Origin of the sequence: Kutzneria kofuensis (genome assembly GCF_014203355.1) — a bacterium.
Lineage (GTDB): Bacteria > Actinomycetota > Actinomycetes > Mycobacteriales > Pseudonocardiaceae > Kutzneria > Kutzneria kofuensis.
Genome location: NZ_JACHIR010000001.1, coordinates 2804222 through 3034907 on the forward strand (window position 1 = coordinate 2804222; position 230686 = coordinate 3034907).

Sequence of the window (230686 nt, forward strand, 5' to 3'; positions counted from 1 at the left end):
GAGTGGCCCCGGTCGGGAAACGACCGGTAGTCGGTGATCGCGCTCGATCCGGCGTAGAGCTTGTACGCGGCCTTGGCGACGACTTCGGGGACGGTGTGGTCCTGGCCGCCGCCGATGATCAGCAGTGGTCCACGGTCGTTGTTCCTGGTGTCCACCGCCGCCGGCGAGGACGTGCTGAAGTTGGCGGTGCTCGCCTCGAACAGCGGCTTGCCGGGGCCGGGAATGGCCCAGCGTTCGAACAGCTCGTCGGATTCGGCCTGCGGGATGGCGTTGCCGAAGCCGTAGCGGAACTGCTTGCCGGTGAGCGCGACCGCCTTCTTCTTGTTGCCCGGCTTGGACAGCACGGGCAGGCCGGAGCGGATCTGCGCGAACGGCACGGGCTTGACGCCCTTGATCTGGCCGGGGTCGATGGCGATCGCGGCGCAGGCGTGTCCGCCGGCCAGCAGTTTCTGGGCGATCAGGCCGCCGAAGGAGTGGCCGATGATGATCGGCTTGGCGGCAAGGCCGTTGATCACCTTCAGGTAGCTCGCGGTGATGTCGTCGATGCCGTGGCCGGCGAGGGCGGCGGCGTTGGCGCGGGTGGCGGCGACGGTGTCGGAGTCGCCGGGCCATCCCGGGGCGATCGGGTCGTAGCCGGCTTGTCGGTAGAGATCCACCCAGTTCTGCCACGAGTCGGAGTGGATCCACAGGCCGTGGATGAACACGACCGGCGTCGATGCGGACATGTCCGAACCCTCCCATTTAGGTAGACTAACTAGTAACTCTACCTGGACCGTAGCACGCTCCCCCGGACACGGGAATCCCCCGCCGCGGGCCGTGGTCGAGAGAGGATGGAAAGGTGGACGACATGACACAGCAGCGCTCCGAGCCGGCCGGCCCGACCACGAAAGGGATCAGGCGATGACGCCCACTCCGGCCCGGGGCGGCGTGCCGCCGATGCGTCAGCGGATCATCGAGGCGGCGGCGGAGCTGTTCTACACACAGGGCATCCGGGCGATCAGCGCCGAGAAGATCATCGCCAAGGTCGGCATCACCAAGGTGACCTTCTACCGCCACTTCCCGACCAAGGACGAGCTGATCGTGGCTTATCTCGAACGTCGCGCCGCCTGGGAGCGCGGCGCGGTCGAGGCGGCCCGGCAGGCCACCGGGGGCCACGTCTCGGAGGTGTTCCGCCTCATCGCCGAGGGGATCGGCGCCGAGAGCTGCTCCCCCGGGTTCCGGGGATGCCCGTTCATCAACGCCGCCGCCGAGTACGCCGACGCCGAACACCCCGTCCGGCAGGTCGTGGATTCCCACCGACGGTGGTTCAAGGCGACCCTCGAGGAGATGCTCCAGGAGATCGGCGTCACCGACGCCTCCAGCGCCGCCGACCAGCTGGTGATGCTGCGCGACGGCGCGATGGTCGCCGGCTATCTCGGCGACCCGCAGACCGTCGGCCAATCGCTCTACAACGCCGGCCGCGCGGTACTCGAGTTCCACCGCTGACCCAACCGGTGCCGGCCCGACACCCTAGGTGGCCAATTCGAGGACGCCGTCCACTCTGCGGGGCACGGGATGAGCCGGCGCGTCCCTGAGTTCCTCCGGCAGGAACTCGGCCGGCGCATCCTGCCAGGTGACGGGGCGCAGGAAACGGCGGATCGCCGTGGCGCCCACGGACGTGAACACACTGTTCGTCGCCGGCCAGGGCCCGCCGTGGTGCTGCGCCCAGCTGACTGCGACACCGGTCGGATAGCCGTTGAACACGAGCCGACCGGCAGTACGTCGGAGCCCGTCGAGCCACGGCGGCGCGACCTCCGCCTTACCGAGGTGGACCGACGCCGTGAGCGAAGCCGGCAACCGCCGGATCACGGCAGTGAGCTCCGTGGGCGTGGCGTAGCGCACGATCACGGCGGCTGGCCCGAAGTACTCGGCGAACGCCGCGTCCGGGGCGTGTTCGGCGTCGGTGGTCACCAGCAACGGCGGAACCCGGAACCCGTCCCGCACCGGGCCACCCTCCGCCACCGTGGACACTCCCGGCCTGGCGCGGAGCTGCCGGGTGTCCTCGACGTAGGATTTCTGGATCCGTTGGTTGAGCAGTGGCACCACTTCGGCGCTGTCGAGCGCCGCCGCGGCCGCCGCCACCAGGGCATCGCCGCCCTCGCCGGCGGGAACCAGGACGAGACCGGGTTTCGTGCACAGCTGGCCGGCCGATCCCGTCACGGAGTTGACGATTCCCGCGCCGATCTCGACCGCCCGTTCACGCGCCGCGTCCTCCGTGACGACGAGCGCGTTCACACTGGACAGTTCACCGTAGAACGGAATGGGGTCCTCGCGGCTGTTGATCGCGTCGAGCAGGGCACGACCGCCGCTCAGCGAACCGGTGAAGCCGACGGCCCGCACGGCCGGGTGCCGGACGAGGCGCTCCCCCGCCTCCCGGCCGAACAGGATTCCGATCGTGCCGTCCGGCGCCCCCGCGTCGGAGACGGCGTCGCGCAGGATGTCGAAGACCAGCCTGGAGGTTCCCGGATGGGAGCCGTGCGCCTTGACCACGACCGGGTTCCCGGCGGCGAGTGCGGACGCGGTGTCACCGCCGGGCACGGAAAAGGCGAGTGGGAAGTTGCTCGCGCCGAACACGGCGACGGGGCCGAGCGGCACCAGCATGCGCCGCAGGTCCGGGCGCAGGCCCATCGGGGTCTGTCCCGTGTGGTCGATGGTCGCCTCGACGTAGCTGCCCTCCTCGATCACGTCGGCGAAGAAGGCGAGTTGGTAGACGGTGCGGTCGAGCTCCCCTGCGAGCCGTTTCCGGCCGAGTGCGGTCTCGCCGTCGGCACGCGTCACGACCTCGTCCCGTCGCGCGTCCAGCGCACGGGCGAGGCCGCGGAGCAGGTCGGCTCGGCCGGCGCGGCCGAGTGCTTCCAGTTCCGGGGCCGCCGCTGCGGCAGCGGCGACGACCCGCTCGATGTCGTCGCTGTCGCTGGCGGCTTCTCCGCCGGGCAGCTCGCGCCCGGTACGCGGGTCGTACGCCGCCGTCCAGGTGTGGATGGCAGTCACGGTTGTCCTCCGATTCAGCGGCGGGGCAGCGCGGCGATGACGGGAGTGTCGACACCCACCGGGCCGAGGTGTGAGGCGCCGCCGGGGGCGCCGAGCGCGGTGTCGCGCCCGGGCAGGGGCTCGGTGAAGAAGGCGATGTTGTCCCGGGTGTTCCAGGCCGCGTCGGTGCCGGCCAGCGTGCGATCGGAAATCGCCGCAGCCGTGGGGCAGGCCTGCTCGCAGGCGCCGCAGTCGATGCACTCCACGGGGTTGATGTACATCTTGCGGTCGCCCTCGTAGATGCAGTCGACCGGGCATTCCTCGGTGCAGGAGCGGTCGAGGATGTCGACGCACGCGTCGGTGATGACGTAGGCCATGAGCGTTCTCCCGGTGTCAGGCCGAGCTTGCGGCCGGCTCGATGGCGGCGGGCACTCCGTCGGTCGAGTGCCCTGGGAAGAGGGAAGCGCCGGGGTCCAACCAGGTCGCCGCGTGGTTGACCGCGGTCGCCGCCTCGCCGAATCCGACCGCGATGAGCGGGACCCGACCGTCGTGGGTGCACACGTCGCCGGCGGCGAAAACGCCGGGGCGGGTCGTGCGCATCGCCTGGTCGACCACGATCTTGTGGTCCCGCACCTCCAGTCCCCACCGCAGCAGCGGTCCCGGGCTGGCGACGAAGCCGAGGGCGGCGACGACATGGTCGCAGTCGAGTTCGGTGCGGACGTTGGAGACGGTGTCCCGGAGCACCGCGCGACGGACACGTGCGTCGCCGTCGAGATGCTCGACCTCGGTGTTGATCCGCACCGAGGCGGCGCCGGACAGCACCCGGTCCACCGTGTGCTGGTGCGCCCGGAAGCTCCCGCGGCGGTGGACCAGCGTCACCTCCGCGTTGTCCTGCAACGCGTCGGCCCAGTCGAACGCGGAGTCACCACCTCCCACCACCAGGATCCGCTTTCCGGCCAGTTCCGAAGGATCCCGGACGAAGTAGCTCAGCCCGCGGCCCTGGAAAGCGTCGCCACAGGGCAGCTTTCGTGGCGTGAAGGTGCCGATGCCGCCGGTCACCACCACCGCGCCCGCGTCGAGGTCCGTGCCATCCGCGAGTCCCAGCCGGAACCGGCCGCCCACCAGGTCGTCGAGCTGTGTGGCCTGTCGACCGAGGAACATCCCGGGCGCGAACGGACGTGCCTGCGCGAGCAGTTCTCGCACCAGCTCCCGGCCGCGGATCGCGCCGAAGCCGGCCACGTCGCGGATGAGCTTCTCCGGGTACAGCGCGGCGATCTGCCCGCCCGGCTCGGGCAGGGCGTCCACCAGCGCGACCGACAGGCCCCGCATGCCGGCGTAGAACGCGGCGAAGAGGCCGGCCGGTCCGGCGCCGATCACCGCGAGGTCGAAGCGCCTCATCGGGATTCCTCGTCGTAGATCGCGAAGACCTTGTTGGACACGAAGATGTTCGACGCGGCGAAGCTCGTCCAGCTCGGGGTGCGGCCCAGCTCGCGCATGGCTCCGACCAGCGCCCACCAGTTCAACAGCTCCTGCTGGCCGGCCTTCTCCGCGTCCTCGAGGGTCGTGTTCTCCCACACGGAGTGGTCGCCGGCCACCAGCGCCTCGTACATCCGCTTGTCGGCCGCGGAGTCGGGGAAGAGCCGGAAGGTGGAGTCGACCAGGAAGCTGTGCGACCAGCTGGAGCTCGCGACCAGGGCGACCCGGTAGGGGCTTTCCGCGCAGATCCGGGCGACGGCGGCGCCGACGTCCATGATCCGAGCGGGTGTCGGAGACGGCGGATCCAGCTCGCGTTCCACGCCCAAGGGGCTGATGTTGCCCTGGAAGCTGATCACCTTGCGGCCGTAGCAGTTGATCGGGAACGCGACGACCGGGTAGTCGAATCCGCGGCGGTCGTAGTCCAGGTACAGCACGGTGTTCAGGAAGGCGTGCGCGAAGCCGGGGTGGTGCAGCGGCCGGTAGGCGTAGGGCGTGTCGATGCCACGGCCGAGCAGTCGCTCGGTCAGGTGCAGGGCGAACGGCCGGTGCCCGCGGATCGTGCGCTCGGTGTCCTCGCCCTCACCCCAGATGTTCGGCTTGCCCTTCATGTTGGACGACTCGCCCGCATGCCGCCACGGGTGCACGACCGTGTCCTCGTAGGCCAGCACGGCGTAGGGCGGGACGATGTCCTCGCGGAAGTTCTCGTACTGGTCGTCGCCCCAGATCAGCACGACATCGGGCTGGAACTCGTCGAGCGCCTCCCGGGTGCGACGGAACCCCTCGCGCAACTGCTCCCGGTGCGCCTTGCCGGCCGCTATGCCCTCGTCGTCGCCCCATTCCCGGCGTGCGCGCTCGGGCCACGAAGCCGGGTCGCGCAGCTCGGCCGGCAGCTTGGGATCGGCCAGGGCGCCGCGGAAGACCCTGGTCAGGTTGTCGTCGGTGCCGCTCAGGGGCGGATAGTGCGTAACTCCGAGTCCCAGCACCTCACCCATCACTGATCTCCTCGTCGTCGAGTGGTGACGGTTCGAGTCTCGGAAGGACGCGGCGGGGCGGCCATCACGTGGACCGCCCAGTGAACCGGTGCCCCGCCGGGGCGCTGAGGGCGCGTCAGGATGAAACCGTGAGGCACAGCAAGCACAATCCAGACGGGGATGCGGCGGACCAGCTCGCCAACGAGCTGCACCGGGCCCGCGGCGAGCGCAGGCTGCTCGACGCCGACAGGACAGGCACGGCGTTGTCCATGGAAGACGCGTACACCGTCCAGGAGCGACTGACGAAGCTGCGGCTGGCGGAGGAACGCTGCCACGTCGGCTACAAGCTCGGCTACACCTCGGCGGTGATGCGTCAGCAGATGGGCGTCCGCTCCCCCAACTACGGACCGCTGCTCGACGACATGGTGCTACGCGACGCAGCCGTGGCGGAGAACTTTCTGCAGCCACGGGTGGAGCCGGAGATCGGCGTCGTCCTCGCCCACGACGTGACCGGGACCGGTTGGCTGCTGCCCGAGCTCGCCGACGCCGTCGAGACCGTCCACGCATGCTTGGAGGTCGTCGACTCGGTGTGGCACGGCTATCGGTTCACCGCCGAGCAGAACACCGCCGACGGCTCGTCCGCCGCGGGCGTGGTCCTCGGCCCACCGCTCGACGTGTCTCCCCTCGACTGCCACCGGGTCACGGTCGAGCTGTTCGCGGACGACACCACCCTGGCCACCGCCACGTCGGCTGCCGCCGGCGGGCATCCGCTCAACAGCCTGGCCTGGCTGGTGGATGCCCTCGCCGCGCGCGGGCAGTTCCTGCGCAAGGGCGAACTCGTGATCACCGGTGGTCTGACCGCCGCCACACCGCTGCGGCCCGGCGCGACCGTCTCGGCTCGCTTCGGGCGCGATGTGACGGTCTCGGTCCGTGGGCCGGCTCATGCCACCGACGCCTCGGCTCCGGCGGCTTGAGCCGGCCGCGGGCGGCGCTGGAGATCAACGTAGCGACGGCGGGCCGAGCAGGCGGCTGATGCTCAGCGCGGCGGTCCGCACCGCCGCCGCCAGACGCTCGGGATGCAGGCGCTGGGCGGGGCCCGTCACCGACAGTCCCGCCACGGCGCGATGCCCGCCACGGCCGACGTAGCTCTCGACGATGATCGGCGCCGCGACGCAGGCGATTCCCTTGGTGCCTTCCTCGCGGTCGTAGGCCACGCCGCTGTCCCGGATGGTCTCCAGCTCACGCAGCAACCGCTTGCCGTCGGTGATGGTCGTGCTGGTGCGGGCCGGCATCGGCGCGGCGAGCACCAGTTCGATCGCCGACTCGTCCTCGAAGGCGAGGATGGCCTTGCCCAGCCCGGTGCAGTAGACGGGCAGCCGCGAGCCCACCGAGGACGGCACCGGGACGCTGTGCCGTCCGGTGAGCTTCTCCACGTAGACGATCTCGGTCCCGTCCAGGACGCCGAGCTGCACCACCTCACCGGTCGCGGCCAGCAGGTCGGCCATGAAGGGCAGCGCGGTCGCTCGCAGCCGCCGCGAGGCCGGGACCTGCTGGCCGAGCTCGAACAGGTGCAGTCCGAGCCGGTAGCCGTACCCGCCGCGTTCCAGCATGCGGTGGGCGACCAGGTCGGCGGCGAGCCGGTGGACGGTGGCCTTTTTCAGCCCGGTCTGGCGGGCGAGTTCGCTGAGGCCCAGTTCCCCGGGTGCGGCCGCGACGGTGTCGAGGATGAGGAGCATCCGGTCGCCGACCGACCGGTGCTCCGCCGTCTCCTCAGCACTGATACGCATCGTGGGAGGCTATCCGAGCAGGTCCCGCCAGCGCCTCCAGAAGGCTCGCTGCTGCACCTCGTCCGACGCCACGAACGGGCCGCCCGCCGCCTCCTTCTGGATGCCGCGGGAGATGTCCGACCACGGCGACTCCGCGGCGGCGGCCAGGCCCAGCTGGCACGACTCGCAGGCCTCCATGTCGTCCGGGGTGGCAAGCCCGCCCGGGCCCTGGAACGTCACGTACGAGTCCAGCCGCCGGGCGCGCACCGAGTCCGGCTCGCCCTTCGTGGCCAGTGTCCACTGCGCGATGACGGTGCGCCCGGCCGCGGTCGGCGTGATCGTGCGGACCACCACGCCCATGATGTCGTTGATGATCAGGTTGGGAAAGATGAGGAGGTTTCGGTCCGTCGTGGCGATGCGCCGGGCGCGCTCGACGCCGAACCGCTCCTCCAGGTCGGCTCGCCGCGCGGCGACGTAGTCGCGGTTCTCCTCGCCCAGCGCCGGCGTCCACCGGGCGACCGGGCGGGCCCACGGTCCCTCCACGGTGATGACCGCGTGTCCGTTGCCCAGGTCCAGCGCCTCGGTCGCCTTGCGGGGGTCGAGGTAGGAGTCCTCTGTGGACTTCAGGTAGTCGAAGTAGGTCCGGTGCAACGGGATGAGGTGGTAGCCGTCGAGGCTGTTCTCCACGAACAGCTTCCAGTTCGCTTCCATCGAGTACTCGTGGACCCCGTCGACCACCTCCATCTCCGGCGACTGGTCGGCGACGAGGTCGAGATACTCACCGGCCCGACCGAGATAGTCGGTCAGGGACACCGCGTCGGGGTCGAAGCAGCAGAACACGAAGCCGCGGTGCTCACCGACCCGGGGTGGCGTGTTCAGGCCGAACCGGGACCGGTCGAAGCCCTCCCCGTAGCCCTCGGCGTCGGGCAGGCCGGTCAGCGTGCCCTCGTTGGAATACGTCCACGCGTGGTAGAAGCAGGACATCCCCCGGGCGTTGCCCTCGGGGACTCGGCACAGCTGCGCGCCACGGTGTCGGCAGGCGTTGAGGAAGACCCGCACCTCGCCGTCGCTGCCCCGCCACATGACCAGCGGCCGGCCGGCGACCGTCCGGGCCCGGAAGTCCCCCGGGGCCGGCACCTCGGAGACATGCCCCACGTAGAGCCAGCACCGGTCGAAGATGGCCTTCTGTTCCTCGGCGAGGACGGTGTCGGAGACCAGCGCGGCCCGGTTGACCCGGAAGAAGCCGTCGGCGGGCCGGTCGTCCACCAGGCGGCCATGGTGGGTTTCACGCGTCGCCGGTGCGGCGAGTTCGGCAGTCATCGTGGTTCAGCTCCTTTGAGTGTCCGGCCGAGCGCCGCGAGCAGCGCCGCGGGGTTGGTGCGGCGGACCGCGTCCGCCAGTCCGTCGGGCAGGGTCGGATCGGCGAGGAACGCGACGGGATCGACCGGCATGAAGGGGTAGTCCGTGCCGAGCACGACCCGGTCCGCGCCGACGGTGGCCACCAGATGCCTGAGCAGTCCGGTGTCGAACAGCAGGGGGTCGTACCAGAGTCGGCGCGCGGAGGCTGTGGCCGGTTCCGGCATCAGCTCGCGCAACTCCGGCGTGGTCTCCCGCAGGAAGTCGATCCGGGGCAGCTCCGTGATCAGCGAGCCGCCCCCGTGGCTGGCGAGCACCCGGAGCCCGGGGCGCCTGGCCAGCGCGCCGGTCGTGATCAGTCCGCCGACGGCTGCTCCGGTGCTGAGGGGGAACAGGACACCGTTGGCGGCCATGGGATGCGGATAGTGCGCCGCCGCCGGGCCGCCGACGGCGTGCACGAACAGCAGCAGCCCGAGGCGCTCGGCTTCGTCCAGGAAACCGGACCAGGCGGGTGTGTGCAGCGGCGCGATCGGCGGGGTGGCCGGTAGCTCCACACCGGACAGTCCCGCGTCGGCGATCTCCCCGAGCAGCGCGGCGGCCGCGTCGGGATCGGCCAGCGGGACGACACCGAGCCCCGTGAAGAAGCCGCCGTGGCTCGGCAGCTCGGACGCGAGCCAGTCGTTGAACGCGCGGGCGAACGCGAGTCCCTGCCCGGGCGGCGCCCACGGGGCCAGCAGCTCGGGCATGGCCGACAGCAGCTGCCCTGCGCACCCGGCCGCGAGTGCCGTCTCTCTGCGGTGGTCGAGATCCCACGCCACTCGCCGTATGGTGCGAAACACCTTGCCCGCGACCACCACGTCACCGGTCTCCGGCCCCCGATGGAGCCGCGCCCAGCGGGAGTCGGACGTGGAGAGCTCCGCCAGGAACGGTGTCGCGGCGGGAACCACGTGCGTGTGCAGATCGAGCACGACGCTGCCTTCCCGTCACAGGATGATGGACACGGTGCCGCCGGCCTCGACGATGCCGTGGTCCAGGGTCGCCACGCGCTGTCGGACCAGGAAGCTCGTCCCCGTGGGGACCAGCACGTGCCGGTACGTGCCGAGGAAGTGGTCGAGCTGGCCGAGCCTGGTGCGCACCACATGGAAGTTGGAATGCACGAGGAGCTCGCCGTCACCGCTTTCCACCCTGACGTTGGTGACCAACCGGAGGGTGCGCGAGTGCGGGCTTTCGGCGTGCGCGTGCTTGCTCTTCAGCCGCGTGACCCGCCCCTTCAGCCGGACGTGGTCGTCGTGGATCACCTGGAGGGTGTTCCGGGGGTCGAGATGGTCCGAACCGGGCGCGGGCACCCGGTACTCCACGTCGGGATGCATCAGGGCCAGCCAGTCGTCGAGCCGCCATGCGTCCAGTAGTGCGGCCTCGTGGTACAGGAACTGTTCCACTTGCTGCTGTAGGTCGGATGCCGTGTTGAACACGGCGACGGTGCCGGTCATCGGTCCTCCGGTGTCAGGGTTCGACAGAGACGAGAACATCGGCCAGTTCGTCCGGCCGGGCCAGGAACGGGCTGTGCGAGCCGTCGATCCATGTGACCTCGGCGCCGAGACGCTCTCGTGCGGTTCGTTCGGCCCAGGCCTGGGACACCGCACGGTCGTCCCGGCAACCGATGTAGTGCAGGGGCACGTCGGGGAAGGCTTTCAGCGGCGTGGTTTCGGCGATGGGGGCCGAGGACTGCGGGCGCAGGCTGCTCGCGGCCGCCACGGCCGTCTCGTGTGGACAGTCGTAGTAGAACAGCTCGGCCGCGACCGCCGGCGGCCAGGTCGACCTGCCCAGTTCGTCGCGTCCCTGGTTCGGCAGGGCCTTGTCGTAGAACCACTCGGCCATGGGACGCGCGGACGCGAGCTGGTCCCGCCAGGAGCGGCCCGGCTCCGGCAGCAGCGACGCCAGGAAGACCAGCGCTCCCACGGGAACCATTTGTGGCACAAGAGGAATCGCCAGGCCGGCGAGGGAATGACCGACGAGGACGTCGGCACCGGGCTCCCGGACCGCCGCCGCGATCACCTCCGCGTAACGCTCCGCGCCGGCCTCTGGGTCGTCGGACGGCAGGTGGACCGCGGAGGCGCTGTGCCCCCGCCGCTCCAGCGCCGCGACCTCGTCTGCCCAGCACCAGGCGCCGTGCCAGCCGCCGTGGACCAGGACGAAGTGCGTCATGACGACCTGACCTGCCGCTCGGCCAGCGTCTGACCGCCGACGAGGACCTCCGTGGCCGGAACCTCCACGATCCACACCCGCACGGACGCCTCCGGCACCGAGATCGCCTCGGCCGCCGCCGAGGAGACGGCCCTGATGAGGGCGTCCTTCTGCGCCGCGGTCCGCCCGGCCCCGAGGTTCACCTGAATGAACGGCATGACTCCTCCTACTCCGCCCCGAGAGTGACGCTGCCCAGTCCGCTGATCGTCGCGGTGACGGTGCCGCCCGGCCGGAGCGGCACGGGGGCGGTGAGCCCGCCGGAGAGGACGACCCAACCCGCCTCCAGCCGCTGCCGGCGCAGGCCCAACTGGTTGGCCATGAACGCGACCGCCGCCGCCGGATGCCCCATCACCGCCGCCCCGGCCGCCGACTCGACGACTTGCCCGTCCACTTCGAGCACACACCCGGTGAGCGTGAGATCCCTCGTCGGCGGGGTGAAATCGTCCCCCAGCGCGAAGACCGCGGACGACGCGTTGTCGGCGATCGCGTCCAGGTGCTTGAACGAGAAGCCCTCGTAGCGGCTGTCAATGACGTCGAGCGCGGGACAGACGTACCGGGTCGCGGCGAGCACGTCCGCCACCGTCACGCCCGGTCCCTCCAGGGCCTCGCCCAACACGAACGCGATCTCCGGCTCGATTCGGGGATGGATCAGCTCCTTGAGTCGCAACCGGCTGCCCGACGGCCGCAGCATGCCGCCGGTGACCAGCCCATAGAGCGGCTTGTCCACACCCATCGCGCGCTGTTTGGCCTTGCTGGTGAGGCCGAGCTTGCCGCCGACCAGCCGCTCACCTCGGGCCAGACGCAGCCGAACGAGCTCGTTCTGCACCTGATAGGCGGTTTCGACGCCGTCCAGGCCGTCGCCGGTCAGCGGGCTCACCGGAGCACAGCCGGTCGCGGCCTGGTCCAGCCGGTCCGCCCACGCGGTCACGTCACTCATGCCGCAGCCCCCTCGCTGACCTTCGCGGAACTGAAGGAGACCCCGACGTGCCCGAGGTGCTCGAAGTCGGCCCGCACGGTGTCGCCGGGCTCCATGCCGACCGCGCGTGTGCAGGTTCCCGGCATGATCAGGTCACCGGCGTCGAGCACACCACCGTGGTTCGCGATCGTGTTGGCGAGCCAGGCGACGGCCTGCGCCGGATTGCCGAGCACGGCGCCGCTCGCCCCGGTCTCCACGATCTCTCCGTTACGTCGCAGCACCACGCCGATGAGCCGGGGATCCACTTCGGACACCGGTGTCCGCGTGCCGCCGAGCACCACCTTGGCCGAGGATGCGTTGTCCGCCACGGTGTCGACGATCCCGATCCGCCAGTCCTCGATCCGCGAGTCGATGATCTCCAGCGCCGGCAGCACGAACGCGGTCGCCCCGAGCACGTCGGCCACCGTCACGCCCGGGCCGCGCAGCGGCGCGTCGAGCACGAACGCCAACTCGGGCTCGACCCGCGGCGCGATGAGCTCGTCGACCGCGAGGGGTTCGCCTTCGGGATGGAACATCGACGCCAGCAGGTGCCCGAAGTCGGGTCGCTCGACGCCGAACTGCTGCTGCATCACGCGTGCGGTCAGCCCCACCTTGTGTCCGCGCACCCGATCGCCGGCGTCGGTCCGCAACCGGACTCCCGCCAGCTGGATCCGGTAGGCGTCGTCGATGTCCGCGTCCGGATGCCGGCCGCTGATCGGCTGGATCGGCGTGGACTGCCGCTCCGCGTCCCACAGCTCGCCCGCGAGCCGGCGGACTTCCTCGTCACTGAGTGCCATGCGGCCAGACTCGGCGCTCCGCTGAACACAATCAGCACAACGGTCCGCACAGTGGACCGCCCGGATCGCTGACCGCCCAGTGGACCGGCGTGTGGATCGAGTCGCGGCGCTGCCGGATAGTCCCGCACGAACCGAACCGTTCCGCAAGGGAGAGTGGGCAATGGCGACCAGCGCATCCCTGTTCATCGACGGCCGCTGGACGGCCCCGTCCGGCGACGCGACGATCACCGTGCGGTCGGCGCGGACCGGCCGGCCGATCGGCTCGGCGGTCTCCGCGACACCCGACGACGTCGACCGGGCAGTGGCAGCCGCCCGCCGGGCCTTCGACGACCCGACCGGATGGTCCGCGTGGGCACCCGAGGAACGCGCCGAATGCCTCGACCGACTGGCCGACGCCCTGGAGAAGCGGGCCGAGCAGACGGTGCGGCTCGTGAGCGAGCAGAACGGCATGCCGATCTCGGTGTCCAGCCGGATCGAGGGCGGATTTCCCGGCGCCATGCTGCGGTACTACGCCGGCCTGGTCCGCGAGCAGCCGGTCGAGACCAGCCGGCCCGGGATGTTCGCCGGCACGACCCGGGTCCACCGCGAGCCGGCGGGTGTCGTCGCGGCGATCTCTCCGTGGAACTTTCCCCAGACCCTGGCCGCCCAGAAGTACGCGCCGGCCCTCGCCGCGGGCTGCGCCGTCGTGCTGAAACCCGCCCCGGAAACGGTGCTGGACGCCAAGGCGGTGGCGGAGGCGTCGCTGGAAGCCGGTCTTCCGCGCGGTGTGCTGAACGTGGTTCCGGCCGAGGCCGACGCGAGCGCCTACCTGGTCGGTCATCCCGGCGTGGACATGGTGGCGTTCACCGGCTCCACCGCGATCGGACAGCGGATCGCCCAGATCTGCGGTCCGCTGGTGCGGCCGGTGACCCTGGAGCTCGGCGGCCGCTCCGCCGCGGTCGTCCTCGACGACGCCGACCTCGACCTGAGCCGCGCCGGCCAGGCGCTGTTCGGGGCGATGCTGATCAACAACGGCCAGACCTGTTTCCTCTCGACCCGCATCCTGGCCCCGCGAAGCCGCTATCGAGAGGTCGTCGACACCATTGCCGCGTTCGCGGGTTCGCTCACCGTCGGCGACCCCCTGGACCCAGCGACCCAGATCGGCCCGCTCGTGACGGAACGGCATCGCGCTGCGGTGGAGGCGGCGGTGGCCAGGGGAATCGCCGACGGCGCCCGCCTGGTCGCCGGGGCCAGGCGTCCCCCGGAGCTGGATGAGGGCTGGTACTTCGAGCCGACGGTGCTCGCCGACGTCGACAACAGCTGGGACATCGCCCGTGACGATGTCTTCGGGCCGGTCCTCACGATCACCCAGTACGAGGACGAGGACCACGCCGTCACATTGGCCAACGACTCCGACTACGGCCTCGCCGGAACCGTCTGGACCGCATCACCCGACCGGGGCCTGGCCGTCGCCCGGCGAATCCGCACCGGCAGCGTCGGCGTGAACGGCTACCTGCCCGACCTCGGGGCGCCCTTCGGAGGCGTCAAGAACAGCGGGATCGGCCGCGAGCTGGGCCCGGACGGACTCGCGGCCTTCCAACGAACGAAGTCGATCTACCAGCTGTGAACCGCCGCCGGCCGTCCCCTTCCTGCGGACGGCCGGCCCGGTCCGGTGGCGGACCACATTGGACGGAGCGGGCAGGTGGTCGTGAGCCGTCGTTGCCGTTCAGACGCCGCCGGCCCGGAACTCCGTGGGCGTCTGCTCGGTCCGCTGACGGAAGAACTTCGTGAACACGGTGGCCCCGGGGAAGCCCAGCCGCTGCCCGATCGACGCCGCCGGCAGGTCGGTGTGCACGAGCAGGCGTTTGGCTTCCAGCAGAACCCGGTCGTCGATGAACCGTTTGGCGCCACACCCCACCGCGGTCTGGGTGGCCCTGGTCAGGGTGCGCACGCTGTACCCGAGTTGTGCCGCGTAGTCCTCCACCCGATGTGTACGCGCGAAGCCCTGCTCGACGGCCGTCTGAAAGCGCAGGAACGCATCCCCAGCGGCGTTCGGCTCCCCATGCGTGCCACGCAAAGCCGCAAGCCGCAGCACGAGAACCGCGAGCAGGTGCCGCAGCACCTCCAACTGCGTCTCCGACGACCGTTCGCCCCATCGCGCGTACTCGCGTTCCAGCAGGCCCAGTATCTGCCACAGGGTGTCGCCCTCGCCCTCTGCCGGCACCGAGGTCGGCTGCCACGCGCCTCGGTCGACGCCGGCGACCTCGGCCGTGGCGCCGTCGAGGAAACCAGGCAGGAACAACACGATCCGCCCCTCGACACCGTCCAGTCCGGAGTTGTACCGATAAACCTGCCCTGGGCGCACCCACAACCAGCCGCCGGGAGCCAGTTCGTGGTCGGTGAAGTCCAGCGAGCAGCGCACGGTCCCGGTCCGCACCGCGACCAGCACATGGAATTCGGGTCGTTTGAGACCGTACGGGTCGACGCCGTGCCCGGCGGCCCGAGTCAGCAGGCCCGGGAAGTCAATCACCTCGACGCCGCGCGGCACCCCGACGTCCGCGCGGTAGGGCAGCGCCGCGATCGCGTGCTGTCCGTTTCTGACCATCACCTGTCCCCTGTATGCCATTAGAAGAAGCAGAACCACCATAGCCTCGAATCCAACGGACCGAAAAGGTTGAGGAGTCGGCCATGCGACTGATCGTGGGCATCACCGGGGCCACCGGCGCGGTGCTCGGAGTGCGCCTGCTGGAGCGCCTGAGCGCGATGCCCGACGTGGAGACGCATCTGGTGCTCTCCCGCTGGGCGCGCACAACCATCGAACTGGAGACCGGGCGCCCGGTCCACGAGGTCACCGCCCTTGCCGACGTCGCCTACGCGCCCGACGACCAGGGCGCGGCCATTTCCTCGGGCTCGTTCCGCGCCGACGGCATGGTCGTCGCGCCGTGCTCGATGAAGACACTGGCCGGCATCCGCGCCGGCTACGCCGACGGCCTGATCGGCCGCGCCGCCGACGTCACGCTCAAGGAGCGCCGTCCGCTGGTGCTCGTGCCCAGGGAGACTCCGCTGAGCGAGATCCACCTGGAGAACATGCTCGCACTGGCCAGGATGGATGTGCGCATCGTGCCGCCGATGCCGGCCTTCTACCACCGACCGTCCACTGTGGGCGAGATCGTGGAACACATCACCACCCGCGTGCTCGACCAGTTCGAGCGGATCGACCCGGGTGTTCCTGAGGCCGAGCGCTGGCGGGGTATCCGTGCCGCCCGGACCTCGGCCGCCTGATCCCGGAGGACCAAAATGCCCTACGACGACCTGCGCAGCTTCCTGGCCACCCTCGATGAACAAGGCCAACTGCTGCGCGTGACCGACGAGGTGCTGCCGGAACCGGACGTGGCTGCCGCGGCCAACGCGGTCTCCCGAATGGGCGCCGCTGCTCCCGCGCTGTACTTCGACAACATCACGGGCTTCACGAGCGCACGGATCGCCATGAACGTCCACGGTTCGTGGGCCAATCACGCGCTCGCGCTCGGCCTGCCGAAGGAGACCGGCACCGAGGAGCAGATCCAGGAGTTCATCCGCCGCTGGGACCGCTTCCCGGTGCCGCCGCGGTGGCGCGAGAACCCGCCGTGGGCGCAGAACTCCCTGACCGGCTCAGCGGTCGACATCTTCCAGGTGTTGCCCCTGGTTCGGCTCAACGACGGCGACGGTGGCTTCTACATCGACAAGGCCGCGGTCGTGTCCAGGGATCCCGACGACCCGGAGAACGGCGGCAAGCAGAACGTCGGCGTCTACCGCATCCAGGTCAAGGGCAAGGCTCGGTTGGCGTTGCAACCGGTGCCGATGCACGACATCGCCCAGCACCTGCGCAAGGCAGAGGAACGCGGCGAGGATCTCCCGGTCGCCATCACCATCGGCAACGACCCGGTGATCTCCATCGTGGCCGCGACCCCGATGCGCTACGACGAGAACGAGTACGAGCTGGCTGGCGCCCTCCGCGGGGCACCGGCACCGATCGCCACTGCGCCGCTGACCGGGCTGCCCGTGCCATGGGGCAGCGAAGTCGTGATCGAAGGCGTCATCGAAGGGCGCAAGCGGGAGATCGAGGGGCCGTTCGGCGAGTTCACCGGCCACTACTCAGGAGGTCGGCGGCTGCCGGTGATCCGCGTCGACCGGATCTCGTACCGCACCGACCCGGTCTTCGAGCACCTCTACCTGGGTATGCCCTGGACGGAGATCGACTACCTGATCGCCGCCAACACCTGCGTCCCGCTGTACCGACAGCTCAAGGCCGACTTCCCGGAGGTCCGTGCGGTCAACGCGATCTACACCCACGGTCTCGTGGTGATCGTGTCCACCGCCAGCCGCTACCGCGGCTTCGCGCGCTCTGTCGGGATGCGAGTGTTGAGCACTCCTCATGGACTGGGCTATGCGGCCACCGTGATTGTCGTGGACGCGGACGTCGACCCCTTCAATCTGCCGCAGGTGATGTGGGCGCTGTCGACGAAGATGAACCCCGCGCACGACCTGATCACCATTTCGAGCATGCCGGTGATGGAGCTCGCACCACAGGTGGACACCCCTGGCGTCGTGGACAAACTGGTCATCGACGCCACCAGCCCGACGCATCCCCATGGACACGGCAACCACAGCAGCCAGGTTCGTGACCTACCTGAAGCCACCCAATGGCTGGCCAGGCTGCAGAAGCTGGCCGCCCACCGCTGACCACCGCCGACATTGGAGTCTGCCGACGTGCAAGGAACATGCCCACGCTGTGCGCACGACATCATTGAAGTGCTGTTCACCTCGCCGGTCGTTGGAGTCTGGGAGGTGCGGCAGTGCCAGCAGTGTCTGTACTGCTGGCGCACCAGCGAGCCGGCTCGCCGCACCGAACGCGATGCCTACCCGGAGGGCTTCAGAATGACGTCGGACGACATCACCAGCGCACCAGAGGTTCCCTCGGTTCCAGCCCAACGGGTGATACCGTGAATGACATCGTGCAGGCCTTGGCGAAGTACTCCACGATGAATATCGCCTACGTCGACGAGGGTGGTGACCCGCAGGCCTGCGCGGTGTTCTTCGCGCTCACCGAAAACGGCTCGCTCGTCTTCGTCAGCTCACTGTCCACCCGACACGGCCGCGCTCTGGCCGCCGGAGGTCGAGTCGCGTTCACGGCGCAGCCCGAAGGCCAGCACTGGACGACACTCACCGGAGTTCAGGGACGCGGCACCTGCGTCGCGCTGACCGGATCGACGTTGGTCGCGGCGCGGGCAACGTACGCGCGGCGGTTTCCTTTCGTGGCCCAGAATCCCGATCTGCGTGCCGCGCTCGACGCGACCGCGCACTGGGAGGTTCGGCCGGACTGGCTGCGATTGATCGACAACACGCAAGGGTTCGGACACAAGGCGGAGTGGATGGCCGCAGTATCGATCGAATGACTCACTCGGCCGGCTCAGGTCTCACTGTCTGGGGTCACCATGCTCCGTCCTACGGCCAGCACACGACAACGTCACACGAAGAAAGGACGCATTGAATGAATCCACTTCAGGGAACATCAGGGGACGAGGACGCTCCCACCGGCGCGCTGGTGTTGGGAGGTGGTGGACCCGTTGGCGCGTCGTGGATGTCAGCCCTGCTGGACGGCCTGATGTCCGAGGGGTTGCCGGTCGCCAAGTGTGATGTGGTGATGGGAACGTCAGCCGGTTCCGTGGTGGGGGCCTGGCTGACGATGCAGCCGGATGGTCTCCGCTCGGTTCCCGAACGTATGCGCGAGCGCGCGGCTTGGCACGCGGCCAATGCCGGGGCCGGTCGCGGGGACAGGAATCTACTGCAAAGCATGGGTGACACAGCGGGGAAGGGCACGGGCTCCGCGCTGAGCACCGCCCAGGCCGCGGTCGCGGCGATGCCGCCCATATCGGCCGACCAGGCGAGAGGGTTGTGGCAGCCGTTCCTGCCCGAGGGGAAGTGGCCGCGTCGTCTCCAGATCGTTGCGGTGGACGCCGGCACCGGAACCGCGCGCGCATGGTCGGCGCAGGACGACATTCCACTGACGGTCGCCGTGTCATGTTCCACTGCGGCGCCGGGCGTCGCACCGCCAGTCGCGGTGGCGGACGCGATCTGGGTCGACGGCGGTGTCCGCTCCGGCACCAATGCCGACTTGCTCGTCAACTCCGGAGGAGACAGCGGGCATGACGGAGTTGTACCCGGTGCCGCAGCGGGCAAAGTGCTCATTGTGGCCCCCCTGCCGTCCGACGATATCGCGCGCGAGGAGGCGATTCTCGTCGGACGTGGTCACGACGTCCGGGTCGTCATCGCCGACCGCTTCTACCAGAAGCCCACTGACATGATCGATCCGCGCTTCATCGACATCGCGACCGCGGCAGGCACGCGACAGGCACGCGACGTCGCTGCGGACCTCGGGAAGTGGTGGAGCCAGTAACCGTACCCGCGTGCCCCGGGCAGCACATGCGTCGTCAGGGTGTCAGGGCGGCACCGTCAGGGCAGCAGCACGATCTTCCCTGGCGCGTGCCGCGCGGCGAGCGCTTCCGCGCCTGCGCTGCCTCGTCCAGCGGGAACGTCCGCGCCACTCGCACCGACAGCCGGCCCTGTGGGTGCTCGATACTCGGCCATGGGCGTTGACCGATCCGGGCACCTCGTGCGAACGCGATCATGGAACGGTGGGGCGGCAGCTGCCGCCGGGAGATCCTCGACCGCATCCTCATCGTCAATGCCCGGCACCTACGCCAGGTCCTCGCCGAATACGAAACCCATTTCAACACCCACCGGCCACACCGATCTCTTGCCCACGCCGCGACCTCTTGCCCACGCCGCGCCGCTGCGACCACTCTCCGCACCGGCGGCCGCCGGCATCAAGGTCATCAGACGGGACCGACTCGGCGGAGCCATCCACGAATACCGGCAGGTCGCATAGGGCAGCCGAGTTTCCGGCGCCCACAGGCAAGGCCCGGTGTTCCCGTGAAGGCAGGAGAACCAGTATGACCCGCACGGTATTCACCGGTGGCACGGTGTTCGACGGCACCGGCAGCGAACCCGCGCCGGCGGACGTGGTGATCGAGGACGGGGTGATCGTCGATGTCGGCGCCGGCCTCGACGGCGACCTCTCCGTCGACTGCACGGGCGCGACGCTGCTGCCCGGACTGTTCGACTGCCACGTGCACGTGGTGGGGTCGGGCCTCGGGCTGCTGCCGCAAGTTCAGAAGCCGTTCTCGTACCAGTTCTACGAGGCGGCCCGGAACCTGTGGACCACGCTCAAGCTCGGCATCACGACCGTGCGCGACGCGGCTGGCGCCGACCTCGGCATCAAGCAGGCCGTGGCCGACGGGCTGATCTCCGGGCCTCGACTGCAGATCGCCATCGGCCTGATCAGCCCCACCGGCGGGCACGGCGACGGCTGGCTGCCCTCGGGCCACTGCGTTCCGGCGTCGCTGCCGCACCCGGGCCGGCCCGATGCGATGGCCGATGGCCCGGACGAGATGCGCCGGGTCGCGCGAACGCTGCTGCGCGCGGGCGCCGACGTGCTCAAGGTCTGCACCACCGGTGGCGTGCTCTCACCACGCTCCGATCCGCGGCATTCCCAGTTCACGGTGGAGGAGCTCGACGTTCTCGTCACCGAAGCCCAGATGCAGGGCCGCGCGGTGATGGCCCACGCGCAGGGCACCGAGGGCATCAAGAACGCTGTGCGCGCCGGCATCCGCTCCATCGAGCACGGTATCTACCTCGACGACGAGGCCATCGAGCTCATGCTGGCGCGCGGCACGTGGCTCGTGCCGACGCTCGTGGCGCCGGTGAACGTGATCCGCGCTGCCGAGGCGGGGGCGTCACTGCCGGACGCCGTGGTGCGGAAGGCGAAAGAGGTCGCCGAGGTCCACGCCGACTCGGTGCGCCGCGCCGTCGCCGCGGGCGTGCGGATCGCGATGGGCACCGACAGCGGCGTCGGTCCACACGGGACGAACCTCGAGGAGCTTGGTCTCATGCGCTCGTGCGGCATGAGCCCTGCCGACGTGCTGGTCGCGACGACGTCGTCGGCCGCGCGGCTGCTCGGTTTCGACGGTGAGCTGGGTCGTCTCGCCCCCGGCCATCGCGCCGACGTCGTGGTCGTCGCCGGTGACCCGTACGACTTCGGTGGCCTGGCCGGCAACGTGCGGGAGGTGTGGCAGGACGGCGTGCGGGCGGTGTGACCGCGAAAACGTCCTGAGCCCGACCGGCACGCCGAGGCCGGTCGGGCCGTCCCACCCCGGCCCGGCCGTGCAGAGCACGGGTGTGAACTCCTGGAGCTAGGGGTTGTAGCTGACCACGCAGAAGCGAACGCACGCCACTGCGGTGCTACGTTCTCGGCAGCGCGACCCGGTTCTGGGACAGCGACTCGAACAGGTCGCCGATCTCCTCGACCCGCGTGACCACCTCCTCCGCGGTGAACACCAGGTCCTCTTCGCGCGCGACGGGCAAGAAGGACTCGTCGCGAAAATGAGGACCGCTTCGTACACGCCGGGCCGGCGCACCGACGCCTGGCTCAAGCATCCCCTGGTCCAGACCCAGGACGTCATCATCTGCGGCTTCAGGCCGGGCCAGAACCGGTTGGCCGGCACGATCGGCGGCCTGATGCTGGGCGCGTACGACCCCGACACCGGGGCGCTGACCTACATCGACGACGTGGGCACCGGCTTCACAGAACAGGCACGCCGTGATCTCGGCGAACGGCTGGAACCGTTGGCTCGCAGCGATCATCCGTTCGCGGTCGTGCCGCCCCGCGAGGATGTCACGCGGGCGCGGTGGTGCAGCCGGTGCTGGTGGGGAGAAGTGGTCTACCGGCAGTTCACGCGGGGCGTGGGTCGGCTGGTGCACACCGCGTGGCGCGGGCTGCGCGAGGACCGCGACCGCTCCGATGTGCTGGTTCCGCAGCCCTCCGACCGCACAACCGATCCGGCACCGCCCGCCGTAACCGGCCGCCCAAGCGTCAGGTCGTGCAGGCCGGCGGCCGCCAGATCACCCTGTCCAAATTGGACAAACCCTTCTACCCCACCGGGTTTACCAAGGCGCAAGTGCTGGACTACTACGTCTGGGTCGCGCCGGTCCTGTTGCCGCACCTGGCCGGCCGTCCGGTCACCGTGATCCGCAGCCCCGACGGCGTGACCGGCCAGAAGTTCTTCGAGAAGAACGTCTCGCGCGGCGCGCCGGACTGGCTGCCCACCGTGCGGCTGCCCAGCAGCGGCAGCCGGGCCACGTCGGCCGGCGGGGACGGTGTGATCGAGTATCCACTGGTCGCCGAGCTCGCCGGGCTGATGTGGCTGGCCAACCTCGCCGCCCTGGAACTACACGTGCCGCAGTGGCGGGTGGCGGGTGGCGCCTGGCCCGGTCCGGGGTCTGCCGGACCGGTTGGTGCTCGACCTGGCCCCCGGGCCCGGCACGACGATCGTGGCCTGCTGCCGGGTCGCCGGACGGCTCCGCGAGATCCTGCTGGCCGACGGCTTCACTCCGGTGGCCACGACCAGCGGCTCCAAGGGGATGCAGGTCTACGCCTCGGTTGCCGTCGAGGACCCGTCCGCGCCGTCGGCCTACGCCAAAGCACTCGCCCAGCAGTTGGCCCGTCAGACGTCGAAGTCGGTGACCGCGACGATAGCGAAGGCGGCCCGGGAGGGCCGGGTGTTCATCGACTGGAGTCAGAACAACCCGGCCAAGACCACGATCAGCCTGGCATGACCCCGCTGGGCTGATCCAGGTCGAGTGAGAGTCTTGTGGCCCACCATGTGGGCGGGAAGGCTCGAGGACGATGAGTAGCAGGAAGCGGCACACCCCTGAGCAGGTCGTGCGCAAGCTGGCCCAGGCCGATCGGCTGCTGGGCGAAGGCAAGGACATCGCCGATGTCTGCCGGGAGTTGCAGGTCAGCGAGCCGACCTACTACCGATGGCGTAACCAGTTCGGCGGGCTGAAAGCCGACGACGCCAAGCGGCTCAAGGACCTGGAACGGGAGAACGCCACCCTCAAACGACTGCTCGCGGACGCCGAGCTGGAAAAAGCCGCGCTCAAGGAGATCGCGAAGGGAAACTTCTGAGCCCGCAACGCCGCCGGGCGGCCGTGCACCACCTCATGCGGATGTTCGGGGTGAGTGAGCGGTTCGCCTGCCGGGTGACCGGGCAGCACCGTGCGACCCAGCGCCGCGAACCGGTGGCGCAGACCCCAGCCGATCCCGACGCGGCGCTGCGGGCGTGGCTGCGGGCCTACGCCAAGGCGCATCCGCGGTGGGGATTCCGGCGGGCCTACCACGACGCCCGCGGTGAGGGCTGGATCGTCAACCACAAGAAGGTCCAGCGGCTGTGGCGCGAGGAAGGCTTACGAGTGCCGCGACCACGGCATCGCAAACGGCTGGGCACATCGACCGTGGCGCCGCCGGTGGCGGACGCGCCGAATCGTGTGTGGGCGGTGGATTTCCAGTTCGACGCCACCACCGACGGCCGCCCGGTCAAGATCGTGTCCATCGTCGATGAACACACCCGCGAGTGTCTGGGCGGGCTGGTCGCACGCTCGATCACCAGTGACGATCTCATCGACGAGTTGGACCGCATCGCTGGTGGTCGCGGGTATCCGGCTGCGCTGCGTAGTGACAACGGCCCCGAGCTGGCCTGCCAGGCGATGCGTGAGTGGGCCGGTGAGCGAGTCGGGCTGGCGTTCATCCCGCCCGGTCAGCCATGGCGCAACGGCTATGTCGAGTCGTTCAACGGCCGGCTCCGCGACGAGTGCTTGAACATCACCGTGTTCTGGTCGCTGCCCCAGGCGCGGGTGGTGATCAGCGACTGGAAGACCGAGTACAACAACCATCGCAGGCATTCCGCGCTGGGCTACCAGACCCCGGCCAGCTACGCTGCGGCCTGCATCCACCGATAACCGACTCTCACAGACGGTGGATCAGTTCACGGGGTCCTGCCAAGCCCGTACTCGCTGCGCGGTCGCGACCGCCCGATGGTGGCCACACCGGTCACCTGGGACGAGGTCGCCGCCTGCCGCCGCGCCAACCAGTTGACGTTCACCACTGCCGACGTCCTGGACCGCGTCGACGAGCACGGCGACCTGTTTGCCGGGCTGGAGCAGACCGCAGCGCCGCTGCCGCAGCGGTGATCGGCTAAGTGCGTGTACTAATACTGGGAACCCGTTACGCTCCAACGGGTTCGAGTGGAAACTCGCAGCATGACCGCCACAGCTTGCCGCCTCCAGTCAGGAAGTCGTTTGTACGGATCCATCAGTAGCAACACTGTGCGCGCTTGGTCGTTCCTCGCGGCTGTCAGGCTTCGCCGTTGAGGATATGGGCATGTGCGCGGGCGAACTCGGCCACCGACATCGGCCGTACACCGCTTAACTTCTCGATGTTGTTGTCGGCCCCGCCTAGCATGCCCTGCTGGTATTCGGGCATGAGCGCGTGGATGTGCTGCACGGCGTAGGGATGGACGCCGATCGCGGCCACGTGGGCGCTGAACTCGTCCAGGGTCGTGTTCTCGTAGACGATCTCCCGTCCCAGCCCTTCGGACAGCTCGGCCTGCGCCTGCCGGAAACTTCATCCGCGCCGGCCGCAACCCTCCGCCGCGCTGAGCAGGTCCCACCGCTTGCCGGCTCCCCAAGTCTGGAAGATGCCTGGCTCGAGGCATGATAATCACTCATGCCGCTGCGTCTGGCCTACATCGCCGTCGCCAACGCCTTCGCAGCGCTGCGACTGCTGCCGATCGGTGACGGGGATAAGGACATCGAGATCCTTGCCCTGCGCCATCAGATCACCGTCCTTGAACGACAGCTCGGCCCGAACAAGGCGAAGTTCGCTCCCGAGGACCAGTCCTTCCTCGCCGCGCTGCTGGCCCCGCTGCCCCGCGGGGCGCTGCGCCGACTGCGGCTGCTCGTCCAGCCAGACACCGTTCTGCGCTGGCACCGTGACCTCATGAAACGGCGTCACGCCCGTACCTGCCGACCACGGCGACCCGGACGCCCTCCGACTGTCCGCTCCATCCGTGCGCTCACCCTGCGCCTGGTCAAGGAGAATCCGTCCTGGGGCTACCGACGGATCCACGGCGAACTCACCACCCTCGGCATCAAGATCGCTCCCTCCACCGTCTGGGAGATCCTCAAGCAGGAAGGCATCGACCCGGCACCCGATCGGCACGCGACCACCTGGTCCGCCTTTCTGCGCTCCCAAGCCCATGCACTCCTCGCGTGCGACTTCCTCGAGACGGTCACCGTGACCGGGCAGCGCCAGTACGTCCTGGCCGTGATCGAGCACGCCTCCCGGCGGATCCGCGTCTTGGGAACGACCGCCCACCCCACCGCTGCCTGGGCCACTCAGACAATCAAGAACTTGGTGATGGATCTCGAAGGCGCTGGCGCCGCGGTGAAGTTCCTGATCCGCGACCGCGACGCGAAGTTTCCCGTCCTCATCGACGAGATCCTCACCGACGCCGGCATCCAGACCGTCCTCACCGGCATCCGCGTCCCCAGAATGAACTCCATCATGGAGCGCTGGGTGCAGAGCTGCCGTCACGAGCTCCTGGACCGAACTCTCATCTGGAACGAGCACCACCTGCGCCACGCCCTGCGCGAGTACGAGAAGTTCTACAACTCCCATCGCGCCCACCAGGCCAAGCGTCAGGCAGCCCCACTGCGCCCGGTGCGCGCGCCCATCACCGATCCAGACCGAATCACCCATCTGAACATACGCCGACACGACCGACTCGGCGGCATCCTCCACGAATACCTGCATGCCGCCTGAGCTGCATGGACGAGGTTATCGGCAGGCGCAGACATGGAACTGGAGCAAACCCTGACCCCATTTCGCACAGGGTCAGACCCCTGCTCCAGTTTTACTCCAGTTACGTCATCCACTGTCCACTTGGGACGGAAATACAAGATCGCCTCCGAACCCAGTTTTCCCAGGTCAGGGGGCGTATTCAAACTATTCAACAATTGTGGAGCTGAGGGGACTCGAACCCCCGACCCTCACACTGCCAGGTTTGGGATAGTACCACTGACCAGCGGAAACAGAGAATCACCACGTCAAACCCGTTGTTGTCACTGCACTTGAGTGCCGTGCAGTGCGGTTCGCTGTAGGTTGGGCACACATCCCTGCTCCAGTTTTGCTCCACCACATTCAGTGTGAAGGCCCGGCATCTAGCAGCACATCCCTTGTGCCACTGGGTACTCCGCCCTCAGCATCGAAGCGACTCGCGACGCGTTCAGTCTCGACAAGCTCGCCATCACCGTTGGCGCCACCAGCAATGGCGTCGATCGTCTGGCGGCAGCTGGCTGGATCAGCCGCCGCCCCACCCCGGAAACAGCCGCTCCTCGCTGCTCGGAGTGACCGAGGCCCGCCGGCAGCTGCTGGTCGCCGCCAACCCTCTACCTTCGCGGGCGACCTACGGAGCCGGCTCGCCGACCCGCTGAGGGCCCGGACGCCCGACCAGTTGGCGCGTCCACCGTCGCGAGGCTCCGCGCGACGATGGAGGACACGGCGTGGGCCAGCCGACAGGTTGATACGGCCGGCCCAAGGCACCGTGTCAGAATCGGGTGCCGAGGTCCGGACCGTCGCTCAGCCCTTGTGAGTCCGTCGGACGACATCGCCAAGCCAGATGATCACCTCGTGCGCGATGTCCGAGATCTCGGTTTCATTCACCACGCGGTGCTCACCGCGGCCCTTGTGCCGGTATTCGACCTCGTACCCACCCTCCTCCAGCAGGGCCACGACCACGTGCCAATCGTCCCGCTCGCCAGGTGGCTGGATCGTGACGAAGCTGTTGTCGGGAAACACCAGGTCGGAAATCCTCATGTACAACGCATCTTCGGACGGGTCGGCGACTACGTCGCCGCCCTCACTCTCGGCGACGTAGTACTGAGCGTCGACCATCACGACATCACCTCGGATCACGTGCGGTTACCGATGTCCACCGAACTTACCACGCTGAATTTCGTCCAGAACGGACTGCCAGCTCAGCCCGGGTTGGCTCAGGCTTCCCTTGGCGGGCTCATGGTTCTCAGGCCCGGGCACACGATCGTACAGGTATTTCTCTGCCGCCTCCGCATCCTGCCGCGAGTCAAAGTTCCGAAGGAGTTGCATCTGGTAGGTGCCTCCGTACTGCGCACTCCATTGCTGGAAATCCGAGTTCGAGTAGCGCGTGACCGGGTCGTCACTGACGCCCCACTTGAGAATCTTCCCGGTCGTCGGGTCGACGATCACGTACAACGCCGTCTGGCCGAAATCGGGCCGGTTTCCGAAGATCGGCTTCTTGGTGTCGCACCACGCGCCGCCGCCGTTGTGGACGAGAAGTTCATCGGTACCGACGAACACGTAATACGTGTGCAGGGTGTCTACGGTGAGGTTGTAGACGCGGGTGATCTCGTCGTGACGGTGCAGCTCCGTGACGACAACGCTGTGGCCGTCCTCGGCGAGCAGGTGTTCGCCGGCCTTGAGCTTTCCGGCGTCGACCCACTGGTTGAGGTCCACCACCCAGAAGGGATGGTTGTCCGTCGCGGAAACCGACCCGGCCTCGCCATTGTCGGTGATGTCGACGTCGACCAGGTGCTTGAGGCCCTGACCGATGATGACATCGGTGACGGCCTCGTCGGCCGACTTGCCGGTGGTCGGGTCGGTGCCTTGACCTGGTCCCAATCCGGCCATGGAGTCGGCACGGTGGTTCGCCTCGCGGCCGGTGTCGAGGAATCCGTCAAGAGGGAAGATGGAGCGGTGTGACCGATCTCGCGCAGCGTTCTCCAATCTCGTGCGCTACGAGACGAGGCTGTACAACGCGCTCGGCGTGCGCTTGACGGCCGAGCACAGCCTGAGCACCGGCCAATACGAGTTCATGTGGTTCATCGGCGGGTGGGACGGCTGCGGGGCCAACGACCTCGCCATTGCCGTCGGCGCGACCAGCAAGGGCGTCGACTGCATGGAGGCCGCCGGCTGGTGACCCGCCGCCCCAACCTGAACAACCGCCGCTCCTCCCTCCTGGGGTTGACCGACGCCGGGCGGGAGCTGCTGGACGCCGCCATCCCCACCTTCGAGGACGAGCTACGGGTCCGCCTCCGACCCTCTCACCGCTCGGGCCGTGAAGCAGCTGGCTGCCACCGTCGCTCGGACCCGAACGACCGCCGAGAACGCCGGCTTAGGCCAGCCGACGGGCTGATGCGGGTGGGGTGCAGTCGAGCTGCACCCCACCCGCATCGGCGGGTCAGAAGTTGCCTCGAGCGTAGTCGAGCGCCCACAACATCACCCGCACGGGAATGTCCCCAGAGCCGGGCGCCATCGATATCCGAGCGTCAATGAACTCGTCGTCGAAGTCGCCCACAACCGCGAACAGCAAGCGCTCGCCGCCCACGACGGTCACTCGGAACTCGATCGACCGATCCGCTCCCTCGATCCTGATTGTCTCGACGACATTGCCATCCACATCGACAATCACTTGGTCCTCCGAAACCGCCGTTCGGCCCGACAACGTAGGCGCCACCAGTCGAGGAAAGCTACAAACTTGCCATCCTCAGCAAACAGCGCACTCAAACCGTTCGACCCACGTACGTCCCATACCTGCCCCATTGGCCATTGACACGGCCGGATCCGTATTTCCAAATCAGACCCTAACCACGACGACCGGACCGGTGGCACCGAGTCAGCAGCTACCGCGGGAGCAGTCGAGGACTCGGCCGGTCACCAAATCTCCGGAACCTGCCATTGAACGCAAGTCGGCCTCTGACCGCCGGACATCACGAACTCCTTGACAGCCTGGCGTATGAGCTCTACGGACACCTCCGACCGATCCGGAAACTCAGTCGGGTTCCCGGCAATGTGGTAGATCACCTCACCCCGTCCCGTCGCCGGCCCCAGAGTCACCACATTCCCCCCGGCGTCCATGAACTCCAGGACACCAACCTGAACGCTCCGGTCGATGCCTACGAGAAGCTCATGGTCCGGATACCCGGAAGGTAGAAGTTCACGGTCCAAAGAATGCAGCTGCGCGAGATTATGAAACTCCTCACCTGCAAGTAGCCCGTCGATCAGCTTGTCTACATCACCAGAGCTGGCCAACACCGGCGGATTCTCACGATGCCCCCTGCGGTAATAAACCTCAGCACCACGCACCGTCAGCGCCCCCCATACTGCTTGGACGTCCAACCACCGTTTCCATCGGGCCAGTGTACCGTAAGCTTCTTACGCCCAAGGAGGTCGTCCAGAACGTCGTCACAGCCGAGCCGAACGTCACACGGACCTGTCGGATTATTGATGACAATGTTCGCATCATCGATTCCGTCTCGAATCATAATGGCAGCAAACTTCTGCTCCACATCGGAGGCGCGCGCCGAAGTCGCCAACCCCGGCAGTCGACCCTTGCTCCGAAGAACATTGTTGACAATATTCAGAAGATCGGCATCTTGCTGCTTGTTCCCGCTTACCACATCGTAAATACGCCCGTCCGCAGCCTTTCCAGTTCCCGATGTAGGTCCACCGGGCGTGTATCGCGGAAGACCTGCCCCCAATCCTGCGGGATCGAAGCAACCAGAATTGTGAACCAGTACATGAGCGTCGCCAGTCGCCACATAGTAGGTGTGCAGACCGTCGACGGTCAGGTTGTACACCCTGGTCGTCTCGTCGTGGGCGCGCAGTCCCACCACGGTCACAGAGCGGCCGTCGTCGGTGTGGAGATTTTCCCCGGCCTTCAGGTCACCGGCGTCGGTCCACGACTCCGAGCTGTCGACCCAGAACGGGTGGTTGCTCGTCGCGGTGACCGAACTCCGGTCGCCGTCGGAGTCCACGACGCTGACGTCGACGAGGTGCTTGAGGCCTTGGCCGACGATTACGTCGGTGACCGGCTTGTCGCCCGACTGGCCGGTTGTCGGGTCGGTGGCCTTCACCTGGTCGCCGACCTGCACGTCCGAGATCGGTTTCTGGGAGCCGTCGGCCATCACGACCGGTGTCGACGCGGCGAAGCTGTTGAACAGCTTGCACATCATGCCGGCCAGACCGTCCTCAGCCTTGCCGAGCATGCTCCGCAGACCGGGGATGCCGTTCAGCAGAGACTCCCCCAAGCCGCGAACGAACGGCCTGAGCGCGCCACCTACGTCGCCGAGCAGGCGACCAGCGCCGCCCAGCACATCGGCAAGCACCCCTGGCTTGGCGAACTTCCCGAACAGACCGAACTCGCCGCCAGCCTCAAGGGTGGCGATGTTGATCGCGGTCGGCAGGCAGTCGTCGGCCTCCTCGTGGTTGATGTAGAACCGACCCTTGGTCGCCCCTGTGACCAGGAACCCGGCCATCGAGTCGGCGCAGTTGAACGCTTCGTGTCCGGTGTCGAGGAACCCGTTCCAGAGGAAGCTGCCGACGTTGCCGGCCGCGTTGCCGACGTTGCCCCAGAAGTCGCCGGAGGTGTTCGACGCCTGCTGCACGGCGGCGCTGACGTTCTGCACCACCGGCCCCTGATCAGCGACCAGCTTGGCCTGCATGGCGGCATAGGACTTGTCAACGTCGCTGACCGGGTTCTGCAGCTGACTCACCTGCTGCGCGGGCAGGTCAGGCGTGGCCGACACGAAGTCCGACTGCTGCGCATAGAACGGCTGGTACATCGCGGACGGAATCGGGATCGGGTTGTTCTCGGCGGCCCACTTCTCCGCCGCCCGCGCCGCGATCGCCGGATCCGGCGGCGCGGGACGGCTGCTACCGCCTCGGCTGCCGCAGTGAGATGTGCACGTGCCTGGCTCGCCACGCTTGATCGTGCCGAGGATTCCCTCACCGCCGCTGCTGCCGCCGGAACCCGATCCGTCGCCGTAGCAGTAGGACTCCAGTTGCAGCGGCGACTGCGAGTCGCACTGATCAGATCCACACGCCCCGACCAACTGCAGCAAGTCGGGGCCACCACAGGAGCTACCGCCCCCGCCACTGCCACCGCCACCACCACCGGCGCAGTCGTCCGAGGTCCCGACCAGGATCACGCACCAGTCACACTGCTGCCCGTCGCACGTGCGCGGCGAATGCCCGTCGGGATCGGTGTAGTTCAACGGCGCCGAGGCGCCGTAGGCATAGCGGTTCCCGTCGACGCTGTCCCGCGAGGCGAAACTACCGGTGGCCGGGTCGTACCACCGCGCGTTCATGTCGACCTTGCCGGTGTCTGGATCTGTGTAGGCGCCTTGGAAACCGGCGGACGACTTGGCGCCCGAACTCGCCGTGACCTGACCGAACGGGTCGTATGCGGTCGAGTGGGACAACCCGGTGTTGCCGTCGCCCGGTGCGAAACCGGCGACGACATCGCCGTGCACGTCCGAAACCGCCAGCTGCTTGTCGTTGCCCTGTGCGGTGGACAGCAGTGCCCCGTCCGGGGAACGGCTGAACTTCGTGGTGCCGTCGCTGGCCAGCGCACTGCTGGGACCGGAGTAGTTCATCGGCGCGCCGTTCCGCGTGACGACGCGGTCCAGCCCGTCATAGGCGTACGTGCTGTTGCCGTCGCTGACCATGCGGTCGAAGGCGTCGAAAGACAGTTTCTCGGTCAGGCCGGAACTCGTCCGCGATGCCAGGGTGCCGCGCGGCGTGTACGCGTAGGTGTAGTCGCCGTCCGAGAGCAGGCGGTTGCGCTCGTCGAAGGTGGCGGTTTTGTCGCCTGCCTGCACGCGGTTGCCGGCTGCGTCCCACTTGTACGGCGTCGTCTTGGCGCCGGCAGTCCACGACGTCATCCGGTCGGCGTAGTCGTAGGTGTAGCTGTTCTGGCCCGCCCCCGCCGTACCGGCGGTGTTCTTCTGCGTCAGGTTGTCGGCGAGGTCGTAGCCGTAGCTGATCGACGAGGTCACGTCGCCGGCTGCGGTCTTCAGCGTGTCGGACGTGATCCGGTCGAGATCGTCGTAGGTGTAGGTCCGGGTCTGCCCCGAGGAGTACGCCACCCCAGCGACGTCGCCGGCCTCGTCGTATTGCGGCACCTGCAGCACACCGGTCGCACCGTCCTGCACACCACTGACGCGACCGTTGGCATAGCGGTACGAGGCGGTGCCCGCGGCATCCGTCCTGGTGGTCATGCGACCGTCGGCGTCGTAGCCAAAGCTGGCATTGCCGCCGCCACCGGTGGCAGACGTGACGTCGCCCCGATCGTCGTAGTTGACGGTGATATCCCCACCAGGCGCGGAAACCGTGCTGATTCGGCCGGCAGCGTCATAGCCGATCACGCGGTCCGCCGTCGCCGCCTCGGCGCCGGCGCCGGTCTCCTTGGTCAGCCGGTTGAGTTCATCGAATGTGCTCGTCCTGGTGACTCCGCCCGGCGCGGCCAGTGTCACCTCGTTGCCGGCGGCGTCGTAGGCGGCCGTCCACGTGTTGGCCGGTTCGGTCTTGGTCGCCGGATCGGTGATGGACTCGGGCAATCCGAGACTGTTGTACGAGGTGATGGTCGAGTTGCCGCGCCCGTCGGTGCTACGGGTCAACCTGCTGTCAGCGTCATAGCCGTAGCTCGTGGTGATGGACTCGCTGTCCGATGTCGGAACCGTCTGACTCACGACCCGGTTGGCCGCGTCGTACGCAAAGGTCGCGGTGTGGTTGAGGGCGTCGGTGGCGGACAGGAGGTTACCGGCGGGATCGTAGGTGGCTGCGGTGTCACGCAGGTGCGTGCTGCCACCCTTCCAGTCCGAAGTGGACACAGCCCGGCCGGCCTCGTCGTAGTTGGTCCAGTGCTTGCGTCCCTTGGCGTCCGCGGTGAGCACTGGTCGACCGGACAGGTCGTAGCCGTACTGGGTCGCCACGCCGGCGGCGTCGGTGTAGGTGACCAGTTCGCTCAACGCGTCGTAGCTGAAGGCGGCGATCTCGTCCTGCGGTGACTTGACGGAAACGGTGTTGCCGAGATCGTCGTAGCTGTACGTGGTGGTGAAGGCGCCGGGCTGCGGCACCCGTTCGATCTGGGTGCTCGTGATCATGCGCCCGAGATCGTCGTAGGTCCAGGTCCTTGTCGCACCGCTCGGATCGGTCGCCTGCAACAGCTCGCCGGCGCGGTCGTACTGGAACACCGACGTTCGGTCGCCCGGATCGTGACGCTGCACCAGCCGGCCGAGCTGGTCGTAGCTGTAGGTGGTGGTGTTGCCGCGCGGATCCGTGGTCGACGAGACCCGCCCGACCGCGTCGTACGTCGTGCGAGTCGTCGCCGTGATCGCCGCACCGCCGGGCGGGGTGTAGGTCGGCTCGATCTGCTCGACGGTCCGGCCGTCGGCGTCGTAGCCGACCTTGCTGATGTCCCCCACGGGGTCCTTGGCCTCGACGGGCTCGCCGAAGGTGTCCAGCCCGAGCCGCGCGGTCGGGCGGACCGTGGCCGGCGCGCCGCCCTTCGACTCCGCCGCGACGGACGGCAGGGTCGTACTGATCTGCTGCCCCACCTCGTCGTAGCCGAAGTTCGTGGTGAACGCGGCTCGGTCGGCGCCGGCGACGTTGCCTCGCGGATCGGTCAGCGACACGAGCAGACCGCGCTGGTCGTAGCCGTAGGAGGTGGTCAGCAGCGAATTGCCGTTGTGCACCGACTGGCTGGTCTGCCGGCCGGCCAGGTCGTAGCCGAAGTCGACGGTCTCGGCGACGGTGGGTGTGAAGTTGCCGATGTTGGAGCTGTTGCCCGTGCGTTCGACCCGGGTGACGTTGCCGTTGCGGTCATAGGTGTAGTGCGTCGTCCGGGCCAGGATGTCCGGGTCGATGGTGGTCGAGGAGATTCGTCCGACCGGGTCGTAGGACGTCGTCGTGGTGACCTTGCCGTTTCCGCTGACGTTCTTCACCACGTTGCCCGTGGCGTCATACGCGTAGTCCTGCAGCACGACATCCCGGTTGGTGCCGTTGGCGTTGCGGAAGCCCTTCTCGATCACCTGATGGGTCAGGTCGTTCGCGTAGTACGTGTAGTTCAGCGTCCGCCCCATGGCGTCGGTGTCGCGGACGAGCCGGCCCCCGAGGTCGTAGGCGTAGGAGTGCAGTACGAGATCGTCGTTGGGCGTGGTGTCCGATGGCGTGCCGTCGCCGCCGGCGCCGGCGGTGGCCCCCATCGGATCGCCCGTCCACGCCGCGATCCGAACTTCCGCGACCTGGTTGCGAGCCGTGTACAGGTACTTGGTCTTGGTGCCGGCTGGATCGACCGTCCACACGCGATTGCCGAAGCTGTCGTAGCCGTAACTGGTCGAGTTGCCGACCGGGTCCGTCTGCGTGATCAGCCGGTCATGCCCGTCATACGCCGCAGTGGTCGTCCGCGACTTGTCGCCGCCGGTCAGATCATCGACCTGCACCTTGACGACGTCACCGTCGGCGTCGTATCCGACCGTGGTCTTCGACGTGTGCTTGACGCCGGTGACCGCGTCGGTGGTCGCGGGCTGTGTGACCGTGGCGAGCCTGGACAGCGCGTCATAGGTGTAGGTCGTGGTCACGCCACTCGGCTGGCTATCCGAGATCTGGGTACGGGTGAGCGTCCGCCCCATGGCGTCGTAGGTGTACCTGGTGACCAGACCGGCGGGCTTGGTCACCTGCGCCAGAGAGCCCGACACGAAGTAGTTGTAGCTGGTCACCGCCCCCATCGCGTCGGTGGAGGTCAGCAGCAGCCCAGGTGGCGCACACGGGCAGATCCCGGTCTGCGTGCCGGACATCCCCGTCGACGGGTTTATGCTCTCCCGTCCCGTGGTGTACGTGTGTGTCACGACCGACCCGTCCGGCGTGGTCTGGGTGGCCAACTGGCCGGCGGCCGTGTACGTGTACGACGTCTTGTAGGTGTTGTCGGCCGCGTTGGCCGACCGAGCGTCCCGGCTCTCCGTGAGCCGGTCGTTGCGCGGGTCGGTCTGGCTGTCCGGGTTGAGGAAGTAGCTGAAGTACGCGGTTTGACAGTTGGTCTGCTGCACCAGGCAGGTCTTGCGCGACAGGGTGTTGCCACGCTTGTCGTAGCCGAGGGTGATCTGGTTGCCGTTCTCGTCCGTGACAGTGCTTTGGAAGCCGGCGCTGTCGTAGGTGTAGGTGCGCACGCCACCGCCGTCAACCACACCTCCTACAGGGTCGCCGCCACCGCCGACAGGACCACCGCAGAAGATCGGGCCACCATCGGACGGGGTGGTGCACGTGTCGGTTGTCGTGGTCGTGGTCGGGTCGATCGGGCGGTCCTCCGACCGGATACCGAGTCCCAGGGGTGCGACGAACCGCACGATTCGGCCCCGCAGGGGGTCGTAGTCGTACTCGTGCGCCCGCCCGCCCGGGTCGGTCACCGTCGCGACCTTGATCGGGTTGTCCGGCGTGCCGGTTGTCGTTGGCACGCCGAGCGTCCACAGGCCGCCGTTGTTGTCGGTGTACTGGTGCACCCGGTCGTCGGGCAGGTCGTAGGTCACCGTCGCTGCGACGTTGCCGCTGGGCAAGGTGATCTTGTCGAGTTCGTCGGCGCCCGCAGCTGCGTCGATGTGCGCGGAGATCGACGGCTGGCCGATCGGGTGCTCGTAGTACGCGGCCTCGGCCAGATCGCCGGCGAAGTACTGCCACTGTGCGCCGCCCGAGAGGCCCGGCCAGTCGCCCTGGTTGACCACGTAGGTGGCGCCCAACTGGTTGTTCACCATGTTGAGGCCGTCGATGGCGCCGTCGAGCGAGCCGACGAGCTGGCCGTCCAGGTACATCGATTGGGTCGTCAACGCGCCGGTGAGGGTCACGTGGTGCCATTTGCCGTCGTTGACGGTTTGGGTGGCGGTGATGGGAGCGACGTGGTTCGTCCACAGCTGGCCGCGCAGCTTGCCGTCGGTGCCGACGTACAACATCGGCACGGCGGCGGTAGGTGCCTTGTCGCTGCCGAGTGCCTGGTTCTGGTAGCCGACGAGCGGGCCGCCCTTGGTGGTCCGGAACCACAGTTCGATCGCCATGTCGCGGTTCTTGCGCAGGGTGCCGTCCGGCAGTGTGACAGCGGAGCTGGTCCCGTTGAACGTCGCGGCCGACGATGCAGCGGTCGGGCCGGCCGAGCCCAGCGTCACGTCCTTGTACTTGGCCTTGTCGCTGCCCAGGTTGATGCCCACCTGGCTGGTCGCGTCGGGCCCGGCGGACTCACCGAGGCGCCAGTAGGAGTCGGGCTTGGTATCCAGCACAGCGCTGCGATAGTGCGTGCCTGGCTCGTAGCCGTAGGTCGTGCAGCCGCCGAGCGGATCGCACACCTTGGTCAGCTTGTCGCCGTCATAGCTGTACCGCCACGTCAGCGACGTGCCGCCGCCCGGGCTCGTCGTCACCGACGTCACGTGGGAACCGGTCCAGGCAAAGGAGATGCCCTGCGCCGTTCGGCCGAGCAACGCCGGCTGATGCACGAAGCTGAGTCGTCCGTTGGTGTAGTCGAGCACCACCGCCTGTCCCCGGCTGTCCGTGATGGACGTCAGATGACCGCCGTTGAACTCGTACTTGCTGCCCGCCTTGTCGACGAGATCCCAGATCTGGTCGTTGGGGTGGGTGAGGAGCGCGTAGCGTCCCTCCGGCGCGGCGAAGCTGCCGTCCGGGTTGCGGCCGAACCGCACCTGCTGCCCGTCCGGGTAGGTCACCACTACGTTGCCGGAGCCGTCGGCGTCGGGCACCACGGACATGTCGTACTGGGTCGCCCAACCTTCACCGAAGGCCAGACCGCGGCGTGGGTCGAGGCTGTTGTAGGTGCGGGCGACGGAGATCGACGGGCCGCCGAGCGCCAGTGAGGCGTCCACCGCGCTGCGGTAGAAGTTGCCCACCTGCGGATCGAAGTCGTTGCTGTCGGTGCTGTACGGCGCATTGCCCAGGTGTGAGGTGATCTCAGGCTGTGGCACCGACTCGAACAGGGTGCTCTCCGGCAAGGTCGGGCTCTCGTCAGTGCCGTCGAACGCGAAGACACGCCATAGATAGGTCTTGCTCCACACCAGCTTCCCGGCCGGCACCGTCCACGTGTCCGAGGAGATGTGGCCCGAGTCGAAGCAGTTGACCGGGTTGTTGGCGCTGTCGCGCTCACACACCTCGAACCGGTACTGCAGCGAACTACCCGGTGCAGCATCGATCTTCACGCCGTGCGCCCACAACTGCGGGATCAGTGTGGGTGAGGAGTAACCGTTGGGTGGATACTGAGCGCTGATGACGGGCGGGATGTTGCGCACCCGCAACACGAGTCGGGCCGGCGGTATCTGCTCGTCGGTGAAGTAGGGCCCGCCTCTTTGGAACATGCTGAAGTCGAGGTAGTAGTCGCCTGGATTCAGCGCCTGGATGGTGGCGTCGAGGTTGACGGACTGTCCACGCCCGACGTCACCAGGAAGCTGCGCCGCTTCGTTCATGGCGACCAGACCACCGCCGACGGCGTACACGCGGTAGCCCAGCGCGTAGCCGCTCTGAGTCCAGGTGCTGGCACCGCGGTTGGTGACCGTGATCTTGATCTTGCCGCTCTGTGTACGAGTGACCGGCGGGTCCGGCACCGGCTGCGTGATGTTGTAGTCGGCGTTGAACGGCGTGTGCGTGACAAACAGCTTGGGCGGATTGGCCGTGCCAGCGCCGGTGAATTTCTTCCAACCGTAGCTGTCCGTTTCGGAGCCCCGGACGGTCAGGCCGTAGTTGGGCATGGTGCCGTTGACCCACGCCTGCACCACGTCGCGGCCGGCCGGTCCCAGGTCGATGCCCTCGCCTGCGACCGGGCAGTCGGACCTGGTGTGTCCGGAGGCAATGTAGCCGTGGGCGAAGGACGCCTCGGACAGCTCGGGGCCGAAGGCGGGCCCGGGGTATCCGCCACCGGTCCACGGTGCCGTGACGGCGTGGATGTAGACCGGGCTGGGAACGCACGACCAGGACCAGTCGTTGACGATGTACAGCTTGGCGCCGAAGATCTTGTGGTTGCGCAGGGTGTTCTCGATGCCGTCGAACTTCAGGTACGTGGCGGCGTGGATGTTGTCGGTGCCGTCGTAGCCGGTCCTCAGCTCGGTCCGGCCGTCGTTCTGGGAGCCGTTCTGCACGTACATCGAGGCGCTGGCGTTGGGGCTTTCCACACTCGGGTCGACCACCACCGGGTACTTGCGGGCGGGGTCGGCGAGCCAGCTCTGGTCCAGGTCGACCCGCAGACCGCCGGACACCAGGTGGTAGGTCACGCCGGTAGAGGTGGCGGGGTCGCCGGTGTGCGGGTTGCGACTGGCGTCGGACATGGAGCCGGCCGGGATGCTGGCGCGCTCCTTGCCCGCGGCGTCGACCAGCGCGACGCGGCCGTCGAGCAGCTTGGCGGTCAATCCCTTGAGCTGCAGCGGGAACAGGAAGCTGTGCGGGGCGTTCGGCGAGGCCAGCACGAGGGATTCCTTGATGCCGCCGGGCTGCACGTCCAGCCGCAGGTCGGTGTCGGCGAGCACGCCGGGGTAGGTGACGGTGCTGCCCTGCGCCTGGCCGGCGACCGTCCGCGCGCCGTCGAGGCCGTAGCCGAACACGTGGTCGCTATCGAGGCCGAAGCTGACCATGCCGCTGCCGCCGGCGTGGCCGGCGAGGCGCGCGGCGACCTCGTCGGCTCCGTTGCGCCAGCCGCCGTTGTCGGGGACGAGCGTCGTGTCGATCGGCTGCCAGGTGCCGTCGGGTTTGCGGTAGTTGACGGGGTTCTTGCTGAACGCGGTCGTCTCCGTGCCGTCCGCGTTGCGGTACGTGGACTGGAACCGGCCGCCCTCGTTGGGAAGTTCCTTGCTGGTCTTGGGATCGAAGCCCCGCACGGCGCTCGGACCCGCGCCGGCGCTCGCGGTGTTGGGCTTCGCCTTCGCGGCCGGGAACGTGATCGACGGGTAGTCGGCGCGCAGGCCGCGGGCGGCCTGCTGGTTGCCGGCGGTGGTGGCGACCACGTGGTCGTGTTCGCCGGGCTGTTGGGCGGCACCGTCGGCGGCCGAGCCCCAGCGTTGTTTGGGCGCCAGGGACAACGCGTCCGCGAGCGCGTGCAGGTCGCCGAACAGTGGCGGTGTGACCTGTGAAGCGGTCGGCCCGAACACGCCGACGACGAGTACGACCACGAGAAGGCCAACCATGCTGCGGACCCGACGCTCACGCGCGCGCCTGACACCGGCTGAAGCCACCGAATTCCTCCCCCAAGAAAGTGCGCACACCGAGATGACGCGCAGACAGGATGCGCCAAGAACACCAGTAAAGGCAAGGTGAAATCTTCCATAACACGACTTTTACGCCTCGTCAAGAGGGCAAGCAAGGCAACCCGACTGCGATTCAAATTACGTAACAAGACCCGTATCGAGAAGGCGTCATGCGCACGTCACGGCAATGCGGTACGGTCTGCCGCTGCCACCTGTGTCACACCTGTGACCAGGCAAGACAAGGGGTACGGGGGAGCTTTGAGAACTAGCGACTTCAGATCAGCAGCCACCGTTCTCGCCGCGACACTCGCGATATCCACCATCCTTACAACCGGATATTCGCACGCGGATTCGACAACGAGCTGCACGGGGGCCACCCAGATTTTCGCCGCCCTCCCCAACGGCATAACCAGGCTGTACAAGCACACGGATCCCGTCGGCGGAACATCCACCTGGGATTCCTCGGCCGACGTGGGTGGCCCCAACGGCGGCAAACTTCTGGGCAGTTCGAACGGGTACGTCTACAACATCCAGCCCAGCGGCGACTTCCGTCGCTACCACTGGAACGGGTCGGGCTGGGACTCGACGGGCGGCAGCCAGTTCGAGACCCTCGCGCACGGCTGGACCGGCTGGGACGTCCCCCAGTTCCACAACCGCATCACGATGGACGCCAAGGGCGACCTCTACGAGGTCCCCCACGACGGCGGCCTGTACGTCGCCCACTACGACGCCATCGCGGGCAACTTCGTCGAACAGCAGATCGACACGAACTGGGGCAACTACGACCTCATCCTGGCCGCCGGCGCCGGCACGGTCTACGCCCGCGACCCGAGCCTCAACGGCGGACAGCTCTACCGGTACCAGTACGACAGCGCCTCACAACGGTGGTTGGAACGGGCGAAAGTGCTCAGTACAGGCTGGAACATCTTCAGCGGCATGTTCTCGCCGGGCGGCGACACCCTGTACGGCCACACCGTCGACCCGCACGGCGACCTGCTCTGGTACCACTACACGGACTCCATCGACACCTGGGCCGGCGGCAACAACCTCGGCTGGGGCTGGGATCCCAGCTGGGAAATCACCTCGCTGACGGACACCTGCAGCACACCGCTGACCATGCCGGCGCCTCCGACGGTCACCGCACAACCTGGGCGGCCGACTACACTGATCGCCAACAGCAACGGGCACCTCGAGTACTTCTACGTCGGCGGCGACGGCAGCACTGTCGTCGGTGACCAGACCGATGTGACGAACCCGAACTCCGCTCGCTTCGCGGCGCTGCCGGGCTACCAGTCCTCAACCGGTCAGGTCGGGGCCGCCCTCAACGACAACGGCACTGCCCAACTACTCGCACTGGGCATGGACGGCAACACCCGCAACTCGGCACAGTCCGCGGTCGACGGCTCCTGGCCCATTCTCGCCCGAGCGGGTGGCTACTTCCCGACCGCTCCCGCCTTGGCGCACGCTTCGGACGGCACCATCGTGGCATTCGGGATCGACAGTACCGGAGGCGTCTGGTACCGACCTCAGGCCGGAAAGAACGGCGTCCTGACGTCGTGGCGCAGTCTCGGCGGTTCCGCCATGACCGGCACGCCCACCGCCATGGTGCAGGGGAACACGATCCATCTGATCGCACTGGACACCAGCGGCACGTTCCGCACCGCCGACTTCACCGGAGGCACGCTCGGCGCCTGGACGCCCTTGTCGGGCATCACGGGCACCGGCAGCGCGTCCACCGTGTTGCGCGGCGACTCGACACTGCAGGTGTTCGCACGGGACAACGCGGGAAGCGTGCGCACGATCCGGCAGAACAGCGACGGCACCTGGCCATCGTCCTGGACGAGCATCTCCGGTATCACCGCCGCCGGATCGCCGTCGGCAGTGCTCACCGCAAGCGGCACCGTCGAAATCGTCGTAAAAGCAAGCGACGGCTACATCGACAACACCGGTCCTACTGCCCCCGGCAGCGCCACCTACCGACCGTGGTCGGCTGTCAGCACCGCCGTCAAGGCCGCGACCGATCCGTCGACTGCCTTGGTGACCACCGGAACCTGGGTTGTGTCCTACCGGGACGCAGACGACCGCACACTGCTCTTCCGCGCAACACAGTCCAACCCGCAGACTCGCAACAGTGCACAGAACGACTCCCACGGCTGGTTGTTCGTGGGTGGTGCCCTTCCGCCGCGCGCGAGCTGAGGCCCGCCGGTTGGGCTCGGCGGGTTGCCGAGCCCAACCACCAAGATCACAGCCGCCACGTCAGGGCCAGCGACTCCGGTCCAGTCCCATGAATTCGACAACTATCAACTTGGGGCCGGCGGCGTCGAGGCCTGAGGACTCCCTGCTGGGTGGCATTGAAGCGGATGTTCACGATGAGTACTCAGGTTTTCCAACAGCATGAGCGGCATGCGCGCCGCGACCGGCGCCCGACAGCGTGCGGATGCGAGCACTGTTCTACCGTGACGCGATCAATCGCAGGCGAGGACGCAGGTCCGTATGCCCAACCAGCTGCCGCAAGGCGGCCAATTCGATGTTCAGCTTTGACGCGAGCAGGCGCAGAGGCATGCCGTGTTCGCAAGCCATGTGAGCCGCGGATTGCAGTAGCTCTGGTTGCTCGCCGACGAAGGTTGAGTTGACCGGTTCATTGATAGTCCAGCCAAGGCCGACTATGTCAGCCAGGATCGTTTGGAGATCCGTCTCGCTGTAGACGCCTAGCAGCTGCCCGCGATGCGCGAGCATCGCGGTGGGCACGCCGTAGCAGTCGGATAGGTCCTTGAGCGTGCCGACGTCGTTCCTACGCGGAAGCCGATCACTGATGTCGGCCGCCGGCATCAGGAACTCGGCAGCGAAGGCGTCGGCTGCCGCCTCGTGGCTGGGGCTGCCGGGAGCGGCATCAGGATGCAGCAGCAGGTGCCCGAGTTCGTGCGCGACGGCGACGCGTCGTGCGAGCGGGCTCATCATCGTGGGAAGCGCGATGATCGGCCGTCCCGGGGCAGCTGACGAGAACGCGCCGATCGTCACGTTCGCCGCAGCTTCGAGCGCGACGACCAGGATGCCGCGTACCTCGAGTTGCCGAACCACGTGCGCTATGGGCCCAGCACTCGTCCCCCACGCCTTCCTGATGGTGCGTGCTGCCTCCGCGGGGCCACCGTGCGGCACGCCGAGCGGTAACCCGAGGTCGACGTCGGGGAACTCGATAACCTGCTCGATCGCGGTCGCGACCTCCCAGAGCAACTCGACCTGCGCCAGCACCTGTTGGCGGTGCACCGTGTCGGCCGCTTGCATGGACCGAAAGTGCACAGTGGAGGTGTCCAGCCGGAGTTGCGGTCGTCCGCCTGCGAAGAACTCGATCGGCACGTTCAGCGCGTGGGCAAACCGGGCCAGGATGGTGTCGTCAGGAATCATTTGCCCTTGCTCGTACTGCGACACCGCGGCACTACTGCTGGCGACGGCGGCGGCGAGGTCGGTCGGCCGCATACCGGCCAGCCGCCGCGCCATGGACAGGCGAGCCGGGGCGAAGGTTCGTACTGCGGTGAAAGCACGTGTGATCACCGCGCCGCTCTCCTCCGGTCTGCTGTCGTCGCGCACCATCGTTGCCGAGTGCGGCACCGAGCACCAAACCGAGTGGTCACGGGAGGTTAGTCGCCGGTGCCGTGTGGTTGCTCGGTCCGTGGCGTGAGCCTCAGCGGCGGTGGCGGCTGATCGAATAGGGCCGGCCCATCTGGCGCATCTGGCTGAGGCGGCGTCGTGGCGGTGGGACCGCCGAGACCTTCCGCTTCGCCGGTCAGTTCGATAAGCCAGTACCAGTCGATGAGGTTGTCACGCACGACACCCTGGCCGGCCCAGAGGCCAGTGCACCCTTTGCCCTCATCTCCCGCCCACGGCAGCAGGATCAGTTCCCTGCTGCCGAGCAGCGCCTCCTTGCGTGTCAGTAACTCCAGCTCGGCCTCATCCTCGTCGGATAACAGCTCGGCACGCAGATCACTGGTCGACCGGATGGGGCCACGAGGACCGTCGTCCACACGAAATGGGTACAACGCTGCCGCGTTGAGTTTCAGCAGCATCGATTGATAGCTAAAATCCGGCGCAAGTTCCGGTATCTCCGATTTCAGCGACTTTGCCGTGCGGACCAGATATTGGTACCGATCTGTGCCAAAGCTGACATTGTTGTGCCACTCACCGCGTTCGTCATCGCGTCGGTAGGGCTGGATGCGGCGCGCGGCGTCATGCGCGTCGTGCAGCCACCGCAGCAGTACGGTCGCGAGGAAGTGCACGGAGTTCGGCACCACCAGTCGGGCGAGTTGGGCGCGGTGTTGCGGATCGTCGTCTGGCACGTCGCCCCCTACGAGCCGTTGGTCGCACCGTCTCCGGCTTCCGAGTTTCGCAACTGAACGAGTCACCCTCAAGCCTACGCAAGGAGGATCGTGCGAAATTGCTCTAACAGAGTGATCGAAATCCAGTTCGACAAAGAGACCACGCAGTGAGGCCCCTTCTTTAGGGGTCGTTCGCGTGGATCACGCGCTGTGGCTCGCCACCTCTGCTGGCCATCCCCTGCGAGCCAGGCCGACCCTAACTCGATCATCGTTGTCCTCGTCGGGACGACTACCTCGCCACGGGCTGGAGACGTTCACGGCCTGCTCGCTCACGCTGGGCACCGCGGTTGGCCTGCTGCCAGGTCTGCCAGCAGTTCCGGCAGCAGTGCTTCCTCGTATCCTGGTGTGCCGTGTGCAGCCATCGCGTGAGCAAGCGCCGGATCCCACGGCGTGTCCGCCTCGACGACGGTGATCGGGGTCCCGGTGTCACGCGAGGGCGTCGACTGGGCGTAGTCAGCGGCGTTCATCCGCCAAGGCACGGCAGCTGGGCATGCCGACAACAGCGCCCGCATGTTCGCCAGCCCCGCCGGGTCGAAGTCGGCGCGCACCGCCACCTGCCACCCAGCGTCAGCCAGCGCGGCGACGGCAGCAGCTTCCAATCTCGAGGGCGTCCCGACTGTGCACAGCAGCCGCACTGGCGCGCTCGTCGCGATCCCAGCCGCGGCGGTGACCACTGACGGGTTCTCGGTCACGAACACCCAGGTGTGGGGTGTCGGGGGTGCCGGCCAGGCGGATCGGATGAGCTCGCGTGGCGGGATGGTCACGACCGCGTCGGCAGGAAGCGACCATCCGGTCGGGTGTATCCCCAGCGCGAGCAGCCCGCCGGTGAGGTCGTCGTAGTCGACGCCGAGCCGATCCCAGGCGTCGCGTCTTTTCCTTCCCGCCTGGCCAGCCAGTGCCAGCACCAGCGCGGCCAGCGGTGTGCCGTCGTCCAGCGCGTGCGGGTCGCTGGCCACTAGTGTGCGCCGGTCGGTCCGCTGTCCTGGCATGGGCAAGGCGGCGAGCACTGCGGTGGCCTGCGCGACCAGTCGATGTGGGTGGGGATGCGCCGCAAGTCGGGCCAGCCACCCCGCGGCGCGAAGCCGGGCCCAGGCTTCGGCTGGGTCGACGTGGTGGTCGCGGACATGTACGGGTAGGTCCTCCAGCCCGCGATGGAGATCATCATGCACTGCGTCCAGCAGCTCATCGCGCGCCCGCTTTGCGATGGCCGTGGCCGCTACCCGCCGGTGCAGCGCGTGAGCGGCCACGGCGCCGGGAGTCAGCGCGGCCCCACGAGCGCGCAGGCGGGCGGTGAGGGCGGCTAGGACCACCTTGCGGCGCTGCCCGGCGCGGAGCACGACGCCACCGAGCAATCCAATCGCTGCCGACCGGGCATCCGGCTGTGGTGGTGCGGTGACCGTCAGCGTGCCGTCGGTGAGGGCGGGGTCACCGCGGCGGTCGGCGGTCTTGCCGACCGCGGCCCACAGCCATAGCAAGTTGTCCGTGAGCAGTGGAGCCAGGTCGGCGCCGGCGCATTCACCGTCGCAGTACACGCAGGCGGTCATCGGTTCGGCTCCACCGTCGGATCTCCGGGCAGCGCGTCCAGGCCACGGATGAGCATGGGAAACGCGACGACGGTGCCATCCCCTGCCGCCTCCAGGTCATGGGCGTCGATGCCGTCCCATGCTCCTGGTGCGCCGTCCCACAGATAGCTCGTGCACACCAGGTCCAGGTCGAGTTCTGCCAGATACCGGGCAAGGCCTTCCCGGCCGCGCTCGTCGACCTCGGCGGGGACCTCGTCGAGTGCGATCAGCCGTAGGCCGGAGGGGACGAGGCTGTCGTAGGCCGCAGCGACCGCCGCGATCATCGGCGCAAGCACCACCAGCCGGCGTTCTCCGCCGGACAGTCCTGTCTTCGGGGACCATCGCTGGGCGTTGCTGCCGGGTCGGGTCACCTCGTAGTACACATCGACCCAGCTGCGCACATCGACGGCAGCGGCGAGTTTGTCGACCATGGTGTCGCCGTCGGCTGCGGCGATCAACTGCTGTAGAGCCTGGCCGACCATCGCCTTCTGCTCTCGGGTGCGGTCGGCGTCGGCGACCTTGCACGCCAGCTCGTACACGGTCCGGGCCGCCGGGGAGAGGTCGTCAACCAGTCGGACGCGGACCTGCACCCCGACGCCCGAGGAGGCCGCCGCCGAGCGCATTTTGCGGTTCACGTCGTCTGCCCAGTCGTGGAGCCGGGTCCATGCCGTTCCGATCGCCGACGGCAGGCGACCGACAACGAAGTCCCGCAGCGCGGACTCCTCAGCGGCGTCCAGTGCGGCCTGCGCTTTCGCCTTCAGTTCCTGCGCGCGGCGGGCCGCCGCGATCGGCGTGAAGGGCACGTCATCGTGTGTCAGCACGAAGGTGTCGAGGTCTGCGTAGCTGTCGGCGGGGTCCAGCGTCCACATGCCGGCCAGTGCGGCACGGGCGGTGTCGTAGCGTTCGCGCAGGGTCTTGCGGCCGTATGTTCGCCGGCCGGCCAGCGCGCGAGCGACCGCGTCCAGCAGGTCGGCAGCGACCGCGTCCGGCCCGACCACACCGGAGAGAACCTCGGCGACACCGGGTGCCGCCAGCAGTGACCGCAGCTCGCGAAGGCGAGCATCGGCAGCTGGTTTCGCCTCTTGCTCGTTGAGCCGCGCTGACTCGAGCAGCGCGCCGAGTCGGCTCGTCTCTCGGGCGGCCTTCTCGACACTGTCTCGGGCCGGGCCGGTCTGTGCGCGCAGATCGTCTCGTGTCGAGCAGGCGGCGGCGTGCGCGGCGTGCGCCTGCTGCGCGGCCTGACCGACATTCTCACGCAGCACGCGCACTTTCTCCGCGGTTGCGGCGGCGATATCGTCTGCGGCTTGCGCTTCCGAGCACAGTCTTGGCAGGGTTCCGCTGGTGTCACCGAGGCGGCTGACCTCTGCGAGCAGCCGCTCAAGCCGAGAACGCAGCCTCTGGACCGCTGTTGCCGCTGTGTGGAGCGCTTTCGCCGCATCGGACGAGTTCGATTTGATCTGGTCGAGTGCGTCTCGATCAGCCGGCAGGGAGCGGGATCGGGTGCGATCTGACCATTCGAGTCGCTGCTCGGCCTCATGTTCCGCGGCCGCGATCGACGTCTTCTGGGCATCGGAAGCCTCGTGACGCAGCCGGGTGGCCTCCTGCGCTGCCCCGACCCGGGCTACTTCCTTCTGTTCCAAGGTCCGTGCGCTAGGAAATGCCGCGGCGTGCTCGTCGATTGCGGCCGCGCGCTGCCGCAGTTGGTCGGCGGTCGAGCGCGCCGTTGCGGCCGCAACATCAAGATCGGTGGCCTCGTCGTCAAGCTGCTCGGCGCGGGCGAGGGCGGCGGCACGGCGCTGTGCGCCGCCTACGTGCTGTGGCGGGGGCAGCTGGCTGGGGTCATCGGTGCCGGGGGCACGACCGAACAACGTCCCCGCGCGGAAGGTGCCATCACGGCCGATGACAAGCGCGGCAGCAGGTTCGCCGTCGTCCGCTGCTGTGGCGTGCAGTGCGATGCGGGCGAGCACGTCGGCGGCGGCGTTGGCGTGCGAATGGTCCTGGTCAACGGCGAGCACGGCATGCAGGTTGGTAGGGACGGCCGGCCCGGCCGGTCGGACCTGCCAGGCGGCGGTCGCCGCGCCGTCGGCAGTGAGTGTGGCGGCCAGTAGGCCGGATGCGGCCAGTGCGGTCTCGACAAGTGCGCGGGCCTGTTCGTCGGGGAAGGTCGGCGACCATTCCAGTGCCGCGGCCAGCGCCGCGGTGTCGTCATTGCTGTCCAGCCATGCGGGTCGTGGTAGCGGCAGCAGCTGACCAGATCGAAGTTCATCGGCTTCGGCACGACGCGCCGCGGCATCCTCAGTCAACTCGTCAGCGCGCTCGAGCAGCGCGTGCCGTTGGTGCAGCAGGGTCGCACGAGCGTGCGCTGCGCGGTCCGTGACGAGTTGCCGCCAGCGCGACGCCTCGTCCAGGACCTGTCCGGGTTCGGCCGTGCGAAGCTCATCGAGGTCGCTCGTTGTCCACAGGGCGATGCCGTCATCGCTGTCGGTAGCCAGCCGGGCATACAGGTCGCCGGGGGCGACCGGCCACGCCGCAACCGCGTCGAGCCATGCGGAAGCTGCGGTCCGGGCGGCGACGGTAGTCCGCTGCTCGGTCTGGGTGGCGATGTCCGCGGCTTGCGCGGCGTGATCGGCTTTGGTCTTGGCCGTTCGTGCCGCGTCGGCTGCTGGTGCGACTGTCCTGGTGAAGTCGGAGATCGCCAACTGTGCGTCCCCGGCGCGGACGGTGTGGTATCGGGCCCGCGCCGTCCAGTGCTCGGCGATCGTGTCGAGTCGGGTCGGATCCGCCTCGACGGTCAACCCTGGCCCCGGATCAGCTACGGTGCCGCCAATGGTGACCACGGCCCTTGGCCGGGATGTCCAGCTGAGCAACGGCTTGTCAACGGCCGCACCGGTGTCGGCCTCCGCGGCCGCACTCACCTGCTCGTCGAGATCAACCACCAGCTCGCCGACCTGATCAGTCAGCGAGGCCGTCTGCTCGCGCAGGGTCGTAGTGGTCGTCGTCAGTTGGGCAAGAGCGGCCGTGGCGTGTTTCTTCTCAGTGCCGAGCCGTGTGGTGAGCTCGGTGATTCTGCCGGCGGCCTTGAAGTTCTCGTCGTCTTCGAGCACCTCGATCCGTGCGTCGATGTCCCGCAGCTGAAGCCGCAGCGTCTCCTCGGCGGACCGCGCGTCGCGTTCTGCCTCGTCCGCCTTCGCCAGCTTGCGCTCCAGCTGACTGGTCTGGGCCGCGGCGCGGTCGACTGCGGATGCTGCGGCGGATGCCACGGCGTGGGCGTCGGTGAGAATTGCAGTGACGTGCCCGGCCCATGTACCAGCGAATTCGTCGAGTACGTCGGCGGCGTCTCGGTCGCGGTTGAACGCCTCGCGGGTCGCGTCGGATTCCGCGAGCGCGTCCGCGGTCGCGGTGATCGTGTCGTCGGCGACGCCAGGGAGCGCTTCGCGTAAGGCGTCCGCGGCGGCGCGTGGTGATACGTCGCCGAGCAGCGAAGGGTTACGCACCGCACGAATCCGTTGGGCGAGGTCTCGTAGATGTGTGGCGCTGGCATTCCACACCCGCGCAGCCAGGTGAGTGACGTAGGCGTCCTCGTCATCGAAGATCTGCCCGCCGGCGGCGGTGACGAGCTCGGTGAACCGGTCGAGCATCAGCGGGGCGCGGCCAGTGTCGTGCAACGGAAAGTCGGTGATCGGCGCGCCGGGCACGGTGAAGGGGATGACCTTGACGGCCGGTGAGGCGCCGGCGGAGAACTGCAGCCGGACACCGAAGGTGTGGATGCCGTCGCTGCCGGGAGCGGCAAGGACCAGCCACAGGTAGCCGTACCGGCGCTTGCCGGTGGCACCCTCGCGCATGAGCGAGCTCAGCGTTGTGGTGCGTGCCTTGCCGGCGACCAGTCGCTGTGCGTTGAGGTCCAGCAGGTACGGCCACAGCGCTTCCAGGGCGGTGGTTTTGCCGGTGCCGTTCGGGCCGCGCAGCAGTAGCCGTCCAGACGCCGCGTCCAGGACGAGGTCGCCGTAACGCCATACGTTGGACAGGCCGGCGCCGACCAGTCGCCAGCGGGTGCCGAATCGCTCCGGGTGCCCGGCAGGCGGCAGTAGCTCGTCGTCGGCGAACATCGGGGTGGGTAGGTCGCGGGTCACGATGCTCAGCGCTCCGGGGAGTCGAGGATTAGCAACGCATCGGATGGCGGCGGCTGATCGCGGGCGGCCCTTCGTGTGGCCGGGCCGCGGGTCGTGGCAGTAGTCGCAGGCCGCCAGCGTCCTGCTGCGGGCGAAAACCACCACAGCCGCTCGGCAGATTCCCCGTCATCGGCCGCGGTGGTGTCGTCGATGCGGAGCAGATTCAAGCCCGTCAGCAGCGCGCGGACCTTCCCGGCGAGACCGGCCGGGTTGTCGACATCCTCTCCGGCCCAGCCGCCCCGGCCGGCGCCGAACTGCTGGCCCCACGACGCGAGCAACGCGAGGACGGTCGAATCTCGGATCGCGCGCCATCCCGGGCGGTCCGCCGCCAGGGTGCCGTCCACTGCTGCCGCATCGCAGAGCAGCAGCGCGGCGTGGCCAGTCGTGCCGGGGGTGGGGAAGGGCAGAGGGCCCAGCTCGCGGGGGCGCCGGAATGCCTCAGCGGGCACAACGAACGCCGCTCCTTCCGCCCGGCGCTCCGCGTGCAGACCAAACGCGGCCGCCAACGGCGCTCCGTCGTCCCCGCGGAACCGCCGCGACAGCCAGTCCGCTTCCGCCTCGTCCAGGTCCGCGACATGCACGAGCGTGTCGTCGACCAGCCGGCGCCGCATCCGGCGTGCGGCGTCGGGTTCTCGTTCGACGAGGGCGAGCCACCCGGCCGGATCGGCGCTGGGGTCGGCATCGGCGAAGTTCGCGATCACATGGCTGAGTCGGGTGTGATGCACAGCGAGCAGCACGGGGGCGTGCTCATCGTGGACGAAGCCATCCACGACGCCGTCCATCTGCTCGATGACACCGCGCTCATCCAGCATCCGCAGCGCCGCGACAATCGCGCGCCGCTCGGCGATGTCCGTGGTGACCGGCAGTCCTGCCTCGGCGGCTGCGGCGCGGGCCGCAGTCACCAACTGCGCGAGCCCGACCCTCGGTGGCATTGCCTCGGCGGCGGCGACGAGCAAGAAGAACCACGAGCAGGTCGCCGGCGCGGGTGCAGTGGCCGCCCAGGCGTCGCGGCGGACCGGCGGGGATTTCCGCAGGCGAACCAGGTCCCGTTCCACCACGAGCACCCACCCCAGCCGTGCGAACGCCTCGCGCACGGTGTCGAGGTTGCGGCGCACCGCAGCGATGGTCTCGTCGTCGCGCCCAGCGACCAGCCATGGCCGTGCGGCAAGTGTGCGCAGTGCCGCACTCACTTCGGCATCGGCTTCGACCGACCATGCCCTGCGGCCACGGTTTTCGGTCTGCTCAGCCGCATCGTTGCCTGCCTGCGCCTCACTCATGCCACACCGCCGCTGGACACGCGCATGATGACCGGGGTATCCGTGTCGGGGCTGGTCACCGGTGGTGTCGAGGCCCGGGTGCCGGCCGGATGGAACACCATCGCCCGGTCGGGGAGCCACACTCGCCACGCCGGCGCGCGTAACACTGCAATCTGACCAGGGACGTGGAACAGCGTGCAGGCCAGACCGTCGCGATGCGCGCTGCGGCGGGCTCGGTACGGGCCACCGGCCGGCGCGCGGGTCGCGGCCATCAGCGTGGCCAGCGCCACCCGTGCCGCAGCAGTCGAGAGCGGGCTGCCGGGCGACGCGGCAAGCACCTCCCGCAGGGCGTCCAGGTGCGCCGCGGCGCGCTCCCGACGTCGCGCGTCGATCTCCGCCCGTGCGGCGGTGTCGTCCCGGGCCGCTGGCGGGCGACCACGGGCACCAGCGCGTCCGGTCGCCCGCAACAGGTCCGGCACCGTGACCGTCGGCCCATCGCGCCAGGACGGAATGCGAGGCAGATCATCGTCATCTGCCTCGTCGTACAGTTTGCGCCACGGGTGATCGCCGACTGCGGCCAGAAATATCGCCCGTCCCAGCGTGCGATCGGTGCAAGCGCGGGCCAGGAGCAGCGCTCGGGCACGTCCGGTCGCGGTCGAAGATGACGCATGCAGCCGGCGCAGGTTGGCGTGCATGCCCGGCAACGCCCGGACCAGCCGTAGCGCGAACCGTGCCGCTCGCCCGGTGGCCGGGTCGCACCAGGCCACCAACCCGTCCCAGTCGCTCCGGCGTCCACCGCGCGACGCAGCCAACGCGCCCCGGTCAATCAGCGCACGAGCCTCGGAGGCGGTGATCGCAGCATCGGCGAGCGCCTCGAAGTACGGCACCAACGTGAGCAACGCGCGGTGCGCCCGGGCCGATCCGGTTTCCAGCTCGGCGGCTACCCGGGTGGCGTACTCGACGAGGAGTTGTTTGAGTTCGCTGGTCGCCTCGTCGCCAAGGTCGAATCGGTCCGCGAGCGTGGCGAGGGTGTCTTCGGCGCCGACGAGGGCAGCATCAAGGTCGTCGTGACTGATGAACAGCCTGCCGATGTGTTCGACCGTGTCAGCCCCGGCCACATCCGTGGTTTCAGGGATGCCGGCCGGGACTATCGCGGCGAGAGCTTCCAGCGCCGTGACCACACGCGCCAAGCTGGACAGGGGGATCTCCCGCATCGCCGGCGTATCGGCCAGCACGGTCGAGTAGAACCGCTGGACCTGCCGCCCGGCCGGGGTCGCCGTCCAGCGCCAATTGCGCGCCAACAGGTCGGCGTGCCGCAGGATCCGACTGGTGTCCGTGCGCGCCGACGCAGCGGTCCAGTCGCGCAGCTTGTCCAGCCGCGTCTCGACGAGCCGGTCATCGAGCGGGGTGCCAGCCTCACGCAACGCTTGGGCGATCTCGGCCGGCATCATGTCCGTGATTGACGCCTCAAGTACGGCCATGATCGCGATGTACTCGTCGGCCTCGGGGGCGATGAGGTACGCGGTTGCTCGGCGCGAGTCGGTGACAGTGACCTCGAACCTGCTGGTGTCGGGCGAGCCCACGCCCGGCCCAGTCGAGTCCCCCATCCGCTCTCCTCTCGCCACAAAGGGGGGTGGTGCGGTGCTTGAGAACGGCGCCTCGCCGTAGTGCGTACAGCGGGACGTGCCAGGGATCGACGGTACTGCGCACCACCGACAAATTCGGCCGACCACACAGTCGTGCAGCGTGTTTCCGGCCGTGGTGGCACCACCGGCGATCTTCATTCGTGACGGGCAGTTAGTTTCGCCTGCGGGTCGGCCTCAACCCAGGTCAGGCCCACCCGCTGTCTGGACGTTCTGTGTCGTGATGATGCGGCGGACTGATGGCGACGCCAGGCAGGTCATACCGTCGTGGGCGAGGCCCGAGCGGATCCGCCCCAGCCCCATGCCGTGTGGAAGAGCGAACAGCGTGACGGCGGCGCCCCTGCACGCCAACCAAGGGCACCGCCATCGAGGCCGACTCTGTCAAGCCGAAGGACAACGCTCTGCATCGGTCAGCACTTCGCATTCGTCGGAATCCGACACAGCGAGCACATCCATCGTGATCGCCTTCTCGCGTGATCGTCCGACATCAGCGAAGCACCCCTCGTTCATCGACGCGCCATTCACTCAACATGGCCGCCGCGTCGCAACGAGTGCGGTCGACTCGCGGCCACACCAATGCCACGAGATCTCACCTGATCAGCGCAACGCCGCCGCTACCAATCGTCTGCGATCTGCGCACCGGAAGTCCCCATGACGTCGCGATCGTCACGCTGCAGCCAGGGCCGGCGCGGAATGCACCTCGTTGGCCACCGGGTCATCCGTGGCAGTGTCTGCCAGCGCGGCTGCTTCCGACAGGACCGCGGCGAGTTCCCGCGCCTCCTCAGCGGTCATGTGCCAGCCCGTGTTACTTTCGCCTTTGCCGCACCAAATCTGCGCGGCCACTTCACGCACGTCTTGCTGCAAGCTCACGGAGACGTACTCAGGCTGATACAGCTCATCGTGTTCTTTAGATGACGTCATCCGTGCACCGTCTTCCAACGTCAGAAGCACCACTCCGTTCCAGCCAGAGAAGTGCGTTCCATCATCAGCCATGTCCCCGTCGCGATGTCCGCCCGCACACCAGTGCGGACAAGGGGTGTCGAGCCAGTAGACCTGGCGGCCGCACAGGTTGCGGCGTCGGTCATCGCACGCGATCAGGTGGACACCGTCGAGCACAGCTACAGATTTGGCCACCACCGGACTGCGATTACACCGCACACAGGCACGGCCAGCACGTTGGCCAGAGGTCAGACGGGACACATCGTCAACAGCGCTTCTCACAGCTACACCTCCGCATCGAGAGGTCATCGAAGTCGAACACACTGGAACGCTGTCCAAGCCGCGCCGGCTCAGGACGCGATGTCCGGCACGCGATCGGAAAGAAAACCGATCAGCTTCCGCTGGGCTTGCGCCAGTTGCGCACAGCATCGTCGCGGGGTCACCCCCAGCAACGCGGCCGCACATTTGCGATCCATGCCACCGAGGTGCACGTCAGATAGTAGCCCTGCTTGTTCAGCGGTCAACGCCTTATCCCGGACCGCGTCCGCCAATACCAGATCGGGATGCCCTTCCCTACGGGCGTGGTAGGTGTCCGCGTCTCGCTCGTCGAGCTCAGCCCGCTTCGCGGCCAGCCGGCGCTCGCGGCAGCAGGCTTCATACCCTCGCCGGAAGGCCCCCATGTAGAGCTGTGAATAGATCTTCGGGTGACCGACTTCGACCAGATCCAGTGCTTCCAGGAAGCCTTCGAGGATCTCCGAGTCGAGATCGCGGTTGTCCCCGGGATACCGGTTGCCGAACCGGCCGGCGATGCGCTTCAGCCCTGGGACGAGCATCCCAGCCGCTGCCATAACCCACGGATCCGGTTCCGCGTGGGCGCGGCGCACCAGTTCCTTCCAGACAGCATCCTTGGTGACCCAGGCCGTGCTGTGCTTGAGCAGCAGAATCCGCAACTCATCCAGGCACATGAGCCCCTCCGGCAGGCCGCAGCCGAGTGCCGAACAGTCCAAGCTCAAGGCAGTCGGCGGCGTCGTCAACTCAACGAACCGCCGCTCGACGATGTCCAAGGTCGACGGCTGATCATGGTAGGACATGCATCTTCCTCCACTGAGGTCACCGAAACGCTCCAATACCCCCTATTCGCTATCTACCGGCCAGTATGGACAAAAATACTCCACATGGATTAGGTAATTTAGGCGGATCATCCGCCAGTGGACACGATGCTCACCTTAAGCTTCAGCTGCCTCACAGGAGGACGCATCCGGCGAACAACGCAGCCAATCCTCACCTTACAGACCATGCGCGCAAATCGTCTTAGTACGACAACGACAGGTCGTGATGTTGTCTCCGGTGGTGGCTAGCTCGGGCACGGGCCTGGCTAACCAACCGCCACCGTGACCAGTGCAGGATGTGATCGACGGTGTGGGCGGAACGGACCACGACCCGGTTCCATAACCGGCGAACCTCGTTGACCGACAACGGGATCACGGTCTGACCATCGCCAGCAACGGAGCCCCCTTTTCAACGGTTGGCCGTGTGATCACCAGGAACGCCAACGCCGTCATCGACAGCGTGACGTGCCGGTACCACGCCTGGTAACCCCGCGCCTGGTAGTGATCCAGACCGGTCTCGTTCTTCGCCGTCTGGAAACACTCCTCGATCGCCCAGCGGCTGCCCGCGACACGAACCAGCTCCGCCAAGCTGGTATCGGCAGGCCCGAAACACACGTAGTAGGCGATGTCGGTCGGATCGCTGACCGAACGCCGAGCCAGCAGCCAGTGCCCCCAACCCCGCCGGCGCAACGGCCGGATCTCCACCGCCGTCCAGTCCGACACCCGAGGGCCACGAACTCCGTCCCCGCAGCTGAGCCGCTGCCAATCTGCGTCCGCGACGTCCGCAATCATCCGCGCAACCCGGACCTTGGCCAAGTGCATCGACACCACCATCGCCGACTTGGGCACCGCCACCACATGCGGGACGTCCACGGTCTCCAACCACAGCCGGAACTTCGTGTCCTGCCCGTACAACTCGTCGGCGGTCACCCATCCGAACGGCACCTCCGTCGCGAGCGCACGCTCGATCATCCGGCGGGCCAGCACCTGTTTGGTCGCGAACTCCACCTCGTCATCAATGCCAGCCGCCCGGCACCGGTCACGATCATCGGTCCAGTCCTTGGGCAGATACAACTCCCGATCAATCAGCGCACGACCGCGTGGTGAGGCATACGCCAGAAATACCCCGATCTGCGAGTTCTCGATCCGGCCGGCAGTGCCCGAGTACTGCCGTGCGACTCCTGCGGAGTGGGCACCCTTCTTCAGAAAGCCGGTCTCGTCGACGATGAGCACCCCCTGCTCACCGTCACCGATGCGTTCCACAACCGCGGCACGCACGTCGTCACGCAAGCCATCGGCGTCCCACGCGTAGAAGTTCAGCAACCGCTGCATGCCTTCCGGCCCCGCATCCCCGGCGGCCTCGGCCAGCGTCCACCCGTTCTTCCGCTCGATCTCGGCGAGCAATCCCTTGACATACCAGCGCATCCGGCGCCGCGACTCCACTCGGGGGAACCTGCCGGCGAACCGGCCCAGAAACGCCTCGAAGCTCGCCGACCAGTCCGCCACCATCTCCGCCAACACAACAAGATCAACTACCAGAGTCCGGACCTAGATTACAACCTGTCGTTGTCGTATTAGAGGGTGTCTTACGTGGCGGCCTTGGCGAGCCTCTTGAAGCAAGTCAAGGCCGCCGCCAACGTCAGGAACGCGCAGAAGTGGTTCGCCTTGCGCTCGTACCGCATCGCGAGTCGGCGGTACCCGAACAACCAGGCGATCGTGCGTTCGATGACCCACCGGTGCCGACCCAGCCGCGCGCTGGACTCAGTGTCTTTGCGGGCGATCCGCACCGCGATCCCCTGCTCGCGTACCCACGCCCGTAACTCCTTGATGTCGTAGGCCTTGTCCGCGTGCAACTTCGCCGGCTTGCGCCGACGGGGACCACGCCGCGACTTCACTGCGGGGATCGCCCGCACCAACGGTTTGAGCCCGTAGGCGTCGTTGGTGTTGGCCGCCGACACCGCCACCGACAACGGCAGACCGGCCCGGTCGGACAGCGCGTGGATCTTCGAGCCCGGCTTGCCTCGATCGACCGGGCTCGGACCGGTCAACGATCCCCCTTTTTCGCCCGCACCGCCGCCGCGTCCACCACCACCCGCGACCAATCGATCAAGCCCTGGCCGCCCAACTCGTCCAAGACCGCCCGATGCACCCGTGGCCACAGGCCCGCTTTGGTCCACTCGGTGAACCTGCGGTGCGCGGTCGGCACTGTGACCCCGAACGACGGCGGTAGATGCCGCCAGGCGCAGCCGCTGGTCAACACGAACACGATCGCGGTGAACACCGCCCGGTCGTCCACCGGCGTCGTCCCACCGCCCTGCCGACGCGGCGTGAACTGTGGGACCAACGGCGCGACCAGTGCCCACAACTCGTCGGGCACCAGCCGCTGCGACAACGCATCCGTCACAACGTCTGATCATGGCAGCGGCCGAGCAAGATCCACGTGAGACGAGCTCTTAGTCTGCGCCGCACCCACCCGAGCGGCTTGCTTCCGTGTCGCACCTCGCGGGCCGCTGAGCAGCGGCATCGCTACGGCGTGACGTACCGTTCCTCAAGCGCCCACCCGAGCGAAGCCAGGCATGCGCACTGTCCCCGGCGACCCGCCGACCCTTCATCGTTTGCTCGCCTCACACGACGTAACGAGCCAGATAAGGCGCCAGGCGACGGAACACCCTGTGACAGCTAACGAGGCAGGCTCGCTGTCTCACGAGCTGTGAATCACCAGCCAATACCGCCACGAGCAGACGATGCAACACCCCATGGCCTTCCATGCGCCATGGTCACTTACTCGCCACTCTCCGGCTCGGCGAGCCGGTTCAGCAGCCGGGTAATCTCTGCCATGCCAACATTCACCCTGGCGAACCCGTCACGCGTCTCCTGCTGATGTTCCACCTGCGTCTCTCGCAGCGCATTCAGCGTCGTCGTGTGCGCGTTCAAGGCCTGCCGAAACTCCGACACGTCCCGATCTGCCGCCCCAGCAAGCACTCGTGCGGCAGCGGCGTCTTGGCGCACGGCTTGCAGCTGCTGCTCGACGGCCGCGAGCCGCGCCTCGATCTCCTCCAAGGTGGCCACCTCGCCATGGTAGTGCGGTGCGCCGCCCCAGCAGTACGGCCGACCACCACCCGTTGGGACCAATCCCTGGCCTCTGCCACCGGCGTCGCCAGACAGCGATCTTGGTCTGGAACGACCCGTTCTGCATGCAGGCTTGCTTTCGAGGTGGAGACAACCACGCATCCGTCAGGTGCTCCAGCAGCAACTGGCACACGTGCTGCGCGACGCCACCCTGCGGGGTTCCGGAAGTCCGCCCACGTATCCGACCTGCGGCGATGGGAAATTCAGCGGGCAGGGCATGATCGCCAGCCATGGCGCTGCGTCTGCTCTACCTGATCTTCCTCAGGCTTGTGGGCCTGCTGGTGCTACTCGGCCGCTCCTCGGCGTCCAAGGACGCCGAGTTGCTGGTGTTACGCCACGAGGTCGCCGTGCTGCGCAGCAAGAACCCAAGACCTCGCCTGGACTGGGCAGACCGGGCTGTGATCGCCGCGCTGGTCCGCCTGCTGCCCACGGGGCTGCGGCTGCACCGGTTGGTCACCCCGGGCACGATCCTGCGTTGGCATCGGCGCCTCGTAGCGCAAAGTGGACCTAATGACTCGTGAACGACCGCCGGTGACGCCTCTGAGTTACCCAGGGCGGTAGACCTGCGTCCAGGCCGGCGCACTGGTTGGTCGTTCTGGATGGTCGAGTGCGAGCAGGACGCCTTAAGTGGACCATGGCAGCAGCCTTCTTGGTGTAGACCGGCGCCTCTCGCCTCGACATCCTCCTCACTCGTTCCGTTGACGCCTGGCGATACCTCGGGCCACGAGCCCTCCAGCTAAGACCGCGCCGACAACGGAACCGGAGGTGGTGGTGGCCAGCACGGTCGCCACCGCCTCGTTGATCAAGATGGTCGTCGTGATTCGAGCCCGTCCGCACGGAGGACACCTCGTTGGCCGGGAGCCGCATGAGCTCTTCGTCGAGACCGGTGCCCGCGCGGATCGCTGGGATCGTGAACGGCTCAATCGGAGGTCAGGCCATAGAGCCTCGTCATTAGGGCGCCGCGCGTTCTCACCAGGGTCTCGTTGACCAGCACAAACAGCCAGTTCGAGGAGAAACACAGAGTGAAGGTGTTCTGCGGGATCGACTGGGCCGAGGACCACCACGACGTCGCCCTGATCGACGCCGACGGCGGTCTGGTGGCCAAGCGTCGCATCGGCGACTCCGCCATGGGGTTCGCCGAGCTGATGACGATGCTCGCCGACGCCGGCGACATCGCCGAGGCCCCGATCCCGGTCGCGATTGAAACCCCGCGCGGCCTGCTGGTTTCGGCCCTGCGCCAGACCGGCCGCCGCGTCTACGCCATCAACCCGATGGCCGTCGCCCGCTATCGCGAGCGCCACACCGTCGCCCGCAAGAAGTCCGACCACGTCGACGCCATGACGCTGGCCAACATCCTGCGCACCGACGCTCACGCCCACCGGCCGCTGCCCGCTGACAGCGACCTCGCCCGCGCCGTCGCAGTGCTCTCCCGTGCCACCCAAGATGCCACCTGGCGTCGCACCCGCGCCACCCAGGAACTGCGGGCAGTGCTGCGCGAGTACTACCCAGGGTTCCTGGCCGCCTTCGCCAAGGGCACCGTCACCAACCTGGCCAGCCCAGAGGCCCGCGCCGTCCTGGCTCTCGCGCCAACCCCAGCGGCCGCAGCAAAGGTGACGAAGACACAGTTGGCCGCCGCACTACGCAGGGCCGGCCGCCAGCGCGGCATCGAGGATCTGGCCCTCCAGTTATGCCAAGCCCTGCGCGCCGAGCAGCTGCGACAGCCACCTGCCGTCGAGGACGCGTTCGGCAGTCAGGCCCTCGCTCTGCTCGGCACCCTGAACGCCGAGTGCGCCGCCGTCGATCAACTCAGCCAGACCACCGCGGAACTGTTCCAACAACACCCCGACTACGCCGTGATCACCAGCTTCCCTGGCCTGGCTGACCTATCTGGAGCCCGGGTGCTCGGCGAGATCGGCGATGACCGCAGCCGGTTCGCCGACGCCCGCGCGCTCAAGGCATACGCCGGCTCCGCACCGGTCACGAGGGCATCCGGACGCAGCATCTCGATCACCCGCCGCACCGTGAAGAACGACCGGCTCAACGCCGCCGGGTTCCTCTGGGCCTTCGCTGCGATGGCGAAGACCGGGGCGCCCCAAGAGCACTACCGGCGTCGCCGAGAACGCGGTGACCGACACGCTGCCGCCTTGCGGCACCTGTTCAACCGCTTCCTCGGCCAGCTCCACCATTGCCTACAGACTGGAGAGCACTACGACTCGATCAAGGCGTTCGGGCCGATCGACGACACACCCGCCCAGGCCGCCGCAGCTTGACACTTAGCGAGATCGGAGGTCTATCCACACCGGGTCGGCCGCCCGCCCATCGATGAGGCGATCGCCGGCCTGATCGAACAGATGGCCACCGAGAACCACACCTGGGGCTACAAAAGGATCCAGGGCGAACTGCTCAAACTCGGCCACCAGGTCGGTGCCTCCACCATCCGGCGGAGCCTGAAGCGGGCACACATACCTCCCGCGCCGGACCGGCACAGCGACACGACCTGGCGGCAGTTCCTGCGCACGCAAGCCTCGACCATACTGGAGTGTGACTTCTTCCACGTCGACTGCGCGCTCACCCTCCAGCGGATCTACGTGTTCTTCGTGCTGGAGGTCGGCACCCGCTACGTCCACGCCCTCGGCACGACAACCAATCCCGACGGCGGGTGGACCACGCAGCAGATCCGCAACCTCGTGATGGACCTCGGTGATCGAGCCGATGAGTTCAGGTTTCTTGTCCGCGACCGTGTCGGCCAGTTCGCGGCCTCGTTCGACGCCGTCCTGGCCGACGTGGGCATCACGCCGGTCAAGATCCCTCCGCGTTGTCCGCGGGCGAACTGCTATGCGGAACGGTTCGTGCTCACCGTCAGAAACGAGGTCACCGATCGCATGTTGATCCTGGGCCAGCGGCATCTGGACGCCGTGCTCGCCGAGTACGTCCGGCACTACAACGGTCGACGCCCACACCGTTCCCGCGAGCTCCGCCCACCCCACCCGACCTACCCGGTGGCAGACCTCAGCTCCCGGCGGATCAAACGACAGCGGCTCCTCGGAGGCCTGATCAACGAGTACGAACGGGCCGCGTAAAACTGCTGGTCAGCACTGGTGAACTACTTTTGAAACCCCACACGCGCCGTTCACACCAGTCCATGACGCTCTGCCCGCATCGGTCTCGGCAGTCGCACTCGGGGCAACGGCCAACGTGCAGCCCACCCGCAGCGTCCACTAGTACGACAACGACAGGTCGTGATGTTGTCTCCGGTGGTGGCTAGCTCGGGCACGGGCCTGGCTAACCAACCGCCACCGTGACCAGTGCAGGATGTGATCGACGGTGTGGGCGGAACGGACCACGACCCGGTTCCATAACCGGCGAACCTCGTTGACCGACAACGGGATCACGGTCTGACCATCGCCAGCAACGGAGCCCCCTTTTCAACGGTTGGCCGTGTGATCACCAGGAACGCCAACGCCGTCATCGACAGCGTGACGTGCCGGTACCACGCCTGGTAACCCCGCGCCTGGTAGTGATCCAGACCGGTCTCGTTCTTCGCCGTCTGGAAACACTCCTCGATCGCCCAGCGGCTGCCCGCGACACGAACCAGCTCCGCCAAGCTGGTATCGGCAGGCCCGAAACACACGTAGTAGGCGATGTCGGTCGGATCGCTGACCGAACGCCGAGCCAGCAGCCAGTGCCCCCAACCCCGCCGGCGCAACGGCCGGATCTCCACCGCCGTCCAGTCCGACACCCGAGGGCCACGAACTCCGTCCCCGCAGCTGAGCCGCTGCCAATCTGCGTCCGCGACGTCCGCAATCATCCGCGCAACCCGGACCTTGGCCAAGTGCATCGACACCACCATCGCCGACTTGGGCACCGCCACCACATGCGGGACGTCCACGGTCTCCAACCACAGCCGGAACTTCGTGTCCTGCCCGTACAACTCGTCGGCGGTCACCCATCCGAACGGCACCTCCGTCGCGAGCGCACGCTCGATCATCCGGCGGGCCAGCACCTGTTTGGTCGCGAACTCCACCTCGTCATCAATGCCAGCCGCCCGGCACCGGTCACGATCATCGGTCCAGTCCTTGGGCAGATACAACTCCCGATCAATCAGCGCACGACCGCGTGGTGAGGCATACGCCAGAAATACCCCGATCTGCGAGTTCTCGATCCGGCCGGCAGTGCCCGAGTACTGCCGTGCGACTCCTGCGGAGTGGGCACCCTTCTTCAGAAAGCCGGTCTCGTCGACGATGAGCACCCCCTGCTCACCGTCACCGATGCGTTCCACAACCGCGGCACGCACGTCGTCACGCAAGCCATCGGCGTCCCACGCGTAGAAGTTCAGCAACCGCTGCATGCCTTCCGGCCCCGCATCCCCGGCGGCCTCGGCCAGCGTCCACCCGTTCTTCCGCTCGATCTCGGCGAGCAATCCCTTGACATACCAGCGCATCCGGCGCCGCGACTCCACTCGGGGGAACCTGCCGGCGAACCGGCCCAGAAACGCCTCGAAGCTCGCCGACCAGTCCGCCACCATCTCCGCCAACACAACAAGATCAACTACCAGAGTCCGGACCTAGATTACAACCTGTCGTTGTCGTACTAGGTCTCGTCTGACGAGGAGTGACACCAATACCGGCGGTGCCGATGGGGTGGACGTGTCCACCGGCTACAGGCCGGCCGCCGTGCGCTGCCTAGTGGCTCGTCTCAGTACGTCGACCCGGTAATTGATCTTCACCAGCGGTAGACCAGGCTGGTCCCGTAGATCGACTGCGGGAGGTGGTTGTGGCTCGTCGACCCGAGGTGTTCGTCCGGGCACTGTCGATGGAGGAAGGCCGCAAGCTGCAGCGAGTGACCCGGACCGCGAAGGACCCGGTCAAGCTACGCCGGGCGATCGTGGTGCTGATGTCCGGCCAGGGCCAGGCCGTCCGGGACATCACCTCGTTGCTGCAGGTCAGCCCCGATTACGTGCGCGATGTGATCCACGCGTTCAACGAACGGGGGTTCGCCGCGCTGGACCCAAAACGGAAAGGGGGACGACCGAGGACGATCGGTGAGCAGATCCGCCAGCGGATCTGCCTGATCGCTCGGACGTCCCCCGCCGACTGGGGCATCACCGCGTACGCGACCTGGTCACTGGCCAAGCTGCGGGAACATTTACTCGACCGCGGCACCGTGGTGGCCATCAGCCGGGAGACGCTGCGCCGGATCCTGCGCGCCGGCGGCGTCTCGTGGCAGACCACGACCACCTGGAAGGCCTCCACGGACCCGGACTTCATCACCAAGATGCACCGGATCCTGGACCTCTACGACCACCCACCCACCGACGGGCGTGTGGTCTGTGTCGACGAGTTCGGGCCGCTGAACCTGCAGCCCCGCAAGGGAAAAGCCTGGCGACCGGTGGGCAGACCGCTGCGTCAGCGGGCCACCTACAACCGCTACGACGGCGTGATGCACATGCTGGCCGCGCTGGACCTGGCCACCGGCAAGATCTTCTACCGTATCCGGGACCGCAAACGCCACCGCGAGTTCCTCGGTCTGCTCAAGGTCCTGCGCGCCCGGTGGCCTGGGGAGAAGTTGTACGTCATCGCGGACAACTTCTCCCCACACCGCCATCCCAGGGTCCGTGCCTGGTGCGCCGACAACCAGGTCGAGTTGGTGTTCCTGCCGACCTACGGGTCCTGGTTGAACTGGATCGAGGCGGAGTTCGCCGCCCTGCGCTACTTCGCCCTCAACGGCACTGATCACCGCAGCCACGCCGAGCAGAACGCCGCGATCGAGGCCTACATCCGCTGGCGCAACGCCCGCGCCCGACCCAAGACCGGGTTCGCCACCGACTCACCGATCAGGACCTGGACCCATTACCCGCCCAAGGTTGCATGACACGCCACTAGACGAATTGGCCGTCATTGGTCCGCTACGGCGGTCGCGGCCTATCCCTGGACGGGCAACGCCGGCCGCCGTCATTCACGCCGTCAGCGGCGACGCGGGAGGCGCGCTGCCTAGAATCACCCGAATGGGGTGGAGCAAAACCGTGACCCTATTTCGCGCGGATCATGGTCGTGCTCCAGTTTTGCTCCAGTTACGTCATCCACTGTCCACTTGGGACGGAAAATGAAGATCGCCCCCAAACCCAGTTTCCTCAGGTCAGAGGGCGTATCCCAATAATTCAACAATTGTGGAGCTGAGGGGACTCGAACCCCTGACCCTCACACTGCCAGTGTGGCGCGCAACCACTGTAGACAGTTCCTCCGACCTGCGGAAATAGAGAACCGCCACGTCAAACCCGTTGCGGTCACTGCACTTGAGTGCCGTACAGTGCGGTTCGATGCAGGTTCAACACACATCCCTGCTCCAGTTTTGCTCCAGACGATCCAGTGTGAAACGCATGAAACCCCTTGTGTCACAGCACACCCGGTCGCGACCTCGACGGGACTCAGGACGTGTTTGTATACGATGGCTTCATCAACCATCCAGGCAAGATCAGCGGTGCTGCGCGAGGGTGTCGTGCGATGGACGAGCAGTTGCGCGACGCGTCGTGGGCTTGGGGGATGTAACACCGGAACCGTGCGCCTCGTCCAGGAGAAAACCCGTGAACGCTGCCGAACCCCATGCCGTCGAGGCTCACGTCCTGGCGGTCCCGGCGGGGACACGGTGGACCACGCCGCCGCTCAGGCCTCCATGCAGCTGGGCGACCTCGCCGATGCCGTGCAACGCTGAGCCGGCGACCATCACGGCGAGGCCGACCAACAGCAGGCGCCGCTTGCCGTGCATGTCCTCCAGGCGCCCCACCATCAGGGCCGAGCTGACCGGTCGCTGCTGATCGTGAGCCAGCGGCATCTGCACGCCGTACTCGCCGAATACGTCAGGCATTACAGCGGCCGACGGCCTCATCGTTCCCGCGGGCTCCTCCCGCCTCGGCTGATCCACCCGGTGACGAACCTCAGCGCCTGGTGGATCACGCGACTGCGACTCCTCGGAGGTCTGATCAACGTGTACGAATGGGCCACGGAAAGCTACTGGTCAGCGCCGGTGGTTGACGTGTGAACCCCACAGCCTGCACAAGGCCAGACCCGCCCCGTAAATCCGTCAACTGTGAACGTGCAACGGGGTGAGCCTTTCTGCCGTCCGCGCGGTAGTTGGTAGCGAGAAGCCGACGGCCGTCGCCGCGCGTGCGGGTTCAATTGCCGGACCGCGACAGTTCCGCAAGGGGAATCAGTGTTCGGAAAAACTAGGACGCCCTGGTCCCGCGGGATGCGGCTGACCGCGGTGATCGGCGGCCTCGTGTTGGCCGCCGGATCGGCCGTGGGCATCGCCGTCGCCGCCGGCGCCGGCGATTCGTTCGCCGCGACCGGCGACTCGCCCGAGATGAAGAGCGTGCAGGCATTGCTGGCCAAGGCGCGGAAGCCGGGTTCGGACAAGATCGGACCGTTCGCCAACGACTTCATCGACATCAAGAAGGTCAAGCCCAACCGCAACGCCAACGTCGGCGGCGCGAGCGGCTCCTTCACCGAGGACTGCGGCACCAACCAGAACAACCACCACAACTCCGACAACTTCATCGTCACGCCCGGCGTCGACCACGGCGCCCTGCACGTGCACGACTACGTCGGCAACCGGACCACGACGGCCCGCTCCAACGACCGCAGCCTCGCGGCCGGCGGCACCACCTGCGCCAACGGCGACAAGTCGACCTTCTTCTGGCCGGTCATCCGGGTCAAGCAGGAGGCCAACGGCAAGAACAACAACCAGCAGGGCCCGGACAAGGGCAACATCGGCCGGCTGGTCGAGCCCAACCAGGTGACGATCAAGTTCACCAGCGGCGGCGCCGGCAAGGTGACCGCGGCCCCGCAGTTCCTGCGCGGCATCATGGGTGACGCCAAGGAGGTCACCAACGGCGCCGCCAACGCCAAGGCCACCTGGACCTGCACCGGCTTCGAGAACCGGGTCACCAACAAGTACCCGGTCTGCCCGCAGGGCAGCGCCGTCGAGCGGATCATGGACTTCCCGTCCTGCTGGGACGGCAAGAACACCGACTCGGCCAACCACCGCACGCACCTGGTGTTCCCCAAGAACAACGGGCAGTGCCCCAAGGGCACCAAGGCCGTGCCGGCCCTGCAGTACACCCTGGTCTACAACTCGGTGCCCAACGGCTCGGTGTTCGCGGTCGACGGCTTCGACGGCCAGCTGCACAACCCGGCCACCGACCACGCCGACTGGGAGAACGTGATGAACTCCCAGCAGATGAACGGCGTCGTCAGCTGCATCAACAGCGGTCAGCAGTGCGTGAACCAGCCCCAAGGCGGCGGCAAGGGTGGCAACGCCGGCGCTGGCGGCAACAACAACGGCGGTACGACCGGTGGCGGCCAGGGCGGCAATAACGGGGGTGGCACCACCACCACTCTCACCACCACCGCCGCTAGCACCACCACCACTCTCACCACCACCGCCGCTAGCACCACCACCGCTCGCGGCAACGCCGGTGGTGGCAGCACCAGCGGTGGCAAGGGCGGCAGCGGCAGTGGCACCGGAGACAGCGGCGGGCCGGCGTCCAGCCAGCGTGTGATCCAATCCGACGCGCCTGTCCAGGCGCCGGCTGTCTCGAACCGTGCGGCCACGACCGAGGGCGACGGCGACCTGTCCCAGCATTCACCCCAGATCGAGCCGGCCCAGGGCACAGATCTGGCGACGGCGTCACCGGGGACGAACACCGACCCCACCGAGCCGGCCCAGGACACGGACCCAACGACGGCGCCATCGCCAACCACCGACCCGGCACAGGGCGCGGTGACGGCGTCGCCGACATCGACCACCGACTACGGCCAACAGCCGGCGACCGACTACGGCCAGCAACAGGCGCAGCAGGGCGCACAGACCGAGACGGCTGCGTCCACCTCGACCGACAACCGACCGAATACAGTCATGGTCCTGGGCGGGGTGCTGCTGATCGTGGTGCTGGCAGTCGGCGCGGTGACGATCATCCGCAGGGCTCGCGGATTCAGCACGACGAAGGGCGGCGGTCGATGAAGGGAGGCATGCTCGCTCTGTGCTCCTGAGCGACTCGCGACGTGAAACTCGCACACGTGATCTCTCCACAGAAGATCTGTAGTCAAGAACGCGTCCAACACAGCGGCCCAGCAGCAAGAGAGTGTCGCGGTGGCCAAACGCACGGAGGCCGACGCGCAGCACGCGGCCGCAGCGGCAGCGGTGGCCGAGGTCGACGCGCAGGCGAAGCAGGACACGGCCGCCACTCCCAGATGGGAGCTATTGTCAATACCTGTGGATCAAGATCGTTTAAGCGGCTGATGACGGGGACTGGTCCTCGGGGCGTTCGACGAGCTTGCCGTTGACGAAGACCGCGCCAGCCCGGACCAGCGCGACCAGGTGAGGTGCGTTCACGGCGCGCCAGCGGGCCTGGGCCGACTCGATCAGCTTGAACGCCATCGCCAGACCAGCCGCGCGGGACCCCGGCCCCTTGGTGACCTTCGTGCGGTGGCGCACCGTCGCGAACGTCGCCTCGATCGGATTCGTGGTGCGCAAGTGAATCCAGTGCTGCTCCGGGTAGTCGTAGAACGCGAGCAGCACCTCCACGTCGTCGGTGATCTTCGCGACGGCCTTGGGGAACTTCGCCCCGTAAGCGGCCTGGAACGCCGCCACCGCGTCGAGAGCGTGCCGGCGGTCCTCGGCGTTCCAGATCTCCGCGAGGGCCTTCTTCGCCCCAGGATGGGCGCATTTCGGCAGTGCCGCAAGGACATTTGCGATTTTGTGAAGCTGTAAAAGATCAACTTGTCGGTGTGTCGGTTCCCGCCGGGCTCGGTGCGGACGCCGCGGCGAGGAGTTCGGCGGCCGTGCGGTAGCGAATAGACGCGGGAGACAGGAGACATCCGTCGCGTTCAAACAGCGGTCGGGTCTCGCGGACAACAGCAGCAACGGCCGATCGGGTCACGTCGCCGAGCGCGTCGGCCAAGACATCCAATGTGGACAGTTTCCTGAGATACAACACGGTGAGCAGAACGCGTTCGTTGTTGCTGATCTTCTGAGGGAAGACACCGCCGCGGGCGCCCGGTTGGCGAGGCCCACCGCGTCGCTGGTGGGCCAACCGCTCGGCGTGAGCGGCCTGCCGCGCCGCGAGCCGCTCGGTCAGCTTGCGCAACTCGTCCCGGCCCATCCCGGTCAGGGCCGGAGCGGACAGCGTCTCGATGATCCCGGATCGCGCAGGACGAAGATCGGTCTCCAGGAAGCCGAGCAGGTCGCGGGCGGCGCCGAAGCGGACTGACGCGATCCCCGGGCTGTGACTGTGGTCCTCGAGGACCTCGCGGGTTTCCCGGACAAGATCGCCGATACAGACGCCAGTGACCTCCAGCAGGTCCGCGAGCACGTTCATCGAGCAGACCTGCCGCTGGTAGATCAGGGTGATCAGCAGGCGAGCGGCATCGTCGAATAATGGCTTACTGCCACGGAGTTTGCCGGTGGCCCGCCGGGCGCGGCCGCCGCGTTGTTCGCTGTAGCGCTGGTGTGCCCGGGCAGCTTGGGCTGGGGCCACCGTTGTGGACAACTGGTCGAGTTCGGAGCTGCTCAGCCCGGTCAGCCGGGGGTCGGCCAGCTGAGTGAGCATGGCCAGACGACGACCGGCCGGCCCATCCTGCTCGCCGACGGGAACCACCTCGGTGGAGCACGAGAGGGGCTGCGGGTGCAGGGTGTAGTTCCAGGTGCCGTGCGTGGTGTGCCGCCGCAGCGGCAGAGCGTCGAAGCGTTCCTTGCTGATCGCGACGCCGGTCGGGTAGTCGCCGGTGTCCAGCGCCGCTTCGACCCGTAGCCCGGTGTGAGTGCGGGTCGCCTCGATGGTCTTGACCACGACCTCGTGGCTGGTCAGTGGGCGGCCACGCCAGTTGAGGGTGATGTGGGAGAACAGACGGTGCTCGATCTTGTTCCACTTACTTGTTCCTGGAGGGAAGTGGCAGACCGTGATCGCCAGCCCAGTCTCGGCGGCCAGGACGGCCAGCTCGCTCTTCCACACGCGGTAGCGGTAGCCGTTGGAGCCGCCCGCATCGGCGGTGATCAGCAGGCGTGTGGCTCGTGGGTAGTCGAGGCTGCCGCGCGCTTTCCACCAACGGCGAATGGATTCGACCGCGAACATTGCAGTGTCGTGGTCGACCCCGACGTTGACCCACCCGGTGTTGCGTGCGATGTCGTAGACCCCGTACGGGATGGCCTGCTCCACGTCCGGACCACTGAAGAAGAAGTGATGGTCCTCGACCTCGATCGGCTCGCCGGTCGGCCGCCACTCCCGCCCGGCCATCGGCAGCCGCCCCAACTGTTCCCGCTTCTTGGTGTCCACGCTGATCACCGGCTCGATGTCGGCTTGATGGTCGGTAACCTGGTCGTTGATGTAGCGGAACTGAGCATCTCGGTCCGGATGCTGCGTGCCTTCCAGCGTCTTGGTGTTGGCCTGCAAGCTGAACCCGGCTGCTCTCAGCAACCGACCTACAGTCGGCGCGGACACGGGGTGGCCCTGCCGGGTCAACTCGTCAGCCAAGTGCCGTAACGATTTCGTCGTCCACCGCAACGGCGATTCCGGGTCACCGCGCTCATCCGGCTCGACCAAGCCCAACAGAGCCTTCAGCACCCCGGAATCATGTTCCTCGGTCCGCTCACGACCGCCGCCCGCAGCGCGGATCCGACCGTCGGGCAACGGATCCTCACCGGCTTCCAGTTCCACGATGCCGCGGCGGACGGTGGTCTCGCTCATTCCCGCCACGTGGGCCACGGTGCGCACTCCGCCGTGGCCGAGCAGTCGTGCCTCGGTGGCGGCGGCTAGCCGCCGCTGGCGCTCGTTCAGATGCGGCAGTAGCGCCGCGAACCGGCACCCAAGCTGGGCCAGGACCTCCTCCGTGATCGCCATACCATGCCAACGACACCAAGATCAAAAAGCAACGCCTTGATCTTTTACGGCTTCTGTGGAACCAGCACCGCTGCGCGCGGGTAGCGGGGAACACCTCGCGTAAGGCACCCCAGAACCCGAGCGCGCCGTCACCGGCGGCCAGCACCGGCGCGCCCATCCCGCGCCGTTTGCAGTCCCGCAGCAGATCCGCCCACGACTCCACCGACTCCCGGTAGCCGTCGGCCAGCGCCACCAACTCCTTACGGCCGTCGGCGCGGACGCCGATCATCACCAGCAGACAGAGTTTGTGCTCTTCGAGGCGAATGTTGACGTGGATGCCGTCCGCCCACAGGTACACGTAGTCCACATCGGACAGATCTCGTTCGGCGAAGGCGCGCTGGTCGGTCTTCCACTGCTCGGTCAGCTTCGTGATCACCGGCGCGGACAGCCCGGCGGCCGAGCCGAGGAACTGCCCCAGCGCGGGCACGAAATCCCCGCTGGACAGGCCGTGCAGGTACAGCAGCGGCAGCACCTCGGTGACCTTCGGGGTCTTGCGCGCCCATGCGGGCAGGATCGCCGAGGAGAACCGCTTGCGCTCGCCTGTGTCGGGGTCGACGCGTTTGTCATTGACCCGCGGCGCGGTCACCTCGACCGCGCCGGCGCTGGTGAGTACCTCGCGGGGCTGGTGGTGGCCGTTGCGCACGACCAGGCGGTGCCCTTGCTCGTCGCGGTCCTCGGCGAACGCGGCGATGTAGGCGTCGACCTCGGCTTTGAGAGCCTCGGCCAGCATCCGCCGGGCGCCTTCGCGGACGATCTCGTCGATCAAGGCCGGCGAGCTGGGCGTCGGGCGGGCGTTGTCGCCGGCGTCGGGGTCAGGGACTACGGTGAGCATGGGCGTGCCTTCCCAACCGACGCGCCAACGTCGGCTTGTTTGAGACCTCTACTCGATCACCGGGAAGGTACGCCCTTCACCGGCCGATCCACAGGTCTCAAGCATTGCTCCTTCGCGGTCTCCAACGACTCGGCGTTCCACTGGTCGACCGCTCTGTCCAAGGTCATGGGCTGCAACCCCGCCAGCAGCTCGTCCTGCCCGACCGCCATCAACAGCAAGGGCTACAACGACGGGCTGATCTACTACGACCCGAACTACGCCAGCAACCACAACCAGAACCTGTACCCGACCAAACGGTTCTACACGCTCGGCCAGTACAGCAAATTCGTACGCCCGGGTCCGTTCGCTACCCGGTGACCGGCGCGCCGAGCGGCGTGCAGGTCACGGCGACATCGCTGGACGGCAACTGGACGCTCGTCGTCAACAACCTCAACGCCAGTGCCCAGACCGTGAGCGTGCGACTGCCGTCCAGCGGCGCCTCGGCGACCATGGCGTACCGCACCAGCGCCAGCGAGAACATGGCCGCTATCGGGCTACCGCCGATGTCCGCGGGCACCGCCTCCCTCAACCTGCCAGCACAAAGCATCACCACATACGTCTTCCACGCCGGCTAAACCATGTCGTGGACTGCTCCTCGCCGGAATCCACCAAGGAGCAGTCCACGGGCCGATGCGATCAAGAAAGCCGCGCGAGCAGGATCAGGTACATCGCGTTGCGTCCAGGGTCGGCCTGGTAGCAGTAGTTCCCGGTCGGGATCACGGTCCGCTCGTCGACCTGCCGCAGATGAGCAATGACCGCGGCACGCGGATCAGGGTTGGACTGGCCGACGACCATCCGTTGATGCGGGTCCGGTTTCGTCTGCTCGTCGACGCCTGGTCGTGCTGGCGTACCAAACCGGCCTGGTCGGGCGAGGCCCCACCCAGTGATCACGGCCGGGGCGAAGGCGGCGGTCGGCTCGTTGAGCCCGAGTGTCTCCCCACCGAACCGATGGGCGGCGGTCATGCCGATTCGCGCAGCACCAACTCCGTGTCGAGCACGGCCTGCCGGTGCTCCACCACCGTGCCGTCGATGAGTGCGACGAGCTCACGTGCGGCCCGCGCGCCAACCTCCTCGACCGGTTGCCCCACGGTCGTCAGCGGCGGATCCGTCGTCCGCGCGATCGAAGCGTTGTCGAAACCGATCACGGCGACGTCGTCGGGCACCCGACGCCCAGTTCGCCGCAGCGCCCGCAACACGCCGACCGCCATCAGGTCGGAGGCCACGAAGATCGCGTCCACGTCGGGCCGCCGGTCCAACAGCCGCAGTGCCGCGTGTTCCCCCGACAGCAGGCGGAAATCGCCGTGTGCCACCAGGCCCGGATCGAAGCCATCGGTGTCGGTGAGCGCGTCGCGGAAGCCGGCGAGCCGGTCCACCCCGGCGGTCATGTCCTTCGGTCCGGCGACGGTGGCGATGCGGGTCCGGCCGGTCCCGACCAGGTGACGGACGGCGAGACCCGCCCCGCCGTGATTGTCGGCGTCCACATAGGAGTAGCGGTCCGGATCGGCGCACACCGGCCGGCCGACACCGACCACCGGGACATCAATCCGCCTCAGTGCTGGCGCATGCCGCGCGTGCATGCTCACGATGAGCACGCCGTCGACGTGCTCACCCCGTAAGTGACCGATCGCCGGGAACTTGCCGTTGCGGACCGGTTCCATTGTCAGCAGCACGGAGTGGTGATCGGCCGCAGCCAGTTCGCGATTGATGCCCCACAGAATCCGGCCGAAATACGGGTCGGCGAACAGCCGTCCCCCATCCTCGCACACCGTCACGGCGACCAGGCCGGTGCGCCGGGGTGCGCTCCGGCCGGCTCGCTGCCGGACGTAGCCGAGCCGGCGCACCGCCTGCACCACCTGTTGGCGCGTCTCCGGCCGGACGTGGTTGAAACCGCTGAGCACACGGGATGCCGTCGCCAGCGAGACGCCGGCGGCATGGGCCACGTCCGCCAGCGTCGGTCGAACATCGGTCAGGTTGAGCACAGCAGTGTCCACCTCTCGGCCGATCAGGACGAGGTGGCCAGGCCGGCCCGGGCGAAAAGCAGGGATTTTCGCATGAACAGGGACCTTCCGAGCGTCGTTGCGCGGTTGCTCGACGGGAATGGCTCACGGAGTCCTTTCGACGGATCCGCGTGACCACTCCGGTGGCGCAGTGTCAAGCGATCGCACTGTGGCACGGGGATTGCGAGCCGGTCAAGAACCGACCCCGATGCCGCCGGCCGGTCTAGACCAACATATGCTCATCCACCCTGGGTTCGATGAATTCGACGGGCGCACGGGCTGTCGAATATTCGACATACAGGCAACCCTACGAGGTAACACGTCATACCGAGCCGATGACTATCCATGGACCGAAGCTGAGGTCATCTCATCGGCATAGCGACGGGTCGACACGTCGTGTCGACGCGGAAGCCGCACGGGGGCTGCAGCCTCCTCGATGGTTGTAACTTTCACCAACCCGCGGCCGCCACGGCACGCGCGTCGTCGACGGTGTCGAAATCTGGCCGCCACCACTGAACACCGGCCACAATGGCCACGCTCGCACGCCACCGGCTGGCGCCGAACCGCCTTGCGTCCCGTCGACCAGCGGGCCTTGCGCGTTGAAACGTTTTTGCGGCGGCTCACACCGACGGTAACCTCCTCCGCACGTGTCGCCCGGACTCACCGGACTCCGTCGCGCGATTGCGCAGTCCACACCGGACACCACAGGAGAAGTCCATGTCTCTCAACCGTCACGCGATCCTCATGGCCGGCGTGACCGCGGCCGTGCTGCTCCCCGCCCCGCTCGCCACGGCCGCACCACAGGCCCTGCCCCCGCACTGCTCCGGAACCGGACCGATCAAGTGCCACTTCGACGTCTCGCCGGGCAACTACGACGTCACGGTAGGACTCGGCAGTATCACGAAGGCGGCCAACACCTCCATGTCGGTCGAGGCACGCCGGCAGATCCTGACCGCCGTCGCGACGGCCGCAGGCAAGGTCGTTCCCACCACGGTCACCGTGAACGTGCGCACTCCGGAGGGGCAACCCACCGGTCAGGGCGGCACCGGAACCCCGGGCCTGGACATCGTCTTCGGCGGCAGCGCGCCCGCGATCAAATCCGTGACCGTGACCAAGGCCAATGCCCCACTGGCGGCCTATCTGGCCGGTGACTCAACCGTCTGCGATCAGCCGACCGCCCCCTACACGGGGTGGGGTCAGGTCCTGCCGACCGACGTGCGCAGCGGCGCCGTCGTCGCGAACTACGCGGACTCCGGCGAGAGCTCCGGCAGCTTCCTGGCCAACAAGGCGTTGTTCCCGACGCTCAAGGCCCTGGTCAAGAGCAAGGACCTGGTGTTCATCCAGTTCGGGCACAACGACAAGGACACGTCGGAAAGCGCTTTCCGTAGTAACCTGGCCGCGATGGTCAACGGCGTGCGCGAGCGCGGCGGCATCCCGGTGCTCGTGACGCCGCCGGTGCGGCGGTTGTTCAACGGCAACACGCTCACCCCGACCGCGTTGCACGTCAACAACAAGGGCGTCGACCTGCCGGCGGTGATCCGCGCGCTCGGCAAGAGCGCGGACGTGCCGGTGATCGACCTGACGGCCAAGAGCAAGGCCCTGGTACAGGGCCTTGGCCCGGCCGGCTCACAGAAGATCTACCTCAGCAAGGCCGCCGACGGCGTCAGCGACAACACGCACTTCTCCCAGTACGGCGCGACGCAGATGGCCGACCTTGTGGTGCAGGGCGTTCGCGAGCTGAACCTGTCGCTGACCGCCTACCTGCGCTGACGGTCGACACCGCAAAGGAGCGGTTATGACTATCCGCGGCATAGCATGGACAATCGTCGCCTGTGCGCTGGCTTGCCTGGTGTTGACACCGGTTGGGGCCGCCCCGGTCACGGCCGCCGTCAACCGGCAGCGCACGGTCAGTGACTTCGATGCAGGCTGGCTGTTCCACTACGGCGACGCGAGCGGCGCCAACGCGACCACCTACCCCGACAGCGACTGGCGCAAGGTCAGCGTCCCGCACGACTGGAGCATCGAGGGCCCGAACCCGCCGGCGAACCCGTTCGCCAAATCAGCCCCGAGCACGGGGCACGGCGGCTACCTGCCCTCGGGAATCAGCTTGTACCGCAGGCACCTCTCCCTCGCCGGGATACCCGGCACCCGCAAGGTGTTCGTCGAGTTCGACGGCGTCATGGCCGACGCGAGCGTCTACGTCAACGGCAAGCTCATCGGCACCCACCCGTACGGCTACACCAGTTTCCGCTATGACAACACAGCCGTGGCGAACCTCGGCGCCGACAACGTGATCGCCGTCAAGACCGACACCAGCCAGCAACCGGCGTCCCGGTACTACACCGGCGCCGGAATCTACCGCGACGTCCGCCTCATCGCGACGGACCCGGTGCACGTCGATCAATGGGCCACCTACGTCACCACGCCGAACGCTACCGGCGTCCACGCGCAGACCACGGTGGTCAACAGCGGCAGTTCGGTGGCGAGCGTCAGCGTGCTGGGCGTGCTCTCGTTGGCCACCAACGTCATCGTCGGCGGCACGGCGGTTGACGACGACATCACCCCGGTCGGCATCCGCACCCTGACCTTCAGCCCCTCGGCGGGGATGAAGCTGAACGGCAAGTCCGTGAAGTTCCAGGGTGTCGCCCTGCACCAGGACTTCCACGGACTGGGCATGGCCGCCCCGCAACGGGCCGTACAGCGGCGACTGGCCGAGCTCAAGGCGCTCGGCGTGAACGCCATCCGCACCGCGCACGACCCGCCGAGTCCGGCCTTCCTCGAACTCACCGACCGGATGGGTTTCCTGGTCCTGGACGAGTTCTTCGACGTCTGGACCCAGCACAAGTATTCCGACGTCGGCGACTACGCGACGTACTTCAACCGGACCGCCTCCTCCCCCACGGGCACGCCGGCCGTGCCCGGCGCGACCGGCTCGACGCCGTGGTACCAGGTCGACGCCACCAGCATCGTCGCGCGCGACCGCAACCACCCCAGCGTGGCGATGTGGAGTGCCGGCAACGAGATCCGCGACTCGATCTCGACGCGGACACCGCTGTTGAGCAAGATGGTGTCGATCTCGCACGCCCTGGATCCGAGCCGGCCCGTCACCCAGGCGCTGTTCCGGCCCGGCGACAGCGGTGACGTCACCGGCGCCACCCGGACCACCCTCGACGTCTTCGGCGGCAACTACCGGCCCGACGAGGTCATCAAGGCCATGGGCATGTCGCCGGCGCGGCCGGGGCTGTTCACGGAGATGGGCACCGACACGTCGGCGTGGACGACGGTGAAGAACAACCCCGGCGTCACCGGCCTGTTCATCTGGACCGGCGCGGCCTACCTCGGCGAGGCGGACGGCTTGTGGCCCAACGTCGAGACCAGCTTCGGCCTGATGGACGCGGTCGGGACGGTGCGACCGATCGGGTACTCGTGGCAGACCACCTGGGGCGCGCCCCGGACGTCACCGCCGCCGACCGGCAGCACGCCGAACCGGGTACTGCTCTCACCCGACCACGGCACGGTGTCGACCGACGGCAACGACATCTCGTACGTCAAGGCGACCGTCGCCGACAGCTCCGGCCGGGTCGTGACCAGCTCCGCTGCCCCGATCACGTTCAGCATCAGCGGACCAGGCGTGATCGTGGCCGTCGACAGCGGCAGCCAGGCGCAGGAAAGCTTCCGCGGCAACACGAGGAAGGCGTACCAGGGCGTCGCGTACGCACTGGTCCGGGCCACCGGCGCGGGCACCATCACGGTGACCGCGAGCGCCAACGGGCTGACGCTGGGCAAGACCACCCTGACCGGCACCACGGCCCCGTTCGTGCCGTGCTCGGGCAGTTGCGACTGATGGAGGAGCTCATGAAGCGTTCCCTGCTGTTCTCCGCGGTCACGGCGATCGCGGTCACCGTCGTCGGCAGTGCGGCGGCCGTGGGCAGCCCGGCGGCCGGCAAGACGTACTACGTCGCCCCGAGCGGCAACGACAGCGCCGCGGGGACACAAACCGCGCCCTGGGCGTCGATCGCCCACGCCCAGGCCGTCGTGCAAGCCGGCGACACGGTCTACTTCCGGGGCGGCACCTACGCCTATTCACGGGCCAACAGCGGCTGCAAGAGCGAGACCGACCGGGTCGACGCGATCACCCTGAGCCGCAGCGGCAGTTCCGGCAACCTGATCAAATACGTGGCCTATCCCGGTGAGAAGCCCGTCTTCGACTTCTCCCGGGTCAAGGACAACTGCCGCATCAAGGGCTTCGACGTCACCGGCGACTGGATCCACATCAAGGGCCTGGAAGTCACGGGCGTTCCGCAGAACAACAACCTCAACCACGAGTCGTGGGGCATCTGGGTGTCCGGCAGCGACAACGTCTTCGAACTGATCAACGCCCACCACAACATGGGGCCCGGCCTGTTCATCCAGGACGGCGGCGGCAACGTCGTGCTGAACTCCGACTCGCACGACAACTACGACCCGCACACCTCCAACGGGGCCGGCGAGAGCGCCGACGGCTTCGGCGCGCACATCTCGGCCAACCATCCGGGCAACGTGTTCCGCGGCTGCCGCGCCTGGAACAACTCCGACGACGGGTTCGACCTGATCAACGCCTTCTCGTCGGTGACCATCGAGAACTCCTGGGCCTGGCACAACGGCTACATCCCGGGCACGAACACCTCGTCCGGCAACGGCAACGGCTTCAAGATGGGCGGCTACGGCGGCAAGTACGTCTCGAACGGCGCCAAGCACACCATCCGGAACTCGGTGGCGTTCAACAACAAGGCGTCCGGTTTCTACGCCAACCACCACACGCTGGCCAACGACTACTTCAACAACACCAGCTACGGCAACCACCCCGACTTCAACATGCTCGGCGTGAACAGCAGCGGCGCGGCCGTCGGCCTGGGCAACCTGCGCAACAACATCGCCTACACCGGCACCCTGTTGTCGAACATGTCCGGCACCAGCGCCTCGTACAACTCCTGGAACCTGGGCGTCTCCCTGTCCGACGCCCAGTTCCGCAGCGTGTCGACGTCCGGTTGGGACGCGCCCCGGCAGGCCGACGGCAGCCTGCCCGTGCTGCCCAACTTCCGCCTCGCCGCCACCAGCGGCCTCATCGACAAGGGCACGAACGTCGGCCTGCCGTACAACGGGCGGGCGCCGGACCTCGGCGCCTTCGAGTCCTGATCCCCCTGCCAGACAAGGAGCTCACCGTGAACGACAAGCCCGAGACCCAACTGGGGCGGCGCAGCCTGCTGCTCGGCGCGGCCGCCGGCGCCGGCGCGCTCGTGCTCGGCACCAGCGCCCTGCCCCGGGCGCTGGCCGCCGCCGCGCCGGCCGCTCCCGCCGCGACCACCTTCTTCAAGGCCGTCGACATCAGCTGGGCGCCGCAGATGCAGGCCCACGGCTACAGCTGGAAGAACGCCAGCGGGCAGAGCCAGGACCTGCTGACCATTCTCAAGGGTTACGGCATCAGCGCGGTCCGGCTGCGCACGTTCGTCAACCCCAGCGGCGACCCCGCCAACGGCCACTGCAGCATCGCCGAGGTGGCGGCGTTCGCGAAAAAGATCAAGGACGCCGGCATGTCGATCATGCTGGACTACATGTTCGGCGACACCTGGAACTCCGTCGGCGTGCAGAACCCGCCCGGGGCCTGGAAGAACATGAGCTACAGCCAGATGCTCTCGGCGATGAACAGCTACGTCAACCAGAGCATGAACGTCATGAAGAGCAACGACGTGCTGCCCACCTGGGTGCAGATCGGCAACGAGATCAACAGCGGCATCTGCCACCCCGTCGGCAGCGTCTCCAACCCGGGCCAGATGACCGGCCTGCTCAACGCCGCGTACAACCAGGTCAAGCAGGTGTCGCCGAGCACGACCGTGTGCATCCACTTGGCCCAGCCGCAGAAGTACGACTCGATGCAGACGTTCTTCAGCCGCTACTCCGGCAACGGCGGCAAGTGGGACATGTCCGTGTTCTCCTCCTACGGCAGCGCCAGCCTGGCCGGCGGCATCGTCGGCAACATGAAGAAGATCTCCGACGCCTACCACAAGCCGTTCATGCAGACCGAGTTCGGCGGACCCGTGAGCAAGGTCTCCGCCACCGAGTCCGCGCTGGTGGCCTACCTCAAGGCGCTCAAGAGCAACGGCGGGCAGGGCCTGTTCTACTGGGAGCCCGAGTGCATGTCGCCGTTCACCGGCTACGGCAACGGCGCCTGGAACTCCTCGACCCGCCAGCCCACCGCGATCATGGACGGGTTCAAGCAGGTATGAGCACGATGACCAGGTTCGGGACGCGGGTGGCCGTGCTGCTGGCGGTCGGTCTCGTCGTGACGCAAGGCGCTGCCAGCGCCCGGCCCGCGCAGACCGCCGTCAAGGCGTCCGGGATCACCGCTACCGTGAACACCGACGGCAGCTACCAGATCCGCACCCGGCAGCCCGCCGACTGGACGTTCAGCGGGACCGTCGGCCACCCGCTGACCAGCCGGAGCAACACCGCCGGGAGCGACTCCATCGGCGGGTACCAGCAGGTGACCTTCGGCTACACCGACGGCGTGCCGCGCACCGCCAGCATCCGGGTGTACCAGAACGCGCCGGTCGTGCTCTTCAGCGCGACCAACCAGTCCGCCGCGGCCAACAGCGCCGCGGCGACGTTCCCGGCGCTGACCACGCCCGCGCTGCCGTACCGGGAGTCGTTCCAGCACAAGCAGTTCTCGCCGTACCAGTTCAACGGCTCGCTGGCGCCGGACAGCCCGCTGGTGAGCTTCGACGGCCACGACAACGGGTTTCTGGTGTCCGCCGCGGACAACTTCGCGGTGGCCAACCTGACCCGGGGCGCCAACACCGTGGCCAACGGGATCACCTCCGGCGTGACGACCCTGCCGGCCGGGTTCACCCATCGCACGATGCTGGTCGCCGGTCAGGGCATCAACGCAACGTTCACCACCTGGGGCTCGGCACTGACGGCGTTGGGCGGCAAGCGGCCCATCCCCAACGACGCCGGCGTCACGCTGAACAACCTGGGTTACTGGACGGACAACGGCGCGAGCTACTACTACAAGTACGACACCTCGAAGGGTTATGCGGGCACGCTGACCGCCGTGGCCAAGGACTTCGCCTCCCGTGGTGTCCCGCTGGGCTATCTCCAGCTGGACAGCTGGTGGTATCCGAAGGGGTCGTCGAACAGCTGGCAGGGCAACGGGACCGACCGCGGCGGCGAGTATCGCTACCAGGCGGCGCCGGAGTTGTTCCTGAACGGCCTGGCCGCGTTCCAGAAGCAGCTCGGACTGCCGCTGGTCACCCACGCGCGGTGGATCGACGCCGCCAGTCCGTATCGGCAGCAGTACACGATGTCCGGCGACGTGGTGACCGATCCGGCGTTCTGGAACAGCACCATGAACTACCTCGCCGACGCCGGCGTGGCGACGTACGAGCAGGACTGGTTGTCGTCGGGCGCGCAGCCCCGGTACAACCTCACCGATCCCGACGCGTTCACGGGCAACATGGCCAACTCGGCGGCGGCGAAGAACGTCAGCGTGCAGTACTGCATGGCGTTGCCGTGGAACAACCTGCAGAGCACGCGCTACCAGAACGTCCAGACCGCGCGGGTCAACGAGGACCGGTTCGAACGATCGAAGTGGGACACGTTCTTGTTCGGCTCGCGGCTGGCCGGCGCGCTCGGCGAGTGGCCGTGGAGCGACGTGTTCCTGAGCAACGAGACCAGCAACCTGCTGTTGGCCACGCTGTCCGGCGGCATGGTCGGCGTCGGGGACGCGATCGGCAAGGAGAACACGACGAACCTGCTGCACAGCGTCCGGTCGGACGGTGTGATCGTCAAGCCGGACGTGCCGATCGTGCCCGTGGACTCGGTCTATCCGGCGATGGCCCAAGGTGGCACGCCGCCGATGGTCGCCGTCACGCACAGCGACCACAATGGACTGCGGGACGGGTACTTCTTCGCCTACGCCCGTAACGGCGGCTCGCAGTCGGTCAGCTTCCGCCCCAACGACCACGGCATCGCCGGTGCGTCCTATGTGTACAACTACTTCACCGGGTCCGGCCGGCTGATGTCGGCCGGTGCGACATTCACCGACACAGTCGACGCCAACGGCTCGTACTACGTGGCCGCGCCGGTCGGCCCGTCCGGTATCGCGTTCCTCGGTGACGCCGGCAAGTTCGTGTCGTTGGGCGGCAAGCGCATCACCCAGCTGTCCGACAGCGGGACCGTGCGGGCCACCGTCAGCTTCGCGGCGAACGAGAAGTCGGTGACGCTGCACGGTTACGCCCCGAGCGCGCCGACGGCCACCGGTGGCACGGTCGGCGCGGTGCACTACGACCCGGCGACCCACCTGTTCACGGTGACCGTCACGCCGGGAGCCGACCACAGCGCCGTCATCATGCTCACTCACTAGGAAAGGCCGCCGATGCCGTTCCCGAGACGAACCTTCCTGGCCGGCACCGGCGCGACGGCCGCGGCCGCCGGGCTAGGTGTGCCGTCGGCCGCGACACCGACCACACCATCGGCGGACCTGCACTGGATGGACGGCCCGCCGCCGGCCCCGTCAGGCACGGCGGTTCCCGTGCCGGTCGACGAGATCCCGACCCGGGGCACCTCGAACCCGGCCGGCGACTTCGCCACGTTCGCCACCAACGATTTCGCCCAGCGCACGCTGGCCTACATCGCCTTACTCGCCATCGCCCCCCAGGAGGCCCCGTGATCACCCCGCTCGTCAGCGCCGTGGCCCTTGTGTCCGTGCTCACCACCTCCCCCGCCGCCACCTCGTATTCCTTCAACGTCCCGCCCGGCGACTACGACGTCACCGTCACCCTGGGCAGCGGCACCGCCGCCGCGCAGACCGGCATCCAGATGGAAGCGCGCCGCACGATGCTCGCCCCGGTCAGCACCCGCGCCGGCGAGCTCCGCCAAGAGATGCTGTCGGTGAACGTGCGCAACCCGGAGAGCATGCCCACCGGCGAAGAAGGAACCGGCACCCCGGGGCTGCAGGTCCGCCTCACCGGCGGCCACCCGGCCGCGACCAAAGTGACCGTGACACCGGCCCGTCACCCCCGTCTGTTCGTGGTCGGCGACTCCACCGCCTCGGACTGGCTCAACGGCCCCAAACGCGGCTGGGCCCAGGAGCTGCCCCAGCTGCTGCGCCCCGGCATCGTGGTGGCCAACTACGCCGACTCCGGCGAGAGCACCGGCAGCTGGCTGAGCAACCCCAAGCTGTTCGCCACCGTGCAACCCCTGATCAGGCCGGGCGACGAGGTCCTGATTCAACTGGCGCACAATGACAAGACCACGACCGAAGCCACGTTCCGGGCCAACCTGCGCAAGCTCGTCGACGGCGTGAAGCAACGCGGCGGCACGCCGGTCCTGGTCACCCCGCCAGTGCGGCACCTGTTCGACTCGCACGGCGAACTCACGCCGACCGGCCTGATCGTCAACAACCTCGGCGTCGACCTGCCCGCGGTGATCCGCTCCCTGGCCGGCGAGCTGCACCTGCCGCTGATCGACCTCACCGCGCGCAGCCAGGCCCTGCTGGAGCGGTTGGGCGAAGCTGCTTCCTGGCCGCTGTACCTGACCGTCGCCCACGACGGCGTGCAGGACGCTGCGCACTTCTCCGAGTACGGGGCGACGGTCATGGCCGGTCTCGTCACGCGCGGCATCGCCGACGCCCACCTACCCGCCGCCGCCTTCCTGCGCTGACCGAGAGAAAGGAAATATCCATGACTTCACAAGCACGGAAGATCAGATCCATTTTACTTGCCGTCACGCTGACGGTTGCCGCATCCGCGTCCGGCTTGGCACACCAGGCTTCGGCCACAACCACGCCACGGTCGAGCGCTTCGCAGATCGTTGCCGACATGGGTGCGGGCTGGAACCTGGGCAACCAGCTGGAAGCCAACGCCAACGGATATCCAAGCGAAACAGCGTGGGGCCAGCCAACCGTAACACAAGCCCTAATCGACAAAGTAAAGGCGGCAGGGTTCAAGACGATACGAATCCCGGTCTCCTATCTGAAGAACATTGGCCCCGGTCCAGATTACACGATCAACACTGCGTGGCTGAACCGAATCCAGCAAGTCGTCAACTATGCTTATAACCGCGGCCTGCATGTGCTGATCAACATGCATGGCGACGGCTACAAGACCGTCAACGGCTCCTGGCTGATCTGCGACTCGACCGCCCAGGCGACGATCAGGGCCACGTACCAGAAGGTCTGGCAACAAATTGCCTACAGGTTCCAGAACTACGACCAACGCCTGATCCTGGAGTCCATGAACGAAGAGTTCGACGGGCAATACGGCCGTCCGACCCAGCCGTGCTACTCGAACATCAATGCTTACGACCAGATCTTCGTGGACACCGTGCGGAAGACCGGCGGAAACAACAGTTCGCGATGGCTGCTCATCGCCGGCTGGAACACCAACATCGATTACACCGCAGGGAACTACGGCTTCACGCTGCCCGCCGACCAGTACCGATCCCCCTCCATTCCCAGCGGTGAACAGCGTATCATGATCTCCGTTCACTACTACGCCCCCTGGGACTTCGCCGGAGACCAAAGCGGCACCATCACGCAATGGGGACGGGGAGCGACGAATCCATCAAAGAAGTCCACCTGGGGACAGGAGGACTACCTGGATGCGCAGCTGAAATCGATGCACGACAAATTTGTCACGAAGGGATATCCGGTAGTTGTCGGCGAATACGGTTCGATCGACAAGTCGTCGTTCGACTCGTCGAACAACAGGTATCGTGCCGACTTTGCGCGCGCTGTCGTGGCCACCGCCAAGAAATATGGGGCGGCCACCGTCTACTGGGACGACGGCGGAAACGGAAGGTACGGGTTCGGGCTGTTCGACCGAAGGTCCGACACGGTGACCCACCAGAGCATCATCGACGCCATCATGAGCGGCGTCGGCGGTAGTTGAGCGCGCCGCACGGATCGACCATGGTGGAATGCGCTTCCCAGGCCGCGAAACGGGAACGCGTTAGATCGACCTCGCCACCACAGTGCGGCGAAGTCGGAGAGGCCGGGCCCGTAGTCCACGGGCCCGGCCTCTCCGACTTCTCGTTTCGAGCACAGCCGCCAGGACGTGTTTCCCACCGCTGGTTTCGTAGCGCCGACCGCTGCCAACCCGCTGCACCGGGAACGCTGTTCAGCGCCAACGACTCCTCGGCGCTGAACGTCGACGTCCGGGCCACGGCTGACCAGCCCCGCGGTGCCAGGTGTTCACCCGAGAACCGGGGCGAGCCGGGCCGCGATCTTCTGGTTGCCGGCGTCACTGGGATGGATGCCGTCCATGGTGTCGGTGGCCGTGTTGATCCAGCCCTCGGTGTCGATGTACCGCACCTTGCCGTCACCGGCCTTGTTTCGGGCGGTGACAGCGGCCTTCGTCTCGTTGACATAGTACTTGCGGAAGGTTTCCATCGCGTAGATGGTGGTGTTCGGGTACTTCGCGCGGAGCCGCTCCAGCAGGGTGATGTACGCGTTCTGGAACTGGGCGCCGGACACCTTGTGCGTCTGGTCGTTGGTGCCGAGGTTGATCACGACGTCGCTGGCCTGGTAACGGGAGAAGTCCCAGTCCGGCGTGCTGGTCTCCATGCCGGTCTTGAGGAACCGGTCCCGCATGCCGATGCACCCGTCGGAGGTCGGGTAGAGGCAGACGCTGGGGCGGGCGATCTCGGTGTGCGCGGCGTGCAGTTTCTCCGCGGTCACCCAGCCGTACGCGGTCAGCGCCTCCTTGGACGTGTGGTAGCCCGCCGTGATCGAGTCGCCGATGAACTCGATGATCCGGGACGGCACGCTCGGCGCCACGGTGTGCGCGCCGGAGTCCAGGATCACGCCCTGGAAGACACCGTCGCCGTGGTAGGAACCCGAGACCTGACGGTAGGCCACCCGCAGCGTGTGCGTGCCAGCGGGCAACCGGGTCGAGGTCAGGTTCACTGTCCCGTGGACGTTCGGGTGCGACGCCCACGCGCCGCCGTCGATGCTGGTGTACAGGTCGACGCTGTTGCGCTGGCGCAGTTTCACCGTGGTGCCGGTGAAACCGAGCACTACGTACGCGCCGGCCCACTCGGACACGTACGTGCCCGGCGTACTGGTGTCCCAGCGCCCGAAGTACCTGATGTTGGAGTCCGTGGGTGAGCCGTCACCGGTGGCGGCCGAGGCCGGCTGAGCGGCCGCGGTCATCGCGGCCACGAGCGCCACCGCGAGCGTCACGGCTCGCGACTTCGTGTTGAGCGGCATGGTCTTCTCACTTCTGCTCAAGGGGACAGTTCAGCGCGTGCGGAGGAGATTACTGACGGCGCGACAAAACCGCGTCGACGTCGAAGCTCGCCGGCACAAGCGGATGCGACGCCCTCGGCGTCGGATGCCCATGCGGGCATGGGCATCCATGCCGGTGGCCAGTGGTTGCGGCGGGACCGACACGCAATCCGTGTGACCGCAGACATGTGCGTCATCGGCCGAAGTGGACACAGCTCCACGCTGAAAGTTTCAGTTGGATCCACGGGGTCTCAGCGAATTCGGCGTGGCAGCTCGAGACGATGGCGTCGGCCCGGCGACCTATTCCGGGTGTGAGCGGGCCTGAAACCCCTGGTGTGAAGCATATCTGCGCTCAAGGCATCGCCGCGTGCCACCATCCCGAGGTCAAGGCAGGCAAGTGGTCACCAGGCACGTTCTCGAGCGACGGACCTCAAGCCTTGAAATGATCTCGGAGACGGGATTGGATGCCCTCAGGTCAGGTAAGCGCTTTCCAGCACTGCCCGCCTCGCCACCGGCGCCCCACACACACACACACCGTGACGCCGAGGCCATCGACAGCAGAGGACGTGAAATGCCAAGGAAGACACCCATCCGGAGGATCCTTTCGCTACTTCTCCCCATGATCGCCACCCTGACGTTCCTCGGCAACGCCACCGCCGCAAGCGCCGCCACCCCGGCGGCACAGGACGCCACCGCATCGACGGTCCAGAACGACGTCTTCTGGAAGGACACGACCGGCAACCCGATCTACTCCCAGGGCGGCGGGGTGCTGAAGGTCGGCGCCACGTACTACTGGTACGGCGCAAAGTACAACGGGGCGGTCACCTACTACAACAACCCCGCCAAGGGCAAGAACGGCGACACCTCCTTCAGCGCCATCACCATCTACTCCTCCACCGACCTGGCCCACTGGAAGTTCGAGGGCAACGCGCTGACCACCTCGGACATCGGCGGCGGCTGGGTCGGCCGGATAGGCGTGGCCCACAACCCCACCACCGGCAAGTACGTGCTGATCTCCCAACTCAACAGCGAACTCGTGTTCGCCACGAGCAGCACACCCAACGGCCACTTCACCAAGGCAGGCACCCAGTCCAACATCGCCAACGTCAGCACCGGCATGTCCGGCGACCAGTCGCTGTTCACCGACGACGACGGCAAGGCCTACCTGGCCTTCAGCAACAAGAGCGGCCGCTCCCACCTGTATGTCGCCCCGCTGCGCACCTCCGACTTCCTGCACGTCGACACGGCCGTGAACATCGCCAACAGCTCCTCGGGCGGCCGCGAGGGCAACATCATGTTCAAGCACGACGGCACCTACTACTTCTGTTCCTCGGATCTGCACGGCTGGAACGCCTCCCACACGTACTGCATCACCTCGTCGAACATCTCCAGCGGCTACTCCTCCGAGTTCGTGCTACAGGGCACGGACGCCGACTTCTCGCACGTGACCCAGACCGGTCTCGCGTTCACCGTGACCGGCTCGGCGGGCTCGTTCGTCATGTTCGGCGGCGACCGCTGGAGCGACTTCGCCGGCAACGGCCTCGGCTACAACGACTGGCTGCCGATCACCTTCAACGGCAAGACACCGGTCTTCCATTCGCTGAGCCAGTGGAACGTCGATGCGGCCTCGGGGACGTGGTCGGTCGGCAGCGGCAACAACTACGTGCTGAATCCGAGCGCCGAGGCCGACCGGGTCGCGCAGACCACGCTGGCCGGCTGGACGAACTCCGGCACCGCGAACGGCAACCACCTCGGCGGCCACACGGGCCGCTGGGCGCTGTCGCAGCGTTCCTCCTCCGCCTACAACGCCAGCATGTACCAGAACATCTCGCTGCCCAACGGCACCTACACGCTGTCAGCCTGGGTCCAGAGCAGCGGCGGACAGAAGGCGGCGAACATCTTCGCCAAGAACTTCGGCGCAAGCGAGCTGGACCACTCGATCAACCAGTCGATCGGCAGCTGGACGGAGGTCAGCATTACCGGCATCACCGTCACCACCGGGTCGATCCAGGTCGGAGTGTCATCCGAGGCGAACGCGAACAACTGGGTGAACGTCGACGACTTCAGCCTGGTCCGAGCCGGCTAGACGACGGACCGTCCGATCACGACACCGCCAACCCCCTGCCACGGCGATATCTCAGGAGGTAGTAAGGCAATGCGACATCACAAGGCACGCTGGTCCCGGCCGATCGGGGCCGTGCTGGCCGCCGGCCTGCTCGCCTCGACCGCGGCGCTGGCCGTGGCCGGTCCGGCCGCAGCCCAGCCGTCCGCCTCAAGCCCGGCGACCGTGTCCGTCAAGAGCACCCAACGCGGTCCCAATCCCACCCTCGCCGTGATCGAGGCGTCCCGGGGCCCTTTCGCCACCGCGCAGCAGAACGTGTCGCCGGGCAACGGTTTCAACGGCGGCATGGTGTACTACCCGACCGACACCAGCCAGGGCACCTGGGGGGCGCTGGCTATCGTCCCGGGCTACACCGCGAAATGCGCCAAGGAAGAGGCCTGGATGGGGCCGTGGCTCTCGTCCTTCGGCTTCGTGGTGATCTGCATCGAGACCAACAGCCCCAACGACTGGGACACCGCCCGCGGCCAGCAGTTGCTGGCGGCGCTGGACTGGCTGACCACCCGAAGCCCGGTGAAGAACCGGGTCGACCCGAACCGGCTGTCGGTGATGGGGCACTCGATGGGCGGCGGCGGCATGGTCTACGCGACTGAGCACCGGCCCTCGCTCAAGGCCGGGATCGGGCTCGCGCCGTTCTCCCCGTCGCAGAACATGTCCAGCGAGCGCGTCCCGACACTGGTACTCGGCGGCCAGAAGGACCCGACGGTGACCCCGTCGATGCTGGCCGGCCTGTACGCCACCATGCCGTCGGCGACCAAGAGCGCATTCGCCCAGATCAGCGGTGCGGACCACCTGTTCTACACACACCCGAACAATGTCCAGATGAAGCTCATCATCCCGTGGCTGAAGATCTTCGTCGACAGTGACAACCGGTACGAGCAGTTCCTGTGCCCGAAGCTGCCTGACCCGTCCAAGATCTCCATCTACCAGCCCAAGTGCCCCAACATCTGACGACCAGCGGCGGCATCCGCGTCGAACGCCGACGCGGGTGCCGCGGGCAGGTCGCCAAGGACCTCGTCGCGCGGCAGGAGTTCCAGCGCGCGACCGTCACTCACTATGATCATGTTCGGTGTCCTCGGAGTCATTCCTTCACCGCTCCTCCTGTCATGCCGGCCACGACGTACCGCTGGGCCACCACCAGCAGGATCGCCGCAGGCACAGAGGCCAGCACCGCCGTGGCCATGATCCCGTTCCAGTCGGCGGTCTGGTTGCCCACGAAGCGGTAGATGCCCACGGTGACCGGCTCGATGCCCTGCCCGGTGGTCAGGGTCACGGCGAACAGGAAGTCGGCCCACGCGAACAGGAACGAGAACAACCCCGCGGTGATCACCGCGTTGCGGCTGACCGGCACGATGATCGCGGTGAAGGTGCGCCAGTAGCCCGCGCCGTCCACTCGCGCCGCCTCGGACAGCTCGCGCGGGATGGCGACCATGAACGCCCGCAGCACCAGGATCGCGAACGGCACCGTCGCGGTGGAATCGGCCAGCACCAGCCCGAAGTAGTTGTCGATCAGACCGAAGTCGCCGAACAGCGCATACAGCGAGTTCGCCATCACGATGCCAGGGATCATCTGCACGATCAGCAGCACGAACACGAACACCGGGCCGCCACGCCACGGTAGCTGTGCCAGCGAATACGCCGCCGGCGTCGCGATCAGCAGCGACACCAGGACCGTCCCGCCGGCCACCAGCAGGCTGGACAGCAGGTGCCCGCCCTGCGTGGCCAGCGCCTCGCGATAGCCGTCCAGGGTCGCGGGCAGCGGCAGGAACTCCGGTGTCGGGCGCAGCAGCGCGCCGCTGGGCTGCAGCGACGCATTGAGCATCCAGTACAGCGGAAACAGCAGCACCAACACGATCAGCACGCCGACGGCGGTCTTGCCCAAGCCCCTCATGCCAGCGGCTCCCGGGCCGACGAACGCAGGTACACGAAGCCGAACACCATGGCCGCCAGGATGAGCACGTTCCCGACCGCCGCACCCTGGCCGAAGGCGAAGTCGTGGAACGACAGGCTGTAGGAGAAGGTGGTCAGCGTCTGGGTGGCGTTGGCCGGGCCGCCGCCGGTGATCACCATGATCACATCGAACACCTTGATCGTGTACACCAGGCCCAACATCAGCACGATCCCGGTCACCGGCCGCAGCAACGGCCACGTCACGTTGCGGAACCGCTGCCATGGTCCGGCGCCGTCCAGCGCCGCCGCCTCGTACAGTGAAACGGGAATCGCGCGCAGGCCGCCGTGCAGCAGCACCAGGTTGAACGGGATGCCGATCCAGATGTTGGTCAGGATCACGGCCGGCAGCGCCCAACCGGTGTCGGTCAGCCACGGGATCGCGGGCAGGCCCACCAGGCGCAGGGCCGTGTTGAGCACGCCGTGATCCTGGTCGAAGATCCACCGCCACACCGCGCCGCTGACCACCAGCGGCAGCAGCCAGGGCAGGAGCAGCAGCGCGCGCAGCGTCGAGCTGCCCAGGAAGCGGCCGTTGAAGAACACCGCCAGTGCCAGGCCGATCCCGAACTGGAAGACGATCGAGCCGACCGTGAACCACACGGTGTTCAGCGCCGCCGTGACGAAAACGGGATTGCCCAGCGCCGCTATGTAGTTCGCGAGCCCGGTGAACGGTGCCTCGCCGGTGTAGAACGAGCGGACACTGTAGTCCCGCACGCTCATCAGGATGTTGTAGACGAGCGGGTATCCGAAGAAGACCAGGACGTACAGCACGGCGGGCAGCAGGAAGGCAATGGCGGCCGCGCGTCGGCTCACGACCCGCCCGCCTGCTGGGCTTGCTTGAGCGCCTGCTCGGCCGACTGGCTGCCGGTGATCGCCGCCTGCACCGCGGTCGCCAGCGCCTGCGAGACCTTCGGATACTTCTCCCCCAGCTCGGCCGAGCGGGACCGGGCGGTGGCGACTTCGGTCACGAACGACCGCATGTTCGGATACTGCTGGCCGAACTTCTCCGCGACGTCCTTCTTCGACGGCACGTAGGCGTGGCCGGCGTCCCAGCTGGCCATCACGTCCGGCGACAGCAGGCAGGACAGCACCTTCCCCGCCGACTGCTGGGCGGCCTGCCCGGTGGCCGGGATGACGCCGATCTCGCCGCCCAATGCCACCGTCGGGCTGCCCCCCGCGGCCGGCGTCGGGATCGGCACCACGCCGTAGTGCAACGCCTTCTCGCCGTCCAGCCGGGCCAGGTTCCACGAGCCATTGATCATCATGGCCGCGTTGCCGGCGACGAACTGGTCGGCCACGTCGTTCTGGTTCCAGTTCAGCACCGACTTCGACGCCGAGCCGCCGGCGACCAGACCCGAAACGAACTCCAACGCCCGAACGGCCTTGTCTGAGTCCACTGCGGACAAATCGGCGCCGTTGCTCCAGAAGAACGGCAGGAACTGCCAGGTGCCCTCCTCCGAGGGGATGGCGGAGAAGGCCAGACCGTAGCGCGGCCCCTTGGTCAGCTTGGCCGCGGCGGCCTTCAGCTCGTCCCACGTCCTCGGCGGCTCGACACCGGCCTCGGCGAGCATGTCCTTGTTGTACAGCAGGGCAAGGCCGTTCACACCCGGCGCGAGCCCGTACACCTTGCCCTGGTAGGTGCCGGCGTTGACGATGCTGTCGTAGAAGCCGTCGGTGGCGATGCCGTAGTCCGACAACGGGGTCAGCGCGCCCGTGCTGGCGATCTGCTGCACGGTGGGATTGTCGGTGAACACCAGGTTCGGCAGCGACCGTGAGCTCGCGCCCTGCAAGATCTTGGGCAGCATCTGGTCTGTGGGCACGGTCTGCCGCTGGACCGTCACACCGGCCTGCTTCGAGCAGGTGTCCAGCACCTTCTGCCAGGCGGCCGAGCCCTGCTGGTCGGTGTAGTAGTCCAGTTCGGTGATGGAGTTCGCCGTGCCGGCGGAGGACCCACAGGCGGCCAGCGCCAGCACCAGCGTCAACGCGGCCGCTGGTCTACCGAGGGTCTTGTTCAGGCTGGCAATCATGGACGACAAGGCCGTCATCTCCTTACGGTGTCGAATCGCTTCAACAGGCTGGTCAGCGTCACTCGGCGGCATAGTCCCGGACTGAGTGAGAATGTGGTCACGCGGTACTGTCCCGTCTGGTCAGCCGTGGCGAGAGCAGCCGGATCTCGGGCGACACCGGACCGTCGAGCCCTGGGAATGTCGAGACCGCGGTGCCGCACCTCGGACAGCAAAGCACCGAGCACCGCCTCGTTGTGCGCCACGATCGCCGTGATCGACGGATCGGTGCTCAGCGTCCGGTCCAGGTAGGCACCCACGCCGGCGTAGGAGGGCGCGCACGGGTGGGACACCGCCCGTAGGCCGTGGGCCGTCTCAGCTTCGTTGAAGTCACGTAAGAATCGCCCGGCGTAGCTGGTTCCACGTTCGTAGACCGCGGGGGACGGACCCAGCAGGGCAATACGGCGGTGTCCAAGGTCGGCGAGGTGGTTCACGGTGAACGCGCCGGCCGCCACGAAGTCGAGGTCTACGCAGGTCAGTCTCTGCGGGTTGTCCGGGGCGCCGGGCAGCACCACCGGTCGCCGCAACGACGCCAGCACCGGGATCCTCGGCTCCTCGGCCTCCACGTCCATCACGATGAGCGCGTCGCCGATAGCTGAGCCGATGACCCGGCGCAGCCCCGCCGGCCCTCGTCCTTGGTCAGTAGCAGCACGTCCTGGCCATGGGCACGGGCGGCGCTGGCCATCGTGGCGACGAACTGCATCATCACAGGAGCGTTGACGTCGACGCGGAAGGGGATGGCCAGCGCGATGACATTGGTGCGACTGCTGACCAGCGCCCTGGCGCCGGCGTTGGGGTGATACCCCAACTCGCGGATGCTCTGCTGCACTCTTCGCTGTGTCTCCAGGGAGATCGAGCGCTTCCCACTGAGCACATAGGACACAGCGCTCGGTGAGACCCCGGCAGCCCTGGCGACGTCGGTGATCGTCACCACTGGTCCTCCCCCTGGTTCGAACCGTCGACTGCCAACTCGCGCCCCGACGCGGACCGCCCCGTCTAACGGGTGATCCGGAACGAGTACAGATTGGCCAGGCCGTCGAAGGACAGGTACACATCGTGCCGACCGGCGACCTTGGCCAGCCCGGCCGCGACGCTGACGTACTTGTACTTGTCCCCAGTGCTGGGGACGGTCACCGTGCCCAGCACCTGCCCGGTGTCCAGCTTTACGGTGATATGTGCGGGTGCGGCGTTCGGATTGGACACCGATGCGGTGAGGGTGCCGCCGCCCGTGAGCTGAACGTCCTTGTACGCCAGCCACGCCCCCGCCGTGGCGGCCACCGAGGTGCCGCTGGCCTTGCTCTGGTCGGTCAGCGTCGTGCCCTGGTAGTCGTCGAAGTTCTGGGCGAGGGTGGTCCGCGACAGGTCGCGTGGCGGAATGGTCTCGCCGGGCACGGCGATCGACGCCTGCTGTCGGATGTCCTGCGATGAGCTGCCCACCTGGAAATCGTAGGCGCCGGCCTCGACGACGGACTTGCTCCGCGTCACGTCCCAGAACGCGAGGTCGCCGCCCTGCACCGTGAATGCGACGTTCTTGGTCTGGCCCGCCGCGACACTGACCCGCTGGAAGCCGCGCAACTGCCGGATTGGCTGCTGGACCCGGGACTGCTGCTCGTGCGTGTACAGCTGCACAACCTCGTCACCGGCCCGCGGTCCCGTGTTCGTGACGTCCACGGTGACCCGGGTCGCGGAGCCCTGCCGGCTCACGTGCAGGTTGTCGTACCGGAACGTGGTGTAGCTCAGGCCGTAACCGAACGGGAACAGCACCGGCCCCTGGTGGTACAGGTACGTCATGCCGCTCTTGGCGATGTCGTAGTTCTGGATGCTCGGCAGCTGCGCGTCCGAGGCGTACCACGTCTGGGGCAACCGGCCGGCCGGATTGACGTCGCCGAACAGCACGTCGGCCAGCGCGTGCCCGGTCTCCTCGCCGGCGTGGCTGGTCCACAGGACGCCGGGCGCGGTCTGCTTGTCCCAACCCGTCGTGGGATAGCTGTTCTCCACCACGACAACCGTGTGTGGGTTGGCCTTCTGCACCGCCTGCACCAGGGCCAGCTGTGCCGGAGCGAGCTCGGTGCTCGTGCGGTCGTTGTCCTCGCGGCCGTTGATGAAGGGCATGCTGCCGACCACCACAACCGCGGTGTCCGCCCCGGTCACCGCGTTGACCGCGTCGGCCACGCCGCTGGTGATCACCTGCTTGGTGAAGTTGGTGGCGGCCGCCGGGGTGGCCGCGGTCAGGGCGACGGCCCCATCCGCTCCGACGACCGCGTATCTGTTGCCCCCGCCGGCGTCGTTGCCGGCGTACTCCAGCACGTAGCCGCCGTCCGGCTGCTGGTCCAGTTTCAGCTGCTGCTGCACGAACCACCCGTTGGGCTGGGCGGCGTTGTTGACCAGGCTGCGGTTGGGGCCCAGCGAAAGGTACTTGCCGTTGGCCACCGTGCGCAGCGTCAGCTTGCCGGCGCCCCAGTCGAACACGTCCATCGACTCGTTGCCGCCGGCCGTCGTCGGTCCCTCGGTCAACGCGCCGTCAGCGGTGGGCGCGGTGAGATACCTGCCCGTCGCGTTGTCCTTCAGGGCAATCCGGTCCACCCCCTCGGTGGACGACACGTTCGCGCCTGCCCCGAGCCGGTCCATGATGCCCTGCACGGGCGTCACCTGGTACGGCAGGCTGCCGCCGTACCAGTCGGTGTAGAGCGTGTCGGCGAGCGGACCAACCACTGCGACCTTCTTGGCCGGATCGGCCGTCAACGGCAGCGCGCCGTTGTCGTTACGCAGCAGCACGACCTGTTCGTCGGCGGCCTTGCGGGCCAGCGCCTGGTGCGCCGGCGAGTTGATGACGGCCGGGGTGATCCTGGCGTACGGGTTGCCGGCGCTGGGCGGGTCGAACTCGCCCAACCGGAACCGCAGCGAGAGCAGGTGCCGATCGGCACGCTCGATGTCGGCCACCGTCAACAGGTTCTGGTCCACCGCGGCCTTGACGGCGTCGGTGATGATGCCGGGGTTGTTGTCGTTGTCGGTGAAGCTGTCCAGCCCTGCCTTGATCGCCGCGGCCACCGCCGCCGGCTTGGTGGCGTAGTACAGCTCGGGCCAGACCAGGTTGCTCGGCGCGCCCGCATCGCTGACGATCGCGAGATCGTTGGTGCTCCAGCTGCGCACCGTGCTGCCGAGATCGGGGCTCACCGTGTTCGGCCGGCCGTTGACCAGGTTGTAGGACGGCATCACGCCGGTGGCCGCGTTCGCGGTCAACGCCGGCTTGAACGCCTGCTCGTCGTAGTCGTGCAGAATCTTCGGTGGCACCGCGGAGTTGCTCGTGACGCGGTTGGTCTCGTTGTTGTACGCGAGGTAGTGCTTGAGCGTTGGCGCTGCTTGCAGGTAGCGCGGGTCGTCGCCCTCGATGCCCTTGCCGTACGCGGAGGAGATGGCCCCGGTCAGGTACGGGTCCTCGGAGTAGCCCTCCTCATTGCGGCCCCAACGCGGGTCGCGCAGCAGGTTGGTCACCGGCGCCCACAGGTTGAGGTCCCACAGGGTGGGGTTCTCGGCGTTGTAGCCACGCGCCTCTTGACCCACCGCGTTGCCGACTTGTTTGATCAGCGCCGGGTCCCAGGTGCTGCCGAGCCCGACAGCCTGGGGGAAGACGGTGCCCTTGGCCGTGACGACCGCGCCGCCGTGGTAGAAGTCGGTGGTCCAGGCGACGCCGTGCAGCGCCTCCGTGCCGGTCTTGAAGAACCCGATGCCCAGCCGCGGGATCGGCACCTCGTACTGGTGCAGCAGCGAGATCTTCTCGTCCAGGGTAAGCCGGGAGATCAGGTCGTCGAGCCGTACGGACAGCGGAAGGCCGGGATCGCGGAACCGGTCGACCGCCGGCGCCGCGGCGGCCGCCGTCGTGGCGATCAGCACCATGGCCGCGGCAAGGCCGACGCTTCCCCACCATCGACGTGAACGCGCCAAGGCACACCCCCAGATCGTCATTGTCGAATCGCTTCGACATTCAGCGAGTGGGCCCCAGTCATCAAGCCGAACGTCGCCAGGACTCTTTCAGCGGCGTCACAAGGGGTCAACCTCGATGCGCTTCGACGAGAACCGCCATGACCGTTCATCGTTCCGCCGGCCGCTCTCCGCCCGGGTGACGGACCAGGAATTCTGACTGCGTTCCCGCGTCGGACCTGCGGAAGGTTGTCGTGTCAGAGCCCGCGAAACGCAGAAGCGTCGCGGCGGCAGCACTGCTGCGACCACATGGCCGCGACTGAAAGTTTCAGGCCGGCAGAACGGACAGTCGGCAGTCCGCAGCACTTCCTTGCCCCACGGGATGTCCGGAACGTTCGCTCAGTGGTGCTTCCGAGCGCCTGGGCCCGGCAGCGCGATGACGTCGCGCGCGGTGCGGATCTCATGACGTTTCGAGGAGAACCGCGGCGCTGGCGACCCGGTGAAGTCGGCGGCAATCAAGCGATTCGGCAAGCCCGCGGAGGTCGCGGCTGTTCTCGCGTTCTACGCAAGCGAAGCACCCGGCTATCTGACCGGGGTCGACATCTTGGTCGAAGGGGCAATCAAGGCTGGCACAAATTTTGCAACTGCCCAGAAAGAGCTACTTCGTTGCCGGGAATAGCTCGTTGGTCCTGCTTCACTCCGGCGACCGGCCGGAACACAGGGTGCGGCTCCGCCCAGTAGGAACGACCCGGCAGAGCCGCGTAGCCCTCATGGCGTCAGTTGGTGGATGTGGGTCGTCGCAGATCCGCACGTCGTCGACGTGCACCGCCCCGCACTCGGCCGCGTTCGCGTACCACGCGACCTTCCCGATCCCCGGCATCGGTCAGCACCCGACGGCCGTCGATGTCCAGGTTGAAGCGCTGGTTCACCGTGTCCACGCTGAGCGTGGTCCGATGCCACTGGCCGGAGGCGTACGTGCCGATCACACGGCTCGTGCCTGCTTCGTACGCATGGATCCGGCCGCGCTCGACCGCGCCGATGTCCGGTCGGCTCCCGGTCGGCACGAGCGTTCCGGCGAAGGCGCGGCCCGCCCACCAGCGTTCGACGAGGAGATCTACAAGCAGCGCGACACCATGGAACAGGCATTCAACCGCCTGAAGCAGTGGCGCGGCATCGCCACCCGCTACGACAAGTACGCCCTGACTTCCTCGGCGGCGTCCTACTCTCCGCAACAATCATGACCACTCGCACCGCATCCCGGAATCAGGAGATACGCCCTCGTCGCTCCCTGCGGGTTCACCGGTAGCCGAGCGTGGATGCGGCCGCGAGGCGCGAGCCCTGTCGCCAGACCGCGCGAATCGACAGGCTGTCGTTGATGGTTGTGGTGGGATCACCGTCGACCAGGACGAGATCTGCGCGCAGGCCTTGCTTGACGCGGCCCCGATCGTGAAGGCCGAACCGTTGCGCTGTCAGTGAAGTCGCCGAGCGCAGGGCTTCGGCGGGGCTGAAACCGGCCTGTACGAACAGTTGCAGCTCGCCGTGCAGACTTGCTCCGTGGGTCACGCCGCGCACGGCCAGAGCTGCGGCGTCGGTGCCTGCGATCACGTCGACCCCGGCCTGGCGGAGGGCTGCGATCGTGGCCAGTGCCATGTCGAAGTGCGAGGCGGGCAAGCCGCCGAACGTGTCGGACAGGTGCGCCCGCAATGCCGGCGAAAGCTTTCCCGCAACGCGGGGATCTCGCGCCAGGTCCGTGCTGTGCGACAGCCCGACGATCGAGGCAAGGGGAGTCAGTGTCGGTATCACGAACACGTTCGCGCTTGCGATGCGGTCGACGATCTCCTGGGTGTGGGCCGTGTCGGCGAACAGATGGGCGAGGCCGTCGGCGCCGGCGCCGACCATCTGTTCGGTCTCGTGCAGCGTCATGGCGTGGGCCATCACCATCTTCCCGCGAGCGTGCGCCTCGGCGATCACGGCGGCGTGAATCTCCAGTGGTACGTGCGGCAACTGGAAGCCGAACGCCCCGCCACTCTCGGCTATCAGCTTGATGTAGTCGGCGCCCTCGCTGATCCGGTCGTCGACGAACCCGGCCGCTTCCGCCACGGTGGTCGCGGTCGGCCAGACCGGATCGTTGAGGCCCTTTCGGAACTGATGCGGGTGGCCGTCGGGGTGGGTGAGCGAAAAGGAGGAACTCCGCACGTCCGCGAAACTCCGGTCGGCTTCGACCTGGACGCGCAGCGGAGTCATGGTGGCGGGGACCGAGCCCATGTCGAGTTCGGTAGTGACGCCGAAGGTCAGCGCCTGGCGCAGCATCGCGGCATCTGTGTGGGTGTGTGCGTCGATCAGGCCCGGCAGCAGGGTTGCGCCGGTGGCGTCGACGACTTCCACCCCGGTGACTCGCGGCCCGCCCACCGAGACGATGACCCCGTCGGCGACGTGCACGTCGACCTGGCCCAGGTTCTTCTCGCCGTCGAACACCTTCGCACCGACGATGACGAACTCGTCCATCGGACTCTCCTCGCAATGCTGGACATGTACTGGTTCGGGCTTCACGGCTACGACTGGGCCCACCGGCCCCGTCGTGCGGGCGGGATGAGAATCGGCTCGACGCCTGGCACGACGCGGGTGGTCAAGGTGCCGAGTTGTTCGACGGTGACGGTGACGACGTCGCCGGGTTGCAGGGGGGCGGTGGGCGTTCAATCCCTTGCGGCCCCACAGTTCGGCGAGGCAACCGCCGCCGCAGGTGCCGGAGCCGAGGACGTCGCCAGGGCGGATCTCGGTGCCGCGGGAGGCGTAGGCGATCATGTCGGCGTAGGAGAACGCCATGGACGACCAGCGGTCCTGCCCCAGCCGTTCGCCGTTGATCTCGACGGTCATCGTCAGGTCGAACGAGGTGTCGGTGCGCCAGGGTTGCAGCTCGTCGGGGGTGACCAGGACCGGTCCGAGGGTGGTGGCGGTGTCCTTGCCCTTGGTGGGGCCGAGCCGGACCTGCATCTCGGCGAACTGGACGTCGCGGGCGGACCAGTCGACGAGGATGGTGTAGCCGGCGACGTAGGCGTCGGCGTCGTCGGGGTGGATGTCGCGGCCGGCGCGACCGATGACGGCGGCGACCTCCAGCTCCAGGTCGAACATCCGGCTGCCGGGCGGTACGGGGACGTCGTCGGCGGGGCCGAGGATCGCGTAGGGGTTGGTGAAGTAGAACGCGGGTGCCTCGTACCAGCGTTCGGGGACGGCCGCGTCGGTTCCGCCGAGTCTGGAGACACCTTCGACGTGCCGTTCGAAGGTCATGAAGTCCCGCACAGCGGGAGGATCGGGGATCGGCGCGCGCAGCCGAAGGTCGCCGACCGCCCGGGTCGCGGCAGGCGCGGCCAGGGCCTGCTCCCCGGCCGCCCGTAGAGCACCGGCGCGCAGGAGGCCGAGCATCGTGACGCCGCGACCGAGGGGATGGACCTGGCCGTGGTGGATGACGCCGACCCGATCACCGTCGTCGTCGGCGTAGGTCACGAACCGCACAGTCGTGCTTCCCTTCAGACTGAGGTATGCATCGGGCGGCCGAGCCAGGCGATCGTGTCCCCGAAGGCGGCGGTCACGTCGAGGCCCCGGCCGGCGTGGTCGGCGTAGGCGCGGTGCAGGTTGAGCACGATCCGTTCGGCGTCGGCCCAGCCCGTGAACTCGCCCAGGTCGACCTGGCGGGCGGCCTGCAAGGGCGTCAGCCCCCCGGGAGAGCCCGTCCTGGGCGGCGTCGAGGATGAGCCGGTAATAGCGGCGGTGCTCGTCCAGGACCCGAGTGATGTCGGCGCCGGTGAGGACCGGGCCGTGGCCGGGGACGACGACGTCGGGTTGCAGGGACTCCAGCCAGTCGACCGCGGCGAGGGCCCCATCCACCGAGCCCATGAAGACCAGCGGGGTGAGTCCGGCGAACACCAGGTCGCCGGAGAACAGCACGCGTTCGTCGGGCAGCCAGGCGATCAGATCTCCGGTGGTGTGCGCCGGGCGACCGGGGTGCAGCAGCTCGATCCGCCGAGCTGCGACGTGCAGGGTGAGTGCGGAGCCGGCCGAGATGTCGGGCAGCCGGCGGGTCACCGGCCCCCAGACCGGGACCGGGTTCCACAGCGGTGGGCAGCCGTCGATGATCGGGTCGGCCTGAAGCCCTTCCCGCATCCGGCTGTGCCCGACGATCACTGTCGTGGAGGGGAGGAGGCTGTTGCCGTAGGTGTGGTCACCGTGCTGATGGGTGTTCACCGCCAGCCGGACGGGCGCCCCGCCGGTGGCCGTGTCCACGGCGTCGAGAAACCGGCGGGTGCGAGCCGCGGTGGCACAGGTGTCGATCATCAGGATCCCGTCGTCGCCGGCCACCACGCCGGCGTTGTTGACCCACCAGGTCCCGTCCGGCTGCACCCAGGCGTGGATCCCGGGAAGCAACTCCTCGAGTTCCGCCGCGTCCGCTGTGGGAGCAGGAGCAGAGTCCGTGTCCGGGGCGTCGGTCATGACCCGGCCCGTCCGTCGTCCTTCACGGTGGCGACGCGGCGGCGACCGTGCTGTTCGTACCTGGCCAAACGCATGGCAAACCTCAGGATCTGGGTGAGTTGGCACAGACCAAGGCCGCAGGGGGTGGCAGAGCGGGGAGTGCGCCGAGCCCCCGTGGCCAAGGGGTTAGACCGGCGGAGCGACGAATACGCCATGGTCGACGTCGTTGTGCATCTCCTTGGCGATCATCTCGTTCATCGGGTTGGCCGTGCCCCACTGATCGGCGTTCTCGGGCTTGGTCAGGTCGTAGATGTGCGGGTGCCAGGTGTCCTCGTCCAGCTCTTCGAGCTCGGTGGTGTACTCCACGGTGTTGCCGTGCGGATCGAGGAAGTACGTGAAGGTGTTGTCGCCCGCCATGTGCCGTCCGGGGCCCCAGATCTTGGTGGCGCCGGAGCGCAGTAGCCGGCCGGTGCCGCGCATGTACTCGTCGATGCCGCGCATCTCGAAGGAGAGGTGTTGCAGGGAGGTGTGCGGGCCGCGGGCAATGGCCACGGAGTGGTGCTGATTGCTGATCCGCATGAAGTGCATGAGCTCGCCCATGTGCGGGATGCTCATCGTGTCGGACAGCCGGAAGTCGAGGTGCTGCTCGTACCAGGCGCGGGTGGCGTTGATGTCGGTGGAGTTCAGGACGACGTGCGAGAGACGAACGGGGATGGCCTCCTTCTCCTCGACCCGGCGGTGCTTGCGTGCCTCGACGTCGGCGGAGACCTCGATGGTGCGGCCGTCGATGTCGAAGAAGCGGAAGCCGTAGCCGCCGCCGGGGGTGTCGAGCTTGCCGGGCTGGGAGATCAACCGCACTCCACCCGCGAGCAGTTGCTCGGCGAGCGTGTCCACATCGGCCGGGCTCGCGGCACCGTAGGAGATGAGGTCGAGTCGCTTCTCGTCGGCCTTGCGGAGCCGGACGACGTACTGCTCGGGTGAACCCTCGGCGGCCAGGAAGGAGATGCCGGAGTCCTCGGCGACCTTGGTCAGGCCCCAGACGCCCGCGTAGAAGTCGAGCTGCTTGTTGTAGTCCGGCACGGCGAGGTCGACGTGCCGCAGATGGGTGAGTAGACGGTTGGTCATGTCTGGCTCCTCAGGTGAGACGCAGCAACGCTGCCGCGTTGCCGCCCCGCACGGCGTGGAAGAGGGGGTCGGGCAGGTCCTCGACGGCGCGCAGCGCGCCGAGCGGGTCGTCGGTGCCCATGTCGAAGGGGAAGTCCGAGCCGAGCAGCACCCGGTCGGGACCGGCTACCCGGATCAGTTCGCGCAGGACGTGCGGGTCGTGGACCAGGGAGTCGAAGTACAGCCGCTTGAGGTAGCTGCTGGGCGGGTGAGCGCAGCCGCGGGCGTCGGCGCGGGCACGCCAGGCGTGGTCGGAGCGGCCGATGTGGGTGGGCAGGTAACCGCCGCCGTGGGCGGCGACGACGCGTAGCCCGGGATGACGGTCCAGGACACCGGAGAAGATGAGGTGGGAGAGGGCGACGGCGTTCTCGGTGGGTTGACCGACGGTGTTGGACAGGTACCAGCGGTCGAGGCGTTCGTCGAGTGTGCAGCCGAAGGGGTGCAGGAAGAGGATCGCTCCGGTTTCCTCGGCGCGCTTCCAGAACGGTTCGTATGCGGGGTCCGACAGCTCGCGCCCTGGTGCGTGGCTGGAGATCTCGACACCGCGCAGGCCCAGGCCGAGGGCGTGGTCGAGGGCTTCAACGGCGTGATCCGGGTGCTGGAGCGCGACGAGGCCGAGGCCGTGCAGTCGTTGCGGGGCTTGCGCGACGTGCTCGGCGATGCCGATGTTGGCCTGTTCCCAGACCGTGCGGGCCAGCGTCTCCTCGGCCCAGTAGTGGTAATGCGATGGGGAGGGTGAGACCAGCTGGAAGTCGATCCCGGAGGCGTCCATTGCGGCGAGCCGGGCCTGGACGTCGGTCAGTTTCGGGAGGCGGTCGCGGAGCATCGGGCCGCTGACGGCAAGGGCCTCGGGGCCATTGCGGCGGGCGTCGAGAACGCGGGCGTCGGCCAGAGCGGGGTATCCCGCGACGGCGTCCTCGATCCGCGGGAGCAGGACGTGCGCGTGCACGTCGATCGTGGGTGCGCTGCCGAGCGGGCTCACGGGGTCTCCATGATGACGGACATCGTGCGGCCGATCAGGCCGGGCATGCCGGCGTTCCCGGTGCCGTCCAGCTGCCACTGACCGAGTTGCACCGAGGCCTCGACCACCGTGCGGACACGGTCGATCCGGCGTTCGTAGAAGCCGGTCAGCAGGGCGTCCAGGGAGCTCCAGTCCTGCTGGCCGCTGAGCATTTCGGCCAGCACGGAGGCGTCCTCCAGCGACATGGCCGCGCCCTGGGCGAGGGTGGGGGGACAGGCGTGGGCGGCGTCGCCGATCAGGACGACCCGGCCGCGGTGCCAGGAGCCCTCAACGAGCAGCCGGTGGAACCACGTGTAGTTGACCTTGACCGGGTCGGTGATGCTCGCGGCGATCTCCCGCCAGACGCCGCCGTAGCTCTCGGCCAGCCGGCGCATCTCCTCCGCGTAGGAGGCGGGGTCGACGGCAGCGCGGTCGCGGTTGGCCTCCACGAGGTAGGCGTACATGGTGTGCCGGCTTGTGGGGCAGTAACCGGCGATGTAGCAGGGGCCGCCGTAGATCAGGGCGGAGTGCTCCACGCTCTCGGGGCGGTGCGTGGCGACGCGCCAGATGGCCATGCCCGTCGGTTCGGGCTTGTCGTCGATGCCGATCATGGCGCGGGTGGCGGAGTTGAGTCCGTCGGCGGCGATGACGAGGTCGTAGCGCCCCTCGGTGCCGTCGCCGAAGCGGACGGTGACGCCGTCCTCGTCCTGGGTCAGCTCGTTCGCGGCGGTGCCGAGGCGGACGGTCGCGCCGCTGGCGCGGACGGCCTCGCACAGGATCTGCTGAAGCTGCGCCCGCTGCATGCCGGCGGTCGCGGGCAGATCCTCGCCACCTGTGCGGGCGTCCTCGTGGACGAAGAGCATCGTCCCGTCGGGCGCGGCCAGGCCGATGGCGTTGAAGGGGTAACCGGCCTCCTGGACCTCGTCCCATACGCCCAGTTCGCGCAGGACGCGCAGTGCGTTGCCCTGCAGGGTGATGCCGGAGCCGAGGACGTTCCAGTCGGGTTGGGCCTCGATCAGGTCCACGGTGATGCCTGCCCGCCGGAGCAGGATGGTCACGGCGTTGCCGGACGCGCCACCGCCGATGACGAGAACTTTGCGAGGACAGGGATCTGTCATGGGGTCTCCTGTGAGGGGGCCGCACGGCGTCGGGCGGCAAGGGCGGGGCCGGGGCACGGCTATCGGGGCCTCCCGGCCGTTTCAGGCCGCTACTTGACGGCGATGGGGTCGTCCGGAGCGCCGACGGCTGCCGCTTCCTGCGCGACACAGCGGGTGCGCTGGGCGCCGAGCCCGGTGATCGAGCCGTCCATCACATCGCCGTCGCGCAGCAGCCGGCCCCGGTGAATGCCATTCCCTGCCGGGCTGCCGGTCAGAACCAGGTCGCCGGGAAGCAGTCGGGCGGTCTGGGAAATGTACGAGACGATCCGCGCCACGCCGAAGATCATGTCCTTTGTGGACTCATTTTGCATGGTCTTCCCGTTGAGCTTGAGGGTGACCTGAAGGTCCGACGGGTCGGCGACCGACCCTGCCGGGACGATCCACGGACCCAGCGGAGTGAAACCGGGGGCGTTCTTGCTACGCAGCCAATCGGTGCCGATGGGGGGCATGTCCCGGCGGAAGACGGTCGCGCGGTCGGTGAGGTCATTGGCGATCGTGTACCCCGCCACGTGGTCCAGGGCTTGCTCCACGGTGACCTGGTAGGCGGGACGGGAGATCACCGCGGCCAACTCCAGTTCCCAGTCGGGCTTTTCGGCCCACGCGGGAAGCACCACATCGTCGTAGGGACCGCTGATCGAGGCCGGCAGGCCGATGAAGACGTACGGCAGGTCCTCGGCGGCCCGCTTGTCCATGATCGCCGCGATCTCGGCGCGGGCCTCCTCGACGGTGCGCCGGTCGTCCGGGGCGCGCTGCGCGACCCCCAGGTCGATCACGTGCTGCCGGTAGTTGGCGCCCGACTGGAAGATTTGCCGGGGCTCGAGGGGCGCGTGCACCATCAGGCCCGCCAGCGGCCGCCAGTCGCCCGCCGGATCCGCCACGAGGGAGTGCAGAATTGACAGCTGCTCGTCCCAGCGCTCCAAGAGTTCCAGCGTGGTCAGTGTGGGCTCGCCCAGTGCCGTGCCCAGGTCGAGGACCCGGCCGTCCGGCACCACGAGGCCAGGGAACCTGACCCCGCCCGGAGCCGAAAGGGTACCGATGGCGAACGGGCCGGAGAAGGGGACCGACGCGGCTGTGGATGTCACGGACATGTCCTCCCGATTGCGATGTCACCAATCTGCCGCGTAGATTGCAATCTAGGAAATCGATTCCCTGGATCGTCTTGATCCATGGCACAAATACCGTACGTTCCGACTTCGCACTGGGATGCTCCGTGAATCTGGCCAGCCTGGACCTCAACCTCGTCGTCGCCCTGCGTGCTCTGCTGGAGGAGCGCAACGTCACCAAGGCGGGGCGGCGCATCGGGCTCAGCCAGCCCGCCATGAGTGCCGCCCTGGCCCGACTGCGACGTCATTTCGACGACGATCTGCTCTCTCGGGCCGGCGGACGCTACGAACTGACCGCCCTCGGCTTGGCTCTCCTGGACCGCACCGCTACCGCCTGCGACATACTGGAGCGCGTCTTCGCCAGCCAGGCCGATTTCGACCCCGCCCGTGAGGAGCACGAGTTCACCCTGATCGCCTCCGACTACGCGGTGGCCGTCTTCGGTGCCGAACTCGCCCGCACCATCCATGCCGAGGCGCCAGGCATCCGGCTCCGGTTCAAACAGGCACCGACGGAAATCATCGACGACTCCGGGGAGTTGCTGAGCACCGTCGATGGACTGCTGATGCCACACGGGATCATTCGCGGCTTCCCCGCGGTCGATCTCTACCGGGACAGCTGGGTCTACCTCGTCGCCGACGACAACCCCGAGGTCGGCGAGCAGCTCACCCTCGACGACCTGGCCCGGCTACCGTGGGTGACGTACCAGCGCACCTACGACGCGCCCGCGGCTCGCCAGATCGGCCTGCTCGGCATCGAGCCACACGTGGAGATCTCCGTGGACAGCTTCCAGCTGATGCCCCTGCTGGTCGCGGGCACCCGCAGGGTGGCCCTCATCCAGCAACGTCTCGCCGAGCGGCTGGCCGGGTTCGTCCCAGTCCGCGTCATGGCACCGCCCTACGACGCCGTGCCACTCCAGGAAGCCCTGTGGTGGCACCCGGTGCACACACACGACGCGGCGCACATCTGGCTGCGCGAGACGGCGACCAGGGTCGGCGAGGCCGTCGAGGCCGATCGGCCCACGATCTCCAGTCCGCCGATTTAAGAGCGCGTCTTGAAACGTGGTCGAGGTAGGAGGCGTCGCGCTGCTGAAGGTGCACGAGGAGGCCGACACGGTCCGCGCCGAGGCCGACATCCATGGTGTGCTTGCTCTGATGGACACCAGCTTGTCCCCTGATGAAGACCGAAGCGAGACCGTCGCGAACGGTCTGCATGCTACCCTTTCCCTTTGCGCCGTCTCCTTACGCGACTTCGAACCGGCCTCAAAAACCGAGATGGCCAAGCCCTGCCAGATTTAGATCGCCGTATCGCGCGAGCAATTTCCAGTATCACACTTACTTGCCCAGAACACGACGCTGGCGCTCCATGTTTGGTACCTGTTTACGTACCGCCAGAGACTCCGCTCGATCGCGTCGGATAAATTCGGTCCGTGACTCTATCTTGAGACCGGAGAAATTGCCTACAAGAATGCGTGACTCCCGAGGACGAAGCGATTGGCCGCGAGATGATCGGCAAGCCCCTGCGCGGACCACCACACATCGGCAGTGCCGACGTCGAGGTGGCGGGCCGGTGCCACGAACATCGCCAAATCTCTGCGACATCACGGCCGAGACGCACTCCGACGGCCAAACTCTTTCCCGGCCTTGATTCCCCCGTCAACCAAGATGTCGACCCCGGTCAGATAGCCGGGCGCTTCGCTTGCACAGAACGCGAGAACAGCCGCGACCTCCTCGGGCTTGCCGAATCGCTTGATTGCCGCCGCCTTCACCAGGTCGCCAGCACCGTGGTTCTCCTCAAGACGCCCCATCGCGGTATCAAAGCTCCCGGGAGAGACAGAAACGACCCGCGCTCCCCGCTCGCCGAACTCGGCCGCAAGGAACCGGCTATACCAGTGGACGAAGTTCTTGCTGATCGCGTAGGCCAGTCCGGGCTTCAGCTTCCGGCCGACGAACCTCGCGCGACTGACGACCGCCTTCTCGAAGTCATCGGGTCGTTTCTCAGCAAGACGGAAAGCACGGAGCGGCACAAAGAACTTGGGAATGCCATATCCGGCGGTTGATGCCACATTGACGAGCGCGTCACCATCCGCAGTCCGGGCGAGGAATGCCCGCGCAATGTTGACGGTGCCGGTTGCGTTGATGCGAGCAATGCGTTCAGCCGTACCCATGTGCGGACTGATTCCAGCGGAATGGACTACTGCGCGAACGCGACTTCCGTCAGACTCCGCGTGCTGAAACAGCTGCTCGACGGATGCCTTGTCGGTGATGTCGCAAACCACTCCAATTGCTTCAACTCCGGCCATGGCCAGCTCGCGCACCGCATCATCGAGGCGCGTCCGGTCAAGGTCTGCCAGCACGATCCGGTGATCGTGACCCATGAGCCTTGCCGTTGCCAGCCCCATTCCACCGGTACCGCCGGTGATGACCGCAGTGGGGTGTGTAGTCGACATGTTGATCCTCGTCGTTGAGATCGGAGTCTCGATATCAAGTGCATCCTTGCCCAGCCCTGCCATCGCCGCCCAGTTGACCGGGGAGGAGCTACCCGATCCGGTCGTGCCGGCCAGCGTTCAGCGTCGTTCTCGGGACGGTGACCGATCGTCACGTGTCGGCCTCTGAACGAGCCACTGAAAGTTTCAATGTCACATCTACCGGCCAACTCTCTCACCAGGGGGCGGGCGTGCCCCAGGAGGACCAGCAGGAGTTCGCCAAGTCGCTTCAGGGCCGACCACGCGCCGATGGCGGCATCGGCAACACCGGCGAGGAAACCATGAGCCACAACCCGCTGTAGTTCCTGTACGAACGGTTCACGACCTACATCGAGGACCGCCACCGCGAACCTCGGGAGGACGTGCTCACCGGCCTGGCCACGGCGACCTTCCCTGACGGCTCGACGCCCGCGGTCATTGACGTGGTGCGCGTCGCGGCCAACCTGTTCTCGGCCGGCCAGGAGACCACTGTCCGCCTCCTGAGCACCGTGCTCAAAGTGCTCGCCGAGCGGCCCGACATCCAGCGATTGCTGCGCGAGGATCGCGGCCTTGTCCCCAAATTCATCGAAAAGACGCTCCGGATGGAAAGCCCGGTCAAGGGTGACTTCCGGCTGTCGAAGGTGCCGACAACGGTCGGCGGGGTGGACATCCCCGCCGGCACCACGGTGATGGTGCTCAACGGGGCCGCCAACCGCGATCCTCGCCGATTCGAGGACCCGTCGACATTCGACCCCAGGCGGCGCGACGCCCGGCAGCACATCGCGTTCGGACGCGGAATCCACACCTGCCCCGGCGCGCCGTTGACACGAGCCGAGACCCGCGTCGGCCTCGAACGGCTGCTCGACCGCACCGTGCACGGCCCAGCCGACGCCCGCCGTTACCGGTATCTGCCGACCTTCGTGCTCCGTGGCCTGACCGATCTGCACCTCGAATTCACGCCTGCCGGGGAGGACATCCGATGAAGGTCACCATCGACCAGGACAGCTGCCGGGACACGGGGTCTGCTGGACGATCTGCCCCGACGTGTTCGACCTCAACGACGATGGCTACGCCGAAGTGCGACCTCCTGATGTTCCCGACGAGTTCGCGGCCGCGGTGCACTCCGCCGCGGCCAACTGCCCCGAACGCGCCATCGCGGTGACCTGACCGCTTCGCGCCCAACGCGATGGCACCCACCAGCCCCATCGGAACGCCCCTTTCGGGGGCAGGAAACGGTGGGTGCCGAGGTTCACTTCGCGCCCTGCGATCCCGACATCGGCGTGAACAGGACCAGGTACATCGCGTTGGGCCCCAGTTCGGCCTGGTAGCAGTAGTTCCCAGTGGAGGTCACGGTCCGCTCGTCGACCTGCTGCAGGTGTCCCTTGGCCTGGTCCGTGTCGTTCGGGTTCGAGTAGTAGTTGCTCGTGTTCTGGTCGACCCGGTAGACCTTGACGTCGACCGGCCGCCCGCTCAGGTTCGACGGCAGGTGCGACAGGTTGATCGTCGCGTGGAACGCTCCGCTGTTGGTGTCCTGGTAGTTCCACACCATGACCGAGGCGCCCGTCTTGTCCTTGGCCGCCAGCGCGTAGACGCCAAGCCCCTTGTCGGTGAGGCTGTCCGAGGTGGCCGACACCTTCTTCGTCTTCATCATCGACTGCATCAGCAACGAATTGCCGTACGGCGTGAAGGTGTTCTCCACCGGCCCGTTCGGACAGTTCGTCGTCGTGGTCGTGCGGTCGGCTGCGGTGATGCTGGTGCAGCCGGGGCCGCGGGTGACGAACTCGTCCTTGCGCTCGTTGGACGAGTGCCGGGTGACCCAGTTGAACGCGTAGGTATCGGGTTGGTTGCCGTACCAGTACAGCACCGAGGCCGCACCCGCGGCCTGCCGCACATAGTCCGAGGTGGACCACGGGGTGGTGGTGGTAGTGGGGTCGGTGTCGGCGCAGTCGTCGCACAGCAGGCCCGGGTAGACCCCGGTCTCGGTCACGAAGGTGGGCAGGTCCGGGTCGACGTGGTGCGCCGCGAACATCGACTGGAGCCTGGCGTGCTGACTTTCGACCTGCCGCGGATCGTCCTTGTAGAAGTGCGGGTCCTGTACGGTCGCCATGTCGCCGAACTCGACATATCCGTGATACGAGAAGAAGTCCAGGCGTTTGGCTGGGTCGGTGTCGGCGGCGTAGTCGTCGAGGAACTTGTTGATCCACGTCGGATCGAGCTCGAAGAACGCCGGACCGCCGATCCGCAGCGGGGTGTTCGGCATGAGTTCGGCGTTGACCTCGTTGGCGACCTGGTAGAAGGCCGCGTAGTACGGATACACCTTGTCCGGCGTCATGAAGCCGCGGTTCTGTGGGGCGTCCGGCTCGTTGAACGCCTCCAGGTACTTGACCTTCGGGTACCGCGTCTTGACCGTCTTCACGATCTCCTCGATGACCGGCTTGGCCTGTGCCGGCGGCTTTCCCTGCTGGATCAGGCCGGTGACGTCGAGGTTCAGCAGGACCGAGTCCGACACCGCGCTGGCGTCGGCGAGATAGCCGGCGACGTCACCGGTCGGCGAGGCGGGATCCGACGACAGTGTGCACGAGGTCGTCGACCCGCCGCACCAGTCCACCTTGGCCCAGGCCCGGTAGACCTTGCCATGCAGACCAACCTGGTTCAGGTAGGCCACGTCCGACGCCCTCGCGCTCTGCCACGTCTTGGCTTGGGTGAAGTTGTTGTACCGCTCCCCGTGCCAGAGCGGGCCTTGCTCCTGCGAGAAGTCGACGGACACCCCCGCGACCGCAACCGTGTCCGCGACTCCGCGGGGCGCCAGCCCTGCCGCGGAACAAGTCAGCAGCAAGGCGAGCGTCAGCACCGGCACCCCCCAACCACGTCGCCCGGGCGCCGGCATCAGCCGGCTCGTTTTCGCGCGCACACCATCACCAGTCCTCATGTCGATCACCCTGCCCAGTGATCACGGTCCGGCGCATCCAGCCAGCACAGGCTCCTGGCGTACTGTGACCGTGGTACGCCAGGAGCCGACCTACTGCGACGGCAGTACTTCGGGCACCGGTCATCGTGACCGCATACAGTCGTGCCGGTGCGCACCTGGTTCTTCGCCCGCCGGGCCTGGTCGCGGTGGGACACCCTGGACGTGGCGCTCGCCGTTGGCCTGTGGCTCGTCGGCGTGGTGATGCTGCCCTCCGGCGTGACCGGGCCGCCGCGAGCGTGGCAGGAAGCCGTGTTGGTGGCGGCGTGCGCGGCGATCGCATGTCGTCGACGCTGGCCGATTCCGACGGTGGCGGTCGCCGCGACGGCGTTTCTGGGCCAGGTGGCCGGCGCGAGCCCGCACTGGGTGGCCACCACCGCCCTGACCGCGACCACCTACACCCTGGCCACCACCGTCCCGCGCCACGTCGCGTTCGCCGTGGGCGCCGTAACGCTGGCGGTGGTCGGGGCAGGCGGCACGCTGCTGCCGAGGTCACTCGAGCAATCCGCACTGCGAACGCTCCTGGAAGGTATGAATGTCCGCATCCCCCTGCTGGAGTTGACGGTGATCGTGACGGGTGTCGCGGCCGGGGACGCGGTGCGTCACCGGCGGGCCTATCTGGCCGCGGTGGAGGATCGGGCCCGCCATGCCGAGCACGACCGGGAGCGGGAGGCGCGCCGACGGGTGGCCGAGGAACGGGTGCGCATCGCTCGTGACCTGCATGACGCGGTCTCCCACCAACTCGCGTTGATCCACGTGCACGCTGGGGTGGCCAGCCATCTGTTCACCCGCCGCCCTGACCAGGCCGCAGCCGCACTGGGCCACGTACGCACCGCCAGCCGGGCCGCTTTGGACGAGTTGGCCGGCACCATCGACGCGCTGCGCCAGCCCGACCACACCACGGGACCGGTCGAGCCGGTCGCCGGGCTCGCCCGGCTACGCGAGCTGATCGTCGCACTGGCCACCGCCGGGCTGCGAGTCGACCTCACCATCACAGGATCGCCGCGGGGCCTCCCCGCGGTGGCAGACGGCGCGGCCTACCGGATCATCCAGGAAGCGCTGACGAACGTGTGCAAGCACGCCCGGACCGGTTCGGCCCGGGTGAGCCTGGACTACCGCACGTCCGAGTTCCATCTCGTGGTCGACGACGACGGTGTGGGCGCCGGGACGACTGCCGCGGCCTGGATGACCGGGCACGGCACGCGCGGCATGATCGAACGCGCGGCAACCGTGGGCGGGTGGGTGGCACTGGGCCCCCGCGCGGAGGGCGGGTTCCGGGTCGCGGCCGTGTTGCCGGCCGCCGAGGAGGATTGACAGTGGCCGAGAGCAGGCGGATCACCGTGGGACTGGTCGACGATCAGGCGTTGCTGCGAGTCGGGTTCCGCATGCTGGTGGACGCCGAGGACGATCTGGCGGTGGTCGGCGAGGCCGACAGCGGGCGGCAGGCGGTGGAGCTGGCTCGGCGGGCCCGTCCGGATGTGCTGCTGATGGACATCCGCATGCCCGACGGCGACGGCCTGGCCGCCACCCGCCGGATCACCGGCGACCCCGACCTTGCCGGGGTCCGGGTGTTGATCCTCACGCTGTTCGAGATCGACGAGTACGTGTTCGAGGCATTGCGGTGCGGGGCCAGCGGATTCGTCGGCAAGAACGCCGAGCCGGCCGACCTGCTCGCCGCGATCCGGGTGGTGGCCCGCGGCGACCGACTGCTGTGCCCGGCTGCGACCACCGCGCTGATCACCCGGTTCCTCCGACAGCCCCACCCCGGATCGCCCGTTGTCCCGGAGCGGCTCGCGCCCTTGACCGACCGCGAACGGGAGATCACCGCGCTGGTGGCGACCGGGCTGTCCAACGCCGAGATCGCCACCAGGCTGAGGCTCAGCCCATTGACCGTGAAGACCCACATCAACCGGGCAATGGCCAAAGTGCACGCTCGGGACCGCGCGCAACTGGTGGTGCTCGCCTACCAGACGGGGCTGGTCAAGCCACCCGACAGGACATCCCGCTGATCACCGGATGACGTCACCGCAACCACTGCCCGAGCCGTGGCCGCGGATCGAGCCGCGTCGTTTCGGTTCCTCGTCCGCGACCGGGACACGAAGTTCACCGCCGGGTTCGATGCCGTGTTGCCGGTGAGGGGATCACCAGCGTGATGATTCCGCCGCGGACGCCTCGCGCGAACTGCTATGCGGAGCGATTCGTGCGCAGGGTCCAAGCGGAGTGCACCGACCAGATGTTGATCTACAACGAACGGCACGCCGCCGCCGTCCTCGGAGAGTACGCCCGGCATTCAACGACCACCGGCCACACCAAGGCCTCAACCAACAGCCACCAAACCACGATCCGGCCAGCGTCATCCCGCTGGACGCTCCGATCCCACGCCGAAATATCCTCGGCGGGGTGATCAACGAGTACCGGCGAGGATCTTGAGCTGGCCGGCAAACACCTGGTCACCGCCTACACATCGACTTTTGGCACGGTACAGGCATGCCGTAGTCATTTAATCACGCGGGGTTGCCCATTGCGCGCTCAACGCCGAGAGCGCACACCAGACCTGTCATATCCCGTCCTCACAACGGAGATCGACATGGCCTGGACAGAACAGATCAGCCCGCACTCCTGGCGCGTCCGCTACCCCACCGGAGACGGCCACATCGCTTCCGTCTCCGGATTCACCACCAGGAAAGCTGCCGATGACTACGCCCACGACATCGAAACCGACCAACGCCGCGGAACCCGGATCGACCCCGCGCACGGCCGGACCACCGTCGCCGAATGGGTGGCCACCTGGTTCGCCGCCCTCGACCTCGACCCCCGCACCCTGGACAACTACCGCAGCATCCTGCGCTGCCACATCCAGCCACGCTGGGGCAGCACCCCACTCAGCGACATCACCACCCTCACCGTCAATAAATGGATCACCGAACTCCACCAACGCGGCTACGCCACCTCCACCATCGGCAGCATCACCAAGCTGCTCTCGATGCTGCTCACCGACGCCGCCGACGAACACCTCATCCCCGACAACCCCATCCACAAAAGACGCCGGCGCGGGCGCCGCAGCCACCGCATCGAACCCGAGAAGATCTGGGCCACCCCAGAAGAAGTCGTGCGGATCGCCGACCAGGCCACCGCGCTCGGCGGCGAGGCCGCCGGGCTACTGATCATCACCGCCGCCTGGACCGGCTGCCGCTGGGGCGAGCTGGCCGGCCTGCACCGCGACAACCTCGACCTCGACCGCGGCCTACTCATCGTCGACCCGCGCGTCGGTGCCCTGCACGAGAGCGCCCACACGCGCTGGCTGGGCCCACCCAAGACCGCCTCCTCTGCGCGCGCGATCACCTTGCCGCCGTTCCTCGTCGACCTGCTGCGCAACCACCTGCAACGGCACGACGGCGAGTTCGTGTTCACCACCGAGAGCGGAACCTGGTTGTGGCGCAGCACCTTCATCCGCCGCGTGCTCAACCCCGCCATAAACGGCAACCTCGACCGCCCCAACGCACACGTGCGGACCTACCCCATTCGGCCCGGCCTGACCTTCCACGGCCTCCGACACAGCCACAAGACCTGGCTCATCGCCAGCAACACGCCTGAGATCGCCCAAGCCCGACGGCTGGGTCACCACTTGCACAACCGCGTCGTCGAGGTCTATTCGCACGTCGCACCCGAAGTCGAACAACGACTCATCAACGCATTGCAGCGACGCTGGCACACCGCGACGACAATGGTGCAGACACATCCAATCGCGCCAGAACCCGCACCACGGCATCTCACCAGCGGCATCGCGGCATAACGAAATGACATGCCCCTCACAACGCCGGTAAGAGGGGCACCACGACCACGCAGGCCACACCCCCGAAGAACGCTCAACCTGGAGGAACCTCCTCCAGAACTCCTCCATAGGGGCAGAATGCCAGCACCTAACAGCGATCACCGCCGCAAAACAAAAAGCCCGCCTGACCAGCGAAAACCGCTCGATCAGACGGACTCAAACAAAGGGTGGAGCTGAGGGGACTCGAACCCCTGACCCTCACACTGCCAGTGTGATGCGCTACCAGCTGCGCCACAGCCCCGAACCGAGACTCGAAACCCGGGTTGGTAGGTCCCTCATCTCGTGGTGCAAACACTACACGACGGGGCCGCGAGAAGTGAAATCGGGGGGTCGGAAGTGGGGTTTGGGCTGGTCAGGAGTGGGAACGGCCCGCCACGCGGGGAGCGTGACGGGCCGCGGGGACGATCAGTCAGGAGTTGAGGAGCTTGTCGAGCCACTGGGGGTCCTGCAGCGCCTTGAGGTCGGTGGTGCCGTTGAGCACGGTGGGGGTGCCCTGAAGGTTGACGGGAGGCGCGGAGGCGGTGGTGACCTGCTGCTTGACGAGGTCGTTGTAGGCGCCCTTGTTCACGTCGTCGGTGAACTGCTGGGCGGTGATGCCGAGCCGCTTGCCGAGACTGAGGAGCTGCTCGTTGGTGTAGCCGGCCCCGCCTTCCTTGGGCTGCTGGGCGTAGAGGCTGGCGTGGAAGTCGGCGAACTTGCCCTGCTTGGCGGCGGCGATGGCGGCATTGGCGGCGAGCAGGGAGTAGCCGGGGGGATTGGTGTTGCGGTCCAGGATGTTGAGCAGGTGGTACCGCACCTGGAGCTTGCCGTCGGCCATGGCCTTGGCCATCTGGGCCCCGCTCTGCTGCTCGAGGTCGCCGCAGTAGGGGCAGGTGAAGTCCTCGTACACGTCGATCTTGGTCTTGGCGCTGTCCGGGCCGGCGATCACGGTGCCGTCGTCGCCGACCTTGGCGGTGTACTCACTACTGGACTTGGTGACCTTGATCGCGTCGGCGCCGGCCGGCGCGGGGTCGGACTGCCGGGTGTTGAGGATCACGCCGACGATCACCACCACGGCGACCACGATCACGACGGCGACGCCGATGGCGATGTTGCGCCGGTCGTTGCGGGCGCCGCGGGCGGCCGCGACGGCGCGGGCGGCGTTGGCCTTGCTCTTGTCACGCTTGTTGTTGTTCTGGGCCGCGCCCACGGTGAACCGTCCTCCTCGTAGCCGGCCGGCCAACTCGGCGGCCGAGTCCTGGCGAAATGCTACCGACGGACCCTAAGCGCTACCTGAGAAGTCCTTTTCGCAACGCCGAGAGGCACTGTTCGAGTGCATCGGACGCGGCCGGGATCAACGGCGCGTAGCTGGCGAAAGAGTGCACAAGATGATCAAAACGGACGGTGTCGACCGGCACGCCCGCCGCCTGGAGTTGCCGGGCGTAGGCCTCCCCCTCGTCACGGAGCGGATCGCGCCACACGGTGGCGATGAACGCCGGCGGCAGCCCGGAGAGGTCAGCGGCGAGCGCGGGGGCCAGGGTGGCGGGCGGCGCGCCGTCGAGGTGCCCGGCGTAGTACCGCAGGTAGGCCTCCATATCCGGAGTGGACAGCACGGGCGCGTCGGTGTTCTCCGCCCGTGAGGGAAACTCGCCAACGCCGCCGACGGACGGGTAGAGCAGCAGCTGGAACCGCAGCGCCGGCCCGCCTTCGTCCCGGGCGAGCTGCGCGAGCACGGCGGCGAGGTTGCCGCCGGCGCTGTCCCCGGCGACGGCGATCCGCGACGGGTCGCCACCGATCTCCCGCGCGTGTTCGCCGACCCACCGAAGCACCGCGAACGAGTCGTCGACGGCGGCGGGGAACGGATGCTCGGGCGCCAGCCGATAGTCGACGGAAACGACAACGGCCTGTACGGAACGGCAGATTCGGCGGCACAAATCGTCATGTGTGACGAGACCGCCGGTGCACCAGCCGCCGCCGTGCATGAAAACGACAACGGGCAGATCGACGGCGCCGAGAACGGGCTTGTACACCCGGACGGGGACGGGCACCTTCATGTCGGTGACCTCGCCGACCTGCACCATCGGCTGCATCCGCTGCCAGCGCTGGTGCAGGTCGTCGCGGACCCGCACCACGTCGACGCCGGGAGCGGACACCCGGATCACCGGGAACGCCTCGACGAAGCGCTCGAGTTCTGGATCGATGTGTGGCATGCGCTAAGGCTAGGCATGGCTTCGCAAGGCTTTCCTCAGTTTGGGGTCAATCCATTACCCTCCGAACGTGACCCAGGTTGACGAAACGGCGCAGAACGAGGTCGGCCACACCCATAACGACCTGTCCGGCGGCTGGCTGCGGCCGGCGGTGTTCGGCGCGATGGACGGCCTGGTGACGAACATCTCACTGGTGGCGGGCGTGGGCGGTGGCGGCGCGAGCTCGCACGTCATCGTGCTCACGGGCATGGCGGGCCTGGTCGCCGGCGCCTTCTCGATGGCGTTGGGCGAATACGCCTCGGTGCAGACGCAGAACGACTCGGTGCAGGCCGAGGTGGCGACGGAACGCCGGGAGCTGCGCGAGAACCCGGCCGCCGAAAAGGCCGAGCTGGTGCAGATGTTCGCCGAGATGGGCCTTACCGAGGAAACCGCGCGGCAGGTCGCCGAGGAAATTCACGCGGACGAGGAATTGGCCGTCCGGGTGCACATCGAGCAGGAGCTCGGGGTCAATCCGGAGGACCAGCCGTCCCCGCTGGTGGCGGCGATCTCCTCGTTCCTGTGCTTCTCGATCGGCGCGCTGTTCCCGCTGCTGCCGTTCCTGTTCGGCTGGGAGTCGCTGCTGGCGGGCCTGGGCATCGGCGGCATCGGCCTGTTCGCGGCGGGCGCGGTCGTCGCCCGCTTCACGACCCGCCCGTGGTGGTTCAACGGCGTGCGCCAGCTGCTGTTCGGCGTGATCGCGGCGGGCGCGACCTACCTGGTGGGTCTGCTGATCGGCGTGACTGCGGCAGGCTAGCGGGGTGCGACTCCCCGATCTGCCGGTCCGCGCGGTACTCGACGAGCTGAACGACGCCCTCGCCAAGCACGGCACGACGGTGCTGGTGGCGCCGCCGGGCACCGGAAAGACGACTTTGGTGCCGCTGGCGCTACCAGGGCGTGTTCTCGTGGCGGAGCCGCGCCGGCTGGCGGCCAGGGCCGCGGCGGCCCGGATGTCGGAGTTGCTGGGCGAACAGGTCGGCGGCACGGTCGGCTACGCGGTCCGCGGCGACCGCCGAACCTCGAAGCAGACCCGGATCGAGGTCGTCACCTCTGGTCTGTTGCTACGCCGCCTGCAGCACGACCCGGAGCTGACCGGCGTCGACGTGGTGCTGCTCGACGAATGCCACGAACGCCATCTCGACGCCGATCTCCTGCTGGCGCTGCTGCTCGACGCCCGCGAGGGCCTGCGACCGGACCTCAAGGTGCTGGCGACCTCGGCGACGGTCGCGGCCCAGCGCCTGGCGCAGATCCTGGGCACCGACACCCCGGTCATCGAGGCGCACGCACGGACCTTCCCGGTCGAGACGACGTATGTACCGCCGGCCCGCAACGAACGCCTGGAGCAGCACGTCGCGAGAACCGTCCACAAGGCACTGTCCGAAACGGACGGTGACATCCTCGTCTTCCTGCCGGGTGTGGGCGAGATCCGCCGCGTCACCCAACAACTCAACGGCCTCAACGTGCTCCCACTGCACGGCAGGCTCGCCGCCAAGGCCCAGGACGAGGCGCTCAAGCCCGGCCCACGACGACGAATCGTGTTGGCGACAGCGGTCGCGGAGTCGAGTCTGACGGTGCCGGGCGTCCGCGCGGTGGTCGACGCCGGCCTGGCGCGCTCGCCCCGAGCCGATCACCGCCGTGGCCTCTCCGGCCTCGTCACCACGCGCGTCTCCGCCGCCGTGGCCGACCAACGCGCCGGCCGCGCGGGACGCGAGGCCCCGGGCCGGGTCTACCGGTGCTGGCCGGAGCACGAGCAGGCGACGCTGCCCCGCTACCCGGAGCCGGAGATCCGCACCGCCGAGCTGACCCGCCTCGCGCTGGAGCTGGCCTGCTGGGGCACGCCGGACGGCAGCAACCTCACTTGGTGGGACGCGCCGCCGGCGGGCGCCCTCGCCGCCGGCCAGCAGACGCTGAAGGCCCTGGGCGCCCTCGACGACAGCGGTGTCACCGACCGCGGCCGCCGCATCGCCGAGTTGGGCCTGCATCCCCGCCTCGGTCGCGCCCTCCTCGACGGCGCCCGCGAGCTGGGTGCGAAACCGACGGCCGAGGTCGTCGCGCTGCTCGACGATGATTCCCTGACGGCCTCCAGAGACGTGGAAAGCGCGATGAGCGCACTTCGGCGCGATCGGCCGAGCAGCTGGAAGAGGGAGGTCCAGAGGCTGTCCGCGCTGGTGGAGGGCTCGGCGGCGACCCGTGACGACCCGGCGCTGGTCGTCGCCCTGGCGCACCCGGAACGGCTGGCGAAACGGCGTCAACCGGGCTCGCGCAGCTACCTGATGGCCGGCGGCACCGCGGTCGAGACGGACGGCCCGACCGACAGCGAGTGGCTGGCGGTCGCCGTTGCCGACCGTGAACCCGGCCGCGCCCACGGCAAGGTCCGCCTCGCCGCCCGCGCCGACCAGGAGCTGGCCGAACGTGCCGCCCCGGCGCTGCTGTCCGAGGCCGACGAGGTGACGTGGGCCAACGGGGACGTCGTGGCCCGCCGCGTCCGCCGTCTGGGCGCGATCGTGCTCGCCGAGCGTCCGATCAAATCCCCAGACCCCGACCAGTTGCGCAACGCCCTCACCGAAGGTCTCCGCAGGGAAGGCGTAACCCTGCTGCACTGGACCCAGGACGCATCCAGGCAACGCCAAAGGATGGAATTCCTGCGCGTCCACTTGGGTGATCCCTGGCCCGATGTCTCGGATGACGCCATCATCCGGAATGTGGACCTGGCCACCGCCAGAAAACGGGCCGACCTCGCCAAGATCAGCGCCCAGCACATCCTGCAGACGATGCTGCCCTGGCCGGCCGCCACCCGCCTGGACGAGCTGGCCCCGGACCGCATCGAGGTGCCCTCCGGCTCCCGGATCCGCGTCGACTACACCGCGGACGGCCCGGTGCTGCCGGTCAAGGTGCAGGAGACGTTCGGCTGGACCGACACGCCCCGCATCGCCGACGGCCGCGTGCCGGTGGTGCTGCACCTGCTCTCCCCCGCCGGCCGCCCGGTGGCAGTCACCGGCGACCTGGCCTCGTTCTGGCGCCAGGGCTATCCGCAGGTGCGCTCCGAGCTGCGCGGTCGCTACCCGAAGCACCCGTGGCCGGACGATCCCGTGACGGCTGTGCCCACTCGCCGCACCAAACCACGGTGACCAGGGCATCCTGGTCACCGTGACGAACTCGACCACCACTGACAAGCTGTTCAAGGTCGCCATCGGCATCAAGGGGCTGGACGGGCTGGGCCAGCTCGTGCTCGGCATCGTGCTGATCTTCATCCCGCCCACGTTGATCACCGGCCTGGCCAACGAGGTCGTCACGCGCGACCTGCTGGGCGACCCGGGCGGCACGCTGTCCACGCATCTGCAGACCGCCGCGCACGACTTCGCCGACGGCAGCAGCCGCGCGTTCGCGATCGGCTACCTGCTGCTGCACGCCGTCATCAAGCTGGGCCTGGTCGCGGCGCTATTGCGCAAGGTGCTGCCGCTGTACCCGGTCGCCGCGGTCGTGTTGGCGGCCTTTGTCGTCTACGAGATCGTCCGGGCCGTGCACACCCATTCCATCGCGTTGCCGATCTTCGCCGCGATCGACGTAGTGATCATCATCTTGGTCATCCGCGAATACGTTCAACTGCGTCGGGAGCGGGCCGCGTCTGCGACGGATGCTCACATGTGAATGTGAAATACGAGATCAACACGAACTGTCAAGCAACCTGGCGCGTAGTGGAGTGTGACGAAGTCCGGGTCTGCCCGATTGGACTTGACGGCCCCGGATTTGTTAGGCAGTGCAGGCCGCCTCGACCTTAAGGGGACCTCACCATGCGCTTGCGGGGATCACTACGAGCGACCGCCGCACTCGCCGCACTGGCTCTGCTCGCCGCATGCGGGACGAGCGGACCCGCCGACACGCTGACCGCGGCCGCGGGCCAGGGCAAGCTCACCATCGGCATCCGGTTCGACCAGCCGGGCATCGGCGAGAAGACGCTGAACGGCCAGTTCCAGGGCTTCGACGTGGACGTGGCGAAGTACATCGCAGGCGAGTTGGGCGTCGACGCGAACAACATCACCTGGAAGGAAGCCGAGCCGGCCGACCGTGAGAAGTTGCTCACCACCGGCAAGGTCGACATGGTCGTGGCCGCCTACACCATCAACGACAAGCGCAAGAAGCTCGTCGACTTCGCCGGGCCGTACTTCACCGTCGGCCAGGACCTGTTGGTACGCCTGAGCGACACCACGATCACCGGCCCGCAGTCACTGAACGGCAAGAAGCTCTGCTCGGTGGCGGGCTCCACGTCGGCGCAGCAGGTGAAGGACAAGTTCGCGCAGAACACCACCCTGGTGGAGTACAGCCGCTACTCCGACTGCGTCACCGCGCTGCTCGCCAATCTCGTCGACGCGGTCACCACCGACGACGTGATCCTCGCCGGCTACGCGGCGCAGAACCCGGAGCTGCTCAGGGTTGTCGGCAAGCCGTTCACCAAGGACTCGTACGGCATCGGCCTGCGCAAGGGCGACGCCGGCGGCCGGGAGAAGGTGGACGCCGCACTGCAGAAGATGATCTCCACCGGGGCCTGGCGGTCGGCGCTGCAGGCCAATGTGGGCAGTTCCGGCTACCAGATGCCGTCGCCGCCTGCCATCACGGAGCGCTGACGACGTAGCGTACGTCACATGCGACTGCTGATCGGCTTCGACGAATACCCCCTGGACCCGTTCAACGAGCTGCTGCCGGGCTGGGACATCGAACGCACCACACCGGAGCGGTTTCCCGAGCTCGCCGTGGACGCGGACGTGGTGTGTCCCATCGCCGCCACCGTGGACTCGGACCTGCTGAAAGCCGGCCGGTTCGGCCTGGTGCAGCAGTTCGGCGTGGGCTTGGAGAAGGTCGACGTGGACGCGGCGACCGCCGCCGGGGTGTGGGTGTCCCGACTGCCCGGCGACGTCACCGGCAACGCGGACAGCGTCGCCGAGCTGGCCGTTCTGCTCACGCTCGCACTCGGTCGGCGGCTCGACGAGGCGCGCCAGGCGCTGCGGAACCGGGTCTGGGCCCAGCCCGTGGGACGGGCGCTGTTCGACGGCACGGCGGTGATCGTCGGGCTCGGCTCGATCGGCTTGGCGGTGGCGAAGCGGTTGTCCGGCTTCGGAATGCGGCTGGTGGCCGTGCGGGCACGGCCGGAGCTGGGCGGGCCGCCGGAGATCGAGCGGGTGGTCGGCGTCGACCGGCTGCCCGAGGTGCTGGGCCGGGCGGACGTGGTGATCAGCAGCTTGATGTTCGGTGAACACAACCGGAACTTCTTCGACGCCAACGCCTTCGCCGCGATGAAGCCGGGCGCGCTGTTCGTCAACGTGGCGCGTGGCGGCCTGGTCGACGAGGCGGCCCTGCTGGCGGCGCTGGAATCCGGCCACATCGGCGGCGCTGGACTCGACGTGCACGTCGTCGAGCCGGCCGACCCCGGCAGCCCGTTGGTCAACCACCCCAAGGTGATCGCCACGCCGCACGTCGCCGGCGTGACCGAGCAGATGATGCAGCGCTCGGTCATCGCCTTCACCGACAACCTGAAGCGGTACGCGGCCGGTCAGCCTCTACAGTGGACGGTGAACGAGCCGTCACAGGTTGCGCAGCGCCGGCCACAGGGTTGACCATGACGCGTCCCGATTGGTGGCCAGGTAGATCGGCGCGCCCTGGTAGCCGTTCTGGATCCCGAGCTTGTTGTCCACTGTGGCCACTCGGGTGACGTTGCCGAAGTGCGGCCGGATCTGCTCGATGTGGCCGTCGCCGATGTAGAGCACGTTCGTCGCGCTCTCCGGCGGCACTCCGAAGTACCAGTAGCCGCGGTTGGGGCTGTACGGCGCGGGCAGGCCGCGTTCCGGGCCGTAGTGCGCCATCGCGCTGGCCGACCAGTAGGTGTCGCCGACGATCGCCGTGTGCTCGCGAACGTCGTCGGGCAGCGCTCGGTACGCGACGGCGACCTCGTCGGCCATCTCCGGCCAGCCGACGCTCTCGAAGTCGATGAAGTCGGAGTATTCGTCGGAGTCCCGCAACGACTCCACCGGCCGCACCGGCAACGAGAACACCACCAGTGCGACAGACACGGCAAACGCCGGCCACGCCACCCAGGGCAGCCACCGTCGCCGGCCGTCGAGGCCGACCGCGCCGAACGCCCACAGCACCGGCAGGATGCCGCCGGCGTAGTACGGCCGGCCGCCAGTCGCGATGAACACGACGATCAGGCCGATCGCGGTGACGCCGAGGAACCTGAACCGCGGCAACCGAAGCGTGCGCCACAGGCCGAACAGTGCGAGCGGGACGCCGACAACTCCCGAGTACAGGGCGAGGACCAACAGGAAGCCGCCGGCGCCGCCGATCGACGCTTGTTCGTCGGCGGCGATCACGCTGCCCATCTGCAGCTGCGGCCAGCCGTTGCGGGCCTGCCACAGCAGTTGCGGCACGGAAGTCAGCACAGCGATCACGGCCCCGAGCCACAACATCCTGCTGCGCAACAGGTCCCGTGGCCCGGTGAACGACACGGCCACCCCGGTGATCAGCCAGAAGAAGACGATCAGCCACTTCACCTGCAGCGTGACCGCGGTGACAATGCCGGCCCACAGCAGCAACTTGTCGTCACGGAGGCGAACCCAGCGCACGAGCAGCCAGGTGATCACAGTCCACAAGAATGGGTCCACTGTGGACGTGGCGAGCAGATGCCCTCCGCCGGCCAGGAAGGGCGCGACGGCGTAGGTGGCCGCGGTGGCGATCTGCGCCCGCCGGCTGCCGCCGAGCTCCCGGGCGGTCAACGCCGCGACGAAGACGCCGGCCACGGTGACGAGCATTGCCGGAATGCGCAGCGCCACCAGCGAATCCGGTGCGACCGTGTCCGCGACCAGCGCCAGGAACGGCACCAGTGGCGGCTGGTCCGCATAGCCGAAGTCGAGATGGTGGCCGGCGGCGACGAAGTACAGCTCGTCGCCGAAATAGCCGTAGCGCCAACTGGTGGCCAGCAGGGCGATGCCCAGCAGGCCCGCGATGATCGCGATCGGCCGGGTGGCGAAGGCGACCGCCTCGGCCGGCCGGTCGATGGTGGTAGTTCCCCCGTACATCCGTGAATCCCCCGTTCCGTCGGCCACCATCCAACTCGGACGGACGCCCCGACCGACAGCCCGGAAAGTGCGCGGTGCATGCGACTTTCGTAGGTGCCCGGGCTACCAAAGGCGGATTGTCCGGCTGGGTATGGTCGGGAGGTGACCCGACCGCGGTGGCGCGACGCCTTCTTCCTGCTGGCGCCGTTCGCCGGCGTGCTCGGCGTGATGATCGCGATCTGGATCGGCTACGGGCCGCCGGCCACGTTCTCGGAATGGACGCAGACGCTCATTCAGCTGGTGCCGGCGGTGGCCCTGCTGTGGCACCGCAAGGCCCCGCTCGTCATCCTGGCGTTGTGCGCGGCCTGCGCGATCGCCATGACGGTGTCGGCGTACACCGACCCGCAACTGTTCCTCGGCGACGTGCATGAGGACACGCAGTTCGTGCCGCTGGCCACGCCGTTCGCGGTCGGCGTCGCGTTCAAGCGGATTCCCCGGTCGTGGCCGATGTGGATCTGTTCGGCGGTCTTGATCGCGATCTCCGTCCGCGCGTGGACGCCGACGTTCACGATGATCACCAGCGGCATGTTGTTCACGGTGTTCCCGGCGCTGTTCGGGCTGTACATCGCCAACCGCGCGTCGCTGATCCAGGCCCTGACCGACCGGGCCGAACGGGCCGAACGGGAGCAGGAGCTGCTGGCCGAGCAGGCCCGCGCCGACGAGCGGGTGCGGCTGGCCGGCGAGATGCACGACGTCGTCACGCACCGCGTGAGCCTGATGGTGCTGCAGGCCGGCGCGCTGCGGATCACCGCCACCGACGAGGCAACCCAGGCCGCCGCCGAGGAGCTGCGGGAGGCCGGCTGCCAGGCGCTCGCCGAGCTGCGGGACCTGGTCGGCGTGCTGCGGACGCAGTCCGGCGACGACGAGGAGGAGCAGACCGACGCCGTCCACCTGCCCGATCTCGCCGAGCTCGTCACGGAATCGCAGGGCGTCGGCATGTCCGTGGAGCTGATCGTGGACGGCAATCCGCTGCTGACCGCGCCGGTGGTCGGCCGCACCGCGTACCGGGTGGTGCAGGAGGCGCTGACCAACGTCCGCAAGCACGCGCCGGGCGCGAAGACCCGGGTGCACCTCCGCTACGGCGCCGACCGGGTGCGGCTCACCGTGCGCAACAGCCCGCCGCGCGAGACCGTCGACGACGAGCTCGGCGGCAGCGGCTCCGGCACCGGGCTGCTCGGCCTCAAGCAGCGGGTCGAGCTGGTCAGCGGCCGCTTCACCGCCACCGCGAGACCCGACGGCGGGTTCGAGGTCGATGCGATACTGCCCGCGTTCGTACCGACGGCGGAGAGTCATGGCGACTGACGAGATCAAGGTCCTGGTCGTGGACGACGAGCCGATGGTGTGCGCGCACCTGCGCACCATCCTCGGCTCCGCGCCCGACATCACCGTCGTCGACGCCGCCCACGACGGCGCCGCCGCGGTGGAAGCCGTTGTCCGCCACCGGCCGCGCGTCGTGCTCATGGACCTGCGGATGCCCGGCGTCGACGGCCTCACCGCCATCGAACGCATCGCCGGCCTGCCCTCGCCGCCGACCGTCGTCGCGCTCACCACCTTCGACGCCGACCAGTACGTGATCCGCGCGCTGCGAGCCGGCGCCGCCGGTTTCCTGCTCAAGTCCACGCCCCCAGAGGACCTGATCAGCCTGGTCCGGGTCGCCGCCGACGGGCACACCGTGCTCTCCCCCGCCGCCACCCGGCGGCTCGTCGCCGCCTCCGCCACCGAGCAGGCCGCCCGGGATCGCGCCGCGTCGCTGGTCGCCGACCTCACCGAGCGGGAGATCGAGGTGCTGACCTGTCTCGGCGAGGGCCTGTCCAACGCGCAGATCGCCACCCGGCTGCACCTCTCCGAGGCCACCGTGAAGGGCTACGTGTCCCGCATGCTGGTCAAGCTGGACTGCGCCAACCGCACCCAGATCGGCCTGCTCGCGTACGACGCCGGCCTGGTCACCCGCTGAGTCCGTCCAGCATCACGGACAGGAGCGGCTCGAGCGGCTCCGGGTCGTCCAGCGACCGGCTGATCTACGCCATCACCGCCGCCCTTATCCCACGTCCCGCCGCCTGAACCCGACCAGGCCGGCCGCCGTCAGCACGACCGTGACGGCGGTCAGCCAGACCAGCGGCGTCGCGGTGAAGGTGCCGCCGGGCAGCTTGGGCAGGTGCGTGAACGGGGAGATGTCCAGCGCCCACTGGCTGAGCTGGAACAGCGAGCCGAGCTGGCCGAGCAGCAGGAACACGACGAGCGCGGCCCAGGCCAGGGAGGTCAGCCGCGGCAGCAGCCCGAACAGGGCGGCGGCGCTGCCGGCCAGCACCCACACTGCCGGCACCTGAACCATCGCGGCGCCGAGCAGGCGCGGCAGCTGCGTGCCGACGTCGCCGTCGGAGAGCCCCTCGGCCAGCCCGGTGGCGGTGCCGGCGACGGCCAGCAGGAAGGCGCTGCCGAGCAGGGCGAAGGCCAGATGGCTTGCGGCCCAACGGAGTCGCCCGACGGAGCCGGCCAGCACGGGCTCCGCCCGGAAGGCCGTCTCCTCGGCCCGCGGCCGCAGCGCGGCCTGGATGGCGTACACGGAAACGGCCAGGCCGATCACGTCGAGGATGGCGGCCAGGAAAGAGTCCACAAGGGACTGCTGGCCGCCGATGTGGTGCAGCGCCTGGGCAACCTGTGGGCTGCTGTCGAGAATCCCCTTCAGGCTCTGGGAGATGCCGCCGAGCGCTCCGCCCATCACGGCGACACCGACGGCCCAGCCGATGAGGATTCCACGCTGCAGCCGCCAGGCCAGACCGAACGTGCCGAACGCGCCCCCGGCGCGGCCGGCGCGCTCGGGCAGCATGCCCGCGCCGATGTCGCGCCGGCCGACCAGGGCGTAGCCGACGCCGAGCAACACAACGGAAATCGCCACGTACAGCGCCAACACCCACCAGCGCTCGTCGGCGTACGGGCGCATCTGCTGCGACCAGCCGATCGGGCTCACCCATGACAGCCAGCGCGGCCCGTCCTCGGCCGACGAGTCGCCGGCCGCGCGCAGCAGGTACGCCGCACCGATGACCACCGCACCGCTTCCGTTGGCAGCGCGGGAACTCGAGCTCACCTGGGCGGCAACCGCCGCCACGGCCGAGAAGAACCACACGCAGCCGCCGATGCCGAGGCCCATCGCGAACGACCCGGCGGCCGGCAATCCCTGCCCCATCAGGCCGAGGCCGATCAGCAGCGCGTACACCAGGCCGGCGCCGAACACGACGACCAGCGTGGCGGTCAACTTGGCGTGCCGGCCGACGACACCGGAGCCGAGCAGCTCGTGCCGGCCGGTCTCCTCATCGGCCCGGGTGTGCCGCACGGTCGTGAACACGGCCATCAGCCCGACCAGAACACACGCCACGGCACCGAATTTCCACTCGGTCATGCCGCCGATCGTGTCCAGCCCCTGGGCCGGTCCGCTGAGCGCCAGCACCGACGGGTTGTTGGCGATCGACGCGGCGAACTCCACCCGTGACTGCACGGTCGGGTACAGCTGGTTGAAGCCGGACGCCGTGGCCACGATGATGCCCGTGATCGCCAGGATCCACACCGGCAGCTGGATCCGCTCCCGACGAAGCACCAGCCGCACCAGGGATCCGGTGCCCACCAACGTGTTCACGCCGTCACCTCGTAGTGCCGCAGGAACAGCTGCTCCAGCGTCGGCGGCTGGCTGACCAGGCTGCGGACCCCGAACTCGGTCAGCTTGCGCAGCACGGCATCCAGCTCGGCGGTGTCCACCTCGAACTGGACCCTGTTGCCCTGCGCCGAATAGTCGTGCACGCCGGCCATCGTGTCCACTCCGGACAGTGGAGACGCCAGCTCGGCGGTGATCGAGGTACGGGTCAGGTGCCGGAGCTCGGCCAGCGTGCCGGACTCGACGGTCCTGCCGTTGCGGATGATGCTGACCCGGTCGCACAGCGCCTCGACCTCGGCCAGGACGTGGCTGGACAGCAGCACGGTCCGGCCGTCCTGGCGCTCGCGGGCGATGCAGTCCCGGAACACCTCCTCCATCAGCGGGTCCAGGCCGGAGGTCGGCTCGTCCAGGATGAGCAGCTCCACGTCGGACGCGAGCGCGGCGACCAGCGCGACCTTCTGCCGGTTGCCCTTGGAGTAGGTCCGGCCCTTCTTGGTCGGGTCCAGGTCGAAGCGCTCCAGCAGGTCCTTGCGGCGCTTGGGGTCCAGCCCGCCGCGCAGCCGGCCGAGCAGGTCGATCACCTCGCCGCCGGACAGCGTGGGCCAGAGGGTGACGTCGCCCGGCACGTAGGCCAGGCGGCGGTGCAGCTCGGTCGCGTCCCGCCAGGGGTCGCCGCCGAGCAGCTCGGCGCGGCCGCCGTCGGCGCGCAGCAGGCCGAGCAGGACGCGGATGGTGGTGGACTTCCCGGCGCCGTTCGGGCCCAGGAAGCCGTGCACCTCGCCGGTGGTGACGGTCAGGTCCAGTCCGTCGAGCGCCTGGGTCCGGCCGAAGGCCTTGCGCAGGCCGGACACCGAAATGGCGGTTGTCATGCCGCCAAGCTACACTCATTTCACAAATTCGTGAAGACGGTGAACTCGGTTGGGTGAGAGGATGTGCGAGTGACCGAGCGTGACGACGAGGCCGTGTCGAAGTTCATCGAGCGGTTCGCCCTGATGCTGTCCGAAGCGGGCATCCCGCGCATGCCGGCCAGGGTTTTCGTCGGCCTGCTCGCGTCCGACTCCGGGCAGCTCACCGCCGGCGAACTGGCCGAGCTGCTGTCCGTCAGCCCCGCCGCCGTCTCCGGCGCCGTGCGCTACCTCACCCAGGTGCACCTGATCGTCCGCGAACGCGAACCCGGCTCCAAACGCGACCACTACCGGGTCCGCGGCAGCAGCTGGTACGAGTCCGCCGCTGACCGCTCACGGCTGCTCGCCCTGTGGTCCGACGCCCTCACCGAGGGCGTCACCGCCGTCGGTCCCGACACCGACGCCGGCGCCCGGCTGCGCGAGTCCGTCGAGTTCTTCGAGTACCTCCAGGTCGAGATCCCGCTCGTCCTGGATCGCTGGCGGCGGTCACGTAACGTCGCGAACTAGCCCGGCGATCATGCGGTGGTCCACCCAGTCGAGTGGGAGGCCACACCGGATGTCACGACTGCTCGCCGTCGTCGGCGCATTCCTCCTCGGGGGTGCGCTGCTGTCGGGCTGCGACCCGAATCCGCAGGTCACGCCGGCCAGTGACGGCACATCCGCGATCACGTCGACTGTAACGCCGACGCCGGTCGCGACGACACTGACCACGACCAGCACCACCGAGACGACCACCACGACGGTGGCCCCGCCGACGACGACCACCGTCGCGCCGCCACCGTCCGTAACCACGCATGCCGCCGCGCCGCCTCCCCCACAAACGCACACCCAGGCGGCGTGCGGCGCCGATCAGTACCGCAACGTCGACGGCGTCTGCGTGCATCGGCCGGTCGCCGCACCCGGACCTCCGGCCGGCGCGACCGCCAAGTGCAAGGACGGCACGTACAGCTTCAGCCAGCACCGCCAGGGCACCTGCTCCGGACACGGCGGCGTAGCCATCTGGCTGTGAGACCACCGAACAAGCGAGGGGCCAGTTCCCGCCCCCAGGAGCTGGCCTCTCGCACCTAAAAGCTCACCTCAGCCGCGGCGGCGCCGTCTCCACCCCGCCGCCGTCGGCGATCCGGTTCGCCCAGCCGACCAGGCCGGCAACGTCGATTCCGTACGGTCTCTCCCCGCGGTACGGCTCGATGTTGCCGGCTCCCCTGCGCAGCAACGACATCGCCCCGGCGCGGTTGCCACGGGCGGCGTGGGTGAGGCCGACGGCCAGCTGCGCCATGCCACGCCAGAGCTGCCGGTGCGGCTCGTCGGCCGACTTCCAGGCGTCCTCCAGCACCTCGTGGGCGTGGAACGGCCGCCCGCGGTCGAGCAGTTCCTGGGCCTCCGCAAGCGTTTGCGACGGCGTGCGGACGATGCCTTCCGGCTGGCGTTCGACGCCCGGGGCGCCGTGTGCGAGCGGCCGGCCGAGCCCGTCGCGCGGGCGCGCGTTGCGGGCCCGGCCGGCCGTGTCCCGATCCCTGTCGGCCATGAGCCGATTCTCTCAGGCGCGCATCACCGTCGCGATCGGGATGCGCGCCGCCCGCAGCGCCGGAATGCTGCCGCCGAGCAGGCCGGCGATCAGCCCGGCCGCCACGCCCGCGACCCCGGCCTGCCACGGGAACACGAGGTCGTGCAGGAACGACAGCCGGGAACTGTTGCCGAACAGCGTGCCCGCGATGCGCAGCCCGACCACGCCGGCGCCGATCGCCAACGCGGACGTGAACAGGCCCGTCAGCAACGTCTCGGCCAGCACGATGCCGGCCAGCAGCAACCGGGGCGTGCCCAAGGCCCGCCGCAGCGCGAACTCCTCGACGCGTTCGCCGACCGTGGCCAGGCCGACGTTGAGGATGCCGGCCACGCCGATCAGCAGCACCAGCGCCGCCATGCCGAAGAAGATCCAACGCGTCAGCGCCAGTTGCTCGGCGACGTGCTCCTTGGAGTTGATCGTCCGCAGGTGGAGCTGGTCCGCCGGCACGCCGGCCGCGGCCAGCCGGGCCTTGAGCGTCTGCAGCAACGACGTCTCCGTCGGCGCCGCCAGGAGGTTGAGCTGCACGTTCGGCCCGGGCGGCAGCCAGTTCGCCAGCTCGTCGTAGCGCACGTACGCGGCCGGTCCGTAGCCGCCGTCGTCGACAACCCCGATGATCTGCGGCGTCGCGTCCACCGGCGCGCCGGTGATCCGCATCTGCGCCGGGATCCGGTAGCGCTCGAACGCTTCCGCCGCCTTCGTGTTGATCACGATGCGCGGCGCGAGCGACGGCGACGACGTGAAGTCCAGCCACCGCCCCGATTGCAGCCGGTACGGCTGGAACTGTCGGACGTCGCCGGTCATCGCGGTGAGACCGAGCTCGATCGCCTGACCCGGCGGCCCTTGCGGCTGGCCCTCGTCCGGACCGCACGGCATGTTCGGCGAGCAGTAGTAGCCGCCGCTGAAGTTCTCGTCGATCGGACCGCCACCCTTGTTGATCGGCGTGACGTTCGGCTCGCCGATGAACGCCCGAGCCCCGACGAGCGCGACCGCATGCTGCTTGCCCTGTAAGGAATCCAGCACGATCCCGGGTGTCTTGTCGTTCTGCGGCAGGTACAGCTGCTGCGTGCCGTCGACGCCCTCGATGAGCTCGATGTTGCCGAGCGCGGCCTGCTCCGCGATCTGCGAGCCGGCCTGCACCGCGACGACCGCGAGCACGCCGAGGAACAGGCTCACCATGGACAGCAGCGTGCGCAGCTTGCGGGACCGGATGCCCTGCATTCCGATGATCAGTGCCGAACGCAGCCGGCCGGACAGTCGGATCACGCCGTCACCTGCCCGAGGACACCGTCGGACAGGTGCAGCACGCTGCCCATCTTGCTGGCGTGATCACGGTCGTGTGTCACGAGGATCAGGCCGCAGCCGCGATCCGTCGCCGACCGCAGCACCTCGACCACGAGGTTGCCGGTCTCCGCGTCGAGCGCGCCGGTCGGCTCGTCCGCGAGCAGGATCTTCGGGTCGCGGACCAGGGCACGGGCGATCGCCACCCGCTGCTGCTCGCCACCGGACAGCCGGGCCGGGCGGTGCTTGGCCAGGTGCGCGACGCCGACCTGCTCCAGCGCCGCCATCACCTTGGCCCGGCGCTTGCGGCGCGGCAGCCAGCCCTGGCCGTTGACCAGCGCCATCGCCACGTTCTGCGCCGCGGTGAGGTGCTTGAGCAGGAAGAAGCGCTGGAACACGAAGCCGAACTCGCTGCTGCGCAGCGCCGCCGCCCTGCGCTCGGAGATCCGGGTGATGTCGTTGTCCCGTAACAGGTACTGTCCCCGGTCCGGCCGGTCGAACAGGCCGATCAGGGACAGCAGGGTGCTCTTGCCCGAGCCGGAACGCCCGAGCACCGCGATGCTCTGTCCACTGTAGACCGTCAGGTCGACGCCGTTCAGCACGGTCCGCGGCTCTTCCTGGCCCGTCAGCGTTTTGGTCACGCCCGCGAGCCGGATCAGCGGTGCCGTCATCGGGTGGGACCACCGGCCTGTTGCGGCGACGGCAGGTTCGGGCCCGGCACCGCGATCGTCTCGTCCCCGTTGAGGCCGGACCTGATCTCGATGACCTTGCCGTCGGTCAGGCCCAGCGTCACGTCCTTGGTCTGGCGGTGGCCGTCGACGACCACGTCCACCTTGCCGTTGCCCTGGCTGCCGGCGACGGCCTCCACCGGCAGCGTCAGCGCGTTCTGCGCGGTGGCGGTGACCACCTGCAGCGTCGCCGTCACCCCGTTGATCAGTTTCACGCCGGCCTGCGGCGTGCAGACCAGGCGCAGGCCGGTCGGCTCCGACTGCTGCTGTTGCTGCTGCGGCAACTCCTTCGGCGGCCCGCCGTCCGGGGCCGGCGCACCCGACGGCTGGCCCTTAGGCGGCTGCTGCTGGGTCGTCGGCGACGGCGGCGCCGGCGTGCCCGCCGGCAGGGCGGCGATGGTGCCGAGGACCGTGCACGGGAACGGGCCGGGGCCGTCCTTGATCTGCGCCTGCACCGTGCCCGGCGCGGTCGCGATCCGGTACGCCTGCGCGCCGTCGAGGTCGGCCACGATGCCGTAGCCGGCGAACTTGGCCGAGGCCACCGGCATGCCGCCGGTCACGTTCGACTTGTCGTCCACCAGCCGCCCGCTGAACGTCGCGCCGGCCGGCACGTCCACCCGGGTCGCCTTGCCGCCGGCCCAGATGTTGGCCACCGGCGTCGGGGTCGTCGGTGTCGCGGTCGGCGGCTTCACGTCCAGGTAGCGCACCTGGCCGTCGACCGGCGCCGCCACCCCGAACACCGGGTCCAGCGCCACCTTGCCGGTGAGGCTCACCTGGTTGTTCAGGTCCTGGCGGGCCGGCTTCACCGTGGTCATCGTGGTGTCGCGGGCGGCGAGGCCCGGCGGCTCCGGCGTGGGCCCGCCGGCGGAGCACGCGGCCGTCAGCAGGGCGGCGGCACACACGCAGGCGAGGACAGTTGTCCGCACTGATCCCCCATGGTCGGTTCATCGGAAATGGGTCAACCCAATCAGATGACGCCTACCGGTGGTGATGCGTTGCTCACATTTGCCGGTTCGTCACACCGCGAACCGGTCCGGATCGGCCGCCGCCCAGTCGGCTGCCCACCCCTGCGGGGCCTCGTTCAGCAGCTGGCCCGGGGCCAGCCATTCGTACAGCTCGGCGTAGGTGCGGACGGTCACCGGGTCGGTTCGGCGGCACAGCATGTGCGGGCGCAGGTCGCCGGGGCCGGCGAGTCCCATCGAGGACATGATCTGCACGGCGCTGTGCACCGTGGACTGCTGGAAGCGTTGCACCCGCAACGACTTGTCCTCGACGTCCAGCGCACGGGCACGGCGCGGGTCCTGCGTGGTGACGCCGACCGGGCAGCGGTTGGTGTGGCAGCGCTGCGCCTGGATGCAGCCGACCGCGAACATCATCGCCCGCGCCGCGTTGGTGTAGTCGGCACCCTGCAGCAGGCGCTTGACGATGTCGCTGCCGGTGGCGACCTTTCCGCTGGCGCCGACCTTGATCCGGTCCCGCAGGCCGGCGCCGACCAGGGCGTTGTGCACGGTGATCAGGCCCTCGGTCAGCGGCGTGCCGAGGTTGTCGGCGTATTCGAGCGGGGCCGCGCCGGTGCCGCCCTCCGAGCCGTCCACGATGATGAAGTCGGGGGTGGTTCCCTCGTCCAGCATCGCCTTGCACACCGCCAGGAACTGCCGGCGGGATCCGAGGCACAGCTTGAAGCCCGCCGGCTTGCCGCCGGCCAGCTCCCGCATGTGCGCGATGAAGCGGACCAGTTCCCGGGGCGTGTCGAAGACCTGGTGATAGGGCGGGGAGATCACCGTCTGGCCGACCGGCACGTCCCGCACCGAGGCGATCTCCGCGTTGACCTTGCTGCCCGGCAGCACACCGCCGACACCCGGCTTCGCGCCCTGCGACAGCTTCAGCGACACGCAGCGGACGCTGTCGTGCGCCGCCTTGTCCGCGAACTCCTTCTCGTCGAACCCGCCGTTCTTGGTGCGGCAGCCGAAGTAGCCGGTGCCGATCTCCCACACCACGTCGCCGCCGTGCCGCAGGTGGTACTCGGACAGGCCGCCTTCACCGGTGTCGTGGGCGAATCCGCCGAGTTTGGCCCCTTTGTTCAGCGCCAACACCGCGTTCGCCGACAGCGAGCCGAAGCTCATCGCCGAGACGTTCAGCAGCGCCATCTCGTACGGCTGCGTGCAGTCCGGGCCGCCGATGGTGACCCTCGGCGGGTGGTGCGGGATCGGCAGCGGGGCCATCGAGGCGGTGAGGAACTCGTGGCCGGTCGAGTACACGTCCCGCTCCGTGCCGAACGGCTCCTCCGCGTCCGTGCCCTTGGCCCGCTGGTAGACGATGCTGCGCACGTCCCGGTCGTACGGGCGGCCGTCGAAGTTCCGTTCGATGAAGTACTGCTGCAACTCCGGCCGCAGGGCCTCCAGCAGGAAGCGCATGTGCCCGAGCACAGGGTAGTTCCGCAGCACCGAGTGCCGGCGCTGGATCAGGTCGTATGCACCCAGAACCGCCACCGCGAGCAACGGGGCCGCCAGGTTCAGCCACCAGGGCGAGACCGCCACGACCAGCGTGACCGACGCCAACGCCACCAGCCACAGCACCGCCACCACAGTGATCCGCACGGGGGAAAGTCAACACCGATGGCGGCCCGGATGCATCCGCTGATGGAATAGTGCGGGCCATGCGGAGGAAGACCGCGACGGCGCGGCGGGCCGAGGTGCTCGAGGAGACGCTCACCCAGATCCGCGCGCTGGGCATGGCCGCCGTGCGGGTCGCCGACGTGGCCGAGGCGAGCGGCGTCAGCCCAGCCTTGATCATCTACCATTTCGGCACCAAGGAGAACCTGCTGTCCGAGGCCCTCGTGCACGCCTCGGCCCAGGACTTGTCCACTTTGGACTCCATCGTCGGCGCCCCCGGCTCGCCCGCCTTCCGTCTGCTGGCCGCCCTGGACTGGTACTCCCCGACCGGTCCGGCCCGGGGTTGGACGATCTGGATCGACGCCTGGTCCGTCGCCGTCCGCGACCGCGCCCTGGCCAAGGTGCTGGCCGATCTCCAGCGGCGGTGGATCGTCGCCATCGCTGCCGTCATCGACGACGGCGTCGCCGCCGGCCTGTTCCACACCGCCGACTCCTCGGCCGCCGCCGCCCGCCTCACGTCCTTCCTGGACGGTCTGGCCGTGCGGGCCGTCGTGCACAAGACCAGGACCTCCCGACGCGACCTCCGCTCGTGGTTGATCCGCCAGGTCTCCTGGGAACTCTCCGTCGATCCCGACGAGTTGAGCGGCTCTTAGCAAACCTTTTCTTGACACCCCTTCCACGGCACTCACATACTGAACCGCAGTTCAGTACGGGAGGTGTCCGTGGCTCCGCTGCTCGAAGTGACGTGGACCGATCCCGTCACCGATCGCAAGGGCTTCCTGGTCATCGACCGGCTCGTTCGGGGCGTCTGCTCCGGCGGCTTGCGGATGCGGGCCGGCTGCACCCTGGACGAGGTTCGCGGGCTCGCCGCCGGCATGACCCGCAAAGAGGCCCTCTACTACCGGCCTTCCAATCGCTACGTTCCGCTCGGCGGCGCCAAGGGCGGAATCGACTGCGATCCACACGATCCCCATATGCGAGGTATCCTCACCCGTTACCTCCAAGGCGTCCGGGCATTGCTGGAGCGCCACTGGACCACCGGCGAAGACCTTGGTCTACAACAGAAACTCATCGACGACGTCGTCACCGAGATCGGCTTGGAGAGTTCCATCCAGGCCGTCTACCCCCTTCTGCCCGACCGCGCCGCCGCCGTCTCCCGCCTGCGCCGTGCCTTCTCCCTGGATGTCGACGGCATCGGCCTGGCCGATCTCGCCGGCGGCATCGGTGTTGCCGAGGCCGTGCTGGCTTCCCTCGCCGAACTCGGCCTTCCTTTCGACGGCACCCGTGTCGTCATCCAGGGCTTCGGTTCCATGGGTGGCTCCACCGCCCGCTACCTCGCCCAGGCCGGTCTCCGGATTGTCGCCATCGCCGACGCCCTCGGCGTCATCGCCAACCCTTCCGGCCTGGACGTGGAGCTCCTTCTCCGCTCCCGCAACGCCTTCGGCGAGATCCCTCGCTCCGCCCTCCGCCCCGGCGACGTCCAACTCCCTCCCGACGCCTGGCTCTCCGTCGACGCCGACGTCCTCGTCCCCGCCGCCGTCAGCTACTGCATCACTGCCGCCAACCAGGGCCAGGTGCGCGCCCGACTCATCGTCGAAGCCGCCAACATGCCCGTCCTCCCCGCCGCCGAGTCCCTCCTCACCGCCCGGGGCGTGCATGTCGTCCCCGACTTCGTCGCCAACTCCGCGACCAACGCCTGGTGGTGGTGGACCCTCTTCGGCGACATCGAGGCGTCCGTTCCCCAGGCCACACACCAGATCCGCACCGAGATGCGCCGCATCCTCACCACCGTCTTCGCCCTCTCCCGCACCACCGCCACCTCCCTCCGCCAGGCCGCCCTCACGTTCACCCAGGCCCAACTCGCCACCATCTCCACGCTGTCCTGAGAGCACCGGGAGCTTGGAGTCGACGTCGTGCTGGATGGGCTCGTGGCGGTTGCCCCTGGCAGGCGAGCGAAGCGATGCCCACCCACCACGCCCGACTCACACCCACGACCGAAGGGCGATGCGCAGCAAGCCCGATTGCAACGTGCAGGCGGCCGAATCCCGCGCGCGGGCGATGCGCAGCGAGCCCGCCCGGTGGGCGACGGCGAAGCCGAGCCCGAAGGGGGGTGCAGGGGGGCGAAGCCCGCCCTGCCTTGGGGTGTGGGGCGAGAGCCCCACAAGGAACCCGGAAACGAGAAACGGCTCGCGCTCTTCGCGAGCACGAGCCGTCCCGAGTGGAGGTGCCGGGAATCGAACCCGGGTCCTCTGTCGCCTCATCAGGGCTTCTCCGTGTGCAGTCCGCTGTGTCTCTGCTCGGCCCCACCGTTCACGCGGACGAGACGGTGTGACGGGCCCAGTCGCTGTGGTTGTCCCGCAGTCCCCCGCGACCGGGTTCTGCGGTTTAGCCTCCTAGCTGATGCCGGCTACCGGGTCGGAGGCGGTCCCGGGCCGACAGACTCACTCAGGCTGCTCAGGCAGCGAGAGCGAAGTCAGCGCGACTGTTAGTCTTGGCGCTTATTGGTTTGCGGCGACGCTTGAAGGTGGTCTCTCGCCTGCACCTACACGCTTCCCCTGACTCAACGTCCAGAGTCGAAACCGTTCACCCCCTCGTCGTGGGTCTGACACTCAAAGCATAACGCTTCCGCGTGGTCGGATCATCCCGGTTCACGCGATGGCGGAGCCGCTGGCGATGAGGGTGACGGAGATCGCGGCGAGGGCGAGGCCGAGGCGTTGGACGCGGCCGGTGCGTTCGCCGAGGACGAGGCGGGCCATGAGCACGGTGGCGGCTGGGTAGAGCGAGGTCAGCACGCTGACGACGGCGAGCAGCCCGGTGCGCAGGGCGAGCAGGAACGCGGTGTTGCAGACGGCGTCGAGGAGCCCGGCGGTGACGGACAGGGCGACGGCGGACCGTTCCGGCATGCGGAATTGACCGGCGACCAGGGCCGCGGCCAGCACGAGGGCGGTGGCGGTGCCGCGGGACACGACGAGCGGCCACAGCCCGCTGTCGTCGGGCAACTGGTCGAGCAGCACGAAGTAGACGGCGAAGGCGGCGCCGGAGCCGACGGTGAGCCAGCCGACGCGGACGGTGAATCGCACGGGCCCGGCTTCGTCGACGGCGGTGCGTTCTTCGCGGCTGACGAGCACGACGGCGATGACGGCGAGCAGCGCGCCGCCGATGGCGACGGCCCCGAGGGGTTCGCCGGTGACGAGCCCGAACACGAGCGGCAGCCCGGCGACGAGCAGCGCGGTCAGCGGCGACACGACGTTCATGGGCCCGGTGGCGAGCGCGCTGTAGAACCAGATGATGGCGAGGCCGTTGGCGGCGCCGCCGATCATGGCGATGACCAGGTCGAACCCGCCGAGGTGGCCGCCGGCCAGCGGGGCGACGAGCAGCAGACCGGCAAGGCCGACGGGGTAGGTGACCAGCACGACCCGCAGCACGTGGGTGCGTCGCGACGCGAGCCCGCCGACAAAGTCGCTCAGCCCGTACCCCAGCGCCGCCACCAGCGCAAACACCATCGATCCCACGGTCACATCATCCAGCAACCGCGATATTTACGGAATCCTTGCCCACCTGCCGGACAGATCACACATCGAGTACTCCATTCGAGTGAATCTGACGGTTGCGCGTCAGAGTTGGCCGCGAAACCTGTCCAACACAGTGTGGCCGTCCACTCCCGCATCGGCGGCCCGCCGGAGGCCCCCGTTCACCCCCAGGTCTTACGGACGGGGGCTTCTTCACGCCCCGAGCCGGAGCAGCCGCGCCGGGGTGTCGTGCAGGACCCGCCGCAGGAAGTCGGTGCCCAGCCCCCACGACTCGATCGCCCGCAGCTGCGTCGCGTAGTCGTACGGGATGTTCGGGAAGTCGGTGCCGAGGGCCACCCGGTCACCGAGGTCGGCCAGCCGCGCCGACCAGTCCGCCGGCACCGGGGACATCCGTTCCGCGAACGGCGTCCCGACCATGGTGGTGTCCAGAAAAACGGTTTCATACGACGCCGCCAGCCGTAGCGCCTCGTCGAACTCGGGCATCCCGGCGTGCGCCAGCACGACCACCAGCCGCGGATGCCGCCGCAGGACCTGCTCGAACAGCGACAACCCGGTGAACTCCCCCGGCACCGGCCCGTGCCCACAGTGGATCACCACCGGCACCCCGGCCTCGGCCAGCAGCCCCCAGGCCGGCTCCAGCAGCTCGTCCCGCGGGTCGTACCCGCCGACCTGCACGTGCGCCTTCACGCACCGAGCGCCGGCGGCGACCGCGTCACCCAGGTACGAAACGACCCCCGGCTCCGGGTACAGCGTCGCCGTCGGCACCGCCCCCGGCGTCCGGGCGCCGAAGTCCATCGCCCACGACGTCAGCCACGACGCCATTCCCGGCTTGTGCGGATACACCAGCGGCGCGAATCCGGTCACGCCGAACGACCGCAGCGCCGAAAGCCGGTCGGCCTCGGGCAGCCGGTAGTGGATCGGCCACTCCACCCCGTAGTGCACGGCGGCGTCGTCGAAATACGCCCACACCTTGTCCATCACACGGGTGGGCAGGAAATGCACGTGCAGATCGACAAGGCCGGGCAGGCCCAGTGAACGGACCCACCCGGCGATCTCGGTGTCATCGACCGGCGGAGCGACCGAGGAGCCAATCCCGGCCGCGTCGCCTGCGGGGCGGTTAATCGCGGCGGCCCTTGGCCCAGCGCCCCATGGCGCGGCTGGCCTCGCGCTCCGCGTCCTTCTTGGCCAGCGCCTGCCGCTTGTCCCAGGACTTCTTGCCCTTGGCCAGCGCGAGCTCGACCTTGACCTTGCCGTCCTTGAAGTACATCGACAGCGGCACCAGGCTCAGGCCGCTCTCCTTGGTCTTGCCGATGAGCTTGAGGATCTCGCTCTTGTGCAGCAACAGCTTCCGGTTGCGGCGCGGCTCGTGGTTGGTCCACGTGCCCATCTCGTACTCGGTGATGTGCAGCCCGCGCAGCCAGACCTCGCCGTCGTCGACGGTGGCGAAGGCGTCCACAAGGGACGCCCGCCCCGCCCGCAGGCTCTTCACCTCGGTGCCCATCAGCACGACACCGCACTCATAGGTGTCCACGATGGAGTAATCGTGGCGCGCCTTGCGGTTGGTCGCGATGGCCTTGCGGCCCTGTTCCTTGGGCATGATCCGATTTTACGTCCGCGCGACAACCGGTTACTACAGCCGCACGTACAGGCGGAGGGTCACGTAGCCGGTGATGGCCGAGATGACCACGGCGACGCCGACCAGGATCGGCGAGATGGCCACCACGTCCAGCAGGTCCAGCCGCGGCAGCACGCCGGAGGCGATCGGCCCGGACAGCGCGCTGTCCAGGAAGAACACCTTGGCCAGGCCCAGGCCGACGATGCCGAGGATGGAGCCGATGATGCCGGCGACGACGGCCTCGATGAGGAACGGCAGCTGCGTGTACCAGCGGGTGGCGCCGACCAGACGCATGATGCCGACCTCGACCCTTCGGGTGAACGCCGACACCTGGATCGTGTTGGATATCAGCAGCACCGCGGCGGCGGCCTGCACCAGCGCGATCAGGAACACCGCGTACCGGACGCTGTCCAGGATGCCGAAGAAGCGCTGCAGGAAGACGCCCTGGTCGTCGACGGTCTTCACGCCGGGCTTGCCGGTGAACGCCTTGACCAGCACGTCGGCCTTGCTCGGGTCGGCCAGCCGGACCTGCAGCGTGGCCGGCAGCGACTCCGGCCGGGTCAGCCGCAGCAGCTCCGGCTCGGCCTGGAACAGCTGCTGGAAGCGCTGGAAGCTCTGCTGCCGGTTCTGGAAGGTGACGGCCTCGACGTTGCTCGAGCCCTGGAGGTCGCGCTGCAGGTTGGCGCAGATCGACGAGGAGCAGTTGTTGTCGTTGGCGCTGATGTCGTCGGTGAGGCTCACCATGACCTGCACCTTGTCGGAGTAGATCAGCTGCATCTTGTCGATCATGCGCACGATGAGCAGACCACCGCCGAGCAGGCCGAGCGAGATCGCCGTGGTCAGGATCATCGCGATGGTCATCGTGATGTTCCGGCGCAGACCGGTGATCACTTCGCTGAAGACGAAACTGGCACGCATCGGGGTTGACGTTCCTTGGCTCGGGGATTCATGGCGTCCGCGGGGGACGGGCGCCTGCGGGGCTAGCGGCCGATCCCGTAGACGCCCCTGGCGTCGTCGCGGATGACCCTGCCGTGGTCGAGCTCCACCACGCGGCGCCGCATGGAGTCGACGATCGAGTGGTCGTGGGTGGCCATCAGCACCGTCGTGCCGGTGCGGTTGATCCGCTCCAGCAGCAGCATGATGTCCTGGCTGGTGTCGGGGTCCAGGTTTCCGGTCGGCTCGTCGGCGATGAGCACCAGCGGCCGGTTGACGAAGGCGCGGGCGATCGCCACGCGCTGCTGCTCGCCGCCGGACAGTTCCGTCGGCATCCGGTCGGCCTTGCCGTCGAGGCCGACCAGCTGCAGGACTTCGGGCACGACCTTCTGGATGGTGTGCCGGGGCTTGCCAATGACCTCAAGGGCGAAGGCGACGTTCTCGGCGACCGTCTTGGTCGGCAGCAGCCGGAAGTCCTGGAAGACGCAGCCGATGGACTGGCGCAGCCGCGGGACGCGGCGCCGGGCCATCTTGGCGACGTCGAAGTTGGACACGTAGACGCGCCCCTTGCTGGGCACCTCTTCGCGCAACAGCAGTCGCAGGAAGGTCGACTTCCCGGAGCCGGACGGGCCGATGAGGAACACGAACTCGCCCTTGCCCATCTCGACACTGACGTTGTCGAGCGCGGGCCGGGTGGAGGTCTTGTAGACCTTGGTGACGTGTTCGAGCCGGATCACGGTCGGCGAGCTTACCCGCGACCGTTACCGGGTCGACATCTAGCCCCGTCCGGGTGAGTTTTCGACAGCGTCAGCTCACACGGATTTCATGACATCCGGTCACTGCCCGGAGCTGCGCCGCCACCGGATACCGGCCTCCAGGAAGCCGTCGATGTCGCCGTCGAGCACCGCCGAGGGGTTGCCGACCTCGTACTCGGTCCGCAGGTCCTTGACCATCTGGTACGGGTGCAGCACGTAGGACCGCATCTGGTTGCCCCAGCTGGAGCCGCCGTCGCCCTTCAGGGCGTTGATCTTGGCCTGCTCCTCCTGGCGGCGCCGCTCGAGCAGCTTCGCCTGCAGCACGGCCATCGCCGACGCCTTGTTCTGCAGCTGGGAGCGCTCGTTCTGGCAGGACACCACGATGCCGGTCGGGATGTGGGTCAGCCGGACCGCCGAGTCGGTGGTGTTGACGCCCTGGCCACCGGGGCCGGAGGAGCGGTAGACGTCCACGCGCAGGTCCTTCTCGTCGATGTCGACGTGGTCGGTCTGCTCGACCACCGGCACCACCTCGACGCCGGCGAAGGAGGTCTGCCGGCGGCCCTGGTTGTCGAACGGCGAGATGCGCACCAGCCGGTGCGTGCCCTGCTCGACGGAGAGGGTGCCGTAGGCGTAGGGGGCCTTGACCTGGAACGTCGCCGACTTGATGCCGGCCTCTTCCGCGTAGGAGGTGTCGTAGACCTCGGTCGGGTAGCCGTGCCGCTCCGCCCAGCGCAGGTACATGCGCATCAGCATCTCGGCGAAGTCGGCCGCGTCCACGCCGCCGGCCTCGGAACGCACCGTGACCAGCGCCTGGCGCTCGTCGTACTCGCCGGAGAGCAGGGTGCGGACCTCGAGCTGGGCGATCTCCTCGCGCAGCTTGGCCCGCTCGGCGTCGGCCTCGGCCACGCTGTCCGCGTCGTCGGCGTCCTCGGCCAGCTCGTAGAGCACGGCCACGTCGTCCAGCCGCTGCCGGACGCCGGACACGCGGCGCAGTTCGCCCTGCTTGTGCGAGAGCTGGCTGGTGACCTGCTGCGCCTTCTCGACGTCGTCCCACAGGTCCGGACGGGCCGCGTCGGCCTCCAGCCGCTCGATGTCCGCGCGCAGCTTGTCGAGGTCCATGACGGCCTCGACACTCGCCAGGGTCGCGGACAGGTCCTTGAGGTCGGCTTCGACGTCCGGGTTCACAACAAGCAAGATTACGTCAGGGGGGAGTAACACTGCTGGGCCGGTCCGGTCCAGCAGTGTCGACTCTCCCCATCAGCTCGTCGGAATGCTCTCCAGGAGCTTGAGCACGGCCTTGGCGTGGGCCAGCGCGAACTCGGCCACCGCCTTGGCGTACGGGTCCTCGGCGGACTTTGCGGCCGACCGGTGGGTCTCCTGCTCCGCCCCGTAGACCACCTTGGCCGACTCGACCAGTCCGGCACGCTGCTTGGGCGTCAGCGAGCTGGCGTGCACCAGCCGCAGGATCAGCGGCGAGCGCAGGTGGTCGGGACCGGGTTCGGTGGTCAGCCAGGTCTTGAAGGCCTTCTTGCCGGCAGCGGTGATCACGTACTGCTGGCTGGAGCGCGGGCCCTGCTTGCCCAACTTGAGCAGGCCCTGCTCGGCCAGCGCCGGCAGCTCCCGGTAGACCTGACTGCGGGTCACGCTGAAGAACGCGCCGAAGCGCTCACCGGCCGCCGTGACCAGCTGCCCGCCGGTCTTGGGACCGTCGTGCAGCAATCCGAGCAGTGCAGCGGCAGTTGCGTTCAGTTCAGACACCCCACTACGGTGCCACGGCAACGAGCGGCTGTCCACAATGGTCTGCCGTTCAGTCCACAGTGGCTGATCACCGAATGGCCTTGCCGTTGCGCCGTCCGGAGCAGCGTGCGAGCGGTTCGTTACCCAATCGGCGCAAGAATCCGGCCGGTGGAGGGTGGCGGGAACAGGGCGTAAGCCGCAGAATCCCCCGGGTGACCGCTCCGACCACCACTCGTTCATCCTTCCACCGACGGGCGCGGATCCGTTCCGCCGTTGGGAGGAGCTAGGCGATGTTCGGCTTCCTGGTTCGCCGACTGATCAATTACATCGTGCTCTGCGTGGTGGCGACATTCCTGTCCTTCACGCTGTCCTCGATCTCGTTCGACCCGTTGAGCCTGCTCAGGCAGCACAACCCGCCGCCACCCGCGGCCACGATCGAGGCCAAGCGCGTCGAGCTGCACCTGGACCAACCGATTCCGGTGCGCTTCCTGACCTGGGGCGAAGGCGTGCTGCACGGTGACTTCGGCGAGACCACCAAGGATCACGCCATCACCGACGAGTTGTGGCGCCGCGTGGGTGTGAGCCTTCGGCTGTTCCTGCTGGGCATCACCATCGGCATCGCCCTCGGTGTGTTGATCGGGGTGGCCAGCGCCGTCCGTCAGTACAAGTTCTTCGACTACATCTCGACACTCTTCTCCTATGTGATCCTCGCGACCCCGGTGCTCGTGCTCGGCCCGTTGGTGAAGCAGGTTGCCCAGGCGATCAACAACGCCACCGGCAGCGAGTGGCTGCAGTTCACCGGTGAGTACAGCGGAACCCTCGATCCCGACGCCGGCTGGCTGGCCGCCTTCGACGAGCGGCTGCGCTTCCTGATCGTGCCGACGGTGACCATCGTCCTCGGCCAGATCGCCTACTACAGCCGCTACCAGCGCAGCGCGATGCTGGACGTGCTGGGCAGCGACTTCCTGCGTACCGCACAGGCGAAGGGCCTGACCCGGCGGCGCGCGTTCTTCAAGCACGGCCTGCGCACCGCGCTGATCCCGATGGCCACGTTGTTCGCCTTCGGTTTCGGCCTGCTGGTGGTGGGCGGCGTGTTCACCGAGACCATCTTCAACTGGCAGGGCATGGGTGCCTGGCTGGTGCAGGGCATCAACGACCAGGACACCAACGTCACCGCCACGGTGACGCTGTTCGTGGCCGTCTGCGTGCTGCTGTCGGGTTGGCTCTCCGACGTCCTGTACGCCCTGCTCGACCCGCGGATCCGGGTGTAGGAGGCCAGAAGCACATGAGCACCACCGTGAACCCGGCCGCCGCCGACGAAGCCGCGGCCGACATCCCGCAGAGCAAGCCGGTCTCCCGCGGCGCCCTGGTGCGCCGCCGGTTCATGCGCAACCGCTGGGCGCTCGGCGGCATCATCGTCATCGCCCTGCTGTACGTCGTGGCCTTCAGCTATCCGCTGTTCTCGCCGTACAGCTACGAGTTCCACGACACCAGCCTCACCTACGACCCGCCGTCGCTGACGCACTGGTTCGGCACCGACAACATCGGCACCGACATGTTCGTGGCGTGCATGCGCGGCCTGCAGAAGTCGCTGACGATCGGCCTGCTCGTCGGCGTGATCTCGACCGCGCTGTCGGCGGTCGTCGGCGCGGCCGCGGGCTTCTTCGGCGGCATCACCGACCGCGCCCTGATGTGGCTGGTCGACCTGCTGCTGGTGCTGCCGTCGTTCCTGATCATCAGCATCGCCAGCCCGCTGTTCAAGGGATCGAGCTGGCTGATCCTGGTCGTGCTGCTGGTGCTGTTCCAGTGGATGATCACCGCTCGCATCGTGCGCGGCATGACGCTGACGCTGAAGACGCGGGAGTACGTGAGCGCGGCGCGATTCATGGGCCAGTCCCCGTGGCGCACCATCTTCAAGCACATCGTGCCGAACATGTCCTCGCTGCTGATCGTGGACGCCACGATCAACGTCGGCAGCGCGGTGCTGCAGGAGTCGGGCCTGAGCTACTTCGGCTTCGGCGTGCAGCCCCCGGACGTGTCGCTGGGCACGCTGATCTCCGTCGGCACCGGCTCGGCGCTGACCTTCCCGTGGCTGTTCTACGCGCCCGCGGTGCTGCTGATCATCACCCTGCTGTCGGTCGCCGTGGTCGGCGACGGCCTGCGCGACGCGCTGGACCCGACGGCATCCCGCGCCCGCCGCCGGGAGAAGCGAAAGGACAAGCTGGCATGAGCACCTCCGAGATCACGCTGGACGAGGGGCTCCTCGACGCCGGCGGGGACGGACCGGTGCTGGAGGTCGCCGACCTCGACGTCTCGTTCCCCAGCGAGTCCGGCCGGGTGCACGCGGTGCGCGGCCTGAGCTACGAGGTGGCCCGCGGCGAGGTGCTGGGCATCGTCGGCGAGTCCGGCTCCGGCAAGTCGGTGTCCTCGCTGGCGGTCATGGGCCTGCTGCCCGAACAGGCACGGATCACCGGTTCCATCCGCTTCCAGGGCCAGCAGCTGCTGGGGCTGTCCGACGTGCAGCTGTCGAAGATCCGGGGCCGCCGGATCTCCATGGTCTTCCAGGACCCGCTGTCCGCGCTGACGCCGGTGTACACCGTCGGCGACCAGATCGCGGAGGCGCTGCTGATCCACGGCAAGGGCAGGCTGTCCAGGCAGGCGGCCGCGAACCGGTCGGTGGAGCTGCTGGACCTGGTCGGCATCCCGAACGCGGCGGCGCGCTCGAAGGCGTTCCCGCACGAGTTCTCCGGCGGCATGCGGCAGCGCGCGGTGATCGCGATGGCGATCGCCAATGACCCGGACCTGATCATCGCCGACGAGCCGACCACCGCGCTGGACGTGACCGTGCAGGCGCAGGTGCTCGAGGTGCTCAAGACGGCCAAGGAGGTGACCGGCGCCGGCATCGTGATCATCACCCACGACCTCGGCGTGGTCGCCGGCTTCGCCGACCGGCTGATGGTGATGTACGCCGGCCGCGCGGTGGAGTCCGGGCACGTCAACGAGGTCTATCAGCAGCCGCGGATGCCGTACACGCTCGGCCTGCTGGGGTCGCTGCCCCGGCTGGACGCCGCCGAGAAGCTGCCGCTGGTGCCGATCAAGGGCCAGCCGCCGTCGCTGACGCACCTGCCGCCGGGCTGCCCGTTCGCGCCGCGCTGCCCGATGGCGATCGACGACTGCCTCACCGCCGAGCCGGAGCTGTCCGAAGTGGACAGCACGAGCGGGCACCGGGCGGCGTGCATCCGCAGCGCGGAGCTGGCCGCCACCGAGGCCGCCGTCGACGACGACATCGAGGGCGTCGAGGCCAGCAACGCGGCCGCGATCGAGGCGGCCGTCGAGGTGTTCGGCGCGGAACTGGTCGAGGAGCCCAAGGCCGCCCTGCGGCCGCGGGACGAGCGGCCGACCGTGCTGGCGGTGGACTCGCTGGTCAAGCACTTCTCGGTGACCAAGGGCGTTGTGCTCAAGCGCAAGGTCGGCACCGTGCACGCCGTGGACGGCGTCAGCTTCGAGGTGCGGGAGCAGGAGACCCTCGGCCTCGTCGGCGAGTCCGGCTGCGGCAAGACCACCACGCTGATGCAGATCCTCGGGCTGGAGCGGCCCGCGGGCGGCAGCATCTCCGTGCTGGGCAAGGATGTGTCCGGTTTGGACGGCAAGGGGCGCAAGGCAATCCGCCGGGACATGCAGGTCGTGTTCCAGGATCCGTTGGCCTCGCTGGACCCTCGGATGCCGATCGGTGACGTGCTGGCCGAACCCATGCAGGTGCACGGTTTCGACGCCGCGCACATCCGCAAGCGCATCCCGGAGCTGCTGGACCTGGTCGGCCTGCGGGCCGAGCACGCGGACCGCTACCCCGCCGAGTTCTCCGGCGGCCAGCGGCAGCGCATCGGCATCGCCCGGGCGCTGGCGCTCGAGCCGAAGCTGCTGGTGCTGGACGAGCCCGTGTCCGCGCTGGACGTGTCCATCCAGGCCGGCGTGATCAACCTGCTCGACCGGCTCAAGGCCGAGCTCGGGCTGTCCTACCTGTTCGTCGCGCACGACCTGTCCGTGGTCCGGCACATCGCCGACCGCGTCGCCGTGATGTATCTCGGCAAGATCATCGAGATCGGTGACGTGGACTCGGTGTTCGGCGCGCCGAGCCACCCGTACACCCAGGCCCTGCTGTCCGCGATCCCGATCCCGGACCCGGTCAAGGAGCGGGCGCGCGAGCGCATCATCCTGTCCGGCGACCTGCCCAGCCCGGCCAACCCGCCCTCGGGCTGTCGTTTCCGCACCCGTTGCTTCCTGCACGCCACACTGTCCGATTCGGACAAGGCGAAATGCATCGAGGTGGAGCCGCCCCGCGAGTCCCAGGGCGAGGACCACGAGGTGGCCTGTCATTTCGCCCGTACGAAACAGGTGGTCTGATACCGATGAACCGAAAGCTTCTGGGGGCGCTGGCCGTGGCGGCGCTGCTCGTCACGGCCTGCGGCGGAGGAAACTCCGGCGGCAACGGGCTGAAGCCCAACGAGTCCATCACGGGTAAGAACGACATCAACGCCCAGCCGGCGGACAAGATCAAGCAGGGCGGCATCCTGCAGTGGCCGATCGACCAGCTGTCGGACAACTGGAACCCGGCCCAGACCGACGGGTCGACCCAGACCGGCACGTGGATGATCAACGCCATGCTGCCGTGGCTGTTCACCGCGCAGCAGGACAACACGCTGGCGCTGAACAAGGACTACCTCACCTCGGCCGACCTGGTGTCGTCCAGCCCCGAGGTGGTCGAATACAAGATCAGCCCGAAGGCGAAGTGGTCCAACGGCCGCGCCATCAGCTGGGAGGACTTCCAGTCCAACTGGCAGGCGTGCAACGGCAAGAAGTCCGACTACCAGTGCAACAGCACGACCGGCCTGGAGAACATCGAGAAGGTCGAGCGCGGCAGCGACGACCAGGACGTGAAGGTCACGTTCGCCAAGCCGTTCGGTGAGTGGCAGAGCCTGTTCTCCCCACTGACTCCCAAGGAGCTCAACGCCACGGCGGACGAGTTCAACAAGGGCTGGGAGGACGAGCCGAAGATCACCGCCGGCCCGTTCAAGGTCGGCAAGATCGACCTGACCGCCAAGACGGTGTCGCTGGTGCCCGACCCGAACTGGTGGGGCGCCAAGCCGCACCTGGACCAGATCCTGTTCAAGGTGGTCAGCCGCAACGCGCTGCCGGACGCGCTGGCCAGCGGCGCGGTCGACTTCTACCGGATCGGCTCCAGCGTGGACCTGTACCAGCGGGCCAAGACGATCTCGGGCGTGACTATCCGGCAGTCCACCGAGTCCCAGTACAACCTGCTGGACTTCAACGGGGCCGACGGCACACCGCTGCACGACCAGGCCACCCGGGTGGCCGTGGAGCAGGCGGTGGACACCAAGAGCATCGCCAAGGCGCTGCTCGGCCCGATGAGCAGCGACCCGACGCCGCTGGGCAACCACTTCTTCGTCAAGGGCACCAAGTACTACAAGGACAACTCCGCGCCGATCAAGTTCGACCCGGAGGCGGCCAAGAAGAAGCTGGACGAGCTGGGCTACAAGCAGAGCGGCGACTTCCGGGCCAAGGACGGCAAGGAGCTCGACCTCAACTTCGTGATCGACTCCGGCAACCCGATCAGCACCGCGATCTCGGGTTTGGTGCAGGCCCAGCTGAAGACGGTCGGCATCAACGCGAAGATCAACTCGGTGCCGGCGGCGGAGCTGTTCAAGAACTACGTCCGCCGCGGCGCCTTCGACCTGGTGGCCTACGGCCTGTCCGCGCCGCCGCAGCCGATCTCGGCCAACGCGCCGACGTTCTACTACACGCCGGGCAACAACCAGTCGAACTACGCCGCGATCGGCAACGACACCATCAACAAGCTGCTCGACCAGGCCGGCTCCGAGCTGGACGAGAACAAGCGGATCGACCTGATCCAGCAGGCCGACACCGAGATCTGGAAGGAGGGGCACATCCTGCCCACCTACCAGGTCCCCGGCGCCTACGCGGTGCGCAACACGCTTGCCAACTTCGGCGCGTTCGGCTTCGCGCAGTACCCGTTCGACTACGTCGACATGGGTTTCCTCAAGTGAACAGACGGACGATTCCGTGACGGCTGGCCCGGCGACGACACCGTCGCCGGGCCAGTGTCGCAACTGGGGAGGAATCACCCAAGGTGCGCGCCGCGGCACAGCAGGTGACCATGGGCGGGCCGTGGGGCAGGGAGGCGACCGACCGACGACGTCGTCGGTCGGTTACGAGGAACAACGGAGGTCAGTTCGATGGGCAGAAGGAAGGTGCTGGCGCTCGCGGCGCCGGTGCTCGCGGCGGCGCTCACCCTCAGCGCCTGCGGCGGCGGAGGTGGCGGCGCGGGCCAGCTGCCGAAGGCCGACACCAAGGCCGGCGTCAACGACATCAACCCGCAGCCGGATGACAAGATCAAGGACGGCGGAACGCTGCAGTTCCCCATCGACTCACCGTCCGCGAACTGGAACCAGAACGAGGTCGACGGCAACGACGTCGCCAGCGCCCGGCTGTCCAACACGGTGGAGCCGTGGGTGTTCGTGGAGAACGCGGACGCCTCGCTCTCGTCCAACAAGGACATCGTGAGCTCGGTCGACGTGGCCTCCACCAGCCCGCAGGTGATCGAGTACAAGATCAACCCGAAGGCCAAGTGGTCCAACGGCCGAGCCATCAGCTGGGAGGACTTCCAGGCCCAGTGGAAGGCCCTCAACGGCACCAACTCGGCCTACCAGGTGGCCAGCACCACCGGCTACGAGGACATCGGCAACGTCGAGAAGGGCAGCGACGACCAGGACGTCAAGGTCACCTTCTCCAAGCCGTTCGGTGAGTGGAAGTCGCTGTTCAGCCCGCTCTACCCGAAGGAGCTGAACTCCGACCCCAACGAGTTCAACACCGGCTGGGTGGACGCGCCGAAGATCACCGCCGGCCCGTTCAAGATCGGCAAGATCGACCAGACCGCGAAGACCGTCGAGGTCGTCCGCGACCCCAACTGGTGGGGTAAGAAGCCGCACCTGGACAGCATCCTGTTCAAGGTGCTGACCCGCCCGTCCCTGCCGGACGCGATGGCCTCCGGCGCGATCGACGTGGCCGACACCAACGCGCTGCTCGACGCGATCACCCGCTACAAGACGATGCAGAACGTCAAGCTGCGCCAGGCCGTCGCGCCGGACACCGTGCACATGACGCTCAACGGCGGCCAGGGCCGCATCCTGGCCGACCAGAAGCTGCGCCAGGCCATCTTCAAGGCCGTCGACCGGCAGGGCATCGCCAACGCGGAGATCGGCAAGATCACGCCCAACCCGCCGCTGCTGGGCAACCACATCTACGCGCAGGGCACCAAGGAGTACCAGGACAACACCGGTGACCTGAAGTACAACGTCGACCAGGCCAAGAAGGACCTGGACGCGCTGGGCTGGAAGATGAACGGCCAGTACCGGTCCAAGGACGGCAAGGAGCTGGACGTGACCTACGTCAGCTCCAGCACGCCGGCCTCCGACGACACCGGCAAGATCCTGCAGCAGCAGCTGGCCCAGGTCGGCGTCAAGGTCACCATCAACGCGGTGCCCACCGCCGACTTCTTCCCGAAGTACATCAACGTCGGCAACTTCGACCTGTGCACGTTCCGCTGGATCGCCGGCAGCACGCCGATGTCGGGCAGCAAGGGCATCTACTCGCTCGACCTGCAGAACCCGGCCAACGTGCAGCAGAACTACGGTCACGTCGGCAGCCAGGCCATCAACGACGCGTTCACCAAGGCCGTCGGCGAGCTCGACGACACCAAGCGCGCCCAGATGGCCAACGACATCGACAAGCAGCTCTGGGACATCGCGGGCGAGCTCCCGCTGTACCAGCTGCCGGGCGCGGTCGCCACGAAGGCCAACGTCGCCAACTACGGCGCGATGGGCTTCGCGACCAACCCGATCGACTACATCAACATCGGTTTCACCAAGTAAGCGGACACAGCAAGCGGGGCTCGCGCGTCATGCGCGAGCCCCGCTCGTTTTGTGTCCGAAAGCGACGGTCGCTGGCGTCGGGCACAGCGCACGGACCGGGTGGGAGCGCTGCTTCGCACCGCGCTGACCCCCAGTTTTGGTCAGCGCGGGGCGAGCGGCTCGACCACCCGGCCCGTGCTGACCCTATTCAACCCAAGCCCACTGTCGCGTCGCTGTCTCCGTGCGACGGGACCCGGTTGACCTGCGCTTACTTGGCCCAGCCGATGTCGGTGTACTTGATGCTGGCCAGGCCCGAGTTGCCGAAGTTGGCCAGGCCGTTGCGGACGGCCACGATGGACGGCCGCTGGTAGAGCGGCAGCGAGTGGCCCAGCGCCCACACCTGCTTGTCCACCTCGTTGAGCAGCGCGTACCGCTTGTCCTGGTCCAGCTCCGACGACGCCTGGTCGAGCAGCTTGTTGATGCTCTCGTCGCCGATCCGGCCGGAGTTGCCCAGCGCCTGGTCACCGGTGGTGAACCAGCTCTGCGCGTTGTTGACCGGCGGCGCGCCGTCGCCCATCTGCGCGAAGTTGGCGATGTCGAAGTCGCCGGGCGTGATGTGCTCGTCGAAGAAGGTGTTCGGGTCGTCCTGCACGATCTGCAGGTCGACGCCGATCGCCGCGAGCTGCTGCTGCACCAGCTGGGCCTCGTCAAGGGCGGACTTCACGCCGCCGGGGATGGCGTTGCGAATGCTCAGCTGCTTGCCGTTCTTGCTGCGGACCTTGGCGCCGGGCGCGAGCGTCCAGCCGTCGGCGTCCAGCTCCTTCTTGGCCTCGTCCGGGTTGTACAGGTAACCGGCGGAGTTGTCCTGGTAGCCGGGGAAGCCGGGCAGGAAGATGTGGTTGCCCAGCGGCTTGGCGTCCGGCAGCAGCTGGCTGATCTCGGCCTTGGCGATCGGGTCGCGGTTGATGCCCTTGATGATGGCGACGCGCAGCTTCTGGTCGTTGAGGATGGAGTTGCCGGCGCCGTTGAACACGATCTCGCGGTAGTTGGGCAGGTTGGCCCGCCGCAGCGTCACGTTCTTCATCGCCGAGGTGCGCTTGAAGGCGTCGATGTTGGAGGCGACGCTCGCGAAGTCGAACGCGCCGCTGGCCAGGCCGTCCACCTCGACGTTGGCGCTGGAGTAGTACTTGAAGACGATCTTGTCCAGCTTGGGCTTGTCGCCCCACCAGTTCGGGTCCGGCACCACGGTCACGTTGTTGCCGGTCTTGTCCAGGTTGCCGACCTTGAACGGACCCGCGGTGACCTTCGGCTCGTCCTTCCAGCCCTTGTTGAACTCCTCCGGGTTGGAGGTCATCGACTTCGGGTAGAGCACGTTGAACAGGTTGGACCACTCGGCGAGCTTCGGGTTGTAGGTGACGGTGAAGTCGTAGTCGTCACTGCCCTTGCTGATGTCGGAGATGCTCGAGTAGCCGGCCGTGCTCAGCGGCTGGTACGCCGTGTTCTTGCCGTTGAGCGCCTGCCACTCGGACTTGTAGTCCTCCCAGGTGATCGGCGTGCCGTCGCTCCACTTGGCCTTCGGGTTGAGCTTGTACTCGACCTTCTGCGGGTCGGTGGACACCAGCTTGAAGGACTGCACGTAGTCCGGGTCGGGGCCCCAGTTTCCGGAGGCGTCGGCGATGGCCGGCGTCGGCTCGAACGACTGGACGACCGGCGGGATGTCACCGCTGCTGGCGTCGATGGCGAGCATGTTGAAGTTCGCCGGATAGGCCTGGACACCCCACTGCAGGATGCCGCCGTCCTTCACCTCGTCCCGCAACATCGGGTTGATGTCGTTCTGACCGATCTGCTTGGTGGGCGGCGGCGCGGAGGAACCTGCCGATCCCCCACAGGCAGACAACAGCAGCGCGGACGCGGTGACCGTGACGGCGACCGCGAGCAGCGCACGTGGCGTTCGACTCACGAGCTTGCCTTTCCCCTTGAAGCCCCCAGTTCCCAGTTCGTCACACTATGCAGGTGACAGTCGAGTCTCGCGCGTTTCCCACCCTGCGGGAACCTACGGAAGGCGGGCTGGGCAGGATGTGAGCTCATGGGCATCCGGACGCGCGCTGTACGACACGGCTTGGCCGCCACCGTCCTTGTGCTGGCCGTTTGCGCCATAGTGGCCGCGTTCTCCGCCGCCACCCTGTCCGCCGCGCGCGCCGAGCTGGCCCCGCTCACCGCCCGCACCACGGCCCACGTGACCGCCGTCGACCACGATGCGGACACAGCCACCGTCACCTGGACCCTGCCGTCCGGCGGTGCGGCCCAGGCCACTGTCCCGCTCGACTCCACGCCGCCCGCCGTCGGCGCGAGCGTCCTCGTCGGCTACGACCATTCCGCGCCGGCCCACGCCGTCATCCCCGGCGCCTCGGTGCTCATCGCCGCCGACCGCTCCAGCGGTGAGCTCCTGTTCATCGCCATCGCCGCCGGCCTGATGGTCCTGGTGACCTCGGTCCGCCTCTTGTCCCGCCTCGGTCTCACCCACCGCCCCCAGGTCCGGATTCCCGTCCGCCGGGTCCGCGTCCAGTCCGGCCTGATGGCCCGCTCATGGCTGGAGACCGAGGACCTGCCCCGCCGCTGGATCCCCGTCTACTTCGACCCGGTCCTGGTCACCCTGGCCACCCCCAGCACCGTCGCCCTGCACGGCGACCCTCGCCGCAACCGCCTGGTCGCCGCCCTCATCGACGGTGTCGTGCTCTATCCGTCGGGCCGGGTCGTCAAGGACGACCCGCAGGGCCGGCGGGTCGACAACCCGTCCGAGATCGACGATTCGGTCCGGGCACGCGCCGTAACCGTCCGCGGTCTGCTCCGCCAGCTCCGCGCCGATGTCGTCCTGATCGTTCCGGCTCCGATAATCGGCCTGCTCTGGGCGTTCTTGGATGGCAGCGGCTTCTGGAGTTGGCTCGGCGCCACCGTCATCACCGCGTCTCTGGCCCTCTGGCTGGCCGCCCTGCGCGGCTCCGATCCTTCGTGACGCACACCACACGTAGGCCTTGACCCGGTAATTGCTGTGTTCCGGGGTCCCCGGACGGCATGGATCGTCACCGGCCGTGATCCCGTACGCCCATCCCAGTGTCCCGATCATCCTCCGAATCGGTGGAGTTGGGCTCGCCCTCTTCGGGGTGCGCCGATGTCACGGGACCATCACCGCGGGTGGGCGGCTGTCCACCGGAGGTGATGGGCGGAGGTGCCGCTGTGGGCATGAAGTGGATGGAGCACAAGGTTGTGCAGCACGCGCGTGCGTGGGCCTCAGGAGGCATTCCCGGGCAGGCCGGCAAGGACGAGTGTGTGGTGTGCGGGAAGCAGATCCGCAAGCATCGCAAGGTGACCGGCGAGGGCCGGGTCTGCTCTGTGGCCTGCGCCCATTTCTGGGTAGAGAACATGAGCTGACCCCCACCGTGCGCCGGCCACCCCGGCGCACTCCCCAATCCACCCCACCCCAGCCACACACGCCGGGCGAGCGAAGCGCAGCCCCAACCGGGGGCGAGCGAAGCGAAGTCCCGAGGGGGCGTGGGGCGAAGCCCCACATCGGGGGTCTGGGGGTCGCCCCCCAGAACAAAAAGCGAAAGATCCCTGTTTGCCATCGGCAAACAGGGATCTCCCAATCTGTAGCGGGGACAGGATTTGAACCTGCGACCTCTGGGTTATGAGCCCAGCGAGCTACCGAGCTGCTCCACCCCGCGTCGGTAATAACTACCCTACCCGACCCGTCCACCCTATTACAAATCGCCCCCCGAAAACCCACCTGACCAGCACTTTCCCCACGAAGCCACCCGCGTGCGCAGGGCCTGGTTCGTTCGCCTGAGTCCAAGATTCCGCCGAGCACTCTCCCACCACCCCCAGGCGAGCGCAGCGAAGCCCTACCCCACCCACCCAGCACACACCACCCCCGGGACGAGCGAAGCGAAGTCCCGAAGGGGGGTGCAGGGGGGCGAAGCCCGCCCTGCCTTGGGGTCTGGGGGTCGCCCCCCAGAACAAAAAGCGAAAGATCCCTGTTTGCCATCGGCAAACAGGGATCTCCCAATCTGTAGCGGGGACAGGATTTGAACCTGCGACCTCTGGGTTATGAGCCCAGCGAGCTACCGAGCTGCTCCACCCCGCGTCGGTAATTACTACTGTACGGGGTGGTTGCCGCTGGATGCAAATCAGGTGTCCGTCACGTGACTGAGGTCATCTTCCGCCGCCGGTGGTGGTGGGGTTGGTGCTGGGGTTGTTGGCGGCGTTGAACTCCTTGGTGGCGTCGTCGAGTGCCTTGTAGGCGTTGCCGAGGGCTTGGAAGTCGCCGCTCTGCTGGGCGCTCTTGATGGCGGCGAGCGCGGCCTGGATGTCGGCGACGGCCTTGGCCATGTCGGGGCTGTTGTTGTTGGGCTGCCCGGTTGTGGTGGTGGGGCTGCTGCCGGTGGTTCCGGTGTTGCCGTTGCCGCCGTTGCCGCCGCCGGTAACCGGGGTGGCGCCGCTGAGTGCCTGGTTGAGGGCGTCGGTGAAGGTGGGTGCGAAGCCGACGCCGCCGTTGTAGCTGACGAGCACTCGGGACAGCTGCGGGTAGGACGAGTTGGAGTTGGCGCTCTGGCTCTGTTCGACGTAGACGGGTTCGACGTAGAGCAGGCTGCCGCCGACGGGCAGGGTCAGCAGGTTGCCGTACTTGATGTTGGTGGCCTGCTGCCGGAACAGGTTGAGCTGGTTGGCGTTGGTGGTGATGAACTGGGTCTGCATGAGCTTGGGACCCGGTGTCTGGGTGTCGGTGGGCAGCTGGAGCACGGTTATCTTGCCGTAGTTGGGCCCTGGGTCGGATGCCACGGACACGTAGGCGGACATGAAGTCGCGGCCGAGGAACACGAGCGGGCTGGTGAGCTGGAAGCTGGCCTTGCCGTCGGGGCTGGCCGGGCTGCCGGACATCACGTAGTAGGGCGGCTGCGGCGAGGTCTGCTGCTGGATGGCCTGCGTGCTGGTGGGGTTGTCGACCGCGGTGGGGTCGCTGGGCACGCTCCAGAAGCCGACGCTGGAGAAGAAGTTCTGCGGGTTGGTGACGTGGTACTTGGCGAGCAGGCCGCGCTGCACCTTGAACAGGTCTTCCGGGTAGCGGAAGTGGGCGCGCAGCTGCGGGCTGATGTCGCTGCTGGGCTGCACGGTGCCGGGGTAGACGGCTTCCCACGCCTTGAGCACGGGGTCGGTGTCGTCGACGGCGTACAGCTTCACCTGGCCGGTGTAGGCGTCCACTGTGGCCTTGACGGAGTTGCGGATGTAGGCGACGCCCTGGTTGGGCTGGCGCGGCGTGTTGGCGTTGGCGTTGAGCGAGTCGGTGGTGGCGTCGCCGAGTTGGGTCTGCTGCGAGTACGGGTAGTTGGTGAGCGTGGTGTACCCGTCGACGATCCATTCGATGTTGCCGTCGATGACCGCCGGGTAGGGGTCGCTGTCGAGGGTGAGCCAGGGCGCGACATTCTTCACGCGGTCGGCGGGGTCGCGGTAGTACATGATCTTCGAGTTGTCGGTGATGGCCGAGTTGAACAGGATGTTCCGCTCGCCGTAGTACCCCGCGAACACGAGCCGGTTGAACCAGTTGCCGATGGGGACGCCGCCGCTGCCCTGGTAGGTGTACTTGGTGGCGTCGGTGTCGTATTCCTGGCCGTCGCTGGGGTTCTGCCCGTCGGGGCCGCCGACGATGGCGTAGTCGTTGGCGTCGCCCTGCAGCTCGCCGTAGTAGATGCGGGGCTGCTTGACGGTGATCTCGCCCTCGCTGACCTTGCCGTCGGAGCCGAGCTCGCTGACGGTGAAGTCGGGGTAGCCGGTCGAGGTGACGGTGCTGGCCTTGGCCGCGACGAAGCCGTTTCCGTGCGTGTAGACCAGGTGCTCGTTGATCCAGTTCTTCTGGCTCTCGGCCAGCCCGTTGGTGTTGATCTCGCGGGCGGCGACGATGTAGTCGCTGGTGACGCCGTTGACCGTGTAGCGGTCGATGTCCAGCTTCGGCGGGAAGTCGTAGAAGTTGCGGCCCTGCCGGAACTGCTTGAACGTCGGGTACAGCACGCTCGGGTCGAGCAGCCGGGCGTTGGACACCGTCGGCACGTCGGTCTTGACCTGGTCGGTGGACGCGGTCGGCTTGTTGTCGTAGTTCTTGTAGCTGACCTTGTCGTCACCGAGCCCGAAGGCGTCCTTGGTGGCCGCGATGTTGTGCGTGATCGGGACCGATTCCTTCTCGTTCGCGTTGGGCGCGACCGAGAACTGCTGCAACACGGCCGGCCAGGCGACGCCGATCAGCAGGCTGGACAGCACCAGCAGCGCCGTGGCGATGGCCGGCAGCTGCAGGTTGCGCAGGAAGGCGCCGGCGAAGAAGGCGGCCGCGCAGAACACCGCGATGCACAGCAGGATCAGCTTGGCCGGCATGACCGCGTTGAGCGCGGTGTAGGTGGCGCCGAAGGCCTGCGGGTTGCTCTGCGAGAACAGCAGGTCGTACCGGTCGAAGAAGTAGGCGACGGCCTTGAACAGCACGAACACGCCGGCGATCACCGACAGCTGGATGCGGGCCGGGCCGGACAGCTGGCCGCCGCGGCCGGCGAACCGGATGGCGCCGAACAGGTAGTGCGTGATCAGCGCGCCGAAGAAGGACAGCGCCGCCGAGACGAACAGCCAGTTCAGCATCCACTCGTAGAACGGCAGCGTGAAGACGAAGAAGCCGACGTCGATGTTGAAGATCGGGTCGGTCTTGCCGAAGGAGGTGCCGTGCAGGAACAGCTGCGCCTGCTGCCAGTCGTTCATGGCGGTGACCGCGGACAGGAAGCCGACGATCACCGGGATGCCGATGCCGAACAGCTTGAGCCGGCGGCTGACGACCATGCGGTAGCGCGAGACGGGATCGTCCGGTCCGGACAGTGGCACGAACACCGGCCGGCTGCGGTAGGCGACGAGCAGGTTGGCCCACACCAGGCCGCCGACCACGACGCCGACGACGAGGAACAGCACGAGCTTGGTGAGCAGCGTCGTGGTGAACACCGAGCGGAAGCCGACCTCGCCGTACCAGAGCCAGTCGATGTAGGTCGACAGCACCCGGGAGCTGAGGATCAGCCCGATCAGCACGATCACCCCGACGACGATCAGGATGCGGCTGCGTCGGGACAGCGTGGGTAGTCCGACGGGAGGCCGGTTTGCCACGGGGCACGCTCCTACGGGTTGCGGTCGGCGTAACGCGGACGCGACCCTGCCGGGTCTCGCCACCTGTGACAACTCTACGGACGGTGTCCTGAGTTCCACGTCCGGGACACCCGCCGGCCCGGCGGGTGGGTGGGCGGAGGCATCGGGACCGGGCGGGCGGGTGTTTCGGGACCGGGCGGTCGCGTGAGCTGTCGGTCACGGATGGGACGATGGGCGGCGTGCCTTCTGTTGACGACGCCGACGAGACCCGGCCGACGCTGCTGCCCGCCCTGGCCCGCGAGGTCGAGGAGTTCGTCTCCGCCGCCGGCTGGGACCAGGCGCCGCAGCTGTTCGCGCTGGTACCGACCGCCGAGCTGATCGCCCAGCAGCCGGAGCTGCGCGAGCAGTTGGACCCGGCCGCCTCGCTCACCCCCATCGCGCAGGAGGAACTGCCCGGCGAGGACCTCGGCGACGCGCTGGCCAGCATCGTGTGGCCCGACGCCGTCACCGGCTGCGCCCTCGCCCAGGAGATCGTCGTGCTGCCGCCCGACGCCGAGGCCGAGATCGACTCCGTCGCCGAGGACACCACCGTGCTGCGTCGGGTTGCCGCCGAGCACCCCCAGCGCCGCGAGGCCCGCCTGGTCGCCGCCGTGCTGCGTGACGGCACCGCCGCCTGCGTCCTGCGCCTGCGCGGCGACCAGGACCGTCCCGATGAGATCGTCGAGCACCCCGAGCTCGCCCCCAACCTCACCGGTGCCCTCCTGCAGACCCTCCGCCCGTAGCCGGCGAGTCCTCTCGCGGGCACCGGCTCCGCTCGGCCACGAAGGCCGCCTTGGTCCCATCCACCGCGAGCAAGGCCGCCTTCGCTGGCACGCCCTCCCCAGCCCCGGCCTCGCGCCTCGCCCCTCCGGCGAACCCACCCCAGCCCCGGCCTCGCCCCTCGCCTCCCCGGCGAACCCGCTAGCCCAAACGACACGAAGGCCGCTTTCACCCCGTTTCGCGGGAGGAAAGCGGCCTTCGTCGCGTTCGAACTCAGCAGCCCGGCGTGGGCTTGCCCGCCTTGAGCGCCTGCAGCGCGGTGACGGCGTCGCCGAGGGTGCTGACCTTGATCAGCTTCAGCCCGTCCGGCGCGTGCTGCTTGGCCTCGGCGCAGTTGTCGGCCGGCGCGAGGAACGCGGTCGCGCCCGCCTCCTTGGCGGCGATCATCTTGAACGGGATGCCGCCGATCGGCTTCACGTTGCCCTGGTCGTCGATCTCCCCGGTGCCGGCGATGATGCCGCCGTTGTCCAGGTTGTCCGGCGTCAGCTTGTCGATGATGCTCAGCGCGAAGATCAGGCCGGCCGACGGCCCGCCGACGTCGGCGAGACTGATCTTGACCTGGAACGGCACGTCCGGCCGGTCGATCGGGCCGATGCCCATGAAGCCCCAGGTGCGGTCGTCGCTGTGCCCGAGCGTGATCGTCGCGGTCTGCTCGGGCGCGGTGCCGCGCTGGAACGTGACCGGGACGGCCTGGCCGGGCTGCGTGTTCTTGAGCGCGTCCTGCACCTGCTGCGAGGTGCTCACCTTCGCGCCGTTCACGGCCAGCAGCCGGTCGCCGGCGTTGAGCACACCGGTCACCGGGCTGCCCTTGCTGATCGTGCCGACCAGCACCTTCATCGGGTAGCCGAGGTAGCGCAGCGCCGCGACCTGCGCGTTGGACTGCGAGTCGTTGAACTGCTGGACGTTCTCCTTCTGCACGTCCTGCTGCGACTCGCCGGGCTTGAAGTACTCCTCACGCGGCGCCAGCGAGTAGCGGCCGGACGCCCACAGCCCGAGCGCGCCGAACAGGGTCACGCTGTCGGTCAGCGACACCGTGGTCATCCGCAGCTGCCCCTTGGTGGGGAAGGTGTTCTGCCCCTGTACGGAGATCACCGTGGTGCCCTCGACGCTGCCGAGCGTGTTGAAGGTCGGGCCGGGGCCGATCGCGACGTACGGGATCGACACGACGCCACCGAGCAGACCGATGACCGCCACGAGCACGAAGCTCCACACGAGTGTCCACGTGCGGCGACCGGGACCGCCGCGGCGGGGACGTGGAGGCTGCGGCTCAGCGGTGTCCTGGTCGGTCCGCTCAGTTTGCTGACTCACGACCCCAGAGGGTACGGCCTGGTCTGTATGGGGCTCGTTCGCCGTGTCCATGCCGCGCGTCCCGAGTGAGCGCGAGGCCGCGCCGGTGCCTGGACCGTCGCCGGATTTCGCCCGCCGCCACCCGACGCCCCGCGCGGAACGCGCGGCATGGACACAGCCGCGTACCGTGGAGACATGACCGATCTGCCGTTCGGGTTCAATCCGTCACCGAACCCTGACGACCGCGGCGAGGGCTCCTCCGGAGGCGGCAACACACCGCCCGGGGGCATGCCTCCCGGGGGCGTCCCCTTCGACATCGGCCAGCTCGGCCAGATGCTCAGCCAGCTGGGCCAGATGCTCAGCCAGGCGCAGACATCGGGCGGCGGAGGGCCGGTCAACTACGACCTTGCCAAGCAGATCGCGGTGCAGCAGCTCGCCCAGTCCGGTGGCACCGCGGGCGCCGACCAGTCCGGGGCCGTCGCCGACGCCGTGCACCTGGCCGAGATGTGGCTCGACCCGGTGACCACGCTGCCGGCCGGCGCGCGCGTCGCCAAGGCGTGGTCGGCCACGGACTGGGTGAACGAGACGCTGCCCACCTGGCAGCGGCTGTTCGACCCGGTGGCGCAGCGGGTGTCCGGCGCCTGGGTCGACGCGCTGCCCGAGGAGGCCAAGGCCGCCGCCGGGCCGATGCTGGCGATGGTCGGCCAGATGGGCGGCATGGCGTTCGGCTCGCAGCTGGGCAACGCCCTCGCGCAGCTGGCCGCCGAGGTCCTCACCTCCACCGAGGTCGGCCTGCCGCTCGGCCCCGAGGGCACGGCCGCGCTGCTGCCCGCCAACATCGAGAAGTTCACCGGCGGGCTGGAGCGCCCCGCCAGCGAGGTCATGGTCTTCCTGGCCGCCCGCGAGGCCGCCCACCAGCGGCTGTTCGCCCACGTCCCGTGGCTGCGCCAGCGCCTGCTGGCCACCGTCGAGGAGTTCGCCCGGGGCATCAAGGTCGACACCGCCGCGCTGGAGCAGCTGGCCACGCAGATCGATCCCAGCAACCCCGCGAGCATCGAGGACGCCATGCGGTCCGGCCTGCTCGAACCGCAGACGACCCCCGAGCAGAAGGCCGCGCTGACCCGGCTGGAGACCCTGCTCGCCCTCGTCGAGGGGTGGGTGGACATTGTCGTCGCCGACGCCGTCGGCGAGCGTCTCCCCGGCGCCGAGGCCCTTCGCGAGACGCTGCGTCGCCGCCGGGCCAGCGGCGGTCCCGCCGAGCAGACCTTCGCCACCCTCGTCGGCCTCGAACTCCGCCCCCGTCGCCTCCGCGCCGCCGCTGCCCTCTGGCGTCTCGTCGGCGACCAGCACGGCATCGAACGCCGCGACGGCATCTGGGCCCACCCGGACCTCATCCCCACCGGCGAGGACCTCGACGATCCCATGGAGTTCGCCGACCGCCTCGGCGCTGGCGCCGAGCTCGGTGACGACCCGATCGCCGAACTCGAGCGCACCGAGCGTGAGGAGAAGGAGCGGGGCGAGAGCGGCCCCGACGAGAGCTGACCCGTGACGGAGCCGGACCGACGGCCGGCTCCGTCCATCGGCAACGGCCACCCGCTCGGCTACTCAGCCCGGCTGAACCACTCGCCTCGTCACCACTCGTCTCATCCGCGGGGCCAGCCGCCCGGCACCGCGGGCAGCGAAGGCGCGATGCGTGGCCGCTGGCGCCGCGAAGGCGGCCTTCGTGTCACGGGCCGGCGTCAGTCCTCCTCGGTGATGCCCCAGCCCGCCGCCGCCGACAGGCCCTCCAGGTAGCCGACCGCTCGATCGGTACGTGGATAGTCACGCACCAGCTTCCAGAAGTTGGGCCCGTGCCCGGGCACCAACAGGTGCGTCAGCTCGTGCACCAGCACGTAGTCGAGTACCCACGACGGCACCTCACGCAGCCGCTCGCTCACCCGGATCGTGCCGTCCGCCGGCGTGCAGGACGCCCAGCGCGTCCGCATCGGCGGCACCCACCGCACGCTCTTGGGCACCGCACGGTTGCCCAGATGTCGCGCCGACAGCTCGGCGCACCTCGTCAGCAGCGCCTCGTCCGAGGTGCGCGCCGGCGACCTGCGGCGGGTCTCGCTCCGCTGCAGGCGGGCCAGCATCTCAGCCACCCAGTGTTCCTCTTCGGCCCTGGTCATCTGGGCCGGGAGCAACACGATGACCGTGTCACCCTCCCGATATGCCGTCACCGTGCGACGACGTCGCCGGCTGCGGCGAACCTCCACCTGTGGATCAGCCACGCGTTCACGGTAAGGCCAAGCACCGACAATTCGCCCCGGGTCGTGTCGGTCCGCACTGCGACCCGCCGCCGGTTCCCTCTCGGGGGTGGTTCCGACGCCTCGCCGACACCACCGCCCGCGACCACGTTTACGCAGCTGGGATGGGCTGTTCGGGGAATCGTCGCGGCGCCGGACACCACCTCCGGTGGACCTGTCAAGTGCCGTCAGCGAGCGGCGAACGCCGGTAAATAGTCCGATTTCGGACAGCTGTCAATCGATCGATCGTGAACTGTGGACTGCCCGCTCCACCGGTGGACAACCGTTTGGCGGCCGCCGTCACCCCTGCCAGCCTGCGTTCATGGACCAGACGCAGCCAGTGGACCAGACGCAGCCGGCCGTGGAACTGCCCCGCCGGCCCCGCGTGCTGCCCGGCCTGGCCGTGCTGCGGCGCGGCGACCACGAGGTGCAGATCGGCATCGATCCCCGGCATGGCGTGCTGCTGGACGGCATGTCCGAGGACCTCATCGAGATGCTGCCGGCGATGAACGGCCACGCGACGGTGCCGGAGCTGCTGGACCGGTTCTCCGACGAGCGGTCGCGGCAGGCGGCGATGGTGCTGCTGACCTCGTTGGCCGACGCCGGCCTGCTCGACGACGCGTCCCCACCGGACGGCGACACCGGTCCGCACACGCCGGCCCGGCTGTCCGCGGACGCGACGGCGTGGGCGCTGCGGACCGGCTACCCACGGCGTCGGCTGGCGCTCAACCGGCAGCAGGCCGCCGTCGCCGTGCGCGGCGAGGGCCGGCTCGGAGTGGCCGTCGCGTGCCTGCTCGCGGCGGCCGGCGTCGGCTGGGTCGACTTCGGCGCGCTGGGCAAGGTGCGGGCCGAGGACACCGGCACCGGATACCTCGACACCGATGTGGACAGGCCACGGCAGGAGGCCGGCCTCGCCGCCATCCACCGCTCCGTCTGCACCGCTCGGACCGGCACGCTGCCGCCGTCCCGAAAGCCGGACCTGGCCGTGCTCACCGACCTCGTGGTGCCGTCGCCGAGCATGATCGCCCCGCTGCACGCCGAGGGCGTGCCGTACATGCTGGTACGGATGCGGGACGGCACCGGCGTGGTCGGCCCGCTGATCGTCCCCGGCCGGTCGAGTTGCCCGAACTGCATGGACCTGCAGCGCACCGACCTGGACCCGACGTGGCCGCGGCTGGCCCTGCAGCTCGCCGGCCGACTGCAGCCCGGCGAGCTGGCCGCCACTCAGGCGGCCGCCGGCTTCGCCGCGGCGCAGGCGCTGCTGACGTTGGACTGGTGGCTGACCGGCGTGGGCACTCCAGCACTGTGGAACACCAGCCTGGAGATCGACACCGTGACCGGCACGGTGACGTCGAGGCCGTGGGAGCCGCACCCCGACTGCCGCTGCGGCGCGGCCAGGGCGGAGGAGGCTAGCGTGTAGGGCGCAGGCCGGGTGGACGAGATCACTCACGCCCACCCCCAGCTCAAGGGGAGAATCACCGGGTGACCGAGATCCCGCGCAACGCCGTCCAGCGGACCGCGAAGCTAGCCAGTCTCCCGATCGGGGTAGCCGGTCGGGTGGTCGGCGGCTGGGGCAAGCGGCTGATCGGCCAGAGCGCCGAGGAGGTCAGCTCGCAGCTGAACGCCAAGACGGCCGAACAGCTGTTCGCGGTGCTGGGGCAGCTCAAGGGCGGCGCGATGAAGTTCGGCCAGGCGCTGAGCGTGTTCGAGGCCGCGGTGCCGGACGAGCTGGCCGCGCCGTACCGGGACGCGCTGACCAAGCTGCAGGCCGCCGCGCCGCCGCTGGAGGCGCGCAGCGTGCACCGCGTGCTCGCCGAACAGCTCGGCGCCTCGTGGGCCAAGCGGTTCAAGGAGTTCGACGACGTGCCGGCCGCCGCGGCCAGCATCGGGCAGGTGCACCGGGCGATCTGGCACGACGGCCGCGAGGTCGCGGTCAAGGTGCAGTACCCGGGAGCGGACGAGGCGCTGCTGTCGGACCTGAAGCAGTTGCAGCGGTTCAGCCGGCTGTTCCAGGCGCTGGTGCCCGGCGCCGAGATCAAGCCGCTGCTGGCCGAGCTGCGCGAGCGCATGGTCGAGGAGCTGGACTACCGGACCGAGGCGTCCCACCAGCGCGCCTTCGCCAAGGCCTTCGACGGCGACGAGCACGTCCTGGTGCCGAAGGTGGTGGCCAGCGCGCCGATGGTGGTCGTCTCCGAGTGGGTGACCGGCCGGCCGCTGGCGTCGATCATCCGTGACGGCGAGCAGGAGACCCGCGACCACGCCGGCACGCTGCTGTCGGAGTTCCACTTCTCGTCGCCGGCCAAGACCGGGCTGCTGCACGCCGACCCGCACCCGGGCAACTTCATGCTGATGCCGGACGGCCGGCTGTGCGTGATCGACTTCGGTGCCGCCGCCCGGCTGCCCGACGGCCTGCCGCGCACCCTGGGGCTGATGACCCGGCTGTCGCTGGAGCACCGCTCCGAGGAGCTGCTCGACCTGCTGCGCGCCGAGCACTTCGTGCGGCCGGACAGCGAGGTCGCGCCGGACGACGTCGTCGCTTACCTCGGGCCCTTCGTCGAGCCCCTGCGGACCGAGCGCTTCAAGTTCACCCGCAAGTGGCTGCAGCAGCAGGCGGAACGGATCGGCGACCTGCGCGGCCAGGACTTCCGCACCGGACGGTCGCTGAACCTGCCGCCGCAGTACCTGCTCATCCATCGGGTGACGATGGGCGCGACCGGCATCCTGTGCCAGCTCGGCGCCGAGGTGCCGGCGCGGGCGATCGTCTCGAGGTGGCAGCCGGGCTTCGCGGACTGACCCGCGTTTCCCCCGAGTTGTCCACAGCCTGCGGGCTGGTGAGGGGCTCGTAGCGAGCAGTTGTCCACAGATACGAAATCGGTATTCCGCCGCACCGGGCTGGGTCCGACCATCGAGGTCATGACGCAAACCTCGCCGCCCACCCTGGCGTCGCTCGCGCGCACCACGCCCGACGGCGTGGTCCGCACCGCGGAACTGCGCGCGAACGGCGTCTCCGGCTCCGCCATCGTCGGCCGGTGCCGGCCCGGTGGACCGTGGCAGCGTCTGCTGCCGGGGGTGGTGCTGCTGTCCAGTGCGGAGCCCAGCAGGCGGCAACGGCTCCGGGCCGCGCTGGCGTACGCGGGCGAGGACGCCGCGATCACCGGCCTGGATGCCGCGAGTCTCGATCACGACCTCGGCGTGCGCGCCGGCACCGAGGTGCACGTGCTGGTGCCGGCGTCCAGGCGGACCACCGCCAACGGCTATGTCGTCGTCGAGCGCACCACCCGCATGCCCGCGCTGATCGAACGCGACGGCCTTCGCTACGCCCCGATGCCCCGGGCCGTAGTGGACGCCGCCCGTCGCGAGCGCGACGCCGTACGTCTGCGGACGCTCCTCTCCGGCCCCGTGCGTTGCGGCGCATGCAGCGTCTCCGAGCTTCGCGCCGAACTCGATTCCGGCAACCAACGCGGCTCCGCCGCCCCTCGGGCCGCCCTTCGCTCCGTGTCCGACGGCGTCGTCTCCCTCACCGAGGGCTTGGCCCGCCGCGTCGCCCGTGGCGCCGCTCTGCCTCTGCCTCGCTGGAACGTGCCTATTCGCGACGTCACCGGCAGATTCCTCGGCGTCGTCGACGCGTGGTGGGACGAGGTCGCCTTCGCCTGGGAGGTCGGCACGCACCACTTCCGCCTCGGCCGCACCGAAGCCCACCACTACGGCCGGAACCCTCACCTCGGCGCCGCCGGCGTCATCGTCCTGCGGACGCCGCCCGAACGCCTACGCCAGGATCCCAACGGCGTGCGCAAGGACTTGGTGCAGGCCTTCCACCGCGCCGCCAACCGCGTCCGGCCTCCGGTCCACGCCCTCTCCGACCGCGTCCCGGCCACCCGGCGGTAGCCGAGCCGCGACAACCCCAGCGGCAACGCCGGTCGCACAATGCGGCACCTGCGCCGAACTCCAACGCCGGTCGTGGCGTCGCACCCACACCGAGTCCCGTAAGACGCAACGCCCGGCCGAGACGGACCCAGGCATCACTAACCACTTCCCGTGAGAGCGCTCTCACATCGCCACTGAAGCCCGCCTGTTCACACCGTCGTCGATGACGGGTGGCCGCGGTCCGGGGACCGCGGCCACGATGCGACGTCACTGGTAGCAGTGTCACCAATACTCGGCGGGCAGCTTTCCTTCGATGTCCCGGACGTGAGCGCGGGCGCAGCCGGGGCACAGCCAGCGCTGGCCGCCTCGGTCCCGCTCGGACACCCAGGCGAGCGCCTCGGCGGGAGCGGCGGTCGGGTCGCGGCGGCGGCCGCAGATCGAACAGCTCACCAGTTCGTTGTCTGCCACGCCGTCGACGCTAGGACAGTTCCGCGCGCGGTGGGTGGCCAGTTCCACATCCGGGTGGACTCGACCCCCTTGGGCCATGCGCGCCCGGCCGGCGCACCGCCGAAGGGCGGCACGCCGGCCGAACCGAATCGTGTTCTGTTGTGTCAGACGGTGTAGCGGGCCGCGGCCCGCTCCGCACGCCTGGCGGCCCAACCGGCGACCTTGCGCCACCGCGCGGTGGCGCTCAGCCGGCGGGCCAAGCGTTGCTCCTCCGCTACCAGGCGTACTTCGTGCAATCGAATCCGTGCGAGTTCTTGGTCGAGCAACATGAACGAGGTCCCCTCAGGTTCGTAATCCGTGGTCATCGGGATGTCTGCGGTGTAGCGGACGGTGTTCACGCGGCTGCCTCCTGATTTCCTGTGGTCCCGGCGCCCGCCTCGGCGAGGCGGTCACTCTTGCGCGGACGGCCACGCGGCCGCTTGCGCGGGATCACCGCGCCACGCTCGAAGATCTCGCCGCCCCACACGCCCCACGGCTCACGCCGGGCGAGAGCGGCGGCAAGGCACTCCGCCCGTACGGGGCAGGCGGTGCACAGGGACTTCGCCTGCTCCAGCTCGGCGGGAGCGTCGGCGAACCACAGGTCCGGGTTGTTGGCCCGGCAGGGAAGGTCGAGCCCGGCACCCGGTGCGGTGTCGAGCAGCTCCGCGACACCGGCGCCCGTGGGCGCGGCGAAGTCGGGCAGCACAGTTCCGTCTATCGGAACGGTGGCGGTGAACATGGTGGACTTCCTCCCGGTTTCGGTGGTGCTCATGCAGGTGTTGGCGGTGGTGCTGTCGTACGTCGGGGCGTGCATGTCCCTGCCGTTCGAGTTGATGCCGAAAAAACACGAAGGCCGCGGTCCCGTTCCCGGGTCCGCGGCCTTCGTGAGCCGTAGCCTGACACTCCTGTCAGGTACTTCGCTCCTGCGCGGACCAGAGAAGAACGTGCTTGCGGACCTTCACGAACGCCGGCTGACCAGTGGTCAGGGCGCGCTCGACCGAGCCGGCCGTCCACGGCCGCGCCTGATCGACGGAGACAACAGAGGTGCTTCCCTTGCCGCACATGGCAAGGGCCCCGGCCAGCGGATAGGCCGGTGCGACCAGAATGTTGATGCCGTTGCTGCCCATGCCGTCCGCCTCCCAACCAGGGTCTCGTAGTGGTGTGTCGGTCTCGTCTTGTTCGGGCGTCTCGCGCCCGGCCTATGCAGGCTATTGCCCCTGCGCAGGGGCGTGCAACCGGTTTTTGAAAAGTTCCGTCGGAACTTCTCGCGGGTCAGGTTGACCCTGCACCGGCATCGCCCTGGACCAGGGCGAGCACGTCGGCTCCGTACTTGTCGAGCTTGCTCGGACCGATGCCGGAGATCGCCACCAGGCCGCCGGTGTCCAGCGGCCGCTGCTCGGCGATGGCGGTCAGCGTGGTGTCCGTGAACACCACGTACGGAGGAACCCTCAGCTGCTTGGCCCGCGCCGCCCGCCACTTCTTCAGCCGGGCGAGCAGCTCCTCGTCCACATCGGACGGACAGTCGGGGCAGCGGCCCAGCTTGATCGCGGGGGTGCTCACCAGCACGTCGCCGCACACCCGGCACTCGACCCGCACGGCGCGCCGCGCCGGCGCGGCCTCCCGGTTCGCGCCGCCGACGGATCGCGCGGCCGGGTGATCCTCGGGCAGCAGTCCGTACAGGAAGCGGCTGCGCCGGCGGTGCCGACGCCCGCCCGCGGTCCGCGACAGCGACCACGACAGCCACAGATGTTCACGCGCCCGGGTGACGCCGACATACAGCAGCCGGCGCTCCTCTTCGATCGCCGCCTCGTCCGTGTCGGCGTGCTGGATCGGCATGGTGCCCTCGGTCAGCCCGATCAGGAACACCGCGTCCCACTCCAGGCCCTTCGCCGCGTGCAGCGACGCCAGCGTGACGCCCTCCACGGTCGGCGGGTGCTGCGCCTCGGCCCGCAGCTCCAGCTCGCCCACGAACCGCGCCAGATCCGCGCCCGGCACCACCGTGTCGAGCTCCTCCGCCAGTTCGACGAGCGCCAGCAGCGACTCCCAGCGCTCCCGCTGCGCGCCACCCGACGGCGGCTCCAGTGACAGGCCGTGCGGCTTGAGCACCTCGCGGACCACCGTCGGCAACTCCGCCTCGGGCGCGCCGTTGACGGCCGCGCGCAACGACACCATCGCCTGCCGGATCTCGGGCCGTGCGAAGAACCGCTCGCCGCCGCGCACCTGGTACGGGATCTGCGCCTCGGTCAGCGCCTGCTCGTACACCTCGGACTGCGCGTTGACCCGGTACAAGATGGCGATCTCGCTCGCCGGCACGCCGTTGCGCAGCAGCGCCCCGATCCGGTCCGCGACCGCCTGCGCCTCGCTGGGCTCGTCGTCGAACTCGGCGAACTTCGGCTCCGGCCCCGACGGCCGGTGGCCGATCAGCCGCAGCCGTGACCCCGACGGCCGGTCTCGCGCCGCCCCGATCACCCGGTTGGCCAGTGCCACCACCTCGGGCGTCGACCGGTAGTCACGCTCCAGGCGCACCACCACCGCCTCCGGGAACCGCCGCGGGAAGTCCAGCAGCGGGCGCGGCGAGGCGCCCGCGAACGAATAGATGGTCTGGTTGGCGTCGCCGACCACGGTCAGGTCGTCCCGGCCGCCGAGCCACGCGTTGAGCACCCGCTGCTGCAGCGGCGTCACGTCCTGGTACTCGTCGACGACGAAGCACCGGTACCGGTCCCGGAACTCGGTCGCGACGTCCGAGTGCTCCTCCAGGATCGCCGCGGTGTGCAGCAGCAGGTCGTCGAAGTCGAGCTGCCGCGCCCGCGTCTTCAGCTGCTCGTACCCCTGGTAGACGCGGGCGATCTGGTCGGCGGGCAGCGGGATGTCACGCCGCGCCTTGGACACCGCCGCCGGGTAGTCGTCCGGCGTCACCAGCGACGCCTTGGCCCACTCGATCTCGCCGGCCAGGTCCCGCAGCGACTCCGCGCTGGTCGGGGCCCCGATCCGATTGGCGGCCTGGCCGACCAGCCGCAGCTTTCCGTCGAGCAGCTCCCACGGGGCGTCGCCGATCACCCGCGGCCAGAAGTAGCGCAGCTGACGCAGCGCCGCGGCGTGGAAGGTGACCGCCTGTGCGCCGTTCACGCCGAGCGCCCGCAGCCGGGTCCGCATCTCGCCGGCCGCCCGCTTGGTGAAGGTGACGGCGAGCACCTGGCCGGGGGCGACGTGACCGCGCTCGACGAGGTAGGCGATGCGCCTAGTGATCGTCCTAGTCTTTCCGGTGCCCGCGCCGGCCAGCACGCACACCGGTCCCCTTGGCGCTGTGACCGCCCCGAGCTGGTCCGGATCCAGGTCTTCGAGGAGTCGACCTTCGGCGTCCATGGCCTGCATCCTCGCAGAGCCCACCGACACCAAATGCGGAGCAGGGCGTAACCGGTCCGTCCACCGGCCTTATCCTGGACACATGGCTGGTAAGCAGGACGACAAGGCGGCCGCCAAGGAGGCGGCACGGGCCAAGCGCGCGGAGTCCCGGGCTCGGCGCAGTCAGATCTTCGAGGCGTTCAAGATGCAACGCCGCGAGGACAAGGCCCTGGTGCCGCTCATGGTCGCGGTGCTGGTGGGCGTTGCCGCCGTCGCGTTCCTGGTCGGCCTGATCTGGGACATGCAGTGGCTGTTCCTGGGCCCGGGCGTCGTGCTCGGCGCGCTGGGCGCGGTGCTGCTGTTCGGACGGCGCGTGTCGCGCAGCGTCTACAGCAAGGCGGACGGCCAGCCCGGCGCGGCCGGCTGGGCCCTGGACAACCTGCGCGGCGGCAGCTGGCGAGTCACCCAGGCCGTGGCCGGCACCACGCAGCTGGACGCCGTGCACCGCGTGCTCGGCCTGCCCGGCGTCGTGCTGGTCGGCGAGGGCGCGCCGCACCGGGTCAAGTCGCTGCTCGCGCAGGAGAAGAAGCGGCTGTCCCGGGTCGTGGGCAGCACGCCGATCTACGACATCATCGTCGGCAACGGCGAGGGCGAGGTGCCGCTGCGCAAGCTCCAGCAGCACATGACCAAGCTCCCCCGCAACATCTCGCGGGCCGAGGTGGACCGGCTCGAGAAGGGCATGGCCGCGCTGGCCAACCGCGGCGCCGCGCTGCCCAAGGGCCCGCTGCCGCAGGGCGCGAAGATGCGCAACGTGCAGCGCACGCTGCGCCGCCGCTGACAACCCCCAGCCGACACGAAGGCGGCCTTGGTGGCGTAGTACGCCACCAAGGCCGCCTTCGCTCTGTTGTCAGCGGTCAGCGCATCCGGACCACGACGGTTCCGGCCAGCCGGTCGTGCAGGCCCCGGTATTCGTAGTCCCAGACGACGACCGGGATGATGAACCCGACCAGCAGCGTGCGCAGCATCGCCCGCGGCACGCCGACCATGGCCGAGCCGTCGATCCGGGCGACGCGCACACCCATCGCGTACATGCCGGGAGTGAAGCCGAAGAAGGACACCGCGATCACACCGATCAGGAACCAGGTCAGGATGCTCCAGTTCCGCGGCAGGTCCGGCATCGTGAACAGGCCCGTGATCAGGGCCGCGAGCACGCAGTCGATGAGCATCGCCACCGCGCGCCGCGCCGTCGACGGGATCGAGCCGACGCCGGACTCCGGCAGGCCGAGCCGCTCACCGCGGTATCGGTGCTGCGTCCCGTCGGCGGAGCCGCCGCCCGGCTCCAACGCCGCGCGAGGCCCGGACAACCACGAACCGGTCCACCTGTTCACCCCTCCAGGGTAAGGCCGTCGTCACAGCAAGGAGGCGGTCAGGTCCGCCACTACCCTGTTCGCGGTCTCGTTAACACCCGCGAAACACCCGGGTGACTGACGGGCAACACCACCCGCCTAGCTTCGTCACGAAAACAGCCGGCGACGTGCCGGGACGGGCTACGAGCCGAAGGAGCCAACGAGGGTGTTCACCAATCCCGACGAGGTCCTGCGCTTCATCTCCGACGAGGAAGTGAAGTTCGTCGACGTCAGGTTCAGCGACCTGCCAGGCATCATGCAGCACTTCACCGTGCCGGCGGCGTCGTTCGACGCGGATGCCATCGCCGAGGGCCTGGCCTTCGACGGCTCGTCGGTTCGCGGGTTCCAGCAGATCCACGAGTCGGACATGCTGCTGCTGCCCGACCTGGCGACCGCGCGGATCGACCCGTTCCGCATCGAGAAGACCCTCATCGTCAACTTCTTCGTGCACGACCCGCTGACCCGCGAGCCCTACAGCCGTGACCCGCGCAACATCGCGCGCAAGGCCGAGCTGTTCATCGCCGAGAACGGTGTCGCCGACCAGGCCTTCTTCGGCGCCGAGGCGGAGTTCTACCTGTTCGACTCGGTGCGCTTCGACAGCGCCGAGAACGCCTCCTTCCACGAGATCGACTCGATCGCGGGCTGGTGGAACACCGGCGCCGACGAGGAGGGCGGCAACAAGGGCTACAAGGTCAAGTACAAGGGCGGCTACTTCCCGGTCTCGCCGACCGACCACTTCGCCGACCTGCGCGACAAGATCACCCTGAACCTGATCGAGTCCGGCTTCACCGTCGAGCGGGCCCACCACGAGGTCGGCACCGCTGGTCAGGCCGAGATCAACTACAAGTTCAACTCGCTGCTGCACGCCGCCGACGACCTGCAGCTGTTCAAGTACATCGTCAAGAACACGGCGTGGCAGGCCGGCAAGACCGCGACCTTCATGCCCAAGCCGCTGTTCGGCGACAACGGCTCGGGTATGCACACCCACCAGTCGCTGTGGAAGGACGGCGCGCCGCTGTTCTACGACGAGTCCGGCTACGGCGGCCTGTCCGACACCGCGCGCCACTACATCGGCGGCCTGCTGCACCACGCGCCGAGCCTGCTGGCCTTCACCAACCCGACGGTGAACTCCTACCACCGCCTGGTGCCCGGCTTCGAGGCCCCGGTCAACCTGGTGTACTCGCAGCGCAACCGCTCCGCGTGCATCCGGATCCCGATTACCGGCAACAACCCGAAGGCCAAGCGCGTCGAGTTCCGCTGCCCCGACTCGTCCGGCAACCCGTACCTGGCGTTCGCCTCGATGCTGATGGCCGGCCTCGACGGCATCAAGAACAAGATCGAGCCGCCGGCCCCGGTCGACAAGGACCTCTACGAGCTGCCGCCGGAGGAGGCCAAGGAGGTCGCGCAGGTGCCGGGCTCGCTCGGCGAGGTGCTGGACAACCTGGAGCGCGACCACGACTTCCTGCTCGAGGGCGGCGTGTTCACGCCGGACGTGATCGAGACCTGGATCGCGCTCAAGCGGGAGAACGAGATCGACCCGCTGCGGCTGCGCCCGCACCCCTACGAGTTCGCGCTGTACTACGACGTGTGATCGACGGCGGGTTCATCCCGCCGGAGCTTGACGTCGCGCAGAAGCCGGGTCCGTCCGCACGGGCCCGGCTTTTGCTTGCGGCATATCGGGAAGTGACACACAGACGTAACAAAACGACCGGCCCGGTCGGGTTGGATGAACATCTGGTGATGCGCCGGCGGTGCAGGAGGTGGCGAGGTGGCCGAACCCGTTCCCGTGGACTCCACTCGTGAGGTTGTCGTCGCCGTCCCCGTCTACGACGCGGTCCGCGGCCTGAACCGGGCCTGGCCGGCGAACTACCGGCTCAGCTTCGACGTCACCCCGCACGGCGAGGTGGTCATCCGGGGCGACAAGGCCGGCCTACGGGGCCTGGCCGTCCAGCTGCTCGCGCTGGCGCAGGAGGACGTGCCGCAGCGGTACCACCACCGCATCGACGACTTCATGCTGGAGATCGACCGCGGCTCGTTACCCGTGCGGATCGAGCAGGCAGGCTGACAGCAGGGGCTTCGGAGCCACCCTCTAAGGTCACGCCCGTGGCCGAAAATGACGCGAACCTGCTGTCCACCCACTACTTCGACTCCGCCGCCGAGGCGACCGAGGCGGTGCGCGCCGCAGACCTGCTCGGTCTGGGTGTCGCCCTGTCCAACCGGCTCGTCCCGGACACCGACTCCGACGACGGCTCGTTCGTCGAGGAGTGGGTGGTCGACGTCTTCGCCAGCGTTCCCGAGGCGGAGGCCGACAGCGAGGCCGAGGTGGCCTGACCGCCGAGGTGGGGCGTGAAAGCACGCCCCACCCCAGCGCTCGTCAGACCGTGATGACGATCTTGCCGCGCACGTGGCCGCCCTCGGCCAGGCGCTGCGCGTCCGCCGCCTCGGCGAGCGGGAACACCTTCTCGATCGACACCGTGATCTCACCCGATGCGGTGCGTTCGCCCAGCCAGGCCAGCTGCTCGCTGTTCGGCTTGACGAAGACGTACTGCCCGCCGAACTCGCGGACGCCGGCGTCGATGATCGATCCGATGCGAGCCGGATCGCGTACCAGCTTCGGCGAGACCCGCAGCGCGTCGCCGCCGATCAGGTCCACCACCGCGTCCACCTTGCCGTCGCCGCCCAGCAGCGCCGCCACCCGATCCTCCAGGCCCTCGCCGTAGGTCACCGGCTCGGCGCCCAGCGAGCGCAGGAAGTCGTGGTTGCGTTCGGACGCCGTGCCGATGACCTTCGCCGCGCCGAGCACGCGGGCGATCTGCACCGCGAAGTGGCCGACCCCACCGGCCGCAGCGTGCACCAGCACCGTGTCGTCCTCGCCGACGCCGATCTTCTTCAGCAGTTGCAACGCCGTCAGCCCGGCCAGCGGCAGCGCCGCCGCCTGCTCGAACGTGATGCCCGCCGGCTTGTGCGCCAGGCCCCGTTCCGGCGCCGCCACCAGCTCCGCGTAAGTGCCGTTCTGAACGTGGTCCTTGCGCAGGTAGCCGAAAACCTCGTCACCGGGCGCGTAGCCGTCGACCGCCGGGCCGGCCTGCACCACCACGCCCGCCGCGTCCCAGCCCTGGATCAGCGGGAAGTGGTGCGGCAGCGCGCCCTGCAGGTAGCCGAGGCGGATCTTGAAGTCCACCGGGTTCACGCTCGTCGCCTTCACCGCCACCAGCACCTGGTCCGGCCCGACCACCGGGTCCGGCAGCTCCTGGAGCGACAGCACGCTCGCGTCGCCGAACTCGGTCTGGGCGATTGCCTTCACTCGTCCTCCATCACTGGGCGTCGTAGAAGATCCGCTCCACCACACTGCGCGCTCGGCGGGTGGTGCGCCGGTAGTCGTCGAGGAATTCGCCCGGATCGGTGCCCTGCGGGTAGCCGAGCGCCGCCGCGACCGAGGCCAGTTCGCGTCCAGAGGTTGGCACCTGGTCGGTCGGCTTGCCGCGGACCAGCGTCACCGCGTTGCGCGCACGCGTCGCCATCAGCCACGCCGACGTCAGCGCATCGGCATCCGCCGCGCTGATCAGCCCCAGCTCCGAGGCCAGCGCCAGCCCCTCGATCGTCGACGTTGTGCGCAGCTCCGGTCGGTCACCCGCGTGCTGGAGTTGGAGCAGCTGCAGCGTCCACTCGATGTCGGCGAGCCCGCCCCGCCCCAGCTTCGCGTGCGTCGCCGGATCGGCGCCGCGCGGCAGCCGCTCGGCGTCGACCCGGGCCTTGATCCGCCGCACTTCCCGGACCATCGCCGGCTTGAGGCCGCCCGCCGGGTAGCGGACCGGGTCGACCATCTCGCAGAACCGGCGGCCAAGGTCCTCGTCGCCGGCCACCGCGCTGGCCCGCAGCAGCGCCTGAGCCTCCCAGACCTCCGACCACTGCGCGTAGTACGCGCGGTACGACTCCAAGGTCCGCGCCAACGGCCCGTTGCGACCTTCGGGCCGGAGGTCCGCGTCAACCTGCAACGGCGGATCCTGGCTCGGCGCTGCGAGCAGACGTCGGACTGCCTCCGCGATCCCGGACGCGTACCGCACCGCCTCGGCGTCGGTCGCGCCGTTGCGGGGCTCGCACACGAACAGCACGTCCGCGTCCGACCCGTAGCCGAGCTCCCGGCCGCCGAGCCGCCCCATGCCGATCACCGCGATCGTCGCCGGCGGCGGCGTCCCGTCGGCCGACCGCAACGCCACGTCGAGGGCCGACTGCAACACCGCCAGCCACACTCCCGACAGCGCCGCGCACACCTCCTCGACTTTGACCAATCCGAGCAGGTCGGCGCAGGCGACGCGGAGCAGTTCGTGGCGGCGCAGCGAGCGAGCCGCCGCGACCGCCTGCGTGAGGTCGGCGTGCCGGCCGACCGCGCTGCGCAGCGATCCCGCCACCTCGACCGGGCTGCGATGCGCGAGCGACGCCGTGTCGGACAGCAGACGCAGCACCTCCGGCGCACGCACCAGCAGATCCGGCACCAGCTTCGACGTGCTCAGCACGACGGCCAGCCGTTCGACGACAGCGCCCTCGTCGCGCAGTAGCCGCAGGTACCAGGGCGTATCCGCCAGCGCCTCCGACACCCGCCGGTACGCCAGCAGACCGCCGTCCGGATCCGGCGTGTTCGCCAGCAGATCGAGCAGCACCGGCAGCAACGTCATCTGGATCGCCGCACGCCGCGAGACCCCGGACGTCAACGCCTCGATGTGCCTGAGCGCACCGTCCGGCGCCGTATACCCCAGCGCCGCGAGCCGAGCCGTGGCCTCCTTCGTCGTCAGTCGCATCGCCTCGGTCGGCACCCGTGCGACGGCCTCCAGCAGCGGCCGATAAAAGAGCTTTTCGTGCAGGCGACGCACCCTGTTGCCGTGCCGCCGGAACTCGGCCAGCAGCACGTCCGCCGCCGCCCGCCGGCCGTCCGGGTAGAGCCCCGCCGACCGCGCCAGCCAGCGCAGACCCGCGCGATCATCGTCGGCCGGGAAGGTGTGCGTCCGCCGCAGCCGCTGCAACTGGAGCCGATGCTCCAGTGTCCGCAGGAACCGATACGACTCCGCCAACCCGGCGGCATCGGCCCGCCCCACGTAGCCGCCCGAGCCCAACGCGGCGAGCGCCGCCATAGTCGTCGGCGACCGCAGCGCCTCGTCGGACCGGCCATGCACGAGCTGCAGCAACTGGACCGCGAACTCCACGTCCCGCAGCCCGCCACGCCCCAGCTTCAGCTCCCGTTCGGCAAGTCCCTTCGGCACGTGGTCCTCGACCCGGCGCCGCATCGCCTGGACGTCGACGACGAAGTTCTCCCGCCCGGCCGCCGTCCACACCATCGGCGCCAGCGCTTCGACATAGCGTCGGCCGACCTCCTCGTCGCCAGCGACCGGCCGTGCCTTCAGCAACGCCTGGAACTCCCAGGTGCGGGCCCAGCGCTTGTAGTAGGCGATGTGGCCGTCCAGGGTCCGGACCAGGGCGCCGGCCTTGCCCTCCGGCCGCAGCGCCGCGTCCACCTCGAAGCACGCCTCGCCTGCGATGCGCATCATCGAGCTTGCCAGCCGGGTCGCCGTCGGCAGGTCGTCGTCGTTGTCCGCGACGAACACCACGTCGACGTCACTGACGTAGTTCAGCTCCCGGCCGCCGCACTTGCCCATCGCGATCACCGCGAGCTTCGACGGCTTGCCGACCTGCCTCGCGGCCAGCGCCAGGGATGCCCGCAACGCGGCGATCGCCAGATCGGACAGCTGCTCCGCGACCTGCTCGTAGCCGGGCTCGGCAATCTCCGGCTGCACGAGGTGCCCCAGATCGGCCGCCGCGATGTCGAGCAGCAGTCCCCGATACGCGCGGCGCAGCTGCCGAACGTCACCGGCCCCTTCCTCGACCGCACGCAGCAGATGCGCCGTGTAGTCCGCGTCCGGCGCGGTCTCCGAGCTCAGCCGCGCGCACTCGTCGGGATTCGCGATGAGGAAGTCGCCCAGCGCCGTCGATGAGCCCAGGGTGGCGATCAAGCGCCCACGAAACCCGCCGTCGGTGTTCAACGCCTCGGCGATGGCCGGCCACTGTTTGCCAGCGGCCTCCCGCAGCCGGTCCAGGCTTTGCAGCGCCAGGTCCGGATCGGGACTGCGCGACAAGGCGCCGAGCACCAGCTCGGCGCCTTCGACCGGACCTCCGCGCCACCAGCCGCCGGCGTGGAGGATCTCCTCGGCACGTGGATCGGTGAGCCCGAACCGGGCTGGCGAGGACATGGACCGTGGATCTGTCATGACGGGCCCAACCGTAGTCCCACCGGCCTGGTCACGGTCATTGTCGGGCCCGTCAGCGTCAGCGCGAGATGATCAGGAACAGCCCGTAGAGCACCACGGCGGAGCACGCCGCGAAGCACACGACCGCCAGCGTCAGGGCGCCGGCACCCGAGCCGCCCTGGGCCCGCGCGGCCACGCGCTGCGAGACGCCGCGGATGCCCGTGGCGAACAACGCCACCACTGCGGCGACCGACACCAGGCCGACGATGAACACCTCGGCGAGCGCCGCCCAGTTCACGCTCATGCCGCCACCTTCAGGGGCTCGAGCGGCAGCTCGTCGTTGACGACGCTGTCGGGAGTGACGGGCTTGCGGCGCGACGCCACGTAGATGCCCGCCGCGACGATGATGCCGACGGCGGCCACGATGACCACACCGGCGGTGCCGGTGCTGGCGATCGAGCTGGCCACGGCACCCACGACGGCGGCAGCGGGCAGCGTCAGCACCCACGCGAGGACCATGCGGCCCGCGGTGTTCCACTGCACGTTCGACGCCCTTCGACCGAGCCCGCCGCCCAGGATGCCGCCGGACACCACGTGGGTCGTCGACAGTGCGAAGCCGAGGTGCGAGGACGTGAGAATGACCGCCGCGGCGCTGGTCTGCGCCGCGAAGCCCTGCGGCCCGTCGATGGTGGTGAGGCCCTTGCCCAGCGTGTGCGTGATGCGCCAGCCGCCGAAGTAGGTGCCGAGCGCGATCGCCGTGCCGGCGCTGATGATCACCCAGACCGGCGGGCCCGCATTGGCCGGCAGCGCGCCTGCGGTGATCAACGTCAGCGTGATCACGCCCATCGTCTTCTGCGCGTCGTTGGTGCCGTGCGCGAGCGAGACCAGGCCGGCCGACACGATCTGGCCGATCCGGAAGCCCGACGACACGACCTTGCGGTCCGCGGTCCGCGTCAGCCGGTAGGTCAGGTAGGTGGCGCTCATCGCGATCAGACCGGCGATCACCGGCGAGGCGACGGCCGGGATCAGGACCTTCTCGACGACCTTGCCGAAGTGCACCGCGCTCGCGCCCGAGGCGATCCAGGTGGCGCCGATCAGGCCGCCGAACAACGCGTGCGATGAGCTGGACGGCAGGCCGACCAGCCAGGTCAGGAGATTCCAGACGATGGCGCCGACAAGTCCGGCGAACACCACGGCCGGAGTGATCTTGAGGTCGTCCACGATGCCGCCCGAGATGGTCTTGGCGACCTCTACGGAGAGGAAAGCGCCGACCAGGTTCAGCACTGCGGACATGGCGACGGCGACTCGTGGTCGCAATGCGCCGGTCGCGATCGAGGTGGCCATCGCGTTGGCCGTGTCATGGAAACCGTTGGTGAAATCGAAGGCCAGAGCCGTCAGCACAACAACGGCGACCAGTAGGGGGACGTCCACCAAAATCCTCCGGCGGTGGGCAACTACGTGTAGAACGCTACCCCACGTCGGATGGGGTGACAGACCCCCGTGTGGGCGTCATGCCGCGAACGTACAGTGACGACGCGTTATCACACCAGTGGCAGCGTTCTGGAACTTCCCAGCGCCGGCTCAAGCTCCCCGGTGCTGAGCTGCACGAACCGCTGCGCAAACGGTTGCCATACCTCGGACAGCGTGACATGCGCCTCCGCGAGGTTGTCCGGTTCGAGCTGGCCAGGCCGTGCGAGGGCCGCCTCTTCGGGCGCGAGCTCCGCCCACTTCAAGACGATTTCCGGCGTCGTCTCGATATGAAATTGCACGCCGTAGGCCACCGAACCGACGCGGAATGCCTGATTCGGGTAACGCGGTGACGATGCCAGCAGTTCGGCACCGGGCGGCAACAGCGCGATCTCGTCGTGGTGGAACTGGAGCACATCCGGCGTCAACGGCAGCTCCGCGAACAACGGATCCCGCGCCGCGGTGTCCCGCTTGGCCACCAACAGCACCCCGACCTCCGGGCCCTGACCGCCACGCCGCACCTGGCCGCCGGTCGCCACCGCCAACAACTGCGCCCCCAGGCACACCGCCAGAGTCGGCATCTTCGTCGCCACCGCCTTCGACAGCAGCAGCCGCACGTCCGCCAGCCACGGGTACTCGCTGTCGTCGAGCGCGCCCATTTCTCCACCGAGGCAGACGAGGCCCTGGTAGCCGTCGAGCGCCGGCAACGGCTCTCGCGACGGCGCCACGATGTCGAGCTCGGCGCCAGCGGCCGTGAGCCATTCCCCGAGACGGCCCACCGGATCGGCATCGGAGGGCTGAACCACGAGCAGGCGAGGCAGAGTCACGCCATGAGCCTAATCCCGGTCCCGCTGCCGCCAAGACCGCGGCCGGCCGGCTGGCCGCACGCCACGGCGGCACTATCGCCGGCCGGGCTGGACTCCCTTGTGCGCCGGCGAGACCACGGCTGGCCCGATGGCCGAGCGCCTCTGCTCAAGTCTTATCCGGCTGGGCTGCCAAACAGGACCGCTCACCCGCTCGCCAACTCGTGCCGACCATCACGTCCGGCGCCGCAAGCCATCCCGCAAGCCACGTCAGCTTGCCCAGCCAAGGCCGGCGAAGCCGCACTGTGATGGCGGCGAGCCCTGACTGATCCCACCGGTGAGCCTCGCTCAGCTCCGTGTGTCGAAGGCCAGCTCGACGTAGTCGGCGACGGGACGGAAGCCGATCCGGAGGTACACACCGTTCGAGGTCGGGTTGGCGAGGTCTGTGTAGAGCAGAACCTCCTTGGCGCCGGCTTGCCGAGCCCATCGCGCGGCCTCGGCAGTGACCGCCGCCGCGTAGCCGCGCTGTCGGTGCTCCGGCGGCGTGTAGACCGGTCCGATCCGAGAGGCGCCGGCGTTCGGCACCTTCGCGGCAGCGCTGCTCACCGGGACGCCATCGGCCTCCCAGATCACGTACCCGGCGCCCAGCGCCAACAGCCGCCGCACACCGGCCTCCGCATCGGCCATGGTGTCGCCACGGTAGGGAGACGCTTCGGTCGAGAAGCCGAGCCAATGCTCCGACAGCAGCGCCAGGTCGGCCTCCGTTCCGAGCCGGGCCTCGCCCTCGACCACTGGGACTGTCAGCTCGCCCAGGCGATAGAGCCGGAGATCAAGCACGGTCCGCACATCACAATCGGCCGCGGCCGCCCAAGCACCGGCGAAGGATTCCGCGACATCCCGCGGACCCATCACACTGCCCAGGCCGGGGTACCGCGCGTGCAGCTCGTCCACGAACGGACCCACATCCGTGACGTCGACTCCGCTCAGCGCCAGTGGCCACGGCGGGGTACATAGCGCCGCCCCACTCAGGGCGCCCTCGTCGTCATGCAAACTCACCAGCACCGGCGGCGCCGCATCGGGCTGCGGCGCGTCGCTAAGCGCATGGACGACGCTGAGCACGGTCGTGTGCCTGACCGGCTCGGCCTCGTACAGGTCTTTGGTCACCGCCCAGAAGTCGGTGACATCGTCATAGAACCTGACCTCCATGAATCAACTGTGCCCAGCAGCAGGCCTACCCCGCGACCGGTTTTTGCCCTGAAACACGGGAAAGCCCCCTGTCTGCGAGATCGCAGACAGGGGGCTCCCAAGTTAAGTTCGGCGGCGTCCTACTCTCCCACACCCTCACGAGTGCAGTACCATCGGCGCAGGAGGGCTTAGCTTCCGGGTTCGGAATGGGACCGGGCGTTTCCCCTCCGCCAACACCACCGAAACACTATGAAAGAATCCCACAGCCAAGACCCAGAACCCATCACAGGTCCCAGCCCTCGCTGGTTGGTTCCTTCAGAACCACACAGTGGATGCGAAGCGTCTTTGTAAACAAGCCCTCGGCCTATTAGTACCAGTCAACTCCACCCGTTACCGAGCTTCCATCTCTGGCCTATCAACCCCATCGTCTATAGGAGGCCTTACCCTCTCAAGGAGGTAGGAGATCTCATCTTGGAACAAGCTTCCCGCTTAGATGCTTTCAGCGGTTATCTCTCCCGAACGTAGCCAACCAGCCATGCCCCTGGCGGGACAACTGGCACACCAGAGGTCCGTCCATCCCGGTCCTCTCGTACTAGGGACAGCCTTCCTCAAATCTCCAACGCGCACGGCGGATAGGGACCGAACTGTCTCACGACGTTCTAAACCCAGCTCGCGTACCGCTTTAATGGGCGAACAGCCCAACCCTTGGGACCTACTCCAGCCCCAGGATGCGACGAGCCGACATCGAGGTGCCAAACCATGCCGTCGATATGGACTCTTGGGCAAGATCAGCCTGTTATCCCCGGGGTACCTTTTATCCGTTGAGCGACCACGCTTCCACAAGCCATGGCCGGATCACTAGTTCCGACTTTCGTCCCTGCTCGACCCGTCAGTCTCACAGTCAAGCCCCCTTGTGCACTTGCACTCAACACCTGATTGCCAACCAGGCTGAGGGAACCTTTGAGCGCCTCCGTTACCCTTTGGGAGGCAACCGCCCCAGTTAAACTACCCACCAGGCACTGTCCCTGAACCGGATCACGGTCCGAGGTTAGACACCCAGAACGACCAGAGTGGTATTTCAACGACGACTCCACCAGCACTGGCGTGCCAGCTTCACAGTCTCCCACCTATCCTACACAAGCCGAACCGAGCACCAATACCAAGCTATAGTAAAGGTCCCGGGGTCTTTCCGTCCTGCCGCGCGTAACGAGCATCTTTACTCGTAATGCAATTTCACCGGGCCTGTGGTTGAGACAGTCGAGAAGTCGTTACGCCATTCGTGCAGGTCGGAACTTACCCGACAAGGAATTTCGCTACCTTAGGATGGTTATAGTTACCACCGCCGTTTACTGGCGCTTAAGTTCTCAGCTTCGCCCCGAAAGACTAACCGGTCCCCTTAACGTTCCAGCACCGGGCAGGCGTCAGTCCATATACATCGTCTTACGACTTCGCATGGACCTGTGTTTTTAGTAAACAGTCGCTTCTCGCTGCTCTCTGCGGCCGAAAAACCCTAGCCCGCAAGGGGCTTCAAGTCCCTCGGCCCCCCTTCTCCCGAAGTTACGGGGGCATTTTGCCGAGTTCCTTAACCACAGTTCACCCGAACGCCTCGGTATTCTCTACCTGACCACCTGTGTCGGTTTGGGGTACGGGCCGCATAAACACTCGCTAGAGGCTTTTCTCGACAGCATAGGATCACTCTACTTCGCCTCAATCGGCTACGCATCACGTCTCAGCCACACATCAGGACGGATTTGCCTACCCTGACAGCCTACACGCTTACACCAGTACTACCACTCACTGGCGGAGCTACCTTCCTGCGTCACCCCATCGCTTGACTACTACTAGATCGGATCCCGCGCACTCCGAGGATCATCCGAAGACTCTCCCCATCGCGGGCGGTTAGCATCACTAGCCTCACCATGGACGCGTTTACACGGGTACGGGAATATCAACCCGTTGTCCATCGACTACGCCTGTCGGCCTCGCCTTAGGTCCCGACTTACCCTGGGCGGATTAGCCTGGCCCAGGAACCCTTGGTCATCCGGCGGACGAGTTTCTCACTCGTCATTCGCTACTCATGCCTGCATTCTCACTCGCGTAGAGTCCACGGCTAGGTTCCCCTGCCGCTTCATCCCCCACACGACGCTCCCCTACCCATCCACACGACTGCACGCCAGCAAGCTGACGCGGATCACATGTGCGAATGACACAGCTTCGGCGGTGTGCTTAAGCCCCGCTACATTGTCGGCGCAGGACCACTTGACCAGTGAGCTATTACGCACTCTTTAAAGGGTGGCTGCTTCTAAGCCAACCTCCTGGTTGTCTGGGCGACCCCACATCCTTTCCCACTTAGCACACACTTTGGGGCCTTAGCTGGTGTTCTGGGCTGTTTCCCTCTCGACTACGAACCTTATCGCCCGCAGTCTCACTGCCGCGCTCTCACGTAATGGTATTCGGAGTTTGGTTGACTTCAGTAAGCTTGTAGGCCCCCTAGGCCATCCAGTGCTCTACCCCCACCACGAAACACGCGACGCTGCACCTAAATGCATTTCGGGGAGAACCAGCTATCACGGAGTTTGATTGGCCTTTCACCCCTAACCACAGCTCATCCCCCAGGTTTTCAACCCTGGTGGGTTCGGGCCTCCACACGGTCTTACCCGCGCTTCACCCTGGCCATGGCTAGATCACCCCGCTTCGGGTCTAGAGCACGCGACTAAAACGCCCTATTCGGACTCGCTTTCGCTACGGCTACCCCACACAGGTTAACCTCGCCACGTACCACTAACTCGCAGGCTCATTCTTCAAAAGGCACGCCATCACCCCTGCAAAGGAGGCTCTGACGGATTGTAAGCACACGGTTTCAGGTACTCTTTCACTCCCCTCCCGGGGTACTTTTCATCTTTCCCTCACGGTACTAGTCCGCTATCGGTCACCAGGGAGTATTTAGGCTTAGCGGGTGGTCCCGCCAGATTCACAGCAAATTCCACGAGCTCGCTGCTACTTGGGAGCATTGCAAGGAAGACAGCATGTTTTCGCGTACGGGACTATCACCCTCTACGGTCCAGTTTCCCAAACTGATTCCACTAACACACTGTTTTCTGACTTCCCGCCTGGTCAGCAGCCCAGACAAGCAATATCCCACGACCCCACAAACGCAACCCCTGCCAGGTATCACACGTCCATGGTTTAGCCTCATCCGCTTTCGCTCGCCACTACTCACGGAATCACGGTTGTTTTCTCTTCCTGTGGGTACTGAGATGTTTCACTTCCCCACGTTCCCTCCACACACCCTATATATTCAGGCGCGGGTGACCCCACATGACTGAGGCCGGGTTTCCCCATTCGGACACCCTCGGATCACAGCTCGGTTGGCAGCTCCCCGAGGCTTTTCGCAGCCTCCTACGTCCTTCATCGGCTCCTGGTGCCAAGACATCCACCGTGTGCTCTTCATAACTTGCCACAAAGATGCTCGCATCCACTGTGTAGTTCTCAAAGAACAACCAGGAAGTCCAACCCATTCACGAGCCACCTAGCTCCACACACTCCGTGTGGCCGGTTTGAACTCGGGCCGAACCCTGTGGTTCGAAGCAACACCGCTTTCGCGTGTTCCCTCAGGACCCAACAGCGTACTGACAACCCCAACCAGCCCGCACAGCATCGCGTTCCACGCTCCAAAGAGCAGTACTAACGAACCGGCCAACCAGCTCTGTTGCATCTAGCCAGCATCCACATCTATGAGCAATCACTCTGAAGACGGTCGCTCCAGTAAGTGATCCTCCACTCGGCCACAGGCCTCGTGTTGGGTGCTCCTTAGAAAGGAGGTGATCCAGCCGCACCTTCCGGTACGGCTACCTTGTTACGACTTCGTCCCAATCGCCAGTCCCACCTTCGACCGCTCCCTCCCTTACGGGTTGGGCCACGGGCTTCGGGTGTTACCGACTTTCGTGACGTGACGGGCGGTGTGTACAAGGCCCGGGAACGTATTCACCGCAGCGTTGCTGATCTGCGATTACTAGCGACTCCGACTTCACGGGGTCGAGTTGCAGACCCCGATCCGAACTGAGACCGGCTTTCTGGGATTCGCTCCACCTCACGGCTTAGCAGCCCTTTGTACCGGCCATTGTAGCATGTGTGAAGCCCTGGACATAAGGGGCATGATGACTTGACGTCATCCCCACCTTCCTCCGAGTTGACCCCGGCAGTCTCCCATGAGTCCCCGCCATTACGCGCTGGCAACATGGAACGAGGGTTGCGCTCGTTGCGGGACTTAACCCAACATCTCACGACACGAGCTGACGACAGCCATGCACCACCTGTACACCGGCCACAAGGGGGCCAATATCTCTACTGGTTTCCAGTGCATGTCAAGCCCAGGTAAGGTTCTTCGCGTTGCATCGAATTAATCCACATGCTCCGCCGCTTGTGCGGGCCCCCGTCAATTCCTTTGAGTTTTAGCCTTGCGGCCGTACTCCCCAGGCGGGGAACTTAATGCGTTAGCTACGGCACGGAGGACGTGGAAGCCCCCCACACCTAGTTCCCACCGTTTACGGCGTGGACTACCAGGGTATCTAATCCTGTTCGCTCCCCACGCTTTCGCTCCTCAGCGTCAGTATCGGCCCAGAGACCCGCCTTCGCCACCGGTGTTCCTCCTGATATCTGCGCATTTCACCGCTACACCAGGAATTCCAGTCTCCCCTACCGAACTCAAGTCTGCCCGTATCGACTGCAAGCCCACAGTTAAGCTGTAGGTTTTCACAGTCGACGCGACAAACCGCCTACGAGCTCTTTACGCCCAATAATTCCGGACAACGCTCGCACCCTACGTATTACCGCGGCTGCTGGCACGTAGTTAGCCGGTGCTTCTTCTGCAGGTACCGTCACTTGCGCTTCGTCCCTGCTGAAAGAGGTTTACAACCCGAAGGCCGTCATCCCTCACGCGGCGTCGCTGCGTCAGGCTTTCGCCCATTGCGCAATATTCCCCACTGCTGCCTCCCGTAGGAGTCTGGGCCGTGTCTCAGTCCCAGTGTGGCCGGTCGCCCTCTCAGGCCGGCTACCCGTCGTCGCCTTGGTAGGCCACTACCCCACCAACAAGCTGATAGGCCGCGGGCCCATCCTGCACCGCCGGAACTTTCCACCACCACAGATGCCTGTAGTGGTCATATCCGGTATTAGACCCAGTTTCCCGGGCTTATCCCAGAGTGCAGGGCAGGTTGCCCACGTGTTACTCACCCGTTCGCCGCTCGTGTACCCCGAAGGGCCTTACCGCTCGACTTGCATGTGTTAAGCACGCCGCCAGCGTTCGTCCTGAGCCAGGATCAAACTCTCCAATAAGGATTGTGTTTGATCGAGACTAGTACAAACTGGCAATCAAACCAGTTATAACCATCTCAAAGGAACCCACTAAGGGGTTATTCATTGTTACTGGCTATTACAGTACGCTGTTGAGTTCTCAAAGAACACACGCACACCATCTCGCACCGCAGTGAAGCGGGTTGATCCGGGGCTTTGGTGTTTCAAAGCTTAGCCGGTCCGTTCTCACCAAGCAAATCGGCTCTGAGAGTCGAAATTCTGGGTTTCAGGCCCGGCGGTCGCACACTCTACCACGTTCACACGGGAGCTTGTTTCGCGACCTAGGATCTTGGTGTCTTCGCTCGTCCTCGCCGGCCCTTGCGGTCCGGGGCGAGTCCGTGTTGCGCTGACAGAGAGAAAGTTACTCAGGTCGATCACCAAAGTCAAATCGCCTGGTCAGCGCGGTTAACAGCCGGCATCAGACCCCTTTGCCGCGCGGCCGCAGCCACAGCGTCGAGCTTCGCGAGTCGCCGGTTGCCTCCAGCACTTCCTCCGGACTGGCGATGCGCTGTTGGTCCACCGGCACCAGGTCGTAGCCCCAAGTGCGGAACTCTCGAAGCACGGTGATCGGGTCGTCGCCGAGGTCGGTGATCGCCGACGGCGAGAACGCGCACAGCACGTGCGGACGATCCCTACGCAGCAGCCGCACGAGACCGCCGAGAGCGCGATGCTCGCGCCCCGGCGCATCCACCTTCACCACCGACAAGCGCATCCCCGACAGGCTCGGGATGCTCTCCAGCTCCTTGTCCAAGCGCACGCCACGAACCGATCCGCCCAGCTCGGCCGGCTTGTTCTCGTCCATCGGCTCGAGGACCGGCGCGTTGGCGAACTGCACCGAGCCAGCCGGCAGCTGGTTCTGCGCCGGCGAAGCCGCGGCATGCACGGGCGGCCCCGGGTTCGGTCGGACCGCCACCCCACCGGTCAGCGTCGGCTCGGCGAGCAGGTCCGTCGCCTGGTCCCACGCCGCCCCTTCGACGACAACCAGTCGCTCCGCGATCTGCGGCGACAGGTTCACGCTGACGTTGTGCCTGAGCAGTCGCCGCACCGAGTCGCACGGCTCGACAGCGACGACCGCACCGCTGGCGCCGAGCAGGCTCAGCACCCTGATCGTGTGATATCCGACATGGGCGCCGATGTCGACGAAGACGCCGTCCGGCTCGACCAGCGAGTCGATCAGGCCCGACAGTTCCGGCTCCCACACGCCGTTGCTCGACAGCAATGGCAACATGAGCGCGTCCTCCGACGGAAGCCTGAGCAGGCCCACGTCACAGAGCACGAGCGAACTCGACACTCCTTCGACCGTTCCGCCGTGCCGTTCGTGCTCGCGTACGACGACCCGCCGCAGCGCATCGGACGTGTGCAGCGCCTGGTCCGCGGCGCGGAGTCCGGATTCGAGCCGGCCGTCGCGCTCGCGCAGGCTCTCCGCGACCTTCGACTCAAGTGCGTCGATGCGATCGAGTGTCTTGTCGAGCATCAATGTGAGGCGGTCGAGGCGATCGGCGAGCGTGTCCAGCTGCTTCGTCCGCTTGGCCGCCTCGCCGACGAGCGCGTCTTCCAGCTCACGCAGTCGACGCCCCTGACCTGCGAGATCAGCGCTGACCCGCACCACACCGTCGTCGGTGGAGACGAGTTGATCGCCGAGCTGGGAGTGCCTGTCGATGAGCCGCTCGAAGTCGGCTCGGAGACTCTCCAACTCGACGAGACCGCCGACCTCGCGGATCTCGTCCTGCCGGCGGAGCAGTTCGCCGGCGGTGCGCTCCATGCCGTCGAGGACCGTGCCGAGAACGTCACGAAGGTGGTTGTCGTAGTGGTTCAGGACACGAAGCACGCCCTTGCGCAGCGCCGGCGCCATCGGCATCCGGCTCGCGACGTCGACGTCCGGCTGGCGGAGCAGCGCGTGCTTCGCGGAGTGCAGCGGGCCGAGCGGATCGGTGTCGTTGCCGCTGCGTGATGCCGAACGTCGCGCCCGCCACGTGCGGTATGCGTGTTCGACCCGTTCCTTCAGCTGGTCGGCGACCTTCGGCAGGGAGTAGGCGCGCAGCAGATGCCAGCGGCCGGTTCGCGACAGACGATCGGCGACCTCTGGATCGTCGGCGACTTCGCGAAGCAGCTTCGACGCCACTTCGATGTCCGGTTCGGTGCCGCCGTGATGGCACGGCACGAGCACAGCGGTGTCCTCGTCGAACAGCTCCGTGACAACACCGTGCGCGCTGGCGATCACCGGCACGCCGCGGGCCGCCGCCTCCGTGAGACCCCACGCGAGCAGGTCGGATCCGCCGCCGCGGTGCAGCGACAGCGCCCAGTCGGCGGCGTCCAGCAGGAACGGCAGGCTGATGGGGTCTTCCACGAGCCGAATCCGAGGATCCGTCGCGGTCGCGAGCCGGAGACGTTCGGCCGCCTCCGGGTGCTCGGCCGATCCGGAGACGGCGAGCAGCAGGAGGACGTCCTGCCGATCCGGGAACGCGGCGAGGAACGCCGACACCGAGCCGAGCGCGTTGCCGACGCGTTCGGCGGCGTGATCGACAACCGTGGCGAAGACCACTTCGTCGCCGATGTTGTGCGCCGACCTCGACGCGGCCCGTGCCGCCTCTTCGCGTGCAGGACGGTCGAGAACCGGGAGGGTGATCGCCCTCACCGGAACGCTGACCGTCTGCTCGAGGGCGGCACGGGTGGTCTCCGAGGTGACCCACACCTCATTCACGTCCGCCGGGCCGCCGACCGGCCCGGGGCCGGTTCGGACGGCGACGACGTACCGCTCGGCCGGAGCCGAAGCTTCGTCATCACAGAGCAGAACGACCGGGTAGCCGGGTTCGGTCGCCGCAGGCAGACCCGAGGAGCGGGCCGAAGCTGCGACGAGGTCGGCGACCCAGCCGCTGCCGAGCACGGAGACGCCGAGCTGCTCGAGCAGCGTGGTCTCGCCGCCGGGTCGTTTCGGTACCGCGTCGAGGTGGATCCGGCCGCTCGCGACGCCAGGTCCGGCGCACCACTCGCGGAACGCCTGGCTGTCGGCGCCGAACGGCTCCGCGAACTGGCCACGGAGGGCTGGGTCGTCCTGCCAGACCGCGAGGGCCCATCGGGTGGAGCCGGGCAGACCGTCAACGGGTTCCGCCGCCCATTCGATGAACTCGGCCTGGGCGGTGCCGAACGCCGGCGCCGGTGGACGCTCGCCGGCGCGATCGGCTGCGAGCAGCGCTCGGCGGTACTCCGCGCGGAGCCCGGTGGGCAGGCTCGTGCCGTCGGCAAGCTGCCCGAAGCCGTATTCGGCACGCTCCTGGCCGAGGCCATGTCGTACCAGCTCGTTGCGATAGCTCGTGCAGAGCTCGGCGAGGAGCGTGTGTTCGGAGAGCAGGACGCGGGGACGGGCCGTGACGTCGGCGGACAGGAGCCACGGGCGCTGCGGGTCGAAGCCGTTGAAATGCACGGTCCGCAGCGGACGCCCGTCGATCAGCAGAGCTGCGTCGTCGTCCTTGGTGAGCTGGCGTTGGCCCGCGCTCCAAACCGAAAGACCGATGCCCGGGTCCCGGAGCACCTCGTGATCGACGAGAGCGGGGGCGCTGTCGAGGAACGTCGCGGCGGCTTCCGGCGCTTGACGCACCGTGTCGAACCAGGAGTGCAGGAAGGCCTCGGCGCCTGGTGCCACCGCGACGAAGCCCGAGTCGTAGACGCCGGCGGCGGCCAATTCCTCGGGGGTGGGTCGCATGCCGTCGTCGGAAAGTGGGCGGAGCACCCTCGGCACGAGAACCAGCGGCTTGCGTGCGAGCGCGGGAACGACATGGTCGGCGACCGAGTCGACGACGTGCACCGACGGATCGAGGTAGAGGACGGGACCGCGGTCCGCGAGCAGGCGCTCCAGCAGCCGGGGTCGGAGGACCGCGCAGAGCTGCTCGGCGGTGCAGGCAGTCGCGAGCTCCGCCAGTTCGCGGTCGCCGATGCCAATGTCGGCCGGCGCGAGCACGCCCTGACCGGTTGTGGCCGGGTCCGCATCGACGATGAGTGCGACGAAGCGACCGTTGTTGTGCACGGTCAGGAAGGCGGCGCCCAGCGTACGGACCGCCGGTAGCTGCGCCTTTGTCGCCACTGTGCAGGCGCTGAGCACCGGCTGCTCGGCAGCCGGGAGTGCGATCGACGGCGGCACATCCGGCCCGCTCGAACCGGCGGGACCGATGCCGACCTTGATCACGGATGCGATCGGCTCGGCGGGCTCGTCGGCGTGTGGGCCTGTGGCAGGGACGTCAGTCACGGGCACAACCTAGCCCGATCCCGCGTCGGGTCGAAGTAATGCCGACCGTTGGTCGCCGGTGATGTTCACGCAGCCGGCAGAGACGGTCGGTACCGCGGCGCGCGTCGTGCGTCGCTGGCCTGCCCGAACGCGGCGGAGTAGATCAACATCTTGGCATCGGCCCTCCGCCGGGCCATGAACGACACGCCGACTGTTGTTGAGCGATTGGATCCGGACCTCGGGTTGCTACCCGATCGAACTCCGGACCGGGGTATCCCCCTCGTCACCGAGCCCGACGCAGATGTCGTCGCTCTCCGGGTTGCTGCGCTGTCGAGTGCCCCTCGGGTTGGGGCGCGACCCGGCGTCCAGGCCGAAGCCCAGGTCAAGCGGCCGGGACCCATCATCCCGGCCGGCCATCGTCGACCAGAGCATCGCGGGTAGCGGCCCCGCTCAGAGAATCGGCAGGAACGTGCTCAGCTCGAACGGCGTCACCTTGCTCCGGTACGCGTCCCACTCCGCCCGCTTGTTGCGGAGGAAGAACTCGTAGACGTGCTCGCCGAGCGTCTCAGCCAGCAACTCCGAGTGCTCCATCTCCCGCAGCGCCTCGCCGAGGTTCTGCGGGAGGCTCGCGTAGCCGGCCGCGCGCCGTTCGGACTCGGTGAGCGACCAGACGTCGTCCTCGGCGGCCGGTGGCAGTTCGTAACCTTCCTGCACGCCCTTCAGACCAGCCGCGATGATCACCGCGTAGGCCAGGTACGGGTTGCACGCGGAGTCGAGGCTGCGCACCTCCACCCGCCGGGACGACGCCTTTCCAGGTGAGTACATCGGCACCCGGACGAGGGCTGACCGGTTCGCGTGGCCCCAGCAGACCGCGGTCGGAGCCTCGCCACCGACGATGAGTCGCTTGTAGGAGTTGACGAACTGGTTGGTCACGCCGGTGATCTCGCGGGCGTGCTTGAGCAGGCCGGCGACGAACGCCTTGCCGGTGTCAGACAGCTCGTAGGGGTCCTCCGCGTCGTAGAACGCGTTGCCATCGCCTTCGAACAGGCTGACGTGCGTGTGCATGCCCGAGCCCGGCTGGTCGGTGAACGGCTTCGGCATGAAGGAGGCGCGCACGCCCTGGGTGATAGCCACTTCCTTCACGACGTACCGGAACGTCATGACGTTGTCGGCCATGGTCAGTGCGTCGGCGTATCGCAGGTCGATCTCCTGCTGGCCGGGCGCGCCCTCGTGGTGACTGAACTCCACCGAGATGCCCATCGCCTCGAGCGCCTCGATCGCGTGCCGGCGGAAGTGCGGTGCGGTGTCGTGGCTCGCCTGGTCGAAGAAGCCGCCGTTGTCGGCGGGCACCGGCTCGCGACCGTCGTTGTTGAGCTCGCGGAGCAGGAAGAACTCGATCTCCGGGTGGACGTAGCAGGTGAAGCCAGCCTCGCTTGCCCTGGAGAGCGTGCGGCGGAGAACGTGTCGCGGGTCCGCCCAGGACGGCGAGCCGTCGGGCATGGCGATGTCGCAGAACATGCGGGCCGAGTAGTGGCCGCCGTCAGCGGACTCCCAGGGCAGCACCTGGAACGTGGACGGGTCGGGCTTCGCGACCATGTCGGACTCGTAGACCCGGGCGAAGCCCTCGATCGCGGAGCCGTCGAACCCGATGCCCTCGGTGAAGGCGCCCTCAAGCTCTGCGGGCGCAACCGCCACGGACTTGAGATATCCGAGCACGTCTGTGAACCACAACCGGACAAACCGGATGTCGCGTTCCTCCAACGTGCGCAGCACGAACTCCTGCTGGCGGTCCATGAGCGCAGCGTAGGCAGCCCTCGTTAACGGCATGTTTCGGGGTGCCCGGGCAGGCCCGTGACCTGGAGTGAGGTTGCCCGAGCCGAGTACAGCGAGTACGACGTACCAGCGCCGTCAGTCACGGATCAGCTCGTCGGATCAGGGAGGGGCAGGCATGACCAGCAGCGCCACCGCACCCCGGCAACGTCTCACTCCAGACCAACGGAACTCGTTCACCGCGGCCCTGCTCGGCTGGTCGATGGACGCATTCGACTACTTCCTCGTCGTCCTGGTCTATGCCGACATCGGCAAGGAATTCGGCGTCTCGCTCACCCAGATGGCTTTCCTGACGACCGTCACGCTCATCATGAGGCCCGTCGGCGCCTTCCTGTTCGGACTGTGGGCGGACCGCGTCGGCAGGCGCATCCCGCTCATGACCGACGTCATTTTCTACTCGCTCATCGGCTTCCTCTGCGCCTTCGCGCCCAACTACACGATCCTGCTCATCCTGCGCCTCCTGTACGGCATCGGCATGGGCGGCGAGTGGGGCCTCGGCGCAGCGCTCGCGATGGAGAAGCTCCCCTCCAACCGACGTGGCTTCTTCTCCGGCGTCCTCCAGCAGGGCTACTCGATGGGGTACCTGTTGGCCTCCCTCGCCTACCTGGTCCTGCACGGCTGGCTCGGTCTGTCGTGGCGGTGGCTGTTCGCACTCAGCGTCATCCCCGCTCTCATCAGCCTGCTGATCCGGGCTCGGGTCAAGGAGTCCGAGGTCTGGGAGACCACCCAGCAGAAGCTTCGTGCCCACAACACGTCGCTTCGCACGATCATCTTCAACGGCCCGGTTCTGCGCCGGTTCGCCTACCTGGTCCTACTCATGACCGCCTTCAACTGGATGAGTCATGGCACGCAGGACGTGTATCCGACGTTCCTCAAGGCGACGGAGAACGGCGGCGCGGGATTGTCCGCCGCTACGGCGAGCTGGATCGCGATCATCTACAACGTCGGCGCCATGATCGGCGGCACCGTCTTCGGCACCCTGTCCGAGCGCTTCGGCCGGCGCTACACGATCGTGTTCTGCTCCCTGATCGGGTTGCCGATCGTGCCGTTGTTCGCGTTCTCCAAGACTGCGGCGCTGCTGTGTCTTGGCTCCTTCCTCATGCAGATAGCGGTCCAAGGGGCGTGGGGCGTCATCCCCGCACACCTCACCGAGATGTCCCCCGATGCCATCCGCGGCTTCTACCCAGGTGTGACCTACCAGCTCGGCAACTGCCTCGCCGCGTTCAACCTGCCCATCCAGGAGTCGCTTGCGTCCAGCCACGGATACCCGTTCGCACTGACAATCACCGTGATGCCGGTGCTCGCGATACTGGCGGTGCTGACGTGGCTCGGCAAGGAGGCCAAGGGCATCCAGTTCGGCACAACTGTCGGAGTGGCACCAACTACATAGCACACCTGGCGGCTAGCTCGCTGATCATGACTTTCCAGGGGCTCTGATCAGCGGGCCTTGCCAGGATTGTGCCCTAGCCTCGCATGCAGTCACCCGAACTGAGGACTGCACATGAGAGAACTGGATCAACTCGTAGGGGCCGTCGATGCCGTCGTTGCGACGGCGACCTCCGAGAAGGCGCAGCACGAGATCGCCGAGACCTTGCGCGTAGTCAGCTGCCAGATGAACCGGCTGCAGGCAGTCATTGCCGAGCACACCCTTGCGATGGAACGAACCGGTGCGCACAAGGCGACGGGGCATGGAAGTCCAGCCGAGTTCCTGAAGCGTGAATGCCACTACTCCGGCGCCCAGGCACGGTCGGTCTTGCGCTCAGGCACGGTTCTAGCTGAGTCGTTGCCGCGCACAGCAGAAGCGTTGAAGGCCGGAACCATCACCTGGCCGCACGCCACCAGCCTCGTGCGGGGCGTCGCAGCGCTGGGGCCTGAAGAGGTCTCGGCCAACGAGGACAAATGGATCAACAAGGTTGCTGTCCAAAGTGGTCCGGAACGCTTGCAGCGCGTCCTCCGGGCTCGTGTACATGAGAAGGTGCCGCAGGCGCAGTCCCCAGTTGATCAAGAAGGTGATGCTGCGAAGGGCATCTCACTACGTAAGCTCGCCAAGCGCGGCTACGAGGTCCACGGCTTCCTGCCTCTGGACGACGGAGCAGTTATCGAGCAAGCGGTGTCGAAGCTTCGGTCATTGGAGAACGCGCCGAAGGACTCCGACCCGATCGTGGCCATCGCGGATTGGTGGCTTCGGAATCCTTCAGGGCTCCAAGGTCAACCAGGCTCGGACAGTCGCGACCACGGCCTCGTTGAGTTGTTCGGTAGCGCTCAGACCAGCGTGACGGCTCCGACGCCGTTCCCCACCGTGAGGCCTTCCTGCGACTTCGACGCGGACCCCCTCGCGAGTTCGTCCGCGAAGTCACTGGCGATCGCCAAACGCGATGACGACGTCACTCAGACTCCAAGGACGGACGATCGCTGCAGGCAACCTGGCTGCTCGGCCGTCCCGCACTGGTGTGACTACCACGGCACCATGGATCGCTTGGCGTACAAGCTACTTACTGCGGCCTGATGTCGGCACAACCAAGACACGATTGGGCCATGAGCTTCAGGAGGAACACCGCGGATCAGCTGCCGGCAGCTTCAGGTTGACGAGATAGTTCACGCCGACCTGATCGACACAGTCACTTCCCTGGAGGAAGGCCGTATGCTGCGTGCTCTGGTAGGTCAGGAGAAAACCGCCGAGAGCACTGGCGAGATTGACGCCTGCCTGATACGGAGTGGCGGGGTCGTTCGTCGTGGAGACCACAAGTGTGGGCGGCAGGCCGCTGACCTTGGGCAGATGAGGCTGGCTGGTGTTGGGGACAGGCCAATAGGAACAAGCATCGCCGGCTGACGCAGTGGGAAGCGGTTGCCCGTTGTCCAGGAAGGGCGCGGCTTCCGTCGCTCGACGCTCGGCGTCGAGCTGCGCGGCCGGATCCTTGGACTGAGGATTGTCAACGCATTGGATGGCGGTGAATGCATCCTGCTCGTTCGAGTACTTCCCGTCGGTCCCTCGGCCGTCGTACAGGTCTGCCATGGTCATCAGCGTCAGGCCAAGGCCGCGCTTCAGCTGTACGAGGCCGCTGTTCAACGTCTCCCACAACTGCTGTGTGTACAGCGCTTGGATCGTCGCTGTGGTGGCGTCGGCGAACGTAAGCTTGCGCCCGTCCCCGGTGTCCACCGGGTTTTTGATCAGCGGGATCACGAGATCGTGGTACGCCTGTACGGCCTTGCTGGCGTCCCGGCCGAATGCGCAGTCCTGGCGCTGGGCACACCAGGCCGCAAACTGGTCGAATGCCTTCTGGAAGCCGGCCGACTGGGCGACTCCGGCATCGGTTGAGCTCTGGTTGGGATCGACGGCACCGTCCAGCACCAGCGCACGCACGTTTGCCGGAAAGCCCTCCGCATACGTGGTTCCGAGGAAAGTCCCGTACGAGAAGCCGACGTAGGAGAGCTTCTCGTCGCCCAATGCCGACCGCATGACGTCGAGGTCCTTGGCGACGTCACGAGTACCGATGTTTGCCAGCAGGTCGACACCGGTCCGCTGGGCGCACATGGCCGTGTAGTCGCGCAGTTGCGCGACCTCCTTGGCGACGCCGGCGGCCGACGTGTCCTCGATGTCGTCGGCTCGCTGCTTGTCGCGTTCCGCGTCGGTCAAACAGTGGACTGCCGGCTCACTGGATCCGATACCTCGCGGATCGAAGCCAACCAGGTCGAACCTCTTGCCGAGATCGTTGCCAGCCACCGCGGTAGCCAACGATGCGGCGGCGTCGACGCCCGAGGCACCCGGGCCGCCCGGGTTGATGAACAGAGTGCCGATGCGCTGGCCCGGATCCGTGGCCTTGCGGCGGAGCAGCCCCAGGGTGATCGTCTTGCCATCAGGCTTCGAATAGTCGAGCGGGACGGTCAGCCGAGCACACTTCAGATCGGTGCTGGACTCGAAGAGCTTCCGGTCGGTGTCCGATGTGGCGTAGTTGTCGCACGAGCCCCAGCCGAGCTGTTGGCCGTAGAACCGCTCGAGCCCTGCGGGAACAGGGCCGGCTGGACCTGGCCGTTCGAATGTGACGCCCGCTTCCGCTTGGCCGCCGAACACGGAGGTGCAACCGCCAGTCACCAGAACAACCACAGCGAGTAGCACTACCAACGGCACGGTGTGAGAACTACGAGGGCGCACACGTCGATCGTGCCATCTAGTGACTCCGAACGAGGGAAAGGTCGACCGTAGCCGCGGGACGTACGTGATCCTTGCGCCACAGATTCCGTCCGGTTGTCAGGGTTGTGAGGGAGGATGGACACATGCCGCAACTGCGCATCGCTCTCGCTCAGGTCAACCCACGCGTAGGCGACCTGGCCGGCAACGCCGACCTGGTGGTCGAATGGACGCGGAAGGCCGCCGAGTCCGGCGCCCACGTGGTGGCGTTCCCGGAGATGGTGCTCACTGGTTACCCCGTCGAGGACCTGGCGTTGCGGCAGTCCTTCGCCCGCGCGTCGCGTACCGCGGTCGACGAGCTCGCCGAGCGGCTGGCCGACCTCGGTTGCGGCGACCTGCTGGCCGTTGTCGGCTATCTGGACCGCGACGAGGCCGGGGTGCGCAACGCGGCGGCGATGATCCACCAGGGCAAGGTCGTCGCCCGGTACGCCAAGCACCACCTGCCGAACTATGGCGTGTTCGACGAGTATCGCTACTTCGTCCCCGGCACCAAGCTGCCCATCCTGCGCTGGCACGGCACGGACATCGGCGTCGTCATCTGCGAAGACATCTGGCAGGACGGCGGTCCGATCGCAGCCCTCGGGCAGGCCGGCGTCGACCTCGTCGTCTGTATCAACGGTTCGCCGTATGAGCGGAACAAGGACGACCACCGGGCTGAGCTGGCCGCGAGGCGGGCCTCGGAAGCGGGTGCGCCGCTCGCCTACGTCAACATGGTCGGTGGCCAGGACGAGCTGGTGTTCGACGGCGATTCGTTGGTCATCGACGCCGAGGGCAAGTTGCTCGCTCGGGCGCCGCAGTTCGTCGAGGAGCTCCTCGTTCTCGACCTCGACCTGCAGGCTGGTGAGAGCACTTCAGTCGAACCGGTCGACGGCTTCGAGGTAACGCGGATCACGCTGGACGCGGCGAAGCTGCCCGCTTACGAGCCGCTTCCAGCTCCTCGACCGGCGGCGCCGTTGTCGGATTGCGCCGAGGTGTGGGGAGCGCTGGTCACCGGTCTTCGGGACTACGTCCACAAGAACGGTTTCCGCTCGGTCGTCCTGGGACTCTCGGGCGGCATCGACTCCGCCGTGGTCGCTGCTCTTGCGGTTGATGCCCTGGGAGCCGACGCCGTGTACGGCGTCTCAATGCCTTCTTCGTATTCGTCGGACCACTCCAGGTCGGACGCGGCACTGACCGCGGAGCTGACTGGGTTGCACTACGACACGCAGCCAATCGAGAACATGGTGCGAGCGTTCGTAGGCCAGCTCAATCTCACGGGGCTTGCCGAAGAGAACATTCAGGCTCGGTGCCGTGGCATGACGTTGATGGCGCTGTCGAACGCGCACGGGCACCTCGTGCTCGCCACCGGCAACAAGACCGAACTGGCCGTGGGCTATTCCACGATCTACGGCGACGCGGTCGGCGGGTTCGCGCCGATCAAGGACGTGCCGAAGACGCTGGTGTGGGAGCTGGCGCGATGGCGCAACGCCGAGGCTGAGCGGCGGGGCGAGGCGCCTCCGATTCCGGAGAACTCGATCACGAAGCCGCCGTCGGCAGAGCTGCGGCCGGGCCAGGTCGACACCGACTCGCTCCCGGACTACGAGCTGCTGGACCGGGTGCTCGATCAGTACGTCGAGGGCGACCACGGCTACGCGGACCTGCTGGCTGGCGGCTTCGACCCGGAACTGATCGAGCGGGTGCTGCTGATGGTCGACCGCGCCGAGTACAAGCGGCGGCAGTACCCGCCAGGCACCAAGATCAGTCTCAAGGCGTTCGGGCGGGATCGGCGGTTGCCGATCACCAACGCCTGGCGGGAGCACACCGCAGCGCTCGTCTGAGCTGGAGAAACGACTGGTGCGGCTTGTCGGCTGGTGCGGCTCGTCGATGCGGTTTGCGGCAGCAAGCCGCTCTTCAGGTGAGCGAGGGTCGTCGGGCGCGGGCGTCGGGCGTTGAGGTGCTCGCCGAACGTTGCGCGGTGACTCCCACTGTTCAGCCGACGCCTCTGTTTGGGCTGTGGTCCAGTGCACGGTGGCGGTGCGGTGGCTGTGGGCCGGGGCGACGGCCGTCAGCGGGTTGCCGGGCGGAGAACGGCTGGTCGGTTGGCCGGCGGTGGCTCAGGCGAGGTCGGCCTGACCCAGATGAGCACCGGATGCCGCCGGGACGGCAGTGTCAGGGTGTGAAGCTGCTCGCAGGTGTGTGCCGGACCAGCCAAGACAGTGTCACCCTTGCCCCGTAACCATCCACATGACCCAGGGACCCGCTCGTCGCGGGCCTTGAGGGAAGGACGGTCGGGACAATGACGTCTGCCGAAATCACGGCGCCGTACGGGACCGGAGCCGGCGGCTCCGCCGGCACGCCGGCGCGCCGGGTTCGCATTCATCATCTGCAGGAGCTGAAGGACCGCGGAGAGCCGTGGCCGATGCTGACTGCCTACGACATGTACACGGCGGAGCTCTTCGACGAGGCGGGCATCCCGGTGTTGCTGGTCGGGGACTCCGCGGCGAACAACGTCTACGGCTACGACACCTCACTGCCGGTGACCGTGGACGAGTTGCTGTTCCTCACCAGGGGCGTGACGAGGGCGGTGAAGCGTGCCCTCGTGGTCGCCGACCTTCCGTTCGGCTCCTACCAGGTATCCCCCGAGCAGGCCGTCACCACCGCGGTTCGGTTCATGAAGGAAGGCCGGGCGCACGCCGTCAAGTTGGAGGGCGGTCGGCGGTTCGCGCCGCACGTCGAGGCGATCGTGGCGGCCGGGATTCCGGTCATGGGTCACATCGGATTCACCCCGCAGAGCGAGCACCAGCTGGGCGGGTACCGGGTCCAGGGGCGCGATGACAAGGCCGACGCCGTCCTGGCCGACGCGGTGGCGTTGGAGCAGGCCGGTGCGTTCGCGGTCGTCCTGGAGATGGTGACGGCCGAAGTGGCGAAGCGGGTAACCCACGAGCTGCGGATCCCCACGGTGGGCATCGGCGCGGGACCGGACTGTGACGCCCAGGTTCTGGTGTGGCAGGACATGGCCGGTCTTCGCCGCGGCAAGGCGCCCCGGTTCGTGAAGAAGTACGCCGACGTCGCCTCCGTGCTGGGGAACGCGGCGAGCGAGTTCGCCTCGGAAGTCCGGAACCGGGCGTTCCCCGGTCCGGAACACTCGTTCCACTGAGGCACTGACGCGAGCGAGGGGTGGACCGGATCGCGACCGGTCCACCCCTCGCCGTTTGTCGAGTTGCGTCTGTCGGGTGGTTCGCTCAGACGTCGGTGATGCGGAGGCCGGCGTGGGCCTTGTACCGGCGGTTGATGGCGATGAGGTTGGCGGTCAGCGCCTCGATCTGGCCGGCGTTGCGCAGCCGTCCGCCGTACACGCCGCGCATGCCGGGAACGGTGTCGGCGAGGGCGCGGACCAGGTCCGTGGCTTCACGGTCGTCGCCGAGCACGAGGACGTCGGTGTCGACGGCCTCGACTTCAGGATCCCCGAGGTGGACCGCCGAGACGTGGTGGAACGCGGCAGTGACGCGGGAGTCCGGCAGCAGGGCCTCGGCCTGCTGGGCGGCGCTGCCCTCCTCGATCTTCAGCGCGAACGGGCCCTGCTTGTCGAAGCCGAGCGGGTTGACGCAGTCGATCACGACCTTGCCCGCGAGTGCCTCGCGCAGGGACTCGAGCAGCGCGCCGTGGCCGTCCCAGGGCACGGCGACGAGGACGACGTCGGCCTGCCTCGCGCATTCGAGGTTGTCGGCGCCGGCTACGTGGCCGACACCGGCAGCGTCGCGCAGCTCGGCGGCCGTGGCCTCGGCCCGGTCGGCGCTGCGTGAACCAATGACCACCTTCAGACCGGCCTTGGCCCACCGGAACGCGAGCCCCTTGCCCTGGGGGCCGGTGCCGCCGAGCACGCCGACCGTCAGGTCACCGATTTCAGTCACGATCTTCCTCTCCGAAAAACCTCTCGAAGGACACCTTGCGTCGCGTGGTGTCCGCCTCGACGAGGCGCACCTTGATGCGCTCGCCCTCGGGTAGCTCCGCCCCGCTGCACTTGGCCATCACGGGCGGTTCGGCGACGAAGACCTCGCCGCTGTTGGCCTCGGACCGCAGCACCACGGCGTCGAAGACGTCGCCGACGCTGCCGGCGAGCACCCACGCCTCCACCTGGTCGAGGCAAGCACGTTCGACCTTCGCGGCCAATGCGTCTGAGACGGACATCAAGTGCGGTAGTTCCGGCAGCGCGGCGCGGACCCAGGCGGGGACTTCCGCGCCGCCGACGACGGCTAGACAGCATTCGGTCGCGAACCGGTCGACGAGCCGCCGCAAGGGGGCCGTGACGTGGGCGTATGGGGCGCCAACGCCGGCGTGTGAGGTCACGGCGGGGTCGTCACCGTCGAATGCGGTGTAGCCGGCACCGCGAAGCAGGCGGGTCGCGGCGACGTACATGGCGAGCGATTCGGGCCGGTTCGGGTCGAGGCCGGCGAGCAACTTGGCGGGGCTCTCGCCGTCCGGCCATTCGACGTGGGAGGCGGTCGCCGCCCGGTGCAGTCCCGACACGGCATCGACGTCGGCGGACGGGAGGGTACGGAGCACTCCGATCCGAGCATCAATCATGATCTTGGCCGCGCACATGCCCGTGAGCAGGGAGATCTCGGCGTTCCAGGCCTCGATGTCAGACCTCAGCCTTACCCTGAGGGTCCATTCGCCGTCGTCGGCAGGACTGACCTGTTGCTCGGGCAGCTGAAGCTCGACGGCACCCCGTTCCGCCGCCATGGCACGCCGCAGGCGACCGACCTCGGGAAGGAGCGCGACCGACGGGTGGGGAGTCCCCGCAGCCAGGCTGGCCTGCACGGACTCGTAGTCGAGCCGGGCGACCGACCGCACGAGCGCTCGCCGCACGACAACGCCCTCGGGGTTGCCATCCCGGTCGAGGTCGATCGTCCACAGCACCGACGGGCGAACCTGGTCGGGCAGCAGGCTCGCCGCTCCCTCGGACAACACGGGCGGATGCAGGGGGACGGTGCCGTCAGGTAGGTAGTGCGTCTGGCCCCGCCGCTTCACCTCCTGGTCGAGGGCGCCGCTGGGAGGCACGAACCCGCCCAGGTCGGCAATGGCGTAGTGGACGCGGTAGCCGCGCCGCCGGCGTTGGATCAGGACGGCCTGGTCGAGGTCCTTGGAGCCGGGTGGATCGATCGTGACCAGGGGTAACGGGGTGGCATCGAGGCGCGGGCCGCCTCGGACGTCGTCCAGTGCCTGCTCGGCCTCGACCAGTGCGGCTGCCGGGAAATCCTCACGCAGCCCGAACTCGCTCCGGATCGGAGCGAAGTCCCGCCCGGCGCCACTGGTTGTGAACGTCCTGGACACCACACCGGAAACCTTAGACAACAAAATACGGGTACGTCGTTTTCACAACGCCACAACGTCGCGTCGTCGAACCGGCGTGGTGTGGATCACCAGGACGGCTTCTCCGGCGCCGACGGGTATCGGTAGTGGTCCTGCGGACCGAAGCCACCGGGTGGCGTCGTCGGTCCGGGCTGGGCGGGGAAACCGCCGGGCGGCGTGGGCTGCTGGGACACGCCGGCGGGCTCGACGCGTTCATGGCGATTGTTCGGGATCGGATCGAGCACTGACACCAGCGCCGTGGTCTGTTCGGGGTTCTCGACCTGGGCGCCGTTGCGGCTGCGGTAGACGATCTCGCCGTCGGAGTCGATCTCCATGAGGTAGCCGGCCTCGGCCAGCTGCTCCTCGTCGAGGTCGATGAGCCGCTCGTAGCGGGACGGCACGACCCGGTAGACGGGCCACTGCAGGTGGGCATACGCCTGGTGGAACTGGGCCAACAGGGCCGCGAACTGCTGTTGCCAGGGCAGCGGCATGGATTCGGCCAAGGAACGTGGCAGCACGGCGTAACCCGCGTCGACGCCTTGGTTGGTCGCGTTCAGGTAGTCACGCAGCGGCGTGCTCGACGCGGGTCGACCGGCCGGCCGCGGGATGGGCTCGGGCGTGAATTTCATGACGCCTCCTGCTACACACCGGGCCGTACGGCCTGGGGGACGACCTCTGCCTCGGTGAAGCTGAACGGCCTGATGTGGATCGGGATGCCGAAGTCCTGCGCCTCGATGATCTTGTGGTCGCCGAGGTACATGGCCACGTGGTGGATGGTGGCCGGGTTGCTCTTGTCGGTGGCGAGGAAGACCAGGTCGCCGGGCTGCGCCTGCTCGACCGGCAGCATCGAGCCGGCGTGGTACTGGTCGGCGGCGACGCGCGGCAGCTGGATCCCCGCCGCGAGGTAGGCCTGCTGCACCAGGCCGGAGCAGTCGTAGCCGACCGGACCGTTGCCGCCCCAGATGTAGGGCTTGCCGAGCTGCTGCTGGGCGTACGCGATGGCCTTCGCCGCGGCCTGGTTCGCGGGCAGGATGGCGCTGACGGCCTGCTGCCCGCAGCCGCTCGGGTCGACGATGTCGCCGACGGTCTTGATCAGGTCGGCGGCCATCGCCTCCCACTTGTCGTAGGCGCCGGGAAAGGCGGAGCGCTCGACGGCCTGCGCCGCGTCGCCGGGCCGCATCTGCTGCCAGTTGGGGATCTTGGTCAGCACGTCGTAGAACTTGTTGATGGCGTAGCTGGGGTCGAGCAGCTGAGCCTCGGTGCCCCACCCCATGGTGAACCGCATCTGGAAGATGCCGCGGGAGTCGGGACCGGCGACGTCGCCGTGCGTGACGTTGGTGAGGCTGGACTCCTGCATGCCAGCCTGGATGGCGACCTGCCAGGCCAGCGGCGGCAGCTGCCGTTGCTTGCCGATCTGGATGATCTGGGTGGCGATGCCACGCTGGTCGGTGCTCAGTCGCTTGGCCTGGCCCTCGCCGGCCGCGGCGTCACCGGTGGCGTCGGCCCATGGCCCGATGGCGGCGTTGCAGTTGGCCATGCGGAACAGGCTCAGCGCCTGTTGCTGCGTGTTGACCACGGACGACACCGTCACGGTGACCAGGAACAGCGTGCACACCAGGCCGACCGCGACGCCGACGATGATCCAGACCTTCATGTCAGCTGGCCTTGTCGTACTTGGAGACCCGCCACCCCTGGTTCGGGGTGGTGATCACCGTGACCTGGATCGTGCCGCCGTCCGTGGACACGTCGGCGACCACCGAGCTGGTGGTCGAGTCGACGGACACGGCGGCGCCGGTGACCTTGCTGGCCGGCACGTTGGCCGGATCCACCGAGGCCATCTGCGGCAGGAACTCGTCGGTCGTGTACGGCTTGAGCTGCTCCAACCACTGTGAGTTGGTGATGCCGACGGGGTGGTTGACCCACGCCTTCACCCACTTCAACGCCACGTCGAGGGCTTGGGGAGACGGTGGCGCGGGTGTCGGGCTGAGCAGCGGCGAGGTGAGCCTGGTCTGCGGCGACGTGGTCGTCTCGCTCGTCGACTGCCCCGACGAGCCGGTCGAACCGGCGGTGTCGGAGGTCGTGTTGCCGGTCGGCTGCGCGGAACCGGTGGGGGTGGCCCGCGGGATGACCATGGCCACGATGATGCCGAGCGCGACGATGATGATCACGAATGTGATCAGGTGCCGCGGCGAGCGCAGCGGCCAGCCCCACAGCTTGCGATAGACCGCGGACCGGCCCCGGTTGGTGCGGATCGGCATCGGTTACCCCCTCTCGACCCTGCCGTGCGGCGGTCCGTCGGACTCGGCGACTTCGAGTCCTCGTGACGGGCGGTAGATCATGTGCACCGGTCGCCCGGCGATGACCTCCACCTCGGCCCGGCGCGGCTCGGCCTGCGGCCGCTGCCCACTGATCACCTGTGACGGCACGATCACGGCGTCCTCGCCACGCCGTTCCCAACTCCGGTCGACAACCGGCGGCGTGTCGATGGCCCGCGACGAGCCGGCAAGTGCCATCGGCCCGCTGACCCCGCCGCCACCCGACGGCAGCGCGGGTGCGCCGCCGACACCTGCCTGCAACGCTCGCGTGTTGCCCGCGGTGAGTTCGGTGCCGTTGACGTCGAGACGCTGCGCGGTGGCCAGCACGGGGTTCGCCGCCTCGGGCCGGTACCGGCGACCACTCCGCTGAGCTGCGGCGATCTCGGGCGGCAGATGCTCACCGTCACGGACGTGCTCCCAGAAGGCGTCTTGCGCGGACGTGTCTCCGGCCTTGCGCCCCCGCATCCGAGCCCACAGCCCACCACCCGCGCCGACCAGGTTCGACCCCATCGCACCGACCGACAACTGCACCATCTGCAGCATCCGTCGCCCCGGCTTGCCGATCATGAAGAAAGCGACCGTGACCAGCCCGGCAAGCAAAATCTGCGCCAGCAGAGGCAGGCCATGCGCCGGATCGAATATCCACATCAACACCAGGGTGTCCAGGCCAGCTAGTGCCGAGATGACCACGACATTGAGTAGTGCCGCACCCGCAGCCCGACCGATCCTGTGCAGCAGATCAGGGAACACAATCGACGCCAGGCCGATGAGCGGACCAGCCAGAACCACCATTCTCAACAACACCTGGGCCATCAAAATTGCAGCTTTGGCCAACAGCTGGAACAGCGAGAAGCTCAGCGCCTGAAAGAGCGCAAGGAAGCCGTCGCCAATACGACTCCCGTCACTACCGTCGAAGTATCCGGTGGCATTTCCTAGCTTGCCGCGAATATCAACGTACTGCTGTTTCTTGGCGTTGCTGTTGTTAGGATCGGCATCCTTGCCCTGGTTCTTCTCGTTGATGCTGAACGCCTGAGCCGCGACCAGGTCCTTGCCGAACTGACTCGCCTGCGGCGCATCCGGAGAGCCAAACTCTCCACGCAGCCAGTTGCGGTAGACAACATTCGTATGGAGCATGGTCGGCAACGCGTTCGTGCTGTTACCAAGGCCAACCTCACTTAGGAAGCCCGCCTGGATCTCGGACGTGCCGAAGATGAGGACCTTGTCCAGCACCTCGGTATATACCAATGGCGTCAGGTATGCGGCAGACGCCAGCCAGAGACCGGCAAGCGCCCAGAGCGTGCGTCTACTGATCGCAGCAAGGTCTCCGCGCCAGACCTGTCTGAAAAGCAAGATACCGAGAGCCAGTGCCGCCAGCGCGAGTAGTGGTGCGAAAACGCCATTATACAGTGCCTTGGTTCCACTGGCCACCAGATTGTCGAGCGGACCGACCAACAGATTGCCGGTAATGACGTAGTGCAGCCCGTTGGTCGCGGCGACTATGACCTTGGAAACATTGAAGAGCTGGTTCCCGAACCATGTGTCGATCTGCGTGTTCGAGCTCGTGATCGAGCTGATCGAGCCACAGTTCGGATCATAAGTATGCCAGGTGAGCCCCGCATACCGATAATCGTAGTAGATCGAGCCGTTCTCGCCGTGCACACCAAGCTCATTGGACGGATCCAATGCGCCAACCAGTCCCAGGTCGGGGCGCTCCGGGTTGGGGGCGCAGTCGGTCGGTGCGGCCATGGCGGGCGAGCCGATGAGGGCCTGCATCGCCAGCAGCGCGCCGACCACGAACACGGCGCGACCGCGTCTGGCACGACCGAGCAGACGCCACGTCAGCACGGAGACCGTGGCGAGTGAGAGGACGACCAGCAGGGCGGTCATTCCTCCTGGCTCCTCTGGTGCGGCGGCACCTTGACCAGGGCCTCGCGGGGCAGGTCGGACGGGGCCGGCGGCAGCTCGGCGGCGTCGTCGATGAGGCCGACCTCCAACTCGGCGGCAAGGTCGTCGTCGTAGGAGTCGTAGTCGATCGCGGCGACGCCCTCGGCGGGCAGACCGCTGTCCAGCCCCTCGGGCGATGGCACGGCGGGCAGCTCGGCGGGGGCACGGACGGAGTCGCGCTGGGCGTCCGGCGTGGTGTCCATGGCCTTGCGCAGCTGGTCGAGGTGCGGCCCGGAGAAGTCGATCCGGATCCGCTCGACACCGCCGGCGCCGTCACCGAAGACGAACTGCCGCGGGGCGGTGTCGCGCTCGGTGCCGGTGCGGTGCGCGCCGGGCCGGCGGCCGAGGCTGGCGATGACCTGCTCGTACCCGGCGCCGACGGGCACCTTGAGCAGGCGTAGCGCGTCGGCCTGGGCCTCGTCGTCGTCGAGCCGGCCGACGAAGACCGAGTCGAGCAGCGCCACGAAGCCCTGGATCTTGAGGAAGTCGGCCGGGATCTGGCTGGACAACATGACCCGGACGTTCCACTTCCGGGAGTCACGGGCGAACCGGTTCATCAGCACCCGGCCGGTCGGCACCTCGGACAGGAAGAACGCCTCGTCGATCCAGACGCCCTTGCGCATGTCCTTGGGCCGCTCGTAGACGGACCGCTGGGTGAGCCACGCCGCCAGGTTGAGCATCTCGACGCCCAGCGCCTCGGCGTCGGTCCAGTGCTCGCGGCCGACACCGTCCTTGGGCAGGGTCAGCCCGGCCATGGTGAGCACGGTGAGCCGGTCGTCGCGGACCTCCGAGTACGGGTCGGCGCCGAATTCGGGGATCAGCAGCGACATGCGCTCGCGCATCTCGTCGAGGAAGTCGGCGACGACGACGGCGTGCTCATGGTGCTCGCTGGCGTCCCGCCGCAGCGCGTCGAACACCAGCCCGGGGTGCGCGTCGGGACGGCCGCCGACCATGCGGACGGCACGCAGCAGCACGATCCGGGTCTGTGGCAGCCGAGCGACCTCGTACGGCAGCAGACCGGACAGCACGTCCAGCACGAGCCGCCGCCGGGTGGCCGCGGCGAGCGCCTTCTCCCGACGCCAGGCGCGCTCGGGGTCCTCCTCGTCCAGGAAGTGCTCGAGCAGCGGCTCGGCGACGACCCGGTACGGGTTGAGGATGCCGGGCTGCGCGTTGAGCAGGTTGATCGGACGCGCGTACGGCTTCAACTCCGGAAGCTCGCACAGCGCCGCCAGCGGCCCGGACGGGTCGAGCAGCGTCCAGTACGCGCCGGAACGCAGCGTCTTGTAGACGATGCCGCCGCCGAGGAACGACTTACCGCCACCGAGGCCGGCGACCATCGCGGTCAAGCCGGACCCGTCGCGGACCTCTTGCGCCATCCACGGGTCCCACGCCACCGGGCGCCGGGTCGCGGTGCAGGTCTCGCCGAGCAGGATGCCGCGCCGGTCGCCGACCTCGGCGGTCGCGGTCGGCACGGCGGACGCCGCCCACACCACGGAGCCGCGCCGCAGGTAGGCGGCGGAGGCGAGCGGCTCGCCGGGGATGAACTCCCGGGCCATCGCGTATTGGGCCTCGGGGTGCTCGATGGCGACCTTCGGCTTGTACAGCTCGAGCAGGCTCTGCGCGAGCCGCAGCGCCTCGCGCTGGCTGGAGCCGGACACGGCCAGCCGCCACCAGGAGCGCACGCGGGTGCCCAGCGCGGTGAAGCCGGATGTCATCTCGTCGTCGATCTCGAGCACCCGGCCGGCCTGCCGGACCAGGGACTGCGGCGGCTCGAGGTCGTGCTCGTCGGTGTAGTGCCGGACCTGGGAGCGGACCTTGTTCATCTGACGCTGCAACTCGCCGCCGACCTCCTCGGGCCGGCGGACGTAGATGCGGGCCGACCACTCCACGGACGCCGGCAGGCGGTCGGAGCGTTGCACCCACGGGTCGTCGATCTCGGGGATCTGCAGGCCGTGCATGGGGCCGACGGTGAGCACGCAGACGTGCCGCCCGACGCCGGCGTTCGACCCGGTGCGGCCGCGCACGGTGACGGTCGGCGAGTACGGCTCCTGGTAGAAGTCGGCAGCGTCGGTGAAGCTGGCCAGGTCCTCCGGTTCCCACGTGTCGGTGGGCACCGCCGGCATGTTGCGCGGCGCGGGCAGCCCCAGCGAGCACGACCGGTGCATCAGCCAGGACATCTCGTTCGCGGTGACCGGTCGGCCCTCCAGGCCGGCGGAGCCGATCACCTGGTCGAGGTACTCGACCTCGCTGTCCAGGGCGACCAGCTCGGCGTCGACGGCCGCGGGGAAGACGCGGCGAAGCACGGGCGCGGCGCGCTCGACCGCCCGGTCGACGACGTTGCGGGTCTGCACCTGGACGCCCAGGTAGACCTCCTTCTCCGCCATGGACCGGCCCATCAGCTGCTGCTGCTCGCCGATCATGTAGTCGTCGAAGGACAGCCCGCCGGGCGCGTCGGGCAGCCGGTTCAGCGCGTTGTGCACGTGCGCCTCGGCCCACATCCGGATCGGGTACGGCCGGGTGGTGACACGCAGGTGCATCCAGCGCCCCTGCAGCTCGGCGTACTGACCGGCGATGGCCGCGATCAGGTCCTGGCGTTGCGAGTCGGACCGGAACGACCAGCGCTGCGGCGCGAGCCGGTACCAGGCGTAGACGTCCTGGCCGGTGCGCACGAGGTGGCCGTCGATGCTGCGGACGGCGATGCTCGGGGTGTAGCTCGGGATCGCCTGCTCACCGGGGAGCCGTCGCCCTCGTGTGCTGTACGCCCGCCTGTCGACCGGTAGCTCGGCGGCAGCATGCTGCGCCACGTGCCGCACCGAGCGGCTGTCACGGTCTCGCCGGCGTCCGAACACCGCGAACCTCCCTGGTACGACTTGCTGCCTGCCGACGTGGTTGCTGGGTGTGCCGGCTGGGTGAGTTCTCCGCCGGCGGCAGTTGCCGCCGGCCCTGCTTGGCGGCCGGCCGCCGGCCGCTGACCTTGATCCGGGTGGCGGTGACCGCGCCGCCCTTGCCGGTGGTGACCTGTCTCGGGGCGGTCAGCTCCCGCACCCACATCGTCACCACGGCGCCGAGCGGGCGCTCGTGGCTGATCCGCGAGCCGACCAGGCGGGTGATGACGATCGTGATCACCAACGCCCACGCGACGCTGAAGAAGCCGAAGCCGATCCCGATCCGTCGCTCGACGGTGAGGGTGAGGAAGAACACGGCGAGGCCGATGCCCCAGGACACGTATCGGGCACGCCACGGGAACGTCGCCTTGGGCGGGCCGAGCCAGACGGCGTCGACCCGGTAGACCTCGTCGTCAGTGCGGATCCGCACGCCCGCTCACCCGGTGAACAGGCCGGCGAGCCACTTGCCGATGTCGACGCCCGCTCCCGTGATCGCGATACCGATGATGGCCAGCGCCACGATGACACCGCCGATGCGGCGCATGACACCCGCGTTGTCGCCCTTGCCGCCGCCGAGCCACAGCAGCAGCAGCGCGACCGCGAGCAACAGCAGCGGCACGAGGTTGCCGGTGATCCAGGATTGGACGTTGTTGGTCTTGAGGGGCGTGTCGGCCACAAGGGTGATGAGGCTGCTGGTGGCGGTCATGTCCTACTCCGGAGTGCGTGGAGCGTTACTTGCCGGGGGGCGCCCCCGGTCGGCGCTGGCGAGTACAGCACGAGTGGCGTCGCCCGGTGTAGGGGTCGTCAGCGCCCTGGGTTGATCCAAAACGTTCCCCTCGACCGCGTATTACGTCTAATCTGGCTCCACCCATCATCGGTGGCGAGGGCCGGATGGAGAACACGTGACACGGAATTCTCCCGCTTGCCGGAACAGTTCACCCGCTTGCGACAAAGCTCATCACACAGTGTGCGTCGACAACGGTAACACCGTGACAGACCTGACCTGTTCGGCTGACGGACCTGGCGACGCGGCCCGCGTGCTGCTGGACTTCCGTGACGGACGGCTCACCCCTCCTCAAGCAGGGATGTTCGCATGGCCCCGCAACCCGAGCTAGACCATGGCGAGGACGCCCCGCTGCACGCCGAACAGGCTACCGGCCGGGGGCGCGTGACCGGCCGCCGGGTCCAGCGCACCGTGAACTTCGACCAGGAAGTCCTCGACCGCGCCCGGGCCGCCGCCGCGCACCTGGCCACGCACGCCCCGGAGGCCGGCGTGCGCAGCCTCGCCGACATCGTCAACCCGGCCGTCGCGGAGCGGGTCGCCGAGTTGGAGGAGCGGTTCAATTCGGGCCAACCGTTCGAACCGGTCTTCCGGCTACCGGTCGGCCGCCCGCGCGAGTGGCCGGGCACCTGACACTGTGCCCTTGCCGCGCGTACCGCGCGGGCGAGAGCGCTCGTGACCGGTGCCTCCCCTGGCCGCGGCGCGGTCCGCACTCTTCGGGCGACCACGAGGTAGCCCGAACGGCCCCGCCGGAGGCGGGGCCGTGGGCGCGAACGAGTCGGCTTGTAAGCCGGATCCTGTACCCGGCTCGCGCCGGGCAGCGGCCATCCATCTCGACCTGCCGTTGCCGGCAGGCTCCAGCGGCCTACCCGCAGGCATCGGGCGGGCAGCCCTCGATCGCCTGCGCAGGCGCCGCACGCGGCGCCCTCTTGGCCTTGCTCCGGGTGGGGTTTACCGAGCCACCCCGGTCACCCGGGGTGCTGGTGGTCTCTTACACCACCGTTTCACCCTTACCCGGCCGCTCGAGAGCGGCCGGGCGGTCTGTTTTCTGTGGCACTGTCCCGCGGGTCGCCCCGGGTTGCCGTTAGCAACCACCCTGCCCTGTGGAGTCCGGACTTTCCTCGGCGGCGGACCGTGGTCCGCCGACGCGGCCGCCCCGCCGACTCGTCCGCGTCGACAAGCCTAGTACGGCGTGTCCCAGTGTCTGGAATGGGTTCGGGCACGCGTTGACCCCCTTTGGGCGTCGTGCTCTACTCGCTGCATGGTCGCGGTTTGCCGACTCACTCGCCGTCGTCACGTGGATTTCGTCCGCGTCGCGGCGAGCGGCTGTCGTTCCTGGTAGATCGTCCTCATTTCCCCGTGACCCCGAGCGGGTTTCTTCTGTGTACGACACAAATTTCTGGAGAAGCCTTGTCCGAACACGTCGGATACGAGCCCGTCAAATTCGCCTACTGGGTGCCGAACGTCAGCGGCGGCCTGGTCGTCAGCAAGATCGAGCAGCGCACCGACTGGGGGTACGACTACAACCGCGAACTGGCCGTGTTGGCCGAGAACAACGGTTTCGAGTACGCGTTGAGCCAGGTCCGCTACATCGCCAGCTACGGCGCGGCCTATCAGCACGAGTCGACGAGCTTCAGCCTGGCGCTGCTGCTGGCGACCGAGCGGCTGAAGGTGATCGCGGCGGTGCACCCGGGCCTGTGGCAGCCGGGTGTGCTGGCGAAACTGCTGGCCACGGCCGATCACCTGTCCGGCGGCCGGGCGGCGGTGAACGTCGTCAGCGGGTGGTTCAAGGACGAGTTCACCAAGCTGGGCGAGCCGTGGCTGGAACACGACGAGCGTTATCGGCGGTCGGAGGAGTTCATCAGGGTGCTGCGGGAGATCTGGACGTCCGATCACGCCGAGTTCAGCGGCGACTTCTATCGGCTCCACGACTTCGACCTGAAGCCGAAACCTCTCGCCGCCGAGGGCCGGCCGCATCCGGAGATCTTCCAGGGCGGCAACTCGACGGCGGCCCGAGCGATGGCCGGCCGGGTGTCCGACTGGTATTTCAGCAACGGCAAGGACTTCGACGGGATCACCGAGCAGATCGGCGAGGTGAACGCGACCGCGAAGCAGCACGGCCGACGGGTGCGATTCGGCCTGAACGGCTTCCTCATCGCGCGGGACACCGAGGCCGAGGCGAAGGAAGTGCTGCGGGAAATCGTGGCCAAGGCCGATGTCGAAGCGGTCGAGGGATTCGGTTCCGCGGTGAAGCAGGCCGGCCAGTCGACCGGGAACAGGACCGGCATGTGGCAGGACTCCTCGTTCGAGGACCTGGTCCAGTACAACGACGGCTTCCGGACCCGGCTGATCGGCACGCCCGAGCAGGTGGCGACGCGGATCGTGGAGTACCGGCGCCGTGGTGTGGACCTGCTGCTGCTCGGCTTCCTGCACTACCTGGAGGAGGTCGAGTACTTCGGCCGCAAGGTGCTGCCGATCGTCCGCGAGCTGGAGGCGGACCTGGATTCCTCGGCGGCGACGCCCCAGCCGGTACCCGTGGGCTGACCGCCGTCCCCCGATCCACTCCCCTGCCTCGGTGCAGCGGCGGCGGTCGCTGCACCGAGGCGACCCTGGAGGTCGCCATGTCGACAGTGCTCATGCTCTCCGGCAGCCCGTCGCCGGACTCCCGAACCGGCGTGCTGCTCGCGCACACCGGCGACTGGCTGGCATCGCGCGGGCACGAGGTGCAGACGCTGCACGTGCGCGAGCTGCCGACCTCGGCGTTGCTGGTGTCCAACACCGAGCACCCGGCGATCCGGGCGGCGGTCAGCCTGGTGCACCGGGCGGACGGCGTCATCGTGGCGAGCCCGGTCTACCGCGCTGCCTACAGCGGCCTGGTCAAGGCGTTCCTGGACCTGCTCGCGGACAACGCGCTGGCCAGGAAGGTCGTGCTGCCGCTGGCCACCGGGGGCTCCCAGGGCCACCTGGTCGCGATCGACTACGCGTTGCGGCCGATGCTGACGGCGATGGGTGCGGACCAGCTCGTGCCCGGCTGCTTCGTGCTGGATCGGCTGATCCAGCACGGCGACGACGGTGGCGCGATCGCACCGGACGCGCGTGCGGCTGTGGACAGCGCGCTCGAAGGCTTCGACGAGGCGCTGGGTGCGGTACGCGCCCGGCTGGCCGCCGCGTCGTAGTCGAGGGAGCCGGACGTCGGCCCGCCTGCCCCGCGCGGCTGCGCCGCTAGCCGAGATGCGAGGTGTCGTTGAAGAGCCGGACCGAGGCGTTGCCGTCGGGGTAGAACTCGGCGATCGACAGCGAGGCCGTGTCCAGGTGCAGCCGGTAGAGCAGTGACGGGCCGGCGTCGAGCGCCATCCGCAGCAGGCTCTTGATCGGCGTCACGTGACTGACGACGACGATCGTGCTGCCGCCGTAGCGGGCGATCAGGTCGTCACGGCCGCGGCGCACCCGACGGTGCACGGCGTCGAAGCTCTCGCCGTTGGGCGGCGCGACCGAGGTGTCGGACAGCCACCGGCGGTGCAGCTCCGGGTCGCGCTCGGCGGCCTCGCGGAACGTCAGGCCCTCCCAGTCGCCGAAGTCGGTCTCGATCAGGCCGTCGTGGGTGGTCAGCTCGACGCCGATCGCGTCGGCGACGGCCCGGGCGGTCTGCACGGTCCTGGTCAGCGGCGACGCGACGACGGCTGCGATGTCCGGCACCTTGGCCAGCCGCGCGGCCGCGGCGGCGGCCTGCTGCTCGCCGAGCTCGCTGAGGGCGATCTCGCCGCGTCCGGAGTAGCGACGTTCGACGGTCAGCGGCGTCTGGCCGTGCCGGAGCAGCAGGAGCTTGGTCGGCACGCCTTGCGCGCCGGTCCAACCGGGTGCGGCCGGCTTCCCCGCCTGCTCGGCACCGGTCCGCTCGGCACCCGCCCGCTCGGCTGCGGCCGGCTTCTCGACGCCGGCCTGGGCGTCCATCGCCTCGTTGGCGAGCCGGTCGGCATGTTTGTTCCGCTCACGCGGGATCCACTCGAACGTCACCTGTGCGAAGCCGGCGACCAGCGCCTTGGCCTCGGCGTTGAGCGGCTGCATCGAGGGGTGCTTGACCTGCCAGCGGCCGGACATCTGCTCGATGACCAGCTTGGAGTCCATCCGGACGGCGACCGTGTCGGCGCCGAGGTCGCGCGCCGCGGTGAGGCCGGCGATCAGGCCGCGGTACTCGGCGACGTTGTTGGTGGTGGTGCCAACGCCTTCCTTGCGCTCGGCGAGCACGGCGCCGGTGTCGGCGTCGAACACGACGGAGCCGTAGCCGGCGGGGCCTGGGTTGCCCCTGGACCCGCCGTCGGCCTCGACGATGACCTTCACAGGCCGGACTCCGAGGTGCGGACGAGGATCGCGCCGCACTCGTCGCAGGTGACGACGTCGTCCGCGGCGGCGGACTGGATCTTCGACATGGTGGTGCGGTCGATCTCGATCCGGCACGCGCCGCAGCGACGGCCGCGCAGCAGGCCGGCGCCGATGCCGCGCTGCCCGCGCACCCGCTCGTACAGGGCGAGCAGGTCGGCCGGGAACTGTTTGACCATGAGCTCCCGCTCGCCGACCCGCTTGGCCTCGGTGCTGTCGAGGTCGGCGAGGGCGCTGTCGCGGCGGCCCTGGGCGTCGGTCAGCGCGGACTGCGCCTTGTCCAGCTCGACGCGGGCGTGGTTGGTGTCGGCGTCGACGGCCTCGCGGCGTTCCATCAGCTCGAGCAGGTCGTCCTCGAGCACGCTCTGCCGGCGCTGCAGCGTGGCGAGTTCGTGCTCCAGGTCGGCGAGCTGCTTGGCGCCGACGTTGCCGTCCGCGAGCAGCTTGCGGTCCCGGTCCTCGCGGGCCCGGACCTGGTCGATCTCGGTCTCCTGGCGGCGCACCTCGCGGTCGAGGTCGCCGAGCGAGGTCTCGACGGCGACCAGCGCGTCCCGCTTGGCCTGCACGGTCTGCTCGGCGCCGGTGATCTCGGCCAGCTCCGGCAGCGTGCGCCTGCGGTGGTTCACCCGGCTCAGCTCGGCGTCGACCTCGGCGAGGTCGAGCAGCCTGCGCTGGACAGCGGCGTCAGCTTTCACTGGGTGCCCCCTTGAGGATCGTGCCGGTCGCTGCTCCGCGCGTGCAGAGTCCACGGGTCCGTCCGGCGGGTGGAGACGAAGGTGTCGACGGTACCCGGCAGCGCGGCGGACACGACGTCCGCCGCCTGCTGGCACCAGGGCCATTCGCTGGCCCAGTGGGCGACGTCGACCAGCGCGGGCTGGTCGGCACCGTGCTCGAGGTGCTCACCGGCCGGGTGGTGGCGCAGGTCGGCGGTGACGTAGGCGTCGACGCCAGCTCGGGTGGCGTGACCGAGGTAGGAGTCGCCGGCGCCGCCGGAGACCGCGACCGTGCGGATCATCCGGTCCGGGTCGCCGGCCGCTCGCACGCCCCACTCGGTCGCCGGGAGTGCGTCGGCGACGCGTTGCACGAACGTCGAGAAGGGTTCGGCGGCGGGCAGGGTGCCGATCCGGCCGATGCCGGTGCGGCCGCCCGGCTCGTGCGGGTCGAGGGGCCGGTCGACGGTCAGCCCGAGCGCCGTGGCGAGCGCGTCGGAGACGCCGGGGTCGGCCGAGTCGGCGTTGGTGTGGGCGCAGAACAGGGCGATGCCTGCTCGGATGAGCCGGTGCACAATTCGCCCCTTCGTGTCATTCGCCGGGACGCCGTGCACGCCGCGTAGCAGCAGCGGGTGGTGGGCGACGATCATCTGCGCGCCCTCGTCGAGGGCCTGCTCCACGGTCGCTTCCACGACGTCGACGCAGAACAGCACGCGCCGCACCGGCTCGGCGGGGTCGCCGCAGACGAGGCCGACGGCGTCCCACGATTCGGCGAACTCCGGCGGGTAGGCGCGTTCCAGCGCGGCGACCACCGCACCGACGGTGTTTGGGCGGACGGTCGAGGTCATGCCAGCACCTCACGCAAGGCGGTCAGCAGGGGCTCGGACTGTTCGGGCGTGCGGACGGCGACCCGGATGTGGTCGACGCCGAGCCCGGGGAAGGTGTCGCAGCGCCGGACGGCGACGCCGCGTTCGCGGAGTGCGGTCCGCACATGCAGCCCGTCCTTGACGGTCAGCAGGAGAAACGGCGCGGATGCGGGTTCGTTGACGCGCACGCCCGGCAGCTCGTTGAGGGCGCCGATCAGCTCGACTCGATTCGTCTCGAACTGGACGGCCGCGCGCTCGGACTCGGCGAGGGCGGCCGGCTCGCTGCACGCGCGGAACGCCTCCAGCGCGAGCGTGCCGACCGGCCACTGCGGGCGATGCGCCGCGAGCCGCGCGAGCAGGTCCGGCGCCCCGAGCACGTAGCCGGCGCGCAGGCCGGGCAGGGCCCACATCTTGGTCAGGCTCCGGAACACGAGCAGCCCGTCCACGTCGCTGCCGGCGAGCGATTCGCGCTCGCCCGGCACAGCGTCGATGAACGCCTCGTCGACGACGACGGTGCGGCCGGGCCTGGTCAGCGCCAGTAGGTCGGCGGCGGGATGCAGCACTGAGGTCGGGTTGGTCGGGTTGCCGACGACGACCAGGTCCGCGTTCTCCGGCACGAGGTCGGCGTGCAGCCGATAGCCGTCGTCCGCGGACAGTTGGACGCGGTGCACGGGGACGCCGGCGTCCGTCAGCGCCACCTCGGGCTCCGTGAACGAGGGGTGCACGAGCGCGGCGAGCCGTGGCCGCAGCTGCGGCAGCAGCGCGAAGCCCTCGGCGGAGCCGTTCAGCAAAAGCACCCGATCGTGTGGTTGGCCGTGACGGTCCGCGACCGCTTGCGCCGCGGCGGCGTGGTCGGCCGCGGACGGGTAGCTGCCGAGACGGTCGAGCGCGGCGGCGAGCCGATCGCGCAGCCAGCCCGGCGGGCGGGCCAGCCGCACGTTGACGGCGTAGTCGACCAGACCAGGCTCGGCGTCGACGTCCCCGTGGTGGCGCAGGAGCGCACGCGAGATCGATTGGCTGGTCATCGCGTGGAAGTCTAAGGGGGTGATGGTCAGCTTCATCTGCTCAGGCAACATCTGCCGGTCGCCCATGGCCGAGCTGGTCTTCCGCGAGCACCTGCGCGAGGCCGGGCTGGCCGACATCGTCGAGGTGAACAGCGCGGGGACCGGCCCGTGGCACGTCGGCGAGCCGGCCGACGAGCGCGCCCGGCGGACGCTGGCGCGGCACGGCTACCCGACCGACCACGTCGCCGCCCAGGTCGACAACCGGCACCTCGGCGCGGATCTGCTGGTCGCGATGGACAGCGGGCACGCGCGGACGCTGCGGCGGATCGCCGACGACCCGACGCGCGTGCGGCTGCTGCGCTCGTTCGACCCGGACGCCGGCGAGGACGTCGACGTGCCCGATCCGTACTACGGCGAGCCGGCCGGCTTCGAGGAGGTGCTGGCCATGATCGAGGCCGCGTCACCCGGATTGATGACATGGGTTCGCGACAATCTGTGACCGGCGCCGTGGCGGAGATCACCGGCCTCGAGCCGGTCTCCGTGCACGGGCTGTCGACTTCGGTGTGGGAGGTCGAGCTGGCCGACGGCGATCTTGTCGTCGCGAAGCTCACCGACGGGGCCGCGGCCGAGGCCGCCGGCCTGGCGTGGCTGGCGGAGTCCGGCACGGTGCCGGTGCCGGGCGTGCGCGGGCACGACGACCGCTGGCTCGTGATCGAGCAGATCGAACCCGGCAACGCCTCACCGGCCGCCGCCGAGCGATTCGGTCGTCAGCTGGCCGCGCTGCACGCCTCCGGCGCGGACGCGTTCGGGGAGGCCCCGCCCGGGGCGCCGCCGTCGGGCTGGATCGGGCTGGCGGCGATGGACTACGCGTCGGAGCCGAGCTGGCCTCGCTGGTACGCGGAGCACCGGATCGCCCCGTATCTCTCACGCGCAACCGCTCTGACCGGCGCCGAGAAGGCCGTTATCGAGCAGGTCTGCGAGCGCATCGAGGAGTTGAGCGGACCCGAGGAGCCGCCAGCGCGGCTGCACGGCGACCTGTGGAGCGGCAACGTGCACTGGGCGGCCGACGGTCGGGTGTGGCTGATCGACCCGGCGGCGCACGGCGGGCACCGCGAGACCGACCTCGCCATGCTCCACCTGTTCGGGTGTTCGCACCTCGATCAGGTACTCCTTGGCTACCGTGCGGAGTCGCCGCTCGCCGACGGCTGGCAGCGCCGGATTCCGCTGCACCAGCTCTTTCCGCTGCTGGTCCACGTCGAACTGTTCGGCCGTTCGTACGCACATCAGGCCGTGACGGCTGCGCGGCAGGCGCTCGAACTGTGAGGATCTAGGCATGATCGACGTGACCGGCTTTCAGTGGCTGAACGAACCGAAGTCGTGGTCGGCGGCGGAGACGCTGACCGTGCAGACGGACCCGGACACCGACTTCTGGCGCACCACGCACTACGGATTCATCCGCGACACCGGGCACGTGTTCGCCCGCGAGGTGAGCGGCGACTTCCGGCTGCGGACCTCGTTCGCCGGGGCGTACACGCACCAGTACGACCAGGCCGGCGCGATGCTGCGGATCGACGCGGAGAACTGGATCAAGACCGGGATCGAGCTCGTCGACGGCCACCAGCAGGCCAGCGTGGTGGTCACCCGCGGGCTGTCGGACTGGTCGGTGACGCCGATCCCCGACGCCGAGCGGATCTCGATCGAGATTGAGCGATCGGGTGACGCGGTGACCGTGCGCTACGGCTTGGACGAGGCCGAGCCGACCACCATGCTGCGGCTGGCCTATTACCCGCCGGCGGTGCCGACCCTGGCCGGGGTGATGTGCGCCTCGCCGGACGGTCCCGGCTACTCCGTCACGTTCGACCGGTTGGAGCTCACCACCGGGTGAGGCATACCGTGGGGTGGTGCGGTTCCGGTTCCTGCTACAGCCCAACTGGCTGCTGCTCACGGCGGTGGTGTTCGTGTTCGCCGCCGCGTGCTACGCGATCCTGGCCCCGTGGCAGTTCAGCCGGAACGCCGACCAGCAGGCCCAGAACACCGCGCTGACCTCGTCCTTCACCAGCAAGCCGGTGCCGCTCGACCAGCTGGTTCCGGCCGGCACCGAGCCGTCGAGCAAGGCCGTGTGGCGGCTGGTCACCATGACCGGCACCTACGAGCCGGCCGGCGAAGCGATGGCTCGCCTTCGCACCGTGCAGGGTGAGCCGGCGTTCGAGATCGTCACCCCGTTCAGGCTCACCGACGGCCGGACCGTGCTGGTCGACCGCGGCTACCAGCCGCCCGAGGCCGGCAAGTCGGTGCCCGACTACGCGGCCGCGCCCAAGGGCCAGGTCACCATCACCGCTCGGGCGCAGGCCGACGAGCCCGCCGACAAGCGCCCGACCTTCCTGGACAGCGGCCGGCGGCAGATCTACTCGATCAACTCCGGCACCGTGGCCCAGGCCGCGAACATGAAGATCGACCCCGGCTACTTCCAGCTCGACGCCAACCAGCCCGGCGTGGTCAAGGGCGCGCTGCCCCTGCCACAGCTCGACGACGGCCCGTACTTCTCGTACGCGATCCAGTGGCTGATCTTCGGCTCGATGGCGCTGTTCGGCTGGGGTTACTTCACCTGGCGGGAGGCGCGTCCCGGCGGCGCCCTGGACAACTCCGACAAGCCGAAACGGAAGTCGGTCGCCGAGATCCTGGCCGAGGACGAGGCCCGCGAGCGCGAAGAGGCCGCCGCCGCGAAGGGCTAGCGGCTCACCCTCAAGCTTTTGTACGTGAGTGGCTCACTTGGCCTCCAAAGGAAAGCGAGCCACTCAGGTGCGAACGGGTCAGTTGCGTCGGCGGCGGATGCCGATGGCGAATGCGAGCACGGCGGAGACGGCTGCGGAGGCGGCACCGACCACCCTCGAAAGTTCAACCGCTCGGGTGACGTGGCCGGCGTCCGGGCTCCGGCCGTGACCGAGGACGGGGCGTTCCTCGGTGCCGTGGGAGTACACGGTCCGGCCGCCGAGGCGGATCTCCAGCGCGCCGGCGAAGGCGGCCTCCACCTGGCCGGCGTTGGGGCTCGGGTGGGCGGAGGCGTCCCGCCGCCAGGTCTGCCAGGCGCTACGCGAGGAGCCGCCGACGACGGGGGCGCTGACCGAGGTGAGCACGGCGGCGAGCCGGGACGGGACGAGGTTGGCCAGGTCGTCGAGCCGAGCGGCGGCCCAGCCGAACTTGGCGTAGCGGGGCGACCGGTGGCCGACCATGGCATCGAGGGTGTTGGCGGCGCGGTAACCGAGCAGACCGGGCACGCCGGCGACGGCGCCCCAGAACAGCGGGGCGACGACGGCGTCAGAGGTGTTCTCGGCCACTGACTCGACGGTGGCTCTGGCCAGACCGGCGGCGTCGAGGCTCGAGGGTTCGCGTCCGCAAAGGTTTGGCAGTCGCTCGCGGGCGGCGGCGATGTCGCTCGCGTCCAGGGAGCGGCCCATGGCGGTGCCCTCGGCGGCGAGGGACGCGCCGCCGAGCACGGCCCAGGTGGCGAGCGCGGTGGTGGCGACCTGCACGAGCGGTCGACGCCGGCCGAGCCGTTCGACGACGACGCCGGCAGCGACGGCACCGCCGGTGAGCAGGGCACTGTGCACGATGCCGGGCAGCTTGTGGTCGCGGTAGACGGCTCGTTCGAGCGCGGCGGCCGTCGAGCCGAACGCGGCAACGGGGTGCCATCGCTTCGGGTCGCCGAACACCGCGTCGGCAGCCGTTCCGAGCAGCAGGCCGACCGCCCTCGCCGCGTTCACTCCGCAGTCCCCCGTCTTCCCGCCTCGCTTGGTCATAGGACGTTATCGCCCGCTCATCACCCGTTCGGCGACAGGTGGCTCAGCGACCGGGCGCGGGCCGGTTAATGTGGCCGACCGTGGAGCAGGAGCAGCACGCCCAGGACACGCTCACGGCGTCCGGCCCGGGCTCGGAGTCGACCGATCGCAGGCTGCTGCTGTACGCGTACCTCCAGCCCCGCGAGCATCACCGCACCTATCTGACGACGATGCGGCTGTTCGCGTCGACGCTGCTGGCCGACCTGTCGGCCGGTGAGGTGGCGGCGAAGCTGGCGGCGGCGGAGCGGGAGGGGCTGATCGACCCGGGTGAGTCCCGGATCGAGACGGTGATCGCCCGGCTCAAGCAGCTGGTGGAGTGGGGCAACCTGGTGCCGGGCCGGCGCGAGGTGATCGCTGCCAGCATCGCGGAGTTCCAGCACGGCAGCGTCCGCTACCAGGTGAGCAAGCTCGCGGTGCGGGTGCAGCGCGACGTCGACGAGCTGCTGCGGGTTCCGGAGGGTGCCCGCGAGGTGTCGCGCGAGCTGCTGCCGGCGATCGAGCGCGGCCTCGGCCAGCTCGGCCGGTCGCTGTCGGACGCGGTGTTCACCGAGGGTGGTCCGGGCGCGAAGCGGGCCCGGGAGGCGCTGGCCGAGCAGGTCACGACGTTGTTCCTGCAGCACGCGGAGCTCGCGGTGACGGTCCGCGACTTCTACGCCTACCTGGGTCAGATCGTCACGCGACACCACCTGGCGCCGGACGAGATCTCCGGCTTCCGCAACCTGCTCGTCGAGTACATCCAGATGGTCGTCGAGGACGTGCTGCGGCACACGCCGGCGATCGCGGAGTCGCTCGGGCAGCTGGCGCGGGGCCGGAGCGAGCTGCTGCGGCTACTCGGGCCGGCCAACGCGCTCGGCTCCGACGACCTGCTCGCGGGGACTGCGATCGAACGGTCACGCGGCCGGACCGCGGCGGACTGGCAGGACCTGACCGACTGGTTCGTCGACCGTCCGGGTCGACCCAGTCAGGTCACAGCGCTACGCGAAGCGACCGGCCGCGCGATCGGGTCACTGCTCGCGAGCGTGAAACGGGCGACCTCCGGCGGCGGGCTGCTGCCGGGTCGCCGGGCCGAGCTGTTGAAGCTCGCCGGCTGGTTCGACAGTGCGACGCCGGACCAGGCGCACTCGCTCTACGCCGCCGCGTTCGGGCTTTACTCGGCACGCAATCTGCTGCCGTCGCCGGAACACGACGGTGACGACGAACACACCCCATGGCGTGACGGCCCGGTGCTCGACGTGACGGTCAGTGTGCGCAGCCGCGGGGACCGCGGCGCGCGGGGCCGGACGTCCCGGATCGTCGACGACCCGATCACCGAGCAGGCGCTGCTCGCCGAGGCGCGACATGTCGACAAGAAACGCTCGGAGGCGGTGACCGAGCTGGTGGAGGCGGCGCCGACGATCGAGGAGAGCCGGCTTTCCCATGGCGCCCTCGACGTGTTCTGCGAGCTGTTGACGATGGCGATGGCGCAGCGCGAGCGGGCCGAGGACGTCGGCTCGGCCGCCGACCCGGTGCGCGGGCTGAAGCTCACCGTCACCCCCGAGGAAGGCCGGACGACGACCATCAAGACCGCTGGCGGCACGCTGACCCTGCACAACGCGTCCGTGGCGCTGGAGGCCGGCGCATGAAGGACGTGCTCGACGGCCTCTCCGACATCGACGCCGCGAACGTGGTGCGCTGCGCTCGCGTGCTGCTGAGGCGGCCTTTGTTGCGTGCGGACGGACCAGATGGCGACTTGCTGCCGCTCGTCTACCGGCACCGCACCACGCTCCAGGACCTGTTCGCCGGGCTGCTGGCGTACCGGCTCGTGGTGGAGCGCCGCTTCGCCCGCCTCTACAAGCCGGGGCCGGGCTTCGACCCGACCCGCGGGGAGCCGACGCTGTCGCCGCGCGGCTACACCTACTTCGCGCTGACGATCGCCGCGCTGACCGGCGTCGGCCGCCAGGTGCTGCTGTCGCGCCTGGTCACCGACGTGCGGGCGGCTGCGGTCGAGGCCGGCGTCGCCGTCACGGATGACCTGCCGGACCGCCGCGCGCTGACGGCGGCGCTGCGTCACCTGCTCGCGTTGGGCGTGATCACGGAGACCGAGGGCACCGTCGCGCCGTGGGGCACCGAGGGGCCGGCCGAGGCACTGATCACCATCGACACCGATCTGCTCGGGCAGCTGCTGTCCGGCCCGTTGCTGGAGGCGACCGGCCCGGATCACCTGATCGAGCTCGCCGCCCGGCCCGGCCCGCGCGGCGCCGAGCACGCCGTGCGGCGCAAGCTCGTCGAGAATCCGGTCGTGCTCCAGACCGACCTGCCGCCCGACCAGATGGAATGGCTGCGGCGGAACCAGCGTCGGGAGTCGGCGCTGCTCGAACGCAACTTCGGGCTGGTCACCGAGACGCGGCTGGAGGGCGTCGCGGTCACCGACCCCGAGGACTACCTCACCGACGTGCTGTTCCCGGGGTCGGGGACGGTCGCCCGGATCGCGCTGCTGGCGCTGCCGGAGCTGATCGCCGACCCGGATCCGGAGTTGTTCGCCGACGACGTCGAGCCGCCCGAGCCGCGGCCCGACGGCCGGCACCCGGTGCAGTACGGGCAGGTGCGGCTGATCTGCGCGCAGCTCGTCGAGGACTATCCGGCGGCGTGGTCGCGGCAGGCCACCGAGGATCTCGACCGGCTCACGAACGACGTGCTGGACCTGCTGGTCCGCATGGGGCTGGCCGTCGACGACCCGGTCGAGGGCTGGCTGATCGCGCCCACCGCGCACCGCTGGGTGCCGCAGCCGGACGACACGCCGGCGCGCAGCACCCCGCCACCACCGCCGGCGGAACCCGAAGAGCCCGGCTGGTCCCTGTTCGACGGAGAAGGTGAACTGTGAGCGATCAGCGTTGGACGCTGCACCGGGGTGGCATCGTCAACGTGTGGCAGTACGCCGAGCAGGTCTTCGACTTCTCCGGCGGGCGGGCGATCTTCCAGGGCACCAACGGCTCCGGCAAGTCGCGCACGCTGGAGCTGCTGCTCCCGCTGTGTCTGGACGGCGACCTGCGGCAGCTGGGCTCGAAGGGCTTCGACACGGTCAGCATCCGGCGGCTCATGCTGGACGACTACGACGGCGGTCCGAACCGGATCGGCTACGCCTGGATCGAGTTGCGCCGGGGCGAGGACGAGTACCTGACCTGCGGTCTCGGCGTGAAGGCGTCGAAGACCTCGCAGCAGATCACCGACTCGTGGCGGTTCGTCACCTCGGCCCGCGTCGGCAAGGACCTGCGGCTGGCCGGGCCGGACCGGGTGCCGATCGGGCCGGCGCAGCTGCGTGACCTGGTCGGCGCGGACTGCATGTTCGAGGACGCGGCGTTCCGGGCGAAGATCGCCGAGACCGTCTACGGCGTGCCGGCGGCCCGCTACGCCGACCTGCTGCACCTGCAGCGGACGCTGCGCAATCCGGACGTCGGCCTGAAGGTGCTGGAAGGCCAGCTGGAGCAGATCCTGTCCGACGCGCTGCCGCCGCTGGACGTGGCGCTGGTCGAGCAGCTGGCGACGTCGTTCGACGACCTGGAGTCGATCCGCGAGAACATCACGCGGCTGACCACCGCCGACTCGGCGCTGACGGCGTTCCTCGGCACCTACTCCGGCTACGCGCTGGCGAGCCTGCGCGGCTTCGGCGACAAGGTGGTGAGCAGCCGTAAGAGCCTAACGGCGCTTGGTTCTGAACTGGAGTCGCTGGAGCGGAAGCTCGCGGCGGCGCGGGACGGCCGGGTGACCGCAGAGCAGGCGGTCGCCGAGCAGGAGGCGCAGGACAGCCAGCTCGACGCGCGTATCGAGGCGTTGAAGGAGCTGCCGGCGTATCGCGGGATGCGGGACCTGCAGGACCGCGAGCAACTGGTCGCCCGGTCGCGGTCGGCGGCCGAGGCGGCGCTGGACACCGCGAGCCGGCAGCGCGCGCAGGAGGACCGCGCGGTCGACTCCGTGCTGGCGGTGCTGCGGCGGCTCGGGCTCGACATCGACAGCGCCGACGAGTTGGCGGGGCACGCGCGTGAGCGGCTGGCGATCGCCGGCCTGGACGGCGATCTGTGTCCGAAGGTGCCGCCGATGCCGCCAACCGACGCGCAGGTGACGCAGGACCGGGTGCGGGCGAAGCCGGATCCGGAGGCCGAGGCGTTGACGATCGACCGGCGGCTGCTGCCGGCGATCGATCCGCAGTCGCTCCTCGACACGCTCAGCGACGCCGGTCGGCAGGCCGAGCAGGTCGCGACCGAGGCTCGTCGCCGCAATGCGCTGACGTTGTCGCTGCACGAGCGGGCGCTGGCGTCGGACCGTCAGCTGCGTGACGTCGAGGAGCTGCATCGCGCGGCGCGGCAGGCGCAGCTGACCGCGACCGAGGCGGCCGGGCGTCGCAACGAGGCTGGCCAGCAGTTGGCGACGGCCGTGGACGTGTGGCGTGAGCAGGCGCGGCGGTGGGCCGCGGAGAACGGGCCGCAGCCGCCGACCGCGGAGCGGTTGATCGAGGATCGCGGCGCGGCGCGGGCGGCTCGGGACAGCGTGCGGCAGTGGGCGTCGCCGAAGTCGCACGAGCTGCGGCAGCGGGTCGTGGGCGCCGAGCAGCGGCTGGACGACCTGCGGGCGACGATCACGCAGTACGAGGCCGAGGTCGTCGCGCTGCGTTCCGGCGGCGCGGACGAGCAGTCCGATCCGTCGGCGTTCCACCGGCTCGTCGACTTCGTGCCGACACTGCCGGAGGCCGAGCAGGCCGGCCTGGAGGCGGCGCTGCAGGCGAGCGGGTTGCTGACGGCTCGGGTCTCGGCGACCGGTCGTGTCTCCGATGCCGACCTGGCCGAGGTGATCGCGCTCGCCGGCCCGGCGGCGGACGGCCGGACGCTGGCCGACGTGCTGATCCCGGCGGCCGAGCCGGGCTGCCCGGTCCCGAGCGAGGTCGTGGCGAAGCTGCTGGCGGCGGTGGGTGTCGCCGACGAGCCGGCGTCGACCGAGACGCCCGGCCTGGTGCTGGCGACGAGCGGCGCGTGGCGGGCCGGCGTGCTGTGCGGGGCTCAGACGAAGCCGGTCGCGGAGTTCGTCGGCACCGGCGCTCGGGAGGCGGCACGGCAGCGTCGGCTGGCCGAGCTGAGCTCGGCGGTCGAGCGGCTGCACGTCGAGTTGGCCGACGCGGAGCGCATGTGCGACCAGGCGCGTGCGGCCGCGGCCGAGTGGGAGCAGCACGTCGAGACGTTCCCGGACGACGGCGAACTGATCTCCGCGCACGCGAAGCTGACCAGCGCGAAGGAGTCGGCGCAGGAGGCCGAGGAGCGCGCCTACTCGCTGCGCGCCGAGCACCAGGCCAGCGACGAGCGGTGGCATGCGGCGCGGGCCGAGCTGGTGCAGGCGGCGTCCGAGGCCGGCATCGGGCTGGGCGACACCGTCGACACGGAAGCACTCGATCGGGCGAATCGGGCGGCGTCGGAGGCGCGGGTAGCCGCCGAGCAGCTGGCCGAGGCGTTGGCCGGGCGGTGCGCGCGGACCGTCATCGACCTGATCGACGCGATGCAGCACCACCACGCGGCGCTGACCGACCGGACCGAGGCGGAGTCGGCGGCGGACGCGCTGTGCGTCGAGTACGCGGACCGGTCGCACGGGCTGGCCGAGCTGAGTTCGGCCATCGGCGGCGAGGCCGAGGAGGTCTCGCGGCAGCTGGCGACGTTGGACGCGGAGCGGCGGGCCCTGCGCAAGCAGCTGCCGCAGTCGCGGGAGAAGGTCGTCGAGCTGCGTGAGCAGGCGACGAAGCTGGAGACGTTGCTGGAGACGAAGCGGGCGCAGTTGACCGGTCGGGAGGGAGATGCCTCGGCCGCGGTGGACGCGTTCGAGCAGGCCCTGGCGGCGCCGGGTGTGTGGTCGGCGGCGTTCCCCGAGGTCGAGTTGCCCGCCGAGGTCGACGGCGCATTGGCGCTGCTCGACGGTGCCGGCGATCGCAAGGGTTCGACCGAGGGCACCGTCATCGGCAAGCTCCAGGTGCTGCAGACCTCGCTGGCCGGCACGCACGACATCGGCGCCGAGACCGCCGGCGGGGTGTTGACCGTGACCGTCACCGGGGAGGACGGGCCGCGCCCCGTCGCCGACGCCGCGCTGCGGGTGTCGCAGCGGCTGGCCGAGCAGCGTGGCTTCCTCGGCGAGCGGTACCAGTCGATCTTCGCCGACTACCTGATCCGGGACCTGGCCGAGCGGCTGCGCGGGCAGATCGAGGTCGCCGAGGACCTGTGCCGGCGGATGAACGACGTGCTCGACCAGGCTCGGTCCAGCCAGGGCGTGCACGTCCAGCTCGAATGGCGGCCGTCGGCGGCCCTCGACGACCGGACCAAGCAGGCCCTCGAGCTCGTGCGGACGCCTCTGGCCGACCGCACGTCCGAGCAGGACGACCTGCTCCGGCAGGTCATCACCGAGCGGATCGAGGCCGAGCGGGACGCCCATTCCAGCGGCTACGCCGAGATCCTGGCGCGGGCCCTCGACTACCGGACCTGGTACTCGTTCACCGTTCGGGTCCGCGACACCGGCCCCGACGGCAAGCCCCGGGTCCGGCGGCTCCGGCAGCTGTCCTCCGGTGAGACCCGGCTCGTGTCGTACGTGACCCTCTTCGCCGCCGCCGCGTCGTTCTACGACGCCGTCAGCAGCGGCGGCGAGGAGGCTCCCCTGCGGCTGGTGCTGCTCGACGAGGCCTTCGAGCGCCTCGACGACCCCACCATCGCCCGCATGCTCGGGCTGCTCGTCGACCTCGACATGGACTGGGTGATCACCTGGCCCAGCGGCTGGGGCGTGTCGTCCAAGATCCCGCGCATGCACATCTACGACGTCCTGCGCCCCAAGAACGGACGCGGCGTCGCCTGCACGCACACCACCTGGGACGGCGCCGGCCTGGACCGCGAAGACCCGTAAGCGGGGTGGGGGCCGTTGGCCCCCACCCCATCGGGTCGTCAGGCGAAGTAGCCGAACACGTCGGCGACGACGTCGACCGTGCCGGCCAGGTTGTAGAAGTCGACCTTGCCGTCCGGTCCGATCGGCACGATGACCTGCCCCTGGGTGATCTGCCCCGCGCCGAAGTTGAGGTTCGACGTGCTCGGCCGGTCGCCGCTCGGGAACACGGTCAGAAAGCTGCTGGCGGTCGGATTCACCACCGTCACGTTGAGCACTACCGACTTGGCGTACGCCGGCACCGAACCGACACCGGCCACGCTCAGGCCCAGGGTGCCGTTCGGGCCGACCGGCGTCGCGTGGTCTCTGGTATCCAGCAGCCGTGACGGCGCGAGGGGCATGAACGCCGTGCTCGGGGTCTGGGTGGCATACCACTCGTCGAAGGAACCCTCGACATCGGCGATCACGTCGGCGCTGCCGAAGTGGTTGGTGACGTCGATTTTGCCGCTCATCGGCACCGGCACGATCACCAGGTTCGAGGTGGTCTGCCCGGCGCGGTAGTTCAGGTTGGACGCCGTCGGCGTGGGCACGCCGTCCGGCGAGACGGTGAGGAAACTGTCGGTGCTCGCGTTGGTCACCGTCACGTTCAGCACGACCGCCGAGCCGAGGCCCATCACGTTCAGCACCTGGGTCCCGTGGACCGGGGCCTGCGGCACACCGCCCGTGCCGTCACGGGTGTCCATGACCCGACGGGGTTGGACCGTGGTGAGGAAGTTGCCGGTCCGCGCCGCCGGCGACGCCTGGTAGTAGCCCTGCAGGTCGACGACGACGTCCACCGAGCCGCTGTGGTTGGCGATCACAACCTTTCCGTCCGGACCCACCGGCACCGTCACCAGATTGGGCACGGTCTGCCCGGCGCCGAAGTTGACGTTGGACGTGCCGGGGTTGGCTCCGCCACTCGGGTACACGGACAGGAAGCTGTCCGCGGTGGGGCCGGTCGCCGTCACGTTGAGGACCACCGCCGTGACGCCGGTCGTCGGGACGCCATATGTCCCGGTCACCTGCACACTCGTCTGGCCGCCCGGGCCCACCGGGCCGCTGCCGTCCCGCGTGTCCAGCAGCCGCTGCGGTCCGGCGGGGACATAGGCACCACCCACGGTGACCTGCCGCGACGTCGTGGTCGCGTTGCCACCGCCGTCCCGCATGGTCATCGTGATCGTGTAGGTGCCGGGGGTGGCGTAGGTGTAGTCATCGGTGCCGTTGGGGCTCTTGATCACCGGGCTTCCGTCGCCGTGGTCGTAGTCGTACTCGGTGATCGCCCACGGGTCGGTCGAGTCGCGGGCGTCCACGTCCACCGTCAGCGGCCCGACCTGACGTACGGTCAGCTTGGCGACCGGCGGGGCCGGCGTCGTGACCTTGACAAGGTTCGCGGCGTGGCGCGTCACGCCGGCCGGGAGGTTGACCGTCACTTCGGTTTCGTAGCTGGAATCGGACGCGTGCTCGTAGGTGTGCTGGACCGCAAGCGAGCCGGTGGTCACCGGCGCGCTGCCGTCGCCGAACTCGAACGTGTAGGACGGCTGCGTCGACCACGGGTCGTCGACCTCCGCCTTGAGCGTGACCGGCAGCGGGGACGGGCCCTGGGTCGGGGAGACATCGAACTGCTTGAGCTGGAACGGATCCTGGAGCTCCGACGCGCCACGATCGGCGAACCCCGCGCTCGCGTTGGCGGCGAGCGGATCGTCCACGCGAGGGGCGTGGTTCAGGTCGGTCGGGAGCTCACCCGGCGCCGTCGGGTCGCCGGAGTCGATCGCCGGCGAGCCCTCGGCCAGCGCGAGCGTGGCGCTGGCCGCGAACTTCGGGTCGGCGGTCATCTCGTGCACGCCCTGGCCCGAAGCCGAGTGGAAGTCCGCCGATGTCTTGTACCCGACTCCGCCCCAGCTGTACGCGGAGCCCCCCGAGAGGGGGTGCGTCAGGTTGTAGTCGACGACGGTTCCGTCGGTCGAGCCGGCGGCCACCACGATCTCGGCGCTCGACGGGGAGCGGTGCACCTTGCAGTTCGGCTCGTTGGAGACGGTCGCGTCGTTGCTGCCCACGATGTTGTTCTCGACGGTCGCACCCGTGGTGGCGCCGCCGAGCGAGATGCCGGCCACGCAGTTGCCGAACACGGTGTTGCTCGAGACCACGGTGCCCGGAGCGTCAGTGGCGACGACGCCCGGACCGTAGTTGCCCCGGATCAGGTTCGTCGTGACGGTGCTGTCGGTGACACCCTGGCCCACGGAAACGCCGGTGGCGCCCCATCCGGTGATCAGGTTCCGGCTGATAGTGACCGCGCTGCTGCCGTTGGTCAGGCTCACGCCCGCCGTCGGCGCGGTCTCCAGGCCGTGGCCGACGCTGACATAGTTGCTGTCGACGGTCACCCGGCTCGAGTTGTCGATCACGAAGGCGCCGGCCGTGCCCACGGTGTCAAAGGTACTGATGACGATGTCGTGCGACCCCGTCACGGTGAACGCGTGCGGGGCCTGGTAGCCGTCGCTCGTGAAGCCCACCGCAGTCTGGACCGGAGCGCCGAGGAGCTGCTTCACGCTGACGAAGGTGATCGGCGTGCCGGGCGAGCCCGACCTCGTGATGGTCACCGGAGCGTAGTCCCCGGCGTCGACGTGCACGGTCTGCCCCGGTAATGCGACGTCGGCGGCGGCCTGGACGGTGCAGAACGGCTGGTTCTGCGTGCCTGGGCCGGTGTCGAGGCAGGACATGCTGCGCTGAGCGACGTAGAGGTCAGTGGCCGTGGCGGCGTTCGCGGGCACGGCGAGAGCGGCCGAGCTGACGAGCGTGAGCACCAGCGCCGAAGGCGCAAGGCGTCTTGACACGTGCTGTTCTCCCCTAATGCGGTGTCCACAATGGGCACTCGATTCCTGCACCGGTATCGACCATGCGTCGGCCGCCGTTACAGCGGAAAAGAATGTCGGAAAAGTGCCGTTTCTGCAGCTCAGGGCGTTAGAGACGGGAATGCCACGGTTGGGGCGTCGAGGGTGGTCGGCAGGGGCAGCGTGATCCGGAAGACGGCGCCGGGGATGCCTGGGGGCGGCGGCTCGCAGCGGAGGTCGCCGCCGTGGGCGCGGCAGATGCCGCGGGCGATGGGGAGGCCGAGACCGGAGCCACCGGAGGCGCTGGCGCGGGCCTCGTCGAGGCGGACGAGGCGGTCGAAGATCCGTTCGCGGTCGGCGTCGGGGACGCCGGGGCCGGTGTCGGCGACGACGAGGTGGGCGTAGCCGGCGGCGGCGCCGACGGTGAGGGAGACGGAGCCGGAGCCGCCGGTGGCCTGGCGGGCGTTGTTCATGAGGTTGGCGAGCACCTGGGCCAGGCGTTGAGGGTCGCCGGAGACGACGACGGAGGGGCCGTCGACGGAAATGGTGAGCTCGGGGGCGAGCACCCGGGTGCGGTCGGCCTCGGCGTCGGCGAGGTGCCGCAGGTCGACGGGCTCGTGCTGGAGGTCGAGACCGGCGTCGATACGGGCGAGGGCGAGCAGGTCGTCGACGAGGCGGCCGGCACGGCGGGACTCGCGAACGAGCAGCAGGAGCATCCGGTCCCGTTCCTCGGGATCGGTCTCGGGGTTCTGCTGGAGAACGGACTCGGCGACGGCCTGCAAGCCGGCGATGGGGGTGCGCAGCTCGTGCGCGGCGTCGGCGACGAACTGCCGGGTGCGGGACTCGGCCCGGCGGGCCTGCTGTTCGGCGCCTTCCAGCTCGTCGAGCATGTTGTCGAAGGCGGCGGCGGTGCGCCCGAGTTCGGTGTCGGTACGGGCGGGTGCGAGCCGACGGCCCCGGTCGCCGGCGGCGATGGAGCGGGCGAGGGTGGCCATGTGGTCCAGGGGCCGCAGCGCGAACCGCACGATGAAGATCAGGGCGACGGCGGTGACGGCCAACGCGGAGATGCCGACGATGATCAGCAGTCGGCGCAGGTTGGTCTGCGGCCGCGTCTCGGAGTCGGCGAAGAAAGTGATCCGGGTGCCGTTGCGATAGGTGACGGTCCGAGGGGCGGGTGTGGTGGCGGCCTGCGCCATCTTCGGCCCGAGCACGAGACCGCTGGGCTCGGTGATCCGCACGAAGATGTAGCCGCCGAGCGACAGCCGCGCGTACAGCTGCTCCGGTTGGAGGCGCTGCTTCTCCAACTGGTTGGCGAGCTGCACACGGTCCCGGATCAGGTTGGTCTGGTCCTGCACGGTCTGCCGGCTGAACAGCGCGTCGACGACGACCACCAGCGCGATGAGCACGACGGCGAGCGCGACGGTGACCCACAACGTGACCCGAAGGCGGAGCGAGCCGCTCTTCACGCGGCACCGACCCGCAGCACGTAGCCGAGCCCGCGGACGGTGTGCAGCAGCCGGGGACCGTGCGCCTCGAGCTTGCGGCGCAGGGCGCTGACGTGCACCTCGACCAGGTTGGGGTCGTAGTCCTCGTAGCCCCAGACGCTGGTCAGGATCTGGGTCTTGCTGACGACACGGCCGCGCTGCGCGGCCAGGTAGCAGAGCAGCCGCAGCTCGGTGGCGGTGACGTCGACGGTCGCGCCGGCGTAGAGCACGACACCGGAGTCGGCGTCGACGAGCAGGTCGCCGATCTGCACGGCGGACGGCGTGCGGCCGAGCCGGCGCAGCACGGCGCCGACGCGGGCGACCAGCTCGGCGAGCACGAAGGGCTTGAGCACGTAGTCGTCGGCGCCGCCCTCGAGCCCGCGCAACCGGTCGGGCACGCCGTCGCGAGCGGTGAGCATCACGACGCCGGCGTTGCTGGCCCGCCGGATCACCTCCAGCAGCTGGAAGCCGTCCCGGCCCGGCAGCATGATGTCGAGCACGACCAGGTCCGGCCGGAACTGGGCGAGGTCGGCCTCCAGCTCGCGGCCGTCCGGCCGGGCCAGCACCTCGTAGCCGCTGTCACGCAGGGCGGAGCGCACCGCGGCGCGAATCGCCTCGGTGTCCTCGACGATCAAGATCCGGGCGACCGACACGACCCCATTCTGGTCGGCCCGACCGCCGCACGGGTGGCGGCTGGCCGACGTTTCAGCCTCCGCTCAGCTGGGGCCGGGACGGTGGTCGTCATGACGCACTCCCTGACGCGAACCATCGGCGCGCTGGTCCTGACCGCGGCCGCCGGCCTGACCCTCGCGGCGTGCTCGACGGACGCCTCCGGCTCCCCCGCGCCGTCCACCTCCGCGACCGCGCCGTCGAAGAAGGCCAAGCAGCTGCCGG

At 68.5% G+C, this 230686-nt stretch carries 189 protein-coding genes, 4 tRNA genes, 3 rRNA genes, 2 other RNA genes and 3 pseudogenes (2 of these 201 cut by a window edge); 85 read left to right on the forward strand and 116 right to left on the reverse strand.

The window, feature by feature from the left end; genetic code table 11:
* Positions 1-725, reverse strand: the 5' portion of a protein-coding gene (locus BJ998_RS12730; protein WP_184861437.1) for an alpha/beta hydrolase. It extends 73 nt beyond the left edge of the window; only the first 725 of its 798 coding nucleotides appear in the window; the start codon lies at positions 723-725; its stop codon lies beyond the left edge, outside the window.
* Between the two features lie 175 nt (positions 726-900).
* On the opposite strand from BJ998_RS12730, the gene BJ998_RS12735 reads away from it, so the two are divergent.
* Complete coding sequence (locus tag BJ998_RS12735) at positions 901-1485, forward strand: TetR/AcrR family transcriptional regulator (RefSeq protein WP_184861439.1); 585 nt, start codon at positions 901-903, stop codon at positions 1483-1485.
* Between the two features lie 24 nt (positions 1486-1509).
* Here BJ998_RS12735 and BJ998_RS12740 read toward each other — a convergent pair whose 3' ends face one another.
* From BJ998_RS12740 to BJ998_RS12755, 4 genes are read right to left on the reverse strand one after another with little or no spacing between them, the layout of a single operon-like run.
* On the reverse strand, positions 1510-3030 hold the full coding sequence (locus tag BJ998_RS12740; RefSeq protein WP_312890077.1) for an aldehyde dehydrogenase (NADP(+)): 1521 nt from the start codon (positions 3028-3030) through the stop codon (positions 1510-1512).
* A gap of 14 nt (positions 3031-3044) precedes the next feature.
* Positions 3045-3386, reverse strand: coding sequence for a ferredoxin (gene fdxA, locus BJ998_RS12745; protein WP_184861441.1), 342 nt, complete (start codon positions 3384-3386; stop codon positions 3045-3047).
* Between the two features lie 16 nt (positions 3387-3402).
* The gene (locus tag BJ998_RS12750; RefSeq protein WP_184861443.1) at positions 3403-4407 is read right to left on the reverse strand and encodes an NAD(P)/FAD-dependent oxidoreductase; all 1005 of its coding nucleotides are present in this window, start codon (positions 4405-4407) and stop codon (positions 3403-3405) included.
* Positions 4404-5477 carry a DODA-type extradiol aromatic ring-opening family dioxygenase gene (locus BJ998_RS12755; protein WP_184861445.1) on the reverse strand — a complete coding sequence of 358 codons (1074 nt, stop codon included), beginning with the start codon at positions 5475-5477 and terminating at the stop codon, positions 4404-4406. Before BJ998_RS12755 ends, BJ998_RS12750 begins: the two co-directional genes overlap by 4 nt.
* 128 nt (positions 5478-5605) lie before the next feature.
* Here BJ998_RS12755 and BJ998_RS12760 point away from each other — a divergent pair, with 128 nt between their 5' ends.
* Positions 5606-6430, forward strand: a complete 825-nt coding sequence (locus BJ998_RS12760; RefSeq protein ID WP_184861447.1) for a 2-keto-4-pentenoate hydratase — start codon at positions 5606-5608, stop codon at positions 6428-6430.
* 24 nt (positions 6431-6454) lie between these two features.
* On the opposite strand, the gene BJ998_RS12765 is transcribed toward BJ998_RS12760, so the two are convergent.
* Genes BJ998_RS12765 through BJ998_RS12800 form a run of 8 tightly spaced genes read right to left on the reverse strand, consistent with a single transcriptional unit; the run spans position 6455 to position 12574 of the window.
* Entirely contained in the window at positions 6455-7243 is a 789-nt protein-coding gene (locus BJ998_RS12765) for an IclR family transcriptional regulator (RefSeq protein WP_246488576.1), read from the reverse strand.
* 9 nt (positions 7244-7252) lie between these two features.
* Positions 7253-8542 carry an aromatic ring-hydroxylating oxygenase subunit alpha gene (locus tag BJ998_RS12770; RefSeq protein ID WP_184861449.1) on the reverse strand — a complete coding sequence of 430 codons (1290 nt, stop codon included), beginning with the start codon at positions 8540-8542 and terminating at the stop codon, positions 7253-7255.
* The gene (locus BJ998_RS12775) at positions 8539-9546 is read right to left on the reverse strand and encodes an amidohydrolase family protein (protein ID WP_184861451.1); all 1008 of its coding nucleotides are present in this window, start codon (positions 9544-9546) and stop codon (positions 8539-8541) included. Before BJ998_RS12775 ends, BJ998_RS12770 begins: the two co-directional genes overlap by 4 nt.
* A 15-nt stretch (positions 9547-9561) precedes the next feature.
* Positions 9562-10068: an aromatic-ring-hydroxylating dioxygenase subunit beta gene (locus BJ998_RS12780; protein ID WP_184861453.1), complete on the reverse strand. Its 507-nt coding sequence runs from the start codon at positions 10066-10068 to the stop codon at positions 9562-9564.
* A gap of 13 nt (positions 10069-10081) precedes the next feature.
* A complete protein-coding gene (locus BJ998_RS12785; RefSeq protein WP_184861455.1) occupies positions 10082-10783 on the reverse strand; it encodes an alpha/beta fold hydrolase in 702 nt (233 codons plus the stop codon).
* Positions 10780-10980: a tautomerase family protein gene (locus BJ998_RS12790; RefSeq protein WP_184861457.1), complete on the reverse strand. Its 201-nt coding sequence runs from the start codon at positions 10978-10980 to the stop codon at positions 10780-10782. The genes BJ998_RS12785 and BJ998_RS12790 overlap by 4 nt, the downstream gene beginning before the upstream one ends.
* Positions 10981-10988: 8 nt before the next feature.
* Complete coding sequence (locus BJ998_RS12795) at positions 10989-11759, reverse strand: 2-keto-4-pentenoate hydratase (protein WP_184861459.1); 771 nt, start codon at positions 11757-11759, stop codon at positions 10989-10991.
* On the reverse strand, positions 11756-12574 hold the full coding sequence (locus BJ998_RS12800; RefSeq protein WP_184861461.1) for a 2-keto-4-pentenoate hydratase: 819 nt from the start codon (positions 12572-12574) through the stop codon (positions 11756-11758). Before BJ998_RS12800 ends, BJ998_RS12795 begins: the two co-directional genes overlap by 4 nt.
* Before the next feature lie 160 nt (positions 12575-12734).
* On the opposite strand from BJ998_RS12800, the gene BJ998_RS12805 reads away from it, so the two are divergent.
* Complete coding sequence (locus BJ998_RS12805) at positions 12735-14180, forward strand: aldehyde dehydrogenase (RefSeq protein WP_184861464.1); 1446 nt, start codon at positions 12735-12737, stop codon at positions 14178-14180.
* Positions 14181-14279: 99 nt separating this feature from the next.
* On the opposite strand, the gene BJ998_RS12810 is transcribed toward BJ998_RS12805, so the two are convergent.
* The gene (locus BJ998_RS12810) at positions 14280-15158 is read right to left on the reverse strand and encodes a helix-turn-helix transcriptional regulator (RefSeq protein WP_184861465.1); all 879 of its coding nucleotides are present in this window, start codon (positions 15156-15158) and stop codon (positions 14280-14282) included.
* Between the two features lie 50 nt (positions 15159-15208).
* On the opposite strand from BJ998_RS12810, the gene BJ998_RS12815 reads away from it, so the two are divergent.
* The 7 genes from BJ998_RS12815 (at position 15209) to BJ998_RS12840 (ending at position 20748) form a co-directional block, all read left to right on the forward strand.
* Complete coding sequence (locus BJ998_RS12815; RefSeq protein ID WP_512699329.1) at positions 15209-15835, forward strand: UbiX family flavin prenyltransferase; 627 nt, start codon at positions 15209-15211, stop codon at positions 15833-15835.
* Positions 15836-15850: 15 nt separating this feature from the next.
* Positions 15851-17275, forward strand: a complete 1425-nt coding sequence (locus BJ998_RS12820) for a non-oxidative hydroxyarylic acid decarboxylases subunit C (protein WP_184861469.1) — start codon at positions 15851-15853, stop codon at positions 17273-17275.
* 27 nt (positions 17276-17302) lie between these two features.
* The gene (locus BJ998_RS48605; RefSeq protein WP_312890548.1) at positions 17303-17539 is read left to right on the forward strand and encodes a non-oxidative hydroxyarylic acid decarboxylases subunit D; all 237 of its coding nucleotides are present in this window, start codon (positions 17303-17305) and stop codon (positions 17537-17539) included.
* The gene (locus BJ998_RS12825; protein WP_221337987.1) at positions 17536-17988 is read left to right on the forward strand and encodes a pyridoxamine 5'-phosphate oxidase family protein; all 453 of its coding nucleotides are present in this window, start codon (positions 17536-17538) and stop codon (positions 17986-17988) included. The genes BJ998_RS48605 and BJ998_RS12825 overlap by 4 nt, the downstream gene beginning before the upstream one ends.
* A gap of 95 nt (positions 17989-18083) precedes the next feature.
* On the forward strand, positions 18084-18989 hold the full coding sequence (locus tag BJ998_RS12830) for a patatin-like phospholipase family protein (protein ID WP_184861471.1): 906 nt from the start codon (positions 18084-18086) through the stop codon (positions 18987-18989).
* Between the two features lie 230 nt (positions 18990-19219).
* A complete protein-coding gene (locus tag BJ998_RS49540) occupies positions 19220-19549 on the forward strand; it encodes an integrase core domain-containing protein (RefSeq protein ID WP_184861473.1) in 330 nt (109 codons plus the stop codon).
* Positions 19546-20748 (forward strand): metal-dependent hydrolase family protein, encoded by a 1203-nt coding sequence (locus BJ998_RS12840; RefSeq protein WP_184861475.1) that lies wholly within the window; start codon positions 19546-19548, stop codon positions 20746-20748. Before BJ998_RS49540 ends, BJ998_RS12840 begins: the two co-directional genes overlap by 4 nt.
* Before the next feature lie 145 nt (positions 20749-20893).
* Here BJ998_RS12840 and BJ998_RS47395 read toward each other — a convergent pair whose 3' ends face one another.
* Positions 20894-21295 (reverse strand): hypothetical protein, encoded by a 402-nt coding sequence (locus BJ998_RS47395; RefSeq protein ID WP_246489983.1) that lies wholly within the window; start codon positions 21293-21295, stop codon positions 20894-20896.
* Between BJ998_RS47395 and BJ998_RS47400 the strand changes: the two genes are divergently transcribed.
* The 5 genes and pseudogenes from BJ998_RS47400 to ligD (BJ998_RS12855) all read left to right on the forward strand — a co-directional run bounded on the left by BJ998_RS47400 (position 21212) and on the right by ligD (BJ998_RS12855) (position 23680).
* Positions 21212-21679 (forward strand): ATP dependent DNA ligase, encoded by a 468-nt coding sequence (locus BJ998_RS47400; RefSeq protein ID WP_312890549.1) that lies wholly within the window; start codon positions 21212-21214, stop codon positions 21677-21679. The genes BJ998_RS47395 and BJ998_RS47400 overlap by 84 nt on opposite strands.
* A pseudogene (gene ligD / locus BJ998_RS49545) lies at positions 21610-21846 on the forward strand (non-homologous end-joining DNA ligase LigD); the annotation flags it as partial. The gene BJ998_RS47400 and the pseudogene ligD (BJ998_RS49545), both read left to right, overlap by 70 nt.
* A 61-nt stretch (positions 21847-21907) precedes the next feature.
* The gene (ligD, locus tag BJ998_RS47410; protein WP_246488578.1) at positions 21908-22267 is read left to right on the forward strand and encodes a non-homologous end-joining DNA ligase LigD; all 360 of its coding nucleotides are present in this window, start codon (positions 21908-21910) and stop codon (positions 22265-22267) included.
* 70 nt (positions 22268-22337) lie between these two features.
* Positions 22338-23449 (forward strand): IS3 family transposase gene (locus tag BJ998_RS12850; RefSeq protein WP_184861477.1). Its coding sequence is split into 2 segments (ribosomal slippage): positions 22338-22605 and positions 22605-23449, totalling 1113 coding nucleotides; the frame shifts between segments, so codons are not numbered across the junction.
* Positions 23450-23503: 54 nt separating this feature from the next.
* Positions 23504-23680: a non-homologous end-joining DNA ligase LigD gene (gene ligD / locus BJ998_RS12855; RefSeq protein WP_345033023.1), complete on the forward strand. Its 177-nt coding sequence runs from the start codon at positions 23504-23506 to the stop codon at positions 23678-23680.
* A gap of 163 nt (positions 23681-23843) precedes the next feature.
* On the opposite strand, the gene BJ998_RS12860 is transcribed toward ligD (BJ998_RS12855), so the two are convergent.
* Positions 23844-24023, reverse strand: a complete 180-nt coding sequence (locus BJ998_RS12860) for a hypothetical protein (protein ID WP_184861479.1) — start codon at positions 24021-24023, stop codon at positions 23844-23846.
* A gap of 192 nt (positions 24024-24215) precedes the next feature.
* Between BJ998_RS12860 and BJ998_RS47415 the strand changes: the two genes are divergently transcribed.
* The gene (locus BJ998_RS47415; protein WP_184861481.1) at positions 24216-25313 is read left to right on the forward strand and encodes an integrase core domain-containing protein; all 1098 of its coding nucleotides are present in this window, start codon (positions 24216-24218) and stop codon (positions 25311-25313) included.
* Positions 25314-26129: 816 nt separating this feature from the next.
* On the opposite strand, the gene BJ998_RS12870 is transcribed toward BJ998_RS47415, so the two are convergent.
* Complete coding sequence (locus tag BJ998_RS12870) at positions 26130-26447, reverse strand: hypothetical protein (RefSeq protein ID WP_221337988.1); 318 nt, start codon at positions 26445-26447, stop codon at positions 26130-26132.
* A 24-nt stretch (positions 26448-26471) separates the two neighbouring features.
* Positions 26472-27311 carry a polymorphic toxin-type HINT domain-containing protein gene (locus tag BJ998_RS12875; RefSeq protein ID WP_184861483.1) on the reverse strand — a complete coding sequence of 280 codons (840 nt, stop codon included), beginning with the start codon at positions 27309-27311 and terminating at the stop codon, positions 26472-26474.
* Positions 27312-27315: 4 nt separating this feature from the next.
* Here BJ998_RS12875 and BJ998_RS12880 point away from each other — a divergent pair, with 4 nt between their 5' ends.
* Entirely contained in the window at positions 27316-27504 is a 189-nt protein-coding gene (locus tag BJ998_RS12880) for a winged helix DNA-binding protein (protein WP_184861485.1), read from the forward strand.
* A 261-nt stretch (positions 27505-27765) separates the two neighbouring features.
* Here BJ998_RS12880 and BJ998_RS12885 read toward each other — a convergent pair whose 3' ends face one another.
* The 3 genes from BJ998_RS12885 to BJ998_RS12895 all read right to left on the reverse strand — a co-directional run bounded on the left by BJ998_RS12885 (position 27766) and on the right by BJ998_RS12895 (position 38524).
* Positions 27766-27996, reverse strand: coding sequence for a hypothetical protein (locus tag BJ998_RS12885; protein ID WP_184861487.1), 231 nt, complete (start codon positions 27994-27996; stop codon positions 27766-27768).
* A 242-nt stretch (positions 27997-28238) separates the two neighbouring features.
* Positions 28239-28703 (reverse strand): Imm1 family immunity protein, encoded by a 465-nt coding sequence (locus BJ998_RS12890; protein WP_184861489.1) that lies wholly within the window; start codon positions 28701-28703, stop codon positions 28239-28241.
* Positions 28673-38524, reverse strand: coding sequence for a polymorphic toxin-type HINT domain-containing protein (locus BJ998_RS12895; RefSeq protein ID WP_184861491.1), 9852 nt, complete (start codon positions 38522-38524; stop codon positions 28673-28675). Before BJ998_RS12895 ends, BJ998_RS12890 begins: the two co-directional genes overlap by 31 nt.
* Before the next feature lie 126 nt (positions 38525-38650).
* On the opposite strand from BJ998_RS12895, the gene BJ998_RS12900 reads away from it, so the two are divergent.
* Positions 38651-40780: a DUF8189 domain-containing protein gene (locus BJ998_RS12900; RefSeq protein ID WP_184861493.1), complete on the forward strand. Its 2130-nt coding sequence runs from the start codon at positions 38651-38653 to the stop codon at positions 40778-40780.
* 255 nt (positions 40781-41035) lie between these two features.
* Here the strand turns inward: BJ998_RS12900 and BJ998_RS12905 are convergent, their stop codons facing one another.
* The 11 genes from BJ998_RS12905 to BJ998_RS12955 all read right to left on the reverse strand — a co-directional run bounded on the left by BJ998_RS12905 (position 41036) and on the right by BJ998_RS12955 (position 56701).
* Positions 41036-42172 carry an ImmA/IrrE family metallo-endopeptidase gene (locus tag BJ998_RS12905; protein ID WP_184861495.1) on the reverse strand — a complete coding sequence of 379 codons (1137 nt, stop codon included), beginning with the start codon at positions 42170-42172 and terminating at the stop codon, positions 41036-41038.
* A 47-nt stretch (positions 42173-42219) separates the two neighbouring features.
* Positions 42220-42915, reverse strand: coding sequence for a hypothetical protein (locus BJ998_RS12910; RefSeq protein WP_184861497.1), 696 nt, complete (start codon positions 42913-42915; stop codon positions 42220-42222).
* Between the two features lie 308 nt (positions 42916-43223).
* A complete protein-coding gene (locus BJ998_RS12915; protein WP_184861499.1) occupies positions 43224-44498 on the reverse strand; it encodes a DUF2399 domain-containing protein in 1275 nt (424 codons plus the stop codon).
* Entirely contained in the window at positions 44495-48646 is a 4152-nt protein-coding gene (locus BJ998_RS49140; protein WP_184861501.1) for an SbcC/MukB-like Walker B domain-containing protein, read from the reverse strand. Before BJ998_RS49140 ends, BJ998_RS12915 begins: the two co-directional genes overlap by 4 nt.
* A 5-nt stretch (positions 48647-48651) precedes the next feature.
* On the reverse strand, positions 48652-49962 hold the full coding sequence (locus tag BJ998_RS12925) for a DUF2398 family protein (protein WP_184861503.1): 1311 nt from the start codon (positions 49960-49962) through the stop codon (positions 48652-48654).
* Complete coding sequence (locus BJ998_RS12930) at positions 49959-51548, reverse strand: DUF2397 domain-containing protein (protein ID WP_184861505.1); 1590 nt, start codon at positions 51546-51548, stop codon at positions 49959-49961. The genes BJ998_RS12925 and BJ998_RS12930 overlap by 4 nt, the downstream gene beginning before the upstream one ends.
* Before the next feature lie 702 nt (positions 51549-52250).
* Complete coding sequence (locus tag BJ998_RS12935; RefSeq protein ID WP_184861507.1) at positions 52251-52718, reverse strand: DUF6907 domain-containing protein; 468 nt, start codon at positions 52716-52718, stop codon at positions 52251-52253.
* A gap of 155 nt (positions 52719-52873) precedes the next feature.
* Positions 52874-53614: a hypothetical protein gene (locus BJ998_RS12940; protein WP_184861509.1), complete on the reverse strand. Its 741-nt coding sequence runs from the start codon at positions 53612-53614 to the stop codon at positions 52874-52876.
* A 390-nt stretch (positions 53615-54004) separates the two neighbouring features.
* Positions 54005-55141 carry an IS701 family transposase gene (locus BJ998_RS12945; RefSeq protein WP_425558971.1) on the reverse strand — a complete coding sequence of 379 codons (1137 nt, stop codon included), beginning with the start codon at positions 55139-55141 and terminating at the stop codon, positions 54005-54007.
* A 77-nt stretch (positions 55142-55218) separates the two neighbouring features.
* Positions 55219-56036, reverse strand: a protein-coding gene (locus tag BJ998_RS12950; protein ID WP_184857770.1) for an IS5 family transposase whose coding sequence is annotated in 2 segments (ribosomal slippage) — positions 55219-55694 and positions 55694-56036 — 819 coding nt in all. Because the reading frame shifts where the segments join, the coding sequence is not laid out codon by codon here.
* A gap of 377 nt (positions 56037-56413) precedes the next feature.
* Positions 56414-56701 (reverse strand): hypothetical protein, encoded by a 288-nt coding sequence (locus BJ998_RS12955; protein WP_184861513.1) that lies wholly within the window; start codon positions 56699-56701, stop codon positions 56414-56416.
* A gap of 290 nt (positions 56702-56991) precedes the next feature.
* On the opposite strand from BJ998_RS12955, the gene BJ998_RS12960 reads away from it, so the two are divergent.
* The 3 genes from BJ998_RS12960 (at position 56992) to BJ998_RS12970 (ending at position 59841) form a co-directional block, all read left to right on the forward strand.
* A complete protein-coding gene (locus BJ998_RS12960; protein WP_246488580.1) occupies positions 56992-57282 on the forward strand; it encodes an integrase in 291 nt (96 codons plus the stop codon).
* 501 nt (positions 57283-57783) lie between these two features.
* Positions 57784-59031 carry an IS110 family RNA-guided transposase gene (locus tag BJ998_RS12965; RefSeq protein WP_184859048.1) on the forward strand — a complete coding sequence of 416 codons (1248 nt, stop codon included), beginning with the start codon at positions 57784-57786 and terminating at the stop codon, positions 59029-59031.
* Between the two features lie 81 nt (positions 59032-59112).
* Entirely contained in the window at positions 59113-59841 is a 729-nt protein-coding gene (locus tag BJ998_RS12970) for an integrase core domain-containing protein (RefSeq protein ID WP_184861515.1), read from the forward strand.
* A 308-nt stretch (positions 59842-60149) separates the two neighbouring features.
* Here BJ998_RS12970 and BJ998_RS12975 read toward each other — a convergent pair whose 3' ends face one another.
* Positions 60150-61286, reverse strand: a complete 1137-nt coding sequence (locus tag BJ998_RS12975) for an IS701 family transposase (protein ID WP_425558971.1) — start codon at positions 61284-61286, stop codon at positions 60150-60152.
* A 248-nt stretch (positions 61287-61534) separates the two neighbouring features.
* On the opposite strand from BJ998_RS12975, the gene BJ998_RS12980 reads away from it, so the two are divergent.
* A complete protein-coding gene (locus tag BJ998_RS12980; protein ID WP_312890078.1) occupies positions 61535-62632 on the forward strand; it encodes an IS630 family transposase in 1098 nt (365 codons plus the stop codon).
* Between the two features lie 296 nt (positions 62633-62928).
* On the opposite strand, the gene BJ998_RS12985 is transcribed toward BJ998_RS12980, so the two are convergent.
* Positions 62929-62999: transfer RNA gene (locus BJ998_RS12985), tRNA-Ser, on the reverse strand.
* A gap of 374 nt (positions 63000-63373) precedes the next feature.
* Positions 63374-63622, reverse strand: coding sequence for a hypothetical protein (locus BJ998_RS12990; protein ID WP_184869228.1), 249 nt, complete (start codon positions 63620-63622; stop codon positions 63374-63376).
* A 381-nt stretch (positions 63623-64003) separates the two neighbouring features.
* Between BJ998_RS12990 and BJ998_RS12995 the strand changes: the two genes are divergently transcribed.
* Positions 64004-65776 (forward strand): DUF1996 domain-containing protein, encoded by a 1773-nt coding sequence (locus BJ998_RS12995; RefSeq protein ID WP_184861517.1) that lies wholly within the window; start codon positions 64004-64006, stop codon positions 65774-65776.
* Positions 65777-66043: 267 nt separating this feature from the next.
* Here the strand turns inward: BJ998_RS12995 and BJ998_RS13000 are convergent.
* From BJ998_RS13000 to BJ998_RS13010, 3 genes and pseudogenes are all read right to left on the reverse strand, one after another.
* Positions 66044-66517 (reverse strand): annotated as a pseudogene (locus BJ998_RS13000) (transposase); the annotation flags it as partial.
* Between the two features lie 13 nt (positions 66518-66530).
* Positions 66531-68651, reverse strand: a complete 2121-nt coding sequence (locus BJ998_RS13005) for an ISAzo13 family transposase (RefSeq protein ID WP_184861519.1) — start codon at positions 68649-68651, stop codon at positions 66531-66533.
* Positions 68652-68703: 52 nt separating this feature from the next.
* Positions 68704-69522 (reverse strand): annotated as a pseudogene (locus BJ998_RS13010) (IS256 family transposase); the annotation flags it as partial.
* A gap of 165 nt (positions 69523-69687) precedes the next feature.
* Here BJ998_RS13010 and BJ998_RS13015 point away from each other — a divergent pair.
* On the forward strand, positions 69688-69879 hold the full coding sequence (locus tag BJ998_RS13015; protein ID WP_184861521.1) for a hypothetical protein: 192 nt from the start codon (positions 69688-69690) through the stop codon (positions 69877-69879).
* Here BJ998_RS13015 and BJ998_RS47425 read toward each other — a convergent pair.
* From BJ998_RS47425 to BJ998_RS13030, 3 genes are all read right to left on the reverse strand, one after another.
* Positions 69869-70078 (reverse strand): hypothetical protein, encoded by a 210-nt coding sequence (locus BJ998_RS47425; RefSeq protein WP_246488581.1) that lies wholly within the window; start codon positions 70076-70078, stop codon positions 69869-69871. The two genes, BJ998_RS13015 and BJ998_RS47425, sit on opposite strands and share 11 nt — an antisense overlap.
* A gap of 119 nt (positions 70079-70197) precedes the next feature.
* On the reverse strand, positions 70198-70524 hold the full coding sequence (locus BJ998_RS13025) for a hypothetical protein (protein WP_184861525.1): 327 nt from the start codon (positions 70522-70524) through the stop codon (positions 70198-70200).
* Positions 70521-71552 (reverse strand): LacI family DNA-binding transcriptional regulator, encoded by a 1032-nt coding sequence (locus BJ998_RS13030; RefSeq protein WP_312890079.1) that lies wholly within the window; start codon positions 71550-71552, stop codon positions 70521-70523. The genes BJ998_RS13025 and BJ998_RS13030 overlap by 4 nt, the downstream gene beginning before the upstream one ends.
* 723 nt (positions 71553-72275) lie before the next feature.
* On the opposite strand from BJ998_RS13030, the gene BJ998_RS13035 reads away from it, so the two are divergent.
* The 8 genes from BJ998_RS13035 to BJ998_RS13070 all read left to right on the forward strand — a co-directional run bounded on the left by BJ998_RS13035 (position 72276) and on the right by BJ998_RS13070 (position 82486).
* Entirely contained in the window at positions 72276-73328 is a 1053-nt protein-coding gene (locus tag BJ998_RS13035; RefSeq protein WP_184861527.1) for a rhamnogalacturonan acetylesterase, read from the forward strand.
* A gap of 79 nt (positions 73329-73407) precedes the next feature.
* Positions 73408-75402: a glycoside hydrolase family 2 TIM barrel-domain containing protein gene (locus tag BJ998_RS13040; protein WP_312890080.1), complete on the forward strand. Its 1995-nt coding sequence runs from the start codon at positions 73408-73410 to the stop codon at positions 75400-75402.
* An 11-nt stretch (positions 75403-75413) separates the two neighbouring features.
* Positions 75414-76733, forward strand: coding sequence for a right-handed parallel beta-helix repeat-containing protein (locus BJ998_RS13045; RefSeq protein ID WP_184861530.1), 1320 nt, complete (start codon positions 75414-75416; stop codon positions 76731-76733).
* Positions 76734-76759: 26 nt separating this feature from the next.
* Positions 76760-77821 carry a glycosyl hydrolase 53 family protein gene (locus BJ998_RS13050; RefSeq protein WP_312890081.1) on the forward strand — a complete coding sequence of 354 codons (1062 nt, stop codon included), beginning with the start codon at positions 76760-76762 and terminating at the stop codon, positions 77819-77821.
* Positions 77822-77826: 5 nt separating this feature from the next.
* Positions 77827-79959: a hypothetical protein gene (locus BJ998_RS13055; RefSeq protein WP_184861533.1), complete on the forward strand. Its 2133-nt coding sequence runs from the start codon at positions 77827-77829 to the stop codon at positions 79957-79959.
* Between the two features lie 12 nt (positions 79960-79971).
* On the forward strand, positions 79972-80265 hold the full coding sequence (locus BJ998_RS13060) for a twin-arginine translocation signal domain-containing protein (RefSeq protein WP_184861534.1): 294 nt from the start codon (positions 79972-79974) through the stop codon (positions 80263-80265).
* Positions 80262-81257, forward strand: a complete 996-nt coding sequence (locus BJ998_RS47430) for a rhamnogalacturonan acetylesterase (protein ID WP_184861536.1) — start codon at positions 80262-80264, stop codon at positions 81255-81257. Before BJ998_RS13060 ends, BJ998_RS47430 begins: the two co-directional genes overlap by 4 nt.
* 20 nt (positions 81258-81277) lie before the next feature.
* The gene (locus BJ998_RS13070) at positions 81278-82486 is read left to right on the forward strand and encodes a glycoside hydrolase family 5 protein (RefSeq protein ID WP_184861538.1); all 1209 of its coding nucleotides are present in this window, start codon (positions 81278-81280) and stop codon (positions 82484-82486) included.
* A gap of 302 nt (positions 82487-82788) precedes the next feature.
* Here the strand turns inward: BJ998_RS13070 and BJ998_RS13075 are convergent, their stop codons facing one another.
* Positions 82789-83826: an SGNH/GDSL hydrolase family protein gene (locus tag BJ998_RS13075; protein ID WP_246488582.1), complete on the reverse strand. Its 1038-nt coding sequence runs from the start codon at positions 83824-83826 to the stop codon at positions 82789-82791.
* Positions 83827-84442: 616 nt separating this feature from the next.
* Here BJ998_RS13075 and BJ998_RS13080 point away from each other — a divergent pair.
* Both BJ998_RS13080 and BJ998_RS13085 read left to right on the forward strand, forming a co-directional pair.
* Entirely contained in the window at positions 84443-85909 is a 1467-nt protein-coding gene (locus BJ998_RS13080) for a family 43 glycosylhydrolase (RefSeq protein WP_184861541.1), read from the forward strand.
* A gap of 69 nt (positions 85910-85978) precedes the next feature.
* Entirely contained in the window at positions 85979-86893 is a 915-nt protein-coding gene (locus BJ998_RS13085; protein WP_184861543.1) for a dienelactone hydrolase family protein, read from the forward strand.
* A 130-nt stretch (positions 86894-87023) separates the two neighbouring features.
* Here the strand turns inward: BJ998_RS13085 and BJ998_RS13090 are convergent, their stop codons facing one another.
* From BJ998_RS13090 to BJ998_RS13110, 6 genes are all read right to left on the reverse strand, one after another.
* Complete coding sequence (locus BJ998_RS13090) at positions 87024-87833, reverse strand: carbohydrate ABC transporter permease (RefSeq protein WP_184861545.1); 810 nt, start codon at positions 87831-87833, stop codon at positions 87024-87026.
* Positions 87830-88702, reverse strand: coding sequence for a carbohydrate ABC transporter permease (locus tag BJ998_RS13095; protein WP_184861547.1), 873 nt, complete (start codon positions 88700-88702; stop codon positions 87830-87832). The genes BJ998_RS13090 and BJ998_RS13095 overlap by 4 nt, the downstream gene beginning before the upstream one ends.
* The gene (locus BJ998_RS13100) at positions 88699-89934 is read right to left on the reverse strand and encodes an ABC transporter substrate-binding protein (RefSeq protein WP_246488583.1); all 1236 of its coding nucleotides are present in this window, start codon (positions 89932-89934) and stop codon (positions 88699-88701) included. The genes BJ998_RS13095 and BJ998_RS13100 overlap by 4 nt, the downstream gene beginning before the upstream one ends.
* The gene (locus BJ998_RS13105) at positions 89931-90518 is read right to left on the reverse strand and encodes a substrate-binding domain-containing protein (protein WP_312890082.1); all 588 of its coding nucleotides are present in this window, start codon (positions 90516-90518) and stop codon (positions 89931-89933) included. Before BJ998_RS13105 ends, BJ998_RS13100 begins: the two co-directional genes overlap by 4 nt.
* Before the next feature lie 5 nt (positions 90519-90523).
* On the reverse strand, positions 90524-90883 hold the full coding sequence (locus tag BJ998_RS47435) for a LacI family DNA-binding transcriptional regulator (protein ID WP_312890083.1): 360 nt from the start codon (positions 90881-90883) through the stop codon (positions 90524-90526).
* A 65-nt stretch (positions 90884-90948) separates the two neighbouring features.
* Positions 90949-93894, reverse strand: a complete 2946-nt coding sequence (locus BJ998_RS13110; RefSeq protein ID WP_246488584.1) for a glycoside hydrolase family 3 protein — start codon at positions 93892-93894, stop codon at positions 90949-90951.
* A 986-nt stretch (positions 93895-94880) separates the two neighbouring features.
* Between BJ998_RS13110 and BJ998_RS13115 the strand changes: the two genes are divergently transcribed.
* Positions 94881-95111, forward strand: a complete 231-nt coding sequence (locus BJ998_RS13115) for a transposase (RefSeq protein ID WP_184861550.1) — start codon at positions 94881-94883, stop codon at positions 95109-95111.
* A 55-nt stretch (positions 95112-95166) separates the two neighbouring features.
* On the opposite strand, the gene BJ998_RS47440 is transcribed toward BJ998_RS13115, so the two are convergent.
* The 5 genes from BJ998_RS47440 to BJ998_RS13150 all read right to left on the reverse strand — a co-directional run bounded on the left by BJ998_RS47440 (position 95167) and on the right by BJ998_RS13150 (position 102647).
* The gene (locus BJ998_RS47440; RefSeq protein WP_312890084.1) at positions 95167-98226 is read right to left on the reverse strand and encodes a fumarylacetoacetate hydrolase family protein; all 3060 of its coding nucleotides are present in this window, start codon (positions 98224-98226) and stop codon (positions 95167-95169) included.
* A 294-nt stretch (positions 98227-98520) separates the two neighbouring features.
* On the reverse strand, positions 98521-99459 hold the full coding sequence (locus BJ998_RS13135; RefSeq protein ID WP_184861554.1) for a VOC family protein: 939 nt from the start codon (positions 99457-99459) through the stop codon (positions 98521-98523).
* Positions 99460-99469: 10 nt separating this feature from the next.
* Positions 99470-100480: an amidohydrolase family protein gene (locus BJ998_RS13140; protein ID WP_184861556.1), complete on the reverse strand. Its 1011-nt coding sequence runs from the start codon at positions 100478-100480 to the stop codon at positions 99470-99472.
* Positions 100477-101616, reverse strand: a complete 1140-nt coding sequence (locus BJ998_RS13145; protein WP_184861558.1) for an FAD-dependent oxidoreductase — start codon at positions 101614-101616, stop codon at positions 100477-100479. The genes BJ998_RS13140 and BJ998_RS13145 overlap by 4 nt, the downstream gene beginning before the upstream one ends.
* Positions 101617-101705: 89 nt before the next feature.
* Positions 101706-102647, reverse strand: coding sequence for a fumarylacetoacetate hydrolase family protein (locus BJ998_RS13150; RefSeq protein WP_312890085.1), 942 nt, complete (start codon positions 102645-102647; stop codon positions 101706-101708).
* Positions 102648-102865: 218 nt separating this feature from the next.
* On the opposite strand from BJ998_RS13150, the gene BJ998_RS13155 reads away from it, so the two are divergent.
* Both BJ998_RS13155 and BJ998_RS13160 read left to right on the forward strand, forming a co-directional pair.
* Complete coding sequence (locus BJ998_RS13155; protein WP_184861562.1) at positions 102866-103801, forward strand: LysR family transcriptional regulator; 936 nt, start codon at positions 102866-102868, stop codon at positions 103799-103801.
* 16 nt (positions 103802-103817) lie between these two features.
* Positions 103818-104054 carry a hypothetical protein gene (locus BJ998_RS13160; protein WP_184861564.1) on the forward strand — a complete coding sequence of 79 codons (237 nt, stop codon included), beginning with the start codon at positions 103818-103820 and terminating at the stop codon, positions 104052-104054.
* 302 nt (positions 104055-104356) lie between these two features.
* Here the strand turns inward: BJ998_RS13160 and BJ998_RS13165 are convergent, their stop codons facing one another.
* Positions 104357-105268 carry an SDR family NAD(P)-dependent oxidoreductase gene (locus BJ998_RS13165; RefSeq protein ID WP_221337990.1) on the reverse strand — a complete coding sequence of 304 codons (912 nt, stop codon included), beginning with the start codon at positions 105266-105268 and terminating at the stop codon, positions 104357-104359.
* 335 nt (positions 105269-105603) lie between these two features.
* Here BJ998_RS13165 and BJ998_RS13170 point away from each other — a divergent pair, with 335 nt between their 5' ends.
* Positions 105604-106203 (forward strand): cytochrome P450, encoded by a 600-nt coding sequence (locus tag BJ998_RS13170; RefSeq protein ID WP_221337991.1) that lies wholly within the window; start codon positions 105604-105606, stop codon positions 106201-106203.
* Positions 106204-106225: 22 nt separating this feature from the next.
* On the forward strand, positions 106226-106387 hold the full coding sequence (locus tag BJ998_RS13175; RefSeq protein ID WP_246489179.1) for a ferredoxin: 162 nt from the start codon (positions 106226-106228) through the stop codon (positions 106385-106387).
* An 82-nt stretch (positions 106388-106469) separates the two neighbouring features.
* On the opposite strand, the gene BJ998_RS13180 is transcribed toward BJ998_RS13175, so the two are convergent.
* A complete protein-coding gene (locus BJ998_RS13180; RefSeq protein WP_184861566.1) occupies positions 106470-108149 on the reverse strand; it encodes a hypothetical protein in 1680 nt (559 codons plus the stop codon).
* A 147-nt stretch (positions 108150-108296) separates the two neighbouring features.
* Between BJ998_RS13180 and BJ998_RS13185 the strand changes: the two genes are divergently transcribed.
* The 4 genes from BJ998_RS13185 to BJ998_RS13200 all read left to right on the forward strand — a co-directional run bounded on the left by BJ998_RS13185 (position 108297) and on the right by BJ998_RS13200 (position 111978).
* Positions 108297-109499 carry a sensor histidine kinase gene (locus BJ998_RS13185; protein WP_184861568.1) on the forward strand — a complete coding sequence of 401 codons (1203 nt, stop codon included), beginning with the start codon at positions 108297-108299 and terminating at the stop codon, positions 109497-109499.
* A 71-nt stretch (positions 109500-109570) separates the two neighbouring features.
* A complete protein-coding gene (locus BJ998_RS13190) occupies positions 109571-110194 on the forward strand; it encodes a response regulator (RefSeq protein ID WP_184868633.1) in 624 nt (207 codons plus the stop codon).
* Between the two features lie 140 nt (positions 110195-110334).
* Positions 110335-110589 carry an integrase core domain-containing protein gene (locus BJ998_RS13195; protein WP_376775861.1) on the forward strand — a complete coding sequence of 85 codons (255 nt, stop codon included), beginning with the start codon at positions 110335-110337 and terminating at the stop codon, positions 110587-110589.
* A gap of 183 nt (positions 110590-110772) precedes the next feature.
* On the forward strand, positions 110773-111978 hold the full coding sequence (locus BJ998_RS13200; RefSeq protein ID WP_184861570.1) for a tyrosine-type recombinase/integrase: 1206 nt from the start codon (positions 110773-110775) through the stop codon (positions 111976-111978).
* Positions 111979-112185: 207 nt separating this feature from the next.
* On the opposite strand, the gene BJ998_RS13205 is transcribed toward BJ998_RS13200, so the two are convergent.
* From BJ998_RS13205 to BJ998_RS13215, 3 genes are all read right to left on the reverse strand, one after another.
* Positions 112186-112258 (reverse strand) — tRNA-Ala (locus tag BJ998_RS13205).
* Between the two features lie 168 nt (positions 112259-112426).
* On the reverse strand, positions 112427-113206 hold the full coding sequence (locus BJ998_RS13210) for a DsbA family protein (protein WP_184861573.1): 780 nt from the start codon (positions 113204-113206) through the stop codon (positions 112427-112429).
* Positions 113207-113285: 79 nt separating this feature from the next.
* Positions 113286-114206 (reverse strand): alpha/beta hydrolase, encoded by a 921-nt coding sequence (locus tag BJ998_RS13215; RefSeq protein WP_184861575.1) that lies wholly within the window; start codon positions 114204-114206, stop codon positions 113286-113288.
* 67 nt (positions 114207-114273) lie between these two features.
* Here BJ998_RS13215 and BJ998_RS13220 point away from each other — a divergent pair, with 67 nt between their 5' ends.
* The 5 genes from BJ998_RS13220 (at position 114274) to BJ998_RS13240 (ending at position 119848) form a co-directional block, all read left to right on the forward strand.
* Positions 114274-114996, forward strand: a complete 723-nt coding sequence (locus BJ998_RS13220; RefSeq protein ID WP_312890087.1) for a VIT1/CCC1 transporter family protein — start codon at positions 114274-114276, stop codon at positions 114994-114996.
* 4 nt (positions 114997-115000) lie between these two features.
* Positions 115001-117367, forward strand: coding sequence for an ATP-dependent helicase HrpB (gene hrpB / locus BJ998_RS13225; protein WP_184861577.1), 2367 nt, complete (start codon positions 115001-115003; stop codon positions 117365-117367).
* A 19-nt stretch (positions 117368-117386) separates the two neighbouring features.
* On the forward strand, positions 117387-117887 hold the full coding sequence (locus BJ998_RS13230) for a DUF2127 domain-containing protein (RefSeq protein ID WP_312890088.1): 501 nt from the start codon (positions 117387-117389) through the stop codon (positions 117885-117887).
* Positions 117888-118030: 143 nt separating this feature from the next.
* Positions 118031-118861 carry a glutamate ABC transporter substrate-binding protein gene (locus tag BJ998_RS13235; RefSeq protein WP_184861579.1) on the forward strand — a complete coding sequence of 277 codons (831 nt, stop codon included), beginning with the start codon at positions 118031-118033 and terminating at the stop codon, positions 118859-118861.
* Positions 118862-118879: 18 nt separating this feature from the next.
* Positions 118880-119848 (forward strand): NAD(P)-dependent oxidoreductase, encoded by a 969-nt coding sequence (locus tag BJ998_RS13240; protein ID WP_184861581.1) that lies wholly within the window; start codon positions 118880-118882, stop codon positions 119846-119848.
* On the opposite strand, the gene BJ998_RS13245 is transcribed toward BJ998_RS13240, so the two are convergent.
* Entirely contained in the window at positions 119816-121306 is a 1491-nt protein-coding gene (locus BJ998_RS13245) for a glycosyltransferase family 39 protein (protein WP_184861583.1), read from the reverse strand. The two genes, BJ998_RS13240 and BJ998_RS13245, sit on opposite strands and share 33 nt — an antisense overlap.
* A gap of 141 nt (positions 121307-121447) precedes the next feature.
* On the opposite strand from BJ998_RS13245, the gene BJ998_RS49145 reads away from it, so the two are divergent.
* Positions 121448-122647 (forward strand): sensor histidine kinase, encoded by a 1200-nt coding sequence (locus BJ998_RS49145; RefSeq protein ID WP_221337994.1) that lies wholly within the window; start codon positions 121448-121450, stop codon positions 122645-122647.
* Positions 122637-123299 carry a response regulator gene (locus BJ998_RS13255; protein ID WP_184861585.1) on the forward strand — a complete coding sequence of 221 codons (663 nt, stop codon included), beginning with the start codon at positions 122637-122639 and terminating at the stop codon, positions 123297-123299. Before BJ998_RS49145 ends, BJ998_RS13255 begins: the two co-directional genes overlap by 11 nt.
* Before the next feature lie 84 nt (positions 123300-123383).
* On the opposite strand, the gene BJ998_RS13260 is transcribed toward BJ998_RS13255, so the two are convergent.
* Positions 123384-124976, reverse strand: coding sequence for an ABC transporter permease (locus tag BJ998_RS13260; protein WP_184861587.1), 1593 nt, complete (start codon positions 124974-124976; stop codon positions 123384-123386).
* Positions 124973-125860, reverse strand: a complete 888-nt coding sequence (locus tag BJ998_RS13265) for an ABC transporter ATP-binding protein (protein WP_184861589.1) — start codon at positions 125858-125860, stop codon at positions 124973-124975. The genes BJ998_RS13260 and BJ998_RS13265 overlap by 4 nt, the downstream gene beginning before the upstream one ends.
* Before the next feature lie 69 nt (positions 125861-125929).
* On the opposite strand from BJ998_RS13265, the gene BJ998_RS13270 reads away from it, so the two are divergent.
* Together BJ998_RS13270 and BJ998_RS13275 are read left to right on the forward strand one after the other, a co-directional pair.
* Positions 125930-126403 carry a GbsR/MarR family transcriptional regulator gene (locus BJ998_RS13270; RefSeq protein WP_312890089.1) on the forward strand — a complete coding sequence of 158 codons (474 nt, stop codon included), beginning with the start codon at positions 125930-125932 and terminating at the stop codon, positions 126401-126403.
* A 49-nt stretch (positions 126404-126452) separates the two neighbouring features.
* On the forward strand, positions 126453-126905 hold the full coding sequence (locus BJ998_RS13275) for a DUF3761 domain-containing protein (protein ID WP_184861591.1): 453 nt from the start codon (positions 126453-126455) through the stop codon (positions 126903-126905).
* 63 nt (positions 126906-126968) lie between these two features.
* Here the strand turns inward: BJ998_RS13275 and BJ998_RS13280 are convergent, their stop codons facing one another.
* The 5 genes from BJ998_RS13280 to BJ998_RS13300 form a co-directional block, all read right to left on the reverse strand.
* Positions 126969-127421 (reverse strand): DUF309 domain-containing protein, encoded by a 453-nt coding sequence (locus tag BJ998_RS13280; RefSeq protein ID WP_184861593.1) that lies wholly within the window; start codon positions 127419-127421, stop codon positions 126969-126971.
* A gap of 12 nt (positions 127422-127433) precedes the next feature.
* On the reverse strand, positions 127434-128723 hold the full coding sequence (locus BJ998_RS13285; protein ID WP_184861595.1) for an ABC transporter permease: 1290 nt from the start codon (positions 128721-128723) through the stop codon (positions 127434-127436).
* The gene (locus BJ998_RS13290; RefSeq protein WP_184861597.1) at positions 128720-129409 is read right to left on the reverse strand and encodes an ABC transporter ATP-binding protein; all 690 of its coding nucleotides are present in this window, start codon (positions 129407-129409) and stop codon (positions 128720-128722) included. The genes BJ998_RS13285 and BJ998_RS13290 overlap by 4 nt, the downstream gene beginning before the upstream one ends.
* Positions 129406-130392: an efflux RND transporter periplasmic adaptor subunit gene (locus tag BJ998_RS13295; protein ID WP_184861599.1), complete on the reverse strand. Its 987-nt coding sequence runs from the start codon at positions 130390-130392 to the stop codon at positions 129406-129408. Before BJ998_RS13295 ends, BJ998_RS13290 begins: the two co-directional genes overlap by 4 nt.
* A 90-nt stretch (positions 130393-130482) precedes the next feature.
* Entirely contained in the window at positions 130483-132063 is a 1581-nt protein-coding gene (locus BJ998_RS13300) for an FMN-binding glutamate synthase family protein (RefSeq protein WP_184861609.1), read from the reverse strand.
* Positions 132064-132122: 59 nt separating this feature from the next.
* Here BJ998_RS13300 and BJ998_RS13305 point away from each other — a divergent pair, with 59 nt between their 5' ends.
* On the forward strand, positions 132123-132731 hold the full coding sequence (locus BJ998_RS13305) for a TetR/AcrR family transcriptional regulator (protein WP_184861611.1): 609 nt from the start codon (positions 132123-132125) through the stop codon (positions 132729-132731).
* 69 nt (positions 132732-132800) lie between these two features.
* The gene (locus BJ998_RS13310) at positions 132801-133964 is read left to right on the forward strand and encodes a Glu/Leu/Phe/Val dehydrogenase dimerization domain-containing protein (protein ID WP_312890090.1); all 1164 of its coding nucleotides are present in this window, start codon (positions 132801-132803) and stop codon (positions 133962-133964) included.
* Positions 133965-134294: 330 nt separating this feature from the next.
* Here the strand turns inward: BJ998_RS13310 and ssrA are convergent.
* From ssrA to BJ998_RS13350, 8 genes are all read right to left on the reverse strand, one after another.
* Positions 134295-134669: a transfer-messenger RNA gene (gene ssrA / locus BJ998_RS13315) on the reverse strand.
* Between the two features lie 57 nt (positions 134670-134726).
* A complete protein-coding gene (locus tag BJ998_RS13320; protein ID WP_221337995.1) occupies positions 134727-135581 on the reverse strand; it encodes a DMT family transporter in 855 nt (284 codons plus the stop codon).
* 219 nt (positions 135582-135800) lie between these two features.
* On the reverse strand, positions 135801-136610 hold the full coding sequence (locus BJ998_RS13325; protein WP_312890091.1) for an amidohydrolase family protein: 810 nt from the start codon (positions 136608-136610) through the stop codon (positions 135801-135803).
* Positions 136611-136725: 115 nt separating this feature from the next.
* Entirely contained in the window at positions 136726-137205 is a 480-nt protein-coding gene (gene smpB, locus BJ998_RS13330) for an SsrA-binding protein SmpB (protein WP_184861622.1), read from the reverse strand.
* A gap of 33 nt (positions 137206-137238) precedes the next feature.
* The gene (gene ftsX, locus BJ998_RS13335; protein WP_184861624.1) at positions 137239-138141 is read right to left on the reverse strand and encodes a permease-like cell division protein FtsX; all 903 of its coding nucleotides are present in this window, start codon (positions 138139-138141) and stop codon (positions 137239-137241) included.
* 62 nt (positions 138142-138203) lie between these two features.
* Positions 138204-138893 carry a cell division ATP-binding protein FtsE gene (gene ftsE, locus BJ998_RS13340; RefSeq protein WP_184861626.1) on the reverse strand — a complete coding sequence of 230 codons (690 nt, stop codon included), beginning with the start codon at positions 138891-138893 and terminating at the stop codon, positions 138204-138206.
* 99 nt (positions 138894-138992) lie between these two features.
* Positions 138993-140096 carry a peptide chain release factor 2 gene (gene prfB, locus BJ998_RS13345; protein ID WP_184861628.1) on the reverse strand — a complete coding sequence of 368 codons (1104 nt, stop codon included), beginning with the start codon at positions 140094-140096 and terminating at the stop codon, positions 138993-138995.
* Positions 140097-140168: 72 nt separating this feature from the next.
* The gene (locus BJ998_RS13350) at positions 140169-140669 is read right to left on the reverse strand and encodes a PadR family transcriptional regulator (protein WP_043730106.1); all 501 of its coding nucleotides are present in this window, start codon (positions 140667-140669) and stop codon (positions 140169-140171) included.
* A gap of 269 nt (positions 140670-140938) precedes the next feature.
* On the opposite strand from BJ998_RS13350, the gene BJ998_RS13355 reads away from it, so the two are divergent.
* The 5 genes from BJ998_RS13355 (at position 140939) to BJ998_RS13375 (ending at position 148615) form a co-directional block, all read left to right on the forward strand.
* A complete protein-coding gene (locus tag BJ998_RS13355; protein WP_184861630.1) occupies positions 140939-141919 on the forward strand; it encodes an ABC transporter permease in 981 nt (326 codons plus the stop codon).
* Positions 141920-141933: 14 nt separating this feature from the next.
* Positions 141934-142878, forward strand: a complete 945-nt coding sequence (locus tag BJ998_RS13360) for an ABC transporter permease (RefSeq protein WP_184861632.1) — start codon at positions 141934-141936, stop codon at positions 142876-142878.
* Positions 142875-145049 carry an ABC transporter ATP-binding protein gene (locus tag BJ998_RS13365; protein WP_184861634.1) on the forward strand — a complete coding sequence of 725 codons (2175 nt, stop codon included), beginning with the start codon at positions 142875-142877 and terminating at the stop codon, positions 145047-145049. Before BJ998_RS13360 ends, BJ998_RS13365 begins: the two co-directional genes overlap by 4 nt.
* Positions 145050-145054: 5 nt before the next feature.
* Entirely contained in the window at positions 145055-146731 is a 1677-nt protein-coding gene (locus tag BJ998_RS13370) for an ABC transporter family substrate-binding protein (protein WP_184861636.1), read from the forward strand.
* Positions 146732-146920: 189 nt separating this feature from the next.
* A complete protein-coding gene (locus tag BJ998_RS13375) occupies positions 146921-148615 on the forward strand; it encodes an ABC transporter family substrate-binding protein (protein WP_221337997.1) in 1695 nt (564 codons plus the stop codon).
* 247 nt (positions 148616-148862) lie between these two features.
* Here BJ998_RS13375 and BJ998_RS13380 read toward each other — a convergent pair whose 3' ends face one another.
* Complete coding sequence (locus BJ998_RS13380; protein WP_184861638.1) at positions 148863-150554, reverse strand: ABC transporter family substrate-binding protein; 1692 nt, start codon at positions 150552-150554, stop codon at positions 148863-148865.
* A 126-nt stretch (positions 150555-150680) separates the two neighbouring features.
* Between BJ998_RS13380 and BJ998_RS13385 the strand changes: the two genes are divergently transcribed.
* Both BJ998_RS13385 and BJ998_RS13390 read left to right on the forward strand, forming a co-directional pair.
* Positions 150681-151607: a hypothetical protein gene (locus BJ998_RS13385; protein ID WP_184861640.1), complete on the forward strand. Its 927-nt coding sequence runs from the start codon at positions 150681-150683 to the stop codon at positions 151605-151607.
* 227 nt (positions 151608-151834) lie between these two features.
* On the forward strand, positions 151835-152023 hold the full coding sequence (locus BJ998_RS13390; protein WP_246016105.1) for a hypothetical protein: 189 nt from the start codon (positions 151835-151837) through the stop codon (positions 152021-152023).
* Between the two features lie 219 nt (positions 152024-152242).
* On the opposite strand, the gene BJ998_RS13395 is transcribed toward BJ998_RS13390, so the two are convergent.
* The 3 genes from BJ998_RS13395 to BJ998_RS13405 all read right to left on the reverse strand — a co-directional run bounded on the left by BJ998_RS13395 (position 152243) and on the right by BJ998_RS13405 (position 155776).
* Positions 152243-152316 (reverse strand) — tRNA-Met (locus tag BJ998_RS13395).
* Between the two features lie 345 nt (positions 152317-152661).
* Positions 152662-152735 (reverse strand) — tRNA-Met (locus BJ998_RS13400).
* A gap of 68 nt (positions 152736-152803) precedes the next feature.
* On the reverse strand, positions 152804-155776 hold the full coding sequence (locus tag BJ998_RS13405; RefSeq protein ID WP_184861642.1) for a UPF0182 family protein: 2973 nt from the start codon (positions 155774-155776) through the stop codon (positions 152804-152806).
* Between the two features lie 209 nt (positions 155777-155985).
* Between BJ998_RS13405 and BJ998_RS13410 the strand changes: the two genes are divergently transcribed.
* Positions 155986-156537, forward strand: coding sequence for a PPA1309 family protein (locus tag BJ998_RS13410; RefSeq protein ID WP_184861644.1), 552 nt, complete (start codon positions 155986-155988; stop codon positions 156535-156537).
* A 250-nt stretch (positions 156538-156787) separates the two neighbouring features.
* On the opposite strand, the gene BJ998_RS13415 is transcribed toward BJ998_RS13410, so the two are convergent.
* Positions 156788-157882: a YlbL family protein gene (locus BJ998_RS13415; protein ID WP_312890092.1), complete on the reverse strand. Its 1095-nt coding sequence runs from the start codon at positions 157880-157882 to the stop codon at positions 156788-156790.
* 174 nt (positions 157883-158056) lie between these two features.
* Between BJ998_RS13415 and BJ998_RS13420 the strand changes: the two genes are divergently transcribed.
* The gene (locus tag BJ998_RS13420) at positions 158057-159403 is read left to right on the forward strand and encodes a zinc-dependent metalloprotease (RefSeq protein ID WP_184861648.1); all 1347 of its coding nucleotides are present in this window, start codon (positions 158057-158059) and stop codon (positions 159401-159403) included.
* Positions 159404-159600: 197 nt separating this feature from the next.
* On the opposite strand, the gene BJ998_RS13425 is transcribed toward BJ998_RS13420, so the two are convergent.
* Complete coding sequence (locus BJ998_RS13425; RefSeq protein ID WP_184861650.1) at positions 159601-160131, reverse strand: M48 metallopeptidase family protein; 531 nt, start codon at positions 160129-160131, stop codon at positions 159601-159603.
* Between the two features lie 337 nt (positions 160132-160468).
* Between BJ998_RS13425 and BJ998_RS13430 the strand changes: the two genes are divergently transcribed.
* From BJ998_RS13430 to BJ998_RS13440, 3 genes are all read left to right on the forward strand, one after another.
* A complete protein-coding gene (locus BJ998_RS13430; RefSeq protein WP_184861652.1) occupies positions 160469-161566 on the forward strand; it encodes a TOMM precursor leader peptide-binding protein in 1098 nt (365 codons plus the stop codon).
* Between the two features lie 62 nt (positions 161567-161628).
* On the forward strand, positions 161629-162939 hold the full coding sequence (locus BJ998_RS13435) for an ABC1 kinase family protein (RefSeq protein ID WP_184861654.1): 1311 nt from the start codon (positions 161629-161631) through the stop codon (positions 162937-162939).
* A 120-nt stretch (positions 162940-163059) separates the two neighbouring features.
* Entirely contained in the window at positions 163060-164031 is a 972-nt protein-coding gene (locus BJ998_RS13440; protein ID WP_184861656.1) for a hypothetical protein, read from the forward strand.
* 261 nt (positions 164032-164292) lie between these two features.
* On the opposite strand, the gene BJ998_RS13445 is transcribed toward BJ998_RS13440, so the two are convergent.
* The 5 genes from BJ998_RS13445 to BJ998_RS13465 form a co-directional block, all read right to left on the reverse strand.
* Complete coding sequence (locus tag BJ998_RS13445) at positions 164293-164478, reverse strand: hypothetical protein (RefSeq protein ID WP_184869229.1); 186 nt, start codon at positions 164476-164478, stop codon at positions 164293-164295.
* Between the two features lie 143 nt (positions 164479-164621).
* Positions 164622-164855 (reverse strand): hypothetical protein, encoded by a 234-nt coding sequence (locus tag BJ998_RS13450; RefSeq protein ID WP_184861658.1) that lies wholly within the window; start codon positions 164853-164855, stop codon positions 164622-164624.
* Positions 164852-165235, reverse strand: coding sequence for a WhiB family transcriptional regulator (locus BJ998_RS13455; protein WP_184868641.1), 384 nt, complete (start codon positions 165233-165235; stop codon positions 164852-164854). Before BJ998_RS13455 ends, BJ998_RS13450 begins: the two co-directional genes overlap by 4 nt.
* Positions 165236-165404: 169 nt before the next feature.
* Positions 165405-165623 (reverse strand): hypothetical protein, encoded by a 219-nt coding sequence (locus BJ998_RS13460; RefSeq protein WP_184861660.1) that lies wholly within the window; start codon positions 165621-165623, stop codon positions 165405-165407.
* A 145-nt stretch (positions 165624-165768) separates the two neighbouring features.
* The gene (locus tag BJ998_RS13465) at positions 165769-167859 is read right to left on the reverse strand and encodes an ATP-dependent DNA helicase UvrD2 (RefSeq protein ID WP_184861662.1); all 2091 of its coding nucleotides are present in this window, start codon (positions 167857-167859) and stop codon (positions 165769-165771) included.
* A gap of 82 nt (positions 167860-167941) precedes the next feature.
* On the opposite strand from BJ998_RS13465, the gene BJ998_RS13470 reads away from it, so the two are divergent.
* A complete protein-coding gene (locus tag BJ998_RS13470; protein WP_184861664.1) occupies positions 167942-168676 on the forward strand; it encodes a DUF4191 domain-containing protein in 735 nt (244 codons plus the stop codon).
* Positions 168677-168752: 76 nt separating this feature from the next.
* Here BJ998_RS13470 and BJ998_RS13475 read toward each other — a convergent pair whose 3' ends face one another.
* Entirely contained in the window at positions 168753-169226 is a 474-nt protein-coding gene (locus BJ998_RS13475) for an RDD family protein (protein WP_184861666.1), read from the reverse strand.
* Between the two features lie 184 nt (positions 169227-169410).
* Here BJ998_RS13475 and glnA (BJ998_RS13480) point away from each other — a divergent pair, with 184 nt between their 5' ends.
* The 3 genes from glnA (BJ998_RS13480) (at position 169411) to BJ998_RS13490 (ending at position 171575) form a co-directional block, all read left to right on the forward strand.
* Entirely contained in the window at positions 169411-170835 is a 1425-nt protein-coding gene (glnA, locus tag BJ998_RS13480) for a type I glutamate--ammonia ligase (RefSeq protein WP_184861668.1), read from the forward strand.
* Between the two features lie 177 nt (positions 170836-171012).
* Positions 171013-171309 (forward strand): Imm32 family immunity protein, encoded by a 297-nt coding sequence (locus BJ998_RS13485; protein ID WP_184861670.1) that lies wholly within the window; start codon positions 171013-171015, stop codon positions 171307-171309.
* Between the two features lie 38 nt (positions 171310-171347).
* Positions 171348-171575 (forward strand): hypothetical protein, encoded by a 228-nt coding sequence (locus BJ998_RS13490; protein ID WP_184861672.1) that lies wholly within the window; start codon positions 171348-171350, stop codon positions 171573-171575.
* 43 nt (positions 171576-171618) lie between these two features.
* On the opposite strand, the gene BJ998_RS13495 is transcribed toward BJ998_RS13490, so the two are convergent.
* The 11 genes from BJ998_RS13495 to glnA (BJ998_RS13545) form a co-directional block, all read right to left on the reverse strand.
* Entirely contained in the window at positions 171619-172548 is a 930-nt protein-coding gene (locus BJ998_RS13495; protein ID WP_184861675.1) for an NADP-dependent oxidoreductase, read from the reverse strand.
* A 10-nt stretch (positions 172549-172558) separates the two neighbouring features.
* Positions 172559-175501: a bifunctional [glutamine synthetase] adenylyltransferase/[glutamine synthetase]-adenylyl-L-tyrosine phosphorylase gene (locus tag BJ998_RS13500; protein WP_184861677.1), complete on the reverse strand. Its 2943-nt coding sequence runs from the start codon at positions 175499-175501 to the stop codon at positions 172559-172561.
* 58 nt (positions 175502-175559) lie between these two features.
* Positions 175560-175784, reverse strand: a complete 225-nt coding sequence (locus tag BJ998_RS13505; protein WP_184861679.1) for a hypothetical protein — start codon at positions 175782-175784, stop codon at positions 175560-175562.
* The gene (locus tag BJ998_RS13510) at positions 175781-176911 is read right to left on the reverse strand and encodes an inorganic phosphate transporter (RefSeq protein ID WP_184861681.1); all 1131 of its coding nucleotides are present in this window, start codon (positions 176909-176911) and stop codon (positions 175781-175783) included. Before BJ998_RS13510 ends, BJ998_RS13505 begins: the two co-directional genes overlap by 4 nt.
* A 110-nt stretch (positions 176912-177021) precedes the next feature.
* On the reverse strand, positions 177022-177774 hold the full coding sequence (locus tag BJ998_RS13515) for a type 1 glutamine amidotransferase (RefSeq protein WP_312890094.1): 753 nt from the start codon (positions 177772-177774) through the stop codon (positions 177022-177024).
* Between the two features lie 324 nt (positions 177775-178098).
* Complete coding sequence (locus BJ998_RS13520; RefSeq protein WP_184861683.1) at positions 178099-178956, reverse strand: GNAT family N-acetyltransferase; 858 nt, start codon at positions 178954-178956, stop codon at positions 178099-178101.
* Positions 178957-179062: 106 nt separating this feature from the next.
* A 5S ribosomal RNA gene (gene rrf, locus BJ998_RS13525) occupies positions 179063-179179 on the reverse strand.
* A 103-nt stretch (positions 179180-179282) separates the two neighbouring features.
* Positions 179283-182395 (reverse strand): 23S ribosomal RNA (locus BJ998_RS13530).
* Positions 182396-182749: 354 nt separating this feature from the next.
* Positions 182750-184266, reverse strand: a 16S ribosomal RNA gene (locus tag BJ998_RS13535).
* The 16S, 23S and 5S rRNA genes sit together here, the layout of an rRNA operon.
* 436 nt (positions 184267-184702) lie before the next feature.
* Positions 184703-188524 carry an FkbM family methyltransferase gene (locus BJ998_RS49150; protein ID WP_184861685.1) on the reverse strand — a complete coding sequence of 1274 codons (3822 nt, stop codon included), beginning with the start codon at positions 188522-188524 and terminating at the stop codon, positions 184703-184705.
* A gap of 429 nt (positions 188525-188953) precedes the next feature.
* Positions 188954-190297 (reverse strand): type I glutamate--ammonia ligase, encoded by a 1344-nt coding sequence (glnA, locus tag BJ998_RS13545; RefSeq protein ID WP_184861687.1) that lies wholly within the window; start codon positions 190295-190297, stop codon positions 188954-188956.
* A 154-nt stretch (positions 190298-190451) separates the two neighbouring features.
* Between glnA (BJ998_RS13545) and BJ998_RS13550 the strand changes: the two genes are divergently transcribed.
* Both BJ998_RS13550 and BJ998_RS13555 read left to right on the forward strand, forming a co-directional pair.
* A complete protein-coding gene (locus tag BJ998_RS13550) occupies positions 190452-191723 on the forward strand; it encodes an MFS transporter (protein ID WP_184861689.1) in 1272 nt (423 codons plus the stop codon).
* 111 nt (positions 191724-191834) lie between these two features.
* Entirely contained in the window at positions 191835-192839 is a 1005-nt protein-coding gene (locus tag BJ998_RS13555) for a DUF222 domain-containing protein (RefSeq protein ID WP_184861691.1), read from the forward strand.
* Positions 192840-192875: 36 nt separating this feature from the next.
* Here the strand turns inward: BJ998_RS13555 and BJ998_RS13560 are convergent, their stop codons facing one another.
* Positions 192876-194435, reverse strand: a complete 1560-nt coding sequence (locus BJ998_RS13560) for an alpha/beta hydrolase (RefSeq protein WP_376775862.1) — start codon at positions 194433-194435, stop codon at positions 192876-192878.
* Positions 194436-194605: 170 nt separating this feature from the next.
* Here BJ998_RS13560 and BJ998_RS13565 point away from each other — a divergent pair, with 170 nt between their 5' ends.
* Both BJ998_RS13565 and panB read left to right on the forward strand, forming a co-directional pair.
* Positions 194606-196336: an NAD+ synthase gene (locus tag BJ998_RS13565; RefSeq protein WP_184861695.1), complete on the forward strand. Its 1731-nt coding sequence runs from the start codon at positions 194606-194608 to the stop codon at positions 196334-196336.
* Positions 196337-196794: 458 nt separating this feature from the next.
* Positions 196795-197655, forward strand: coding sequence for a 3-methyl-2-oxobutanoate hydroxymethyltransferase (gene panB / locus BJ998_RS13570; RefSeq protein ID WP_184861697.1), 861 nt, complete (start codon positions 196795-196797; stop codon positions 197653-197655).
* Between the two features lie 85 nt (positions 197656-197740).
* On the opposite strand, the gene npdG is transcribed toward panB, so the two are convergent.
* The 9 genes from npdG to BJ998_RS13615 all read right to left on the reverse strand — a co-directional run bounded on the left by npdG (position 197741) and on the right by BJ998_RS13615 (position 207700).
* Complete coding sequence (npdG, locus tag BJ998_RS13575) at positions 197741-198409, reverse strand: NADPH-dependent F420 reductase (RefSeq protein WP_184861699.1); 669 nt, start codon at positions 198407-198409, stop codon at positions 197741-197743.
* The gene (locus tag BJ998_RS13580; RefSeq protein ID WP_376775863.1) at positions 198402-199832 is read right to left on the reverse strand and encodes an RNB domain-containing ribonuclease; all 1431 of its coding nucleotides are present in this window, start codon (positions 199830-199832) and stop codon (positions 198402-198404) included. The genes npdG and BJ998_RS13580 overlap by 8 nt, the downstream gene beginning before the upstream one ends.
* 86 nt (positions 199833-199918) lie before the next feature.
* Positions 199919-200479: a hypothetical protein gene (locus tag BJ998_RS13585; protein ID WP_246488586.1), complete on the reverse strand. Its 561-nt coding sequence runs from the start codon at positions 200477-200479 to the stop codon at positions 199919-199921.
* A gap of 11 nt (positions 200480-200490) precedes the next feature.
* Complete coding sequence (locus tag BJ998_RS13590) at positions 200491-201504, reverse strand: C40 family peptidase (RefSeq protein WP_184861703.1); 1014 nt, start codon at positions 201502-201504, stop codon at positions 200491-200493.
* Between the two features lies 1 nt (position 201505).
* A complete protein-coding gene (locus BJ998_RS13595) occupies positions 201506-202108 on the reverse strand; it encodes a hypothetical protein (protein ID WP_184861705.1) in 603 nt (200 codons plus the stop codon).
* Between the two features lie 3 nt (positions 202109-202111).
* On the reverse strand, positions 202112-204052 hold the full coding sequence (locus tag BJ998_RS13600) for a hypothetical protein (RefSeq protein ID WP_184861707.1): 1941 nt from the start codon (positions 204050-204052) through the stop codon (positions 202112-202114).
* On the reverse strand, positions 204049-206958 hold the full coding sequence (locus tag BJ998_RS13605) for an ATP-binding protein (protein WP_184861709.1): 2910 nt from the start codon (positions 206956-206958) through the stop codon (positions 204049-204051). The genes BJ998_RS13600 and BJ998_RS13605 overlap by 4 nt, the downstream gene beginning before the upstream one ends.
* Positions 206933-207424 carry a hypothetical protein gene (locus BJ998_RS13610; protein ID WP_184861711.1) on the reverse strand — a complete coding sequence of 164 codons (492 nt, stop codon included), beginning with the start codon at positions 207422-207424 and terminating at the stop codon, positions 206933-206935. The genes BJ998_RS13605 and BJ998_RS13610 overlap by 26 nt, the downstream gene beginning before the upstream one ends.
* Positions 207425-207430: 6 nt before the next feature.
* On the reverse strand, positions 207431-207700 hold the full coding sequence (locus BJ998_RS13615; RefSeq protein WP_184861714.1) for a hypothetical protein: 270 nt from the start codon (positions 207698-207700) through the stop codon (positions 207431-207433).
* A gap of 387 nt (positions 207701-208087) precedes the next feature.
* On the opposite strand from BJ998_RS13615, the gene BJ998_RS13620 reads away from it, so the two are divergent.
* A complete protein-coding gene (locus BJ998_RS13620) occupies positions 208088-208408 on the forward strand; it encodes a ParB family protein (protein WP_184861716.1) in 321 nt (106 codons plus the stop codon).
* Positions 208409-208545: 137 nt separating this feature from the next.
* Here BJ998_RS13620 and rnpB read toward each other — a convergent pair.
* Positions 208546-208942, reverse strand: an RNA gene (gene rnpB / locus BJ998_RS13625) — RNase P RNA component class A.
* Between the two features lie 243 nt (positions 208943-209185).
* Between rnpB and sfnG the strand changes: the two genes are divergently transcribed.
* On the forward strand, positions 209186-210319 hold the full coding sequence (gene sfnG, locus BJ998_RS13630; RefSeq protein WP_184861718.1) for a dimethylsulfone monooxygenase SfnG: 1134 nt from the start codon (positions 209186-209188) through the stop codon (positions 210317-210319).
* A gap of 77 nt (positions 210320-210396) precedes the next feature.
* Positions 210397-210951 (forward strand): NADPH-dependent FMN reductase, encoded by a 555-nt coding sequence (gene ssuE, locus BJ998_RS13635; RefSeq protein WP_184861720.1) that lies wholly within the window; start codon positions 210397-210399, stop codon positions 210949-210951.
* Between the two features lie 46 nt (positions 210952-210997).
* Here the strand turns inward: ssuE and BJ998_RS13640 are convergent, their stop codons facing one another.
* From BJ998_RS13640 to cobC, 4 genes are read right to left on the reverse strand one after another with little or no spacing between them, the layout of a single operon-like run.
* Positions 210998-212113, reverse strand: a complete 1116-nt coding sequence (locus tag BJ998_RS13640; RefSeq protein WP_184861722.1) for a bifunctional RNase H/acid phosphatase — start codon at positions 212111-212113, stop codon at positions 210998-211000.
* On the reverse strand, positions 212110-212847 hold the full coding sequence (locus BJ998_RS13645) for a zinc ribbon domain-containing protein (RefSeq protein WP_184861724.1): 738 nt from the start codon (positions 212845-212847) through the stop codon (positions 212110-212112). Before BJ998_RS13645 ends, BJ998_RS13640 begins: the two co-directional genes overlap by 4 nt.
* A complete protein-coding gene (locus BJ998_RS13650; RefSeq protein ID WP_184861735.1) occupies positions 212844-213710 on the reverse strand; it encodes a Nif3-like dinuclear metal center hexameric protein in 867 nt (288 codons plus the stop codon). Before BJ998_RS13650 ends, BJ998_RS13645 begins: the two co-directional genes overlap by 4 nt.
* Positions 213707-214753 carry an Rv2231c family histidinol phosphate aminotransferase CobC gene (cobC, locus tag BJ998_RS13655; RefSeq protein ID WP_184861737.1) on the reverse strand — a complete coding sequence of 349 codons (1047 nt, stop codon included), beginning with the start codon at positions 214751-214753 and terminating at the stop codon, positions 213707-213709. The genes BJ998_RS13650 and cobC overlap by 4 nt, the downstream gene beginning before the upstream one ends.
* A 22-nt stretch (positions 214754-214775) precedes the next feature.
* Between cobC and BJ998_RS13660 the strand changes: the two genes are divergently transcribed.
* From BJ998_RS13660 to BJ998_RS13675, 4 genes are read left to right on the forward strand one after another with little or no spacing between them, the layout of a single operon-like run.
* Positions 214776-215231: a low molecular weight protein-tyrosine-phosphatase gene (locus tag BJ998_RS13660; protein ID WP_184868643.1), complete on the forward strand. Its 456-nt coding sequence runs from the start codon at positions 214776-214778 to the stop codon at positions 215229-215231.
* Positions 215210-216055 carry a fructosamine kinase family protein gene (locus BJ998_RS13665; RefSeq protein ID WP_184861739.1) on the forward strand — a complete coding sequence of 282 codons (846 nt, stop codon included), beginning with the start codon at positions 215210-215212 and terminating at the stop codon, positions 216053-216055. Before BJ998_RS13660 ends, BJ998_RS13665 begins: the two co-directional genes overlap by 22 nt.
* A 10-nt stretch (positions 216056-216065) precedes the next feature.
* Positions 216066-216617, forward strand: coding sequence for a DUF1349 domain-containing protein (locus BJ998_RS13670; protein WP_184861742.1), 552 nt, complete (start codon positions 216066-216068; stop codon positions 216615-216617).
* Positions 216618-216633: 16 nt separating this feature from the next.
* A complete protein-coding gene (locus tag BJ998_RS13675; RefSeq protein ID WP_184861744.1) occupies positions 216634-217464 on the forward strand; it encodes an SURF1 family cytochrome oxidase biogenesis protein in 831 nt (276 codons plus the stop codon).
* 78 nt (positions 217465-217542) lie between these two features.
* On the opposite strand, the gene BJ998_RS13680 is transcribed toward BJ998_RS13675, so the two are convergent.
* On the reverse strand, positions 217543-218493 hold the full coding sequence (locus tag BJ998_RS13680) for a cobalamin biosynthesis protein (RefSeq protein WP_184861746.1): 951 nt from the start codon (positions 218491-218493) through the stop codon (positions 217543-217545).
* Positions 218494-218609: 116 nt separating this feature from the next.
* Here BJ998_RS13680 and BJ998_RS13685 point away from each other — a divergent pair, with 116 nt between their 5' ends.
* From BJ998_RS13685 to BJ998_RS13695, 3 genes are read left to right on the forward strand one after another with little or no spacing between them, the layout of a single operon-like run.
* Positions 218610-220190 carry a DUF2397 domain-containing protein gene (locus tag BJ998_RS13685; RefSeq protein WP_312890097.1) on the forward strand — a complete coding sequence of 527 codons (1581 nt, stop codon included), beginning with the start codon at positions 218610-218612 and terminating at the stop codon, positions 220188-220190.
* The gene (locus tag BJ998_RS13690) at positions 220187-221428 is read left to right on the forward strand and encodes a TIGR02678 family protein (protein WP_184861750.1); all 1242 of its coding nucleotides are present in this window, start codon (positions 220187-220189) and stop codon (positions 221426-221428) included. The genes BJ998_RS13685 and BJ998_RS13690 overlap by 4 nt, the downstream gene beginning before the upstream one ends.
* Complete coding sequence (locus tag BJ998_RS13695; RefSeq protein ID WP_184861752.1) at positions 221425-225468, forward strand: TIGR02680 family protein; 4044 nt, start codon at positions 221425-221427, stop codon at positions 225466-225468. Before BJ998_RS13690 ends, BJ998_RS13695 begins: the two co-directional genes overlap by 4 nt.
* 38 nt (positions 225469-225506) lie before the next feature.
* Here BJ998_RS13695 and BJ998_RS13700 read toward each other — a convergent pair whose 3' ends face one another.
* The 3 genes from BJ998_RS13700 to BJ998_RS13710 all read right to left on the reverse strand — a co-directional run bounded on the left by BJ998_RS13700 (position 225507) and on the right by BJ998_RS13710 (position 230445).
* The gene (locus tag BJ998_RS13700) at positions 225507-228311 is read right to left on the reverse strand and encodes a PKD domain-containing protein (RefSeq protein WP_184861754.1); all 2805 of its coding nucleotides are present in this window, start codon (positions 228309-228311) and stop codon (positions 225507-225509) included.
* Positions 228312-228430: 119 nt separating this feature from the next.
* The gene (locus BJ998_RS13705; RefSeq protein ID WP_184861756.1) at positions 228431-229774 is read right to left on the reverse strand and encodes a sensor histidine kinase; all 1344 of its coding nucleotides are present in this window, start codon (positions 229772-229774) and stop codon (positions 228431-228433) included.
* Positions 229771-230445 carry a response regulator transcription factor gene (locus tag BJ998_RS13710; protein ID WP_184861758.1) on the reverse strand — a complete coding sequence of 225 codons (675 nt, stop codon included), beginning with the start codon at positions 230443-230445 and terminating at the stop codon, positions 229771-229773. The genes BJ998_RS13705 and BJ998_RS13710 overlap by 4 nt, the downstream gene beginning before the upstream one ends.
* A gap of 90 nt (positions 230446-230535) precedes the next feature.
* On the opposite strand from BJ998_RS13710, the gene BJ998_RS13715 reads away from it, so the two are divergent.
* On the forward strand, positions 230536-230686 hold the beginning of the coding sequence (locus tag BJ998_RS13715; protein WP_184861760.1) for a hypothetical protein. It continues 239 nt past the right edge of the window; the window shows 151 of its 390 coding nt (coding positions 1-151); the start codon lies at positions 230536-230538; its stop codon lies off the right edge, out of view.

Coding starts and splice junctions, on each gene's coding strand:
- BJ998_RS12735 (WP_184861439.1), top strand. CDS start 901: ATGACGCCCACTCCGGCCCGGGGCGGCGTGCCGCCGATGCGTCAGCGG.
- fdxA (WP_184861441.1), bottom strand. CDS start 3,386: ATGGCCTACGTCATCACCGACGCGTGCGTCGACATCCTCGACCGCTCC.
- BJ998_RS12750 (WP_184861443.1), bottom strand. CDS start 4,407: ATGAGGCGCTTCGACCTCGCGGTGATCGGCGCCGGACCGGCCGGCCTC.
- BJ998_RS12755 (WP_184861445.1), bottom strand. CDS start 5,477: ATGGGTGAGGTGCTGGGACTCGGAGTTACGCACTATCCGCCCCTGAGC.
- BJ998_RS12765 (WP_246488576.1), bottom strand. CDS start 7,243: ATGCGTATCAGTGCTGAGGAGACGGCGGAGCACCGGTCGGTCGGCGAC.
- BJ998_RS12770 (WP_184861449.1), bottom strand. CDS start 8,542: ATGACTGCCGAACTCGCCGCACCGGCGACGCGTGAAACCCACCATGGC.
- BJ998_RS12780 (WP_184861453.1), bottom strand. CDS start 10,068: ATGACCGGCACCGTCGCCGTGTTCAACACGGCATCCGACCTACAGCAG.
- BJ998_RS12785 (WP_184861455.1), bottom strand. CDS start 10,783: ATGACGCACTTCGTCCTGGTCCACGGCGGCTGGCACGGCGCCTGGTGC.
- BJ998_RS12790 (WP_184861457.1), bottom strand. CDS start 10,980: ATGCCGTTCATTCAGGTGAACCTCGGGGCCGGGCGGACCGCGGCGCAG.
- BJ998_RS12795 (WP_184861459.1), bottom strand. CDS start 11,759: ATGAGTGACGTGACCGCGTGGGCGGACCGGCTGGACCAGGCCGCGACC.
- BJ998_RS12800 (WP_184861461.1), bottom strand. CDS start 12,574: ATGGCACTCAGTGACGAGGAAGTCCGCCGGCTCGCGGGCGAGCTGTGG.
- BJ998_RS12805 (WP_184861464.1), top strand. CDS start 12,735: ATGGCGACCAGCGCATCCCTGTTCATCGACGGCCGCTGGACGGCCCCG.
- BJ998_RS12810 (WP_184861465.1), bottom strand. CDS start 15,158: ATGGTCAGAAACGGACAGCACGCGATCGCGGCGCTGCCCTACCGCGCG.
- BJ998_RS12820 (WP_184861469.1), top strand. CDS start 15,851: ATGCCCTACGACGACCTGCGCAGCTTCCTGGCCACCCTCGATGAACAA.
- BJ998_RS12830 (WP_184861471.1), top strand. CDS start 18,084: ATGAATCCACTTCAGGGAACATCAGGGGACGAGGACGCTCCCACCGGC.
- BJ998_RS49540 (WP_184861473.1), top strand. CDS start 19,220: ATGGAACGGTGGGGCGGCAGCTGCCGCCGGGAGATCCTCGACCGCATC.
- BJ998_RS12840 (WP_184861475.1), top strand. CDS start 19,546: ATGACCCGCACGGTATTCACCGGTGGCACGGTGTTCGACGGCACCGGC.
- BJ998_RS47395 (WP_246489983.1), bottom strand. CDS start 21,295: ATGATCGCTGCGAGCCAACGGTTCCAGCCGTTCGCCGAGATCACGGCG.
- BJ998_RS47415 (WP_184861481.1), top strand. CDS start 24,216: ATGCCGCTGCGTCTGGCCTACATCGCCGTCGCCAACGCCTTCGCAGCG.
- BJ998_RS12895 (WP_184861491.1), bottom strand. CDS start 38,524: ATGGTTGGCCTTCTCGTGGTCGTACTCGTCGTCGGCGTGTTCGGGCCG.
- BJ998_RS12905 (WP_184861495.1), bottom strand. CDS start 42,172: ATGGTGCGCGACGACAGCAGACCGGAGGAGAGCGGCGCGGTGATCACA.
- BJ998_RS12915 (WP_184861499.1), bottom strand. CDS start 44,498: ATGACCGCCTGCGTGTACTGCGACGGTGAATGCGCCGGCGCCGACCTG.
- BJ998_RS12925 (WP_184861503.1), bottom strand. CDS start 49,962: ATGAGTGAGGCGCAGGCAGGCAACGATGCGGCTGAGCAGACCGAAAAC.
- BJ998_RS12930 (WP_184861505.1), bottom strand. CDS start 51,548: ATGGGGGACTCGACTGGGCCGGGCGTGGGCTCGCCCGACACCAGCAGG.
- BJ998_RS12940 (WP_184861509.1), bottom strand. CDS start 53,614: ATGTCCTACCATGATCAGCCGTCGACCTTGGACATCGTCGAGCGGCGG.
- BJ998_RS12945 (WP_425558971.1), bottom strand. CDS start 55,141: ATGGTGGCGGACTGGTCGGCGAGCTTCGAGGCGTTTCTGGGCCGGTTC.
- BJ998_RS12960 (WP_246488580.1), top strand. CDS start 56,992: ATGGCGCTGCGTCTGCTCTACCTGATCTTCCTCAGGCTTGTGGGCCTG.
- BJ998_RS12970 (WP_184861515.1), top strand. CDS start 59,113: ATGGCCACCGAGAACCACACCTGGGGCTACAAAAGGATCCAGGGCGAA.
- BJ998_RS12975 (WP_425558971.1), bottom strand. CDS start 61,286: ATGGTGGCGGACTGGTCGGCGAGCTTCGAGGCGTTTCTGGGCCGGTTC.
- BJ998_RS12990 (WP_184869228.1), bottom strand. CDS start 63,622: ATGCCTGACGTATTCGGCGAGTACGGCGTGCAGATGCCGCTGGCTCAC.
- BJ998_RS12995 (WP_184861517.1), top strand. CDS start 64,004: ATGCGGCTGACCGCGGTGATCGGCGGCCTCGTGTTGGCCGCCGGATCG.
- BJ998_RS13005 (WP_184861519.1), bottom strand. CDS start 68,651: ATGGCGATCACGGAGGAGGTCCTGGCCCAGCTTGGGTGCCGGTTCGCG.
- BJ998_RS13015 (WP_184861521.1), top strand. CDS start 69,688: ATGGGCTGCAACCCCGCCAGCAGCTCGTCCTGCCCGACCGCCATCAAC.
- BJ998_RS13025 (WP_184861525.1), bottom strand. CDS start 70,524: ATGACCGCCGCCCATCGGTTCGGTGGGGAGACACTCGGGCTCAACGAG.
- BJ998_RS13035 (WP_184861527.1), top strand. CDS start 72,276: ATGTCTCTCAACCGTCACGCGATCCTCATGGCCGGCGTGACCGCGGCC.
- BJ998_RS13045 (WP_184861530.1), top strand. CDS start 75,414: ATGAAGCGTTCCCTGCTGTTCTCCGCGGTCACGGCGATCGCGGTCACC.
- BJ998_RS13055 (WP_184861533.1), top strand. CDS start 77,827: ATGACCAGGTTCGGGACGCGGGTGGCCGTGCTGCTGGCGGTCGGTCTC.
- BJ998_RS13060 (WP_184861534.1), top strand. CDS start 79,972: ATGCCGTTCCCGAGACGAACCTTCCTGGCCGGCACCGGCGCGACGGCC.
- BJ998_RS13070 (WP_184861538.1), top strand. CDS start 81,278: ATGACTTCACAAGCACGGAAGATCAGATCCATTTTACTTGCCGTCACG.
- BJ998_RS13080 (WP_184861541.1), top strand. CDS start 84,443: ATGATCGCCACCCTGACGTTCCTCGGCAACGCCACCGCCGCAAGCGCC.
- BJ998_RS13085 (WP_184861543.1), top strand. CDS start 85,979: ATGCGACATCACAAGGCACGCTGGTCCCGGCCGATCGGGGCCGTGCTG.
- BJ998_RS13090 (WP_184861545.1), bottom strand. CDS start 87,833: ATGAGGGGCTTGGGCAAGACCGCCGTCGGCGTGCTGATCGTGTTGGTG.
- BJ998_RS13100 (WP_246488583.1), bottom strand. CDS start 89,934: ATGACGGCCTTGTCGTCCATGATTGCCAGCCTGAACAAGACCCTCGGT.
- BJ998_RS13115 (WP_184861550.1), top strand. CDS start 94,881: ATGGATCCGGCCGCGCTCGACCGCGCCGATGTCCGGTCGGCTCCCGGT.
- BJ998_RS13135 (WP_184861554.1), bottom strand. CDS start 99,459: ATGACCAACCGTCTACTCACCCATCTGCGGCACGTCGACCTCGCCGTG.
- BJ998_RS13145 (WP_184861558.1), bottom strand. CDS start 101,616: ATGACAGATCCCTGTCCTCGCAAAGTTCTCGTCATCGGCGGTGGCGCG.
- BJ998_RS13165 (WP_221337990.1), bottom strand. CDS start 105,268: ATGGCAGGGCTGGGCAAGGATGCACTTGATATCGAGACTCCGATCTCA.
- BJ998_RS13180 (WP_184861566.1), bottom strand. CDS start 108,149: ATGAGGACTGGTGATGGTGTGCGCGCGAAAACGAGCCGGCTGATGCCG.
- BJ998_RS13190 (WP_184868633.1), top strand. CDS start 109,571: ATGCTGGTGGACGCCGAGGACGATCTGGCGGTGGTCGGCGAGGCCGAC.
- BJ998_RS13200 (WP_184861570.1), top strand. CDS start 110,773: ATGGCCTGGACAGAACAGATCAGCCCGCACTCCTGGCGCGTCCGCTAC.
- BJ998_RS13215 (WP_184861575.1), bottom strand. CDS start 114,206: ATGCCACACATCGATCCAGAACTCGAGCGCTTCGTCGAGGCGTTCCCG.
- BJ998_RS13235 (WP_184861579.1), top strand. CDS start 118,031: ATGCGCTTGCGGGGATCACTACGAGCGACCGCCGCACTCGCCGCACTG.
- BJ998_RS13240 (WP_184861581.1), top strand. CDS start 118,880: ATGCGACTGCTGATCGGCTTCGACGAATACCCCCTGGACCCGTTCAAC.
- BJ998_RS13245 (WP_184861583.1), bottom strand. CDS start 121,306: ATGTACGGGGGAACTACCACCATCGACCGGCCGGCCGAGGCGGTCGCC.
- BJ998_RS13255 (WP_184861585.1), top strand. CDS start 122,637: ATGGCGACTGACGAGATCAAGGTCCTGGTCGTGGACGACGAGCCGATG.
- BJ998_RS13265 (WP_184861589.1), bottom strand. CDS start 125,860: ATGACAACCGCCATTTCGGTGTCCGGCCTGCGCAAGGCCTTCGGCCGG.
- BJ998_RS13275 (WP_184861591.1), top strand. CDS start 126,453: ATGTCACGACTGCTCGCCGTCGTCGGCGCATTCCTCCTCGGGGGTGCG.
- BJ998_RS13280 (WP_184861593.1), bottom strand. CDS start 127,421: ATGGCCGACAGGGATCGGGACACGGCCGGCCGGGCCCGCAACGCGCGC.
- BJ998_RS13290 (WP_184861597.1), bottom strand. CDS start 129,409: ATGACGGCACCGCTGATCCGGCTCGCGGGCGTGACCAAAACGCTGACG.
- BJ998_RS13305 (WP_184861611.1), top strand. CDS start 132,123: ATGCGGAGGAAGACCGCGACGGCGCGGCGGGCCGAGGTGCTCGAGGAG.
- BJ998_RS13320 (WP_221337995.1), bottom strand. CDS start 135,581: ATGGTGTTTGCGCTGGTGGCGGCGCTGGGGTACGGGCTGAGCGACTTT.
- smpB (WP_184861622.1), bottom strand. CDS start 137,205: ATGCCCAAGGAACAGGGCCGCAAGGCCATCGCGACCAACCGCAAGGCG.
- ftsX (WP_184861624.1), bottom strand. CDS start 138,141: ATGCGTGCCAGTTTCGTCTTCAGCGAAGTGATCACCGGTCTGCGCCGG.
- BJ998_RS13355 (WP_184861630.1), top strand. CDS start 140,939: ATGTTCGGCTTCCTGGTTCGCCGACTGATCAATTACATCGTGCTCTGC.
- BJ998_RS13360 (WP_184861632.1), top strand. CDS start 141,934: ATGAGCACCACCGTGAACCCGGCCGCCGCCGACGAAGCCGCGGCCGAC.
- BJ998_RS13365 (WP_184861634.1), top strand. CDS start 142,875: ATGAGCACCTCCGAGATCACGCTGGACGAGGGGCTCCTCGACGCCGGC.
- BJ998_RS13370 (WP_184861636.1), top strand. CDS start 145,055: ATGAACCGAAAGCTTCTGGGGGCGCTGGCCGTGGCGGCGCTGCTCGTC.
- BJ998_RS13375 (WP_221337997.1), top strand. CDS start 146,921: ATGGGCAGAAGGAAGGTGCTGGCGCTCGCGGCGCCGGTGCTCGCGGCG.
- BJ998_RS13385 (WP_184861640.1), top strand. CDS start 150,681: ATGGGCATCCGGACGCGCGCTGTACGACACGGCTTGGCCGCCACCGTC.
- BJ998_RS13390 (WP_246016105.1), top strand. CDS start 151,835: ATGAAGTGGATGGAGCACAAGGTTGTGCAGCACGCGCGTGCGTGGGCC.
- BJ998_RS13410 (WP_184861644.1), top strand. CDS start 155,986: ATGGGCGGCGTGCCTTCTGTTGACGACGCCGACGAGACCCGGCCGACG.
- BJ998_RS13420 (WP_184861648.1), top strand. CDS start 158,057: ATGACCGATCTGCCGTTCGGGTTCAATCCGTCACCGAACCCTGACGAC.
- BJ998_RS13430 (WP_184861652.1), top strand. CDS start 160,469: ATGGACCAGACGCAGCCAGTGGACCAGACGCAGCCGGCCGTGGAACTG.
- BJ998_RS13440 (WP_184861656.1), top strand. CDS start 163,060: ATGACGCAAACCTCGCCGCCCACCCTGGCGTCGCTCGCGCGCACCACG.
- BJ998_RS13455 (WP_184868641.1), bottom strand. CDS start 165,235: ATGTTCACCGCCACCGTTCCGATAGACGGAACTGTGCTGCCCGACTTC.
- BJ998_RS13460 (WP_184861660.1), bottom strand. CDS start 165,623: ATGGGCAGCAACGGCATCAACATTCTGGTCGCACCGGCCTATCCGCTG.
- BJ998_RS13465 (WP_184861662.1), bottom strand. CDS start 167,859: ATGGACGCCGAAGGTCGACTCCTCGAAGACCTGGATCCGGACCAGCTC.
- BJ998_RS13470 (WP_184861664.1), top strand. CDS start 167,942: ATGGCTGGTAAGCAGGACGACAAGGCGGCCGCCAAGGAGGCGGCACGG.
- BJ998_RS13500 (WP_184861677.1), bottom strand. CDS start 175,501: ATGACAGATCCACGGTCCATGTCCTCGCCAGCCCGGTTCGGGCTCACC.
- BJ998_RS13505 (WP_184861679.1), bottom strand. CDS start 175,784: ATGAGCGTGAACTGGGCGGCGCTCGCCGAGGTGTTCATCGTCGGCCTG.
- BJ998_RS13520 (WP_184861683.1), bottom strand. CDS start 178,956: ATGGAGGTCAGGTTCTATGACGATGTCACCGACTTCTGGGCGGTGACC.
- glnA (WP_184861687.1), bottom strand. CDS start 190,297: ATGGACCGCCAGCAGGAGTTCGTGCTGCGCACGTTGGAGGAACGCGAC.
- BJ998_RS13550 (WP_184861689.1), top strand. CDS start 190,452: ATGACCAGCAGCGCCACCGCACCCCGGCAACGTCTCACTCCAGACCAA.
- BJ998_RS13555 (WP_184861691.1), top strand. CDS start 191,835: ATGAGAGAACTGGATCAACTCGTAGGGGCCGTCGATGCCGTCGTTGCG.
- BJ998_RS13565 (WP_184861695.1), top strand. CDS start 194,606: ATGCCGCAACTGCGCATCGCTCTCGCTCAGGTCAACCCACGCGTAGGC.
- panB (WP_184861697.1), top strand. CDS start 196,795: ATGACGTCTGCCGAAATCACGGCGCCGTACGGGACCGGAGCCGGCGGC.
- BJ998_RS13585 (WP_246488586.1), bottom strand. CDS start 200,479: ATGAAATTCACGCCCGAGCCCATCCCGCGGCCGGCCGGTCGACCCGCG.
- BJ998_RS13590 (WP_184861703.1), bottom strand. CDS start 201,504: ATGAAGGTCTGGATCATCGTCGGCGTCGCGGTCGGCCTGGTGTGCACG.
- BJ998_RS13595 (WP_184861705.1), bottom strand. CDS start 202,108: ATGCCGATCCGCACCAACCGGGGCCGGTCCGCGGTCTATCGCAAGCTG.
- BJ998_RS13600 (WP_184861707.1), bottom strand. CDS start 204,052: ATGACCGCCCTGCTGGTCGTCCTCTCACTCGCCACGGTCTCCGTGCTG.
- BJ998_RS13615 (WP_184861714.1), bottom strand. CDS start 207,700: ATGACCGCCACCAGCAGCCTCATCACCCTTGTGGCCGACACGCCCCTC.
- BJ998_RS13620 (WP_184861716.1), top strand. CDS start 208,088: ATGGCCCCGCAACCCGAGCTAGACCATGGCGAGGACGCCCCGCTGCAC.
- ssuE (WP_184861720.1), top strand. CDS start 210,397: ATGTCGACAGTGCTCATGCTCTCCGGCAGCCCGTCGCCGGACTCCCGA.
- BJ998_RS13650 (WP_184861735.1), bottom strand. CDS start 213,710: ATGACCTCGACCGTCCGCCCAAACACCGTCGGTGCGGTGGTCGCCGCG.
- cobC (WP_184861737.1), bottom strand. CDS start 214,753: ATGACCAGCCAATCGATCTCGCGTGCGCTCCTGCGCCACCACGGGGAC.
- BJ998_RS13660 (WP_184868643.1), top strand. CDS start 214,776: ATGGTCAGCTTCATCTGCTCAGGCAACATCTGCCGGTCGCCCATGGCC.
- BJ998_RS13665 (WP_184861739.1), top strand. CDS start 215,210: ATGGGTTCGCGACAATCTGTGACCGGCGCCGTGGCGGAGATCACCGGC.
- BJ998_RS13670 (WP_184861742.1), top strand. CDS start 216,066: ATGATCGACGTGACCGGCTTTCAGTGGCTGAACGAACCGAAGTCGTGG.
- BJ998_RS13690 (WP_184861750.1), top strand. CDS start 220,187: ATGAAGGACGTGCTCGACGGCCTCTCCGACATCGACGCCGCGAACGTG.